Origin of the sequence: Telmatobacter bradus, from assembly GCF_048629425.1 — a bacterium.
Lineage (GTDB): Bacteria > Acidobacteriota > Terriglobia > Terriglobales > Acidobacteriaceae > Telmatobacter > Telmatobacter bradus.
On the sequence record NZ_CP184532.1, the window covers coordinates 1436012 to 1666697 of the forward strand.

A 230686-nucleotide genomic window follows, 5' to 3' on the forward strand; every position below is an offset into this window, starting at 1 on the left:
CGATGGTTTGGACGGTCTGGCGATCGGTTGCACCATCATTGCCGCCGGGGCGCTGACGGTGCTGACTTACGTGAGCGGCCACGTGATGTTTGCCGACTATCTGGAACTGCGCCGCATGCCGCAGGTGGCCGAGTTGACGGTCTTCTGCGGCTCCATGGTGGGCGCTTCCATCGGCTTTCTTTGGTATAACGCCCACCCGGCTGAGGTCTTCATGGGTGATGTGGGTTCGCTGGCGCTGGGCGGAGCCATCGGCACGGTGGCCATCCTCATTCGTCAGGAGCTGCTGCTGCCCTTCATTGGTGGCATCTTCATTCTGGAAGCGCTTTCGGTGATTCTGCAGGTGGGCAGTTATAAACTGCGCAACGGCAAGCGTATCTTCAAGATGGCTCCGCTGCACCACCACTTTGAGCAGCTTGGCTGGCGCGAGTCAAAGGTGATTGCGCGCTTCTGGATTGCGGCTCTGGTGTTTGCACTGTTTGCACTCACCACGCTGAAACTGCGATAAATACTGGTTGCGGCGAGCCCGCCGCGTTGCACAATGGAGTCTTGCGGCCAAACCAGGCCGCGGACCCGGAGAGGTAGATTTTTTCCGATGCTGAACCCAATCATGGATCTGAAGGGCAAAAAAGTTCTGGTTGTGGGCCTGGGCAAATCCGGTCTGGCGGCTGCGTTGTTTCTGCGCAAGCAGGGCGCACAGGTGACGGTGAGCGATACGCGCAGCGCTGAGTCGCTGGCCCGCGAAATCCCCATGCTGATCGAGGCCGGAATCATGGTGGAGGCCGGTGGGCACGGCATTATGACCTTCCGCCGTCAGGATCTGATCGTGGTCAGCCCCGGCGTGCCGCTCGATACTCCGGAGCTGGTGCAGACCCGGGCGCTGGGCCGCCCGATCATTGGCGAACTGGAGCTGGCTTCACGTTACGTCAAGGGCCGTCTGCTGGCCGTAACCGGCTCGAATGGCAAAACCACTACCACCTCGCTGCTGGGCGAGATCATGAAGGCCACCGGCCAGCCCGCGCAGGTGGGCGGCAACATCGGTGTGCCAGTGGTGGAGCTGATTGCCGACAGCGTCGAGAATGGCTGGTCGGTGCTGGAGGTTTCCAGCTTCCAGCTTGAAAGCACGGTGGAGTTTCGTCCCGCCGTGGCCGTGATTCTGAACATTACGCCCGACCATCTGGACCGCCATCACAGCTTTGAGAACTACGCGCTGGCCAAGGAACGCGTCTTTGCCGCGCAGACCGCAGAAGACAGTCTGGTGCTGAACGCCGACAACGAGCGCACCGCCGACGCCGCCCACCGCGCATCCTCCCAGGTCTACTGGTTTAGCACCGAGGATGAGGTGGAGCAGGGCGCATGGGTGGATGCTGGCTGGGTGGTCTATCGCGATGCCAAGACTGCGCAGGTGGAGAAGATTCTGCCGGTGGACAGCATTCCTCTGAAGGGCGCGCACAATGTGGAGAACGTGCTGGCGGCCGTGGTTGCCGCACGCCGCGCCGGAGCTTCAGTGGAAGTGATCCGCACCGCTATCGAACAGTTCAAGGCAGTGGAGCATCGTCTGGAGTTTGTGGCCAGCATCAACGGCGTGGACTACTACAACGACTCCAAGGCCACCAACGTGGACGCAACCACCAAAGCCATCGAGGCTTTCCCGGGCGGTATTCACCTGATACTGGGCGGTAAGGACAAGGGCTCGGACTACACCACGCTTTCCGCGCTGCTGAAAGAACGCGTCAAGGCTGTGTATACGATTGGTACCGCAGCCGAGAAGATAGAGTCGCATCTGAAAGGCGTGATTGCGCTGCACTCCTGCCAGACGCTGGAGCGTGCTGTGGAAGCGGCTGCGGCTGCCGCAGTGCCCGGCGAGGTTGTGGTGCTGGCTCCGGCCTGCTCCAGCTTTGATCAGTTCAAGAGCTACGAACATCGCGGCCGCGTCTTCAAAGAGCTGGTTGCAGAGCGCAGGAGCCGCTAAGCATGGCCGCACGGGTGGGCGTCGACAAGTGGCTCTTTTTCGTCACATTGCTGCTGGTCGTCGTTGGCCTGGCGATGGTCTTTTCCGCTTCCGCTGTGGTGGCGCAGGAGCGTTACCACAGCGAGTTTGCCTATGCTGGCCGTCAGGCCGGATGGGCTCTGGCGGGCGTAATCGCCATGCTGGCACTCATGCGCGTGGACCACACGGTTTATAACTCGCCGCGCTTCATCTATCCCATTCTGTGCGTCAGTACCCTGCTGCTGATCGCGGTTTTCTTCTTTCCCGATTCGCACAACACCCACCGCTGGATCCGCTTTGGCGGCCTCTTCACCTTTCAGCCTTCGGAGCTGGCTAAGCCCGCCGTGGTCCTGTTTCTGGCCTGGTTTCTGCAGTCCAAGCTGGACGCCATGCAGGACTGGAAGAACACCCTGCTGCGGGCGGCGGTCATTCCCGGAGTCTTTGTGCTGCTGGTGGTCAAGCAGCCTGATTTGGGCACGGCTCTGGTGCTGGCGGGTGTGACTGCCATGCTGCTGATTCTGGCCGGTATGGACTGGAAGTACGTGTGGGGAGCGGCTCTGGTGACGTTGCCGGTGCTGGCCTGCCTGCTCTTCTTCGTCAGCTGGCGGCTCAAGCGCGTCAAGGTCTTCCTCAATCCCGAAGCCGATCCGAGTGGTGCGGGCTTTCACATCTATCAGTCGCTGATTGCGGTGGGAACCGGCGGGCTGACCGGGCGCGGCTACATGGAGGGCGTGCAGAAGCTTTTCTATCTGCCCGAGGCCTGGACCGACTTCATCTACGCCAACATTGCCGAGGAGTTAGGCTTTGTGGGTGCCATGTTCATCCTGCTGCTGTTTGCCGTCTTCGGCTGGCGCGGGCTGCGGGCGGCCTTCCGCGCGCAGGATCCCTTTGCCCGCATGGTGGCCTTTGGCCTGACTACGAGCATTCTGCTGCAGGCCTTCTTCAACATGAGCGTGGTTCTGTCGCTGGTGCCCGCCAAGGGCATTCCGCTGCCGCTCATCTCGTCAGGTGGCACTTCGCTGTTTACTACGCTGGCTTGCATCGGAATTTTGCTGAACATCACCCGCAAGACGGAGTGAATCCAGGCGTTTTTTCTTGGAATGAATACGGTTTTACGGGCTGCGGAAATTCGTTCCTGCATTCTTCGGGGGCATTCATGCCCCCGAAGAATGCAGGTCGAAAACGTGCCTTCAGGCACGGGCATTTCTCCTGTACACACAATGCTTGCGGAAAAACAGGCTATGAAAAAGGTCTGAATTTATGCAAACTTGAGCAGAATTGTTCCCAGGGCTAAAGCCCTTACTCATGCACCGGGGCTTTTTGCGAGGGTTAAAACCCTCGCCTCCCTCCGCAATGAGTTTTGTAACAGCCTGTTCAGCCCCGGCAAAAGGCCCTAGGTCCTGCTTTTGGGAGCTGGGAAATCACAAAGGTTGAGGTTCGCAAGTACGCGGTCAGCGACTGGGCGCTTTGCGGACGTAGAAAGGTAATTCCTGTGGCAAATCTGCGCCTTCTTATCGCCGGCGGAGGCACCGGCGGACACATTATTCCCGCACTGGCCGTGGCGCGTCAGCTGGTGGCCAACTTTCAGGCCGAAGTGCTCTTTGTGGGCACCAACCGTGGCATGGAGAGCCGTCTGGTTCCCGAGGCGGGCTTTGCTCTGCGCCTGATTCAGGTGGGGCCGCTCAACAGCGTCTCGCTGGCCACCCGCCTGCGTACCCTGCTGCGCCTGCCCGCAGCCATTTTCGACTGCCGCAAGATTCTCCGTGAGTTCCAGCCGCAGGTGGTTTTTGGCGTGGGTGGCTACGCCTCCGGTCCGGCCATGGCCGCCGCGCTCAGCCTGAAGCTGCCCACCATGGTCTTTGAACCCAATGCCATGCCGGGCATGGCCAACCGTCTGGTGGGCAAACGCGTGCAGGCCGCCGCCGTCAACTTCGAGGCTGCCAGCCGTTGGTTCAATCATTGCGAGGTTTCCGGCATTCCCGTCCGTCCGGAGTTCTTCCACCTGCCGCAGCCGCCCGCCGGTCAGCCGCCGCATCTGCTCATCTTTGGCGGATCGCAGGGGGCGCGCATTCTGAATCAGAATCTTCCGTTGGTGGTGGCTAAATTGCTGGAAGCTGTTCCGGGGCTGACCGTGCTGCATCAGGCCGGGGCGCGCCATGCTGAGACGACTGCAGCCGCCTATCTGGCTACGGGAGCCGATCCCGCCCGCTGGAGTGTGCAGCCCTTCATCAACGACATGGCGGCCAGCTTTGCCCGCGCCAATCTGGTCGTGGCCCGCTCGGGCGCGTCTACCGTGGCCGAGTTGGCTGCGGCGGGCAAGCCTGCGCTGCTGGTTCCCTTTGCCGCTGCCGCCGATGGGCATCAGAAGCGCAACGCCGAGGCGATGGTGGCCGCGCAAGCGGCCGTGATGCTGGAAGAAACCGATCTGGCCGGGGAAGGCCGTCTGCTGGCAGCACTTACCGGTCTGTTGGGCGATCCGGCCAAGTTGGCCGCGATGGGCAAGCAGGCCCGCACGCTGGCCCATCCAGACGCCGCCGAGCGCATTGCCGCACGGTTGGCCACGCTGGCCGCTGGCAAATAGGCGTAATTCAGAAGTAGAGCAAAAAGAAACCCGGCAGCCGAAGCTGCCGGGTCCTTTTGCAATCTTTCAGATGTGAGGTTTAGCGGTGACCTCCGCCGCCGCCACCGCCCATGTGGCCACCACCCCCACCGCCGAAGCCTCCACCACCGCCGAAGCTACCACCACGACCTCCGCCGCTGGAGAAGCTGTGGGTGCTGCCACCGTAGCTTTCACCGCCGCGCTGGCCGCCGGAAGACACTCCCGCATTGCCTCTATAGGAGTTTGCTCCGCCGTTGCTGCCATTGAAGGAATGTACGCCGTAGCCGCCGTAGCCGCGCTGGCCGCCCGCATACCCTGCGCGCCCCGCATAGCCTTCGCGTCCCACATAGCCGCCGCGACCGCCCCATCCATAACGACCGCCGCCCCAGTGACGCCAGGGGCCAGCACCGATGAAGATGCCGCCTTCGAACCATTCCGGTCCGTAGTAGCCGTAGGGGGCGCAGGCATAAGGGTAGTAGGAGTAGTAACCCCAATCGCAGGTTGGCGCATAGTAGGCATTGTCGTAGTAGTAAGGGTCGTACGGCACGGCTGCTACGGCCGGTCCCACGCCTACACCCACGAACACCTGGGCCTTGGCCTGGGTTGAAATCCCCAGCATCAGGGCAAACGCAATCAAAAACAGGGAAACTCGCCGCATGATCTCCTCCTTTGCCGCCGGAAGCCTGCGGGAAACTCCACAGGCGATCTTCTCCTTGGTCCGGCCAGTTGCTAGATCGGGTGTTTTCCGGTCCAGCCTCTATCTCTTCAAACAACCCAACTCGAAATTAGTTGCGGCCGGTGTGGAAAAGATTCTCCCGTCCAGCCGGGGCAGGCATTTCATCCTGTCTGCAGTTTAGATGCGTGCGCCGGTCAAAATGAGTCTTCGACCGGCGCATTTTGTGCATTTTTAGTTCAGTTGGAGCCTTTACCAGCGGCCCCGGCCGCGCTCAAAGCCATGCGGGCGGTCCATTGGCACGGGGCGTTCCCGTACGATAATGCGATCCGGGCCATGGTGCCCACGGAACTCCCAGCGTCCGGGAATCCAGTAGCCGTTGGTGTAGTAACCAGCGCTCCAGGCGTAATCCGGACCGGGACAAGGGGGCACATAGGCCACTGGTCCGCGTACATAGATTCCAAATTCGGCGGCCTGTGCCGGAACCGTTCCCAGCGCTGCTGCACCTGCCACCATCGCCGCACCCAGCATCCAGTTCTTCATGCCTGTCATAACGCTCCTCCTGGCGGCTGGCTTTTTCTCTTCCCGGAGTCTCTCGTGAGTGAGATTGCCGCCGTTATGTCTTGTCTAAACACTGCCGTATGAGAATGTTGCGAAAAGTTTTGAAAAATAATTTTGCGCAACTTTCCGCCCTTTGCCGGGTTCTATCCATGCTTTGACCTGCGCCGCAGAGCCGCTCTCAGTGGTAAAGTTGATGCTTACCCACCATGTTTGCAACCTCACAGCACGCACACTTTATTGGCATTGGCGGCATCGGCATGAGCGGTATTGCCGAGATTCTGCTCAACCTTGGCATGAAGGTCTCCGGCTCCGACTTGCGCCGCGGCCCCGTTACCGACCGTCTGGAAAAGCTGGGCGCCACCATCTACGAGGGCCACAACGCGGCCAACATAGAGGGCGCAACAGTCGTTGTCACCAGCTCGGCCGTGAGCCGGGATAACCCTGAAGTCGTTGAGGCCCACGCCCGCAAGATCACCGTAATTCAGCGGGCCGAGATGCTGGCTGAGTTGATGCGCCTCAAGTACGGCATTGCCATTGCCGGCATGCACGGCAAAACCACCACTACTTCCATGGTGGCGGCGGTGCTGACGGCGGGCGGGCTCGATCCGACGGTAGTGGTGGGCGGCCGCGTGGACGCGCTTGGCTCCAACGCCCGTCTGGGTACCACGCAGTATCTGGTGGCCGAGGCCGACGAGAGCGACCGCTCCTTCCTGAAGCTGTCGCCGATTCTGGCCGTCGTGACCAACCTCGACCGCGAGCACATGGACTGCTACCACGACATGGCTGACGTTGAGAATGTCTTTCTGGAGTTCATCAACCGCCTGCCGTTCTACGGCGCGGCCACGGTTTGCATTGACAATCCGCTGCTGAAGCCGATTCTGCCTCGCGTCCGCCGTCGCTTGTTTACCTACGGACTGGATTCCGAGGCCGACTATCGTCTGGAGTTGCTCGCTACCCCTGAGGGCCGTTTTGCCCGCTTCCAAGTAGTGCGGGAGGATCGCGTTCTAGGGCCCTTTGAGCTGCATGTGCCCGGGCGTCACAACGTTCTGAACGCTACGGCGGCCGTGGCCATTGCAGACCAGCTTGGCGTGCCGTCGGAGAAGATTGCCTCCGGACTCAATCACTTCCGCGGGGTTGATCGTCGCTTTCAGCAGCGCGGCGTGGCCCGGGGCATTGCCGTGGTGGACGATTACGGCCACCATCCCACCGAGATTCGCGCCACTCTGGCCGCAGCCCGTGAGTGCGGTTACAACCGCATCCATGTGGTTTTTCAGCCCCACCGCTACTCCCGCACCCGCGACCTGATGGCCGACTTTGCCGGAGCATTTGCCGACGCCGACACGTTGGCGGTTCTGCCCATCTATGCTGCCAGCGAGCAGCCCATTGAGGGCGTGAGCGGCGAGCTGCTGGCGGCATCCATCGAGTCGCCCAAGGCCCGTTATGTGGCTGATTTTCCAGCCGCTATCGCCGCCATTCAGGTGGAGGCCGCTCCCGGCGATCTGGTGCTTACGCTGGGCGCAGGCAACGTCAGCCAGCTGGGCCCGCAGGTTTTGGCCGCGCTGGAAGGGAAGTAGCGATTAGCCTGTTTTACGCCGCTGACCAGGTGTGGACGTCGCGTTCGATGGTCGCACCCTGCTCCAGGCGGGCCTTGGAAAGATCATGCGCCTGCTGCAGGTTCAGCCAGTACTCCGGGCTGGTGCCAAAAAAGCGGGCCAGACGCAGGGCTGTGTCCGGCGTGATGGCGCGGCGGCCATGCACAATCTCCCCAATCCGCGTGGCGGGAACACGGATGGCCAGCGCCAGCGCGTTCTGCGAGATTCCATGTGGTGCCAGAAACTCTTCCTGCAGCATCTGGCCCGGATGCGTGCTAACCCGTTCAAGATTCCAGCCGGTTGTGGGCCGCTCAATCGTCATGGAAGTGCTCCTTCTAGTGGTAGTCCACGATTTCAACGTCGTGCGCTCCGTCGTTCTTCCAGACAAAGCAGATGCGGTAACGGTTGTTGATGCGGATGCTGTGCTGCCCGGCTCTATCTCCCTGCAGGGCTTCCAGCCTGTTTCCGGGTGGAATGCGCAACTCGGCGAGCAAAAGTGCAGCTTCAAGTTGATCGAGCTTGCGCAGGGCAATGGGCTGATTTGCCGCCCATTGCCGACTGAATCCCTTCTCGAAGAGATCCCGTGCCGCTTCGTCCCTGAAGCTTTGGATCATGCAAGACAAGAATATAACGTTACGCGTATTACGCAAAGCATATTAACAGCAAAAATCCGTCTTTTGTTCCATCCGGCACAGTTCATGGTTCCCACTTTCTCTTCCCTGTCCCAGGATCGCTGTTCTCCCGTAACCCCGCGGATTCCCCTGCGAAAGCCTGCGGAAAAAGCAACGAAGGCGCGGGATATAGTGGAATCTGGCGACTCTCACGACCTTGCTCGGGCGTGATGAATCTTGGCAGCACCACAAATCGACCTCCAACCTGGGAGGATGAACAGCCCACGGAGCCCCCTGTTCGCCGCAAGGCGCAGGCACGGGCCCGTGTAAGCCCTCGTCTGTCTCAAGCCGACGGCGCATCCCCGGAGGATGAAGCCGGAGCGGTCGTGCGCCCGGAGTGGGGCAAACGCTGGACCGGGAGCCGGGACGGGGATGCGCCGCAGAGGCCCTGGTGGCGTCCGCAGTCCAACTGGGGCCGTGCGCTGCTAGCCCTGGGTGCGTTGACGGTGCTCGGTGGCCTGACGGCGGGCGGTCTGGCGCTGCGCACCTATCTTGAGCATGCCAATGGATTTCGCATTGCCGGAACCTCCAATATTCAGGCCACGGGACTGACCGAGGCCAGCCGCGCGGATCTTCTGCCGGTCTTTGGCGAAGACATTGGCAAGAACATCTTTTTCGTTCATCTGGACGAACGCAAGCGCGAACTGGAGCAGATTCCCTGGATTGAGCACGCCACCGTAATGCGGGTGCTGCCCGATCAGCTGCGTGTGACTGTGGTCGAGCGCAAGCCGGTGGCTTTTACGCAGATTGGCCAGCAGACCGGTTTAGTGGATGGCGACGGTGTGTTGCTGACCATGTCGGCTGCCGATATGGCCGGGCATCATTACTCGTTTCCAGTGGTTACAGGGCTGAATCCGGGCGATAGCGCCGATGCTCGCCGTCAGCGTATGGCCGTTTATGTAAGGATGATTGCCGAACTGGATGCCAACAATCAGCACAACAGCGAGCAGCTTTCCGAGGTCGATCTGTCTAATCCGGAAAATGCCCGGGTAAAGCTGATCGAGCAGGGCTCCGACGTGACGGCCGAGTTGGGCGAAGACCACTTCATGGAGCGCTTCCAGCGCTACAAGGCGCACATCAGCGAATGGCGGCAGCAATATCCGCAGCTGGCCGGTGTTGACCTGCGCTATGACGATCAGATGGTGCTGAAGATGGGCAGTGCCGCGACGAATCCGCCGCCTCCCACCGATGCCGCCGCGTCAGCCGCTGTTCCATCCGCAAAGCCATCGCAGCAGAGTGCAGCTCCGGTAGCTGCCAACAAGGCAGCCAAGAGCGCCGAGAAGAACAAAACCTCGGACAAGAACGTAACCAAGGAAAATGCCAAAGGCGCTGCGAACAGCAAGGATGCGAAGAATCATGCGGGAACGGCCAAGGCCGGCGTAAAGGACGCAAAGAACAGCACTACCACCGCACGTAAGACAGACGCGGGCAAGCAGAAGGTCAGCGCTGCATCGGCCGCCGCCCACGGCAACAAGGCGCATCCGGCGGTTGCGGAGGGCAAGAACAATCCCCGTCAGGCGCATACTACACAGACAGACAAGGCGCGTGTGGAGCAATTGCGGCTGGAGCAGCAGAAGAAGCATGATGCGGCGCAGCATCATGCCGCGCTGAGTGCAGACAAGAACCATCCTGCTGTGTCGAACACGGTGGGTCTTGCGGTGGAGGGTCAGTAACGCATGAGTCAGAAGCAGGAAAACCTGATTGTTTCGCTCGATGTAGGCAGTGCTTGCACGCGGGTGCTGGCCGCTGAACTGCAGGAGGGTGCGTTGCGCTACCGCGGTCACGGCGTGGTTGAGTCGGCGGGTATGCGCAAGGGGCTCATCAGCGAACTGGCTCCGGCTGCCAAGGCGATACGCGCCGCCAGCGAGGCTGCTGAGCGCGTTTCGCGGCTGAATATTGACGAGTGTGCCATCAGCATTGGTGGTCCGCACGTGCGTGGACTGAACACCAATGGCGGCTTTGAGCTGGGCAACCGCATGCGCGAAATCACCCGCGACGACGTGCGTACGGCCGTTGAGCGTGCCCGTGCCGTGGAACGTCCTCCGGACCGCGAGTTTCTGCATTTGCTGCATCGCCAGTTCATCCTCGATGAGCAGCCCGGCATCTTCGATCCGGTGGGTATGGTGGGCACGCGGCTGGAGGTCGATCTGCACATTGCCACCTGCTCGGCTTCCGCGCTGCAGAGCGTGGTCACCTGCTCCAATCGCGCCGGACTCGAAGTAAGTGAAGCGGTGCTGGAGTCGATTGCCGCCGCTGAGAGTACGCTCTCAGCCGATGAGCGTGAGCTGGGTGTTTGCCTGCTCGACATCGGTTCGCATTCGAGCGATCTGATCGTCTTCTTTGAGAGCGCCGTGGTGCATACGGCCTCGGTGCCCATTGGCGGCATGCACTTTACCAACGATCTGGCTGTGGGCCTGCAGATGCCGGTGCAGCAGGCCGAGGAGCTGAAGAAGCAGTACGGCAACGCGGTTGTTACAGCGGTGCCCCAGCAGTCCGAGATTGAAATCAACAACCCGCAGCCGCAGATGCTGCGTTTGCGCATGCTGGCCGAGATTCTTGAACCGCGCGCCCGTGAGCTGATGTATTACGTGAAGGAGAGCCTGCGGCAGGGCGGCGTAGTGGATGCGCTGGGTGCGGGCTGTGTGCTGACCGGCGGCGGAGCGCAGTTAGCTGGCATGCTGGATGTGGTTGAAAGCTATTTGCGTGTACCGGCCCGCATTGGTTTGCCGGTGCGGCTTTCGCAGATGCCGGGCGAGCTGATTCAGCCATCCTGGGTTACGGCGGTTGGTACACTGCTTTACGTGCAGCGCACCCGCAATTCACGTGAGGCAGAGTCGCGCAGCCTGCGTTCGCGCCTGCGTTCCATGCTTGCATCGGGATATTGAAACGCTTTCACACTTGCGTGCTGCAAAACTGTGAAACCATAGAAATGGATTACGGCAACGCCGGTCTGAATCAGGAGGGCCAAACGACGATGGAACACGACAACAACGAAGCCGGAGAGATGCGGATTCAATACCACGAACAGCCACCGCGCGGTGCGCGCATCAAGGTGATTGGCGTGGGTGGCGGCGGTGGCAATGCTGTCAATCGCATGATTCAGGCCCGCATGGAAGGCGTGGAGTTCATTGCCGCCAATACCGATGTGCAGGCGCTCAAGCTTTCGCAGGCTCCGGTAAAGCTGCAGCTGGGCGTGCGTTTGACTTCGGGCCTGGGCGCGGGCGCAAATCCTGATGTGGGCCGCCGCGCGGCGCTGGAAGATTCCGAAAAGATTATTGAAGCCCTCGAAGGCGCTGACATGGTCTTCGTCACCGCCGGTCTGGGCGGTGGCACGGGCACCGGAGCTGCTCCGGTGATTGCTTCGCTGGCCAGTGAGATGGGCATTCTGACCGTGGCCGTGGTGACCCAGCCTTTTACCTTTGAAGGCAAGCGCCGCATGGCGCAGTCGGATCGTGGATTGAAGGAGCTGATCGAGAGCGTCGACACCATGATCGTGATTCCCAATGAGAAGCTGCTGGCGGTTGCCAAGGACGCTGGCTTCTTTGAGAGTTTCCGCATCGCCGACGATGTGTTGCGTCAGGGCGTGCAGGGTATTTCCGACATCATCACCATCCCCGGCATCATCAACCGCGACTTTGCCGACGTGAAGACGACCATGGCCGGTATGGGATACGCGGTGATGGGTACGGCGGTTCGCGCTGGTGCCAGCCGCGCCGCTGAGGCTGCGCAGGCCGCCATGGCTTCGCCGCTGCTGGAAGAAGGCGCAATCGATGGCGCACGCGGCATTCTGATCAACATCACCGGTTCCAGCTCGCTCAAGCTGAGCGAGGTCAACGAGGCTTCGTCGTTGATTCAGACGGCCGCGCACGAAGATGCCAACATCATCTTTGGCGCAGTGCTCGACGAGAAGATGGGCGAAGAGGTCAAGATCACCGTCATTGCCACCGGCTTCCGCGAACAGATGCCCGAACGTCGCGCCCGCATGCTCAGCGTGGAAGATACGCCCATCGTCTCGGTGCCTGTGCTCAGCACGGAAAACTGGGTTGTCGAGGAGCCTGCGCTTCCCGCGCTTCCGCTGGCGCGCTTCCAGAGTGAGGATGAGACGCTGTCTGCTTCGGTCCAGCAGGTCGGCGTACAGGCTACGGAGGAAGCGGTTGCTGAAACAGTTGCCTCCAGCGCGGTGGCTGTACTGGAAGCAGCGCCCGAGCCTGCCCCAGAGCCCGTCTTCAGATCACAGATGCCTGAGGCTCAGTCCTTCATAGAGGCCAGGCAGGAGCCGATTCCTCCCGCGCACGACTACGCGCCCGAGTTTCCTCCCGTCCTGCGCAACGAGGTGCGGGTTGAACTGCCCTCGGAGCCGCCTGCCGGTGCGCTCTTTACGGAAGCCGCGGAGACTGAGCAGCAGCGTGACCTGGATGTTCCTGCCTTTCTGCGTCGTCTGCAGTTTTAAGAGCAGAGAGCAGAGGCTAGGTAGACACGTTTCAACCAATCCCTGCAGTTGGGTGCCCCGGGTCTGGATGTTCAGACCCGGGAAGCACGCAAAATCTACAAAGTCGCTGATTTTTGGAAATTTGTTTTCTTTCGCGGCAGTTGTATAGTTCAAGAAAGCCCTTTGTGCGCTGTATTGATCAGAAATGCGACATACTGACTGCATGGTGTGGTGCGCATAGGGGCGAAAAACGGGAAAACCCGAGAGAATTTTCAGAAGAGGGCTCTATGTCGTTTCGCATCAGAGAGATCTGAAGATTGCGATAGAGAGATTCCCTCTTTTGGCCGATAGGTCTGGTGTCAGACGCACCGGTAAACAAAGCGCAGTCCGGCAAGCGCTTACACAAATCCCCTCGGAGAGGATCGCAACTGGATGAAACAGCTTTCGGTGAAGACATTGGGATGGAGGATGGCTGGTCTGGTGGCTGGTCTCTTTGTGGGGCAAGTGGGCGCATGGGCGCTGAATGTGCAGCAGTCAGTGCATCGCCCCAGACCGGAACAGCACCTGATGCAGACGCATCACGCGGCCAAAGGCCATGCTGTGGCCAAGGGACGTGCCGCAGCTCATGCAGGCAAGACTGAGTCTGCCGCCAAGGCAGAGGCTGCAGCTCCTGCCACAGGTGTGCGCCGGGTAAGCCTGCATGGCCGCCACAAGAAGGTCTTCAACGAGCGCTTTACCGCCAGCTCTTTCGCGCAGGGGCAGGCCGAAGGCGATGTGACCACGGGCGAAGATCCTGTGATCCGTCAGGCCGCCATTGACGCGCTTGGTGATATGAACGGCACCGCTGTAGTGATTGACCCGAGCAACGGTCGCGTTCTGGCCATGGTCAACCAGAAGCTGGCCCTTTCGCCCGGTGCTGAGCCCTGCTCCACCATCAAGATTACGGTGGCCATGGCCGCGCTGAGTGAGGGTATCGTCAACCGTGACACCATGGTGCCTCTGGGCGGCTTTCGCATGAACATGACCCAGGCTCTGGCCCACAGCAACAACCTCTACTTTGAGGCGCTCGGCCGTCAGCTGGGTTTTGAGCGCGTGCACCACTACGCCACGCAGTTTGGTTTGGGCGAGCTGGCCGGTTATAACATTCCTGGGGAGCAGTTGGGAACCTATCCCGACGAGGAGCTTCCGGCCAAGGAAGGCGGCGTGGGCCGCATGTGCAGCTTTGGCCAGGGCGTTTCGCTGACCCCGCTGCAGTTGGGCGCTTACGTTGCGGCCATTGCCAATGGCGGAACCCTCTACTACTTGCAGCACCCCACCACGTCCGATGCGATTGCCAGCTTCCAGCCCAAGGTCAAGCGCCAGCTCGACATCGCCAAGTACACCCCGGAGATGCTCGACGGCATGGCCGGAGCGGTTGAGTTCGGCACCGCACGCCGCCTGAGGGCCAACTTCCAGGAGTTCCCGGTCTTTGGCAAAACCGGTACCTGCTCGGACAAGGGAACCCGCTTTGGCTGGTTTGCCTCCTATGTGGACGCGCCGCAGGGCAGACTGGTGGCGGTTTTCTTCCTGGAAGGTGGACGGCCCACCTTTGGTCCCCGCGCCGCTGAGCTGACCGGCCTCTTCTACAAGGGCCTGCAGGAGCATGACTACTTCAAGCCGCAGCAGGCTCAGTCGCTGCTGCCTGCCGTTACGGTTGTTCCAGTCAGCCATCCAGAGGTCAAGCCCGCTCTGCAGCCGTAATGAGCTTTCCGCGTAGAAAAAGGCCGTCCTTCGGGGCGGCCTTTGCTTTTGCAGTCCTTGCCGGGCACGAACCTTCCGGCGGGAAAACATTTTCGATCATCCTTGCGTCGAAATGTTTTCCTGCCGCATCCTATGACTGAAGGCGTTCTGTGTTCGGCCTTCAATTCCTACTACAATCTTCTGAATCGAGAAAATATGGAACTCCCTGTCCACATCCTGCTGACCTATGGCTACGTCCTGCTCTTTGGCTGGGTGCTGGTGGAGCAGCTTGGTGTCCCTTTGCCGGCGGCCCCGGTGCTGCTGGCTGCGGGCGCACTCTCTGTCGAGGGCCAGCTCAATGTTTTCTTCTCGTTTTGGACTGGGCTATCGGCGGCGTTGATCGCCGACACCTCGTGGTTCTTTGTGGGCCGCCATTACGGCCACCATGTGATGCGCTTCCTGTGCAAGCTCACGCTGGAACCGAGCAGTTGCGTGCGCAAAACCCAGCTTTCTTACGGCAAGCGGCGCGGCCTGCTGCTGGTTTTTGCCAAATTTGTGCCCGGGCTGGCTACGCTGGCTCCGCCGGTGGCAGGCAAGAGTGGCATGCGCGCCCGTACCTTTCTGGCGCTGGACACACTGGGCTCGGCTCTCTGGGTGGGGGCGTTGCTGGTGGGAGGGCGCTTTTTTGGCGCTTTGCTCAACACCAATCCTCACCTGCTTGACTGGGTTGGTCACTTCTCTGGATTTTTCCTCGGTTTCGGAATTGTCTCGTTCCTCGTCTTCAGAATCGTGCGCCGCTTCGTGATCGTACGCCGCTTCGTGCGTTCGCGCATGGAGCCGCATGAGCTGAAGCAGCAGATGGACGAGGGCGAGCAGTTCACCATCGTGGACCTGCGTGGGCACGAAGAGCGGCTGCTTGATCCGGTCACGCTGCCCGGCGCGATTCACTTTGCGCCCGACGATTTGACGCACCGAGCCAAGGAGATTCCCCGCGACCGCGACGTGGTGCTCTTTTGCAATTGCCCCAATGCGTCCTCCGCCGCCAGTACGGCGATGCGTCTGCACAAGCTCGGTCTGGAGCGTGCGCGCCCCCTGCGCGGCGGCGTGAACGGCTGGCGTGAGGCGGGTTTTCCGCTGGAAAGCATCGAAGACAGCGGACTGGTACAGTTGCTGGATAGATCTGCGCCGATTGTCGCGGAGACGCTCTAAAATAGACCCTGCGGCTCTCTTCACGAGCCCATCGGGAGCAAAGCTGTGGCCTACGACGATCTGCGCGAATGGATTAAAACCCTGGAAAAGCACGGCGAACTGAAGCGTATCCACGCTGAGGTTTCGCCGGAGCTGGAAATTACCGAGATCACCGACCGCGTCAGCAAGATCGGCTCGCCCTTCGCCGACAAGAGTGTTTCCCAACCAAAAGATCAAAGGCCCGGCGGTCCGGCGTTGCTCTTTGAAAACATCAAAGGCCATCCCGGCCACAAGGTACTCATCAATCAGTTTGGCAGTGAGCGCCGCATGGCCTTGTCGCTGGGTGTGGAGACGCTGGAAGAGATTGCCGGGCGCATTACCGGCCTGCTCCAGATGAAGGCTCCCGAGGGCTTTCTGGACAAGCTGAAGATGTTGCCCCAGTTGGGTGCGCTCACGGCCGCGCTGCCCAAGACGGTGAGCGCCAAGGATGCCCCTTGCAAGCAAGTAATCTTGCGCGAGGGCTTCGATTTGAATCAGTTCCCGATCCTCAAGTGCTGGCCGCACGACGGCGGGCGTTTCATTACGCTGCCCTGCGTGCATACCCGCGATCCCAAGACTGGTCGTCGCAACGTCGGCATGTACCGGATGCAGCTCTTTGATGGCCAGACCACCGGCATGCACTGGCAGCGGCAAAAGGTGGCCGCCGAGCACTACCGCAACGCCCTGCGTGCTGTTGCCTCACTTGGCTCAACCGAGAGCCCTGCCACGGCCAGCGTCGCGGCCATGGCGGAGTCGGCGGGCGGCTCGGTTCGCATTCCCGACGGCCCCATCGGCGGCTTGCCGCAGGTGGCGCTGGGCAAGGTGAAGGGACGGCGGCTGGAAGTGGCCGTAGCCATCGGCACCGATCCCGCTACGACGTTTTCAGCCATTGTGCCCGCGCCGCCCGAGGTGGAAGAGTTCATGGTGGCAGGATTCCTGCGCGGCAAGCCGCTCGAAATCGTGCAGTGCGAGACGGTGGACCTGCAGGTGCCCGCGCATGCCGAGATCATCCTGGAAGGCTATGTCGAGTTGGGCGAACTGCGCACCGAAGGCCCCTTCGGTGACCACACCGGTTTTTACACCATGACGGAGGAGTACCCGGTCTTCCATCTGACCTGCATCACTCACCGCAAAGATCCGATCTACGCGGCCACCATCGTCGGCAAGCCGCCCATGGAGGATACGTACCTGGCCAAGGCCGTCGAGCGCATCTTTTTGCCGGCGATGAAGATGACGATTCCCGAGATCGTCGACATCAACCTGCCCGCCGAGGGCGTGGCCCACAACCTGATGCTGGTTTCTATCAAGAAGAGCTACCCCGGTCAGGCGCGCAAGGTGATGAATGCCATCTGGTCGCTCGGCCAGGCCATGTTCACCAAGTGCATCGTGGTGGTGGACGAGGATTGCGACGTGCAGAACCCCTCGGAAGTGGTGCTGCGCGTGGCCAACAACATCGACCCGGAGCGCGACATTCAGTTCATGCTGGGCCCGGTGGATTCGCTCGACCACTCCAGCCGCCTGCCCAACTACGGATCGAAGATGGGCATTGACGCCACGCGCAAATGGAAGGCTGAGGGCTTCGACCGTCCCTGGCCGGCCATGATCGAGATGGACTCGGCCACCAAGGCCAAAGTTGATGCGCTGTGGAAGGAACTTGGAATTTGAGGGAGTTTCTCAGGCTGGTTCCGCAGAAAAACAGGGCGCGTTTACGCGCCCTGTTTTTTGGGCGGAAAGCAAGGCTGCAAAGCAGACCAGAGGACGGCAGTTTGTCCAGAATTGCAACAAAACGTGCAAAATACCTCTACAAGGAAGCTTTTTAGGTAAATTAAGCAACACACTTAAAATCAATTATATAAACGTATTTCTGGATAAGGTCCAGCAAGGTGTTTTTTCTTATAGATAAAGTTTATGCTCTGAAACTTTTTCTGCTTGACAGTTTGTTTTGTGGTCCTGTTAAATTGCTCCCTCTAAGTCTCCAATGAAATTTTTTCATATAAAGAATTTCACACCCGAAGGGCAGTGATTCGATGATGTTGGGCGATTGTGTAAGAAAGTCCTATCTGAGTTTTTGCGGGTTCTTTTGTTTGCTGGCGCTGGCGGGTTGTAATGCTGGTTTCCTCGTAACGGGAAGTCTGTACGTCGGCCCGGTCAGTTTGCAGTTCAGCACGATGACTACGACGGTAAGCAGTGCGCAAACCGTGAATGTCTTCAATATAGGAAGCGCTCCAATACGGATCAACTCGATTGCCGCCACGGGAACAGGCGCTTCGACCTTTACTACAAGCAGCGCCTGTGGAACGGTTCTGAATGCAGGCAAAAGCTGTACGGTCAGCGTTGCGTTTGCTTCGACCACGGCGGGTAGCTACTCGGCCAATCTGGTGGTGAACAGTAATGTGGGCACAGAGCAGGTTGCCATGAGTGGAACTGCCACTGCGCCCACCCCGCAGGCCAGTTTTTCTACCACGGCGCTGGGCTTTGGCACCGTGGCGGCCAACTCCAGCACGACGAGCGCGGTTACGCTGACGAATAGCGGCACAGAATCGCTGGCTGTTGAGAGCCTCTCGGTTACCGGCACGAATGCCAATTTCTTTACCGATACGACAAGTTGCGGAGGGATACTGGAGGTCAATGCCTCGTGCGCGATCAATGTGACCTTTGCGCCGCTGGTTGCGGGCAGTTACAGCGCCACGCTGAACGTACCCAATAGCGACAGCACGGCCAGCCAGAGCATCCCGCTGAGTGCCACCGTTACGCCTTCCACCATCACCATTGACACCACTGCGGCGAGCGACTGGAAGATTACCAATGGGGTACTGAGCATTGATTTCAATTCCAGTGTTGGACGTATTCAGGGCATCACCATGGGAGGGTCTAGCACGCAACTGGTGGATACCACTAACACTGACAGCCATGGCGTGAAGGGCCTCTACATGGATAACTCGGGCTTTGGCTCTGTGACCGGTACGGCCAACTACGACTACGAGCCAGCCACCAGTTCGACGCCCGCCTATCTGGACTGGTGGGTCAACTATCCGTCGAGCGGCACCACCAACACTTACACGTATACGATGCACTGGGTGGTTACGGCCAACGATCCCGGCATTCATGTGTACTTTGTGGCCAACCATGCCACAACCGACAGTGCAGGCAGTATCGGTCAGGTGCAGTGGGCCTATCGTGATTCGCTGACGGAATTCGTCAATACTTATTCCGTCAATCCTTCGGTGAACAATCCCGTGCCGCTTGATACGCCACTGCCCAGCAGCACCGAATTGTTTACTACAGTTACCGGACGCAATGTGCAGGATGCTACTTGGGACCTGAATGGATTTACCGATCTGCCGACTGGTTGGACGCGCCAGTTCCACACTAAGTACGACCATGCAGGTTACGAGTACCTGCATCAGGCGCATGGACTGTATGGCCCAACCTATGGTGTGTGGGCGGTGATTCCCAGTCATGAGTCCATGGTGGCCGGACCCAGCAAGCAGGATCTGTTCTACACCGGCAACCTTCTGATCATGGAAGCCTATTCGAACCATCTGGACAATGGGCTTACGCTGTCAACGGCAGCGGGCACGGCCAGTTCGCGCCTGTTCGGTCCCTACTACATACACTTCAACAAGTTTGGGCAGGCCTACACCAGCACCGGCAACACGCTGTCAACGCCTGCGGAGATGTATGAGGATGCCGTGGAAGTTGGCAACAGCTTTTCGAGCTTCTACGACAGCGAGGCTGACCTTGTGGCAGCCGGCTATGTGCCGTCAGGCAATCGGGGAACGGTGAATGTCTCGATAGGCAATGTTGCAGGTCTGGGATCGACCACAACCAAGGCTGCTTGGGCGGTGCTCAGCGACAACAAGACGAACTTCCAGTTCTCCAGCGTTGGTGCACAGTACTGGGCCGATATTACCGCTACCGGCACGGCCACTTTCTCCAACGTGATTCCGGGAACCTACCGGCTGAGCGTCTACGAGATGGGGCAGTGGGGGGAGATGCGCATTGACAATGTGGCGGTAACTGCTGGCCAGACCACAACCGTTTCGCAAGCCTTTGTGCCGGAAAACTTTGGTTCGACCGTCTTTGCCCTTGGCACGCCTGACCGTTCGTCGCACGAATTTCTACATGGCCATGATTCCAATGGCTACGACTACAAGAACTACTGGGGAAGCTATAACTACTGGTCGGATTTTTCCACCAATAGCGGCGCAGTCGTCTACTATGCCACAACCGTGGGTTCGGTAACGGCCACCAATAATCTGGAGGCGTGGAACTACCATCACTGGAAGACCTTCGATCCCGGCTTGTATGACTCAAGCAATAGCTCCACAGATAACTATGTGAATAAGATTCCAAGTTATGTCGCAGGTCTTGCCACGAAGAGCGGAACCAATGGTGTAACGACACCCATTCCGGCATGGAGCCTGCACTTTGCCACGCCATCGAATGTGTCTACCTATAGCAGTGGCTACGTTGAGTTGTCGGTGGGGATGGCCTGTAACTATGGATCCTACGTGGTAAAACTTATCGGCAGCAGCACCCTGACACGCACCTGGAGTTATAGCAGCAGCACCTACTCCGACTGCATGATACGTAGTGGCCTCTCCGGTTATTACGAGTGGGTGGTCTTCGAGTTTCCGGTGAGTGCGCTGAATACTACGGTGGGTGGGGACAATGTGTTGAGCATCAGCACCAGCCAGTCTGGGGTCATGGATGATGCGCTGCGGCTGGAGTTATCAACCACCTCGGCGGCACACGCCACAACCGGCTGGTATGACTACGAGTATGTGCCAACCTCATCGGGAACTGTGCGCTCGGTTGATACTTCGTCGAACCCATAACTGCCAGTGCTCAGAACATAAACAGGAAGGGTTGGCAGAGATGCTGGCCTTTCCTGCTTCTGCGATCATCTAGAGTGGACGCCGAGTCAACGTGCCCTTGAATACGGTGTACAGCAATTGAGAAGATGGAAAAGACGGGTCTGCGATCCGTGGGGGAGAAGAGATGAAGGAAATTGTGGCCTGGATCTTCGGGCTTGGCTTGGTGTGCAATGCGCTGCTGTTTGTACCGCAGGTGATTGCCGTATGGCGCAAAAAAACCGATGAAGGCGTCTCGCTGCTGACCTTCGGTGGCTTCAGCTTTCTGCAGATGATCGGCATTGTGCACGGACTGCTGCAGCACGATCGCGCCATCACGATTGGCATGGCCACGAGCCTGGCCAGTTGTGGCACAGTTACGGCGCTCACCGCGTATTACCGCGTCCGGCGGCTGCGCTCGGCCAGATAGTTTCTGCCGGTTACTTTGCGGCCAGTGCCTCGGCTGAAACCAGCATATCTTCCTTGCGCATCACCAGATTCGTGGCGTTCATCGTGGCCAGTTCAAAGCCGTGGCCGTGGGTGATGGCGTCAGTGGGGCAGGCCTCAACACAATAGCCGCAGAAGATGCAGCGGTTGTAGTCGATGTTGTAGACCTTGGCGTAGCGGTCGGCCGAGGAAATGCGCACCAGATCGGTGTTTTCAGCCGCCTCGATGTAAATGCAGTTCGATGGGCAGGCGGCGGCGCACAGGTAGCAGGCTACGCACTTTTCCAGGCCGTTTTCGTCGCGCTGCAGCACATGCGCTCCGCGAAAGCGTCCCTCAAAGACTGCGCCGCGCTCTGCTCCGGGACCGTCCGGATAGTTCTCAACTTCGGTGGGCGCGAACGCCTCGCGGAAGGTGATGCTCATGCCCTGGGCAATGGCTCCGATATTGCGCACAACCGACATGCGCCCAGTATACGACGCTTTTGTGCGTTTAACCACGATGTGGTTCAAAAAGCCAACGCCCCCGGGAATACGGGGGCGTTGGTGTGTGAATCCACGGGCTTATCGTGGCACGCTGCGGCCGTGATTATGCGCGGGAGGAGTCGTGACCACGCGGCGGTCGGGCTTGGCCCCGGTCAGCTTCTGGCAGATTTCAGAATCCTGCCCACGCATGAGGCCGGGAATCGCGTCCTGCCCCTTGCAGATGCGCAGCTTTACGGCGTCGGCGTCTTTTCCCGCCAGGGGCAGCATGCGCTCCAGATTGCTGGCTTGGTCCACGTCATAGCGGAAGAGTGAGTCGCTCGGTTCCTTGTCCTTGCCGTACTCAAAGTGGCTCCACGTATACAGCAGCGCTCGGCCGTTCGGCTCAGCCACGGCAGCATAGACCTGTGTCCATTCCACACCGGTCAGATGGCTCTCGGTCCACAGTGGCGCACCCTGCCCGCCCTGAATCCAGCGTGCTGCCCAGGCATGGCTTTTGATGTCGTAGTGCAGGGCGGTGAAGTAGGTGGTGGCGCCGCAGTCGCTGCAGTTGTCATAGAGCAGAGACAGCTCTTCCGGTGTGCCGTCGGCAAAGCGCATCCAGTCCAGCCAGTGGGGATTGACGCCCTTTACCAGAGGAACGAGGGTGTGGTCGGTCAGCGAGACGCTCCACAGGGCGAAGGTGTCGTTGTCGGCTGCTGCCTGCGGGTTGGCGCGTTTGCTGGTCAGCACCAGTGCCGCGTCGTACTCCACGCCGATTTCGCGGATCGCCGACCAGTCTTCAACGGCCAGCGCGCGGCTTACCCAGGTGACCACGCTCTGATCCTTCTGCGCATGGAAATCAACCCAGTGAAAGGCTTCGGGCGCCTGCTGGGCGCACAGGCTTCTTGCGGCAACAAAACAAATCAGAACAAGAAAAAAACGGGTAGTAAAAGTGCGCATGTTCCTAGTTTAAGCAGAGCCGTGCGCCTTGTCTTCCGGCGGAGCGCATTGGGTGATCGGTAAGAGTCACCCGGCATGGCTCGAAAAGGGCGTCTTCCTGAGCTCCTCCGGCAAATAAATACCATTCCATTTGGGTGCCCCACCCTCGCCACGTCTTTGTTTTTGTGGCTAGGGTTGGAGAGCAGGAAAACACTCTTTCTTTGCCGAATCCATTACTCTGCCAGCTCTGCGCTACTTCAGCTCCAGCGGCTTCCAGATGTTGTTTTCCTTGAGCGCGAGTTGCAGGGGGCGCGGCGGACCGGCCGGGGGCACGGTCACTTCAATCCACAGCTCCTGACCGGACTTGAGCGGCAGTGGGCTTTGGGCTACGTCGCCGATGAAGTAGTCCACCGGCTGATCAAGCACAAGTTCGGAACAGGGTGTGTCGGTGTTGGCCGTGGCGCTCAGGTCGGCGGGCATTCTTGGTTCACCTTCCGGCCACAGCGCCAGCAGGGTGTTGTTTTCCACCTTCAGATGGACTGGAAAGCTGATCGAATGGGGGCCGCGCACTACGTAATGGCTGTGGGGCAGCACGGCAGCATGCGTGTCGTGTTCCGACGCGGCCAGTTTGGCTGAAGGCAGAGTGCTGCGGCAGCCATCGACGATCAGGTTCAGGCTGAGGTAGCGGCCGCGCATGGGCAGCGTGGAATCGATGGCGCGCACGCGGGTCCAGACGCGCGGGCAGTGGTGGCGCTCATACAGGTATTTGGCCGCGATCGACGAAACCAGCGCCAGTTGCACAAGCAGCAGAACGATGGAACTGCGGGCGATCTTCATAGCGCCTCCTCCGTACCCTTGACGGGTTCGTTCATGTGGGCCAGCAGCCCTCGGCGCAGCTTTTCCAGCGCCCAACCGCCAACCAGGAAGAGAATGCCCAGCCCGATCAGGCCGAGCGAGCGACCGAAGGCGTCAAAGAGGTTGGAGTAATAGAACCAGCCCACCGCCAGTGCAAAACCCACCACGCCCAGATTCACCAGCCAGCGCGAGCCCACGCGCACGCCCCACCAACAGAGGAAGACGGCAAAGCCTGCCACCAGCGCATGGGCCATCAGGCTGGGCTCGGTGCGGGTGTAGCTGCCAGTGTAGTGGCCGTTGAAGCTCTGCATCCAGACGTGCTGACAGCAGGGCAGCGCCAGCGCGTAGGCCAGTGTGGCGGCCATGGGGATCAGGCCTTTGCGGCCTTTGAAGGTGGCAAGCCCGAAGGGCAACAGGCCCATCGCCAGCCAGAACCAGACGCGCAGGCCGAAGGGCAGAAAACTCTGCTCGCTTGAGTACGTTGCCCAGCCCTCCAGCATCATGCAACTGCCCACCAGCAGGGCGAGCGTGGCGGCGGTGTTCAGCAGTCCTGCCGCGAGCCTGCGCTTTGCATGGAGGAACAGGATCAGGTACAGCATTCCCCACAAAACGCAGAACCGTCCCAGATAGACGTCCTGCCCGATCTTCCACTGGCTTCTATATGCCAGCTCGCTCAAAATCCAGGCGGGTGTGAGCAGTATGGCCAGCGTCTGTTGCGCCTCGTCATGCAGCAGTGCCCAGCCGGCCCATGCAGCCAGTGCCCAAAGCAGAATGGCCGCGGGCCAGTGCTCCTGTATGTTGAAAATCTGCCCCACCAGCGTAATGGCCGCACCGGTTGAGAGCGTTCCCACGGCATGCAGTGCGGTGGAAAGGCTTTTGTAGCTTGCGCGTGTCCAGCCGCCGGCCAGGTGGAAGAGGGAAACCATTGCCAGAACAAGCAGGAAGCGTGCACCTGTTCCTAGCTGGTCCCAGTGCACCGAGACGAAGAGAATCACGCCGCAGCCCAGCAGAAGCGCGCCCAGAATGAGCGCAATCAGACTCTGCCAGCGCAGGCCACGGGAACGCGCTGCCTCGGGCAGAACTTCGAAAGTGCGAATGCGCGCGGCAGCTTCGTCGTCAAGAACACCCGCCGCAGTCCAGCGTTGGAGCATCGATTCAAGGTCGGCCATAAGGTTGGCGAAATTATACGGCAGGGATCTGTTCCTTGTTCCCTGATCTCTCTTCCCTGTTTATCATCGAGTAATATGCAATTCGAGATCGTCACCATCTTCCCCGGGTTATTTACCGGCATCCTTGAAAACGGAATCATGCGCCGGGCTTTGGCCGAGGAGAAGCTCAAGGTGGGCTTGCACGATCTGCGTGCCCACACCCACGACCGCCATCGCACCGTGGACGACCGCCCGTTTGGCGGCGGCGAGGGCATGGTGCTCAAGCCCGAGCCGCTGGCCGAGGCCTTCGCCGCGCTGGGCGTGAAACCCAAGCCGGAGCGCACGGCCGAGGATGCGGGTACGTTGGTGGTGCTGATGAGCGCCCAGGGGCCGCGCTTCAATCAGGCCATGGCCCGCAAGCTCAGCAGCTATCAGCGCATGGTGCTGGTCTGCGGCCGTTATGAGGGCGTAGACGAGCGCATCAACGATCTGTACTGTGACATGGAGCTTTCCATTGGCGATTATGTGCTGAGCGGCGGCGAACTGGCGGCGGCCATCGTGGTCGATACCATGATGCGGCTGATTCCCGGCGTGCTCGGCAACGAGGCTTCCAGCGAGTTCGAGAGCTTTGGCGCATCCGATGCCGAGATCGACACCGACGTGGAGGGCGTGCCGCGCTCCCAGCATGGCGCGGGTGGTCTGCTTGACTATCCGCACTACACCCGACCCGCGGATTTTGCCGGTCTGCGCGTGCCCGAGGTGCTGCAGCAGGGCGACCATAGCCAGATCCGCAAGTGGCGGCGTCGTGAGCAACTGCGCAAAACCCTGCAGAACCGTCCAGACCTGCTGGAAGGCGCACTCCTCAGCAAGGAAGACCGCAAGATTCTGGGGGAATTACGAAAAGATCCTGAGGCAGGGAAGTAAGACGAAAACATATCTTCTGTAGCTCGAGTGTCCTGTTGGCGTTTACGGCGTCAATTCGTTTTTTCATCCCGGGAGGGATGAAGCGAAAATAGCCCCGGGTGAACCCTGAGCGAAGGCGAAGGGGAAACCAGGGGATTGCTGCCTCAGAGTGACGGAGCGCCCCGGAGGGGCGCTGAGAAATCCTGTAAAAAATGGTTTTGAGCCACAGTATGCCACCGTCCCCTCTGGGGCGTTTTCCAGTTTTGCCTTGCAGTAGTTCCCAAAAAATTAAAAGTTGACTTTGGTCATCGTGCCAAAGACCCAGCCGTTCGGCACGTGGCCAAAGGTGAAGGCCGCAGGATTGCGTACATACTGGAAATTCGGGTGGAAGGAGAGCGCGGGCGTGAACTGCCATCCGTAACCGGCTTCACAGGCGATTTCGGCGTTGGAGAAGGTGGTATCGACGGCTTTATCCTCCAGTGCATGCATGCTTTCAGCACGCAAGGCGCGCGGATTGACTCCGGCATGCACGCAGCCCAAATTGACGTAGTCATGTGGGCGGCGGCGCATGGGGCCCTGCGCGATGGCTGCGGCCAGAAGGTAGCTGGTCATCAGCGCGCTGGGTTTGTCGGAGAGCGTTCCCTGCAGGTAGAGGTTGACGCCGCGGCTGTTGTCCACGGAGAAGCTGGCAATCTGCTGGCTGGTGAGTAGCCAGCCACCGTAACGGCCCGCCACAACCTGACCGCTCTGGTTCACGTCCTTGGCCTCGGACGTGTCGTAGTAACTGCCCAGTTTATAGGTTCCCGGCAGAGCTTTTGCTCCGGCATAGGAGTTCAGGCTTAACTCCAGCGGAAAGATCGCGCCGGTGGCGCCATCAAAGCTCAGGTTTAAACCGTTCCCGGATTTTTTGTTCTGTGCGTTGGCTTCGTAGGCAGCCACTTCCAGATAGAAGTTGGGCTGTATGAAGATGCGCAGGCGTGCGCCCAGCTCCGCAGTGGGCCAGTCGGTCCAGGCCGCATCGTTGGGCAGGCTCTCGGCGTGGGCGCAAAAACCCAGGTTTTCATAGTCGCACAGAACGGCGGTGCGGGCGAAGTCGTTGCCCATGATAAAGTCGCCGACTTTCAGGCTCATGCGCTTGTGCAGCAGGCTTTTGTCGATCGAGAATTCCGTGATCCGGTTGGTTTCGCCAGCACCGTAGTTTTCCTGCACGGCCAGAATGTTATTTGCCAGAAAATTGGCTGAGGCGCTGCCGCCATGGCGGCGATCAAAGCTGAAGTGGAAGGTTGTGCCTTTCCAGCCAAGGGTTCTTTTGAGCTTTGCATCCAGAAAAAAGGAGAGGTCATCCGAATAATCCGACCCTTGTCCGTTGCCGCCAGCATAGACGGTGGCCGATTCGCCAATGTAGCGCGAGCGGATGTCGATGCCGTAATGCGACAGATACTTGCGTGCTCCATCCCAGTCTCCGCTGAGTTGGTTCTGCCTGCCCATACTCTGTATCCATTGCGGAGTGACTGGCTGCGCTTGCGTCTGCGGTTGCTGTGCCTGAATGTTTATTAAATGAGTTGAAAGGATTGTGCTGCCGAAGAAAACAAAGAGCCTGAGTCGTTTTTGCAAGTGCGTCACGTGATTTCTGGTCCTCTTGCCGTAGTTGGAGACAACCTTCCCCTTCAGCCGCATGGAAGGACCTTGCGGCTATAGCATTTTCGGAATTGCTGTAGGCCGAAAGCAGGATGCTAAGTACCTTTTTCCTCAAGAAAAAGGTACCTCGCAAGCCCCTTAAAAAGTCTACGTGTATTCAGAAAATGCTCAAGAAGAAGGGAAACCCTGTCCGCAATCTCTCTTGATTAGCAGTATGACGATGATAAGGCCGTGCCTGCCACTCAAAGGTCTCAGGAGATGTAACAGACAATTTCCAGAAAGGGAAGAACATGGACATGCGTCGAACGGGAATTGCCGCGCATGGTTCAGACGGGAAAAAAAGGGGTAAACCTGTTCCTGTTTTGATTCGTTACACTGAAAGCAAGGAGAGTACGCATGCAGGGACTTGTGACCAAGGTGAAGATTACGCTGGAAATGATCAAGTGGGAGCACTCCATCTTCGCCCTGCCTTTTGCGCTTACGGCCACCTTGCTGGCGGCGCATGGATTGCCCGGTTGGCGCACTCTGCTGTGGATTCTGGTGGCCATGGTCAGCGCGCGTTCCTCGGCCATGGCTTTCAATCGCTGGGCCGATGCCGACATTGATGCCACGAACCCGCGCACCAAAATGCGCGCCATTCCCGCTGGCCTGCTGTCGCGTAGGTTCGTCTTTGTTTTCACGTTGTTGACCGCAGCGCTTTTCCTGTTTGCCACCGCGCAACTCAACCGGCTTACATTCTTGCTTTCGCCCGCCGTGCTGGCGGTGCTGCTGGGCTACAGCTATCTGAAGCGCTTTACGCGCTGGGCACACCTGGGCCTGGGACTAGCGCTGGGCCTTGCGCCAGCAGGCGCATGGATTGCCGTGCGTGGCTCGCTGGACCCGCGCATCCTCGTGCTTACTGCCGTCGTCCTGTTGTGGGTGGCGGGCTTTGACGTGCTTTACGCCTGCCAGGACTTCGATCACGACCGCAAGGAGGGTCTGCACTCGCTGCCTAGCCGCATCGGCATCGAGCGCTCCTTTCGTGTGGCCCAGTTCATGCACTTGTTCATGATTGCCATGCTCATTCTTTTCTCCCGGATCTTCCACTTCCACGTGTGGGGCGAACTGGGCGTGGTGGTAGTGGCTGGCCTGATCACCTATGAGCACATGATTATCTCCCCCAAGGATCTGCGCCGCCTGAACGCCGCCTTCTTCACCATGAACGGCGTAATTTCGATGGTCTTTCTGGCCTTTGTGGCGGCTGAGGTCTGGTTGTAGGTGCCAGCTTTCAGCTTCTAGCTCCCAGCCTCCAGCCCCTGGCTAGGAGCTAGGGGCTGGAGGCTGTTTTCCTGCTTCCCCACCCTAGAGCAAATTCAGAATGACCGTGCAGTCTGAAAGAGTGTGCAGGATGCCGTTTTCTTGAGGAAAACGACACTTTGGTCCATCAACTCCCTCTACAGCAATTCTGAATTTGCTATAGCCACAAAAACAAAGGCGTGGCGAGGGGTGGGGCACCCAAAGAATATGGATATTTATTTGCCGGACCAATAAGCGAGAAGCTCTGCGCAAGCCACGCGAAGCAACTGGTCGCACCGCAGGTGCCAGGTGGTGGTAAGGTGAAATGGGTAGGATTCCTGCTCTTTTCCTTTTATTCCAACACTTCAGGAGATGACGGTTCCCGATGAAGATCGCCATTCAGGGTGAACCAGGTTCATTCAGTCACGAGGCCGCGCTCAAGATGGATCCCGAGGCCGCCCTTGTACCGTGCACGCTTTCCGCCGGGGTTTTTGCCCGGCTGGCCGCGCACGAGGCTGATGTGGCTGTGATTCCCATCGAAAATAGTCTGGCCGGTTCGGTCAGCGAGCATTTTGATCTGCTGCTGAACCATGATGTGAAGGTGGTACGCGAGGAGTTGTTGCGTATCCGCCACAACCTGATCGGTATTGCCGGCACCAGGACGGAAGAGATCGAGCGCGTCTACTCGCATCCCGTGGCGCTGGCCCAGTGCCGTCGCTTTCTGGCCGAGCATCCCCGCATGGCTTCCTATGCGTTTTACGACACGGCTGGCAGCGTCAAGCAGGTGGTGGAGACGCAGGACGCCCATGCGGCGGCCATCGCCAGCAAGGAAGCGGCCCGTTGTTACGGAGCCCAGATCCTTGAGGCCGACATCGAGGACAATCCGGAGAACTACACCCGTTTTTTTCTGGTGCATCGCGCTGCCGAGGCGGTTGTGCAGAGCGAAGTCAACAAGATCAGTCTGGCCTTTGCGCTGGCCAACCAGCCCGGCTCGCTGGTGGCTGCCCTCAGTGCGTTTGCCGCTCTCGGTGTGAATATGACCAAGATCGAGTCGCGCCCGGTGCAGGGCCGCCCGTGGGAGTACATCTTCTACGCCGACTGCCAGGTGGCCAACTCGGACGAGGCTTCCCGCGCGGTGCAGGCCATCCAGCCCCACTGCTCCATGGTCAAGGAGCTGGGCCGTTACCGTGAAGGCGTGCTTTAAAGCTTTTCTGGATAGAGAAAAACTTCAGGCAAAACAAAAGGACGAACCCCGTGGGGTTCGTCCTTTTTGTTTAACATCACTGGCCCGGATGTTTTTAGAAGTGATAAGAGACGCCCAGCACCGGATTGTAGATGTTGTACCACTTGTTGGTGGTGAACTGGCTGTCATTGAAGGTCGGAACCTTGGTGACCCAGCCGCGGTACTCGGCGCGGATGTCGAAGCTGGGGCTGATCTCGTAGGCCACACCAGCGCCATAGATGCCGCCGATTTCGGTCTGCTGCTTGACGTCCAGCGTAGTGGTACCCATATCGCGGATCGGCAGGAAGATGAATGCGCCCGGACCGGCTTCCACAAACGGGTTGAAGTTCTTGTAAACAAAGGAGCGAACATAGGCAGCGGAGATTTCCTGCGTGCGGGTGTTCACCTTGTAGTTGTTCGGGTTGGCCCAGTAGTGAATGGTGTTGTTATCGGTGATCGAGTAGTTGGCCTCAAGGGCGCTGGTCGGCGTCAGCATGAAGCGATAGCTGGCCAGGGCACCGAAGGCCCGGTTGGCACCCACCTGAACATCGGTAGACGAGGCGCGGAAAGGTTCGATAAGTCCCATACCGCTCAAACTGATATCCTGGCGGCTTTCCTGGGCGCGGACTGCCGCCGCGCATGCGAACAGCAGAATTGCAAAAATGGCGATCTTCTTCATTCGGTCCTGAACCTCACGACTGCACAACCGTCCGGCTGGCATCAAGCTAGTCGATTCCGGTGCTCCGGAATCTTACCGGGCCCCGCTCTCAGCATTGTAACTGCATGGACCGGGTCTTGGTGAATTCCCGTGGCCCAAAGACGGTTCTCTTCTTGCTCCAAGGCCTTAGACGTCAGCACCTGCGGTTCGGATAGCAAGACAGAGAACAGAGATCAGAGAACAGAGATCTGGGGGCTGAGAGCGGGGGAGGTTTTTCAGTTTTTAGCACGGAGTGGGTGTCCCGGGGCCCTCGCTTTTGGGAACCAGGGATGGTACTACCTTTGGGGTTTGTGCTTTCCCTGATCCCTGCCCCTGATCTCTGTTCTCTGTACGTCCCCCAGTTCTCTGTCCCCAGCCCCCTGTGGTATACCAATTCTCGTGGAACACGTTCGTCGTATGAGCGCTTTGCGCCGCAAACTCTCTCGTGCCGGTCTTTCCGGACTGGTAGTCACCCACCTTGCCGACATTCGCTATCTGACCGGTTTTACCGGTTCCAGCGCTGCTCTGGCGGTGGCTGGACGCGTCGCCCATCTGTTTACCGATGGCCGCTACAAGACCCAGGCCGAAGCCGAAGTCTCTGCCGCCAAGGTGGAGATTGTCGGCGGATCGCCGGCGGTTTCCGCTGTGCAGTGGATTGCCGCCCAGCCCAATGCCAAATTGACCGGCTTTGACGGCGCGGTAACCACCGTTGCCCAGCTGGATAGCTGGAAGCAGGCTCTGCCCAGCCGTCTGCGCCGGAATTTTCTTACTCCGCTGGCCGCTCCCATCGTGCCGTCGCTGCGCACCGTCAAGGACGCCGACGAGATTGAGTGCCTGTCCCAGGCTGCGGCGCTTGGTTGTAAGCTTTTTGACCACATTCTGGGCTTTATCCGGCCCGGTTTGCGGGAGATCGACGTAGCTGCCGAGCTGGAGCACAGGGCGCGCGTGCTGGGCGCTGAAGGCATGTCGTTTGACACGATTGCCGCCAGCGGTGAGCGTTCGGCCCTGCCCCATGGCCGTGCCAGCCTGGCCACTTTGCCCAAGCGCGGCTTCCTGATGCTGGATTTTGGCGTGCTGCTCAACGGCTATTGCTCCGATATGACCCGTACCCTGCATCTGGGTTCGCCCAAGCAGGAGGAACGGGGCATTTATCAGGTTGTCCTGGAGGCGCAGGAGGCTGCAGTGGCCGCTGTTCGCCCCGGAGTCACCTGTGCTGAAGTGGATGAGGCTGCCCGTTCCGTCTTACGTATGTATGGGTTGGCTGAGCAGTTTACCCACTCCACCGGCCACGGCGTCGGGCTGGAGATTCACGAGCAGCCCCGCGTCGGCGTTGGCCAGAAGACCCGTCTGGAAGAGGGGATGGTCATCACTATTGAGCCGGGCATTTACCTGCCCGGAAGGTTCGGAATCCGCATTGAAGACACGGTCGTGGTGGAACGGGAGCAGGCGCGCATCCTGACCCCCTCGCCCAAGGCTCTCATCGAGTTGTAGAATCGAAACATACGCCCAACGGGCGCTGCCAAGGGAAAGAATGAAACAACAAGACATCGACGATCTGAAGCAGCTGATTGAATTCCTCAAGGCCTACCAGGTTACCGAGTTTGATCTGGATCGTGGCGACACGAAGATCCGCCTGAAGTTCAGCCCCTCAGTTGCCGTAGCGGCTCCGCTGGTTGAGCTGGCCAAGGCTGCCGTGGTTCCGGCTGCCGCGTCCGCTGCTGCGCCCGCGTTTGCCGCCGCACCGGCTGCCCCAGCCGAAGAGGCTGGCCTGCACATCATCAAATCGCCGCTGGTGGGCACCTTTTATGGCTCTCCCTCGCCCGACGCTGCCGCCTTTGTTTCCGTGGGCGATCGCGTGACCAAGGGCAAGGTGGTAGGCATTGTTGAGGCCATGAAGCTGATGAACGAGATTGAGTCCGACATTACCGGTCAGGTGGTTGCCTGTCTGGCCACCAACGGGCAGGCCATCGAGTACGGTCAGCCGCTGTACAGCGTTCGCATCGGGTAGCTGCGGAGTTGGCGGAGTCAGCGCGGTGAGCGGTGTTAGCCTTCCTTGTTTGGGTTAGAGTATTGGTTTTGTATTGATTTGCTAACACAGCCAACTCCGCTAACCGCGCTAACACCGCTGTCTCCGCTAACACCGCTCTCACCGCCGTCCCCGCTCTTTTTTATTGAGGTTTTGCATGTTTCGTAAGGTTCTGGTTGCCAATCGCGGCGAGATCGCGCTGCGGGTTTTGAATGCCTGCCGTGAGCTGGGCATTCGTACCGTTGCCGTCTACAGCGAGGCTGACCGCAATTCGCTGCACGTTCGTTATGCCGACGAGGCCATCTGCATCGGCCCGCCGCGTCTGGCGGAAAGCTATTTGAACGTTCCTGCGGTCATTGCCGCAGCCGAGATTGCCGATGTGGACGCGATCCATCCCGGCTACGGTCTGCTGAGCGAGAACGCCCGCTTTGCCGAGGTCTGCCGCGCCTCCAACATCAAGTTCATCGGACCTCCGCCCGAGGTTACTCGCCTGATGGGCGAGAAGGAAAAGGCCCGCCAGGCGATGAAGAAGGCCAAGGTGCCGATTCTGCCCGGCTCCGACGGCATTCTGGCCAACATTGATGAGGCGCTGGAGTTGGCCAAACAGGTCGGCTACCCGGTCATTCTGAAGGCCAAGGCCGGTGGTGGCGGACGCGGCATGCGCATTGTGCGCGCGCCGGAAGAGCTGCCCAACCTGTACAACGCCGCTTACAGTGAGGCCGACAACGCCTTTGGCAATGGCGAACTCTATCTGGAAAAGTACGTTGAAGAGCCGCGCCACATCGAGTTCCAGATGCTGGCCGACGAGCACGGCAACGTGGCTTCGCTCTTCGAGCGCGAGTGCTCCATCCAGCGTCGCCATCAGAAGCTGATCGAAGAGGCTCCGTCGCTGCAGGTTACGCCCAAGATGCGCGAGGAGATTGGCAAGACGCTCTGCAAGTGCCTCTCCGACGTGGGCTATCAGAACGCCGGCACCGTCGAGTTCGTCATGGACTCCCACGGCAAGCTCTACTTCATCGAGATGAACACCCGCATCCAGGTCGAGCACCCGGTGACGGAGTTCATTACCGGTGTGGATCTGGTGAAGGCGCAGCTGCGCATTGCCGCGGGTGAAAAGCTCAGCGACATTCTGCCCAAGAAGCTGGAAATCCATGGCCATGCCATCGAGTGCCGCATCAATGCCGAGCATCCGGTCAAGTTCACGCCTTCCGCAGGCAAGATTACGGCCTTCAACGTGCCCGGCGGCAACGGCATTCGCGTGGATACGGCGCAGTATGCCGAGGGCGTGATTCCGCCCTATTACGACTCGATGATCGGCAAGCTGATTGCTTTCGGCATCGACCGCGATGAGGCCATTGTCCGCATGAAGCGCGCCCTTGGCCAGTTCGTGGTGGAAGGTGTCTTCACCTCGATCCCCCTGCACATGGAGATTCTGGCGGACGCTGACTTCCTGAAGGGCGACTTCAACACCAAGTACATGGAGAAGTTTCTGGCCAGGCGCGTAGCCACAGAAGAATAGCTGCATCCTTGCAAAAGTGAACGGCCCGGAAGCAATTCCGGGCCGTTTCTATTTTCAGGGTGGTATGGGGCTGTGGGTGCCCCTGGTCCCGCTTTTGGGACCTGGGAAAGCATGAACTCAAGGCGCAAAGGACGCGATCAAAAAACTAATGTCCTGAGTCTGAAATCCTCATCAAATTTCAGCCTGTCATCCTGAGCGACCGCAGGGAGTCGAAGGACCTGCGGTTGCTTTTTGCCTCTGCGTCAATGAACTTTGCTCCCAAAGACATATCAACTTCTGCGGCAGATCCTTGAAGGACAGTCACTGATCTTTCGACTCCATTTGGCCCAAAAACGGTCAAACTCTGCGCAAGAGGACAGAACAATTACGAGGTGAACTTTGGACTCAGGACCCTAACGTGCCACGGGTACCATCTTGCCGGGTCTGCGCGGCTTGTAGCCAAGCAAGCCCAGCGACAACAGGACGCAGAGCCCGGCGAAGAGGTCGCCGTGGGCCGAGTAGAAGGTTACGTCGTGGCGGAAGCCATACTGCGCGGGCAGTGCATCCTCCGTGTGGCGCGGAATGGACTGGCGGACACGGCCGTAGGGGTCAATGGCTGCCGTGACGCCGCTGTTGGTGTCGCGCAGAATCCAGCGGCGGTTCTCGATGGCGCGCATACGGGCCATGTTCAGATGCTGCCAGGGCGCACTGGTGTCGCCATACCAGCCGTCGTCGCTGATGTTGACCAGAACCTCTGCGCCGTGGGCGGCAAACTCCCGCACCTCGTCGGCAAAGACGGACTCGTAGCAGATGAAGACGCCGTAGCTATGGCCATCCAGAACGAAGGTTTTGTGCGTCGTGCCGCGATCAAAGCGCGAAACCTGCCCTGTAAGCTTGCGGGCAAAGACCAGCAGTTGCTGGAAGGGCACGTACTCGCCGAAGGGGACGAGGTGAATCTTGTCGTAGCGGCCCACGCGATTGCCGCTGGCGTCTACGATGAGCGCCGAGTTGTACTCGTGCAGATTCGTGCCCTCCGACCCCTTCTCCAGTTCCACGCCGATGGCGCCAATCACGGAGGCTGCCTGCACGTTTTTGCCGATGGAGGAATAAAGCTTCTGGAAACGGTGATCGTCCTCGAAAAAGGGTGCGGGCGACTCCGGCCAGGCCACTAGGTCAGGATGCGTGGCGTAGGGCGGGCAGACGATTTCGCCGGTGGGCGCGCCGCTTTCCGGCATGCCGGCAATGTAGGTTTTGCACTGGCTGGCGGCTAGCTGGGCAAAGCGCTTGGCATGCGCTTCCCACTCGCCGGGGCGGTTCCACAGGCCCACGCCGGTCACGTCTAAATTGGGCTGCACCAGCACGGCGGTGGCTGTGCTGGGCGCGGGTGCGGGATTCAGGCAGAGGCCCAGAAGGCTGGCCGCAGTAAGCAGCGCGGCGGAGCTGAGCGCAATCAGCCGTTCTCGCCGGGCCGGAAGCAGGAAAAAACCGGCCAGCAGCGCATTGACCACAACCAGCAGAAAGCTGATGCCGTAAACGCCCGTAAGGGTAGCCAGCCGATTGATGAGCTGATTGTCCACCTGCGAGTAGCCCAGCTGATCCCATGGGTCGCTGGTGATGTGCGCCGCAGCCAGATCGAGCGCGGTCCACAGGAAGGGCGCAGCCAGCAGAGTCCACTGGGCGCTGCCAGTGCGTCGCCGTATCCAGGCTAACCCCAGGCCGAAGAGGCCGACGTAGGTGCCCAGATACAGCCCAAAGGCGATCAGCAGCAGTTCCGGGGCGAAGGGCGGCATGTCGCCGTACTGCATCATGGTGTCGCGCACCCAGTAGCAGTTGCCCATATACCAGAGCACGCCCGCTATGTAGCCAAGACAGAATCCGCGCCGGAGAGGATTTTTTGCCGTGGGAACCGCGGAAAGAATGGCCCAGAGGAGCGGTGCCAGACCGAACCAGGCAAAGATGGAGCGCCAGACCGGCATAGGGCCGGCTAAAGGAAAGGGCAATTCCAGCAATCCGGCCGAAACCAGGGCGGCCATCCAGAAAGAGAGGCTTTTTAATGGGGCGCGTACACTTTGCATACAGTGGCGAGTCTAACGCAATGGCCGGGGTGAGGGCAGCAGGTGCGGTGGATTTTTACATTACCAATTTTTTCGGCAAGTTTTGGTAGATGAATTTCTTTGCAACCACTGGAACCGGCATAAATAGACGTCTGAATCCGTCCTTCAAGCGTTTTTATGTGGACGGATAGATCGTCTATTTTGTAAGACATTGTTTTTATGTGGTTTAAATTTATCTTTCGGACGTGAGGGAAAATCCGTTTCCTTGGCCGGGAAGAGGTTTTTCCGCGCTTGGCATCAGGAACGCATCAAGGAAGACGAAATGCGGCGGGCGCGGAGCCGGAAACAGACTACAATCTGGATATGTTTCTCGCGATCTTCGGAATGCGGTTGCTGGAAGTTCTGTTTTTCGCAGGATTGCTGGGTAGCGCGGTGGTCGTGCTGATCAGCTTTTTTGAGGACGGCAAAGAACTGTTTGGCAAGGATTAAGGCGACGGCTTCGCCTGTCTTGATCTGCTCTTGTTTGACACTGATTTGAGCTAACCATAGACTCACCGAGGGAGGGCGGTTTTAACGCTTTCCCGGGTCCAGAATGCCGGTCATTTTCCGGTCCAAATGCAATGGCATCCAATCGAACGACCGTAGCTCCTGCTTCCGACCGTGTGCGGCTGATCGTAGCGTCCAGCGTGATGCTTACGTTTATCTCTTTTTGGCGCGCCGCCGCCATCGTTCTCTGTGATCTTGGTTCCTCGGCCTTTTACGCGGGCGGTATTGCCGAACAGGCTGTGGGCGCCGCTGCCCCCTGGTTCATTCTGGGCATCATGCTGTTCAGCTTTGCGGTACGTGCCGTCTACGTCGAAAGCTGTTCGATGTTCACCCGCGGCGGTGTTTATCGCGTGGTAAAAGAGGCGCTGGGCGGTGGTTTCGCCAAGCTGAGCGTCTCGGCCCTGATGTTCGACTACATTCTGACGGGCCCCATTTCGGGCGTGTCGGCGGGTCAGTACCTCACGGGCCTGATGAACGAACTGCTGACGGTGGCCAACAGCAGCCACTGGCTGCCTCCGGCCCTGTTGGACGCCTCCGGCAATCCCTTCCAGTTTGATATGAATCACACGGCGGCGATCTTTGCCGCAGCGGTGACGATCTACTACTGGTGGGCCAACATCAAGGGCATTGAGGAATCCAGCGAAAAGGCTCTGCAGGTCATGCAGATCACCAGCGTGATGGTGATTGTGCTGATTGTATGGGGCGTGTATAGCTGCCTGATAAAAGGTGTGCATCTGCCGCCTCCGCCGACGGTTGCCAATCTGAAGTTCAGCAACGATGCGCTGGGCTTTCTGAAGGGCACCAAACTGGTTCCGCTGATGGGGTTGTTCGGCATTCTGATGGCCTTTGGGCACTCGGTTCTGGCCATGAGCGGCGAAGAGAGTCTGGCGCAGGTCAATCGCGAGATTGAGCACCCCAAGCTGAAGAATCTGAAGCGGGCGGCGATCGTAATCGCCATCTACAGCCTGGTGTTTACCGGCGGTGCAACGCTGCTGGCCTCCATGCTGATCCCCGACGGGCCCCGTACAACCATCTACCAGAACAACCTGATTGCCGGCATCGCCATGTATCTGGCCGGTCCGTTGTTCTGGCGCATTGCCTTCCGCATCTTTGTGGTGATCGTGGGCTTCCTGATTCTGTCGGGAGCCATCAACACCTCCATGATCGGCTCAACCGGCGTGCTGATGCGCGTGGCTGAAGACGGCGTGCTCACCGACTGGTTCCGCAAGCCGCACGACAAGTTTGGCACCAGCTACCGCATCGTCAATCTGGTCTTTCTGCTGCAGATGTTCACCATCATCGCCAGCCGGGGCGATGTGATCATGCTGGGTGAGGCCTACGCCTTTGGCGTCATCTGGTCGTTCACCTTCAACAGCGTGGCCATGCTGGTTCTGCGCTGGAAGTACAAGGGCGAGCGCGGCTGGAAGGTTCCGCCGAACATTAGGATCGGCAAGGTAGAGATTCCGCTGGGTCTGATCTCGGTGTTCCTGGTGTTGCTGGCTACGGCCATCACCAACCTGTTCACCAAGTCGGTGGCTACGGTCAGTGGCATCATCTTTGCCGCGGTTTTCTTTGTCATCTTCTCCGTCAGCGAACGGAAGAACCAACGCAGGCACGCCATTACCGCCCGCCAGATGAAGGACCACTTTCAGCTGGAGCATCAGGATTCGATCAGTCGCGAATCGGCGGCGATCCGCACGGGCGGCGTGATTGTGACCATGCGCGACGTGGCCAATCCGCTGGCGCTGAAGTGGACGCTGGCGCGCAACAACACCGACGAGCGCGACGTGGTGGTGATCAGCGTGCGCATGATGGGTGCGGGCGGTCCCGAGTATCTGAGTGCTGAGCAGCAGAGCTTCAGCGAGCACGAGCAGATGCTCTTTACCAAGGCCGTTTCCGTGGCCGAGAGCTTTGGCAAAAAGGTTTCGCTGCTGGTGGTTCCGGCCAATGATGTCTTTGCCGCGCTGGCCCAGTCCGCCAACTCCATGGAAGTGGATTCGGTGGTCAGCGGTGTTTCCACCTCGATGAGCGCCGAGGAGCAGGCTTTCCGCATGGGACAGGCCTGGGAGGTTCTGCCGGAGCCCAAGCGCCAGTTCAACTTCTTCGTGATTGGACCAGGCAGCGAGAGCAAGGTCTTCTACATCGGTCCACATGCGCCTACGCTTAGCCCCGACGATGTGCAGCTGGTGCACCGCCTGTGGCTGAACATGCGCCGCGATCCCTCCATCAGCGACCTGCATCATAGCGACATCATCACCTACGCGCTGACGCGGTTGGCCGGCAATTACGCCCGTGAGAAGGAAGAGATTCTGCGTGACCTGCGCAACTATCGCGCCAGCCATCAGCCTGCGGGGCTGCGGCTGGGAGATAAGGGCAGCCACGGCGCTGTTCCCGGGCTTCCGTCCTCGCAGGCAGGCTCTGAAGGGCAGATGCGCGCCATCAAGCAGACGCGGGATCAGTAGAGAATTTTCTGGAAACTCATCAAAAAGCGGAACCCCACAGGGTTCCGCTTTTTTGATGGTTGATGAAGATTTTCAGGCTTCGAAGACGTCGCCCGGATGCCAGTCCACCACTTTCACGGTGGGGTCAACGAGCGCGGCCAGCTCTGCCGGCCGTCCGGTCAGGGGCGGAAAGGTGCCAAAGTGGATGGGCAGCACGGTCTGGGGGGAAAGCAGGCGTACGGCCAGCGCAGCTTCCCGGGGACCCATGGTGTAGTGGCCGCCAATGGGCAGCAGGGCGACTTGGGGATGATAAAGATCGCCAATCAGCTTCATGTCGCCAAAAACATTGGTGTCGCCCGCGTGATAGAACGTGATGCCGTCCTTGATGGTGAGTACAAAGCCTGCGGCCACGCCGCCATCCTGCACGCCGTTCTCATCCTGAATCGAGGAGGAGTGTTTGGCCTCGACCATGGTGGCAGTCACATCCCCAAGGACGACCGAGCCGCCCAGATTCATGCCGATGGTCTGCTCCGCGCCTTTGCCCGCCATGTAGACGGCCAGCTCGTGAATGGCCACGATGGTTGCGCCGTACTTTTGCGCCAGCGGCAGAGCGTCGCCGATGTGGTCATTGTGGGCGTGGGTGAGCAGAATGGCGTCGAGCTTTTCGGGCAGCAGGAGGTTCTTGGGGGCGGAGGGATTGCCGGTCAGGAAGGGATCGATCAGGAGGTTGGTGCCGTGGGCGGTCTGGAGCAGCACAGTGGAGTGGCCCAGCCAGGTGATGCGGGTTTTGTTGCTCATATTTCTTCGTCCTCCGACTTGCACATGCGCGCCAGCGGCAGGGAAGGCGCGGGGAGGCGGCAGGCCCGTCCAAGGGCAGGCCTATCGCGTAATGATCACTTCAGAGACGCTGTCCTTGGCCAGGAACTGGCGATGGCCGCTCCATCCCGAGAAGAGCCGTTCGATACTGCGGTTAGTGAAGGCCCGCTGAATGGGGAAGTGTTGGGCCAGCTGGATTTCAACCGCGTCTTCCTCTGTAATGTGAAAGCGGCAGTGGGCGGTTTCTTCGCCCTGCATGCGGGTATGGAAGAGCGCCAGTACCTGCCCGCCGGGATTCATGGCAGAGAAGAGGTGGCTGACGAGGGGTGCGACCAGCGGTTCAGGCAGGTAATCGAGCGCCGTCCAGAGCAGCACCACGTCGAAGGTGCGGCCGGCAAAGTTCAGGCACTGTTCCAGATAGCCCTCAGCGTTCCAGGCCGGGTTGCCGTCTTCGTCGTTGCCGGTGATCCAGTTCTGAGTGCAGGCATCATGCACCAGATCGGCGAGAAAGACGCTGTGACCCAGGCTGGTCAGGTAGTTGATGTTGGTTGGAGATGTATATCCAACGTCGATGATGCGCAGGCCAGGCTCAGTTTGCAGGCGCTTGCGCAAGACGCTCCAACCTCCGGAATGGCGCGGCACTCTGGGCCCCATGGGGCTGGCCTGCGGTGTAGTGGTTTCCGGTGTCGCCTTTTTCTCGAACCAGTGACTGAACAACCTTGTCTCCCTTGAAGATGCGGGATCGTTGCCGCCCTCCTGACAGAGGCAGGCGGCAGCGTTTTCCCTTGGTTGGACGCATGAGGCAGGCCCGGCGGTTGCAAGCGCACACGCTCCCAAGCACCCGGGCCTGAGTCAGACCGGGAAAGTCTAGACAGCTTCTCCGGTTTGCGGTGCGCTCACGGTCTCTGGTGCTTTGGTCGCGACTTGAGGCGCGGCCTGGGTCAGGTCCACCCTTCCGTGGAAGATGGCATTATCTTCCACGGCCAGCCGCAGGGCGTGAATATCGCCCTCCACCTGGCAGCCAGTGCGCAGTTCCACACGTCCGCTGGCTATTACGTTGCCCTTCACATGGCCGAGCACAAGAATATCCTTGGCCGAAAGATCTGCTTCTACCCGGGCATTGGGACCGACGGTCAAACGGCTCTCCGAAAGGCTGATTGTGCCCTCGACGCGTCCGTCTACCACCAGATCCTCGCTGCCCTTAACTTCACCGCAGATCACGATCGTCTTGCCAATGCGCGCTACAGCGCTCTCCACTGCCATTCTTTCGATCCTTCCGCGGAGCCACATCGGGGCCCCTGCCCGCACTATACGCAATGTTGGCTCCGGCTTCAATTACAGAATCACGCAGAAGTCGTTCGATTCAAAGGAAAAGAGCTCCGGAGGCGCAAAGAACCGGTCTGGGGATGAATCCTGCGGGCGTTTTTGGGCGTCTGACCTAGGAGAATAGAGCTTTTGCGTATCTTTCCCGGCGGCAGGGGGATGACAGCGAAGGTGCAGAATAGAAGTGAAAGGATTTTGATGCCCGTTTTCAGCTCCCGTGCCGTGCGGCAGACTCTTCCGTTCTGTTTACTTTTCAGTATCCTGCAGGCAAGGCCGGGAGAGGCTCTGACTCCGGCACAGGCCCAGGCCCTGTGTCAGCGTGCGCTCAACGAGGAGCTGCGTATGGCCGAGGACAGCAGCCATCCGATGCGCTACCTGCTGCACAAAACCAGCCCCCGGCTGAGCACAACCAAAGAGATAGCCGAGACGCACGACGGTTATGTGGCTCGTTTGCTGCAGGTGAATGACAGGCCGCTCGACGCCGCCGGAGAGCAGCAGGAACAGGCCCGTCTGGATGCTCTGCTGGCCGATCCCAGTCTGCAACGCCACCGCAAGCACAGCGAAGAAGGGGATTCGGCGATTGTCCTGAAGTTGTTGCGCATGTTGCCCGAGGCATTTTTATACCAGGATGCGGGACAGGTCGCGGGTGGCCTGGGACGCATCGAGAAGTTTACTTTCAAGCCCAATCCGAAGTTCACCCCGCCCGATATGGAAACGCAGGCCCTGACCGCGATGGTAGGCGAGATCTGGGTGGATACGGCAGAGCAGCGCGTGACGCACCTTTATGGCTCTCTGCAGCAGGACACGAACTACGGCTGGGGGATTCTGGGCAAGCTGAACAAAGGCGGCTGGCTGGCGCTCGATCAGGCCAATGTGGGTGGCGGACAGTGGCGCATCACCCACGTACAGCTCAAGATGAGCCTGCGGATTGTGTTCAGGAACAAGATCTTCGACACCGATGAACAGATGAGCAACTATCAGCCCCTACCTGCCAGTCTGGATTACCGGCAGGCCATTCACATTTTGCGCGGGCGCTGAGCCCAGCGGGGCGTTTCCGGCTCGTCCTCATGGGGCGCGCGGGCCACGGCCTCGTCAATGGTGGTGGCGGGCGGCTGGCCGAGTACGGCGCGCACGCGGTCGCCGCGGTACTGGGTGCAGGCCATCTCCACCGGGCGGCCGTCGGCTCCGTAGACGGTGCGGGTCATCACCAGCAGGCAGGCGCGAGGCGCAAGATTCAGCAGACGTGCTTCGCGGCGGCCGGCAGCAATGGACTCGATCATGCTGTCGGTGCGGGAGAACTTCACCCCGTAGTGATCTGCGAGCACGGCGTAGAGCGACTGGTCGTTGAAGTCCATCTTCTGAATGCCAGGAAAACGCGCCAGATTGAGGAAGCTTTCTTCAATGGCCACGGGTGAGTTGTTGGCCAGGCGCAGACGGCGCAAACGAAAGACCGGCGTGCCACGAAAGATGCCCAGCCGCAGAGCCACCTCCGCGGTGGCCTCCCGCCGTTCGGCAGCCAGAACGCGGGCACCCGGCACAATGCCCAGCGCCTGCATCTCCGCGCTAAAGCCAGTAATACCGTTGATGAGCCGGGCAATTTTGGGCTGGGTAACGAAGGTTCCGTGGCCCTTCATGCGCACGGCGTACCCTAGAGCTTCAATCTGCAGCAGCGCCTTGCGGCCCACGGTGCGATTAACGCCGAAGAGCTGGCCCAGCTCGACCTCGCTGGGCAGAGGATCGCCCATGGCCAGTTGCCCGGAATGCACCATGCCGAGCAGTTGTGCCTGAATCTGCTCGGCCAGGCCGACGATGCTGTTTTTATCGATGGGATGAAACGCAAGAGCGGGCTTGGCCGGGGTCTCCAGGTTTGGCCCATCCATTTCGTGGTTGGCTTTCATCGGAGTCATTGTTGTATACAAACGCAAAAATATGCACGAAGTTTCTTTATTTAAGGGTTGGAGTGGAAGTTCATTTTACTGTTCGCCCCAACTGAGCTTGTTGCGCAGAGCCTCAAAAAAGCTGGTGTCGCCGAGCCGTACCAGGCGTACCGACTGGCTGGAGCGGCGGCAGCGCACCTCGTCGCCACGATGCAGCTCAACGGCCACCTGACCGTCGGCGGTGAGCAAGGCCAGATTCGGCACGCCTTCCACGCGCACCGTCAGATTGGCGTCGCCCCGCACCACGATGGGCCGCAGCGTGAGCAGATGCGGGCAGACGGGGGTAACCACCAGCGCATCCACGTCGGGAGTAAGGATGGGCCCGTTGGCAGCCAGGGTGTAGGCCGTGGAACCGGTGGGTGTGCTGACGATGACGCCATCGGCCAGAAAGCGCGCCACGCGCTTGCCTTCCAGTTCGACCGAAAATTCCCCCAGACGGGCAATATCGCCCTTGGAAACCACCACTTCATTCAGCACGCGGAAGGTCTTGATCAGGGTGTTGTCGCGCCAGAGTTCGGCGTGCAGCATGGCGCGCTCGTCCAGTTGATGGCAGCCCGAGCACCAGCCTTCCAGTGTGGAATAAAGGTCCGCCAGACGGACCTCGGTGAGAAAGCCCAGATGGCCAAGATTCACACTCAGGATGGGAATGCCACTGCCAACAAAGGCGCGGGCCGTACCCAGCAGCGTGCCATCGCCGCCCAGCACAATCACCAGCTCAGGATTGAGGGAAGGCAGATTGGCAAGCTCGTCGCAGGGCGCGTCGGCGCAGTAGCGGCCGCTTTCACTGCACAGCACCGGATCATATCCATGCTGGCGCAGCCAGCCCACCAGCTCCGGCACCAGCCGGGCCAACTCTGCCTTATTCGGTTTTGAAACGATAGCTACGCGCATCCTGGGCTCAAGTGTATAGGATTTGCCTGTGGAGTTGTGTTTTCTGCTGCTTATGCGGCAGGGCGATTGCATTTCAAAATACTGAAGGCTTTGTTTTGAAGGGGCACGGCTTTACAGGTTGCGGAAAAACTCGTGGCGGAGGGAGGCAGGGGGTTTAACCCCTGCAAAAAGCGGCACAATGACCGGGGGCTTCAGCCCCGGAAGTCTTTTCACTGGAAGGCATCCAAGGTAGGCCGTGGGAGAAAAGCCCGCGCCGATTGCCCCGACCCTTAAAGAGCGTTTTCGTGCCGCAAAAACAAAGACGCGGCTAAGGTGGGGCACCCGAAGAGTCGGGGCTTTGATGGCCGGATCAATAAAAGGAAGCACTATTTTCCAGAACCATTTGTTCTGTGCGATGCTCTTAAAGGGCGCTGCGCTGAAAAGTTCATCTCCCCGTCATTTCACAACAAAGTCAGGTCCCAAGAGCAAAGCCATGGCAATTTCAGATCTCGAATTCGCTTATGCTCCCGTCCGCGATCAAGTTCGCGACCTGCGGGAGTATCTTTGACCCCGCCCGCATCCGCCGGGAACTCTCTGCACTAGAAACCAAACTGGCCGATCCGGCGTTGTGGAGCGATCCTGAGGCCAGCAAGCCCCTGATGCGCGACCGCAAGCGCCTGGAGGTGTTGGTGGCCGACGACGACGCCTTGGTGCGCCGTAGCGAAGACATTGACGCCTACTTTGAGCTGGCCCGCGAGGGCGAAGATGTGGAGGCCGAACTGGAGCAGTCCATCAAGGACCTTTCCGCGCTGGCTGAAGAGCTGGAAGTGCAGACCATGCTCAGTGGCGAAGCCGATGGGCTGAATGCCATTGTGACGGTTCACCCCGGCGCGGGCGGCACCGAGAGCCAGGACTGGGCTGAGATGCTCATGCGCATGTACCTGCGCTGGGCCGAGCAGCAGGGCTTCAAGAGCGAAATCAACGACATTCTGGACGGCGAAGAGGCGGGCATCAAGTCGGTCACCTTCACCATTCAGGGCGACTACGTTTTTGGCCAGTTGGCCAGCGAGAGCGGTGTGCATCGGCTGGTGCGCATTTCGCCCTTTGACTCGGCCAAGCGCCGCCACACTTCGTTCGCCTCGGTCTATATTTCGCCGGAAATCGACGATTCCATTCATGTGGACCTGAAGATGGAAGATGTGCGCATCGACACTTACCGCTCCGGCGGCAAGGGCGGCCAGCACGTGAACACCACCGACTCGGCCGTGCGCATGACGCACCTGCCCACCAACATCGTGGTGCAGTGCCAGAACGAACGCTCCCAGCACAAGAATCGCGACAGGGCGCTCAAGATGCTGCGTTCGCGGCTCTATGAGCATGAGCTTGAAAAGAAGCGCGCCGTATCGAAAAAGGTGGAAGATTCGAAGCTGGAAATCAACTTCGGTTCGCAGATTCGCAGCTATGTGCTGCAGCCCTACCGCATGGCCAAGGACCATCGCACCAAGGTGGAAGTGGGCGATGTAGACAAGGTGCTGGACGGCTATCTGGAGCCTTTCCTGCGCGGCTTTCTGGTGGCCAAGCGTCGCGGTACGGCGCAGGCTGGCGGCGACGACGCGGATGATTTGGACGTTTAAAGGCAGCCTTCAGCTCTCAGCTTTTAGCTCATTGTGCTCAGGATAGGACTTTGGCTAAAGCAAAACGATTGCTTTAGTCGGAAAAACTGAGAGCAAAAAACATCCCTGCCAAAGCATCTTTGGCAGGGATGTTTTTTTATAGAGCTTCAGCAAGAGCAAGCTGCAGGCCAGGTTTGTGTTTTCCGGGGCCCAGCTACAGGCGAGAATGCCAGCTCTGCCACGGTCCAGCAGAAAGCTGACGGCTGAGAGCTGACAGCCGTTTTTACCGCTTCTCGATGACGACGCTCCAGTGCGCTCCATCCTGCAGTTGCTCCACCACCAAATGGCCTTCTCCCGCGACCGAACGAGGTACATTCTCAATCGGCTTGCCATCGTCGAGCAGCACCTTCACCCGATCACCGGCCTTCATCTTGGCCAGATCCAGCTTGACCTTGACGAAGTTCATGGGGCAGGCCACGCCGCGATAATCGCGCAGCGGAATCTCCGCGACCGGAGCGGCTTGCTTACAGAGTTTTTCGGCGGGAAAGCGCAGGCTGTTGTCCATGCTTTCGTAAAGTTGCTGCACACTGGCGGCCAGCGCCAGCACGGCTTCCTGCTGCGTTGCCAGTTGGGCCGTCTTCTTGGCTTGCGCCAACTCCACCACGGGGCGATGCTTGTCGCTGACCAGAGCTGCGGCAATGAAGTGCTGCAGGAAGCTCTGGAAGACGGCTTCGTCGGTGGGTGCTTCAATGCCGCGCGTGACCAGCAGCATGCGTGAGGCGCTTAGCACAATGCGGTAGAGCGCATCTTCCTGCGAGGCAGCATCCAGATCCGTGGCCAGACGCTTCTTCTGCTCTTCCATCGCCTTCAGGTCCACGCCAATCAGATCGAAGAGGCCTGCCGAGCATTCGCCCACACCACGGCCCACAATCGTGAAGAGGTCGCTGGCGCTCCAGTCGTAGTAGTAGTTCTTGTCCTCATCGAAGGCTGGAATCTCGTGGTAGCGCTCGGTGAGCTGCTGAATATCCTGCTTGCCGTCCTTGTCGATGTACTCGGCAAAGGATGCGTAGGCGGATTTTTTCTTGGTCCACAGCGCCAGCAACTCGGAGGTAAAGGCAGGCAGATCGCGGGCGCTGATCCAGTCGATGGTTTGTGCTAGTCGCGCTTCGCCGTCCGTGGTGCGCGCACCGGCCACAATCGCATACGCCGGGTACATCTTCTGGTCCTTGCGTCGCGCCTGACCGTAAAAGCCGAGGTCGGCGACGGAGTGCTGACCGCAGGAGTTGGGGCAGCCGGAGATGTTCAGGCGGAACTCGTCGAGGCTGTCCAGATCGGCAGTCGATTTGCGCAAGACGCGTTCCACGGCGGTGAGCGCGCCCTTCGGCAGGCAGATGCCCAGCTTGCAGGTATCGGCTCCGGTGCAGGCCACGGAGTTCGACAGCAACAGCGGCGCATCGGCCAGTGTTGCAACCTCCTTCACGGCAAGGTACACATTGCCCAGATAGGCCTCGGGGATGTTGCGCAGGCGCAGATTCTGCCCAAAGGTGGCGCGCAGTGCATGGTTGCCAAAGGCGGAAGCAAACGCTGCCAGCTTCTTCAGCTCACTGCTGGCGATGTTGCCGAGCTTGGCCGGAACAAGGATGGAGTAGAGTCCTTCCTGCCGCTGGGCGCGCACGTAGCGCTTCTTCCATGCGGTGAAGGCTTCCTGCTCAACGCGCACCGGCTCCAATACAACCACTGGAACCACGTCGTCGATTTTAGTCGGAGTCAGCTTGGCATCGGCGCGTGCGGCAACGGCGTCGAACTGGGCGCGATAGAGCGCGAGAAAGCGTTCTTCGCCGAGTTGCTCCCACAGGAAGCGCAGGCGGGCAGCATTACGATTCTTGCGGTTGCCATGCTGATCGAAGAAGAGCTTGACCGCTTCGGCCACGATGTAGATTTGGTCGGCGGGAATGAATTCATGCAGAAGATGGCCTACCGACGACTTTGCGCCGAAGCCACCGGCGACATAAACCTTGAAGCCCTGCTGTCCATCGCGGATTGTGGCAACAAATCCGACGTCGGTGAACTGCGCGTATGCGGTATCGGCGGGCGAGTTGGAGAAAGCGAACTTCAGCTTGCGGGGCAGGTTCCAGGAGTCGCTTTCGGCAATCAGCCGCGTGGTGAGCGCAAAGGCGTAGGGACTGGGATCGAAGACCTCATCGATGCCGAAGCCAGCCGCAGGAGAGACGACGATGTTGCGCACCGTGTTGCCGCCGCCGCCGCGTGAGGAAAGGCCCACCGGCAGCAGTGCGCGCAGGACAGGGATGACGTTTTCGAGCGCTACATCGTGAATCTGGAACTCCTGCCGCGTGGTGACATGCACGAAGGAAGAACCGTACTGTTCGGCCAGTTCAGCCAGCCGGATCAGCTGTGCGGGCGTGGCCGCGCCGCCGGTCGCGCGCACGCGCACCATGTACGTGCCGTCCTTGCGCTGTTCATAGCAGCCAAAGGGCACACGCCGCGCCTTCAGCGCCGCAGCCTCCAGTTCACCCCTGCGAAACTTGTGGATCAAGCCTTCAAGCTCATCGATTTCCTGAGCCAGATTGGCAGGCAATTCATAGGACATGGTTGACCTCCGCGGTTTGGTTCACAATCTCAATCTCTTCGCGCTCCACATCTCCATTACGTATGCGGAAAGAGCGCACATCCGGCTCCGTACCAGCAAGCGATGCGATCACGTAGCTGAGTTCCGCATCAAAGGCCAGACGAATGTCCTCCTGCGAGGGCCGCGCCGGTGAGGCTGGATGGCTGTGATAGACGGCCAGCAGCTTGCGTCCGCTTTTGCGAATGGCGCGCACCACGGCGAACTGCTCGGCAGGATCAAAGCTGAAGTGCTCTTCTGACGCATCGACGTTGCGCAGCCGGATGGCCTCTACAATTACGCCACCTGCCGCGTCATCCACTGCTGCCAGATAGCCGCAGGCCTCGATGGGAGCATCCTCAATCGCATGTTCCACAATCTTCTGATAAGCCTCATGCGTAATGCGCATCTGCTACCTCCCCTGCGTGCTTTTCAGCTCGCACACCTGCTGGGCCTCGTCCTGCAATTCATGGAGGGTGGGCTGCTCACCGCAGACGGCGCAGCGCCGGTTGGGCTTGAAGCGGGCTTTGCGGAAGTCGAGCGTTTTGGCGTCAAAGCTGAGCAGGGTGTTGGTCAGCAAGTCGCCGGTGCCGAGGATGAATTTGAGGGCTTCCACGGCCTGAATGGTGCCCAGCATTCCGGCCACAGCGCCCAGAATTCCGGCCTGCGAACAGGTGGGTACGGCATCGGGCGGCGGAGGTGCCTGGAAGACGCAGCGATAGCAGGCGGACTGGCCGGGAAGCACCGTCATGGTCTGCCCGTTGAAGCGCAGAATGCCGCCATGCGAGAAGGGCTTTTTCTCCAGCACGCATGCATCGTTGATCAGGAATTTGGCGGCAAAGTTATCGGTGCCGTCGAGGATGAAGTCGTACTCGCGCAGGATGGGGCGGATGTTGGAGGCGAGCAGAAATTCGTGATAGGTCTTCACCACCACATCAGGGTTGATGGCGCGCATCTTTTGTGCTGCAGACTCCACCTTGGGCTTGCCCAGATCGGCGGTAAAGTGAATCACCTGCCGCTGCAGGTTGGAAAGGTCCACCACATCGGCGTCTGCAATGCCGATGGTGCCTACGCCGGCCGCAGCCAGATAGAGCGCGATGGGGGAACCGAGTCCGCCTGCGCCAATCACCAGCACTTTGGCGTCGAAGAGTTTCTGCTGCCCTTCAATGCCCACGTCCTTGAGCAGAATGTGCCTGCTGTAGCGCTCCAGCCGTTCTTCCGTAAATTCCAGTTCGCTCATAACACCGCCAATCCTTGTTGCAGATCCGTGATCAGATCGGCGGCATCTTCAATGCCCACCGAAAGCCGCAGCATGGCTTCACTTACGCCCATGGCCTGTTTTTCTTCCGCGTTATAGTCGCAGAAGATGGTGGAAGCCGGATGGAGAATGAGCGATTTATTGTCGTTGATGTTGGTCGCGCGGCGAATCAGGTTCAATGCATTCTGCAGAGCAAAAGCCGCAGCGCGATCCTGCAAATCAAAAGTGAGAATGCCGCCCACGCCCTTGGGGAACTGCTTTTTCGCCAGTTCGTATGCGGGCGAAGAGGGCAGGCCGGGGTAGTTCACCTGCTTGACCTGAGGCTGATGGCTGAGCCACTGTGCAACCTCAAGCGCGTTGGCCGTGCTGCGATCAATGCGCAGGGGCAGCGTCTCCAGCCCCAGCGTCTGCAGAAAGGCATTGTGCGGGGCAAGGCATGCGCCGGTGTTGCGGAAGACCTCACGCCGCAGCGTGGCCACCAGTGCGCCGGGGCCGAACTTGCGGGCGGCCGTGGCCAGCCGTGGAGTCTGCTTCCAGTCAAAGATGCCGTTGTCCAGAATCAGCCCGCCCATGGTGGTAGCGCCGCCGCTGATGTACTTGGTGGAGGAAATCACTTCAACGTCAACGCCGTAATCTTTGGAGCGGAAGAGGTAGGGCGTGGTGACGGTTCCATCCAGAACCACCGGCACGCCGCGCGCGTGGGCCACCTTGGTGATGGCGGCAATGTCGGCCACCTGCATCTGAGGATTGGTGATGACCTCCAGAAAAATGGCGCGGGTTTTGTCGTCGATGGCCGCGGCAATCTCTTCCGGCTTGGCCATGTTCACGTAGCGGGTTTCAAGGCCCCACGGTTTGAAGGTGTCTTCAAAGAGGGAGTAGGTGTTGCCGAAGATCCAGTTGGTGGTAACGATGTTGGAACCAGCTTCAGCCAGCGTCATAAGCACGTTGCTGATGGCGGCCATGCCAGAAGAGACTGCGACCACGGCAAAGGCATCGGCCAGCAGGCGCACACGGCGTTCGAACTCGTCTACGGTGGGATTGCTGATGCGGGTGTAGGCATGGGAAGGCTTGCGCCCTTCAAAGGCCAGACGTATGGAATCCGCATCGGGGAACTCGAAGGCTACGCCATCAAAGAGCGGCGGTCGCAGGGCTCCGTGTGCATCGGGGCGCAGATTTTCTCCGTGAATGGCCTTGGTTGCAAAGGCTGTCATCGGCTGCCACCGCCCATGAAGTAAATGAAGTCGATCTCATCGCCTTCCGCAAGCAGTGTCGATGCGAACTTCGTTCTGCCGACAAATTCTCCGTTGCGCTGCACGGAAACCGTCTCAACCGACTCGACGCCGCTGGCGATTAGAAGATCGGCAATAGAAAGGCTTGCCGCTTCGAAGGATTGTTTTTCTCCGTTGACTTCAATGTTCATCCCGTTCCTCGTTCCTGAATTCCTGTGCATGTTGTCGTCCGGCGCACAAAAGCAGAAAACCCACCGCGCCGGTGGCGGGTGGGTCGTTGGGAATCCGATTCTATGTGGAATCAGCTTGCCAGACACACCCGCTCTGAGCCGCAAGGACAGCAGCACATACAGAGCGCGATCTGGATCTGGCAAATCATCTTCAAGTTCTCCGCAATCGGAAGTGCAGAACGGCTGCGTCCCAAAAGGTGGGAATAAAAACGGCTGCAGGACTTCCGAAGGCTTACTGGTCAATGTAATGAGCCGATGTTTTTTTGTCAATTTTGGCAGGGGCGCATTTTTGCGTAGTGGGAAGGGCAAAAAACAAGCGCAGGCGCATGGAGAGTGCTCTCCGAGCGCCTGCGCGTTGCTCTAGTAACGATTGCAGAACGGAACTGTGCTTACTGGTTTCCGCCGGCCTTGGTAATGTCCTTCACCGCATCGGAGAAAGACTTTGCGTCCTTGCCGTGATGGATGCGTCCGCTCAGTACGTCATCCCAGGTGATGAAGGGGGCGAGGTTGTGTGCTTTGGCCTGCGCTTCAAACTCGGCCTTCAACTCGGCCAGCTTCTCCGGATTTTTCTTGGCCAGGTCGATGCGTTCGGTGGGATCGTCGTTCAGGTTGTAGAGTTCCCAGGCATTTTCATCAAAGGCCTGATGGCTGGCCAGATTGCCGGTGATGAAGCTGCTGGGGTAGGCCAGTTCGGCCTTCCAGCCATCCTTGTAGATGGAGCGGGAGCCGAAGATGTAGTAGTACTGCTCGTTGTGGTGCCAGAGTGCCTTGGCATCGTTGATGGAGTCGGCAAAGGAGAAGCCTTCAATCGGCTGCTGCTGGACGCTGCGAATCTGGGCGGGAGCCTTGATGCCGATCAGATCGAGCGTGGTGGGCAGCACATCAATGACGTGGCTGTACTGAGTGCGGATTCCGCCCTTTTCCGTGATGCCCTTCGGCCAGTAGACGATCAGCGGATTGTGCGTGCCGCCTTCGCTGTTGGCGTCCTGCTTCCAGAACTTGAACGGCGTGTTGGCGGCCTGTGCCCAGCCCAGCGGATAGTTGCCTTCCACGGCCTGCGCTGTACCGATTTCGCCGATCTTGGCCAGGTTGTAATTAACGTTTTCCTGTTCGGTGAGCGGCTTGCTCCACAGGCTGCGGTCGATGTTGCCGTTCAGTGTGCCTTCCTTGCTGGCGCCGTTATCGCCGATGGAGATGAAGATCAGCGTGTTGTCGAGTTGGCCAGCCTCCTTCAGGTGATTGACCAGACGGCCCACTTCAAAGTCCGTGTAGGTCAGGTAGCCTGCGTAGACTTCAAAGAAGCGCGCATAGAGCTTCTGCTCATCGGGCGTCAGCTTCTCCCACTCCTTGATGTTGGGATTGCGCTCAGGCAATACTGCATTGGCAGGAATCACACCCAGCTTCTTCTGCCGCTCGAAGACCTCTTTCCGATAAGCATCCCAACCCTTGTCAAACTTGCCCTTGTACTGATCGCTCCAGTATTTGTCCACCTGATGCGGCGCATGGGTTGCGCCCGGCGCGTAGTAAAGGAAGAAGGGTTTGCCGGGCGCGGCCTTCTGCTGACGGTCGATGTAGGCGATGGCCTTGTCGGTGATCTGGTCGTTCAGATGGCGGCCGTCGGGACGCACGTGCGCCTGATCTTCCACCAGGTCGGGCTTGTACTGGTCGGTCTGCGAGCCGAGGAAGCCAAAGAAGTGATCAAAGCCCTTGCCGGTAGGCCAATGATCGAAGGGGCCGGCGTCGGTGGCTTCTTCGTCGGGTGTAATGCCAAATTTGCCCACCGCAAAGGTGTTGTAGCCGTTGTCGCGCAGAATCTCGGCGACGGTGCCAGCGGTGGCGGGCACGCGGCCATCCCAGCCGGGGAATCCAGCCGACATTACCGTATGTGAGAAGCCCGATTCATGCACCGATGCGCTGTTGCGGCCAGTGAGCAATGCAGCGCGCGTAGGAGCGCAGATGGCCGTGGTGTGGAAGTTTGTATAGCGCAGGCCGTTGTTGGCCAGCGTGTCAAAGGTGGGTGTTTGGATGAGTCCGCCAAAGGCTTCCGATGCGCCGTAGCCTACGTCGTCAAGCAGAATCCACACCACGTTGGGTGCGCCTGCCGGGGCTTTCACCGGCTCAGGCCACCACTCCTTCGATTCGGCCAGCGTGCGCCCCACCACGCCCTGGTAGGGTTGGGCGCTTTGCGCATGCAGTGCGAGCCTGGCTCCAGTGGCAAGAATCAGCGTTGAGGTGAATGCCTTCAATACATTTTTCTTTTTCATGACGCTCCTGCTTTTGTTGGTCATCGAATGATGATTGGTTGAGGAAAGGATCAGACTGCGGTTGAACCATCAGCCGTTAGAAGGTATATTTGGCCGCCACCTGAATCTCGCGCGAGGTGCGCTGCAGCGTGGTGGGTGAGCCTGCCGAAGAGATGGTGCCAAAGGTCGAGGTGCCAACCACAGCGCTAGGATTGTTGAACTGCGGCGTGTTGAACAGGTTGAAGGTTTCAGCGCGTAATTCAAGCGCCTGCGCCTGTTTGATTACGAAGTGTTTGAAGAGCGAGAAGTCAATGTCCTTGGTGCCGGGACCCTGCAGAATATTGCGGCCAGAGTTATAGTCGCTCCAGTTATCGGTTCCGGGGTTGGAGAAGTCGGCCGTGTTGAACCACTTCTTGATGGTGCGCTGGCCGGTGGGCAGTGCGCCGTTGCCGCTGGTGCCGATGAACTTGGCGCGGGTCGTAATAGCATCGCTGATGCCCAGGCTGTTGGAGCCGGTGGTGATGGAGAACGGAATGCCGTCGGAGTAGGTGGCGATGGCGTTTACCTGCCAGCCCTCAACCACCGGCTTCAACCTGCCTGCATGCGTGAAGGGCAGCGTGTAATTGACGCTGGCGGCAAAGCGGTTGGGAATGTTGTTGTCGGAGTTGCCGTAGTCGGCGTGTGGATTATAAGAGTTCACTACGGTGCCAAGATTGTTGGAGTTTTCGTCGAGCGCGTGGCTGTAGGTGTAGCTGGCCAGATAGCTGAGGTTCTTGCCGCGGCGCTCGGCAGTTACTTGCAGGCCGCTGTAGTTGGAGACCAGCGCCGTCTTCAGCTGCCAGATTTGCGCGAAGTAAGGATAGGGCCGCCGCGTGCTGAGTGCCGTTGTGCCGGGCGTGGCCTGATTGATGTCGAACAGGCCCTGCAGATGCACACCAACGTTGCCCACATAAGCGATGGTGATGCGGTTGGTGCTGCCAATCTGCTGTTGGATGCTGGCGTGCCACTGTTCGCTGTAAGGCGTCTTGGCGTGCGGGTCCTGAGCGAAGAGCGGAGCCCCCTGTGGTGCGCCGGTGGTGTCGCGGGTGTGCGTGAAGCCATTTGAAACCCAGTTGAAACCCGTTGCCGCATAGCCATTGGCATTGTTGAAGGCCCAGTAATCAATGGCCGGAGCGTTCATCGACAAACCCGAAGAGTTGGTGACGGTGGGGGCTTCGTAGTAGATGCCGTAACCCGCATGGAAGCTGGTCTTTTCGAAGATGCGGGCGGAGATGCCTACGCGCGGCGAGAAGTTTAGGTTCTGTCCGTTGGCACCCGAACGCGAGACGCCGTTGCTACCCACCTGAAAGACCTGCGTGGTGGAAATGGACGGATCGAACTGATACATCTTGTTGTTGACTTCGGTCCACGGCCAGCCAAGGAAGTTATCGTAGCGCAGGCCCAGGTTAAGCGTCACGCGGCTGTTCAGTTTGTAACTGTCCTGCACGTAGCCCGATAGGTCCAGCTGGCGAAAACCGCGCGTGCCCTGCTGATACTCATAGGTTCCGCTGTAAGGCGCGCCCAGCAGAAGGTCGGCCAGGCCCAGGCCGGTAAAGTTTCCGGTGAAGGCCATTGTGCCGTGCTCGGCGGCGGTCTGGTACATGTTGTATTGCAGACGCACAATCTCTACGCCAAAATCAAAGGAGTGCTTACCGTGCAGCCAGCTCACGTTGTCGTTGCTCTGGTAGTTATTGGTGCCAATCTGCGCGGGGCTGTTGGAAGCATCACCGATCGATGAAATGCCGGTGGTCGACAGCACCGGCAAACCATCCGTATGCGCCACGTCGTTCGACTGGATGACGCCGGGAATGCCGAGTGTGGTGGAAAGGCCAAGTCCCTGATCGAAATTCTGCGCGGCGATGAAGATGCGCGACCAGCCAAAACGCACGGTGTTGAGCAGCGAGGGCGAAAGGATATGCGTCTCGCTCAGCACTGCCTGATAGGCAGGCTGTTGGGCAGGACCACTGATGTTGGCGCCCACCAGCGGCGTAGGCAAAGTGCCCGGTTGAAGAATGTCATCGTAGGAATGGCTAAAGCGCACAAAGGCGTTGTCGGATTGCCAGAACTGATGATCGACCTTCACGTCGTAGGCGTTGCTATTGTCAATGCGCTGCGGCGAGTAGCGATAGTTGTTGGCCGTTGTTGTGCCGGCGATGTTAGGGCTGGCGTACTTAGAGAAGAGGGCAAGAATATTCTGTCCGACGATGGACTGGGCCGAAGTCAGATAGGAAGAGGGAATCACGTTGCCGGAAAAGGCCGTGCCCGTGGTCGGATTTTTGACCGTGGTGGAGTAGTAGGAGAAGTCGCCCACACCCTGCGGACCCCAGTCAGGAACGGTGCTGATGTAGGTTAGGCCCTGGCCGGTGCGCTGCCCGGCGTAATCGGCAAAGAAGAAGGTACGCGGATTCTTCTGGTGCCAGAGCGGACCACCGAAGGTCGCGCCGAAGGAGTTCATGCGGAAGCCTGGCTTGGCCGCGTCGTAGTAGTTTTTCGCATCGAGTGAAGAGTTGCGCAGAAAGTCGAAAACTTCGCCGTGATACTGATTGCTGCCCGACTTGAAGACCACGTTGATGACGCCGCCAGCGGCACGTCCGTAACGGGCATCGGCGTCGGTGGTTTCTTCGCGGAACTCTTCCACCGCATCGATGGGAGGAAAGATGATGACGCCCAGGCCGTTGTGGTTCTCGTTGTCGCCAATGCCGTCCAGCAGAAAGCGATTGTCGGTGAGGCGCTGACCGTTGATGACGTAAGCTGACGGGCCACGCTGCTGGGCGTAGGGAATGCTGCCGGCAAGCTGCGACTGGCCGGGTACAACGCCCGCGCCCAGTCCGAGCAGTTCAGTGAAGTTGCGGCCATTCAGAGGCAGATTGCGGACCGCCTCCTGCGTGCGCAGGTTGGAAACCGTTGAGGTGTCAGTGTCGAACTGTACGGTGGTGGCTTCCACTTCAACCGTCTCGGTTGCCCCGCCAATCGCCAGCACAAACTCAGCCGAGATGCGTTGTGCAACTTCAAGGCGAACGTGCTTCAGCACGCTTTTGAAGCCGGGTGCGTTCACCTGCACGTCATAGTCGCCCGGGGTAAGCGGCGGTGAAACGAAGATGCCCTGCCCGTCGCTGGTGGTATCCGTTACGATGCCGGTTGCAATGTTTTTCAGCTTAACGTGCGCCTGTCCGATTACTGCGCTCGAAGCATCCTTCACCTGCCCGGTAATCAAGCCCTTTTCCACTTGGGCAAATGCTGGTATGGCTGCCAGCAGAACAAAAAGAACAATCTGCAATCCTGTGTTCTGGTGAGCACGGTTGCGCATATTTTGCAAGAAATTCAACACTACTGCCTCCGAAAGCGGCTAACTTTGCCGCAAGAAAATGGGCTCACGACGGAATGTCGTGAGCCCTGGCTTTGCGCGTCTTGGCGCTTATGCCTGCTAGGTGGAGTAGATGCACTTGGCCACGACGTCCAAGAGATCCAGACGGAACTGGAGGCTCTTGCGACAACAGTTGGCCATGGCGGAAGTGCTCTGCTTCATCAAAGTCATCAATTTTCCTCTCTTCTGATTTGCTTTGGATTACGGCTTTGAGGCACAGCCGTTGCAGAGTGCAAACGCGGCCTCACAGCTGCGGGTGCAGCACTGCGAAGATGCCTGAAAGCCGATGAAGTGAAAGGGAAATGAGGGGATTTACAGGGAGTGCTTTAACAACAACGACACGCGCGACGGGGAGCCGACGTGGACGCCATGGAATTCAGCCTCGGGTTGTTGAGAATCAAAACCATATGCTGCTATTCAGCCATGAGCTGGGCGCAGTGTCAAGTATTAATTATTTTTTGTGGGCTGGGCAATGGTACCTGAAATCTGAGCTGGGTACATCTTCCGCATTCTTCAGAGAGTCAGTATGGGATTACTTGGGATCATGGAGCGCAAACCAGTAGTAGCGTCGCCAGCAGAACATGCAACGAATCGGTCGCAAGACAAACATGCGAAATATCTCGTCGATGGGGCGCATCTCCGCCGCCTTGAACTGGGCGGAGTTGCAGCAAGGGCATTTGCGCGAAGTCAGAATCAGATGGGGCAGCCAGCTTGGCCAGTTCCATCTGTTCAATGGGATCTCATTTCCAGATGCAGTTCGTTCAGGTCAGTTACATTTCCTTCGCGCATATCAAGCAGTGCCATCAGGAAGGAAAGCGTTGATTCGGCCCCCTGATTTTCATTGACGCGGTCGGGATGGAGCCCGTCCCTGCAGCCTCCGGTAAACGTATCGTAAAGCTGAACCTGTAAATCGTTCTTGCCCAGAAACCATTCAAAGGCGTGCTGTGCTTTTTCCAGCCAAAGAGGTTCGTGCGTCAGCTTGTATGCCTCCAGGCAGGCGGAGACGGTGGCGCAGGCTTCAACGGGCTGTTGATCAAAGCGGGCTTTTTCCTGTCCTTCACGATAGAAACCATTGGAGCCGATGGGTACAAAGATTTCATCGCTGCCATTTTTCTGCACCGACAAAAGCCACCGGAGAGACTCGGTGCCGGCGGAGATCATCTGCTGATTGTCGCTACGCCATCCGGCTAGCATCAGCGCTTGCGGGAGTCTGGCGTTGGAGTAGGAAAGACTCTTTTCAAACCATTGCCAGGTTGTGGTGCTGCTCTTTTGGTAGATGCTTAATAGCCGGTTGGCCAGCGTGTTGCGTGCTCCCTGCAGCGTTCGGTCGCCGGGGAACCAGTCCAGATAAGCCTGCATGCCCAGAATGCTGAAGGCCCATGCGCGCGGACTGCTGAAGGATAGTGTCGCCGGCATGGCGGCCTGAAAAAGTCGGCCTGCAGCACCGCGTAATCCTGCATCCAGTGAGTGTCCCAGCACGGAGCCCAAGGCCCACAAGGCGCGTCCATGACTGTCTTCTGAACCCACCTCTTCCAGCCACTTCCGGTCGTAACCAAGAAAGTTCCGGAAGCGTCCGGTGTCGGAGTGAAAGGCAAGCCACAAAAATGCCAGATAGCGTTGCGAGAGCCGCGCGTAGTCCTCGCTGTTGGTGTAGAGGGTGGCTTCGTTCAACGCATTCGAGACGATAAGTGCGCGCGCGTTATCGTCGGTCGTGTATCCCTCGCGCGTATTGGGCACGGAGAAGATTGCATGCTGCAGCATGCCGGTGTCGTCGGTCATGCGGATGAGGTGCGCGGGGTTCAGCACTGGCAATGTGTTCAACGTGCAGGGAGGCAGTTCGTCCAGTTGCGCTGGGCGGGGGCGCTGGTTACGCTCAAAACGCGCCCTCTGGAAGCTTGCCATGTAGGCATGCGCCGTCTTTGGCCAGGCTGTCGCGCGCGAAAACAGATAGGCGCGTTTGCGCATGGCGTGGCGCTCCGCTTCGTTTTCAAGAAGATGAAGAACCTCCTGCGCAATCGCATCCGGATCGTCGAAGGGAACAATCACACCGCGCGACTCCGCCAGTAACTCCTTGGCGTGCCAGTAGGGCGTGGAGATGATGGCTTTTCCTGCTCCCAGCGCAATGGCCAGTGTGCCAGAGACCACCTGCGCTTCCTGCCGGTAGGGTGTAATGTAAATGTCCGCCGAACCCACATGCTCAATCAACTCTTCCGTGCTCACAAAGCGGTTATTGAAGATCAGTTGCGCTGAAACTCCCAGTTGCTCTGCCAACGCCTTCAGGCTCTCGCGATATTGCTCGCCTTCACGTTGCCGAATGTGCGGATGGGTAACTCCAGAGACGATGTACACCACGTTCGGTTGTTTTTTCAGGATGGCGGGAAGCGCCCGCACGACATTCTCGATGCCCTTGTTCGGAGACAACAAACCAAAGGTCAGAAGAACGGATTTTCCTTCCGTGCCAAACTTGTCCTTGAAGTAATTCGGATCCACGAAGGGCATTTCGGGCACGCCGTGGGGAATCACATCGATCTTTTCGCCGGGTACCGCATACACCTCACGCAGAAGTGTGGCGGCCAGCTCACTCATGACCACAAGGCGATCAGAAAGTCTTCCAATTTCTTCAAGTACGGTGCGCTGAGCCGCATCGGGAGTGCGTAAGACGGTATGCAAGGTTGTAACTAGCGGCATCTTCAACTTACGCAGCAAAGTTAGAATGTAGTCGCCGGCAATTCCGCCATAAATTCCGTATTCGTGCTGTAAACAGACCAGATCGTTGCCGTTGAAGTTAAGAAAGTCAGCGGCGCGTTCATAGGATTCCCGAGTGTTCTGCTCAAGCTCCAGACGCACTTGTCCCGGATAGTCATAGTGCGATCCCGGATCGTTGACAGGAATGGCAAACAGACGCTCCTGTCCATATTCGGAGGCGAGCGCCGTGCATAGGTCGGTTGTGAACGTGGCAATGCCGCATTCACGAGGAAGGTAGTTTCCGATGAACGCAATGCGTGTGGGCAAGGGGATAAGAGTGGCCGTCGACTCGTATGGAGGCAAGGATGCTGACGCATGACATCCTGTAAGTTTTACCTGGTCTGTAACTTTAATAGGGTACATGGTGCCTGCTTTCATTCGGCTCCGCATTGCACTTTGCGGCAGTTATTCGGGGAGGTGCGATGCCTGGCATACTGAATAGCTATGGAACGGGTCTGTCCTCAGTGATGCCCTGATACGTTTGACCACGCAGGAGTGTGGCTATTGATGAATCAGGCGGGGCTGCAGTGTGACTGTGGCTATATGGAAGCCGAGGTAAGCATCCACCCGCACCGACTCCAGTTCAGCAGCGTTGAACCGCCGGGCGATGCCATCAAGGGCATGAATCACCGCGCGGTCGGTGGCATTTTTCCGGGTGATGCCAAAACCCCTACGAACACAAAAATCCTGCGTCTGTGTAAAGTTCCATCCTGCCCTGCAAATCATTGTGCTGAAGATAGGTGCGACTAGATTTACAATCAGTGCCCAGTCATTATCGAGTGGCTTGCGGAGCGGATTCAGCCGATTGGGAAGAGTACATCCGCCGCGCAGGAAAACCGCGTGCCGGTTCATTTTTTCACGCTCTGCGCGCTTGCTGGAAAGTGAGTAGAGTCTCGCGCCACATCGCCATTCCGGGCGGAATTTTCTAGTTCTATGGGGGTAGATGGAGAGATCTGTTCTGCTGAAACCGGGTCATCCTTCTTTTCGGAGAGATAGGTCTCTTCCTGATTCTTTACAGATAGAAACAGATGAACTTCTCCGTTGTTACGAGGAGAAAAATGACTTTTCACATCGCTCTTTTTGGGGAAACTCATAGCTACTCCAGGGGCGTGGTTGCTTACTTGAACGGGGCTCGTCCAAAGCGAAGCCTGGAATGCTGAAGGCGAGAAGGCTGCAGGTACAACTAACTTGAGCATACGCTGGAATCGAAGTACGTGCCGTTTTTATTATGGGCGTTGATTCTGCAGTGATTGAGCTTTTACAGCGCAGCGCACACTGTACGTAAAAACATTTTCGCACGGTTGCTTTATAAGGTGAGACAATTGGTGCGGGATTGATCCGTTGCATCGTGCATGGCCGCAATCGCTTCCAGTCTGGGAAGCACGACCTTTAACTTACTTGATATTGCCGCGCAGCGCTCTCCCCCCGCAGAGGCGCTGATGAATGCCCTTCTTATTTACCCTAAGTTTCCCGAAACGTTTTGGAGTTTTAAATATGCCCTGGCCTTCCTGGGCAAGCGGGCTGCACAGCCTCCTCTTGGCCTGATGACTGTTGCCGCACTACTGCCGAAAGAGTGGCAGAAGCGCCTTGTCGATACAAACGTTGAGCGGCTGCGCGACCGCGATCTTGACTGGGCGGATGTGGTTTTGCTCAGTGGCATGCATATTCAGCACGAAGACCTTGCCGCAGTGATTGAGCGTTGCCGGGCGCGTGGATTGAAGACCGTGGTGGGTGGGCCCATCGCCAGCAGTGTTCCTCCAGAGGAACTCAAAGCAGACCATGTAGTGATTGGCGAAGCGGAAGAATTGATTGCCCGTTTGGCGCAGGATCTGGAGCAGGGCACAGCCCGGCCGGTTTATCAGGCCAGTGAAAAACCGGACCTGTCGACCAGCCCGATTCCCGACCTGAGTCTGATCAAAATGGATCGCTATTCAACCATGACCGTGCAATATTCACGCGGCTGCCCATTTAACTGCGAGTTTTGCGACATTATTGAAATCTATGGCCGAAAGCCACGCACCAAGGCCGTTGCGCAGGTGCTTGCTGAACTGGATCAGCTACGCGCCGCGGGCTGGCGGGATACGGTCTTTATCGTGGATGATAACTTCATCGGCAACAAGCTGCGCGCCAAAGAATTATGTGCTGCATTGGCCGAATGGCGAAGACAGTCAAAGATAAACTTCGGCTTTATTACCGAAGCATCGCTGAACCTGGCCGACGACCCGGAGTTGATGCAGTTGATGAAAGACGCCGGTTTTCAGTCGGTCTTTCTGGGCATTGAGACACCCGATGAATCCGGCCTGATTGCCAGCAACAAACTGCAGAATACACGTCGCAGCCTGCTGGAGAGTGTCGCGTCCATCCAGAGTTACGGCATGCAGGTGATGGGCGGATTCATTCTTGGTTTTGACACGGATCATGCCGACATCTTTGATCGTATGGTGGAATTTATTCAGAAAAGCGGCATTCCCATTGCCATGGTAGGACTCCTGCAGGCTATGCCGGGCACGCAACTCTTCCGGCGCTTGTGGAAGGAGGGCCGCATCCTGGATGTGGGGCATGGAAACAATACGAGTGAGCATCTGAACTTTTTGCCGCGCATGGATGCAAGGCGGCTGGTCGAAGGTTATCGCTCGGTGCTTAAAGAGATTTACAGCTGCGAGGCCTATTACGAGCGCGTAAAGCTCTACCTGAGCCGCACCCAACCAAAGCCGGGAGAACAGCAAGAAAAGCAATCCTGGGTTACAGGCGACAACGTCCGCGCTCTGTTTACGTCGATTCTCCGGCAGGGCATCTTCAGCCGGCAACGTTGGAGCTACTGGAAGTTTCTGCTGACTGCGGCTACGCGCTATCGGCGTAGTTTTGGTTCTGCAATGACGTTGGCCGTGATGGGATACCACTTCCAGGTAATGACCCACAGGCTATTGAACACTGCGGATTCATCTTTTTTGATGGCACCTTCCGGAGTTGTTGTGGCAGATATTGGCAATGAAAAGGACGCGAACTTTGTAAAGTGAGCTTGATTGCTCAGAAAATGATTATCGGAATTGTTAACGTAAAAAATAGGGAATCAACGTTGATTTTCATACCCCAGGTTCGGACGCTGTGTTCGCCTTCTTGAATTCCGCTGGGAGTGTGAGCGCAACGAATACGGGCATTTGAGGACGGATAAAGCAGGACCTTCCATTGGTTGTGAACCGACCGACTCCTACCATCAGAAGAAGGATGGACCTTGCGTTTGTCGCGAGAGGAATAAGGGCTATCCATGCGTTGTTCCTGGGGGATCGGGAATCTTGAGTTATCGGTGCTGCACGGATGCCATACGGAACGTAGGGTTTATGTCCTAGGCACATTGTGGGGTAGCGAAGGAGATGCTATGAGCAACATCGTCGACACAGAGACAGTGCAACGCTTTTAGCTGAGGGCGACTTTGTTGGGGAGGAGTCGCTCGTCTCGGTTCCTGGTCTTCGTCTGTCCACTGCCACGGCAATTACGGCCTGTACTGCACTCAAGATCGGGCGGCAGGATATGGTGCGTATCATGCATGAGGAGCACACTTTCTCCGATCTGTTTCTAAAGCATCTGGTTTCTCGCAGCATGCGTATTCAGGCCGATCTAATCGATCAACTTTTCAATTCCAGTGAGAAGCGCCTGGCAAGAATTCTTCTGCTGATGGCTCAGTTTGGCCAACGAGGGGATCCGGACCCATTGCTCCCCAGGATATCTCAAGAGGTTCTGGCGGAGATGGTTGGCACTACCCGATCCCGCGTAAGCTTCTTCATGAACCAATTTCGTAAACTAGGTTTTATCGATTACAAGGGCCGCATACGGGTGCATCCAACCTTGCTCAATGTAGTCCTGCATGACCGCTTGCCGGAAGATAAATCGGATAAACAGGGGCGTTTCGGACCTTCAGAGAGGTAGTTCTTCCTGTATTCTTGCGGAGAATTAATAAGTTAGAAACTTGTTCACAATTGATCAGCACTCTAATTAATTTGTCGCCATACTCAAAACAGAAAGCAGCAGAAGTTCTAAAAGGCAGTGCCATGCCTGATGTGTGTAAAAAACTTCTCATCGTCGATGATGAGCCGGCAGTTCGAGTAGCTTTATCGGCAGATCTCGTTGAAGCGGGGTACACCATACAGTTTGCCGAAGACGGTTTCTCTGCACTCCATGAAATTCGTCAGGAGATACCGGATATTCTTCTTGCCGATCTCAATATGCCAGGTATGTCTGGTTTCGAACTGCTTTCGGTGGTCAGACGGCGATTTCCAGCGATTCATACAGTTGCCATGAGTGGGGCATTGGATGGCAGTATAACTCCTGCTGGAGTTACCGCGGATGCCTTTTACGCAAAAGGCTCTGGGATAAGTGCGCTGCTTCATATCCTCCTGACTCTACCATCCATCAAGCAACGCGCCTCGGATGCATCCAGTGCCAAAGAGCCTCTCTGGATTCATCGCAATGAAAATAGCTCTCCCCCAGAAGCACTCGTTACGATTGCCTGTCCTGAGTGTCTGCGCACGTTTGTTTGGACTCTCGATGAACCCTCCAGTCGGACGCAAAGAACCACATGTAAGTATTGCCACATTCCAATTCACTTTTTCCTTTCCCCGTCTGTAAGTCATTCTTCCGCGTCTGTTCTTCACGGTAATTCTGCCGCGACGGAACCTGCGCCAGTGGCCGCTACCCTGTATTACTACTGAGTAGCGGCAAAGGAATATCCAGTGTAGCTTCTTTTGCCAGCGGAATCTCTTGCGGGGAGTCCTCTTGGAGCTGCCTGCTAACCCTAAACCTAAACATAGTAGCTCCCTCAGGAACGCAAGGCCTGTGCAGGGGGACGACATAGAACTTTTGTAGAAGAGAAAACAGAGCCTCTGATGTGATCCTCTGTTCGGGGTGCCAGAAGATTGCTAGAGGGCGGTGTGGATGTATCTCATCGCGGGTGATTGCAAGCGCATTCTACTCAATGTAAAGTTACAATTGGGCGCTGCATGCCACATATATAGAATGGACGCTGGTCTTGGCCATCTGTGCCAGGGTTTGCGTGCACCCCAATCCTTTGCAATATACCGCAAGCGGCGGTTCTGAAGGCCAGTCCTGCTAGCCTCTGAGTGGAGATGTGCAGACCATACTGCCAGTTCTGCAACCCCTTCTGCATAATACTTCTTGAATTTGCAGCAGCCAGCGTCCCGCTCGTGGATGGCCATACGACTTTGTCGGAGTCAACTTCCCAAGCTGAACTTCGCATTGTCAGGCTGTCGATGAAAGTTTCGGGTAGAAGGTCTGAACGGAGCACGGCTGGGAGTGATGCGCGAAAAAAATCCTTGCTCTTGCCTATGACAGCAATCAGTGTATTTGCGGGGAATCTTGCTGGGGTGAGTTTTATTTCTAAAGTATTGATAATAGATAGCTTAATGGAGGAGAGACAGGGATTCGACTCAAAGTTAATGTAAATTGTTGAAAATAAAAGTAAAAGTAAATATTTGTCGCGCTATTGTCGCGCATTTATACTCTAGCTATGGCTAATTTATCTGTTGCGCTGATGATCCGCTACAAGGATGCGGTGGGGAAGTGGCGGCGCTCGCCTGCTGCCCGGGGTAAGAATGGCCGCGTGCGGCCTGGCCACGCCCAGGTGCGCGACCAGCAGGTGGCTGTTGAGCCGTATACCTACGATCTGCGCGTTCATGAGGGCCGGGTATCCAAGTACATTCCTGTGGGGACGAATGCGGCCGAGGCCGACGCGGAGCGGCTGCGTCGGGAGAAGCGGGCGACTGCCGTGGCCGTGGCGGCGGATGCGGGACTGAAGATTGAGATCGACGATGCCCGTGAGACGCTTCTGAAGGCTTCGGGGCGTTACGTGGCCGACGCCGAGGCACGCGGCGCAAAGGAAGCTGCCATGCAGGCGCGGCTTGTGTTGAATGAGTTCCAGACGATCAGCCGCCGTATCTACGTGGACGAGATCGTTCGCGAGGACGTGCTGCGCTTCCATGAGGCGCTAAGAAAGCGTGGCTGCGCGCCGCGCACGGTGGCGAACAAGCACAATCGGCTCAAGTCGTTTCTGTTGTTTGCTAAAGCAGATGCCGGGATTATCCCGCCCGAGCCGCGCTATGATGTGGAACTGCCTACCATGTACTCTCGTGAGCAGATCGCGTCCATCCTGCAGGCCGCTGACCCCTACATGCGCTTGGTGGTCAGCCTGGCGCTCAAGTGTGGGCTACGTGACCAGGAAATCGTACATCTTGAGTGGCGTGATATTGACTGGCATGATGCAGTTTTGCGGGTGCGCAGCAAGCCAGTTTACGGATTCCGCGTCAAAGACAGCGAGGAACGGGACATTCCGGTACAAGACGACCTTCTTGTCGAGTTGGGAGCTTGGCGCACGAAGCATGAAAAGTCTGTGCTGGCGCTGGGCACAAAGTCGGACAAGCCAAACCGGCACCTGTTACGCGTCCTGAAGAGTCTGGCCAAAAAAGCAGGCTTGAACTGTGGCCACTGTGAAGCGTGCGCGAGTAGCGGCCAGTGTGAGCAGTGGACGCTGCACAAGTTCCGGCGCACCTACTGCACTACGCTGCTGCGCTCGGGGATCGATCTGCGGACAGCTCAGGCGTTTATGGGCCACGCCGACATGGCCTCGACGATGCGCTACTTACGGCCAGCATCGAGCATGGAGGTACGTTCCAAGGTGAATGCCGTGGATTTTGGGTGATAGCTGGATTCCGTCAGGCTGCTCGCGGAAATTTGGCGATAGGCGGAATTTTCTTCTGCTTCGCCTGCCATAGGTCGTACTGCGCCTGAAGATCAAGCCAGATTCCGGGGCGGTCTCCGAGGGCTGCGGACAGGCGTAGAGCCATCTCTGCGGTAATGCTGCCGCGCCCATTGAGGATTCTGGACAGCGTTACGCGGCTGACGCCGATGTGACTGGCGAAGTGCGTAACATTCGTGTTGAGGCCCTCGATCCACTCCTGCAGGATTTCTCCAGGATGCGGCGGGTTGAACATTTCTGCGTTCATGGATCCTCCTTAGTGGTAGTCCAGGTAATCGACCAGAATGGCATTCTCGTCCTCAAAGGCGAATATTATGCGCCAGTTGCCATTCACGCTGACGGAAAAGTGTCCCTTCAGGTTGCCGCTCAACTCGTGGAATTTCCACCCCGCGACATTCATATCTGCCGCCGATCTGGCAACGTTCAGACGGCCCAGCCGGACGCCTAGCTTTTTGGCATGGTCTGGCTGTATCCCGGCTTTGCTGCCGGAGTAGAAGAATTTCTCAAGCCCGGCATGTCGGAATGATTGAATCACTAGGAAACTGTATCACTATGCTTTACAGTGGTCAAGGCTGCACAGGAGAGAAGGCGATGGACAAGAAAATCAAGGTGGACGCACTTCCTGAATTTGACGCGGCTCCTTACCTCGACAGCGAAGAAGCTATCGCTGTTTACCTAGGGAGCCTCTGCACAACCCGCGATTTTGCGGTGTAATTACAATGCAATGGGTTCGGAAGTAGTTATAGCCAGAATTGCGGGTTCAGTTGCATCCAGGCGCGGGCTCTACGTGGTTGTTTTTTGTCTCTGGAGGCCGTTTTCCGGCCTCCAGAGACACTACGCCCCCAGCGCGACCAGCCGTTTGCGATTTTGGTAAAGGTTAACCAGGGCAAAGGCCGCGCAAAGCCACTCGTGGTTCTTCCTTAAGCCACGATAGCGCACCTTGGTAAATCCAAAAACGCGCTTCAGAATGCGGAAACACCACTCCACCTTCGATCTAACTCTGGCCTTGGTCGTATTTTTGCGCTTGGCTTCTTCGTCTACATAATTTTTGAACTTGGTGCGGCGGCTGGTCATATCTTGCGCCCCGGGCGCGGCCGCATGAATTGCCTCGGTTTGTCCTTGATAGCCTGCGTCTCCCCAGACTTTCTTCTCTGCGCCGTGCAGTAAGTCAGGCAGCATATGTTTGTCCGCCACGCTGGCCGCAGAGGTGCCGACTGAGTGCACAATGCCCGACTTGCTATCAACGCCAAGGTGCGCTTTCGCGCCGAAGTACCATTGCTGTCCCTTCCTGGTCTGGTGCATCTGAGGATCGCGCTTGCCGGTCGAGTTCTTCGTCGAACTCGGAGCGTTGATAATCGTTGCATCCACGATGGTTCCCGTGCCGATGCGAATGCCCCGGCTGGCTAGAAAGTGGTTCACCGTATCGAGTATCTGGCCGCATAACTCATGTTCTTCGAGCAGGTGGCGGAAGCGCAGAATGGTGCTTTCATCGGGCGCGGAGGCACGGCCCAGATCAACTCCGGCGAAGCGCCGCAACACGGGCGAATCATAGAAAGCTTCTTCCATTCCGGGGTCTGAAAAACCGGCTCTTGACGAGAATGTGTAAAGGCCATCGTTTTACGCGGCTTTCTGAAAGGCGACGAGTTGGGTTCTTGTGGCGGCCAGCCGTTGCGCTTTCAGCAGCAGGTAGTTGAGATTGCGGTAGCCGCGTCCGCGTCGCAACAGCGCTTTGATGTTGCCGTTGACTGCTTCGACCACCCCCAGGGGAACCTTTGTTCTGCAGTAGTTCAGGATTCCCTCCAGATGGCGAAGCAGCATGTCGGCCAACTTCTCCATGGGCTTGAGCCGCTGCCAGCGCAACTGATCGATCCAGTTCTTCAGGTAGCGCAACATCGCGCCCTCATATCTGTAGCTCCACAGCCGATCCAGACTTTCCTTGAGCAGGTACGCCTTCATCACGCGCCGGTTCAGCGCAAACAGTTCGTTGAGTTGCTGTTTTTGGCGCGCGGTCAGATGCACCCAGCGCGTCAGCAGCAGCCAGCGCTTGCCCTTGACCAGTTCCCGCGCCGGCCCGCCCTTGCGGAAGAACTCCTGGCGGCGCACCTCATCCACAGCCGCTCCGGCGTGCTTCATGATGTGAAATTTGTCATAGATGATGCGGCAGTTGGGCAGCCACTCGGCGATGCTCTGCTTGAACGGTTCCCACATATCGACGCAGGCAGCCTGCACCGCGCCACGTTGAAAGGGGCTCAGTTGCTTGGCGAAGAACTCGTCGAGCGTTTCCTTCTTCCGCTCCGCGCCGAACCACAGAGGCTCGGCGGTCCCGAGGTTGCTCACCACGGTGATGAACTTTTGCTTTTTGCCCACAAAGATCTCGTCCACACCCATCTGCCGCAAGGCCGGCTTGCGCCGCGACTTTGCCCAACGCGCCAGATACCGCTGATCGATGGCCCGCACCGTGCTCGCCGCCAGACCAAACTGCCGCGCTACTCGGCTGGCTGCGGAGCTTTCGCAGGCTTGGCCTACCGCATCCTCGAAACGCTTGCTGAAGGGCGCTTTGCCAGGAAGCAGCGGCACCTTCTCCGCCTTGACGCCGCAGTCCAGGCAACGAACCCGGTACAGCTCGATCACCACCGTGGTCAGATACTCGAAGCACGGCAGATCGCGCACTTCCCGCTCATAGCTGGCTACCATTTCGCCTGTTGGCCTGCCGCAGCCGGAACAGACCAGCAACTTGTTGGCCCGCTTGCGCCGAACCCAAAGCTTCAGCCTTTTGCCAGGCTCGTCAATCTCATGCCGGTAGACCTTGTAGCCCGGCCATCCCAATACCCGCGTCCAATCGTTGTCGCGCATCGGGAGGAGAATAGCCGATTCCACACCTCAAGCAAAACCCGCGAAAATCACGCTGCCTTACAGATTCCTGCGCAGAGCCGAAAAACCAAACCACTGCTGCAAGAAGTACGTGCGGAGCATGATCGACAAGCCTGCTGGTTGGCGGCCGTTGCCAGCCTTGGGATAATGAGGCTCAACCAGCGCCAATAACTCCGCCCACGGCACCACTTGCTCCATCTGATCCAGAAAAAGCTCCCGCTTGCCCTTGCGACCATACTGCTCAAAACTCGCTTGTGACGCCAGTGTTCGTTGCCGCATCGCCCTTGCCCTCTACTTATCATTTTATCCAAGCAGAATGCAGTATTGGGACTTGTGCAGAGTCTCCCTAGAACAGTCTGCGCGGGATATGCAGCAGCGCTTTGATGATTGGGGCCGAGCGGTGGGAGATACGCTTGTCCGGAGCGTTGAGAGCTTCAATGAGGTTGTAGTAAAAACGCTTTCCGGCGACAAGCACGGGAGCTTTCGCGAAGTAGGAAAACCGGCTCTGCGCAGGAATCTGTAAGGCAGCGTGATTTTCGCGGGTTTTGCTTGAGGTGTGGAATCGGCTATTCTCCTCCCGATGCGCGACAACGATTGGACGCGGGTATTGGGATGGCCGGGCTACAAGGTCTACCGGCATGAGATTGACGAGCCTGGCAAAAGGCTGAAGCTTTGGGTTCGGCGCAAGCGGGCCAACAAGTTGCTGGTCTGTTCCGGCTGCGGCAGGCCAACAGGCGAAATGGTAGCCAGCTATGAGCGGGAAGTGCGCGATCTGCCGTGCTTCGAGTATCTGACCACGGTGGTGATCGAGCTGTACCGGGTTCGTTGCCTGGACTGCGGCGTCAAGGCGGAGAAGGTGCCGCTGCTTCCTGGCAAAGCGCCCTTCAGCAAGCGTTTCGAGGATGCGGTAGGCCAAGCCTGCGAAAGCTCCGCAGCCAGCCGAGTAGCGCGGCAGTTTGGTCTGGCGGCGAGCACGGTGCGGGCCATCGATCAGCGGTATCTGGCGCGTTGGGCAAAGTCGCGGCGCAAGCCGGCCTTGCGGCAGATGGGTGTGGACGAGATCTTTGTGGGCAAAAAGCAAAAGTTCATCACCGTGGTGAGCAACCTCGGGACCGCCGAGCCTCTGTGGTTCGGCGCGGAGCGGAAGAAGGAAACGCTCGACGAGTTCTTCGCCAAGCAACTGAGCCCCTTTCAACGTGGCGCGGTGCAGGCTGCCTGCGTCGATATGTGGGAACCGTTCAAGCAGAGCATCGCCGAGTGGCTGCCCAACTGCCGCATCATCTATGACAAATTTCACATCATGAAGCACGCCGGAGCGGCTGTGGATGAGGTGCGCCGCCAGGAGTTCTTCCGCAAGGGCGGGCCGGCGCGGGAACTGGTCAAGGGCAAGCGCTGGCTGCTGCTGACGCGCTGGGTGCATCTGACCGCGCGCCAAAAACAGCAACTCAACGAACTGTTTGCGCTGAACCGGCGCGTGATGAAGGCGTACCTGCTCAAGGAAAGTCTGGATCGGCTGTGGAGCTACAGATATGAGGGCGCGATGTTGCGCTACCTGAAGAACTGGATCGATCAGTTGCGCTGGCAGCGGCTCAAGCCCATGGAGAAGTTGGCCGACATGCTGCTTCGCCATCTGGAGGGAATCCTGAACTACTGCAGAACAAAGGTTCCCCTGGGGGTGGTCGAAGCAGTCAACGGCAACATCAAAGCGCTGTTGCGACGCGGACGCGGCTACCGCAATCTCAACTACCTGCTGCTGAAAGCGCAACGGCTGGCCGCCACAAGAACCCAACTCGTCGCCTTTCAGAAAGCCGCGTAAAACGATGGCCTTTACACATTCTCGTCAAGAGCCCAAAAATCCACCTTTGAGGGACTGAGTAATGCTGCGCTTCAGAAGGCAGAGTCTTCTGGCATGAAGTTGTTGTTTGGAAATTCCGGGAAGAAAACGAATGGGTATAACGTCTGGGTAGACAACTTGGGTGGCGGAGGCGGTTCCTCCAAGGGAGGAACTGGGGCGAACAAAGCGATCAGTGGCATGTCTCATGGATTAATAGGTGGTTTGCTTGGCAAGTTGAATGATTCCGATGCGCTCGGGCGGATGTTTGGAGGGCATCTGTTTGGGTCAGGATCGTTCTTCGGTAATATGTCATCGCACCTCCCTGCCTTTGCGGACGGTGGATCGATCTCCTCTGGAATGCCTTCGCTTATCGGCGAGAGAGGACCTGAAATATTCGTTCCAACATCGTCGGGACGCATTATCCCAAACAATCAAATAGGTAAGTATGGCAGCCAGGGCGGGACTCCGACCTACACAATCGATGCCCGTGGCACAGACGCGGCCATGGTGCATCAGGCGGTGTATCGCGGCATGACCATGGCTCATGCACAAGCCGTGAACGACTCCGTAAAGAGCCTGCATGACCAGGCGCGAAGGACTCCGAGGTAAGCATGGCAATTTCCATCGCATCCATCACCCTCAGTAACTGGCAGGGCGACTCCACTATCGCCCTGCGCATTGACGTTGACCAGACGTTTACGAGTGAGGCGGGCAATATCTGGCTCAAAACGCTGGGCAATCCTGCGGGCAAGGGCGATTTTTACCAGCAGTTCGCCTGCACTGTCAGCGGCAACAACCTCACTCTTCCGGAAATCAGTCTGGACTCGACGACGGACAGCCCGGATAATCCTGCTGCCCGGTACAGGGCCGTCCTCGTAGACACATCCACCGGGGATGTTCTCCAGCGTTTTGGTCCGGCGTTCTCGCTAGCTCCCGGCGACGCTTCAACCACATGGCCTGCAATCTTCATCTCTGTTGCGCAGGGGAATTGCTAAATGAAATACCTGTTTTTTGTTCTCTTTTTCGGGTCTGCGCTTTGCGCCAGTGCCAGCACAACGGCAATTACGGCCAGCAATATCACCGATGTGACCGGTAACAGAATTGCCTCGGCGCGGCTGTGTTTCGCGGCGGTGGACGAGGACGGCGATCCGATCGGCTATCGATCCGGCACGGCGCAGGTGGTACCGGCCAAGAAATGCGGAATCGTCTCCAACGGTGTGCTGCAATCGGGCTTCACTGTGCTCGATTCCTCCACCACGGTGCCGACAAATGTGCGCTATCACATCACGCTGTCGCCCACGGGCAACATAGCCATTACGCAGCGCGATTTCGGCATCACTACGATTACTGGATCCTCGTGGACGCTGGACACGTTTGACGCAAGCACCACGGCGTTGCCGTCAATCTACACGGCCTCTTCGACGAGTGGGGATTTGGCCGTCAATGGCAATTTGAGTATCTCCGGAACATTGACGCTCGGCAATACGGTAGTCAACGGAACCCTGAGCACGACGGGCGCGGCGACGCTGGCCAGTGCGACGGTGAGCGGTGTTTTTGGTGTTACCGGGACCAGCACGCTGAGTAATACGGCGATCAGTGGAACGCTGGGCGTGACTGGCGCAGCTACGTTAGCCGGTATGCTCACTACCGGTCCGATCACGGAGAGTGGTAGCACGGGGAACACGTTTACGATCACGGGGACCGGGAGCACGTATAACGCCCTGGCGGTAATTCAATCATCTCTGGCGACGGGTTTTTATTACACTGGCTTTCAGGCCGGGACAGCTGTGAACTCTTCTTTCAACTCTGCTATTTTTCAATTTGCGAACGCTGGCGGAGCTGGCAGCACAGGTAACTATGCTTCGATGGCCGTATATGGTGGCGCACCTTTAGCTGTCTTCGGAACCGGCGATGTAGCAGTCGCCACGGCCACGGATTGTGGATATAGGCTGTGTGTGAATGGAAGTGCTGATATTGGGGGCACCGTTTTTTTAAAAGGTAATGGCATGTATGACACATTCCTTGTTCAAGGCGCATACATCGACTGGAATTACGGCAATGGTTCGGGTGAAACGGATTTTATAAATAACAGAGGGTCTGGGCCTGGAGGTTTTGACTGGTATAACGCAACCACCTTAGGGGCAGTCGTTTCGTCGATCATGACGCTGTCCGGTAGCGGTGCATTGACTGTACCCGGCGCTGTCACGGGCGCAAGCTGGACAGCTACATCCGACAAACGCGAAAAGCACAACATCAAGACGCTCGATCCCGAGCTTGCCCTGAAAGAAGTTAACAAAATCCGTGCTGTCCAATTTGATTGGAATTCCGGCGACGATCACCAGCGCCAGACGGGCTGGATCGCGCAGGAGGTTGAGGCGGGCGGGCTGCGCAGCTCTGTAAATGTCAAGCCGGGTACTGTGCATCATGCGGACGGGACCATGGTAGACGTGGCCGACTTCCGCACCCTCAAGCAGAACGAAATGACGGCCGTCCTGTGGAGTGCCGTGCAGGAACTGAACCGTAAAGTGGACGGCCTTGGGCCTGCCCCCAAACAGCATCGCATCGGGAGGAAATTTCCATGGCTTGGGTTATAGCGAGCGGCATTACGGACAGCAATACCGACCTGTCATTGGCTGGCATGTACTTCAAGATTCAGAACGTACAAGTTGACCACACAAACAAACATGCGATGGTGACCAGCGCAATCTACGCGTCGGAGGCGGCGCGCACGGCTGGCAAGCAGCCGTACAAATCGCCGATCATCACCACTTTTGGCGATGCGTGTACGACCAGCACGGAGCAGTTTACGGCTGCATTCGCCGGGACGATTGCTTCCAGTGCTACAACCCCCAAGGATGCTCTGCTCAAGGCCGCATACGCTGCCATCCAGACGCATCCCGACCTGAGCGCAATGCTAACTGGAGCCACCGACACGGTGGCATAAGGAGGAAAGATTTGATGAAGAAGGTACTTTTTGTCGCAGTGATTGCTCTGGTCGCAGTTGTGGCGCAGGCGCAGGAGAAACCGCAAAAGGCCGAGCCGCCGGCAGAGCAATCCCTGGCAGAGTTGCACATGATCGTGGCTGCGCAGAAGCAGCAGATCGTTGATCTGCAGCGGCAGTTGCTGATTGCACAGCAAGCAGCGCTTGGGGCTGATGTGGCCAAGCGGTTTAACGATGCTGCTGCGTCTGCGTATGTCGAGGCGCAGTCGGCAGACACTGCGCTGAAGAGCGAAAAGAAGAAGGACGAAAACAAGGCGCAGAAGTAGACGCCATTCAGTATCGACGAAAGCAGGCCTCTTCGGGGGCCTGCTTCTTTTTGGTGGAAGAGGTGGGGCTGGATGACGATTCTGCAATGCCCGCACTACGCGTTGCGCGGTGTAAGCGGGCCACAGAGCATCGAGTGGACCAACAATGAAGCGGTGGCCACCACGCAGAGCCCGTTTACCGGCGCGGTCAAGACCTATGACTGGGGCGCTTCGTGGTGGTCTGCTCAGGTGTCGTTCAACAAGATGGACCGCCGCAGCTATAGCGCCTGGAGTGCTTTTCTGCTGGCCTGCCGTGGCGGCGTAAATACCTTCCTGCTGGGCGATCCCAAGGCTCGGTACCCTCTGGGCTCTGCTCTTGGCACGCCGACGGTAAACGGCGCGCAGACGGGCTACAGCCTGGTCACGGCCGGGTGGCAGGCCAGCCAGCAGTGCCTATTCTTCGCGGGCGATTACATTCAGATCGGCAACCGGCTCTACCGCATCACGGCCAATGTGGCCTCGGATAGTACAGGGGCGGCGACGTTGCCGATCTGGCCAAACCTGCGCGCAGACAATCAGGTGGATGCCCTTCCCATCATCACGCGTGACTGCAAGGGGCTCTTCAAACTAAAGCCGACGGCAACCACCGGCAGCGTGACAACGGACGCTCTGTGGGGCATAGGGGCGCTGGAAATCATCGAGGCGATTTAGATGCGCGATCTGTCAATAGAAATGGTCGCGGCGTTGATCGCGGATGTCGTGTACCCGAGTGTCCTCGTTGACCTCTGCTTTGAGGACAACACTCTCCACGTCTGGAACGGCTCGGGCAATGTTGTGTGGAACGGCAACACTTACCTGGGCGTTGGTGACTTTGGCACCATTGGAGCTATGACCGAGACGATTGCCACAGAGGCAAAGGGTACAACCCTCAGCCTCAGCGGCATCGACTCGACACTGCTGGCTGAGTGCATGGGTGAAATTACCGCGTTCAACACGTGTAATGTTTATCTCTGCTTCTGGGATGGCCCAAATCATACCAGCATCATCTCACAGCCGTTTTTGTCTCTCACCGGGTATCTGGATTCGCCGGTCATTGAGGACGACGGAAAGACGTCGACAATTCAGGTCAGCGTGGAGAATCCTCTGCTGGATATGAACCGCATCTGCGTGCGCCGCTACACGGCGGACGATAACCGCATTGACATTGCCGCCCGGCTGACAGCGCTGGGGCTTTCCACATCAACCACGGATACGTTCTTTTCCTTTGTTAATGCGATCCAGTTGGCGCAGGTGTGGTGGGGAACCAATCCTGCGAGCACGAATGACTAGACTTCCTGATTGGCAAAAACGCCTGAACGTCTATCTGGCCTCATGCTCTGAAAAGGAATTCGCCTATGGTAAGTATGATTGCGGGCAATTTGCCATCGGAGCCATCTACGCGGTAACGGACGTACGGCCTGAGTTCCCTTTCGCGTACTCCACGCGAAAATCCGCATTCAAAGTGGTCAAAACGCTGACCGGTGCCGCGACCATGAATGCCATTGCAACGCAGATCATGCGAGGCCTTGGCGTTGAGCCGCGCACCGATACGGCCTTCGCGCAGCGGGGCAACCTTGTACTTCTCAAGTCCGGCGCGGTGGGAATCATCGATCTGAACGGTCGTGTGGCCACTCCGGCAAAACATGGCCTCACTCATCTTGATCGGCCAACGATCCGCAAATTCTGGGGAATCTAAATGGCAAAAGCGGTAACAGAAATCGCGCTCGGAGCCGCGGCTGTCGGTGCGTCGTTTGCGGTCCCCGGCTCGGGTGTGGCCATTATGGGTACGACTATGAGCAAGGCAGCGCTGACTGGCATCCTGACCTCTTTCGGCGCGTCGATGCTGATGGGCGGCGCAGCGGACGCCATGAAGGCCCTTGACCAGCATGCGGGCATCGCGACGCAATGCAAATCGCCAACCGGCCCGCACTGCATCATCTATGGCTGGGCACTGGTTGGCGGCACCAAGGTGTACATCACCGAAAACAGCAACGTTGGCAATGCCACTACGAGCAACAACAAGCAACTCCATCAGGTCTCTGTACTAGCTTCGCATCCGTGCGCCCTCGATAAGGGGTACAGCCTGTGGGCGAATCAGAAAGCAATCACGATCACACCTGCTACCTATGGGTATGGGTATTCGTCTTGTTCGCCGACGCAGATTACCAGCAATATCAGCAGTCTTTCGGTCACGAACGGCGTCGCTGAAATTGTTCTGGAATCAGGAGACAGTGAACTCGATGGGCAGCTCATTCAGGTGAAAAATTGCAGCCCTAACACCTTGAACGGAAAATTCATTTTCACTCAGGGTGCAGATGACTGCCACTATTCCTACACGTGCGGAGTCACTGACAGCACAGCGACAAGTTTGGGTTGCATCACTACTACTTTCCCGGACTACAGCAACAAGATCTTCTTCCATATTTTGGACGGCACGAATACGAGCACCTTTCCTCTGCTGCTGAGCGCCGGAACGGATTGGAACTCGTCCTGTGTGGGCTACGGCTACACGACTGTCTATGTGCAGTGCGGTTACGATTCAAGCTATTTCTCAGCTCTGCCGAATCTTCAGTTTTTGCTTTATGGAAAAAACACGCTCATCGATCCTCGCACGGGATCCCTTGTCAGTACCGCAAATGGCGTGAGTTCGTTTTTTTACGGGTGGTCAGATAATCCTGCAGTTTGCATCATGGATTACCTGATGACTCCGCGTGAGCGTGGCGGGTTTGGCTTGACGGCCAGTCAGATTGACAAGACGTCCTTCAGCACGGCCGCCAATGTGTGCGATGAGGTGGTATCGCTGGCGGATGGCGGCACGGAGCGAACCTACACGCTCAACGGCTGCTTTATGCTGACCGAGACGCGCGGTTCGATCCTCAATAAAATGCTGTCGTCGTGCGCCGGGCGCATTACGTTGAATGGCGGAAAGTTCGGCCTGCAGGTTGGTGTTGCGCAGACTCCTACGTTGACCATCACGCCTGATTGGCTGGTTGGCGGCGTCACCTACAGGCCAAAGACGACGCTGACATCGCTCTTTAACGCGGTGAAGGGAACGTATGCCAGCCCTGAGAACCTGTACATGCCGAGCGATTTTCCTGCCTATCTGCAGGACACTGAGCATGGGTACAGTACCGACCAGTATCTTGTGCAGGACGGTAATGAGCGCATTTACGCTGAAATCGATCTGCCGTTCACGCAGTCGGCCAGCATGGCGCAGAGGTTGGCAAAGATACATCTGATGCGGACGCGGTTTCAGGAGCGCCTCTCGCTCACCACGGACGTGCGCGGCTACCAACTCACGGCGGGCGACTGGGTTTATGTGAACATCCCCCGATATGGCCTCACGGAGCACATGTTTGAGGTGCAGGAGTCCAGTCTGGAAATCCAGGGCAAGGCTCTGGTCTGCAGGCTCGAGCTGAAAGAGGTGGACGACTCCATCTTCTCGTGGTCTACCTCGGAAGAATTGACGCCACAGGGATACTCGTACCCGTCCTCCAGCCCTTTGATTAATGATCCGACCGGCTTGCTTGTGTATAGCGGCTCGGGAAACTCTTCTGAGGGCCTGCCGAATACGATCACAACAAATGCGGATGGCTCGATCAGCATCTCGCTCTACGTGCAGTGGGATGCGATTACGGATAGCGACATTGAGAGCATGCAGGTGCAGTACATGCTCTCAGGTGGGTCGAGTTGGACCGCGCTCTCTGACGTGAATATCTCTGCCTCGTCGGTGCTAATTGGTGGCGCGACTGCAGGCGCAACCTACTTGGTGCGCATCCGTTGCAAGTCGTATTCCGGCGTGTACTCGGACTGGGTAGAGAACGCTGGCTCTGAGGTGTGTGATGCGTACGGCGCATCGGCTACCTCGATGAATCCGCTAGCGAGCGGGTGCCTGATCGTCATTGCGAGTAGCGACGGCACGGCCTGTGCGTATCTCTCCAGCCCTATCACATTCACGATCAACGGAAATTCATTTTCAATTGTGCCCGAGTACACGTACTTCTCGGGCCTCGCGCAGTCTACCGTCTATTACGCTTTTTACTGCGATCCAACCTTTGCAAACATCACACCCAACGTGCAGTTAACCACCTCGCCGAGCACCTTTCAAGGAAAGGCCGGCTACTTCTACCTAGCCTGCGTTACGACGCCGAGTTACTCCACACGTTACCAGCCCACAGAGTATTACAACGACATGATGATGGCTACTGGCGGCACCCGTCAGGCGACCGTAAATCCGACGTATGCCTACGACAACAATCTGGGCACATGTGCGGTTGTCGGCGGTACTGTGTATAGTTCTTCATCGTCTTCGGGGAGTGCGACGTGACCGTAAGCACGCAGGTTGTAAGTGGCGAAATTTCTTTTCCGGTCGGTAGCGGTGGCGGAACCACAATTGCCGAAGGTAGGACTACTTATGGTGGGTTCCCAGCTATAACTTTAACGGCAGCGATGACGCTGTGTATCGTCTGCTCCGCATCTTTTAGCACCACGGGAACGGCTACCATCGAAGTGAGTTATGGCGGAACGTCTTGGATGGCTGAAGGCACCAGCGCGATGAGTGTAACTGCGGCCACCATCACCGCCGCGAATGCAACCACCACTTACACGGTCTCGATTCCTTCCGGGGTTGATATTTCCACGCTAGCGATTGGTTTTATTGTGGTCCCTGATGGCGCGGGCGGCAATGGCAGTATCTACCTCAATGTCTACGACATCTACATCCAGTAAGGAGCCCTATGGGCGATCAGGTTGCAGTGCTTCTGCTCGAAGAGTTTCGGGCATTCAGGGATACCGAGTTCCGAGAGTTTCGCGAGTCAGTCGCATCTCAGCAGCGCATTACTGCTGAGCGCGTTACAGCGCTGGAGGTTGTCGTAAGGGATGGCCTGATCGACAATGGCCATGATTGCCGCATGACGGCCGTCGAGCGCAAGGTCGATGGTTTGCAGCGCTGGCGCTGGCAGGCGACCGCCATTGCAGCGACCGTCACGACGGTTGCTGGATGGGTGAGCAAACATGTTTTCGGTTGGTAGGCCACAAAGAATCACTCACAGGTCAGCTCATCAATGAGCTGGCCTTTTGCTTTAAGGAGGAATTTCCAGATGAGTCAGATGCAATACAGCCGGAGCGGCTTGCATTTAACCGAGCAATTTGAGGGATGCAAGCTCAAGGCATACCTGGACAGCAACAACGTGCCGACAATCGGCTATGGCCACACGCGGGGTGTGCGGCTCGGCATGACCTGCACGCAGGCGCAGGCCGAGGCCTGGCTGGCTCAGGACATTACCTGGGCCGAGTCCGAGGTGAATCGCCTCGTGCATGTGCAGCTCACGCGGCACGAGTTCGATGCGTTGGTCGATTTCACGTTCAACTGCGGCTGCGGCAGCTTCGACCATTCGCAGCTGCTAGCGCTCATCAATCGCGGGGATCTGCAGGCGGCTGCGCTGGAGTTTGAAAAGTGGGATAAATGCAGCGGCCAAGTCGTGGCTGGGCTGTTGCGGCGTCGCGTGGCTGAGCGCAGCGAGTTTTTGAGCAATGCCTGAGTTTAGGCGGTTGCCGCAAGTGTGCCGGGCTTTCGGGCTCGGCTTTTTTGCGCGCGCAATGCGCGCTGGAACGGAGACGGTATGAACACCCTTCCGCAGCAGTTTTGGCCCATCGCCATCATCGCGCTGGGTTCTCTGCTGGCCGTGACTGCCTATGTTTGCCCTGGCAATGCCACGGCACAGCATGACCTTTTTACGCTGGCCTCTTCGCTCGCCTCAGGCGGCCTTGGCGCATTCATTGGCCAAACGAAGAAGGGGCCAAACCCTCAGCAGTAAACCCGCCTGCATTGCAGGCTGAACCAATCAGCATGGAGGCTGACATTATGAGCGTATTCGTAACTATCATCAAGGACACGGAAACTGATCTGGCCAAGGTTGAAAAGGTGTTTGTGAAGATCTTCAAGAAGAGCCCGACCTGGCTGGGTCTCGTGGATTCTTTTGTGGTTGCCACGGCTCCGGAAATTGAGGCCGTCGTCCTCGTGGTTGATCCCACTGCCGAGCCCGAGGTTGCGGCTATTTTGAAGGCCATCGAGACTGCGCTGGCCACCGCCAAGGCGGCTGCGACGGACCTGGCCGATGCCACCACGGCGAAGGCTGCGCTTGATGCGCTGAAGGCCGATTTGCCCGAGCTGCTGGCCACCGCTCAGGTGAAGAATTCCACACTGACCGCGACCATCGAGAAGGTGGCCGACAAAGCTATCGCGAGCGTCGAGGTGTTGATCGATGCCTACGAGGCTGCGACCAGCAGCACCAGCACGGCGGCAGCCTAATATGCCGCGCTGGCTGCAAACTGTAACGATGAGGGCGGCAGCCGCATGGCTGTCGCCCTCGGCTTTGCTGTTTGTCGTTCTAGCCATCCTGGCATGGCGGTATGTGCCTCCGGTGGCCACACGTGGCATCGCGGCGCTGGATGGCGTCAACGGCGCGCTGGATACGCTCAACCGGCCCAGTACCGGCCTGCTGGCCCGCATAGACGCGGCTCTGGCCAACGTCAACGCGGCCTCGCAGGCGTGGAGTGATTCGAGCAGGCAGCAAGCGGCCGGCGTGAATGCGATTCTGCGCGATACGCGGGCCACGCTCTGGCAGGTCAATCATGCGGTGGCGGCCGTGGGCATTCTCTCGGGATCACTTACGGAAGCGGCACAGAGCGCGGGTGTGGCGCTCGTGGCCACGGGGCGGGTGGTTGACGGTGTTGTGCCGCTGGAAACGCAGCTGGGGGCCACAGCGCGGCAGTATGAGCAGGTGGGCGCGGCGGCTGTGCCGGTGCTGAAGAATGCTCAGGTGGCCAGCAAGCAGGCAGCCATCATGGCCACGGATGGCCGCAAGGTGGCTGACCATCTGGAGGCTGATCTGGATCGGCCAAAGTCGTGGTGGGAAAAGGCTCTTCCAGCGATTGTTATGTGGGGTGAGCGCGGGGTGCGGGCGTTGAAGAATGTTTTCTAGGGGGGCTAAATCGTTGTCGCGCAATAAAGATTTTGTCGCGCAAAACAGATGGAATAGGTTAGATTTACTGGATTTTATGGAATGGCGAGAAAGAGAAGAATTGACTTAAAGTGTTTTGAATGTTGTAAGTGAGTGAAAATGAATGATTTATATATATCTATGGCGGAGAGACAGGGATTCGAACCCTGGATACCCTTTCGAGTATACACGCTTTCCAAGCGTGCGCCTTCAGCCACTCGGCCATCTCTCCGGCTTTAATCCGACTTATTGAATGTAACATATCCGGTGCGACTTTGCCCGGCCCGGAAGCGAAGAAACGGAGGAAAACTTGAGGGCGTCAGTAATCGTTTACATGTGCCGCCGCCATCGGGTATATTTCCTTTTTCGAATGTATCCCAAGGCCATTCATGGCCAATATGCATTTTTTGAGGTTTACCATGCCTGGTTTCTCTCGTCGTAACCTGCTGTATTCAGGATTGGCGCTTTCCGCTACCTCTGTGCTGGCCCGCTCGGCCTGGGCGCAGGTGGCTGCGGCAGTTGCGCAACAAGAAGTTGAGGCCCATGCTTTGGCCGCGCTTGGCCCGCGCGAACAACTGCTTTTTGATTTCGATTGGAAGTTTCAGTTCGGCCATGGGGCCGACCCGGCACGTGACCTGGGCTTTGGCACCGATCAGGGCGACTTTGCCAAGACCGGAGATTTCAAGTTTGCCAAGGCTGGCTATGACGACGCCAAATGGCGCAAGCTGAACTTGCCCCACGACTGGGCGGTGGAACTGCCGTTTGTCTGGGATGAAGCGCTGAATTCGCATGGCTACAAGCCAATTGGCCGCAAGTATCCCGAGACCAGCGTGGGCTGGTACCGTCGCGAGTTTTCGGTGACGGAAGCGGATGCCGCCAAGCGGCTGGTGCTGGAGTTCGATGGCGCGTTTCGCAGCGTGCTGGTGTTTGTGAACGGCTGCTTTGTAGGCCGTAACGACAATGGTTATGCGCCCTTCCGCTACGACATTACAGACTTTGTGAATGCGGGCGCGAAGAACTGCGTGGCCCTCCGTGTGGATGCCAGCTTTGGCGACGGATGGTTCTACGAGGGTGCGGGCATCTATCGCCACGTGTGGCTCACCAAGGTCGATCCGCTGCATCTGGGCAAGTGGGAGAGCTGGGTGCGGACTCCCAAGATCGAGCCGCATGCCGCGACGATTGAGTTGGGAACGGTGGTTGAGAATCAGGGTGCGCAGAGCGAGAAGGCCAGCGTATCCTGGCGCATTCTGAACGCTGCGGGCAAGACCGTGGCGACGGCGGAGGCCGCAGCGCAGACGGTGAATGCCGACGGCAGCGTGGCCTACACGGCCAGCGCGAAGATAGCCGATCCAGCCTTGTGGTCGCTGGAAGAAGCGAATCTGTACACCGCGGAAGTTTCTCTGAGCGTGGCAGGCAAGGTGCGCGATGCTGAGCGCGTGCAGTTTGGTGTGCGCATGGTCCGCTTCGATGCGGACAAGGGATTCTTCCTGAACGGCAAGCCCGTAAAGATTCAGGGCACATGCAACCATCAGGATCATGCGGGCGTGGGTGCGGCGCTGCCGGATCGTCTGCAGTGGTTCCGCCTGGGTGTGCTCAAGCAGATGGGCTCGAACGCGGTGCGTACCTCGCACAATATGCCTACGCAGGAGTGGGTGGAAGCCTGCGACCGCATGGGCATGATGATGATGTGCGAGACGCGGCAGATGAGCTCCAGCGCTGAAGGACTGGCGCAACTGGAGCTGATGATCAAGCGCTATCGCAATGCGCCTGCCATCATTCTGTGGTCCATTGGGAATGAAGAATGGCACCTGCAGAACGATGAGGCCGAGCTTGGCAAAAAGATTGCGGCCACCATGGTGCAGCGCTGCCATGAGCTTGATCCGACGCGTGTGGTTTCGGCTGCGGTGAATGGCGACAATGCCAAGGGTGTTTCCGATGCGCTCGATATTATTGGCTTCAACTACAACCTGAAATACCCGGACGATTTTCACAAGAAGCATCCGACCAGGCCCATCTTCGGCTCGGAGACGGCCAGTACCGTCTTCACGCGCGGAGAATACTTTACCGATGCCAAGCGCAACGTGGTGAGCGCCTACGATCTGAATGTGCCCAAGTGGGCCAACAGCACCGAAGAGTGGGTGAGCTTCTATGGCACGCGGGAGTGGGAGGCGGGCGGCTTTGCCTGGACCGGCTTCGACTATCGTGGTGAGCCAACCCCCTACGCGTGGCCGTCGATCAACTCCCAGTTCGGCATTGTGGACATGTGCGGATTCCCCAAGGATGCGTACTATTACTACAAGTCGTGGTGGGGCACTGAGCCGGTCTTGCATCTGTTTCCGCACTGGAACTTCGCAGGCAAGGAAGGCGAGCTGATTCCCGTGTGGGTCTACTCGAATCAGGAAGAGGTTGAGCTCTTCTTGAATGGCGAGAGTCAGGGCAAAAAGAAGATTGCCAAGTTCGGTCATGCGGAGTGGAAGGTGAAGTATGCGCCCGGCGTGATTGAAGCTCGCGGCTGGAAGGATGGTAAGCAGACCCTGGTGGAAAAACGCGAAACCACCGGAGAGCCCGTTGCCATCCGGCTGACGGCGGACCGTACCGAGATCAATGCCGATGGTGAAGATGTGGCTTTGCTCAAGGTGGAGGTGCTCGACAAGGAAGGCCGCGCCGTGCCGACTGCAGACAATCTGATCAGCTTCAAGGTGAGCGGTGCTGGTGAGTTGATTGGCGTGGGCAATGGCAATCCCAACTGCCAGGAGAGCGACAAGGAGTCGAAGCGCTCACTCTTCAACGGGCTTGCGCAGGCGATTGTGCAGGCCACCAAGCAGGCGGGCGAGATTCACATTGAGACAGAGAAGGACGGTTGGGATGGACCGGAGTTGACCGGAGCCAAACTGACCATTACAACGCGCGGCGTGCAGGCTCGGCCGACAATTTAATCCGTAGTAAATGAAAAATCCCCGGCGCTCGATGAGAGCCGGGGATTTTTTATGTGCCCAGAGGGAGGATTACTGGGGTTATTCTTCTTCTGCGGCAGGTTCAACGACCGGCAGCACATCGTCTTCACGGGCCATCCACACATAGAGTGTGGGCAGCAGGAAGATGCCAATGACCAGATTAGCAAGCAGGCCGCCAACGATCACGATGGCAAAGGGCCGCTGTGAGTCAGAGCCGATGGCGTGTGAGACGGCAGCGGGCAGCAAGCCGAGAGTGGCCACCAGCATGGTCATCAGAATGGCGCGCAGGCGCAGGACGGCTCCTTCCACAGCCGCATCCACGATGCTCTGAGAGCTGGTTTCGCGCATGCCCTTGCGATGAGCACGCAACTGGTTGATGTACTCCAGCATGATGACGCCAATCTCTACCGAAACGCCGAACAGCGCCAGGAAGCCGACAGCGGAGGAGACCGAGAAGTTGGTGTGGGTGAGGAACAGCGCCAGCGGTCCGCCAATCGAGGCCATGACCACTGAAACCATAATCAGCATGGCCCACTTGAACGAGCGGAACATGGTGTAGAGCAACAGGAAGATGGCCAGGACGGTAATCGGAACAACGATGGCCATGCGCTGGTTGGCGCGTTGCTGGCTGGCAAATTCGCCAGCCCACTCAAGGTGATAGCCCGTGGGGAGCTGAACGTTGTGGTTCACCTTGTTGATGGCTTCGGTCACCGTGGAGCCAAGATCACGGCCACGCACCGAGTACTTGATGGCGATGTAACGCTGGCCGCCTTCGCGATAAATTTCTTCCGCGCCATCGTCGGTAGAGGTCTTGGTGAGTTGAGCCAGAGAAACGCGTTCTCCCGAAGGTGCCAGCAGGCGTACGTTATCGATGGCCTCGCGTGTATCGCGATAAGGCTGCTGATAGCGGAGCGTCACATCGTAGCGTGCTTCGCCCTGCTGCACCTGGGTGAGCGCATTTGCACCCACGGCGGTTTGAATCGCGTCCTGAACGTCGCTGACGTTGATGCCCCAACGTGCTGCGGCCTCACGGTCAACAGTGTAGTTCAGGTTGGGCTGGCCGATGATGCGGAAGATGCCCAGGTCTTCAACGCCGCGTACAGCAGCCATCTGCGACTGGATCTCGTCGGCCTTCTTTTCAAGAGTGTGCAGATCGTCGCCGTAGAGCTTGACGGCTAGTTCGCCCTTCACGCCCGAGACGGCCTCTTCCATGTTGTCGCTGATGGGTTGGGAGTAGTTCCACAGCACGCCAGGGAACTTCTGCAGTTCCTTGTCGATGGCCTCGATGACCAGTTCCTTGTTTTGGTGGAAGGCTGGTCTCCACTGTTCGCGTGGCTTCAGATCAACGAAGTATTCTGTATTGAAGAAGCCCGTCGTGTCGGTGCCATCATCGGGACGGCCTGTCTGACTGATCACCTGTTTAACTTCAGGGAACGAAGCCATTATCACGCGAGCTTTGTTCATGAAGGCGATAGAGTCGGTGGGGCCTTCGCTCGGTGGCAGAGTGCCACGCACCCAGATGGATCCTTCATCCAGATGGGGCAGGAACTCACTGCCGACCGGGCCTCCAAATGCCAGATAGACGGCGATGGCGAACAGAATCGCCGCGATGCCGAAGGTCCATTGGCGATGCAGGATGGCCGCACGTACGGCGGTGCGATAGTGGCCGGTGAGCCAGGTCATCAGCGGGTTCTCCCACTCCTTTGCACCTTTGCGGAAGAAGAGGCTGGCCATCACTGGAGCAACTACGATGGCGAACAACAAAGCACCGGCAAGCGCAAAGGAGACCGTCCAGGCCATGGGCTTGAACAGACGACCTTCAACGGCTTCCAGCGTGAAGATGGGAAGATAGGAAACGATGATGATGCCGCGTGCGAAAAAGACCGGACGCTGTACTTCATAGACCGCATCGCGAATCTTCTGTATGGGGGTTCGTGTGTCGCCGGTGTGAGCCATATGGCGGATGATGTTTTCAATCATCACCACGGAGCCGTCGACGACCATGCCGAAGTCCAGAGCGCCCAGCGAAAGAAGGTTGGCGGGAATGTGTGCGATGTCCAGACAGATGCAGGCAAACAGCAACGCAAACGGAATGGTGAGTGCCACGATGATTGCGCCACGGACGTTGCCGAGGAAGACAAACAAAATGATCGAGACAAGCAACATGCCGGCGGTGAGGTTATCTTCCACCGTCTTGACGGTGAACTTCACCAGATCCGAACGGTCGAGGAAGGGAACCACTTTAACGCCATGCGGCAGAAGGTTATGGTTAAGCTTGTCTACCTCCTGATGAATGCTGGTAAGCACGGAATCGCTATCGCGGCCCTTCTGCAGGAGCACGATGCCTTCGACCGTGTCAGGATTGTCGACGATAGTTCCGTCTTCCTTGTGGAAGGATCGGCCGATCTGGCCCAGGCGGATCTTCGGCCCTTGTTCGACGGAAGCAATGTCCTTGATGCGTACAGGTGTTCCGTTGGCCGATTTTACTACCGTATTTTCAATGTCGCTGATGCCGGTGAATAAACCAAGGGCCTGTACGTTGATTTGCTGCGTGCCCTGCTCGATGAAGCTGCCGCCGCCGTTGGTGTTGTTGTTCTGCAGAGCCTGTTCAACCTGTGCAATGCTCAGGCCGTAGCTGACCAGTTTTTCGGGATCAAGCTTGACCTGGTATTCCTTGGTAGGGCCGCCGAAACTGGAGACGTCCACCACACCATCGACGCTCTTGAAGTTCTTTTCGATCGTCCAGTCTTCAAGTGACTTCTTTTCCATCACGTCATAGGAGGGGTTGGTGCTTTCGAGCGTGTACCAGTAGATCTGGCCAACCGGGCTCCAGTCTGTGCCCATTTGCGGCACCAGACCTGCGGGCAGGCTTACCTGATTGAGCCGTTCGAGCACATGCTCACGGTTCTGATCGCCGATGGAACTATCGTCGAAGATCAGCATCAGGCTCGACAGGCCTGCAAGCGAGGTGGAACGCAGATGAGTCAGGTGGGGGATGCCGGCCATCTGGATTTCGACCGGCACGGTGACCTGGCGCTCAACCTCTTCAGCGGAGCGGCCCGGCCACTGGGTGATGATTTGTACGTAGTTGTTGGCTACGTCGGGATAGGCTTCGATCGGCAGGCTGCGGAAGCTGAGTACGCCCCATACCGAGAGCAGAACCACGGCGCCCAGAACCAGCCAATGGTTCTTCAGTGCGAAATTCACAAGTGCACGAATCATGCTATTGGTTCCCCGCAGTGTCGAGCAGCAGGGCGTTGGTCACAACCTGCTGGCCGGGTTGAATGCCGGAAAGAAGCTGCTGGCGGTTGCCGTCAAGCATCTTGCCAGCCTCCACCTGTACGCGACGGAAGTGATTGTCGCCGGCCGGTACGTAGACCCAGTTGCGATCATGCAGATGCAGTACGGCATTGGCTGGCACGGTGGCGTAAGTCTGCTTGCTGCGGCTGGAGAAGGTGGCCGTGGCAAACATGCCCAGCTTCAGAAAGCCCGGATTGGCCACTTCCATGCGTACCTTGGCCGTGCGTAACGCGGGGTCGAGGATGGGGCCAATGTCACTGACGCGCCCGGTCAAAGGCTTGTCCGGAAAGGCGTTGAAGGTGATGCTGGCTTGCTGGCCAAGCTGCAGCTTGGGAATGTCGTTCTCATACACATCGCAGACCACCCACACGGTGGAGAGATCGGCAATGGTGAAGGCCGTCGACGAACCGGAAAGGCTTACGCCCGCAGCCGAAGCATTGGTCACGTTCTGCGCTACGATCACGCCCGAGATGGGTGCGTAAACGGGCACTACGCTGCTCGGATGCGCCTTGTTCACGCCCAGCGTCTTCAGCTGCTCTTCAGCGGCGTTCAGGTCGGCCTTGGCGTTCTTGGCCGTGTCTTCGGCCTGTTCCAGCTGAGCCTGCGCGATGGCGCCGTGCTTGAACAGATCGTCGGCGCGCTTGAATGCCTTGTCGGCCACCTGCTCGTCGTTGGTGGCCTTCAGATATACATCGAAGGCTGCAGTCACGTCGGGGCTCTGTACCTTCAACAGCAGTTGGCCCTTCTTTACGTTGTCGTCCAGGCGGGCATGAATGTCCACCACGCGGCCGTTGGCCATGGAGATCACCGGAACTTCCCGCGATACATCGGGTTGCACCGCTCCAGTGGCCTTCAACTGGGATGTATCCTCCACTGACTCCGCCGCCGCCAACTGGAACTTGGCCACATCGTTCGGGTCAATGGCGATGGTGTTCATGTCTGCGATCTGCACTACCTTGGCAGGTGGAGGTGCCGTCGCTCCATCGTCCTTTTTTTTGCAGCCGACTGTAGTCAAAAGCATCGTTGCCGCAAGAGCAGGCAACACAACAAGAGTGCAACGGGAAGAATCCATCATGGAAGAACCTCGCTTCCGGCCGCCAGATTAAGCTGGCCGGCGGCGGTTAAATAAGAACCAATCAGTTGAGCGTAGGCAAGCTGCACCTGGCGGAAGTCGCTCTGCGCGTTCAGAAAGTCCATCAGCGAAGCGCTGCCATGCTCATACGAATACGTCACCGTATCGCGTACGCGCAGCGCCTGATCGTTGTACTTCGCCTTGTAGGGCTTCAGAAGGTTAATGTTGCTCTGTACCTGTGCGTAGGCCGAGTCCACATCGCTGAAGACCTGGGCGCGGGCTGCATCGGTCAACTGCTTGTTGCGGTCAATGTCGATCAGCGTGCGTTGCTTCTCGCCCTGATTGCGATCGAAGATGCGCAGCGGAACGCTTACGCTCAGGCCCAGCGTCTGATTGGCATTGGGATTGTTGTTCGATGCATTCCACGTGTACCAGCTGCTGAAGGTTGGGTCGGTGGAACCGTTGGCCTCGGCCAGCTTGTGGTTGGTCTGGGCCTGCTCTACGGCCTTCAACGCCGCACGTAGGTCAGGCCGCGCATCCAGCGCCATCTGCCGATAGTCCTCAAGCTGCTTCAGCTCCGGACTGAACTCAAAGAGTCCCACCACGTCAAACTGCTCGACCGGTGTTTTGTCGTTGAGCATCTGCTGCAGCTGAATCTTTGAGGTGCGCAGGTTGACGGCGGCCTGCTCCAGCTCCGATTCATACTGCACCCGTAGCAATTCGATGCGGTCCAGATCGATCTGTGCCAGATCGCCAGCCTTGAAGCGTTCATTGCTGATCTCGATGATGTGGTCGTAGTAAGCGAGATCGTCCTTGGCGAGGCGCAAAACTTCTTTGGCCTGGAGCGTCTGCACATAGAGTGTGCGCAGGTTGAAGAGCATATTGCGCTTCAGATCCTCGTGCTCCAACGCGGTGATCTGGGTGCCCTGCTTGGCGCTTTCCTGCCGCAGATCACGCTTGTGATCGCGCTCATGCAGATAGCTGAAGGAGCTTTGCACGTCGGTGCCGGAGAGTGGCTGCCAGACGCCGTTGTGGCGGGCGATCTGGGTGCCATCGGTGCCGACCGTTAGCTGCGGATTGGGTCGCAGATGCGCCGTTGTCTCTTCGGCCTTCATCTCGTCAACCGAAAGCTCATCGGCCCTCAGTTGCGGATTGGCCGCTTCAAAACGCGTCTTCAACTCGTCCCATGTCAGGGATTGCTGTGCCTGTACCGGCATCCAGATAAGCGCCAGCGCCACAGCCGCGAGTGCGTGGGGATGAAATTTCATGGAGAACCTTTGCGCCGCTACTAGGCGGCGTGTTGTTGGGGGCGGAATGGGGAATGAAGAAAGGCGTAAAGACTAAGCCAATGGCGGGGGACGATTGACCGGCTGCATCAGCGCCGGGGAAACAACTACCGTAACGGAAAGATCGCGGATTCGCTGAGCAAACCCGGATTCCGGAAAGAGTATATCCATTGCGGTGGCCGGAAGCATGGCGGTTGCAGGAAAAAAAACATGCAACTCATCTGCCTGATGATCGCGACGCATGGTTGTGTCGGTTTCGGCAGGATTTTGCGCAGCCATCAGGTCGTCGGTGAGGGAAATGACCGGGAAAAGAATCAGCAACAGCGCGGCGATGGCAACCAGATGCAATCTGTGTTGCGCTCTGGCAGGGGCAGGCTGGCGCCACCAGAGCGTCACCATGGTTGCCGCAATTGCCAGCCACACGAGATTGAGAATGCTTTCCACTGTTAAGCCGATTCTATCGTAAGCAGTTAAAAGAGAGGCATAAGCAAAATGAAAGGAAAATGGGCTCTGCGCAGGAATCTGTAAGGCAGCGTGATTTTCGCGGGTTTTGCTTGAGGTGTGGAATCGGCTATTCTCCTCCCGATGCGCGACAACGATTGGACGCGGGTATTGGGATGGCCGGGCTACAAGGTCTACCGGCATGAGATTGACGAGCCTGGCAAAAGGCTGAAGCTTTGGGTTCGGCGCAAGCGGGCCAACAAGTTGCTGGTCTGTTCCGGCTGCGGCAGGCCAACAGGCGAAATGGTAGCCAGCTATGAGCGGGAAGTGCGCGATCTGCCGTGCTTCGAGTATCTGACCACGGTGGTGATCGAGCTGTACCGGGTTCGTTGCCTGGACTGCGGCGTCAAGGCGGAGAAGGTGCCGCTGCTTCCTGGCAAAGCGCCCTTCAGCAAGCGTTTCGAGGATGCGGTAGGCCAAGCCTGCGAAAGCTCCGCAGCCAGCCGAGTAGCGCGGCAGTTTGGTCTGGCGGCGAGCACGGTGCGGGCCATCGATCAGCGGTATCTGGCGCGTTGGGCAAAGTCGCGGCGCAAGCCGGCCTTGCGGCAGATGGGTGTGGACGAGATCTTTGTGGGCAAAAAGCAAAAGTTCATCACCGTGGTGAGCAACCTCGGGACCGCCGAGCCTCTGTGGTTCGGCGCGGAGCGGAAGAAGGAAACGCTCGACGAGTTCTTCGCCAAGCAACTGAGCCCCTTTCAACGTGGCGCGGTGCAGGCTGCCTGCGTCGATATGTGGGAACCGTTCAAGCAGAGCATCGCCGAGTGGCTGCCCAACTGCCGCATCATCTATGACAAATTTCACATCATGAAGCACGCCGGAGCGGCTGTGGATGAGGTGCGCCGCCAGGAGTTCTTCCGCAAGGGCGGGCCGGCGCGGGAACTGGTCAAGGGCAAGCGCTGGCTGCTGCTGACGCGCTGGGTGCATCTGACCGCGCGCCAAAAACAGCAACTCAACGAACTGTTTGCGCTGAACCGGCGCGTGATGAAGGCGTACCTGCTCAAGGAAAGTCTGGATCGGCTGTGGAGCTACAGATATGAGGGCGCGATGTTGCGCTACCTGAAGAACTGGATCGATCAGTTGCGCTGGCAGCGGCTCAAGCCCATGGAGAAGTTGGCCGACATGCTGCTTCGCCATCTGGAGGGAATCCTGAACTACTGCAGAACAAAGGTTCCCCTGGGGGTGGTCGAAGCAGTCAACGGCAACATCAAAGCGCTGTTGCGACGCGGACGCGGCTACCGCAATCTCAACTACCTGCTGCTGAAAGCGCAACGGCTGGCCGCCACAAGAACCCAACTCGTCGCCTTTCAGAAAGCCGCGTAAAACGATGGCCTTTACACATTCTCGTCAAGAGCCGGAAAATGCAGCAAAAGCTCCCTTGTTGGTTGGACGAATAACTCGCCAAAACAGTTGATAGGCGAGAGCCACGAGGGGATCAGGCGACGCAACAGAGTCAATCTGTGGAAAAATTGGCACACTTCATAGGTCATATCGGAAGGAGATGGAGAAAAATCTAGTAAAAACAGGGGAAAATCAAGAAGTTTGACCCAGGCCCCGATCCCGTTTATATTTGAAAAGTCGGCGGTTGAAACACACCAAGAGCCGCTAAGACAAATGCTGCCCCCTCGTTCAATGGTAGGACAGCCGCCTCTGGAGCGGCATATCGGGGTTCGACTCCCTGGGGGGCAGCCAATAGAAAATAAAAGAGTTACATACCAAAAATAGCCTTCCAAAAAACTCCTGTCTGGGGACAATTCTGGGGATGAATTTTTTCTGTTCTTCCTTTTCACTCATGCCAATCTCTCCACAATTTCCAATTTCGTGCCGTTGTTACGTCGATCGATAATCTGTCGTGCCCTCTGATCGACGATCATGTGCAGGTATTTCTCGGTAGTGCTGATCGACGTGTGTCCCATGATCTTCTTGAGCGTGGCCAGGTCACCGCCGTGCTCAAGGAAGCTGGTAGCGAACTCGTGCCGTGCGCAGTAGAGAACATACTTCTCTGGAAGACAGGATGCTTCCCGAGCAGATTCCCATTGCTTGGATACGTTCACCCGGTGATCGACAGATGACTTGCGCTTCGGCTGCTTTCCCTCGCTGATCGCTTTAGCTAGTGGCCAGCTGATCTCTAGTTCCAGACTCACGGCCCGGATACTGGCTCCAGTGGCGAACATATCCAGCGCCCTGCGCTGCGTGGCACCGTCGATGAACGTCGGGGTTGGGAAAACCCATAGGCTTCCATTGTTGCGCCGTACAGTGAGCAGCTGGCGCATTCTTGAGGACATTGGGACAAAGCGGCGCGACTCAGGGGTTTTCCCTCGGGGGATAAATATCTCATCTCGATCCCACGCCACATTTTCCCAGCGCATTTTTAACACTTCTTCAGGCCTCATTCCGCAGTCAAGCATGATCTGGAATACGTCGGCGCAATCGTCATCCATATTTTTCAGCAACAATGTTTCGATCTGCTTGGAGATCCGGAGTTCTCGGTTTGCAGCCTTGGTGCGTCCGATGCGCGGCGCGGCGGCCAAATAGCCATTGTCGGCTGCCCAGTGCAGCATTCGGCTCAGGGTAGACTGGCAGCCTCGCGCTTCCCACGCTCCGCCGCGAAACTTCAGAGTGCTCGCGGTCCCCTTCGTAATGGTGTCAATGCGCATCGCCGCTACTGGCGTGTCCCTGAGCTGATCCCACCCATGTTTTAGGTTTCGCAGTGTCTGGTATGCCTTGTTTCCGGCAGCGTACGCCGCTTCCTGCTCAGCTAGGAATAGGGGGGCGATCTGGGCAAGCGTGGGAGATTTGCGGCTACGCGGGTTTACTTTTCCGCTAAGCACCTTGGATCGCTCCATTGCTTCAACGGATTGTGCCCTTCCCTTTGAACGCTCCTCGGTTGTACCTCGATAGCGCTTTCCAGCGATCTTGAAATCGTATTGGTAAAAAGGGCTTTTCTCGACTTTAAAAACAGACATGAATCGCTCCTTTACACGGCTGGGTGAATGGTTGGAAGGCTGTTCAGGTAGGCAATTACGTCGCACTCAAAGTAGAGAACGCGGTTCCCTAACTTTCGGTATATGGGACCGCGTCCTTGGGATCTGCGATTGGCTAGAGACTCCTCGGAGATGAGGAGGAGCTGGGCTACTTCTTTGGGCGTCAGTGTCGTGGGTAGTTCAGTACTACTGGTATCTTTCTTGTTCATTATGGCTAACCTCGATTAATTATTTAACACATGTAAATTGTAAAAAACAGAATTATTTTGAAATTTTCCCCTTGACTGGCAATTTCAGGCAGGATAATCTTCGTTCGTTATTACTATTAATTATGTATAGTGAATGAAAACACGGAGGGGGAATTGTGGATCGGCTGATTTCAAAATCAAAATCTGAAACGTGCTGCACTGGCGTGGATTTGCCGGGGATTGGGCTGGCGCATGAGGCCGCTTGCGAGAATGCGCGGCTGCTGAGGCAGTTCCCAGAGACGCTGGGCGGGTATGTGACTCCCGCGCCTTGTGTGGCCAATCATCCCGCAATTCGGGACGCGGCGGCAGAGGCTTTGCAGCAGGCGCTGATGGTGCAGCTGCTGTTTGCGGCCAGCGATCTTGCGCGGCGCAATCTGGTCGTTGCTCCTCCGGCACCGGGCAGCGCCAGTTTCGAGCAGATACAGGCCTGGTGCCGTGAGTGCCAGATGTCCTCGCGCCCTGGCCGGAAGATACAGCACGCTATTACCTGCCGTACGGGCCGCGTGCTCGAAATTATCCAGAGTTTAGAGTCCAACAACACCACGCGAAAGGGGGAGGCGCAGGGCGAGGGAGCGGGCCGTGCGGACGAAGGGGTTCGTCTGCACGGGCTTAATCGGCGTTATTGCCTGCAGTGCGGTGCTGTGGATGACGAGTGGGATGAGCAGCAAAGGCCTGAGGCGGAGGTCGAACTGACGACGCTCACGTTGAGTCAGGCGGTGGGCATGAGTCCGACGGGCAAGGGCCACATACTTTACACGCATCGCTGCGCGAAGGTGGCCGAGAGCGAAGGCGCGGCGGTGGAAGGTGGTGCGAAGTGCCGGTGATTGCTGGTGTGTGCAGATACTGCGGATGCGAGGGCGACAGCTGCCGCCTGGGCGATGGCGACACATGCGGGTGGTTGGATAGTGCGCGCACGGTGTGCACTAACCCGAGCTGCATGGGGCGGGAGGAAAACCGGCTGCGCGATGCGCGGCGGTCTGCCAAGGCGGCCAGCAGGAAGAAGAGCCCGGCCGAGATCCACGCAATGATTCGCGGACGGCGGCGGAAGGTGAAAGGGCGTGCGGCATGAGTGAGCTACTCGTGATGGCATGCACTCACCAGTGTGATGTGCCGGGCTGCTCGAATGTCGCTCTGAATGGACGGTACTGCACCCAGTGCATCGAGGAGATGATCGCGCTGACTGCTCTGGGCATGCAGGTGAAGGCGCGGAAGCGGCGCAGTGCGTCCGACTGGATCTGTGCGCTGACGGTGGTGGGCGTGTGGTGCTGGCTGCTCTGGGATTCGCGCTCGTTCTGGATTGAGCTGTTTTCGATGTGGTTTGGAAGGGGGATGTGATGGAGAAGAATGCGGCCAGCGAAGAGCTGATCCCAATCAATATCGGCAACATCAACGAAGGCGCGATGGTGCAGGGTTTTGAGATTGAGTTGCAGAAGGCCCTGGATAACATCGCTGATTTGAATACGCCGGCAACAGCAGCGCGGCGGGTGACGCTGGAGCTTGTGCTTAAGCCGCACTCTGACCGCGTAAAGATCGAAACCGAGTTCAAGTGCAGTTGCAAGCTGGCTGCAATTGAGACGCACAAGTCGGAGATCTTTCTGGGGTGCACGGATGGAGGGACGTTGATTGCATTCGATCGTGATCCGCGCCAGATGTCTCTGTGGCAGGCACCGAAGGTGAAGGAAGTGAAGCCGCTGGAATTTCGCAGCGGAAACTAGAGCGCAGTGGTTTCTAGGTGTATCAACTTTGGTTTCGCTATAAAACCGGTTCCGCGCCGAACGCGGAGAGAAGGTGCTTGTGATTAAGGAAGCTCTGGAGTTTTTGACGAATTTACAGACTCCGAAAAACCCGCAAATTGTGCATGTGCATGAATCACCGTACCGCGTGAATGCAGACGGAACACTGGGTGAAGTGGTCAAGATCCCTGACATGGCCTTTCGGCAAGAGGATCTTGGTGTTGCGACCCTTGATGCTTTGGCTGCGGCATATACGGCAAAGATCAATGGCCTCAACCCGGAGAAGGTTGTGATCCATGTGGAGAGTCCGTTCCAGGTGGTGGTCAAGGATATTACTCCGGACAAGTTTGGCCGCCGCGCCGTTCACATCGTGGCCAGGCATCTGGGCGAGACGCCGTTCAAGCTGGATACCTACTACACCCCTGAGAAATTCCTGATTGATTTCCGTGCCAGCTTCTTCCTTGATGGCGAGGCCATGAAGGTGGTGCAGCTGTGCTCGACGGTGGAAGCCGGGTCTAGTGTGTCGATTGCCGATGATGGTATGTCGCAAAAGGTCACGGCCACCGCTGGAACGCTTTCAAAGGCGCAGATCACGCTGCCCTCCGAGGGCGTCTCGCTGATCCCCTGGCGTAGCTTCCGCGATGTGAATCCGGTGGAGAGCAAGTTCCTGCTGCGCATGAAGGCAGCCAAGGATGAACTTCCATACATTGCACTTTTCCAGATCGATGAGAAGTGGAAGCTGGACACCGTGCGAGCAATTGAAAAGTATCTGGCCAAGAAGCTGCCGGAAGCAAAGATTCTGGCGTAACGAGATTCACGCGCAAGCGTGAAAGAGGCGCGGCGGGGCCGAGTGAGGGATCGAGCGAAAGGCTGGCACTCCCACTAGGGATGCGTTTGTAGTGGCTGAATAACTCCACAGACCAAAGCTCAAGCCAGGGCAATGTAGCAGGCCAGCGATGACACCCTGGCCGCCGCGCAACGGTAGTTAATGGGCCGGATCGCGAAGCGCCGCGGAGGTAGTTATGGGCAAAGGTCCGGATTGGCGCAAGACGGGAACCATTGTTGCCTATGCCGATTGGCTGCGGAAGCGCAGCGGGGCGTTAGCGGTGGTGGTGGTGCGGCGCGATGATGCTGCTCTGGCTGCCGATCCGGATCTGGCCCCGGCGGATGCGCAGAGTTTGGTGGCCGAGCGCGTGGCTGACTTGGCGCGAGATCTGCCGGCAGCACGTGCAGAGAAGCGGCCCGGGGCGCGGGTGGTGCTGGATCCGTTGCATGAGTAGGAGGTAGGCGATGGCGAAGAGTAAGCAGAGGCGGCAGTTGGAGGCGATTGTGGAGCGGATGCGGTGTTTTGCCAATGAGCCAATGCCTCCCAGCTCCCCACTGCTGCGCAAGTGGGCGCGGGAGATTGAACAGGCGGCACGCACGTTGGAGCAAGAGGGATGACGCGAGTGGGGACGGAGTGCGGGGCGTGCTGGCGGATGGGGCACAGGTGCGCGGCGGTCACGCGCGGCGAGGTGGATGAGGTGGTGGGTGTGGAGCCGCTGTGCCTGGACTGCGCCAACGAAAGGCCGTGCGTGGTGGTGCGCTGCGCGGGCGCGGTGCGCGAGGGGACGAGTACGGCGAGATTGTGTTTGAGAGCGATGCGGGCGCGGTGGTTACGCGCACGCCTGAGGAGCTTGGCCTGGCGCGGGTGGTGAAGGATGTGCCTGCGCCGCCGGAGTTGTCGAATCGCATGTGGTTTGAAGGACGGCGCGTGAATCCAATGCAGGCTGCGGGAGTAACGCCGGATGGGCAAAAGGCGCGGCGCGGAGCAGTGGCCGTGCGGGCGGCTGAGGTGGGAAGAAAGGTGAAGGCGGTGAAAAAAGAGGATGGTGGGACGTGTGCGGCTGAAGGGTGCGGCTGCATGGCATATGGCGGCCGGAAGTATTGCACCAAGCGGCATGCGTACAAAAACGCGCCGCAGGACGGTGTGAAGGTGGCGGCGAACAAGGGTGTAGAGAAGAGCGTGGTGAAAAAGCTTGTGCCGAAGAACGGAGGCCCATCGGTAGCGGCGGGAATGGATCATCAGAAAGCCCCGGAGACTCTTATTGAGTGTGCAGCGCATCCTTACGAGCTATGTGAGGTGTGCATCACAGTGGGGTTTAGTCCTGATCAGCTTGATCGCGCATATATGCGTATGAGCCATGCGCAGCGGGTGGCATGGCTTTCTGGCGGCCTGAAGGCAGCGCTGCTGGCGTAGCAGAACACAAAGCAGGAAGAGAGAGCGGCGGCGGAGATTGATCTGCCAGACGCACGGGAAAGCACTGTGAATTTTTCAGAGAATATTTCGGGGCTGCGCAACGATCGGAAGGCGTGCCACTTCTGGGTGGATAACGAACTGGCCGACGTGTATCAGCCGATTGTGGGCGCGGATGCAGTCTGGGTGTATTGCCGCATTGCGCGGTATGCGCATGGCGCGTGGATTGTTTCGCCCAAGCGGCGCGGCGGCGATACGCGGGTGGGTTTGCGTGAGATGGCTGAGTGGTGCAGCAAGAGTGTGGACACGGTGTGGCGGTGCTTGCAGGTGTTGACGCACGTGGGCCTGCTACGGGCAGAGGTGGGCGGCAGGACGGCGGGGCGATACGCGCTGGTGGACGTGAAGGACCTGGTGGTGCGCGAGGGTGGCGAGTATTGCCGTGAGCTGGGGAGCTTTCAGTTGCCTAAGGCGCGGGTTGAGGAATTGTGCGTGAGTGTGCGTGCGCTGCGGGCACGGTTGGCGCGCAAAAAAGGCACGGAAACTGCCGCTCAGAGCGACAGTTCAGAGGGTCTGAATTTTTTTGCGCCTGAGGTAAAGTGCGACAGTTCTGTCGCTCCGAGCGACACATCTGTCGCACTAGGAGCGACACCCTCTATTAAGCAAGAAAGCAAGACTGCAAAAACGACTACCCCCCCTAACCCCCTCGTGACCGAGGGGGAGCTGGCGGTAAAGAGCGAAGACGCTGTAGTCCCTCAGGAGTACGAGTTCACGCAGGAGCAGCTGGAACACCTGGAGATTTGCCAGCCTGCCATGCGGGGCGAGTTCGAGCGCTTCTACCGCGAAGAGAATGTGCGGCATCGGGCTGAAGCGCAGAAGGTGCAGGAGAAGCCTGAACGCAGCTTCGCGGACGTGACGGCGGCGCGGATCTGGGTTATGGGTGAATGCGATTACCAAGAGCACCGGCGAGGGCGCGGCATTGCGCGTGTGATCGATGCGGTGTTGCGTGATCGCGTAAAGCGTGGCGAGGCATTGGGCACAGTGGCGGAACGTATGGTGGCGTCGGTAAGGAAGTTTACGAAAAATGCGCACCTGATGCGGTTTCCGTGTGGTCCGGTCAAGTTCTTTGAGCTTGGTTTGTGGGCGGATGAGAGAAAGTGGCCGTGGGATTATGCGCTCCTTCGGCGGTAATGCGGCATGACCTTTAACAGTTCCACGTAGAACAAAAAAGTTTCACGTGAAACAGAGAAGTGAGAGGAGAAGAGGCACGATGAAATTCCGGGAAGCATCGACGGTGTGCAGTAAGAAGGGTTGCGAAAACGAGCGCGCTGAAAGCCAGCGCTACTGCAAGGCCTGCCGCGCGAAGGCCATGCGGGAAGCCCGCGCGGGAGGGCCGGAGAAGCACTTGCAGAGTGCGGTGATGGCTGTGGCACGCAAGCGCGTTGGCCGCCAGATGCCGGAAGAGATGCGCGTGCGGCTGGAACAGCTCTGTGCGGAAGTGGTGGGCAAGATCGATTCATTCAACGGCAAACAGCAGGCGGCGTAACTGATGTTACCGGAAGAGGATCGCACGATGCGTAGTGACCGGGATGTTTCTGGAGGGAGCGATGCTGAGATTTGTGGTGGTTGGAACGATGCTGCGCGGATCGCTGGAGCAGCGTAAACCGGTGGACGACGCCGGGCAGGAGATGGCTTTTGCGCAGTGGCTGGTAGACGATCCGCAACGCTTTGACTATCGTGCAGAGCGGTGTGCTGCGCTGCGCGATGCGGAAGTTGTGTGGACACCAGAGGCGCGTGTGGCGATGGCGCATGAGAGCAATGCGTCAGTGTGCAGGATGATGCAGTTGGCACAGCTGGTGAGGGTAGCCTGATGTTGCTGAATAGGCACTGCGGTGCCCGGAGAAAGGACTGAAATGGATGAAGAACTGAAACCGTGCCCGTTCTGCGGACGCACTGAGAGCTTGGAAGTGAACTGCCTTGCCGGGGATGATTGGTTTGTTTCCTGCGAAATGGATATGACCTGCCAAATGTCGCAACATGCCGTTCATCCGACACGCGAGACCGCGATCATCGCGTGGAACAGGCGGCCACATACGATGCAGGACGCAACGCTAGAAATGGCTGTACTTCGATTGGGCGGGTCGGTCGAGGGCCGCCCAACTGCACGATGTAACTTTCTCCAGCGCATCGATGAGCTAGTTGCGAAAGAGACGCAAGCGCAGAGTTTGGCTGACCTTCTCTGTCCGGTTCATGCCTCTTTGGATTCGCGCAACGAGTTGATCCCGTTTGACAACTGCATTGCGTGTATACGCAATGAGCGCGACGAGATGCGGGAGGCGCTGGAGGGCGTGTTGCCCTACATGGAAGCTGCGGAGGGCGCGGGTCTCGTCGGCGATGAAGGTTGTCACTGGCCTGTTGAGGCTGTCAGGTGTGCGCTTTCCATGCCTGAAAAGAAGTAATGTCGTGAGGCTGTTTTCATGAGTGAATATCCAAAGGTCGGATCGATTCAAGTGTCCAAGATGGGAGATTGCATTGTTCACGTCTGGCCATATGAAGGAGAGCATAATTCAACATTCACAGGTGTCGAACTCCTTACGAGCGACGTGTCGTGCATGTGGTCGAGATCCGCTTTCGAGCACAACAACCTATACAAGCGACCGTTTTTGGGGGAGTTTAGGCGGGCGCGAAAACAGATCAGGCAACGGTAACGTTGAATAGGCACTACGGTGCCTGGGGAAATGATGAAAAAAGCACTTGACTTGTTTTGCTGCGCGGGCGGGGCCTCGATGGGTTTGCATCGGGCGGGTTACGACGTGACGGGGGTTGATATCAACCCTCAGCCGCACTACCCGTTCAAATTCATCCAGGGAGACGCGCTGGAATTTCCGCTTGAGGGGTTCGATTTCATTTGGGCGAGTCCACCGTGCCAGGCGTTTTCGAGGCTTCGCCATTTGCACAAGAAAGAGAGACCGAACCTGATCCCGGCCACGCGATCGAGACTTATCGCTTCAGGCGTTCCATATTGCATTGAAAACGTGGAAGACGCACCGCTTGGCGAGTCTGGATACCTCATCATGCTTTGCGGGACGATGTTCGGTTTACGCACTAAAGACGGACGTGCGGAGCTTCGTCGGCATCGCATTTTTGAAACTTCATTTTCTATTCCACTGCGCCCGTGCTGCCAACACGGATACGTGCCGTCCCTGTGGGTCTGCGGCAAGGGTGGACACTTCACGGCTCCAAGGGTTTTGACAGTATGCGGACATACGCCGGTCGATAACGTGCGGCCTCGATCGATCACGATTACCGGAAGCACTCCGCAAACAAACACCGTGCGCAACCTGGTCAGGGAAACATTCACGGTGTGTCAGGCGCGGGAAGCGATGGGGATTGACTGGATGAGCATGAAGACACTCAGCCAGGCCATTCCACCGGCTTACTCGCAATTCATTGCTAGGCATGTGGCCTAGGCACCGTCGCGAAAGGGACTTACTGAGTCTCGCGTAATATGGTGACACGATAGATCAAAAAAAGAGTCCCGCGTGGTGCAGGAAAGAAAACGGCAGTATGGATTGGCGCACTCTCTCCATGCCGCTGCGCACACCGTCTTCAGCCTCGCCAAGTCCGGCAACACATCGGTTGGCCAATTCCTGACCTTTGATGTTGCTCCATAAGTCCTCTACCGGATTCAGATCAGGAGAATAACCTGGCAGCGTCTCTACCTGCAGCCAACTACGCTGGCTCTCCAGATACTGCTTCATCTTCCTGCTTTTGTGTGCAGGCAGTCCATCCCAGATCAGAATCACCTTCTGCCCGCGCAAGTGTTTCTTCAGATCACGCAAAAAGACGGTCAGCCGTTCGTCGTTGTAGCTGCCTGGCCGGGTCTGAAACCACAACCGGCATCGCTTGCCGTCCCAGCGATAGCCCAGTGCCGCGCTGATCGACAGCTTCTTCCAGTTGAAGGCATAAACCAACACCGGAGTCTCTCCCTTCGGCGCCCAAGTCCGTCTTACCGGCGGCCGCTCCGAGACTCCGCTTTCGTCCTGGAAGAGAATCCAGGCTCTTCGCCGCCGGGCGTTTTTTTTATTGCCGGCCACCGCTTCGCCATCCACAGCCGCCGACCTTCGTCATTGCGTTCCCGCGCTCGCTTGGCCGGCCGTTGCAGACTCCACTCAAGAGCGGCAAGAATCTTCCATACATGGCCGGGATGATAGTGAACGCCCGTGGTCCGTTCGATTACTGCCGCCACACGGGGCAATGTCCACAGATCGGTTCCGAAACCATGGGCCTGCGCGCCTTGACGCAACGCCTTGTCCACCTGCTTGAGTTGCGCCCCATCCAGTTTCGGCCGACGACCTGCCCGCCCCGCCCCGCGAATCCAACCCGGCTTATCCTGACGCCAAGCCTCGAACCATCGGCTCACGCTTTGACGGCTGATGAGGAGTTCACGGGCGATCTCTGCCTGTGAACGCTTGCCGGCGGCAAACAGACGCGCGGCGCGGCGGCGGCGTTCTTGCAGGGCTGCGAAGTCACGTCGTGGCGCATTGGATCGTGTCATGCCTGATAGCTTACTGCTACACGACCGACATTGTCACTATATTATGCGAGGTTCAGTAAGTATATAAGTCCCTTATTTTTTTGGTCTCTGCCGATTTCTTCGTGTAGTATGTATTTCGGAGCCGGAAGAGTGGTTCCCGTCATCGGCATGCCCGGTGGTCTCTACGACAGTGAGTAGTAGTAAGAGTAGGCCGTAGTGTGTCTGCATAAAACTAACCCCTGCCTCGGCTCCCGCTGAGGCTTGTTTTTTGCGGATCGAAAATCCCTTTCTCTGCGCCCATCAAAAGATGGGCAAAACAGCGAGTCAACGACGACTGGAAAACAGGTCGCGCTGCATCGACGTGTATCCGGCGGATACCACGCTGGGGTGGCGCGTAGTGCGGCAGGTGAGGCTGACGGAAGCTGCGCAGCATTTGGCTGCGGGCGCTTGGCGCGAGGTGTATGACGAGCGTGGCAACTTTCTGGGTTGCCAGGTGCTGCTCTCGATTTGCACGGATCAGGAACTGCCGAGCGGCGCGAGTTCAACCAGCATTACGCTGGGCGAGGTGATGCTGAACGCCGGTCTTGGTGGGCGGTCGCGCACGCTTGGACGTAGCGAAGAGTGGCGGCTGACCAGGCCAAAAAGACCAAACGGTCGCAGGCCTGCGCCGGAAGATGCGATTGAGCGTGCCATTGAAAAAGTAAAGCAGTGGCCGTGGCCAGCGAGCCGCGTGGATGATGGCAGCGGCGCGCCGAAGTTTGGCGACCGGGCCGTGAGGGTGTACCCAAAATCAGCATGAGCGAGGACGAGAGTGAGCGGATATTGGAGCCTGGCCGGAACGATTATCGCGCAGTTGATCATTGGAGTTTTTATCTATGGCCAATTAACGCAGCGCGTGAAGGACCAGAGCGGATGGCTGAAGCGCCATGAGGGCGAAATCGTCAGGCATGGCGAAACGCTGATGAACCATGAGGGGCGGCTTTCGACGATTGAGGGCCGCGCCGGAATTGCCACGGATCGCTAATGACGGCGCATGAACTGATAGCCGACATCTTTGGGCGTGCGCAGAATGGCATGCCTGGAAATGAACGGTGCATCACGGAAGGGCAGTTGAAGTATCTGCGGGATTTGATAGGCCGCGACGAAGAAGGCGCAGCGCTGATGAGCGATGGGCCGGGCGTGCAGATCTGGGCTCCCAGCGGTCGAAACAAGTACATCCTCACGGAAGATCTGGCGGGGAAAAAACACCGGTTGCGGCGGTTGGCAACACTAGCTCCTATGGGATGTGGCCGGTTGTTTTGAGCGCATGGAGGCGCAAGAAAAAATGAATTGGTTTGCGAATATCTGGAATCATCCGAAGACGTCGGTGGCCGGCGTGCTGGTTGCAGTTGTGACGGTTGCCGGTGTGCTGAGCCAGCAGGGAATTACGCTGGGCACGGCGGGCACGGGCACGGTGGTGACGCTGATTGGCGCGTTGGCCACGGCGTTGTTGGGATTGTTTGCGCAGGATCCTACGCAGCCGTCGTCAACGACCGTAGGCACCAAGCTGGGTGTGTTGCTGCTGCTGGCGCTGTTGCTGCCTGCGGGCATGATGGGGTTGGTGGGCTGCACTGGTAGTCAGGTGAATCAGGTGGTGAGCGAAATAGACACGTATCTGCCGACGGCGGTGAGCTTGCTGAATGAAGCCATCACGATTTACTCGGCAGTGGGTAGCTCGACGAGTTCCACGAGCACAGCTAAGGTGACTGCTGCGCTGAGCACAGTAGAGGCTGACCTGATAGCGCTGGAGACGCCGCTGAGTGATTATCTGGCCGCGACGTCGAGCGCCAGCAAAACCACAGCCTGGAGCAATATTGAGGCTGCCGTGGATACGGCGGTAAATGATGCGGACACGCTGTTGGCCGTGGCTAAGGTGAGCGATCCGACTTCGGCTGCTACCGGAACGGTAGTGATTGCCAGTCTGGATGCCGCGATTCATACCATTGACGCGTTTGTGTCGAGTGCGCAGACGTCAACGCAGGTAAGCGCCAAACTTGCCAAGCGCAGCGCGAAGCTGGCACAGGTGGAACGCAGCTGGAGCGCGGCAGACAAGCAGCATATTGCCGCAGCGACGGGCGTACCGTATGCGCTGTTGCATGAGCGGGCGTTGGCTGTTGGCTACTAAAAGTGGGCAACCTGGGCGGCTCAGGAATGAGTCGCCCGATTTTTTCGAGGCGGAAAATGGCACTCAAGGCATAGGCGTTTGAGGAGATTACTCCGCAGCGGTTCGATGCGATTTGTGCAAGTGCATTGCAGCAGACCGGAGTGACAATCGGCGGATTGAGTGGGCAGACGTCGGCAAAGGGTTTTACGTTGAGCTGGGAGTATGATCCGCACGCCGAGACGCTGACGATTCAGTGTTTACAGAAACCGTGGATCGTTCCTTCTGGAGCGGTGCAGAACAAGATCAGAAGTTTGGTTGAGGGCTGAAAATGGCAGATCACTCGATGATGAAGCTTGGCCGCCAAAAGGTGCGGCTGGATAAGCGCACGCTCCAGTTGGCGTGCTACATGACACCAGCATTGCCGGCAGCGCCGGTAAGCAGGGATTGGACCAAAGGTGTGACTGCCTGGGGTATGATGCTGAATGACCAACTGGGCTGTTGCACCATTGCTGGCGTTGGACATGCGGTGCAGGTGTTTTCGGTAAATACGGGGTCGATGGTCACAGTTCCGGATAACACGATTTTGAGTTACTACGAGCAGTGGGACGGCTACGATCCGAACGATGCGGCGGACACCGACAATGGCGGCGTCGAGTTGGATGTTTTAAAGCGTTGGAAGTCGCAGACGTTTGCGGGCAACAGACTGTTGGGGTTTGCTGACGCGAACGTTGTCAATCTGGATGAAATCCGACAGGCAATCAATCTGTATGGCGGCGTGTATATTGGCGTGAATCTGCCGCTGACGGCCCAGAAGCAGGATGTGTGGGACGTGGTGCCAAATGGCGGCGCCGATGCGCAGAGTGGCAGCTGGGGCGGCCATTGTGTGTTTGTTGCGGCCTACGACGAGACCGGATTTACATGCATCACCTGGGGTCAGATGAAACGCATGACCGTAGCCTTCTGGCAGAAGTATGTGGACGAAGCACATGCGCTGCTGGATGCTAACTGGATTAACTGCCAGAAATCGCCTGCGGGATTCAATCAGGCCCAGCTGATGGCGGATCTGAGCGCAATCCAGTAACGAAATCCCCCAGAGAGAGCGGCGCTAAGTAGCGAAATGCGAAAAGCGCCGTTCGCGTTTGTGCAGATATAGAAAGCGAGTGAGTTAATGCGTGCATTGGATCAGGTGATATTGGCGCTGACGATTTGGCGTGAGAACCGCAGCGGTGGCCAGCTTGGTATGCACAGCGTGGCAAGCGTGATTCTGAATCGCGCGGCACAGCGGAAGACCAGCGTGTACTACGAATGCGTGCGGCCATGGCAGTTCAGCAGTCTGACAGCGCATGGCGATCCTGAGTTGGCGATTTGGCCGGAAGAGAAAGATGCTTTTTGGTTGGCGGCGCAAGAGGTCGCTGTACAGGCGGCAACCGGTGTGTTGGCTGACATTACGCACGGTGCAACGATGTATTACGCGCCAGCAGGCAAGCAATGGAAGAAGCGCTTTGCGTTGCCCGGTGGCAAGCAGGTTGCGTTTCCAGATGACTGGAACGAACAGTCTATGGCGTTCACTGGTTTGATCGCTGAACAGCTTTTCTTTAAGGCGCGCTAGTGCTGTGTCCGTGTGCGCGGCCTGGTTGTCCGAACGTGGTGGAGCACGGATACTGCGCGACGTGCCAACCACGATCAGCGAAGGTGATTGCTGATCGCAATCGAGAGAGCGCTGCTAAGCGTGGATATGGACGCGCTTGGCAGAAAGTGCGGGCAGGACACCTTTCACGTTATCCGCTGTGTGTAGATCCGTATAAGCACCACGCGGGACAGCCTGTACTGGCCACGGATGTAGATCATAAGATTCCGCATCGAGGCGACATGAAGCTCTTCTGGGATAAGCGCAACTGGCGGTCGCTTTGCCATGAGTGCCACAGTTATAAAACTGCGGTAGAGGATGGTGCCTTCGGGCGTAGGGGTAGGGGGTTGAAATCCTCCCATCCCTAGTGGCCGTAGACCGACATGTGACCCCCCTCTCTTTCTCCACAAAACTCAACGTTTTATGTTTTGCAGTTTTGAATGTGCTTGATTGCCTTGTAGTGGTGGAATAGCCGTTGTTTGCGCTGTAAAGCCCAAGGAGAAGCTCATTTGATTCAGTTGGCCGCGCGAAATGTCTGTGCAGGCCTGAGGTCTTTGTATGCCCGGAGGACGTCCACCCAAGCCGCTGAAGGTTCTCGAAATGAGCGGAGCGCTCAAGAAGAACCCCAAGCGTGCGCGTGCGCGTGCGGCGAAGGCGACTAAGGTTGTCCTGCCTCCAATCGGGCCTCCCCCAGAGGAATGGACTTCGCAGGCCGAGAAAGTTGGTCGTTGCAGGAAGCTGGTTGCCTGCTGGCATGAGTTGATTGAGCAGGACCGTGTTCTGAAGGTGTTGAATTCGTCGCACCGGGCTCTTTTGCGCATGGCCTGTGTTTTGCAGTATCAGATCGACGAGGCGGTACGGCTCAAGGGGCGTGCGCCCAGCGGAGATTTCGCGCAGCTCAAATCCACGTTGTCCGCCATGGGCATGACGCCGGTTGACAGTTCGCATGTTATGGGCGCGGTGCGTGAGCGCGATCCTGATGCCGGATCCAGGCACAGTGCGGATGGGCCGAATTGGGGGCAGTATGGCACGCGTGGCGCGTAAGCGCGTCAACAGTGCCTGGGTGCGTTACGCAAAGCGGGCTGAGCAGTATTGCCATGATGTTCTGGAGGGCCGCATCACCGCCTGCAAGTGGGTGCGGCTGGCCTGCCAGCGTCACCTCGATGATCTGGAGCGTGCCAAGGGCGATTGGGAGTACCGCTTTGATGCTGAGCGTGGCGGAGGGGTTTGCAGCTTTATCGAGTGCTTCCCGCACGTCAAGGGGCAGTGGGCTCTGGGTGGCCATCCCATCAAGCTGGAAGACTGGCAGGTATTCATCATCTGCGGCCTGTTCGGATGGATCAGTAAAGAATCCGGCATGCGGCGCTTCACTGAGGCGCGTGTCATCGTTCCGCGCAAAAACGGAAAAACGGCGTTGGCCGCAGGCGTTGGACTCTTTCTTTTCGTCGCGGATGGTGAGCCTGGCGCTGAGGTTTATTGCGGTGCCAGCAGTGAGAAGCAGGCCAACGAGGTATTTGCTCCGGCCAGCAAAATGGCGCGCCGCGCGCGCTTCTTCAAAGAGCACTACGGCATCAGCTTCGGCAAAAAAACGATGTTCGTCCTCGACGAAGGGTCGAAGTTCGAAATCGTCATCGGCAACCCGGGCGACGGTCCCTCGCCGCACGGTTTCATTCACGACGAGTTCCACGAGCAGCCGACTTTCGCGCAGTACGAAACCGCAAAAACCGGCATGATGGCGCGCCAGCAGCCCCTCCAGCTCGTCATCTCTACTGCTGGCGTCAATCCTGAGAGCCCTTGCCATGAGCTGCAAAACGAGCTGGAAAAGGTGCTCGATGGGCAGATCGAAAATGACCGGCTCTTTTGCATTGTCTACACGGTAGACGATCCGTACCGGCTGGTTCCCGGGCCAGATGGAACCGAGGTTCCATACTGGACCACGCGTGAGGCTGTGGTTGAGGCCAACCCGAACTTTGGCGTCAGTGTTATTCCGGCCAACATTCTTGCCGACCAGCGTCAGGCCGTACAGAACGCGAATCGGCAAAACAGTTTTCTCATCAAGCATCTTGATATTTGGGTGAATGCGCGGCAGGCCTGGATGAACATCGAGGCCTGCCGGCGCTGCGCCGATGCTTCGCTCAACATTGCAGATTTTCTCCACGACCCCTGTTATGAGGGCGAGGACCTCGGTGCGCGCATCGATCTTACTTCGCGCTGCCGCCTCTTTGTGCGCAATATCGACGGGCAGCGGCACTACTACGCATTCAGCACGCACTATGTGCCGCTCGATCGCGCCAATGATGGTGAGCATCAGCACTACGAGCGCTGGGTCAAGCAGGGCCACATGGTGGGCCACCCCGGGCCGGAAATCAAGCTGGCCATGGTGATGAATGACATTGAGGCAGACCTTCAGCGCTTCAATCATGCCTGCCTCGCCTTTGATCCGCATCAGGCCATGCAGATGCAGCAGGAGCTGAAGCAGCGCCTGGGCGACGAAAAGGTGCTCGACATTCCGCAGCGCTGGATGTATCTCGATCCGGCCATGAAGGAAGTGGAGGCGGCTGTCGTCGCGGGGCGCTTCCATCACACGGGTGATCCGGTACTGGCCTGGGCCATCGGCAACGTGGTGGTTAAGCCCGACGCCAACGAAAACATCTTTCCCCGCAAGGAAAATGGTCGCATCAACAAAATCGATCCGGCCAGTGCGCTCTTCAACGCCATGTACCCGGCGCTTAGCGCAGTGCCGCCACGCAAATCTGTTTACGCAACCCGAGGTCTTATCACGATATGAAGTTTGATCTGCAAGATGCGTTGCTCTTGGTCGGCGTGGCCAGCATCGTCGGTGGCATTGCCTTTTGGAGCCGTCCGGCGGCGCTGGTCATCTTTGGCCTCTTCTGTCTCGCCGGGGTGCGCCTGATGGGCCGTGCGCAGCGCCCGGATGCGTCAACGAAAGGAAATTCCTGATGGGCGTCCTCACGCGCAGGCTTGGAATCAGCAATCTCTCGCTGGAAGATCCGGCCCAGCCACTGCTTCCCTATTCGGAGCTTTTTGAGTCGCTGGGTCTGGGCCGTTCCGATGCAGGCGTCATGGTCAATGAGAAGCAGGCCATGCGCATCACCACCGCCTACGCCTGCATCATGATCATCTCGTCGGATCTGGCTTCGCTGCCATTGTCTGTCATGCAGCGGCTGCCCGATGGCACGGTGCGCGAGGCCACAGAGCATCCGCTCTACGGCATCCTGCAATCTACGCCCAACAGTGTGATGACCAGCATTACGTTCCGGTCGGCATGGCTGGCTTCGGCGCTCGGCTGGGGCAATGGCTATGCATTTGTCCGTCGCGATGGTGCTTCGCGCACGCGGGAGCTTCTGCCGCTGCCCTCCGAGCGTACCAGCCCGGTGCTGCGCGCGGTGGATGAGAAAAGCGGCAAGCGCAAGCTCCTGTATGCCACCACTGCCACCAACACGGGCGAAGTGCAGTACATCGACCCTGATGATGTACTGCACTTGCCCGGCATGTCGTTTGACGGTTACGTGGGTATGTCGCCCATCCAGACCTGCAAAAATGCGTTTGGCATTGCCATCGCGGCAGAAAAGTTTGGAGCGCAGCTCTTCGGCAATGGCGCAAAGGCCTCCGGTGTTCTTTCGCATCCGGGCCAGCTGGGCACCGAAGCGCTTGAGAATCTCAAAAAGTCCATCCGTGAAGCGGTGACTGCCGAGAATGCGTTGCGCCCGCTGGTGCTGGAAGAGGGAATGAAGTGGGAGCAGCTCACCATCAATCCCAACGACGCGCAGTTCCTTGAAACGCGCAAGTTTCAGCGGGAAGAGATTGCCTCGCTCTATCGTGTGCCCATGCACCTGCTGCAATCTCTGGAGCGGGCCACCAACAACAACATCGAGCATCAGTCGCTCGACTACATTCGCTATTGTCTGCGCCCGTGGGCCGTGCGCATTGAGCAGGAAATTAATCGTAAGCTGCTTTCGGGCAGCTATTTCGTTGAGCACGACTTTAACGCCTTCCAGCGTGGTGATTATGCCTCGCAGGTGCAGGGCATGATGGCGTTGCGCCTGGGTGGTGTGTACAACGCCAACGATTGTTTGCGTCAGTTGCGCCAGAACACAATTCCCGTGGAAGAGGGCGGCGAAGTGCGCTTGGCTCCGCTCAATACCATCCCGCTCAAGCAGCTGGCCTCCGAGGCTGCCATGGATTCGGCTGCCCAAAAAGACAACGAGACGTCCACCGACACCGATCAGGGCGAGCCTATCACGGATCTGCGCCGCACCCGCGTCACAGCGGCTTATCGCAGGCTCTTCCGCGATGCGGTGGGCCGCATCGTCAACCGCAAAAATCGGGATGAGGCGGCGGCTTATCGGGCTCTGCAGCCGGTGATCGCGTCCATGGCAGAAAGCGTCATGGCTATGTACTTCACCCCAGACAAGGAGATGAAGGAAATTGCCGAAAATCAGTCCGCAAACCTTGCCCGTCAACAGGCGGCGAAGTGTGCTGAATGGTCCATCGATCAGGCTGCAATCCTCGCCACAACCCTCACTGATCAGGTCTACACCGCGCTCTACCGGGCGCTTATCGAAGGACGGCCATGAAAATCAACATGCGTAAGCCTGTTTTCAAGGCGGCAGTGCAGGGTGATGGCACGCTGGAGCTGCTCGTCTATGAAGAGATTGGCGAGAACTACTGGTCGGGTGGTGGCGTCACCGCCAAGACAGTGAAACAGCAGATCGATCAGGCTGGCCCGCACACGGCCATCTCGGTACGCATCAATTCGCCCGGCGGCGATGCGTTTGAGGGCATCGCCATCCACAACCTGTTGCGCGCGCAAGGTAAGCCGGTCAACGTCTGCATCGACGGTATTGCGGCCTCGGCAGCCAGTGTAATCGCCATGGCCGGTGACACCCGCGTCATGGGCAACAGCGCCATGATGATGATCCACAATGCCTGGAGCACCTGTCAGGGCTACGCCGACGATATGCGCAAGACGGCTGACACTCTGGATCGTGTCTCGGCCTCCGTGGCGCAAACCTACATGGATCGCGCAGGCCTGTCGGAAGACAAGGCGCATGAGCTGATGGACGCCGAAAGCTGGCTCAGCGCCAAGGATTGCGTTGATCTCAACTTGGCCACCGCCGTGGCAGACCTTGAGGACGAGGATTCAGCTATGGCACTGGCGCGTGGATTCAAGTCCCTGCGACACCTCAAGAACCTGCCCAGCGCGTTGCGCAATCAGGCGCAGGGCGATGACTGCCAGTGCTACTGCGCGCCCTGCCAAGACGGGCGCTGCAATGAGTGTGAATGCCGTGGTTGCGATGCTGACAACTGCGACGCCAATAATTGCAACTGCCACGGGGCCGCTTCGAATTCTGTCGAGCCGCCGCCCGCCGCAAAGACCAGCTCTGATCTGAGCATGTTCGAAGCCGAACTGCAGATGATCGAGCAAAACCTCTAACCAGCACAGACCAACAAGCTCCCCGCACAACCGGCCCACGCGGGCCGACGGGGGACTTCGTGCGTTTGCAGCCGTCTCCCGGGAGCCGGCGGGCGCGCAAAAAACAAACCGAGAGGAAGAGAGTATGACGAAGAAAGAAATGCAGGAAAAGCGTGCGCGGCTTGCCACGCAGATGCGCGCCATGGTCGAGGCTGTCAAAAAGGATGATCGCGGCTTCAACACCGAAGAGCGTTCCAGCTGGAACACGATGACCGATGAGGTTAATTCGCTCGATTCTCTGATCGAGGCTGAAGCTGCCGTCACCAAAATCGAAACCTCCCTCGGCGCTCTCAATGAAACCGAGATTGCTCCGGCGTTTGCCGAGGTTGCTGCCAGCCGTGCGGGCCGCACTGCGCGGGTTGATAACAGTCCGCACATGCAGGCATTCAAAAAGTGGATGCGCGGCGGCATGGAGGCGCTGGAGGGGGATGAGCGCAAGCTCATGAGCAGCCGCTTCCTCTCGAATTCCGAGGGTATTCGCAACGCCCAGACCATCACCACTACCGGTGGCGGATACCTGGTTCCGCGGGGCTTCAGTAACCAGCTGGAAGAGGCTCTGAAGTTCTATGGTGGCATCCTTGGCGAGGTTAATGTCTTTATGACCGAAACCGGTCAGCCGCTGCCCTGGCCCACCGATAACGACACGGAAAACATGGGTCGCATCCTGGCCATCAATACGCAGGTAATTGAAGCTGACATCACATTTGGAGAGGCCACCTTCAATGCGTACACCGGCAGTTCGGATATTATCCTGGTGCCGCTGGCCCTCATTGAAGATTCCTACTTTGACATGAACGCCTACGTGGCCCGTAAGCTTGGCACGCGTCTCGGACGGCAGGTTACCTACTACGGCACGGTCGGCACTGGGTCCAACCAGCCCACGGGTCTTTCCACGGCTGTGATTGCTGCTGGTAACACCGTACAGGGTGCCACGGGTGAAACCACCAGCATCGTCTACAACGACCTGGTTAACCTCGTCCACCTCGTCGATCCGGCCTATCGCAACTCGCCGAGCTGCAAGTTCATGTTTGCCGACTCCAGCCTGAAGGTGTTGCGCAAGCTGGTGGACGGTAACAACCGCCCGCTCTGGCAGCCGGGCATCAATGCGGGCTTCGGGAATAACTCGCCCGAAACCATCCTCGATAAGCCCTATGTCATCAACCAGGCCATGCCCACCATGGCTGCCAGCGCCTATCCGTTGCTTTTTGGCGACCTGAGCAAGTTCAATGTGCGCATTGTGGCTGCAGGCGGAGGCGACGTTACCGACAATGCTGGCAAGGTTGCCAGTGGCGTCACCATGATGCGCCTGGTCGAGCGTTATGCAGACTACCTGCAGGTTGGTTTTACCGGCTTCCTGCGTTATGACTCCAATCTGATCGATGCCGGTACGCATCCGGTAGCGGCCTGGCAGAACTCCGCCTCGTAGTGTCAAGCGTTGTTATTACCTTTCAGGGGCGGCCTTCGGGTCGCCCTTGGTGTTTGTGAGGTTCAGGTGAAAATCAAGATTTTGCAATCCATCGCTGGCCATGCGGATGTTGCCCGGCGTCTCAGGGATTTTTCGTTTCCTCCCGGCTACGTGGTTGAGCTGCAGGATGAGCTGGCCAACGCCCTGGTTGAAGCTAGCATCGCAATTTCTGCCAAAAAGAGTGAGGAACTCACCATGCCGGTGGAGGTCTACACGTTCCCTGAGGATGATCCTCGCGTGCAGGCCTACGAAAAGGAAAAAGCTGAGGCGAAGTCCAAGGCGGAAGCTGAAAAGGAAATCTAGGCCATGGCCTTTTTCACACTCGTACAGCCAACGCAGGAGCCGGTGGCGCTGCGCGAAATGCAGAACTACCTGCGTCTCGACCCGGGAGAAACTGCCGATGCGGTGCTGATCTCCAGCATGATTACGGCCTCGCGTGAGTGGTGTGAGGCCTACTGCGAGCGGGCGTTTGTCTTCCAAACCAAACGTCTGCTTATGGATTTCTTTCCTGGCTACGTCGATTTCAAACTAGCTGGCCAGCGTGTCAGTTCTCCATTTGTTTCCGGATCCAATGCTGTGCTGGTGGGCATTCGCTATGCCATTGCATTGCCCTGGCCGCAGGTTCGCCAGATCGTCAATTTCACCTATCAGGACGAGAACGGCAACGCGCAGGCGTTCACGCCCGTCAGCAGTTCTGAAAATGATTTGGATGCGAACCTCTACTGCATTCAGGATCTGGATTCGCAGCCCGCGCGCCTGATGCCGCTCTTTGGCTCCATGTGGCCCGTGGCGCGTGTGGTAGCCAATGCGGTGCAGGTTGCCTTACCGGCTACTGGGGCCAGATTTCGGTGCAGATGACGAGCGGCTCGGCAGTGCTGACGTCGTCTTTTAGGTTCCTGCAACGCGATGTTGGCGCGGTCATCACTGTTCCCACAGCCGGTGCGGCTTCGGGCGGCGGCGCTGTCTCTGCATTGACCGCATCGATTGCTTCGGTGGATGAAAACGGCGTGGCCACGCTCTCCGAGGAGGCAGTCAATAACACCGGCGCGCAGGTGACAAACTTCGGAACCATGCCGCAGTCGGTGGTGGCGGCCATCATGATTCTCACCGCGCACTGGTACGAGAATCGCAACCCTGACGCGCAGGATATTCCGCAGGGCGTCAAATCACTGCTTGCCCCGTGGCGCGATCTGAGGTTTTAGCAACCCATGGCAAAAAACAGTATTCCTGCCCGTCGTGATCCGTTGGTGATCGACGCCGGTGAGCTGCGCCACGCAGTCTCTGTTCAAAGCCCGGTCTATGCGGCGGGCGCGTGCGGCATGTCGGTTACGCCAACGGAGTGGGCACCGGTGCGTTCGGCATATGCCGCAATCTACACCGCCGGTGGCCGTGAAACCTCCATGGCCGCGCAGATCGTCTCGCAGGTCTCGCATGTCGTCAAGCTGCGCTGGACTGCGGACGTGATCAAGGCGAATTTCTGTGTGATCTTCGGCGATCGCACGTTCATCGTGCAGTACGTCGAAAACGTCCTCGAACGTAATCGGGTGTTGTTGCTCTATTGCCTTGAGGTGGATGGGGGTGGTCAGTGAGCCTCTCAGAGGGCATAGTTGCGCAGTTGACGGCATCGAATGGCGGAGATGCAATCGATACGTATGTTTCTGGCCGTATCTTCTACGATGATGCTCCGCCAGATATGAGCATGATCCCCTGCATCACCTACGCGTTTGTGGGAGGCTCCGCATCCGCTCCTACGTTCAATACCTCGGGCGTAATTAAAAGCCGGTTAGAGCTGAATGCTCTCGCTGTGCAGCCGGATGCGGCAAATAACCTGCAGCCGGGCGAAGTTGCAAATGCAATACGATCCGCAATCATCCAGCGCCTCAATGGCTGGAAGCAAACTCTCTCCGACGGCACCAATGTTCTAAGTGCCATTCTGGTAAATCCTGGAACCGATTTCAGCACCGAGCAGCGTGTGTTTCGGCGCATGTGCGAGTTCCGCATCTCTTACTCACTTCCATCCTAAAAGGAGCAGCGCATCATGACGACGTATGCCAGCACTCAGGCCTATGGTGGGCTTGGAACTGTTATTGCCATTGGGTCCGTACCTATCGCGATTGGCGAAATTACCGAGCTTCCTGACTTTATGCCGGAGTGGAAGACGGTGAATGCAACCAATTTTCAGTCTCTTGCGGAAGAGTTTACAAAGACTATACGTAGTGGCAAAAGCGTAACGGTAAAGGGGAACCGTTCCACTGCGGATGCGGGCCAGACGGCGGCCATCGCAGCGTATGAAAGTACATCTCCAGACAAGATCACCATCACGTTTCCCAAGAGTTCGGCACAGACCACCACGGGAGATTCTATCTCGTTCAACGCAAATATCCTTGGCGTCAACTTCAGCACCAGTCCTGACAAGCAGGTCGTATTCAGCCTGACCTTCCAGCAGACCGGTGTTGAAGCGTTCACCGCCGGTAGCTAGAGGGCTGCTTTATCTTTTCGGTTCCGGAGCACCTGTCTGGCCTTGTAGGTGCTTCGGTTTTCTTGGTTCGTAATAACCTCAGGAGGTGAATGTGAAAAAGAGCAAAATGTCGGGCCTTGCGCCCATCAGAGAATTGCAAATCGACGGTGAGTCGTATCAGATTGTTGTTGATATTGAGGCGATCCGCGTAGCCGAGCGCATTGCGGATGTGCCTATTCTGAGCGGCATGGATCGCCGCACTGCCGATCATCCAAAGTTGGATCTGATCTGTGCGTTTTTCTATGCGGCATTGCAGCGCCATCATAAGGAGGTTAGCTTGCAGCAGGCCTCTTCCATGGTAACCATGCAGAATTGGCGCACCATCTGGAACGCCCTCGTCATTTTGTATGTTGACGCGATGGGAGAACCGGAGGAGGAAGCCGAAGGAAACCCTCAGGCCAGCCAGAGCTGACCGGAGAAAAGCTTTGGCTGTCATTGTGGAGCATGGCCCGTTATGACCTCGGGATGAGTGAACGGGAGTTCTGGCGCAGCACTCCGAATATGTTGCGCCATCTGAAAAATCGACTGCGCGAGCAGCAACGCTTCCAGCAGTTCCAAACCGCTCTGTTGTGCGCCACGGTGGTGAACTTTTCCATGGGGCGGCCTAAAACTCCTGTACGCCCGGCAGATTTCATGCCGGATAGTCGTTGCTCAGGTGCCCTGGCCGATGCGGCGTCCAGTGCGATTCAAACCAGTGACCAGGTGAGCGAAGAAAAGCGAGCCGCAATCGCCGCGGCATTCCGCAAGATCTGGAGTCTGCCTCCTGCGGAGCCAGAGGAAGAGGTAAAAGGTGGCTGAATTTAAACTGCAGGGCCTCAATGAGCTTGATACAAAGTTCATGAACCTGAGCGCGAACGAGGCGGACCGCTGCAAGGCGCACGCACTGGTAGCCGGTGGCCGGGTTATCCAGAAGGCGATTACTGAGCGTGCGCCCATGCGCCCGGTGCTACCCAGCAGAACGGCTCTGCCGCCGGGAGCCCTTGCGCAGGATATTGAACTGTTACTGGAGCGTAATCGGGAGACAAAGTCGTTGCAGGCCGTGATCTTTCCCGGAAAGCTCACTGCCTGGGCGGCAAAATTTGTAGAGTATGGCCATCGGATGGTGAAGGGCGGCTATATGAAGTTCGATGCGGCCGGCAACGTGCTCCGCAAGGCCAAAAATGCTCACCAGATTAAAGCCGCACGGGGGTTTATGGATGATGTTCCGGCTTATCCGTTTATCCGCCCTGGGTTTGAGGCCTCAGTAGCTGAGGCGATCGAGGCCAGCACTGCAGACTTCGTCGAACAGTTTGAAGCGGCTGCGAGAAAATGATTCTGTGCTATGATTTTTCCGAGGAAAAATCAGATGGCCAGCGTAACTTCTGAACCGGACAGTGTGTTAGTTAAGGGCCCCTCCCCAAAGGAAAGTTTGTTTCCTTGGACGTCTCTTGATGAAAATGGAAACCATAAGCCAGTTATTGCTGCGGTGGAAGAAAATCACGCACCGGTAATTTCCAAACCGATTGGTTTTTTGGGAATTGCATTTGCCGTGTTTGTCGGGAACCTGCTCACGGCAATCGTTGTTTCATTTGTGTATGCAATCACTCACACATAACCTGTCTTAGTAATCGATGTTTCGGGAAGCCGCCTTTCGGGGCGGCTTTTCTGTTGGAGGAGACATGACGGCAGTTGCTGGCAATGTAAAGGTGATCTTTGAGGGGCAGGATGTCTCTCTGTCGCAGACGTTTGAGAATGCGCGCAAAAAAGCTGCGGAGATGGGCTCCGGCGTTGGCGCTGCTTCGGCCACGGTCAAGCGCGAACTTAAAGAAGCGCAGGGCGCGGTAGCTGTATTTGGCGAAGAGGTCGGCGTGCATCTTCCTCGCCACGTGCAAAAGTTTCTGGTGGCATTGCCGGGAGTTTCAAAGGTTGTTGCGCAGGCATTTAGTGCGGTTGCCATATTCTCAATGGGATCTGCGGTAGTCGAGTTGGGAGGAAAGGTCGCCAAGTTTTTTGAGGAGCAGGCAGAAGCCGCCCGCAAAAACGCGGCCGCCTGGAGGTCGCTTCGTGATCCGCTTGAGCAGAACAACGATGAGCTGCGCGTTACAAACGACAAGCTGGATGTTGCCATTGCCAAGCTGGAGCATAAGCCACAGAGTGGCATCAAGCTAGCCATTGATGAGGCAATAGTTTCGGCTGAAAAGCTCAGCACCAAACTTACTGAAAGCGTCAGTAAGTTGCATGACACGCTGAAGCAGGCGCAGCCCGGGATCGTAGCGCGATTCTTTGGTGTGCAGGGTGAAGGTGACATCGTAGGCCGGTCCAAGGACCTTGAAGAAAAGATGTCGGACATGAAGGTTTCCGAGCGCGATAAAAGTGAGGCGATGCGCGGCTCTGGAGCTAGCCCGCAGGCGGTTGAAGAGGCAATGCGCACCTTTGATGAGGCGCGTGTAAAAGCCTTCAAGGATGAAATCCAGTGGGCCAAACAGCAGTTGCAGGATGCAGTGCATGAGCAGCGTGCCCAGCAGTTCGGTGCAGGGCAAAATGGCTACAATCAGGGCCCACGCATCGGCGCATTGAAAAACTATATTGGCTCCCTCGGTGACATGGCCGATAGTGTCGATCTGACGCATACCCAGCAGGATAAGCAGGGAGTTGTTGACCATTTGCAGGCTGGCGAAGCCGCAAAGCATGCTGCTGCTGAGCGTCTGGCTGAAATGGAGCGTGAGCTGCAGACAGATGAGTTGCTGCATGGCAAAAGCCTGACAGGCGAAATCAGCTATTGGCGCGATCGTGTAAAAGTCTTCGATCAGGGGTCGAGCGAGTGGGTAGCGGTCATGGAGCGGCTGCGCGCCGCCAATGAAAAGTATTTTGATGCGCCTATGAGCTCGCGGTTAAAAGCATCTGGCGAACAGCAGAGCCAGTACGTCATGGATGAGCAATCGGGTGGGCTGTACGGTTTTAAAGCGAGCGACTCCGGCCACGCCGAGTATGCGGCGGCGCAGGAAAAAGCTTCCAGTTCGCAGGCCGGCCTGAACGCAAAAATTCAGGAGGAAGCCGACAAGCTGGCCGTTGCCCGAGGCCAGATGGATGCGCATACTGAGGCGAGCCGTGCCCGCGTGCGCGAGTTTCAGACGTACCTTGCACAGGACGCCGCTATTGCCAAGCAGATCCATGAATTAAGCGGAAATCTTGCTTTTGAGCAGATCACTGGCGGCGTTGACTATGAGACGCGTGCCAAGCTTCTCGGCCTTGAAACGCAGCGTAATGACCTGGGTGGCAAGTACGCCGTGTCTGATATGCAGTCGCGTCAGACGGAAGAAATGACCACGGCCATGGGAAGGCTGCACGAAGAAACAGATAAGCTGGCCAATCAGTTTACCGACCTTGGCGGTTATCTGAGCGAGGGTCTTAAGCAGTCTCTCGATGAATTTAACAACACGGTGGTGCGCGCTCTTAGTGGACAAAAAACCAGTTGGGGTGACATGGGCGCAGGCGTGTTTCGCACTGCCAGCAAAGACGCGCTGCAGGGCGCTGAAGGCAAAATCATGAAGGCCTTCGGATTTGGCAAAAAAGGCGATGGTTACCATGTGTATGTCGATAACATGGCTGGCGCGCAGGCGAACGGTGCCATCCTCTCCTCGATGAGCGGCGGCGGAGGCCTGGGGAATCTTGTGCGGTCTGCCACGAGCGCAGTTGGATCGTTTGCGTTGCCGCATTTTGCCAGTGGCGGCACAATCGGAGCGGGCACGGCGGCGCTGGTGGGTGAAAACGGGCCGGAGCTTTTTATGTCGGCCAGTTCGGGCCGCATTGTTCCCAACGACGCAATCTCGCTGGGCGGTGGCGGCGGCGTCAACTTTCACACCTCCATCGATGCCACTGGATCTACCGATCCGGCGGCGGTGCAGGCCGCTGTGAACCGCGCCATGGCGTCCTACGTGCCCCACATGACCGCGATGGCGCGCGCGGCCATCGTTCCGCAATAGTCGTTCACCCCGCGCCAACAAGCTCTAGAGATGCCGCAACCATCCTTTTAAAAATCGAATCGAGACGGAACCGATGCAGACCATCACAATCGGAAGTAATACCTATGAGCTGTGCACGGTGCCTTCCAGCCCGGGCGCGGCGGCGGTATCCATCGGCATGAATGACACGGTGGGCGTGAGCACGTCGCCGTACAATCGCGCCGAGCAGGTCTTTGAGTGGGTGGGCGGCGACTATTGGGATGCCACCATTACGTTGCCTCCCATGTCGCTGGCCACGGCTGCTTCCTGGCGCGGCTTTTTGGCAGAGTTGCATGGCCGCGCACGCGTCTTCCAGCTCTATGACCCGGGTGCATTGTCCGTGAGTTCCGACGCTGCCTCTCCCGTGGTTGATAGCTCGGTTTCCACCAATAACCTCGCGCTGACTAATACGCTGGTAACGCGCGGCTGGCCGGCTAGCGCGATCGTGCTGGTGGCGGGCCAGCAGTTGCAGGTTGGCTACAGGCTGTACTCCGTGTGCGAGGCCGCCAGTGCGGACTCTACCGGTGCGGCCACGGTTACCGTGTGGCCTAGCCTGCGCGAGACGCCAGCCGATGGCACTGTGATTGTTCTGGCTCAGCCGCAGGGGCTCTTCCGTTTGGCCTCCAATCGTCGTGAAATTCAGTGGAGCCCGTCCCGGCTGACCACTGTCAGCCTGAAGTGTGTGGAGGCTCGCTGATGGCCCGTGATCTGCCCTCGCTGATGGTAAGTTCCGTGGGCTCGAACGTGGTGCGTCCCTGCTTCATGCTCGATCTTACGTTGAGCACAGGTGTGGAGCACATCTGGTCTGGGTATTCATCCATTTCCTATGCTGGATGCACATATCGTGGCGTGGCGGCTCTGGGTTCAGTGGGAGCTATCGCTGAAAGTTCCAATGTGCATGCATCTGGAATGACTGTTGCACTCTCGGGGATTGATAACACCCTGCTGACTGAGACGTTGAATGATATTCAGATCGGCGCGTCCTGTTGCCTCTGGCTGGCCGCGTTTGCCAACGGTGCAATTCAGTCGCGCTATTGCATGTTTGGTGGCACGGTAGATCAATCGAACATGCAGATCAGCCCGGAGGTGTTCGACATCGCCCTCGCGCTGGAAACTAGAATGTCTAATTTGCAGCGTGCGTCCAACCGGCGTTATACGCTGGCCGATCAGCGATCGTATTACTCCGATGACAGTGGTTTTGCGTGGGTTGAGCGGCTGAATGATATTGCCCTGCAGTGGGGCTAGAGCAAATTCAGAATGACCGTGCAGTCTGAAAGTGTGTGCAAAGCGCCGTTTTCTTGGGGAAAACGGCGCTTTGCCTCATCAACTCCCTCTACACCAATTCTGAATTTGTTATAAAACGACTCTTCTCTGGAGGCTTTTATGAAGTGCATTTTGCGGCATATTGCCGTATGCGTATTCGTGTGTCTGGTTGCGCTTGTCGCGGTTCCTGCCTGTGCGCAGTACACTGCCGTGTCTGCGTCTTTGGTGGGTGGCACACGTAGCTATGCGGTCAATGGAACAATCTACTGGCAGCCTGCCACGGGCGTTCCTGGCACCATAGCGGCGGCGGTGATTGGTGGCAACGGTGGCCAGGTGCTGGCGCTGCCACTCACTGCATCTGTGTCGCAGGGGGCGTTTGCGCTCTCGGTCCCGGATGCGCTGCTGGCAGATCCTAAAATATGCTATGCGGTCACCATCGTGAATCTAATCGACGGCAGGGTGCTGCTGGGTGCTGGCCTGTCGGCGGATGGATCGCATGTGGCGCTGGGTGGTCCGTATGGATGTGTGCAACCCACGGGCAGCAACTGGAGCTTTGATGCCTATATTCCTGCTCTGTCTTCGGCGGCTGTGCAGCGGATGATTCCAGCGCCCAGCACGGTGACGCCGTTGATGGACGGAGCGGCGGTCGTGGGCGTCAGCACGCAATATGCCCGTGCAGACCATGTGCATCCCACCGATACCTCGCGCGCGGCGGCGTCGGACCTGGCCACTGAGGTCACCCGTGCCGAAGCCGCTGAGGCCGCAGACGCCAGTGCTGCCTCTGCCGCGCAGGCCTCGGCCAATACGGCCAACACCGCTGTAGCCACTGAGGCAACTCGCGCCGAAGCCGCTGAGGCCGCAGACGCCAGTGCTGCCTCTGCCGCGCAGGCCTCGGCCAATACGGCCAACACCGCTGTAGCCACTGAGGCAACTCGCGCCGAGGCCGCTGAGGCCGCAGACGCCAGTGCTGCCTCTGCCGCGCAGGCCTCGGCCAATACGGCCAACACCGCTGTAGCCACTGAGGCAACTCGCGCCGAAGCCGCTGAGGCCGCAGACGCCAGTGCTGCCTCTGCCGCGCAGGCCTCGGCCAATACGGCCAACACCGCTGTAGCCACTGAGGCAACTCGCGCCGAAGCCGCTGAGGCCGCAGACGCCAGTGCTGCCTCTGCCGCGCAGGCCTCGGCCAATACGGCCAACACCGCTGTAGCCACTGAGGCAACTCGCGCCGAGGCCGCTGAGGCCGCAGACGCCAGTGCTGCCTCTGCCGCGCAGAGCACGGCCAACAAAGCGGTGACTGCTGCGGCCACTGCACAGAGCGCCGTGAGTACTGAGGCTACGCGGGCCGAGGCTGCTGAGAGCGCCAATGCTACCGCCGCCTCCGCCGCGCAGAGCACGGCCAACACGGCCTTGAGTACTGAGACTGTACGGGCCGAATCCGCCGAGAGCGCCAACGCCACCGCCGCTGCAGCTGCGCAGACTACGGCAAACTCAGCGGTGACTGCTGCGGCCACTGCGCAGAGTGCCGCGAGTGCCGAGGCTACGCGTGCTGAAGCTGCTGAGGCTGTCGATGCCTCTGCTACTGCCGCCGCGCAGACTACGGCCAACACGGCGGTGACTGCTGCGGCTACTGCGCAGAGCGCCGTGACCGCTGAGACGACCCGCGCTGAAGCCGCCGAGGCCACGGACGCCAGCGCTGCCTCGGCCTCTGCCGCCGCTGCGCAGGCTGCTGCGATTGCCGCCAGTGATCCTGCGGGTTCGGCCAGCGTGGCGCAGAGTGCTTCCGTAGCCACCGCTGAGGCGTACAGTTCCAACGCCAGTAACCTGAGTAGCGGTACGGTTCCGCCAGCGCGTATGCCCGCGCCCACGGCTTCAACTTTGGGCGGTGTGCAAGCTCTTGCGGCCACGGCGCATCAGTACGTTACCGGCGTTTCAACAGGCGGTGTTGTGGCCACGGAGCAACCGTCGAGCGCCGATCTTTCCGACCTCGGGCAGGCGGGCGGAGCGGCCCTGTTAACCAGCGGCGGAATCCTCTCTACCAGCGAAATTCCGCCCATCACCATCGACGATGTGTACACCGTAGCCTCGCAGGCTGCCATGCTTCTGCTCGATGCGGACCAGGGCGATATTTGCGTACGCACTGACCTTAGCGAGTCGTTTATCCTTTCCCAGACTCCGGCCACCACGTTGGCCAACTGGGTCGAATTGCTGGCACCTCCGGCCAGTGTGCTCAGCGTCAACGGCCAGACGGGTGCGGTGGCGCTGGCTTTCTACAATATCAACGGATCGCTGCTGCACTCGCAGCTTCCGGCTTTAGTTGCGGCTGATATTCCCGACAACGCCGCAAACACCACGGGCAATGCGGCCACGGCCTCGGCATTGGCGTCCACACCCGCACAGTGCAGCTCCGGGCAGTATGCCACGGGTGTGACGGCGGCGGGCACGGCCAACTGCGCACAGGTAGCCGTGGCGCAGGTCAGCGGCACTGCCGGCGTTAGCCAGATTGGTAGCGGCGCCGCTGCGGCGGGGAAGTACGTTGACGGTGGCACCGGAGAGTGGACCGCTCTGCCTGCGGTACCGGTATCGTCTGTTTTTGGTCGCACGGGCGCGGTGGTTGCGGCCAGCGGAGATTACACGGCGGCCATGGTTGGCCTGGGCAACGTGGCGAATGCTGCGCAGACGCTGGCCAGCGTAATGCCCAACACCGCACCCAGCTCCGGGCAATTTTCTGTCGGCAACGCGGACGGCACAGCCTACATACCCACGACCATGAGCGGGGATTGCACTCTGGCTTCCGGCGGGGCTATCGCCTGCACAAAATCGAGCGGCACCGCATTTGGCTCGGCTGCGTTTACGTCTTCCACGGCCTACGATGCGGCGGGCGCGGCAGCAGCGCGGCAGCCAATCATCACGGCCACGGGCATCCTGAAGGGCACGGGGTCTGGCGGTATTTCGTCTGCGGTTGCGGGCACAGATTATCAGGCGCCGCTGACCAACCCGGTCACCAGCGAGGCTGCGGGTGCAAACGGTGGCGACATGGCCGTATGCGCAAATCCGTCCTGCACATCAATCGATGATGGTGGTGCTATTCCCACGCTTTCGAGTCTCGGCGGAGAGCCCGCTGGCGGTAGCAGTGACATTACAACTGTGGGCACAATCACCCAGGGCATATGGGAGGGATCTCAGATTGATGTGTCGCAATACCTCACGTACGATTACATGACCATCAATGGGTACACGTGTGCTCTCGGGCAAAGCTGCGCCCTTATTCCGAATACCAATTATCTGGCGAGTGTCGTGCAAAATACAACAACGACGCCAAAGTCGGCGATGAGCTTGGGGTACGTTCCTGCGGGCGCGCCTGCTGCATTCGAATGCAGCATGATTTGGCAATCCGGTTCGGTTGCATATTTTCCGCAGTTTTATCTAGATCTTTCGAGTGCACTGAGCCTTGCTTCATTTTCAGGTGAGTTTGGAGGGGGCTCTAATCTCACGCCAAGCACGCCGGGCACAACCACCGCCGCAGGCCTCACTCTGATTGGCATTCCCTCTGCTTTGGAGGCAGCCAATACGAACTACGTGGCCAAGTTGCATATCTTCCTTGTTGCATCCGGAAGTATGGGTGTTCGCGCCTCCATTTTCTTTGCGAGTAACGGTGGCACAATATCTATCGAGCCCGGCTCGTACTGCTATGCAACCATGGGAAGCTCTAGCTGATAGTGGCGCAAGCGCAGCCAGAAACTCAACACGAACTTTTTATTGAACACCAGCAGGGCGGCCATTGGGCCGCCTTTTTCTTGCGGGGAAATGATGGCTCTTGGTCGGCAAAAACATTGGGCAACGCGTGCGTATCACAACTTTTTATTGGAGCGTGCCAAGGTGCCGTTCGCCTGGGGATCGAACGACTGTGCGTTGTTTGCGGCAGACGGAATTCTGGCCAATACGGGCGTAGATATTGCTGCGGACTTTCGCGGCAAATACACCGACGAAGCCGGTGCGTTGGCGGCCATCAAGGCGATTACGGGCGGTACAACCGTAGCCGATGCGGCGGCGTGGTGTGCGCAAAAACATGGTCTGGCAGAGCTGGCGCATCCGTTGACGGCCAGACGTGGTGACCTGGTTGTCTTCGAGGGGCAGACGGGTTCTCTGGTGGCTGGGCTGGTCCATTTGAACGGCTCATCTCTCGTTTCGGTAGGTGAAGCGGGGTTGTATCAGTTTTCCATTCGGCGCGTGAAGAGGGCTTGGCATTATGAGTAAGGCAGTGCAGGCAGCATCGGAACTAGGTGCGGTGGCGGTCGGTGTCGGAGCCGCGATGTACGATCCTGAGCTAATTCTGAGCTCAGCGTACACAAAAATATTTGAGACTCTTTTCTTGGTAGGCCTTGCCACGGGTGCGGGAGCTATTGCGCAGGCCCTGGGCAGCAGCTCTGGTCTGGGCGTGACTACGCGCACGCCTGCCGGTTTGCGGCAGATCATTCGCGGCATTCAGCGTGTGGGCGGCACCATCGTCTATTGCTCCACTACGGGCAGCACCAAACGCCAGTACAATATGGTGATTGTGTTGGCCACGCATGAGTGTCAGGCAATCGAGGCGCTGTATCTGGATGGCCGGCAGGTGTACTGGACGGCTGGCTCGCACATGAACCAGACGGTGGGCGGCTATAACTTTGGCGGCAACGCTGATGGCAGTGGCCACACCGGCCCGGACGGTAGCACTTATAACTTCGGTGGGCTGGTTTTTTGCGCGGCCTATTACGGTGACCAAACGGCATCCACCGGCTTCTCTTCGGACTTGAACGCCAACGACAGCAACTGGGCTGTGACCAACTACAACGAGACTGCGACTGCAACCGCTGGCGATAATGGCGATGCCGTTGACAGCCTTGGCATTTCTAGCCCTGGCAACGGATATACTTCAGCTCCCGGCGTCCAGATCCTGGCAGTGGACGGTGCAGGTAGCGGCGCGACGGCGCACTCGGAGATCTCGGATGGCGAGGTTGTGAACCTCGTGCTGGACAGCGGCGGCAACGGATACACAAATGGAGCGACGGTCAGCATCGATGCGCCGCCTACCGACAATCTGACGCCCTATCTGGGCGGCTGCACCTGGGTCTATCTCAAGCTGGAATACGATTCATCGACATTCCCCCAGTTCCCGGAAATTCGCTTCACCGTGCATGGCAAAAAAGACATCTATGATCCACGCACGGGCACCAAGGCGTGGACGGCAAACTGGGCTCTGAATGCGGCCGATGTAATCTCTGATCCTACCTGGGGATTGGGCGATAGCTCCATCAATCAGGACCAGCTGATTGCGGCGGCCAACGTCTGCGACGAGACGGTGGAGTGCTATGCGGGCACAGAGGCTCGTTACTCGCTGCACATGCACTATGACACCTCACTGGCTCCGGGGGACGTGCTGGCGCGCATGATGCCGGCGGCCGCCGGACGCCTGACGCGTAGCGGTGGAGAGTGGTTCATTTGGCCGGCGTATTGGGTTGGCCCCACATGCAGCTTTGATCAGAGTGCGCTGGTCAGTGCGTTGCAGTGGTCTCCGTATCGCAAAGCGTCTGCGTTGATCAATCGTGTGACCGGAACCTACATTGCGCCGAATTGGCCCTACAACGTGGAGGGCAACCTCTACGACGACACCAGCTCAACGCAGAACAACTTCCAGTACGCCTTCCAGCCCACCAACTTCCCAATGTATGCCTGTGATGAAAACCACGGCTATGGCGAGGATGTGTACCTGATTGCCGACACGGCGAACAGTGGCACGTATAACAGCGCCGATGCCTATACCTCTGGCGCGGTGGTGATCTATGGCGGCGTGCCCTGGCAGGCGAACGAGGCCGTGCCGGCGGGCTGTGCCCCGGGCAGCACAGATTCGAGCGACAACGCGTACTGGAGCGAGGCGGGAAATTATTTACCCTATGAGCTGCAGCTGGATTGCGTCCTGTCGGTTTCACAGGCGCAGCGCCTGGCCAAAATCTACATGATGCGCAATCGGCAGCAGGGCAGTGGCACGCTCACCATGAATCTGTCGGCCCTGCAACTGCAGGCGCTGGACGTTTTCATGTTTACATTTCCTGCACTCAGCTGGAGCGACAAGTACCTCGAAATTTCCAGCGAAGAGGATTGGTGCATGCAGCTGGCGCTGGGCCATGGTTCGTCGCAGTCGAGTGATGAGAGCGCGCCCACGCTCGATGTGCAGCTGCGCGTCTGTGAGACGTCCGCCAGTGTGTATGAGTGGGAGGAGGAAGAGGAACTCAACGTTTACGATTCCCCTGTTTTGACGGCTTCGGGTAACACGGTTGTCTCAGCCCCGGAAAATGTTGCTGCCGTCAGTGACCTCGATACCGCGCTGGTGGCGGCGGACGGCATCGTAACGCCGCGCATCCTGGTGAGTTGGACGCAGGCAACCGATACGTATGTTCTGAACGGTGGCCAGGTGCAGGTGCAGATCTGCGCCACGGGAACTGCGGCATGGATGGATTCCGCCATCCTGAGTGGTGCGTCGTATCAGGTCTATCTGACGCAGGTGGTAAGCGGCAACGCCTATGATCTGCGGGTTCGTTTCATCCGCTCCAATGGCTCGGTTTCAGCGTGGGTTGAAGTGAGCGATTCAAGTTGCGGTTTTGCGCTTTCGTCGTCTGACATGAACGCCGTGGCCGCTTCAGGAACGGTTACTGCGGTCACGCTTTCGGCAACCAGTTCAACCATTTATGTGGAAAGTCCATTCACGGCAACCTGGGGAAGCTACTCCGCCAGCTGCACTCCGTCGCCTACGTCTTTCACGGGCCTTATTCCCAATGAGACGTACTACGTTTATTACCGTGACGCCTCTTTTTCTGGAGGAAACATCACGCCGATTGTCACCAAAAACACAGGAGATTTTTACAACAAGGTAGGGTATTTTCTGATCGGTTCAATCATTACGCCTGCTTATGTGGGCCTGCGCCCCAGCGCGTATACCACGTATAGCGCTAACGCTGCGATTGACGATATTTACACGCCCCAGTATGCCTACGACAACAATACGTCGACCTGCGCACAGATCAGCAGCCTGGGCCATGAAAACAGCGGCGGCGCGGCAAACAATTTTTATTACGCTGGAATCACATATTCAGGTTTCCCGTCGGCATCGTCGGTGAGCAGCCAACAACTCTGTGTGAGCATTGCCACGCAGGGCTACAGCACGGACAATGATCTGATCAGCGATTCCCCCTGGGCGGTTACGGCCTGCATCGGTGGTGCGGCAAAACCGCAGGGTGAACTGGGCACAATCAATAACCGCTCGGCGTGGGCAGCATCCACGGCCTATGCCCAGTGGGATCTGTTCAATAACGACGGCATTGCATATCTGGTGATCAATGCTTATACCTCAGGCTCGTCCTTTGGTTCGGCAGATGTTGCTGCTACCTGTGTAATGCTGGCCTGGGGCACGAATCCATCGCTGGCGCAGGCCACCTACTCTGTAGCGTTGCCGGTGGGCACTGCGATTGGTTCAATCACGGTGGACTGTTGCGTAAATCCGCCAACGGCCGCGTCATTTGGTGTAAGCGGGGACGACGTCGGAACGTTCCTGCAGATATATGAAATCTATGTGGAGTGAGTCGGCCCGAATTAATCGGCTCCGTCCAGCAGGTAGGCAGAGGCTAGGAGTCTGTCGCCCATAGAATTGCCCGAGGTCCTGGTCCAGACCAGGCCCAGCAGATTACGATTTTGTTATGGGCCAGAACTTCCTTCCAGACACGGTCAACCAGACGCTTCTGTTTCCACCCAGCCTTCACGACTGGCTACCTGACGGCCATTTGGCTCGTTTTGTCGTGGATGTGGTTTCGGCATTGGATCTTGAATCGATCTATGCTTCGTATCGCGAGAAGGATGGTCGCGGCCAGTCGGCTTATGCTCCGGAGATGATGGTTCGCCTTCTTTTGTACGGTTATGCCACGGGCGTTTACAGCTCACGCAGGCTTGAGAAGCATACCTGGGAAGACGTGGCATTTCGCTATCTTTCCGGCGACCAGCATCCGGACCACGCCACGCTGGCCGAGTTTCGCAAACGGCATCTGGCTGCGCTGTCCGAACTGTTCACGCAGGCCTTGTTGCTGTGCGCAAAAGCCGGTCTGGTTAAGCTGGGTCATGTGTCGATCGATGGAACAAAGATCAGGGCGAACGCCAGCAAGCACAAGGCGATGAGCTACCAGCGCATGACCGAGAGCGAGGCGCGCCTGAAGCAGGAAATCAACGCTCTGTTGGCTGCTGCGGAAAAAGCGGATGCCGACGAGGACGCGCAGTACGGCAAGGATCGGAACGGCGAAGAACTTCCCGACGAGTTACAGCGACGCGAGAGCCGGTTGCAGAAGATTCGCGAAGCGAAGCAGGCACTCGAAGACGAGGCCCGCGAGAAGGCTGAGCAGAAACTTGCTGAAGCAGAAAAGAAACAGGCTGACGAGGAAGAAGATCGTCGCGCGGGCAAAAAGAAACGTGGTCGCAAGTCGAATCCCCCTGATCCGGACAAGGCAAAACCCGCAGACAAGGATCAGCGCAACTTCACGGATCCGGAGAGCCGCATCATGCCGGATGGCGCCAATAAAGGCAGCTTTTTACAGGCTTATAATGCGCAGATCGCGGTCGATTCCATCGCGCAGGTAATCGTGGCCGCCGCGGTTACGCAGGAGACGAACGACAAAAAACAATTACTGCCGATGGTGGCACAGATCGAAAAGAATCTTGCCCAAAAGCCCGAGAAAGTCAGCGCTGATACCGGCTACTTCAGCGAAGCAAATGTGACCGACGCAACGGTAGCTGAAATCGACTTATACATCGCCACAGGCCGCGACAAACATAGTGATCCAACGGAGATAGCCTGTGGTGAAGCCCCGTCAGATGCAACGGCACGAGAACAAATGCAACATAAGTTGAAGACCGAGGCCGGACGCGCAGTCTACAAAAGACGCAAGGCGATCGTGGAACCGGTCTTTGGACAAATCAAGGAGTGCCGCGGTTTTCGTCGCTTCAGCATGCGCGGCAAACAGAATGTGAGCGGAGAGTGGAGGCTGGTGTGCGCGGTCAGCAATCTGTTGAAGCTCTTTCGCTCCGGATGGGCACTGCAAAACGCGTAAAAACAACGAAAGATCGGCTCTTGACGAGAATGTGTAAAGGCCATCGTTTTACGCGGCTTTCTGAAAGGCGACGAGTTGGGTTCTTGTGGCGGCCAGCCGTTGCGCTTTCAGCAGCAGGTAGTTGAGATTGCGGTAGCCGCGTCCGCGTCGCAACAGCGCTTTGATGTTGCCGTTGACTGCTTCGACCACCCCCAGGGGAACCTTTGTTCTGCAGTAGTTCAGGATTCCCTCCAGATGGCGAAGCAGCATGTCGGCCAACTTCTCCATGGGCTTGAGCCGCTGCCAGCGCAACTGATCGATCCAGTTCTTCAGGTAGCGCAACATCGCGCCCTCATATCTGTAGCTCCACAGCCGATCCAGACTTTCCTTGAGCAGGTACGCCTTCATCACGCGCCGGTTCAGCGCAAACAGTTCGTTGAGTTGCTGTTTTTGGCGCGCGGTCAGATGCACCCAGCGCGTCAGCAGCAGCCAGCGCTTGCCCTTGACCAGTTCCCGCGCCGGCCCGCCCTTGCGGAAGAACTCCTGGCGGCGCACCTCATCCACAGCCGCTCCGGCGTGCTTCATGATGTGAAATTTGTCATAGATGATGCGGCAGTTGGGCAGCCACTCGGCGATGCTCTGCTTGAACGGTTCCCACATATCGACGCAGGCAGCCTGCACCGCGCCACGTTGAAAGGGGCTCAGTTGCTTGGCGAAGAACTCGTCGAGCGTTTCCTTCTTCCGCTCCGCGCCGAACCACAGAGGCTCGGCGGTCCCGAGGTTGCTCACCACGGTGATGAACTTTTGCTTTTTGCCCACAAAGATCTCGTCCACACCCATCTGCCGCAAGGCCGGCTTGCGCCGCGACTTTGCCCAACGCGCCAGATACCGCTGATCGATGGCCCGCACCGTGCTCGCCGCCAGACCAAACTGCCGCGCTACTCGGCTGGCTGCGGAGCTTTCGCAGGCTTGGCCTACCGCATCCTCGAAACGCTTGCTGAAGGGCGCTTTGCCAGGAAGCAGCGGCACCTTCTCCGCCTTGACGCCGCAGTCCAGGCAACGAACCCGGTACAGCTCGATCACCACCGTGGTCAGATACTCGAAGCACGGCAGATCGCGCACTTCCCGCTCATAGCTGGCTACCATTTCGCCTGTTGGCCTGCCGCAGCCGGAACAGACCAGCAACTTGTTGGCCCGCTTGCGCCGAACCCAAAGCTTCAGCCTTTTGCCAGGCTCGTCAATCTCATGCCGGTAGACCTTGTAGCCCGGCCATCCCAATACCCGCGTCCAATCGTTGTCGCGCATCGGGAGGAGAATAGCCGATTCCACACCTCAAGCAAAACCCGCGAAAATCACGCTGCCTTACAGATTCCTGCGCAGAGCCGAAAGATCAGAATCCGAATCAGAGTCGCGCCTCAAAGATACGGTGCGGTAGAGAAAAACTGACAGCAACAGACAAATCCAGTACTGCGCAGCCAGGCCGACATCTCCTGCAAAAATCGCAAACGCTATGAGCGACAGACTCCTAGAGCAGGGCAATTGCGCTTCAAAATGCGGTAGGTTTGTTTTGCAAGGGCTCTGGAGCAGGTGCGGAGGGAACGGGGGCTTTCATGCCTTCGAGCAGGCAGGCCCAAGAACGTGCCTTCAGGCGCGGGTATTCCTCCAATACACACGATGCCCGCGAAAATAGGCTATTGAAAAAGACCGAATTCATGCAAAGTAGAGAAGAATTGCGCCCGAGGCTAAAGCCCTCGCTCGTTTGGCGAGATTTCTGCGAGGGTTAAAACCCTCGCCTCCCTCCGCAATGAGTTTTTCCGCAGCCTGTAAAGCCGTGTCCCTTTAAAGCGAAAGATGTAGCCGATTCAAATTTCAAACGCGTTTGCTCTATGCGTTCGAAGCTTACGCGCACTGAAAAACGCCTGCTCAGCTCTGGAAGGGATCGAGCCATGGCTGTAGCAGGGCGGCCACGCGGTCTGGCTGCTCGAAGGCGGCAAAGTGGCCGGCATCGTCGAGCTGCTGGAAGACGAGGCTGCCCGGCGCAGTGCTGAGCACACCCATTTCTTCCTCGGTCACACCGGGATCTTCGCCACCGGCGATGGCTAGCAGCGGCACGGTGAGGGTGCTGACAGTGGGCAGCGAGTCCGGCCGCGTGGCCAGACCGGCCTGCACGGCTACCAGAGCTTCTGGTGAGCAGAGCATCTGCGCTCGCAGACGGACGAGAATGGAGGGATCGCGCTCCTGCGCCGTCTGTCCACAGAGTGTGCGGGCCATGGCGTCAAAGAGTTGCGGCGACTCCCCGGCACGCACGCGGGCGATGGTCTGGGCACGGCGTAGTGCAGCGGCGGGCGCATCGGGCTGCGGCTTGGAGCAGACAAAGGCAAGGCCCCGCACCCGCTCCGGAGCCTGCCTCCAGAGTTCGAAGAGTACATAGCCGCCGATGGAGCAACCCACAAAGACGGCGCTGGGAAGTTCAAGAGAATCGAGCAGGGCAAGAACATCCTTGGCCAGCTGGCCCATCGTGAGCACCGGCGCATCGGGCACCGGGGCAAACCCCCCTGTTGGCAGTTCTGTACCGAGCGGCGACTGGCCGTGGCCACGCAGGTCGGGCAGAATGGCGCGTACGCCCATCAACCGCTCTGCCAGCGGACGCCAGTACTCACGCGTGAGCGGCGTGGGATGCAGGAAGACGACCGGCAGACCGGAGCCGGTATCGCTATAGCTCAAGCGAAGGTCACTCATACACTAGGAGGATACTCCCCCACAGGCGGGATGAGTGGCTCTTCCGGGATCCCGATCCAGCAGGCCAGATAGGCAATGCCGAAGACTCCGCCGGAAAAGCAGAGGCCAAGCACGGCAAGGATGCGAACGACGGCAACATCCCAGCCATTGGAGCGGGCCAGAGCCAGACAAACACCGGCCAACTGACGGCCCAGGCGCGGCCGCGTCAGACGCTGTGGAGAAATGGAGTCAGCAACATTCAGCATGGCTCCGCAACGGGAACAAAAGCGTGCACCCACCGGCTGCGGCGCTCCACATTGCGAACAATAAATCGTCATTTTTTCCTCCCAGCTTCTATCGCAATATTGGATACGAAAGCTACCGGCGGTCGGTTCCATGGAAGTTCAGAGAACAGAGAGCAGTGGGGAGGGGCAGAGGGCAGAAAACAGGCTGTGTGAAAGACCCTAGCTTGGCATCGACTACTTTTGTGGCGTTCGCATCGAGGGAATACAGCGTTGCGATGCCCTCAGCCGCTTCTGCCTGAGCGGTCATACTGTATTGTTTTTGCTGCGTTGTGGCATGATGTGCTGCATTGGCCAGCGCCTCTGACGTTGCCAGAAATAACTCTCCCATTGCGACGTTCAGAGCCTCCCCGGGCTCTTTCTGATTTGCTTGTGCGATGGAATCTGTAATCTGACTGTTTATGGGCGAGGGAAGAGTCATTTTCATTGTCCTTTCCTGGAGAAATGCCAAATCCGTTTGTCTGCAAATACTCTACAACTTCAACCCAAAAGAAACACCCCGGAACGAAGCCCGTTCCGGGGTGTTTCTTTTGTTGCCAGAAAACAGTTCGCAGCTGCACTTTTAGCTGAAAGCTGAGAGCTGACGGCTGAAAGCTGTCTTACTTCACTTCCACCTTTGGCTCGACCGAGAGGCCGGGACGAAGCTGGTGCGCCGAGTCTTCACTCTTCAGGTCCGTAAAGTCGATGCGGACCGGAACGCGCTGTACCACCTTCACGTAGTTGCCGGTGGCGTTCTCCGGCGGGAAGAGCGAGAGCACCGAACCGGTGGCTCCGCCAATCTGCGTGATCTTGCCGTGGTACTTCTTGCCGGTGGAATCCACTTCGACTTCAACCGGCTGACCAGACTTCATCAGCTTCAGCTGCGTTTCCTTGAAGTTGGCGGTAATCCAGAGGTCGTCGAGCGAAACCAGCGTGAGCAGGTTCTGTCCGGCGGCTACGTTCTGGTTGAGTTCCACGCTCTTGCGAGTGATGATGCCGTCCGCCGGAGCGTAGATCTTGGTGTAGCTGAGGTTGAGCTTGGCCTGATCCAGCTGGGCCTGAGCCTGCTGCACCTGAGCAAGTGCGGCCTTGGCGCGGGCACTCTGCGCGGCCACCTGCTGCGGCGCCGTCTGGGCGTACTTCAACATGGCCTGAGCGCCTTTTTCACGCTCATGCGCCACGTGAACGCCGTCTTCGGCAGCCTGCTGGTTGGCCTGTGCATCGGCCAGGGCAGCCTGATTGGCGGCGGCGGCAGCTACGGCAGCGTCAAACTGCTGCTTGCTGATCACGTCCTTGGCGACCAGAGGCTTGTAACGCTCCAGGTCGGCCTGGGTCTTGATGCTGTTGGCCTTGGCTTGAGCCACGCGGGCCTTGGCTGCGTCAAACTGCTGTTCGGCCTGAGAGACGCTGGCGTGGGTGCCGGTCACATCGGCGTCGGCGGACCGCAGATTGCTGCCGGTGCTGATGCTGGTGATGGGCACGTTGACGTTGGCTGCGACCGCATTGGCCTGAGCCGTGGCCAACGTTGCCTGGGCGTTCTCCACGGCAACTTCGTAATCCTTGGGGTCAAGCTCGGCGATCAGATCGCCGGCCTTCACCTGCTGGTTTTCGTCCACGTCCACCTTGAGCACGTGGCCGTTGATGCGCGCGCTGACCTGGATGAGGTGACCGCTGATCTGTGCATCGTCGGTGTCTTCGCTGAAGGTGGAGCGCCACCACAGGCCGACAGCCACCAGGGCCACCAGCACGATCACAACCCCGATGATGGCCTTGCGGCGGGTCTGCGGCTGCTCCAGCTCGTTGTCTTCTGCTTCGTTGTTTGCTGGTTTGGTGTTGGGTTCCGCCACGGTTACTTTCCTCCCAGATAATTCTTGTACTGAGCCCCGGCGCCGAGCGCACGGGCCAGGCTGAGCTTGGCCATGTTATGCCGATAAAGACTGGCAACCAGTTGATCGTTGGCCTGTGCCACCGACTGCTGGGCCTGGCTGACGGCCAGGTTGTCGCTGACGCCGTTCGCATAGCGCTGTTGCGCTTCGCTGAGGGCTTCCTGCGAAAGTTCCACGCTGGAGCGGGCCACTTCCACCTGCTTTTGCGCGGCTGCAATGTCGAGCAGTGCGTCCCGCACGTCGGCGTCCACCTGTGCAGTGGCGTCGCTGGTCTGGGCCTTGGCCTCGTCCAGCTGCGCTTGCGCCTGCTGGGCTTGGCCGCGCAGAGCAAACTCGCGGAACAGGGGTACGCTGATGGTTCCCGTTGCACTGCCAGTGCCATGCGAATGGCCGAGCGTTGTGCCAGTGTCGCCGTAGTCGCCATTAAAGGTGAGTGTGGGCAGGCGGGCAGCGGTGGCTGCCTTGCGCTGCTCGGTGGCAGCCTGGGCCAGGGGCATCGCATGAAGAAAAGGCGAAGGTGTGGCAGGCGGCGTTGACGAAAGGGATACAGGGATACAGGTAGATACTTCTGCAAGTGATGTTGTCCAGGTTTTCTGTTTCCAGGAGGTGTTGATGGAAACCGAACAACCGCTGCGCCTGTCCGAGGTTTTTGTGTCCATTCCCGATCCCCGGCAGCCTGGCAAGGTCAAGCACGATTTTGTCGAGTTGCTGGTGGTGGCGGTCAACGGGGTATTGGTCGGGGCCGACACCTTTGAAGAGATCGAACTGTGGGCCAACGAGAAGCAGGATTGGCTCAGGAGCTATCTTCGTTTGCAGAACGGCATTCCCTCGCACGACACCTTTGGCCGAGTCTTTGGATTGATCGATCCCGGCCAATTCGAGCAGGCTTTCCGGCGCTGGATGCGCGGCGTATTGCCGGCCTTGAGCGCCGAGGTCGTGGCCATCGATGGCAAGACCAGCCGTCGTTCGGCAGGCATCGACGCCACCGCGCTGCATCTGGTTTCGGCCTTTGCCGCCGGCGCCGGGCTGGTGCTGGGCCAACGCGGGACGGCGGAAAAATCCAACGAGAAGACCGCCATTCCGGAGTTACTTTCCACACTGGCGCTGGAAGGGGCGACGGTAACGATCGACGCCATGGGAACACAAGTTAACATTGCCGAGGCCATCCGGGCGCGTGGCGCCGACTATGTGCTGGCCGTCAAAGACAATCAGCCGAAGCTGGCCGAATCCATCAAGGATTTCTGGTCCAGTTTCATAGCCCATCCGGCGGCCGAGACGGCGCACGGCTTTTTTGAAAGCGTGGAGAAGGGCCATGGCCGCGTGGAAACGCGCCGCTGTTACGTCTTCGATCAGTTGAACTGCCTGTCGAAACCGGAACAATGGCCGGGAATGAAATCCTTTGCGGTGATCGAATCCGAGCGTGCCTCCGCAGCCAAGACGACGCACGAGCTGCGGCTGTACATCAGCAGCCTGGCGCCGGACGCGGAGAGGATGGCGGTCACGGTGCGCGCCCATTGGTCGGTAGAGAATCGCTTGCATTGGTGCATGGATGTTGCCTTCAACGATGATCAGATGCGCGCCCGCTCACGCCACGCCGCACACAATCTGGCCGCTCTGAAGCAGCTCACCTTGAATCTGATTCGCATGGATCCGGTGAAACGAAAAGGCGGAATCAAAGCCCGACGAATCATCGCCGCCACAAGCGACAACTACCGCGCCCATCTACTCGGACTCCAATAATCGGAACGCGCCGTCGTGCTCTTTTCACTTTCGCCTTCTCTTCATGCGATTGCCCTGCAGCCTGGGCCTTTTCCACAAACGCGGCCAGATCCTTGCGGTTGACCTTGGCTTGATGGATCGCCTCGTCCACGTCGATCTGATCGAAGATTGCGTAAGGAGCCTTGTCGCTCAGCGTGATCTGCTGGTCGAGCGGCAGACCGATGGCGCGGGCCAGAGCGATCTTGTCCTTGGCCAGATTGTTGCGGGCCACAATCAGTTGCTGATCGATGCTCTGCGCATCCACGCGGGCGCGCAGTTCGTCAATCAGCGGTGCAGTGCCGGCGGCGTGGTTGGCGGCGGCCTGATCAAGCGAGACCTTGGCCGTGGCCGCCTGTGCTTCCACGCTCTCGATGCGGGTTTCATCGGCCAGCACCAGCAGGTAGGCATTGCCTACCGTCAGCACTACCAGATCATGCGCATCGTCGGCTGAAAGCTGGGCCGCGTTGAAGTTGTGACGGGCTGCCAGATAGTTGCGCAGCGAGGCCACGTCCACCAGCGACCAGCTGAGGGAGGCGCGAACGTCCGTGTAGCCAAAGGGACCAAGAGTTGTGGGGAAGCCGGTGATGCGCATGCCCTCGGCCGGCAGATCAACCATTAGGACCGATTCCTGGCCCTTGGCGTCGACTGCTGGCAGCAATGCCTGCAGCTGGCTCAGGCGCTGACCACGCGCCGCTGCCATCTGTTGGCTGCTGAGGATCACACCTAGATTGTTCCGAAGGCCGCGGGTGATGGCCTCGTCCAGAGACAGTGCCAGCGGCTCGCTGGTTGCCTGTCCGACCGATACGCTGCCCTGAAAAGGGTTCGAAGCCTGCGCGTACAATCCAGTCGGCGTAGTGAGCGCCAGTGCCAGAATGCACCCGCCGGCAAGAGCACGAAGCGAAGATTTCTTCAATGAGTTCAACAGACCTACCTTGTGCAAAAGACCACGGCCAAGCGGCCGAGAGAGCATCTGTTTTAAGGATGCGGAATCGCGGCCGCAGGATTCTTAAATATAGTGTATCGAAATTCCCTCCATCGCGGGAGAGTTCGTCTCAAAGAAGCATACAAAGGTTTTATTTCAGGAAATTTCCTGACTTGGTCGAACCTACGGCCAGGAAACAAAATCCACAGAGCAGGGAAATAAACATTGCAAAAATACTATGTTTCTGTTGATTCAGAAGCTCTTACAGAAAAATAAAGACCGCCCGACTGTTGGCTGGGCGGTCGAATAAAGAACTCTTTTGTTGGCTAGGCCCTGGTTGTGCTGGCGTGCAGCAGTTGCGAGGCGAGCGAACAGAGTCCCTGACGAAAAACGTCACTGGCAGCCTTCGGCGTCCAGCCCGCGGCCTGTGGACCACCAAACTCGGCCAGCATGGCGGCCGTGTCGATGGGGCAGTAACCGGCCACGGCGCGCAATACAAATACGGTGCGAACCGGCGTGGAAAGCTGTTCGAGCCAGGTGCGCACGCGGTCCCGTTCAGGACCGGAGAGCATGGCCTGCAGCTCCTCGGCGGAAACGCCAGCCGCTTCCAGATCATCGTCGGCAATGCAGCTTTGCACGGTGGCCGTAGCGGCCGGAGCGGCCAGCGTCGCGGGGTTGGCTGCGGCAATCTGGGCGAGGGCGGCGCGACACAGGGCGCGGCGGGCGCTTTTGCGGGCGGCAATTGGGTTCTCGCAGGCTGAAACCTCGGAGGTTTCCACGGCCGTGACCGCCAACTGGGCGCTCGATTCACCTTCCCCAACCAGCATGGCTGCAAGGGTATACAGCTCCACGGCAAGCTGGTCGAGCTTGGCCTGGTAGGCCGGAGGCGGAATCAGGGTCTGTGCGGAATCAATCGGAAGGGCCATGTGGTGTCTCCTCTGTTGAGGGAACGCCGTGCGCACCCCCAGTTTTATCCTCTACCCGGCGGCCGTCAACGTCAATTCCAGTTTGCCGAGTGGTCGATTTTGCCTTCTGGATGGCAGTCAGGAGCGGTTCAAGGTTTTATTTCCTCCTGATTTAGGTAAAACACTCGGCCCGGCAGTATGCTGGCTTCAGTTCTATGCCTTTTCAGTCGCCCATTCCCGAAAACCGCAAGCGCAAGGACGAAGCTGCCCAAGGCCTCAAGCTGGTGGCCGAAGCCGAGAAGATGATGCACTTTGCCTTCGTCATGCCCTCCTGCGTCTTTATAGGATGGCTGATCGGGGCCTGGCTGGAGAGCCGCCTGCACCAGCACTGGTTGCTGATCGCTGGAATTCTTTTGGGCTGCGTTTCAGGTCTGGTGTACGTAATCCAGCAGGCGATTGAAACAGAGAAGCGCTCCTGCAGGATTGAAGCGAAGCAGGCAGCGCAGGCAAAGCTGGAAGAACAGACGAAGCCATCCCCCGGCGACAAAGATTGACGCTGTTGTTTGCTGTCCACCTCTCCCAAAAAGGCGGCAGGCGTACCGCAAGTGTTCTGAGTCCAAGTTTTACATTCTGGCTTTACATCCTGATTGCTCTCCATTCTTTCTTTTGAAAACCCTCTCCGTTTTCTTGCCTCAGATTTTTCCAAAATCTAGTCGGCCAGAATCCATTTCGCTATCAGAAGTAAAAAAGTGCTTTCTCTCGGTGAGGGGTGGCAAAAGTCCAAGGAATGCAAATTTTGTCTTCTAAGTTGCTTATATTCAAGTTTTTGTGTGGGTAATTTGGAGCACTGTTGCTCAAATAGGTTCGCGTTTTTTCGTGTTTTGAAGGGATTTTTACTGGATTTTTCCGTTTAGCCGCATTTTTTACTTGACAGTTATGGTTCACCCACGTCAAATAGCACCAATGGTGGTGCGAAAACGGCACCACGGGGCCCTCGCTCTGGCGCTCCGCTCCTAGCCTATGGCAACCACTCCTGTGTGCGTTGACTCGCGTGAAGTCGTGCGCTGCGAACACTGCCGACTCATGCAGTATCGGACCAGCAACTCCCTTTGCAGGCGTTGCCACAAACCTCTCGACATGGAAGAACCCGTGGCGCTGGTGCCACAGCTTGTTCCTGCGCAGCCACAGCCTTCTACGGCCGAGGCGGGGATGCAGGTGGCTGGTCGTGTGCGTGAGATCCGGCGGGCCAGGCATTTGAGTCAGCGCCAACTTGCTGGCCGTATGCAGGTTCCTCGCACCTACATCTCCAAAATCGAGAACGGCAAGGCCATTCCCACGCTGGGTTCGCTGGAACGACTGGCGCTGGCGCTGGAGGTGGACGTCTACCATCTGGTGCGAGATGCGCGCAGCCGTCGCGACGCCGAGGTCACGGCCATCTTCAACGATCCGTTTCTGGCCGAGCTGGCTACGGCTCTGCCGCATCTGAACGCCATGCAGCGCACTCTGTTGCTGGGCGCGGTGCGGGACGCCGCCAGCGGACGCCGTCGCACGGCCTAGCTATATTTTCTGGCGCGGGTGCTCCGGCATCCGCGCCAACCGTTCTTCCGTGGCTTGACGGGAGCGTCGCCGGAGAGGATTGCGGCGGTAATTTCTTTGTGCCATCCCCGGACAGATCCGGGCTTTATACTACATAGGGCTTCCCCGTCTGCGTCGTGCGCAGCACAGGCACAGGCGTTGCGCCCGCAGGTTGTCCGGCTTCCCGTCCGGATGTGGCAAATGCACTGTTGAGGCGATTCAATTGTCAGCAAGCACCCAGTTGCGCATCGATGAGTTGAGCGCGGAAGAGCGCGCCCTCTACGACCAGCTCACCCCCGGCCGCATGCCACAGCATGTAGCCATCATTATGGACGGAAATGGTCGCTGGGCCGGATCCCGATCCCTCAAGCGTTTTTTGGGCCATCAGCAGGGGGCGCGCAGTGTGCAGCTGGTTACTGAAACAGCTTCGCGCATCGGCCTGCCCTTTCTTACGCTCTACGCTTTTTCGCTTGAGAACAATCTGCGTCGTCCCCGCGCCGAGGTCAACTTTCTGATGCGTCTGCTGAAGGCCTATCTGGAGGGCAACGTGGAGCGCATGATGGCCAACAACGTGCGCATGCGCTATGTGGGCCGCATTCACGAACTACCCAGCGAAGTGCAGGACAGAATGTTCTGGGCCGAGGAAAAGACCGCCCGCAATACCGGAACCACCCTGACTCTGGCGCTGAACTACGGTGGCCGTTCCGAGATTGTGGACGCTGTACGCCGTCTGGCTATGGATGTCGAGCAGAAGAAGCTTGATCCGGCCAGCATCGATGAAGAGGCGATCCACCGCTGCCTGTATACAGCGCATATGCCCGACCCTGATCTGCTCATCCGCACCTCGGGGGAGATGCGGGTTTCGAACTTCCTGCTCTGGCAGATCGCCTATTCCGAGATTTTCGTGACGGACCGTCTTTGGCCCGACTTCCGTGGCCCGCATCTGCTGGAGGCCATCGCCGACTATCAGCGCCGTGAGCGCCGGTACGGTGGGATTGGCAAGAACGGCGGCGAGGTCGAGGAAAACAACGAGAACATCGAAATTAAGGTTAGCTGAAGGCTGAGAGTTGATGACCGCTCTTTCGTCCCGGCAGTGTATTCTCAATCCTGAGCATGAAACGAGTTCTTACAGCAATCGTTCTGATTCCGGTCGTTCTGGGCCTGGTCTTTTTGGCCCCCAAGTGGCTGTTTGCCTTGTGCGTTGCCCTGGTGGCGATGCTGGCCAGCTGGGAGTACATGAACCTTGCGGAGCAGGGTGGCTTCAAGCCTCCGCGCATTGTGGTGCTGGTGGCCGAGCTGCTGCTCTTCGCCGGCTATCTGGAGTGGCCTGACCGCGCCATGGCTATCTTTGGCTTGCTCAGTCTGCTCATCTTCGTCTACTGCACCTTCAAGTGCCCGGTGGAGCGGGTGATGGCCGACGCAGCTTCGTCGATCTTCGGTCTGGTCTACGTGGCTTCCACCCTGCTGGTGCTGCCGGTGTTGCAGGCGGAAACCAACGGTCCTTCGCTGGTGACCTTCCTGCTTTGCACGGTCTGGGCGGGCGACTCTCTGGCGCTTTACGCGGGCAAGTTCTTTGGCAAGCACAAGCTTGCTCCCAAGCTCAGCCCCAAAAAGACCTGGGAAGGTTCGGTGGGCTCGGTTCTGGGCAGCGTTTTGGCCGCCATCCTGTTGATGGTTATTGCCTCCATCCTGCAGAAGCGCGACATTACCGTGCTGACCTATGCGGATGAAACCTGGTACTGGCTGTTGCTGGCCGTGGTGGTGAACGTGGCTGCGCAGGTGGGCGACCTGGCCGAGTCTGGCCTGAAGCGCTCGGTTGGCGTCAAGGACTCCGGCAACCTGCTTCCCGGCCATGGCGGCATGCTGGACCGCATCGACGCCCTGCTGCTGGCCGCTCCGGCGCTCTGGTACCTCCAGTTGCTGCGTCAGGTGCTGTAAAAGCATTGTGTTTTATGGAAAAAGCCCGGCTTCAGCCGGGCTTTTCTATTTGTTCCATGGAAAAGGGCAGGCTTCATACCGAATTCTCCCTCAGGGGCTGAAGCCCCCACTTGTTTGCAGCAATTTACGGCCCGACTAAAGTCGGACCCTGTTACAAAACCGTCCGCAATAAGTTTTTCCGCAGCTGCTCGGCGGGAACTTTCCTGACTTAGGCGCCTAACCCCATGAAGCGGGGTCGCGGCAAATGGCCCTGAGGAGAGATAATAAGGAGCTGAAAGGGAAGATCTCCGTTGAAACGACTCGCGATTCTTGGCTCCACTGGCTCGATCGGTACCAGCACCCTCTCCATCGTCGAACAGTTCCCCGACCGCTATTCCGTGGCCACGTTGGCTGCCGGGCGCAATCTGGACGTTGCCTTTGAGCAGACCGTCCGTTGGCGTCCGCGCCTGGTTTCACTGGCTACGGCCGAGCTGGCCGATGCGCTGAAGAAGCGCCTGAGTGCGGCGGGCGTGACCGGCGTTGAAGTAGCTCATGGAACCGAGGGCACCGTAGCCTGTTCCACGCACCCCGAGGCTGACTTTGTGGTTTCCGCCATCGTAGGCGTTGCGGGCCTGGAGGCGACGCACGCAGCTATTTTGGCCGGCAAGCCTATTGGCTTGGCCAACAAGGAATGCATGGTGGCCGCCGGTGAGATTTTGACCGTGGCCGCCCGCGAGCGCAGTGTGCCCATTCTGCCCATCGACAGTGAGCACAACGCCGTGCACCAGTGCAAGCGCGTGGGCACGCCCAACGAGGTCAAGTACGTTTGGTTGACGGCCTCCGGTGGACCTTTCCGCCAGCTGCCCATTGAGAAGTTTGCCGACATTACGCCCGAGCAGGCCCTCAAGCATCCCACCTGGGTGATGGGCCGCCGCATCACCATCGATTCGGCCACCATGCTCAACAAGGGACTGGAAGTGATCGAAGCCTGCCGCCTTTTTGACGTACCCGCCGAGCAGGTGCGCGTGACCGTTCATCCGCAGTCCACCGTTCACTCTCTGGTGGAGTACGTGGATGGCTCGATTTTGGCGCAAATTTCGGTGACCGACATGCGTCTGCCGATCCTTTATGCGCTGGCCTATCCGGAGCGCCCAGCTTCGAACCTGACCTTCGATCTGGCCGCCCTCAAGCATCTGGACTTTGAGCAGCCGGACTTCGAGCGTTTCCCCTGCCTGCGTCTCTCGTATGAGGCGGCGCGCAAGGGCGGAGCCCACTGCATCGCGCTCAATGCCGCCGACGAGGTTGCCGTCGAGGCCTTCCTGAACCGCCAGATCCCCTTCCTCGGCATCCCGCGTACAATCGAGAAGGTTCTGGCCGCCACGCCCGAGTCGCACCCGGCCACCATTGCCGAGGTGCTTGCCGCCGACCGCCAGGCGCGTGAAACCGCACACGCTTTTCTGGCCTAGGACATTTTTCCGACTCAAGACGGGCCGATGCCGTTTTCAGCTGTTGAGATCGTCAACAGAATGGCAACGGCCCGCAACGAATCATCGGACCAGATGGTAATTCGACGGGCTCCGGCCCCTCGCGCTCACCCCCCAAGGAATACACAGCGCAGCTATGCATGATTTTCTGGTAACCGTCGTCGCTTTCCTCGTGCTGATTGGCCTGATGGTCATCGTCCATGAGTTTGGTCATTTTATCGTGGCCAAGCTCTGCCGCGTACGTGTCGAGGCTTTCTCCTTCGGCTTTGGCCCGCGCCTGTTTGGCTACAAGTATGGCGACACCGACTACAAGGTCTGCCTGTTGCCGCTCGGCGGCTTTGTTAAAATGACCGGCGAACTTCCAGGCGAGGATGCCACCAACGATCCCGGTGCTTTCACCGCGCATCCGCGCTGGCAGCGCATGTTGATTGGCGTGGCTGGCCCGGTGGCCAACTTCATCCTGGCCTTTGTGCTGCTGTTCGTCTACTACGCTGGCTTCAACGAGGCGTACTCGGTGCATCCGGCTACGCTGGAGTGGGTGACGCCCGGCTCGCTGGCTGACCAGAGCGGCTTCAAGCCCGGCGACGTGATTGCCCGCTTTGCCGACAAGACGAACCCCGACATTGGTGTGTTGCTTGACGAGATTGCGGACAGCACCGGCAGGACGGTTCCCGTCATGGTGCAACGCAATGGCGCGGAGCTCAACCTGAGCCTGACTCTGCCGGAGATCGACAAGGGCGGTGACCTGATGGACGCCGGCTTCTATCCGCACATCGTGGAAAAGCCGCTGACCATCGATCAGATCATTCCCGGCTCGGCCGCGCAGGCTGCCGGATTGCGTCATGGCGATCAGATTCTTTCTGTGGACGGCTATAGCTTCCACACCCTTGAGCCGCTCATCGACTATCTGAAGGCGGGCAAGGGCAAGCCTCTGGCGCTCACTGTGCACCGTGCCACGGCTGCTGCGGGCGTGAACGAGAGCCTTAGCATTCAGCCCCGCGCGGAAGACGGCGTATGGCTGATCGGCATCCGGCCGGATGGTTACGGCGACATTCCCGTGCGTCGCGCGCCCATCACGGTGGGCCATGCCGGTACGCGTGCCTTCGACCTCTGCGTGGATGAGTCGAAGATGATTGGCGTCATGATCGAGAAGTTGCTGACGCGCAAGGCTTCGGTCAAGCAGCTCTCCGGTCCGGTGGGCATTGCCGTGGTTGCGGGCAAGGCCGCCGAGACGCACGACTGGGGCTCCAAATTCCAGCTGGCCGCAGGCATCAGCCTGAATCTGGGCATCCTGAACTTGCTGCCGTTCCCGATTCTTGATGGTGGCATGATCCTCTTCCTGTTGATCGAGAGCATGCTGCGCCGCGACATCAGCATGGAGATCAAGGAGCGCATCTATCAGGCGGCATTTGTGCTGATCGTGATCTTCTTCGCCTTCGTCATCTTCAACGATATTTCCAACCTGCCGCTGTTTGCGCGGTTTAAGTAGCAGAGCACAGAGAGCAGAGAGCAGAGAGAAAACACGGGCTGTCTCTGTTCTCTGCTTGATGGGGCATTGCTCTCTGATTCTGCAAACTGCACTTTACACTCTGTTCTCTGATCTCTGTTATGCCAGTTACTACTGAAATTCGTGTCCGCTACGCTGAAACCGACCAGATGAACGTGGTCTATTACGCCAACTATCTGGTCTGGTTCGAGATTGGCCGCACCGAGCTGTTGCGGGCCGCAGGGCTCACCTACGACAGCCTCGAAAAAGAGCACGGCTGCATTCTTCCCGTGGCCGATGCGCACTGCCGCTACCGTTCGTCCGCCCACTATGACGACACAATTCTGATCGAGACGACGGCAGCGCTCATCCGTGGTTCCATCGTCAAATTTGCCTACCGGATTCTGCGTAAAAATGTGGACGAGCCGGCGACCGTGCTGGCCGAAGGCGAGACTACGCATGTGGTCTGCGATGCGCAGATGAAGCGTGTGGCGCTGCCCAAACAATATATTGAGGCGCTCAAGTCCGTCGCCGAAGCGCCATGCGGTGATAAATAGGGTTCATGGACCTGAAGGTCTGTGTTTTTCCGTTGTAGATAACAAAAGGCCCTCCCATGCGGGAGGGCCTTTTAGTGTCTGGCAATGGCTACTTTTCGCGGGCTACGACAAAATCCGGCATCCACGAGAGAGCCTGCTTGTATCTGGATTCCGGCAGCGGAGCCAGTGCCTGACGGCCCTGCTCGGCATAGCGGTCGGCTATGCTCATGGCGTACTCGATGGAGCCGTTACGCTTGAGAATCTCCTTCAGCTCGTCGTGGCTGACCCGCTCAAAGCTGCGGTCGTCCAGAATGTGGTGGATGGCCTGCCGGTCGCGGGCCGTGCCGTGGTCCATGGAGTGAATGACCGCCAGCGTCGCCTTGCCTTCGCGCAGATCGCTGGCTACGGGCTTGCCCAGAACCTCTTCGGTTGCGGTCAGGTCCAGCACGTCGTCCACAATCTGGAAGGCCAGGCCCACGGTGCGGCCGTACTCGACCAGGGCGTGTTCCTGTTCCGGGCTGGCCGCAGCCAGCACCGCGCCCAACTGCATGGAAACCGAGAAGAGGCAGGCCGTTTTGCGGTAGATCAGGTCGTAGTACTCGGCCTCGCTGACCGCCTTGCCCAGCTTTTGGATCTGCAGCAGCTCGCCCTCGACCATCTGCTGGGTCAAGCCGATCAGCAGGTCGAGGATGCGCAGGTTTTTCTCTTCAAGCGCCACGCGGAAGGCTTGCATGTAAAGCCAGTCTCCGGCGAGTACGCATTTTTCATTGCCCCAGGTGGTGTTGGCCGAGGGCCTGCCGCGCCGCGTGTCGGCACCATCGATGATGTCATCGTGGACCAGCGTGGCGGTGTGTACCATCTCCACCACTGCGCCCATGCGGATGGCGCCCGCGCCATCGAAACCCAGTGCATGGGAGGCCAGCAGCAGCATCGACGGACGAATCCGCTTGCCTCCTCCGCCGCGCAGATACTCGGCAATTTCGGTAACGGTACTGACGCTGGATGCGGCGTCGCGTCCCAGTTCCTGCTCAATGGCCGTCAGATCATCCCGAAGCAGGTCAAAGATCTCTCTTGCCGTCGCTATGGCCAGTGTGTTCAAGGCGCTCCGCTTCTGATAAGGGGTTGAGTTGGCAGAGCCCGCGTGGGCTCTGCGTGGCAATTTGTTAGTTGCTACGGTAGTTGGTGAACTGCAAATCCACGCCCAGATCCTTGCCGCGCAACAGGGCGATGATCGCCTGCAGCTCGTCGCGGTCCTTGCTGGAAATGCGTACCGTATCGCCCTGGATCGTGGCTTGCGCCTTCTTCTTCGAGTCCTTGACCAGCTTGACGATTTCCTTGGCCTTTTCGCTTGGAATGCCCTGCTGCAGCGTGATCTTCTGCCGCACACTCTGGCCGGTGGCCTCTTCCAGCTTGCTGTAGGTCAGATTCTTCAGCGATACGCCGCGCTTGACCAGCTTTTGGCCAAGAATTTCCTTGACCGCCTCCAGCTGATACTCGCCCGCCGAAGCCAGCTGAATCTCCTTGTCGCCCTCGGCCAGATTGACCTCCGACTTGGAGTCCTTCAGATCAAAGCGCTGGCGAATCTCCTTGACCGCCTGCTCAACGGCGTTGCGCACTTCTTGCACATCCACCTTGCTGACAATATCGAATGAATTTTCCTGAGCCATGTTTCTTTCCTTCAACCTCATCCGCAATTTCATGTCGGTAGAGCATGTAATTACGGTGCAATCATATCAGTTTGTGAACAGACCTTCTTATGGAGCAGGCCCGGTTTCGGCCGTGTCCGCAAGCTTCTTCAAAATCAACCGGAGCTTTTGCCCCGCGGAGCAGATAGCAAGCGCGGGATTTTCGTGGGGAAATTGAGCCTCTGTCCGAAGTATCAGTTTCCCACGTTTGCTTCCAGTCCAAACAGCTGGAAGAAGTTTTTCGTAGTGGAGGTAGCCAATTCAGCAGTACTGATTCCCTTGCATTCGGCCAGAACCGCAGCCGTGCGCACCACCCAGCCCGGTTCGTTGCGCTTGCCGCGCTCGGGAACCGGCGCAAGATAGGGCGCATCGGTTTCCAGCACCAGACGATCGAGCGGAATTTCGGCGGCCACCTCGCGCATGGGTTGGGCTTTGGCGTAGGTCAGATTTCCGGCGCAGGAGATCAAAAATCCCATATCGAGCGCTTTTTTCGCCTGCTCCAGCGTGCCGCCAAAGCAGTGCATGATGCCGCCTAGTCCGGTGCGCCGCCAGTGCTCTTCAAGAATCGGAAAAAAATCGTCGAAAGCGTCGTCGGTTCCATCCTTGGGACGGCAGTGGATCAGCACTGGACGCTTGCGCCCGTCGGCCACTTCCAGTTGCCGGATCAGCCCCTGCTGCTGGATAGCGTGGTCTGTGCCCTCGTGGTAGTAGTCCAGCCCGATCTCACCGCAGGCAATCACCTCGGGCTCGGCCAGCAGGCCGTCCAGCTTGGCCAGTACGGCGTCGTCAATGTCTTGCGTGGTGTGCGGATAGACTCCGGCGCTGGCCCACAGTTGCGGCACCTCGGGCTGGCCGTTGAAGGCCCGGCAGATCTCCAGCGCCTGATGCATTTCTGCAGGGCCTTCGCCAATTCCAATGGCCAGAATGCCGCCTACGCCGGCCTGATAGGCGCGGTGCAGAATTTCGGCGCGATCTTCGCTATAACGGGGACTATCCAGATGAGCATGGGAATCAATCAACAATGGGACCTCGGGGGCGGGAGCGGGAAGCAACCTCCATAAATAGTTTAACGGCTCGGCCCCTTTTCGATGAACCTCTGCACCTCCTTTTAGAAAGAGGCAAAATGCTCCACGGTTTAGCAATCGGGAACCTGCAGGGTTTTTCCTGCATTCTGGCCTTGTCTTCATTGCGGAAGTGCATCATTGTTTAAGCTGAGGGCCTTTGGGTCGATAACAAAATGAATGAAAAAGGCAAGCCAGAAAATTTGAGTTCGGAAGTCTCGGGTGCCGGTGCGGCATCCGCTGCAACAGAGCTTCATTCCTTGGTACGGCAGCCGATTCTGAATGCCCGGCATCAGCTTGTCGGCTATCAGCTCATTTTTTCGCGGAGCAACGGCGATGCAGAGGGGGATCAGGAAGCCTCGCGCGTGATTCTCGACAGTATTCTTCTGCACGGACTGGAGGCGCTGACCGGTGGGGCACCGGCATTTCTATCCTGCAGTGCGGAATTTCTTGCCGAACCGCTTGTCTCCGCGTTGTCGCCAGAGAGCGTGGTGTTGGAGGTTTCGTCCCGGCTCGAACCGCTTCCGGAGACGCTGGAGGCTTGTCAGAATCTGAAGGCTCAGGGCTTCAGGCTGGTGTTGAGTGACTATACCTGGACCTCGGATCCGCATCCGTTGCTGCCTCTGGTGCAGTACGTCAAAGTAGACTTCGAGGATCTGGAGCAGAACGAGTGGGCGCGCATTCTGAAGAGTATCGAAGGGACACAAGCCGCTCTGGTTGCCGACAAGATTAATAGCCGCCAGAGTTTTCAGGATGCGGTGGCAGCGGGCTTCAGCTATTTTCAGGGTTTTTACTTCTGTGAGCCGGAACCGGTGCACAAGACCAAGATCTCCGGCAACAAGCTGCTGCATACCGAACTGTTGCGCAGACTGCACGAAGATCCACTCGATCTGAAGAAGATTGTTCCGCTCGTGAAACGCGATACGGCATTGGTTTTCCGGCTGCTCAAGCTGGTCAACTCGCCGGTTTGCGCGATCCGCCAGGAGGTCTCTTCTGTCGAAATGGCCATTCTGGTTTTGGGTGAATCTGCCTTCCGCCGGATGGCCATGCTGGCGATTCTGGGCGAAATCAATGCCGGGCAACCGGAAGAGGTGCTGCATACCGCGTTGACTCGGGCCCGATTCTGCGAACTGGCGGCACCGACTAGCAATCTTGACGCGGAAGAGCAGTATCTTGTGGGCATGCTGAGTCTGCTGCCTGTCATGTTGCAGCAATCCATGGCTGACGTGGCTGCCGGACTGCCCTTGCGCGCCGAGGCCAGAAGCGCGCTGCTGGGCGAGGCGGTGCGGGAACGTGCCCAGCTTGCCTGGGTCGAGGCGCACGAGAAGAACGAAACCTCCCATTCCTACGCCATTGCTGACCGGTTCGGGCTGAATATCCAGAAGATGGAACAGTTCTACGTGGATGCGATGATGTGGGAGTCGATTACCGCACGGTCCATTCGGTAGGCTCTGACAGCATATAAAACAGCTAGGCCCGCACTGCAGTGCGGGCCTAGCTGTTTTATGTGATCGGCTTGTCTCAGTCCCTCTTCCGCCGCTGGTGGGTGGAGGGAATGTTCATGTCTTCGCGATATTTGGCGACGGTGCGGCGGGTGATCTGGATGCCGTGCGTCTGCAGCAGGGCGGCCAGCTGGTCGTCGGTGAGCGGCTTCTTGGGGTTCTCATCTTCGATCAGTTTGCGTACCTTGCGCTTGAGCACCAGGAGCGGCGTGTCAGCGCCTTCCGGGCCGTTCGAACCTTCCGAGAAGAAGAAGCGTAGCTCCAGCACGCCCTGCGGTGTGTGGGCGTATTTGTTGGCGACCGCGCGGCTCACCGTGGAAGGATGCACACCGATCTCTTCGGCTACTTCCTTGATCATCATGGGACGCAGCGCTTCAATGCCTTGATCGAGGAACTCGCGTTGGCGGCGGACGATCACCTCGCAGGTGCGCAGAATCGTGCTCTTGCGCTGGGCGATGTTGCGCATCAGCTGCAGGGCGGAGCGGAAGCGCTCCTTCACGTATTCCTTGACGTCGCGGTCGGTGTTTTCGGCAGCGAGCATGCGGCGGTAACGCTGGCTCAGGCGCAGGCTGGGCAGATCTTCTTCGTTCATCGAGACGATCCACTCATCTCCACTCTTCAAGAAGACGACGTCGGGCTCAATCAGCCGGGTCTGCTCACGGTTGAACATGCGCCCGGGGCGCGGGTCGAGCGTGCGGATGAACTCAAAAGCGGCATGGGCTTCGTTCACGCTGATCTGTGCGGCCTTGGCCAGATCCTTTACATCGCGCTTCTGCAGCAGGTACAGATGGCGGTCAACGACCAGGGAAGCAATTTCCATGGCGCGACGGCGTTCTTCGATCTTTTCTTCGGCTTCGGCGCGGAAGCCGCGATGCAGGTTCTCTTCGTCCTCAGCCGCGTTGCTTTTCGCATACAGCTTGCCGAACTCCAGTTGCTGGGCGCGTATTTGCAACAGAAGGCACTCGCGCAGGTCGCGGGCGGCTACACCGGCCGGGTCCAGATGCTGCACCATCTCAATGCCGCGGCGCACCAGTTCGAGGGCGGTGGCCCGGTCCTGCTTGTGGGCTTCCTGCAGCTCATCATCGGCCATGCTGGGCAGCGGAGCCAGGCAGGCTTCCACCAGTTCATCGTCGCTGGCGGCCAGATAGCCGTCCTCGTTCAGATTGCCGATGACGAACTCGGCGATGGTGTATTGCTCTTCGCGTAGGCTCAGAGCTCCCAGCTGCCACGCCAGGTGATCGGCCAGCGTCGTGGGCTGAGAGAGAAAGTTTTCAAACGAGGGTTTTTCGCTTTCTTCAAACTCCTGCTGCGTGCGATAGCCAGGGTCCAGATATTCCTGGAAGTATGCGCCGAAGTCCACTTCGTTGAACGGGTCCTTGGCTTCGGGCGCTGCTTCTTCGCTGTTGCCGTTGCGCTCGGCCAGGACAATGCGTTCATCCCGTTCCTCGCGTTCGAGCTGCCCAGCCACCTCATCCAGCATCGGAACAGACTCATCAATCTCTTCAAGAACGGGATTTTCGACCATCTCGGCATCGATCATCTCCTTGAGCTCCAGCTTGTTCAAAGCCAGAACACTGACCATCTGCATCAATCCTGGAGTAAGGATCTGCCGTTGAGCGACTTTCAGCGAAAGTTTGGGTTGCAGCAGCGCCATTGATTGGACTCGTTCCTTTTTGGTCTTAAAGCGAGTGTACCCGTGTAAGAAAAATCTTAATGGGGAAAGTGTCAAAAAACGAGCCATCTGTACCGGAATGGGTCGTAAATTGCTTCATGGTCCGGTTTTGGTCCTTCGTGTGCGCTCTCAGAAGCCTTTTGGCTGTCAGAATGTGTCCGAATTGCATCTGGAGGGCCGTTCCAAGCCTTGGAAGAAGAATATCTTAGACCGTATAAGTTTCAGTGCGGGAAAACTGCTGCGGCAGTCAGAGGAAATTTTATTACCCAAAAAAGAAAGACCTCCCGAGCGCTGGCCCAGGAGGTCTTTTTTTTTTGGGAAGAATTATTGCAGGGAAAATCCCTCGCCCAGATAGACGCGGCGCACTTCCATATCGTTGCCCAGTTCCTGGGGCGTGCCGGCGCGGAAGATGCGGCCTTCGGCGATGATGTAGGCCCGGTCGGTGACGCTGAGTGTTTCGCGCACGTTGTGATCGGTGATCAGGATGCCGATGCCGCTGGCCTTCAGGTCAAAGATGATCTTCTGCAGGTCGAGCACGGCGATGGGGTCAATGCCGCTGAACGGCTCGTCGAGCAGGATGAACTTGGGCTGAATGCAGAGGGCGCGGGCGATTTCCACACGGCGGCGCTCACCGCCCGACAGCGCATAGCCGCGGGTGGTGCGGATGTGGCCAAGGTTCAGCTGCGAGATCAGCTTCTCCATGCGGCCACGGCGTTCGCGGTTGCCAAGGGGCTGGGCTTCGAGCACGGCCAGGATGTTTTCTTCCACCGTCAGCTTGCGGAAGACCGAGGGTTCCTGGGGCAGGTAGCTGATGCCGTAGTTGCGGGCGCGCAGGTACATGGGCACATGCGTGATCTCCTGATCATTAATCCGCACCGAGCCGGTTTCCGGTGCAATCAGGCCCACGATCATATAAAAGCTGGTGGTTTTTCCGGCGCCGTTCGGGCCCAGCAGTCCCACCACCTCGCCCCGCGAGATATTCAGGTCAACGCCTCGCACCACCTGGCGGCCCTTATAGGTTTTGCTAATGCCTTCCGCGATCAGTGTTTCCATTGAGTCCTTGCGCAGGTTCCGGCGCAGAGTATGCGATGAACCCGTCGACGCCAGTTAACGCGGCGCGTACGTGTTGGTAGTGGTCTTCTGGCCGCGACCTTCGATACTGACGCTATCATCGCGGCTATGGAAAATCAAAGCCTGCCCGCTTACCGTGCCGTGTTCCGGATCGGTCAGCTTGGGCGTGGAACCGTTCGCGCCGGTCAGCACATATTCGCCGCTTGAGCCGGTGTAGGTGAGCTGCTCGCCGGTGCCATGGCGCCCCTCGCTGCTTACCGTGACGTGGCCGCGGGCAATCAGTTGTTCCACCTGGGCGCTGCCTGCGCTGGCGTGGTTGCTGGCCTGGGCCAGGTGCAGTTCCACTTCGGAGGATTGGGTGGTGGCGGCGCTGGTTTCGGCAATCACCGGGCCCAGCGCGCCGCCCTGCATGAAGGCCGTGCGGTTGCTGTCGGTGTACTTCAGATTGCCGCCGCGCACCCGGAGCACGGTGGGCGTATTCTGCTGCTGCTTGGCGTTGGAGTGCTGCTGATTATTCAGCATGGTCACGCGCACCGGCTCGTTGCGATCACTGCTGTAGGCTTCCAGAGTCTGCTGCTGGCGCTTGAGCACGATGGTAGGCGCGGTGACCGCATTGGCCTGCTGCCACAGGCGCGCATGGCCGCGGAAGGTGGCATCCTGCCCATTCTGCGACTGATGTACCTCGGCCTCGGCGGAGACGACGTGGGCCGGATCTTGTCCGCCCAGGGTGGGCGCATGTTGGCCGGGCTGCGCGCTCTGGCTCCAGGTGGCCTTGACGTTGCCGTGGGCGAAGGCGTCGCCGCTTTCCTCGGAAACATCGATCTTGTCGGCCGTCAGCTGCATGCCGCCCTGGTCCACGCGGGGATTGACGGTCAGATGCAGCCACTGGCCATCGCCAGCGTACTCGGCGCGGCCGGCGGTGGCGCGCAGGGGGGCAGGAGCGGGTGCGCCGGCCTTGGAGGGCTGCAACTGGGTGAGCAGAACGTGCTGCTCCAGCACGGCGGCCTGCAACTGGTTCTGGCCCTTGTTGCCCATGCTGCCAAAGCGGGCCTGGATGCGCTCGCCGGTGGCTGTCTGGTGGGCGCCGCTGGCGGTGTTCTGCTCCATGGTGGCGTGGCCGGTACCGGTGAGCGCGCTCAGCGTGGATCTGCTGGTGAATTGGCCATCGACGCGGTCGGCGTGCATGTGGGCGTCGCTGGCGGGTTCCTTGCCGCGCTGGCTGTGGCTGGTCAGCTCCACACCGCCGGTTCCAGTCAGGGCGGAAGGCTCGGTGTTGCCCTTGCCCGCGTTGCGGAAGTCGATCTCAGCTACCGGAGAATGCCAGTTGCGTTCCAGATGCAGCGGCTCGGGATGGGTTCCGGCAGTCATGGTGTCTTCGACGGTATGCAGGGTGACGTTCTGCTCCAGATGCGCATGGTGCAGGCTGCCCTGCGGAGTGAATTCCAGATCCGCCGAAGTGGCGGAGCCGTGGGTCAGGCGGCCGTGGGCCAGCGAATCCATGGTCACGCCGTTGCTCAGGTGGCCGTGGCGGGGCTGGCTGTGCTCGTCGAATTCCAGAGTGCCGTGAGGGGCCACAATGCGGCTGCCGGTGGCGGTGGTCAAGGTAAAGCCACCGGTCGCATCCAGCTGGACGGCCGTACCATCGGCGCGGAATTCAATGCGGGCCTGGCCGGCTGTGGCCTTGCTGTCGTGATAGCTGGCGGTGGCCGAGTAGAGGGTGCAGAGCATGTTGCTGTGGGCAAACTCGGCGTGGTCTGCGTTTACCTGCACGGCCTCGCCGTTGCGGATGCTGTTCATCTGGACGTTATGATCCAGCTCCAGATAGCCGCCCCGCGAATCGTAGGTGGAACCGATGGAGCTGCCCGTGCCCTGCGCGGTGCTGAAGTCCACCTTCTGCGTGGTGGAGGCAATGCCGGTGTTCCAGTTGAAGGTCAGCAGGGTGGTCTTGATGTGGACCTGCCCGTCGGCCTTGTTGGCGCTGGCTTTACTGGAACCAGTCCTGTCGGAGCCAGTCTTGGAAACGTCTGTTTTGGAAGCGCTTGCCGGAGCAGTGTCCGGGCGCGCGAGAGTGATTTCCACCGGCCCGGTGGCCTTGGCCAGGCCAGTCTTCTGGTCGTACTCGAACTCGTTGCCCTCGATGCGATCCACGCGGTTGCCATCTTCGCCGTAGATCTCGATCTTGACGTTATGCAGCAGAGCGTTGCCCTGCTTGAGCTGCACGACCTTGGAGGCTTTTACCTTGAACTGCGCGTGCGCACCCAGCGCGTGGGAAAACGTGACACCATCCGATTCCTGCTGAATGTCGAGCCCCAGCTTCTGAGGCAGATCGTGGCTGACAAAGTGGCTCTTCCACTTGCCAAAGGCCAGAAAACCGACCAGGGCGGCCAGCAGCAGCAGGGCAGCCACGAGAATCAGCGCACGCAGGCGTTCGATGGTCAGGCGCACAGATTAGTTCCCCTTGCCCAGACGGGCAGCCAGCCGTTCGGCCAGACTTTCGCCCAACTCGCTCCAAAGCAGACGTGCCGTAGCGCCGGAAGCCTTCTCCACCGCGTGGGCCAGCTCGATCAGCTGGCGGATGTTTTCTTCCACGTGCTTGGCTCCGACCGTACCCAGATCGGCTTCTTCTTCAAGAAACGGACCATCCGAGCCAAAGTCGATGCGAATGTGCCCATCCTGCTCGTAGCTGCCCTCTTCGAAGAGCGGCCCGAAGCCCACCACGCGCACCAGTCGCGGACCACGCGCCCAGCGCGGATCCTGATCTTCGCCGCAGGCTTCCAGTTCCCACAGATCCCAGGCAATCTGGAACTCGTAGGCAAAGTCCTCATGGAGCTGATCGAGGGCCGCAGTCACGGCCACGGTTGGTTCAGCGCCGCGTTCGCCTCCGCCATACACATGCTGCAGGCAGGCGGTTTCGCTCCAGCTCATGGGCCAGACGGTGGCGGAGTAGACGCGTTTTTCTCCGCCGTGGGCGGCAAAGGTGGAAAGCACCGCGGTCAGCTTCTCGGCAAGCGAGGTCAGCCGCAAATTCGGGTACCAGAGGCTCAAATACAGTGTGTCAGACATCTATATAGATTGTAGACGGATAAGGCGGTCGAAAGGGGTAACGAGCGAGGAACAGGAAAGAGGCGGGAAGTGCAAAGAGGGATTCGGTTGCTGGCGGAAGCTGTTGCCGGAGCGGCTTTGCATCCTGCTTTTTTTGCGTGTTTTTGTTGCTGTTCAGTAGCGGCCAGAATGCTCTAGACTCAGCTGTAGATGCGTCGCGTCGCCGCCATCGTGCAATTGCTGGTCTTGGTGCTGCTTTGTAGCGCGCCGCTGCTCCGTGCCGCAACCTGGAGCGACGACTCCGGTCTTCCGCCCTGTTGCCGCCGTCATGGTAAGCACCATTGCGCCATGCTGGACGCGTATTTGCGTGCACGTCGTAGCGGCAAGCCCAGTGTCAGCGCGCCGCCCGGGCATTGCCCCTGCTATCCGCAGCCCGGCAGCCATGCCATCCCTGTGCAGCCTACGCTGGGCACGATTGAAGCTGCGTTGAATCCGCTTGGGCCGCACGTTGTGGAGGTTCTTGAGCTCGTTCTGCCGCAGTTGTTGGCTCATACCACTGCCAGAAGCGCACACGGCAAGCGCGGTCCTCCCGTTCTTCTGTAAATCAGTCTCACTCGCCAACGGAATGCGCACTTTGCACAGAAAAATGCTGGAAGCTCTGCTCCCGTTTTTGGGGGCAGGGAAGCCAGCGTGCCGTTGCGCACGCGATTTTTTTGTTTTACCAACGAAAAGGACAATTCTTCGATGCGCTATCTTCTTGCGTTTCTCGCTCTGGCTGGCATGGTGGTTTCTATGCTTGCCCTGCGCGTGCATTATTCCACGGCCACTGAGCCCTGCTCCATTAACGAGCGCTGGGATTGCGGCGTGGTCAACCACAGCATTTATGCCGAAGTGGCGCATGTGCCGGTGGCGGCGCTGGGCATTGTTGGCTATCTGGTGCTGGCCGGGCTGGCTCTGGTGCGTCGCCGTGGGTTGCTGGCTGCACTAGCCTGCGTGGGCTGTGGCTTTGCGCTTTACCTTACCCACATTGAGCATGATGTGCTGGGGGTCTACTGCCTGTATTGCGTCATTTCGCAGGGTTTGATTGCGCTGCTGGTGCTGCTGGGCCTTGGCTGGACTCTGGCTGCCCGTCGCAAAGCTGCCGCCGTGTAGTAAAAGGAGAATCCCATGCACCTGGCAATGCTGCTTCTGTTCTCCATTGTTTCTCTCACCCCCGCGCAAAAGCAGGAGGTGGACCATCTGGAGCGCCAGTTGATGGCCCCCTGCTGCTATACGCAGACCATTCACGACCACATGAGCGACGTGGCTGAACAGATGCGCGAAGAAGTCGTCGGCATGGTGGCCGCCGGCAAGAGTGAAACCGAAATCAAGAACTATTACCGTGCCAAGTATGGCGAGACGATTCTGGTCACGCCTGCCGGACGCACCGGTCTGGTGACCTTTGGCGTTCCGGTTGCAGTCAGCCTGGCCGCGCTGCTTTTGCTCGCGCTTGTGCTGCGCCGCAGGGTGCTTGCCCGCAGTGCTCCGCAGGCCGCTTTTTCCGCCGCATCCGCGCCTGCCGCAGGCAGCCACGAAGAGGCGCGGATTGCGCAGATTCGCCGCGAACTGGGGGATGCGCTGTAAGCGGTGGTTTATGCATCCGGCTCTGAAGCTTGCAATACACTTTGGGTGCCCCACCTTCGGCGCGTTTTTGTTTGTGCGCCTAGGGCGGGGAGTACGCACAGAGGCAACAGAAAAAGCGCCACGGCATTGCCCGCGGCGCTTTTCCATTGGTTTTGGTGAAAAGATTAGCCGGTGACGATTTCGCTGAAGTCGGCGATGGTGGAGAAGTTCTTCAGCACGCCATCGATCAGGGCCAGATTCGCGCCACGCACGGCCTCATCCTTGTCGAGCACCATCACCTTGTCAAAGAAGGCGTCTACCGTCGGCCGCAGCGTGGCAATCAGCGCCAGAGCTTCGGCGTAGTTGCGCTCATCCCGCAGTGCCGCAACCTTGGGAGCCAGAGCCTGCGTTGCCTGCGCAAGCTTCTGCGCCTCGTCAGCTAAAACAACCGAAGCATTTGCCTGAATTGCAAAGCCCTTGTCAGCAGCCTGCTTGACGATGTTCTTGATGCGCTTGAAGGCAGCCGAGACAGCGGCAAAGTCCTCGCCGCCGCGTACGGCAGTCAGAGCTTCGGCGCGAGCGATGGCGTCGCGCACATCGTCAGAACCAGCGGCCAGCACGGCGCTCACCACGTCGTAGCTGTAGCCCTTCACGTCCTTCAGATAGAAGTTCAGACGCTCCAGCAGGAAGACAGCCACCTGATCGCGGTTGGCGGCTTCGGTTTCGACCGAGGCCAGAACTGCGGAGAGCGAAAGCGTCCACTCTGCTTCGGCCACAATCTTGATGACGCCATTGGCAGCGCGGCGCAGCGCAAAGGGATCCTTCGAGCCGGTCGGCGCCATCTTGATGCCGAACATGGCCACGATGGTCTGAATGCGGTCGGCCAGAGCCAGCAGTTGACCTTCAATCGTTGAAGGGATGGAATCCTCGGTGGAGGCAGGCGTGTACTGCGCGTAGATGGCCTTGCCTACCGTTGCGCCCAGTCCCTGCGCCTCAGCGTAAACGCCGCCGATAATGCCTTGCAGCTCGGTGAATTCCTTCACCAGCTCGGTGGTCAGGTCGGTCTTGGCCAGCTCGGTCGCCTTCAGCAGAGCGGCTTCGTCCACCGTAACGCCTGCGGCCTTCACGGCTGCGGCAAGCTGCTTGACGACGGCCAGATTCTGCTCGGTCTTCCAGTGATAGCTGCCCAACTGCTTTTGGAAGGTGACGTTCTTCAGGCTTTCCACGCGGTCAACGAGAGAAATTTTCTGATCGAAGTCCCAGAAGAAACGGGCATCCTTGAAGCGGGCGCGCAGCACTTTCTGGTTGCCATGCTGGATGGTGGCATAGCCTTCTTTGTCCACCTGAATGTTGAGCACGGCCAGAAAATGCGGGGCGATTTTGCTGTCCGCCGCTTCCACGGCGAAGTACTTCTGGTGGTCGCGCATGACGGTCACCAAAACTTCTTCCGGCAGGACCAGATATTCGGGCTCAAAGTTGCCCAGAATGACGGTGGGCCACTCGGTTAGATGCACAACCGTTTCGAGCAGCGCATCGTCCTTGCGCCAGCGGGCTCCGGGAACAGTTGCGGTGGCATCGTCGAGCGCCTTCACAATTTGAGTGCGGCGGGAGGCCACGTCCACCTTGACGAAAGCCTTCTCCATGGCGGCGGCGTAGCTCTTGGGCGTGCTGAGCACAACCGGAGCTTCGCCGTGCAGAATGCGATGGCCACGGCTGGCGTTGGTCGCGGTAATGCCGGCAATCTCCAGGGGCACAATGGCGGAATCAAGCAATGCCACAACCCAGCGCACGGGGCGGACAAAGCGTTCCGGCTTGCCGAAGCGCCAGTACATGTTTTTGGCCCAGTAGAGCGAGAGCACTTCCTTGGGCAGGTCGGCCTGCAGAATCTCGGTGGCAGCGCGGCCCGGCTTCTTTACCGTCACGCCCACGTACTCGCCCTTGGGGGTGGTCACTTTGCCGAGTGCGGAAACGTCCACGCCTGCTTTTTTGGCAAAGGCCAGTGCGGCACCGGTCGGGACGTCGTCTTTGAAGGCCACCTTCCAGGAGGGGCCAGTCATCTGCTCTTCGGTATCGGCCTGCCCGGCCAGCACACCCTCGGCCACCACGGCTAGACGACGCGGCGTGGAGTAGGTGGTCACCTTGCCGCCCTCGGCCAGCAGGCGCTCACGCGTCAGCAGGTCCAGCACCCGACGGCCCAGTTCGGCCTCGGCGTTTGCAATCATGCGGGCGGGAATCTCATCCAGCCCGATTTCGATCAGAAAGTCTGCCATGATATTGCTTCTCTCACGCTAGCTGCGAGGCGGGAGCTTCTATCTGCCAGCCTCTAGCTTCTAGCTTCTAGCTAGGGCGCTGCCGTTGCCGCGCCATTGGAAACTTCGTTTGCTTCAGAACCTCAGTCTCTGCACGAAAAAGCTGGGGACTAGAGGCTAGAAGCTGGAAGCTAATTCAGCCCCTGCTGCGCCGCGTAGATCTTGGCCACGCCCACCGACAGGTTGCGGATGCGGCCGATCATGCCCACGCGCTCCGTCACGCTGATTGCGCCACGCGCGTCCAGCAGATTGAAGAGGTTCGAGCACTTCAGCGCCAACTCGTAGTTGGAGATGAGCGGGAATCTTTTCTTGTCCTGCACGGAGGCATTCTCATCGGCCAACAGAGCGTTGCCGCGCGCGATCAGTGCCTGCGCCTCGGCTTCGTAGCTGTTGAAGTGGGCCCACAGACGCTCCACGTCGGCTTCCTCGAAGTTGTACACCGAGTACTGCAGCTCTTCCTGCAGGCGAACGTCGCCGTAGGTGACCACCGCGCCGGTTTCAGGATCGCGCGCCCAGACCACGTCGTAGACCGAGTCCACGTCCTGCATGAAGGCGGCCAGACGCTCCAGTCCATAGGTCAGCTCGGAGCAGATCGGGTCTAGATCGAGCCCGCCGCACTGCTGGAAGTAGGTGAACTGGGTGATCTCCATGCCGTCCATCATGACCTGCCAGCCCACGCCCCAGGCGCCCACGGTTGGGCCTTCCCAGTTGTCCTCTTCGAACTTGAGGTCGTGCTTGCTGAGGTCAATGCCGATGGCTTCGAGCGACTTCAGATAGAGTTCCTGCACATTGACCGGTGGCGGCTTCAGAATGAGCTGGAACTGGGTGTGACGATAGAGGCGGTTGGGATTCTCGCCGTAGCGGCCATCGGCCGGACGGCGGGAGGGCTGCGCATAACCCACCTTGTAAGGCTTGGTGCCCTGCACACGCAGAAAGGTTTCGGGAGCCATGGTGCCAGCGCCCACTTCCACGTCGTAGGGCTGCTGCAGGATGCAACCGCGCTCGGCCCAGAAGTTCTGCAGGCGGAAGAGCAGTTCCTGAAAGGTCAGCGCACCGGGCTTCGGCGCGACAGTCGATGATGTTGTAGACACAGGCAAATCTCTCTTATCGGAACTGCGTTCAATTTTAGCAGGGGTGGCAGCGGCAAGCTTTTACGGCCAATTTTGCGCAGCATGATAGACGCGGGAGACTTCAATAGCTTCTGCGGTAATGCGATAGACGGTAATGTATGGCAGGGAGGGGAAGAGCAGTTCCCGTCTGCCCGGCAACCGGGAGCTTTCCCGCTCCAGCAGAGGAAAATCGCGCAGCCTGCCGACGGTTTCATAGATTGTAAAGGCAACTTTTCTGGTTGCTTGGGGACTGTCCCGCTCAATCCATGCACAGATCCGCTCCAGATCATCCGCTGCCGGAACAGACCACAGAATTTCCATGGGGACGGGCTAGAAGAAGCGGTGAAGGCGTTCGCCAACCTGTTCATGGGGCAGGAATTCGCCACGGGCAAGTGCAGATTCTCCCCGCTCAACCGCTGCGCGCAGACGATCTTCTTCCTGCAGGCAGCTTGCGAGCATGCCCTGAACAACCTCATTCAGCGGCAGGCATTGTTGCGCGGCTCGCAGCGCCAGACGGCTTTCAAGATCGGGATTGAGCTGCAGATCCATAGCTGAATTGTAGGAAGTTTCCGCGTCTGGGGCAATCGAAAATCCTGGTTATGCCAGCGTCAGTACAGAATCTTTGAACTCTTCGCCAGCCATAGCCTGTATGTGCCGGTCGAGGGTGACGAGCGTGGCTCCGTTATGAATGGCCAATCCCAGCAGCAGGGCGTCGGTCACCTGTTTGTAGCCGTGCAGGCGGCTGGAAAAGGGCGCGACCAGTTCCAGCCATGGGCGGTTCATGGGCAAGTAGCTGCAGTTCGGGGAGCAGGCGATCTGCCGCAGTAGTTCTGTGGCAACCTTCATGGAGACCGCGTACAGATGCGGAGAGCACATGAGGCGCACAAAACCGGCCTCGGTTATGTTGCACAGAAGAAAGGCTTCATGGCCGCATTCACTGAACCACGTTGTGGCTGGAATATAGCCTGTATGGTCTCTGTCACTGAGGGCGAGCAGAATGTTCACGTCGGGCAGGTAGCGGCGATTAGATAAAGTCTTCATCTTGAGCAGCGAGCACCATCTCTGTGGTGATACGGCGAGCGGTGGTTGGCAAAAGCGGCCATCCGGAGGGAGAAATCTCAAACACAGTTTTTACCGGTTCTGCGGTCTCTGCCGTCTTGCCCTTGCGGATTAGCTCGGAGATGGCTTCCCCCAGCGTGATGCCATTGGCGTCGGCATAGAGCATGGCGAACTCGCGGGCGTCGTCGGCAATGTTGACGTTGGTGCGCATGGATCAAGTTTGCACCTGTTTGAAAATGGGTGCAAGGAATAAAAAAGGTGCAGCGTGGAACGTTCGTCACCCGCCCAGTCGTGCCAGAGCCTCCGAGGAGCGCAGCTTTTTCTCCAGATGCTGTTCCAGTGACTGCAGGGTGAAGCGGCGCAGATCCTGGCAGCGGCGGCGGGGAAACGGCTCCGGGGCAAAGCTGGCCACAGGGGAACGCAACATCCGCAGGGCCATCTGCCAACTGTCGGCGGTAAGCGGCTGGGCTGCGCCCGAGCGATGCTGCGGGCAGAAAAGGCCGTCGGAGTGGCTGTGGAAGTAGGCTTCGCCCGCCTGCAGGGTCTTGGTGCAGGCCGTGCAGCGGGTCAGGTCGGGCAGCAGACCCATCAGCCGCGTCATCCAGAGCTGAAAGTAGGTGAGCGCCATCCATGGACCGGCGAGCGAGGCAGCAGTGCCGTTGGGCGGGCTGGATGGCAGGGCCTGGGTGTGCTCAAGTACGGCGGCAAGCAGGCGGAAGACCGTCTCCTGCGGGTCGTGCTCGGGCAGGCTCTCGTCCAACAGCTCGGCGTAGAAGCTGAGCACCGTCATTCGGGCCAGATCCACCGGCTTCGAGAGTGGAGAGGAAGAAATCTCCAGCTGATCGAGCCGGACCAGTTCCTGGCGAGGTTTATCGGCGAACCAGGCGCGGGCCAGCGTCATGGGCTCCAGCGCGCCACCAAAGCGTTTGCGGCTTTTGAGCGCCGATTTGGCCACTCCGCGCAGCAGTCCGAAGTCGCGCGTGAAAAAGCTTACGATCAGGTCGGCCTCGCGGACCGGCCAACAGCGCAACACCACGGCCTCGGAGCTGTGTACAGGCATCGATTTTTATCTTCGCATCCGGAGCGGTTTGCGGGGCAGGGTTGTAGGTTTTTTCTGGTACTGGAGAAAATGGTTGCAGGGTAAGGAGTATTTTTTAAAGTAAGGAGAATGAGTGAAGGTAAGGCATGTAAATAAAAGTAAGGAGATTGTTGAAAAGTAAGGTACGCTAGGAGGCCTAGCGAGGTTTTTATGGCGACGGCGACGGTTACATCCAAGGGGCAGATCACCATTCCGGTCGAAGTGCGGCGAGCGATGGGACTGGAAGCAGGAGATGAGGTTGAGTTTGTTGAATCGGCCAAGGGGAGATTTGCGTTGCAGCCCAGGAATGGTTCGATTCGCGATCTGGCAGGTTGTGTGCGCAGGCTCAGCTACATACCGACAGTGGAACAGATGAACGAAGATCTGTTGGACGAAGCGGCAGCCAGCTTTGCAGCCAGCGTAGTGCGATTCGGTCCTGAGGGTGAAGCTGCATGATCGGGATCGACACTAACGTCTTGATCCGCTATTTTGTGCGGGATGACCCCAAGCAGACACACATAGCCACGGAGCTGATCTTCAGTCTAAGTGTGGATGAGCCGGGGTGGATTGCAATTCCAGTTTTGGTAGAGACGGTATGGACGTTGCGGCGCACTTACCGGTTGGAAAGGGCGGCGATTGCGGCGATTCTTGAGCAGATGCTGGCAAGCCGCGAGCTTTTTGTGGAGCAGCGCGAACTCGCGCAGCAAGCGCTGGCGGTCTTTCGCAGCACCCGCGCCGACTTTGCCGATTGCCTGATTGCCGCCTCGGCTCGTCGGGCAGGCTGTGAGCGGCTGGTCACTTTCGACCGGGTGGCGGCACGCGATGCGGGCATGGAGTTTTTGTGCGAAGCTGCGCCTGTGGCAACCGAATAACCTTCAGCAGAATTACAGCAAAGCGCAAACACGCATCGAGCGCTGAACCCGATGCGCGTTTGCGCTTTGCTATTGGATGGAGCAGTTCCTAGGAGTCTGTCGCTCATAGCGTTTGCGATTTTTGCAGGAGATGTCGGCCTGGCTGCGCAGTACTGGATTTGTCTGTTGCTGTCAGTTTTTCTCTACCGCACCGTATCTTTGAGGCGCGACTCTGATTCGGATTCTGATCTTTCGTTGTTTTTACGCGTTTTGCAGTGCCCATCCGGAGCGAAAGAGCTTCAACAGATTGCTGACCGCGCACACCAGCCTCCACTCTCCGCTCACATTCTGTTTGCCGCGCATGCTGAAGCGACGAAAACCGCGGCACTCCTTGATTTGTCCAAAGACCGGTTCCACGATCGCCTTGCGTCTTTTGTAGACTGCGCGTCCGGCCTCGGTCTTCAACTTATGTTGCATTTGTTCTCGTGCCGTTGCATCTGACGGGGCTTCACCACAGGCTATCTCCGTTGGATCACTATGTTTGTCGCGGCCTGTGGCGATGTATAAGTCGATTTCAGCTACCGTTGCGTCGGTCACATTTGCTTCGCTGAAGTAGCCGGTATCAGCGCTGACTTTCTCGGGCTTTTGGGCAAGATTCTTTTCGATCTGTGCCACCATCGGCAGTAATTGTTTTTTGTCGTTCGTCTCCTGCGTAACCGCGGCGGCCACGATTACCTGCGCGATGGAATCGACCGCGATCTGCGCATTATAAGCCTGTAAAAAGCTGCCTTTATTGGCGCCATCCGGCATGATGCGGCTCTCCGGATCCGTGAAGTTGCGCTGATCCTTGTCTGCGGGTTTTGCCTTGTCCGGATCAGGGGGATTCGACTTGCGACCACGTTTCTTTTTGCCCGCGCGACGATCTTCTTCCTCGTCAGCCTGTTTCTTTTCTGCTTCAGCAAGTTTCTGCTCAGCCTTCTCGCGGGCCTCGTCTTCGAGTGCCTGCTTCGCTTCGCGAATCTTCTGCAACCGGCTCTCGCGTCGCTGTAACTCGTCGGGAAGTTCTTCGCCGTTCCGATCCTTGCCGTACTGCGCGTCCTCGTCGGCATCCGCTTTTTCCGCAGCAGCCAACAGAGCGTTGATTTCCTGCTTCAGGCGCGCCTCGCTCTCGGTCATGCGCTGGTAGCTCATCGCCTTGTGCTTGCTGGCGTTCGCCCTGATCTTTGTTCCATCGATCGACACATGACCCAGCTTAACCAGACCGGCTTTTGCGCACAGCAACAAGGCCTGCGTGAACAGTTCGGACAGCGCAGCCAGATGCCGTTTGCGAAACTCGGCCAGCGTGGCGTGGTCCGGATGCTGGTCGCCGGAAAGATAGCGAAATGCCACGTCTTCCCAGGTATGCTTCTCAAGCCTGCGTGAGCTGTAAACGCCCGTGGCATAACCGTACAAAAGAAGGCGAACCATCATCTCCGGAGCATAAGCCGACTGGCCGCGACCATCCTTCTCGCGATACGAAGCATAGATCGATTCAAGATCCAATGCCGAAACCACATCCACGACAAAACGAGCCAAATGGCCGTCAGGTAGCCAGTCGTGAAGGCTGGGTGGAAACAGAAGCGTCTGGTTGACCGTGTCTGGAAGGAAGTTCTGGCCCATAACAAAATCGTAATCTGCTGGGCCTGGTCTGGACCAGGACCTCGGGCAATTCTATGGGCGACAGACTCCTAGGCGTAGTGAGCAGCGTTCTTGTCGGCGAAGCTGGCCCACTTTTCCGGCAGGTCGTCGGCGGCGAAGATGGCCGAAACCGGGCAGGCAGGCACGCAGGCTCCGCAATCGATGCACTCGACAGGATCGATGAACAGCTGATCGTGCGAGCCGAAGCTGTCTTCATCCTTCTTGGGATGGATGCAATCAACCGGACAGGCGTCTACACAGGCGGTGTCCTTGGTGCCGATACAAGGTTCTGCGATTACGTGGGGCATCGTTCTTTCTCCGGGGAATCGATATTGGTGGTGGATGATGGCACAGTCGCCATGAATTGACCTCCGGCAGACTGCACAGGACAAGCAAGAGAAAACGCTTTGCGCCTATTTTGCTCTTTCAGCGCGTAAGCGTGCAAACTCTTCCGGGGTGGGGATCGGCGAAAGATCCCGGCCTGCGAACAGATTCTCAAAGAGTGTGACCATTTCGCCATGGATCAGACCATTCGAGGCTAGAACCTCGCGGCTGTCGAGCTTGTAATGATTGCCTGCATAATCGCTGACCTTGCCGCCAGCCTCTTCCACCAGCAGGATGCCTGCGGCGGTGTCCCAGGGGTTCAGGTTGAACTCCCAGAAGGCGTCCAGTCGTCCGCTGGCAATGTAAGCCAGGTCGAGCGCGGCTGAGCCGCCACGGCGCACACCGTGCGAGCGCAGCGTGAACTCGTGATAGAAGTGGACGTTGGGGCTGTCGTGGCGCTTGCGGCTGGGAAAGCCGGTGGCGGAGATCGACTCGGCCAGCACGGGAATCTTCGAGACGTGAATCGGGCGACCGTTCAGGGTTGCGCCCTTGCCGCGCTCGGCAGCATAGAGTTCGTCGCGCAGCGGATCGTAAATGACGCCGGCCACCAGTTGGCCGTCTTTGCCCTCAGCCAAGCCTGCGGGGCGGTGTTCCAGACCCATGGAAACGCAGAACTGCGGATGGCCGTGGGCAAAGTTGGTGGTTCCGTCCAGCGGATCGACGTACCAGCGGTACTCGCTCTGGAGGCGCTCGCGGGTGCCCTCTTCGCCCCAGATGCCGTGCTCGGGAAAGACCTCGCTGAGTCGCTGGCGGATGAGTTTTTCCACCGTGCGGTCAGCCACCGTTACCAGATCGACGTCGCCCTTGTACTCGGTTTCGACGCCCTGGGCATAGAATTCGCGCAGTCGTGCTCCGGCCTCGCGTGCGATCAGCTGGGCCTGGGGTGTCCAGCGCAATTCTGCGACTTCACTCAACGTGCTTCCTCGCTTTCGGGTTTGCGGCGACGGGCCCGTCCGGGGGCCGCTTCGCTGATGGTACGGATCTGGTGCTTGTAGATGAATAGATTTGGCCGTCCCTCACGGGTCAGGCGCAACATACCGTCGTCAAAATACTCAATCCAGCCACGCACGCTTTCGCCATCGCGCAACTGGATGCTGACGTTGATCTGGCGATCGCTGAGCGAGCGCAGATACATGGCCTCCTGCCCGGTTTCGCCCGGTGGAGGCGTCTTCGAGCGACGCCGGGTGGAATAAACGGCATTCATGGCTTCATTGTAGATGCAGCAGCGCAGGCAGCGGGTGCAAAGGTGGGTGGGGAAAGTGGCTGGTTCCCACGGTATCGCGTGTGGGGTGCGGTGGGAACCAGCACTGTATTTTCTGATCCAACCGGAACTTTAAACCTGTTTGAAGAGGAAGGCGGTGGGTGTTCCCCATAGATTGCGGGCGCGGTCTTCATAAAAAATGCTGAACTCGACGCCGGAAATGTCGTAGTCGAACAGCGGTACGCGATCGAAGGTGTAGTCGCCATGGGCCGAGTACTCGTCGCCGCTGCAGTCGATCATGAGCGTAGCGGCGGTGGAAAGGCGCTCGGGATGCGTAAGCAGCATGGAGGCGATGGCGAACGCGCCCAGTCCGTATTCATTGCCCGCCAGGACGGCGCGGGTGCGGCGGGCCGAGGAACCGCGATGCAGCATACCGAATTGTGCTGCAACCACCAGAATGTCGGGATCGCCCTGCTGTTCGCAAAGAATGCGCTGCGCAATCGTGGCGCGCTCACTGTTGCGCAGATACTTTTCGCCCATGCGCTCGAAAATGCGATTGGAAAAACGCCTTCGCTCGCCAATCTTGTTCACCATGTTCAGAGCAGCCTGATTGTAGGTGGGGGCGAGTGCGCTCCAGCGGGGAATGGCAAACCAGCCTTCCGCGCCATCCGGCAAAGGCCGTCGTGCCAGTTTTTCATTGCAGGTTTGCAGCCCGGGAAAGGCCTTGCGCAGTTCGGTTACTTGCGCTTCGATGGACTTGATCCGGTAGGTGGGCGGATAAACGCGGTCGGAACCAACGGCTTCGTCGTGGAACTTGTTGCTGGCAGTGTGCAATCGGATGGCTTCAGCCACCTGCGTAACAAGGTGCTCTTTCAGCGTCCGTTGATTGTCCAGTACAGCCTGTGCGCTTTGCTTGTCCAGTTGTTCGAGAACACTTTCATAAGCCTCGGTCACGATTTCCTGCAGCAGGTTATTCAGCATCTGCTCCTGGAATGCAGTGATATTGCCGGAGATAAGAAGGGGAACGATGTGTGGTGTATTCGTCTGCATAGTAGCCATTTTCACCGCTTCGCCACGCCGGAACGTGGGAGAGTCTGTGTTGCTTATCGACACCAGGTGTTGATTTCACGAGGTAAGGCTTTCACCAGAGTATTATGCCCGGGCTGGTCGAAGAAAACGTAAATACTGCGTGTAGTCTGTGGGAAAAGAAGAAACAGGACAAAACTCAGCGGGGAATCGGGGGAAGAGAATTTTGCCTGTTTCCTGCGCAAGGCCGACCTTCTGGTCGGCCTTGCGCGGAGCGTTGAAGAGCGGCTCTAGCTGACGCTGCCCGAGTGTTGTGCGGCTTCCTGGGTTGTGGTGTCGGGGCGGGCCTTGAGCAGCGGCAGCGCCACGGCCAGCACGTCCTCGACGTGCGAGGCATAGTGCACATCAACGCCTTCCATCATCTCCGGCGTCAGATCTTCCTCTACATTTTGGCGGTTTTCAGCGGGCAGAATGATCGTCCGTACGCCAGCCCGCCGCGCGGCCAGGAACTTCTCCTTGATGCCGCCCACCGGCAGCACGTGGCCGCTGAGGGTGATCTCACCGGTCATGGCGGTCAGCGGACGCACCGGTGTGTCGGTCAGCAGCGAGGCCAGCACCGTGGCCATGGTCACGCCAGCCGAGGGACCGTCCTTGGGAATGGCTCCGGCGGGCACATGAATGTGCAGGTCCAGATCCTTGTTGAAGTCGTCGGCCAGCCCGAGTTTGTCAAAGTTCGAGCGCACCCAGGTGAATGCGGCTTGCATGGATTCCTGCATGACCTCGCCGATCTGGCCGGTCATGTTGAAGCCGCCCTTGCCCTTCATCTTGTTGGCCTCGATGAAGAGCACGTCGCCGCCCGCCGGTGTCCAGGCCAGACCCACAGCCACACCGGGACGCTTGACGCGCTCGGCGACCTCGGTGTCCACTCGCACCTGAATGCCGCCCAGGAACTCCTTGATGACCTCGCGGGTGACGATCAGCTTGTCCGTCTTGCCCTCGACCACGCGTCGCGCCTGCTTGCGGCAGACCGTGCCGATGACCTGTTCGAGTTTGCGCACGCCGGCCTCGCGAGTGTAATGTCGCACCAGGTGGCCGATCGCATCATTGGGAATCTCAATCTGCTCCTCGGTAATGCCGTTTTCCTTGATCTGGCGCGGGATCAAGTAGCGGATGGCGATGTGCAGCTTTTCTTCCTCGCTGTAGCCTTCGAGCGGAATCAGTTCCATTCTGTCCAGCAGCGGTGCCGGGACGGGGTCAAGCTGGTTGGCGGTGCAAATGAAGAGCACCTTCGACAGATCAAACGGCACATCCAGATAGTTGTCGCGGAAGGTGTTGTTCTGCTCCGGATCGAGCGTTTCCAGCAGCGCCGAGGCCGGATCGCCGCGGAAGTCGCGGCCAAGTTTATCAATTTCGTCCAGCATGATGACCGGATCGTTGGTCTCGGCGCGGCGGACGGACTGGATGATCTGGCCGGGCAGTGCGCCAATGTAGGTGCGGCGATGGCCACGGATCTCGGCCTCGTCGTGCATGCCGCCGAGCGAGATGCGCTGGAACTTGCGGCCGAGCGCCCGGGCAATGGAGCGACCCAGGCTGGTTTTGCCCACGCCCGGAGGTCCGACAAAGCACAGGATCGGTCCCTTCATGTCGGGCTTCAGTTCGAGCACGCTCAGATAGTCGAGGATGCGCTCCTTGACCTTCTTTAGCTCGTAGTGGTCTTCGTCGAGCGTCTCCTTGGCCTTGCCGATGTCCACCTTGCTCCCGGAGCTTTTGGCCCAGGGCAGCGAAGCAAGCCACTCGATGTAATTGCGCGTCATGGAGTAGTCGGCGGCCATGGGCGACATGCGCGAAAGGCGGTTGAGTTCCTTCACCGCTTCTTTCTTCACGTCCTCGGGCATGCCGGCGGCGTCGATCTTCTGGCGCAGTTCCTCGCTCTCGCGCTGGCCCTCGTCCTGCTCGCCGAGTTCCTTCTGGATGGCCTTGAGCTGCTCGCGCAGGTAGTAGTCGCGCTGCGATTGCTGCACCTGATCCTGCACTTCGGACTGGATCTTCGAGCGCAGTTGTTGTACTTCGATCTCTTTGGCCAGCAGCTTGTTGATCTGCTCCAGGCGGTCGTAGATGCCGGGGGTTTCCAGGATCTGCTGCTTTTCATCGGTGGTCAGAAAAGGCAACGAGCTGGAGACGAAGTCCACCAGGCGGCTGGGATCGTCGATGTTAGCGGCAATGGTGCGCAACTCGTCGGAGAGCGTCTGCGATTCCGAGACGATTTGCTGGAACTGGGAGACGACGTTGCGCTCGAGCGCCTCAAAGCCCGAGCTGAGGCTGGGGTCGACGTCGGCCAGCGACTCCACTTCAGCAATCATGTACGGCTCGGTCTGCACAAAGCGCAGTAAACGCACGCGTTCCACGCCCTCAGTAAAGACAAAACGGCTCTGGTTGGGCATGCGCACGACTTTGTGCACCGTGGCGAGCGTGCCCACGACATGCAAATCGTTGGGCAGGGGTGTGTCCTGGCGGGCGTCGCGCTGCGTGGCCACGATAATCGTGCGTTCCTCGCCCAGCGCTTCAATCAGCTGAATGGAACTTTCGCGTCCTACCGTCAACGGCAGAACGGCATGGGGGAACAGGACGGTATCGCGTACCGGAAGGACGGCAATGCGGCGGATAGCCTGCGGCTCGGTTTCAGCAGCGGACTTGGGGAGGGGCGAATCGGAAGACGGTGTTTGCATTGAGTGTCCCTTTGTCAACTTTTCTACATTAGACAGTGTAGAAAATCAAAAAGTTTCAGAATCCGCGATGTGAACGCTGTTTTTGGCTGCCTTCAGCCTGCACTCTCTGGAGTACGCACTTCAGCCAGGGGTGGTTCCGGATTGCTTCTGGTGGCAATCGCCTGTGCTAACTCATTGATAATGATAGGGTTTCTTGTTTCGGCGTCCCTTTTCGGTTTGCCGGGCCCTGTCTGCTGAAGGTTCTATCGGCCAAAGTGCAGGTAAAGTGAGCAGGATCAGGAGAACGAGCGGGGAGAAAAATTGCAGGCCGGATTAGGAAGGAAAAAAGGGAGGAAGATTCTTTTTGGGAAAGAATCTTCGGACAACATGCCTAAAAATGCTGCGTCCTCCAGGTTCAGGGCGCTTTGTGATTGGAGCAGGTTGGAGGAGTGGCTATTTTTTGTTGTTTTCCTCTCGCCAAAGGGCGGATTCGATCTGTTCCCATAGTTTGTCAGGTGGTTCGACTGGGGGCAGAAGTTGTCGGGCGGCTTCGGCTATGGTTTCCAGATCGGTCAAAAGTGCCCCGCAGAGGGCGCATTCCTGCAGGTGGGGGTGATCATACAGGTTCTGGCCAGCACCGATCAGTTCCGGCATCAGGGCCTGAAAGGCTTCGCAGCCGATGTTTTTCTGCTGTTCGCTCATGACCGTACCTCCTGTTGGGCGGACAGGCGCAGGGCATCGCGCAGTTTCAGGCGCGCCTTGTGAAGCTGGGACTTACTGTTGCCTATGGAGCAATCGAGCATGGCGGCAATCTCATTATGTTCATATCCCTCCACGTCATGGAGGATAAAGACGAGTCTGTAGCCAGCGGGAAGTTCTCCGATGGCTCGTTCCAGAGTCAGGCGGTCGATGGCTTCGGTCAGTGTTCGGTCCGCCGCACCGAAGTAGTGGCTGGGGCGCTCTTCCGGCTGGGGCTCCATGGCTTCATCGAGCGAGATCAGCTGCAGGCCTTTGCGCCGGAGCTGCATCAGGACCACGTTAATGGTCAGACGGTGTAGCCAGGTGGAAAAGGCGGAATCGCCACGAAATGTGCTGATTTTACGGTGTAGTTGCAGAAAAGCTTCCTGGGTCAGATCCTCGGCTTCAGTAGGGTTGGCCACCATGCGTAGGCAGAGGGAGTAGATACGCCGTTTTTGCTGGTTATAGATCTGGGCAAAGGCATGATGGTCGCCGTTCTGGGCGCGTTGCAGGATCGGATCAAGCTCGAACGGGGGGGCAGGAATCTCGGCGGTCTGGCTGTCAGCCTCAGGGGGCAACAGCGCTTGAGAAATCTTTTCGGGAGCCACTTCTACATCTTTTGCTGGCTGCATAAGGCTCCTCGGGGTGGTTCATTCGGTACGTTGGGGCTGTGTCCGACTAGATCCTCGATAGTATAAAAGCAAGAGGCACAACTTCGGAGAGCTAGGCGAAGGAAAACCGCGGCATCGGCGTTGTGAGTTTCCGGCCCGATAGCGTGGCTGTGCTTTTCAGGGGATATGCCCCGGCATTTCGGGAGAATGGATTGTGCGTAATTTGCTGATGGCGGTACGAGGCCCAAAAAAATGCGCAATTCGCCGTTTTTGGCTGACTTTGTGTTTGAGCGGAGCCTGTGTTGCAGCCATGCCCCGGATCCATGCCCAGAGCGCCGTGCCGCAGCCGTCTGCTCCCTCTACTGCAGAGCTGTCTCATCTGATGCAATGGCAGGGCCGTACGGTGGCCTCTATCCATTTTGAGGGCGTCAGCCGTGAGCGTCTGGAGCCGCTCTCTACCAATCTGCCGCAACAGGCTGGAAAGCCGCTGGATCCGCTGAAAATTCGCCAAAGCCTGCGCGAACTCTACGACACGGGGCTCTTCGAGTCCATTCAGGTGGGGGCAGCCGAGACGGCGACGGGAGTGGAGTTGACTTTTACCGGTCTGCCGCGCCAGTTTGTAGGCGTGGTGAGCGTAGGGGGAGCGCGCGGCGCAACCATGAATGCGCAACTGACCCGCGCCACCCGCCTGAACTCCGGAACCCGCCTGACCGAGGCCCGCCTGCAGCAGGCCATCGAGCACATGCGTGCCACGCTTGCCGACAACGGCTTCAGCGAGCCGGTGATTTCCTATACGCTTCAGCCTCGGGAGTCTGAGCCGCTCGTCGATGTGGATTTCCAGGTGGCCAGCGGCCCGCAGGCCCAGGTGGGGGCGGTCGCACTCCATGGAGATTCCGGCATGAGCGCGGAAGAGTTCCGCCGCCATGCGCATCTGCGTGAGGGAAGTCACGTGGATCGGGAGACGATCAATCGCGCCCTTGCGGGGGCCTTGCACCACTATCAGGGGGAAGAGCGATTCGAGGCGGAAATCAAGATTGAATCGCAGCACTACGATCCCACCACGCATCGCAGCGACTATCATTTTCTGTCCAATCGCGGTCCGCAGGTTCTGGTGTCGGTGGATGGCCTTGGTCTGAGCCCGGAAAAACTTCGCCGCGTGATTCCCATTTTCGAAGAGGGAAGCGTGGATGAAGATCTGCTGAATGAGGGCGCGCGCCGCCTGCGTGAGTATTGCCAGCGGCTGGGCTTCTTCGATTCTCGCGTCACCCATGAACAGAAGGAAAAAGATGCGGAGAAGGTGCAGATCTTCTTCCATGTGCAGTTGGGCCAGCGCCGCAAACTGGTGAGCGTTGCGGTGGCCGGCAACCATTATTTCAACTCCAACGCGCTCAAGGATCTGCTCAACACGCGCCCGGCGGACGCCATTGACCATCACGGCGTCTACAGTCAGGCGTTGGTTTCAGCCGATGTGGCCGCCATTGAGGGCCTGTATCGCAACAACGGATTTGCGCAGGCCAAGGTGAGCGTGGAATTGATTCCCTCCGCTGTGCCGCAGGTTTCCGGGGACAATCCTCCTGCCGCCACGCACAAGAAGATTCTTCCCCTGGCGATCCTCTACCGTGTGAATGAGGGCCAGCAGACGCACATCGCGCATCTGCGCATTGAGGGCAATGATCATTATGCCGTCGACAAGCTTTTGCCGCAGTTGAACAGCACAGCCGGGCAGCTCTATTCGCCGCAGTATCTGGCTGGCGACCGCGACGCCTTGCTGACGTACTATCTAAGCCGCGGCTTCGATCAGGCCACGGTCAATGTAACGCCGCAGGCGGTGGAAGGCGATCCACTCAAGGTCGATGTGGTCTTCCACGTCAACGAGGGGCAGCAGATTTTTGTGCGCCGTGTGTTGCTGACCGGCTTGCAGCATACGCGGCCTGAGACCGTGCGGCGCGCCATCACGCTGCATCCTGGTGACCCGCTGGATCAGAACGCGCTGGAGGCGATGCAGCGTAACCTCTACGACTTTGCTCTCTTCAATGAGGTGGATGTTTCGGTTGAGAATCCAACCGGGAGCGAGTCGCATAAAACCGTGCTGGTGAATGCCGTGGAGGCGCGGCGCTGGACGCTGACCTATGGCGGCGGCTTTGAGGCCCAGACGGGAACCCCGCAGAACAACTGCGGCAGCGCCATTGTGCTGGGCGAAAGCTGCGATCCCAACGGCAAAACCGGAGTCAGCTGGCGCGGCATTCTGGACATTACACGCAATAACCTGAATGGCGGTGAGCGCTCGGCATCGCTGCGTGGAACTTACGGTCTGTTGGAGCAGAAGGTGGACCTGCTCTATCAAATTCCACATTTTCAGGGCAATCGCAACTTTGGCCTTACCTTTTCAGGCGGCTATGCCAGCAGCAAGGACGTGACCACCTATGTGGCTTCGCGTCTGCAGGCTGGCGCACGCTTTACGGAGAGCTTCCGCGCTCCGAATTCGTTCCTCTCCAAGGCCAACACCATCGTCTATGAGTACGACTTCCGCCGCGTGAAGGTGGCGCAGGACAGCTTGCAGGTTGGTCCTTACGATCTGAAGGCGCTTTCTACCGCAGTGCGCGTGGCCGGGCCGTCGCTTACCTGGATTCGCGATACGCGCGATTCCCCCCTCGATGCGCATCGGGGCACGTATACCTCCTTTCAGGAGTTTGTGAGCGATCATCTGTTCAGCGCTCTGGTCGGCTTCAACCGCGTTGATATGGAGAACAGCAACTACTGGAGCTTTGGCAAGGATCGCCTGGTGATCGCGCGGAATACTCGCTATGGTCAGGAACGGGCCTTCAAGCCGCCTTCCCAGGAGCTGCTGCCGCTGCCTGAGCGCCTTTATGCGGGCGGTGCAACCTCACTGCGGGGATTCGCGCAGAATGGCGCAGGCCCGCGCGATCCTGAGACCGGCTACCCCATTGGAGGCGCTGGAACCCTGATTAACAGTACGGAACTGCGTCTTCCTCCTCCCACTTTGCCGTGGGTGGGCAATGCGGTCAGCATTGTGCTCTTTCATGACATGGGCAATGTTTTTACCAATGCTGGCGATGCGTGGGCGAGCGTGTTGCGCGCCCGTCAGCCCGGGAAGGCAGCCTGCCGGGCCTCGCTGGTGGTGCCCAGTGATCCTGCGAACGCGCCTGCCGGGCCGATTGCTTCCACGGGCCCCGAAGGCGAGTGCGACTTCAATTATTTTTCCCATACGCCGGGCGTAGGCATGCGCTATCACACGCCGGCCGGACCGCTGCGTCTGGACTTCAGCTATAACCTGAATCCGCCCATCTATCCGGTGATCTACAATTATTCGCTGGCGCAGCCTGCCTCGCAGCCGCACATGGGGCAGGCCAACCACTTTAACTTCTTCTTCAGTCTGGGGCAGACCTTCTGATGCTGCGTTTGAGTTCAATCCGGCAGGCAAGCGCTCTGGTGGCCTTCGGGCTGCTGGCCGCAACCGTGCTGCAGGCGCAGAATGCCCCGGTTTCTGCAGAAAAAACAACTGTGCCAGCGGAAGTCGTGGAGCTGGATCGTGCCGTTGCGGTGGTGAATCGTCATGTGATTCTGGCCAGCGACGTGGACGACGAAATCCGCATTGCCGTGCTCGATCCGTCGCTGGTGGGCGAAACCTCGCTCAGTCGTGCGCATGCTCTTGATCAGCTCATCAGTCGTTCGCTTATCGAGCAGCAGATCCGCCGGGAAGAGGCGCAGTCGATCGATCCATCGCCGACCGAAGTTCAGGAACGGCTCAATGAGATTCGCCACAATCTGCCGGCTTGCGTGCATCACAATTGCGCTTCCGATGAGGGGTGGAAGGAGTTTCTTGCCTCCAATAGCCTGACGCCCGAACGCGTGATGGTCTATTTGCGCTACCGTTTGCAGATTCTTGCCTTTATCGAGTTGCGCTTCCGCGCCGGCATTCGCATTCCGGCCGAAGATGTGCGGGACTACTATCGCCAGACGCTGGTGCCGCAGTACAAGCCAGGAGAGGTGATTCCATCGCTTCATCAGGTGGAGGCGCGCATTGAGGAAATTTTGCTTGAGCAACATGTGAATGCGTTGTTCGAAGACTGGCTTACCAACCTGCGCAAACAGGGAGATATTGAAGTGCTGGATCCAGCGCTGGCAGACGAAGCGGCTCCTTCCGCGTCCAAGGAGGCAAAGCCGTGAGCGAACTGGAACCAGTAGGCGGAGCTGAATCCTCTGCCGAGCCGATCAAGAAGCGCCCTAGCCGCCTGCGCCGGTTTTTTCTGCGTCATGTGCCGCTGGCGGTGGCAGGGGCTCTGGTGGTGCTGGTGGTAGGGCTCGCCAGCCTTTATGCGTGGATGAGTTCGGCTGGCTTTGAGAATTTTGTGCGCCGTCGCGCCATCGCCAATCTGGAGAGCGCGACCGGCGGTCGTGTGCAGATTGCAGAGTTTCACTGGCGCTTGCTGGATCTTGAGGCAGAGATGAGCGGCTTGGTGCTGCATGGTTTGGAAGACGAGGGCGAGCAGCCACTGTTTGCCGCGGACCGCCTCTCAGGCAAGCTCAGCATTCTCGACCTGTTCAGTCCGCGCATTCTGCTGCGCTCCCTGACGCTGGAACATCCGGTGCTGCACGTGATTGTTTACGCGGATGGATCGACCAACCTGCCTTCGCCACGTCCTCGCCGCTCCTCCGGCGGCAATACGCTCGATCAGTTCTTCGACATGAAGGCCGGCCAGATTGCCGTGCGCAACGGAGTCCTTCATTACGAGAACCGCACCTCCTCCTTTGATTTTCAGGATCGCTATCAGCCGGTAGATTTTGCCGCCAATAATCTTTCGCTGCGCCTGAGTTATGCCGCCGCCGCACGCAAAAAGCCCGAGAGCTATCGCATGGAGGCTGGCGCTGTGGATGTGACGATTGCTCCCGGTGGCACGCGTGCCAAAACTCCTGCCGTGCGGGGCTACTTCCAGTGCATTCTTGACTTGCAACGCACTGGAGCAACGCTGCAGATGCTGCGTCTGACGGCACGCAATCACGATGGCGTGGATCGTTCGCTGAATATTTCCGGAGCGTTGGCCGACTATAACCACCCGCACTGGCAGGCTCATGTTACCGGTGATCTGGATCTGGGGTTGATTGAGCCACTGACCGGTTATCCGAGTACGCCCGAGGGCGTTGCGCATCTGAATCTGGCGTTGGATGGCCACGGTGGCGGCTTTCGCATTGAAGGTCCGGTGCATTTGACCAATGCGTCTTACATAGGCACAGGCGTGGTGGCTACCGGACTTGCCCTGGACGCGAATGTGCATGCTGACCCGAAACGTCTGCTGATTGATGACGTGGTGGTGCGCTTGCGTACGGGAGGCCAGATGGAAGGCATCGTCGATCTGGCGCCGTGGCTGCCTGCTGATGCGCCTCCCACGCCCGTGGTGCATACGGCCAATCGCAATGTAGCGCCGCCCCGTCCGCCTGACTCGATTGTGCCCATGAATGGCCGCGTTGAGGCGCAGTTTAAAAACGTCACGCTCGATACGCTGCTTGACATGGTGGCCACTGCACCTTATAACCGCCTGGGGCTTGACGCGCAGGTCAATGGTTCGGCGTTGGCCCTCTGGACCAAGGGCGACACAAACGCGATTTCGGTTGCCGCCAAACTTGGTCTGAGTCCTTCGGCGCATGCAGTGCCGGGAGAGACTCCTACCAGCGGTGTGGTGGACGGCACCTATACGCAGCGCGATGGCTCGGTGGCCCTGAGCAAGCTGGAGGTGCGCACCCCTATGAGCCAGCTGGAAGCGCATGGCCAGATGGGCGCGTACCCGATGACCAGCGCCACGGCTTTGGCCGTGGATTTTCGCTCGCGCGACCTGGGCGAGTTCGATCAGGCGCTGCGGGATCTTGGTGTGAAGCGTAGCGGGCGTTGGGGCGCAGCAGCCTTGCCTGTCGCGCTCACCGGTATGGCCGACGTGCATGGCACATGGGGTGGTTCGCTTCTCAATCCGAAGATTGCGGGTACGTTCAAGGCGAGTGATCTTGCGCTGGAGACGTTGCCGGTCAGCACGTCAGGATCTGGCGCAGCGCAGCCAAACGCGCAGCCGCGCTTTTTGCATCTGGATGAGGTCGATGGTGCGGGAAGTTACTCCGATACCCGCGTCGTTCTTGATCATGCGCGGTTACAGCGGGGTGCGGCGCATGTGAACATGAGCGGCTCGCTCGATGCTGCTCCAGCGCGTGTGCCCAGCTTTGATGCGAACTCTACCTTGCACATGAAACTGCAGACTGCGCGTCTGGATGTTGCCGATGTGCAGCCGCTGCTGGGTGAGAATCTGCCAGTTTCAGGCTTTCTGAATGCGCAGTTGCAGGCCGACGGTCCGCTACATGCGCTCAATGGTTCCGGCTGGGCAGAACTGGTGGATGGCGTGGTCTATGGAGAGCCCGTCAAGCGCCTGCGTGCGCAGGGAACAAGCAACGGGCAGTTGTTGCGCCTGAATTCGGTGACGGCGGCGTTGCCGGCCGGTCAGGCTACGGCTTCGGGAAGCTTTGACCTGCGTTCGCATCAGTTTCAGGCGGAGGCAACGGGTGCTGGTATTGAAGTGGAACAGCTTGGCTGGGCGCAGAAGCAATCGGCAAAACCCAGCGGGAAATTTGGTTTTCACGCGCAGGGCTCGGGTTCGCTGAACGATCCGCAGGGGTCGTTGAATGCAACGGTAGCTGGCTTTGCGGTTGCTGGCCAGCCGGTGGGCAGTGTGCAGATGGATGCTCACATCGCCCATCGCTCCGTACAGTACGATTTGACCGCCCGCCTGAATGCCGCCGAACTCACGGCGCATGGTCAGACAGGTTTGGACGGGGGCTACTTTACCCAGACGCGGGTGGATTTTTCCCGCTTCAACATTGGTGCGCTGCTCAAGCTGGCACATGTGCAGGCCTTCACCGGCGAGTCGTCCATGGCCGGTGTGGTCACGCTCTCCGGTCCGCTCGCGCACATTGATCAACTGCACGGGGAAGCCCGCCTGCAGGAGCTGGATGCAACCCTTGCCGGAGTTCCGCTGCATGGTGAGGATGGCCTGCATGCGACGTTGAACGATGGGCGTCTGCACCTTGATCCATTGCACCTGACGGGAGAAAATACCAACCTGCGCATAGGGGGAACGCTTTCCCTGAAAGGTGCGCGTGCGCTTCAGATGGCATCCAGTGGATCGGTGAACCTGAAGCTGATCCAGACGATCGATCCTGACCTGACCGCTAGCGGTGTCGCGACTTTTCAGATTGAGGCGCATGGTCCGCTGGACAACCCCAATCTGCAGGGGCAGGTTGACTTTTTGAATGGTTCGCTCGCGCTGGAAAATGTGCCCAACAGCCTCAGCCAGCTGCACGGTACGCTGCTGTTCAGTCAGAACCGGCTGGAAGTGAAGTCGCTTACCGCGCTCAGCGGCGGCGGCTTGCTCAGCTTTGGCGGTTCGCTCAGCTATCAGAATGGCCTGTACGCAAATCTGACCGCAACGGGCAAGGGAATTCGCATTCGCTATCCGCAGGGCGTAAGCTCACTGGCCGATGCTTCGCTGCGCTTGCAGGGGCCGCAGAACAATCTGCAACTGGCGGGCGATGTGCTCATCACGCGCTTTAACGTCAGTTCTGACTTGGATGTGGCCGCACTGGCTGCCCAGACTTCGGCCGTGCATGCACCTGCCGCGCCCAATGCGCCTACCAATCACGTCCGGCTGGATGTGCATATCACCTCGTCGCCGCAGTTGAACTTCCAGAATGCCTTTGCCAAGCTGGCGGGCGACGTGGATCTGCGCCTGCGCGGTACCCTGGCCACTCCCACGTTGCTGGGGCGCATCTCGATCACTGAGGGCACGGCAACGATTGCGGGCACGCGCTACGAGCTGCAGCGCGGCGAGATTGTCTTCAACAATCCGGTGCGCATTGAGCCTTCCATTGACCTGAACGCCATGGCACACGTGGAAGACTACGACATTACGCTCGGTCTGCATGGGACCACGGAAAAGATGGCGGTCAGTTATCACAGCGATCCGCCGCTGCCCGAGGCCGACGTGGTGGCGCTGCTGGCGCTCGGCCGCACGGAGAATCAGCAGCGGCTCTATACGCAGCAGCAGCAGCAGGCGCTCAGCAATCCCACCACCGACGCGTTGTTGGGCGGAGCGCTGAATGCCACCGTCTCCAACCGTGTGCAGAGGCTCTTCGGCTCCGGCTCGGTCAAGGTGGATCCCAATTATCTGGGCGCTTTGGGCAACTCCACTTCGCGCATCATCGTGGAGTCGCAGCTGGGGCGCAACCTGACGCTTACCTACGCCACCAACGTGAACACCACCGGGCAGCAGCTGATTCAGGCGGAAGTGGCCATCAATCGCCATGTTTCTCTGGTGATGGCGCGGGATGAGTCCGGCGTTTTTTCGATGGTCCTCAAGGCCACCCGTCGCTATCGCTAATGAATTGTTTTGCGATTGGAGCAGGGGATGGAATTGGGGAGGACGGGATGGAGAGAATTTTCTTTTGTGTAACTTTTTTGCGGGTTTTGTGTCTACAGATGTAGAGCTGGCCGCTCCCCGGACGGCACATGCGGCCGAAAGCTGAAATTTGATGGAAGGCAGTGAGGTTGAGTTATGAAAAGAAACAATTTGTTGATTGGCGCTGCGCTGGCCGCCCCGTTGCTTGCGGCTGCGAGTTTTTCTGTTTCCTCCTCTGCCCAGGCGCAGGCTGCGGTGCAACCGTCCAACCCCATGCAGGCCGAGGCGCACACACGGCTGGATAAGAAGCAACTGCACAATGTGAGCGTCAGCGTTGAAAATGATGTGGCTACGCTTACTGGCACAGTGGATCTGTTCGCCTATAAAGCCGAAGCCGGCAAACTGGCTGCGCGGACCCATGGTGTAACGAGTGTGCGCAATCTGATTGAAGTGGGCGGTCCCGCAATTGCCGATCCGGAGCTTGAAGACAAGCTGATGCGCAAGTTGATGTACGATCGCGTGGGCTATGGCAACATGTTCAACGCCATTGCTTTGCATGTGGAGGGCGGCGTGGTTACGCTGGCCGGGCACGCACGTACCGAAGTGGATCGTGATTCCGCCGTGGCGTTGGTCGACTACATGCCGGGCGTGAAAGGCCTCGTAGATCAAGTGCAGATCGATCCCGTTTCCCTGATGGATGACCGGATGCGCATGGCCGTGGCCCGCGCTGTCTATGGCTATCCGACGCTGAACCGCTATGCGCTCGATCCTGCCAAGCCGATTCGCATCTCGGTGCAGAATGGCAACGTTGAACTCTACGGCATGGTCGATTCCAAAAGCGACCGGGATATTGCCTATCTACGCGCCAATGGCGTGGGCGGAGTCTTTAGCGTAACCAATTATCTGGTGGTGGCTGAGAGCAGCAGAGCCCGGCAGTAGAAGAAAAGTTTGTAGCGGATATTTGATTACAAAAAGGCAATAGCCGCTGGTTCTTTTCGGGAGCCAGCGGCTATTGTTTTTTAGCGGTTTACGGACGCATCCAGAAAGCGCCAGTTGGCCTTGTAGTCCGCGGTAAGCGGCTTGTTTTCGATGAGTGCGCGCAGCAGTTCAATCGGCATCTCATTTTCCTCAAGCACTCGATCATTGAATTGCTTGTCGGTCATTTTGCCGCTGTTGACCATCTCTTCCCGCAGAGCACGGAACTGCATGCCACCCAGCAGATAGGCGCACTGGTAGAGCGGATCGTAGCTTCCATTGAAGGAGCGGCGCACCTCGGCTGCAGCATTGTCGCGTTCGTGGCCGACCTCATTGACCAGGAAATCGGTGGCCTGTTCGGGCGTCATCTGGCCCAGATGGAAGCTGAGTGAGAAGATGATGCGCGCGCAGCGATGCATGCGCCAGAACAGCGCTCCGATGCGCTCCTCGGGCGTGTTGTCAAAGCCGTGATCCCACAGGGTCAGCTCCCAATAGAGGGCATTGCCTTCGATCCAGAAAGGCGTATCGAAGAGCTGGCGATAGGGCCGGTTGCGCGCGATGGAGTACATCTGCAGCCAGTGGCCGGGAATCAGCTCATGAAAGACCGTTGCATGGGCAAAGCCGTAGTTGTTGCCGCGCATGCTCATCAGTCGCTGTGCGTAGGTCATGCCGTCGGTGGGATAGCTGATATTGATGGTGTCGCCGCCGGTAAAAAACGGATTGACCATCTGCTGCTCAGGCGTCATCATGTCTGTCCGCCAGCCCTCACTGGCCAGCGGCGGCACCGTCACCAGATTGTTCTTGACGACGTACTCTTCACCCTCCTTGGCCAACTTGTAGATCATCTGCGGCTGTTCGCCGGGGGCAACGTAGTGGTTCTTCACCGCTTCCAGCGCCTTGTGCCAGTCGTCGCCGTAGCCCATCTGGCGGCTGGCCTTGATCATCTCGCTCTGACACCAGGCCATCTGCTGGCGGGCCATGGCGACCAGTTCCTCGGGCGTGTAAGGAATCATCTCATCGGCCAGCTCGTTCTGGAGCGCTGCGCGGCCAATGGGCGTGCCGATGATGGTTACCTTGTCGTCTGGCGCAATGCCGGCCATCTTTTCGCGCAGAAAGCCCTCGTACTGGCTCATCGAGGCGTCCAGCTGCTTCCAGGGCTGATCCACCCACCATGTGAACTGCGGGTCGTAGGCATTATAGAAGGTGAACCAGAGCTTCATGCGCGCATGCAGCAGGTCAAGGTCGTCGGCTGCCCGCCAGGCGGTCATGTGGTTGGGGCGCTTGGCTCCGTCCGCCTCAAGCTCCTTGCGTTTGGCGGTCAGAGCATCGCTCATCTGGGCCAGCAAAGCAGCGGTCTTTTGCGCATCGGGCCGCTCGACGGCGCGCCGGGCATCTTCGAGCGCGAAAACATTGTCGGCAATCGGCAGCAGCGGCTCAACCTCGCTCCACTGCTTTTCCGCCAGTTGCTGCGCATGCTCTTCACGGGCGATGTGCTGGGTGAGCAGCAGGGCATCGACCTTGCCTTCCTGGTCGAGCGTGTCAAAACGAACCGCGGAGAGCTTTGCGCGCCATTCCTTGTCAAAGGCGGCAATGCGCGCATGCGCGACCGGTGCCAAGGGATCGGGATAGACGTTGTCGAGCAGGGCGCGGTCGGTGGTAAAGCGCTCGATCATGGCCTGCACAGGGTTGGCAGGTGCGGGCTGGGCCCAGGCAGCACCGCTCAACAGTAAAGATCCAAGAGCAAGGGAACCAAGAGAAAGAGAACCAAGACAGAGAGAGAAAAATTTCACCACGGCCTCCAAAGATCGGGATGAACAGCGTTGAGAAGCAGAATGAAATTCCATAATATACAAAAATGCATGCAATAATGGAGTCATTTTAGAGCACAACGTGAACCCGGCGGCTCCGCAAGCGCTGCCGCTCCCGCAAACTCTCAGATAAAGGGCGACTTATGTCTGAAAATCTTACTCTCATCATTGATGGCCGTCCGCTGACCGTGACCGCCGGAACCACCGTGGCGGCCGCGCTTCTGATGGCCGGTGCGTCCAGTCGGCGCTCGGTTTCGGGCCAGCCGCGCACGCCGGTCTGCGGCATGGGCGTTTGCATGGAGTGTCGCGCCACGGTCAACGGCGCACCACAGCAAAGAACCTGCCAGATTCTCTGCACTGAAGCCATGGAGGTAATCACCGGATGAAGTACTATGACCTGTTGGTGATTGGCGGTGGGCCGGGCGGCATGGCCGCGGCAACATTAGCCGCCGAAGACGGCTTGCGTGTTTGCCTTGTCGACGAAAATTCCGCGCCCGGAGGCCAGATCTGGCGGGGCGTGGCCACTGGTAAATCCGCAAGCCATGCTACGGAGTTTCACCACTGGGCGAGGCGGTTGTTCCAGAGCGGCGCGCAGGTGCTCAGCGGCCACCGGGTAGTGGCGCGGGTTGCGCCGCACACACTGCGCCTGGAGGCGAATGGTGCGGCCGAGGACGTTGGCTTTCAGCAGTTGATTCTGGCCACCGGCGCACGCGAACGTCTGCTTCCTTTTCCCGGCTGGACGTTGCCCGGCGTGATGGGCGCTGGTGGTCTGCAGGCCTTCATGAAGGCGGGCTTTGATCCCAAGGGCCGTCGTGTGGTGTTGGCTGGAACCGGCCCCTTGCTCTTTCCGGTAGCAGCGCTGGCTAAACAGAAAGGCGCGCAACTGGTTGGGCTCTTTGAGCAGGCATCGGTGCGTCAGATGCTGACGCTGCTTCCGGCGCTGGCCACGCAACCAGCCAAACTGTTGGAAGGCGCTGGCTACACGGCGCAGATTTTTCCCGTGCAGTTGCAAACCGGCCGCTGGGTGGTGCGTGCCGAGGGCAAGGAAAAGCTGGAAGCCGTCGTCGTCACCGACGGGCACAATCAGCAGCGCATTGCCTGCGATCTGCTGGCCGTTGGCTATCATCTGGTGCCGAATCTGGAGCTGCCACAGCTCTTCGACTGCGCCGAGCACTCTGGCTACGTTCAGGTGGATGAGCTGCAGCGCACATCGGTCGAAGGTGTTTTCTGCGTTGGCGAACTGACCGGTATTGGCGGACTGAACAAGGCCTTGGTCGAAGCGAAAATCGCGGCGCTCACGGTTGCGGGCAAGCTGGAAAAAGCATGCGCTTTGCGTGGAGCACGCCGCAGGCAGTATGCCTTCGCCCATGCGCTCGACGCTGCATACAAACTGCGTTCCGAGCTGTTCGATGCTGTTACTGGCGATACCATCATCTGCCGTTGTGAAGACATTCGCCACAAGGATCTGCGCAACACGCACGACTGGCGCGCAGCCAAGCTCAGCACCCGTTGCGGCATGGGAGCCTGTCAGGGACGCACCTGCGGATCGGCCACCAAGGAACTTTACGGATGGCCGCGTCAAAGTATGCGTCCACCTGTCACGCCAGCCACAGTTGCAACTTTGGCGGCGGAAGTCGAGATGGAAAACAACGCACCCGTTGCCTGACATTTTTCCCTGATTCTTTCGCCGGAGGTTTTTCATGTTTTTGGCTTGTATGAGTCGTGCTTTTATGACTTCCTTTGCCCAGCGCGCGCTGCTTTTGTCCGCCCTTGCGGGAGGCGCGCTTCCCTTGGCCGCACAGTGGACGCGCGCCGACTACGACCGAGCGCTTGGCTTGCGCAATCACACCCGCACGCTGGTTGAACACATGCCTGATGCGCCGGAGTGGATCGCCGGCTCCAGCCGTTTTGTCTATCGTCGCAGCGTGGGCGACGGTTTTGAGTTTGTAGCCGTCGATGCCGACGCCAAAACCGTGCAGCCGGCCTTTGATGCAGTGCGGTTGGCCGCTGCGCTTACCGGCGCAATGGGTAAGCCAGTTACGCCGCAGCATCTTCCCTTCGTCACTCCTACGCTGGATGCGGCTCTGAGCACGCTGGCCTTTGATGCGGCGGAAAAGCACTGGAGCTGCACGCTGACCGACTATGTTTGTCACGGCGAAGCTCTGCCGCCCGAGCCCCCGCACGATCCGGAAGACGAGGGCTACGACTTTACCCCGCGCCGCATCAACGGCAATGTGCATCCTGTCGCCTCGCCCGATGGGCAGTGGGAAGCCTACATTGAAGACGACAATCTTTTTGTTTGTTCCAGCAAAGATCCCGCGCAGAAAAATCAGATCACGACCGACGGTAGCGCGGGTAATTACTACGCGCTGGAAACCATTGCCTGGTCGCCTGATTCCAAGCAGATTGCCGTCTATCGCGTACGTCCCGGCTATCGGCGGCTGGTGCATTATGTGGAGTCTTCGCCGGCCGATCAGTCGCAGCCCAAGGACTCGGCCATGGTCTATCCCAAGGCCGGCGATGCGCTGGCTCTGCCGCAGCCGGTGCTGATCGATGTGGCCAAACGTACTGCAGTCAGCATCGATAACACGCTCTTTCCCAATCCGTATGAGCTTGGCGAGTTGCAGTGGTGGAAGGATGGGCGCGGCTTTACCTTCGAGGACAATCAGCGCGGTCATCAGGTCTACCGCGTGATTGAGGTTGATGCCCACAGTGCGCAGCCGCGCGTGCTCATCGAAGAAAAGGCCGATACCGTCGTCAACTATCCGCCGCTCACGCGGGACCAGTACGACCACGGCAAGACTTTCCGCGCCAATCTGGAAGATGGCCGTCAGATTGTCTGGGCCAGTGAGCGCGACGGCTGGGAGCATCTGTACCTTTACGACGGCAAAACCGGTCAGGTTCTTCGCCAGATTACCAAGGGCGACTGGGTGGTGAGGGCAGTGGATCGCATCGACGAGAAGACCGGCACCCTCTTCTTTGAGGCCAGTGGTGTACATCCTGACGAGGACCCGTACTTTGTGCATGCCTACAGAATCCAGCTGGACGGCACGGGCATGACGGAACTGACGCCGGAAAAGGCTGACCATACTTTGAGCTGGTCGCCGGATGGTCGCTACTTTGTGGATACCTGGTCGCGCGTTGATTTGCCGCCGACGATGGTGCTGCGCAATGCCGACGGCTCCGAACGCCTGAGCGTGGACAAGGCAGATGCGAGTAAGCTGTTGGCCACAGGATGGAAAGCGCCAGAGGTCTTCCACGCACCCGGACGCGACGGCAAAACCGCGATTTGGGGCGTTGTCTACAAGCCTGCGCACTTCGACCCCCAAAAGAAATATCCGGTGGTTGAAGATATTTACGCAGGACCGCAGGGATCGTTTGTGCCCAAGAGCTTTTCCTCGCGTGCCGAGCCGCTCACCGAACTGGGATTTGTGGTGGTGCAGATGGATGGCATGGGCACCAACAACCGTTCGCGCGCCTTTCACGATGTGGCTTGGCGCAATCTGAAAGATGCTGGCTTTGCAGATCGCATTCTGTGGCACAAGGCTTATGCCGCCGCGCACCCTTGGTATGACGTGAACCGCGTGGGCGTCTTTGGCACTTCGGCCGGCGGACAGAATGCGCTGGCAGCGCTGCTCTTCCATCCGGAGTTCTACAAGGCCGCTGTGGCCAACTGCGGCAGCCACGACAACCGCATGGACAAGATCTGGTGGAACGAGCAGTGGATGGGCTGGCCGGTCGGTCCCTGGTACGCGGAAAGCTCGAATGTGGACAACGCCTGGCGGCTGGAAGGCAAGCTGCTGCTGGTGGTGGGTGAGATGGACAAAAATGTGGATCCATCTACTACTCTGCAGGTCGTTGACCGGCTCATCAAGGCCGACAAGGACTTTGAACTGGCGGTTGTTCCCGGCGGCGGCCACGGCGCGGGCGGCGACTGGGGCGCGCGTAAGCTGATGGACTTTTTCGTGCGCAATCTGGAGGGAGCAGCCACGCCCAACTGGAATCAGCCGGAGGCGAAAAATGCTTCTGCGGGCACTTCTCCTGTTGCCCCTGAGACAAGCCACAGCCGCTGAGTCTGGCTTAGGCAACGGTGGCAGCAGAAAGAGGCTCCATAATATGGAGCCTCTTTGTATACATTGAAAATAGAAATACTCCTATTTCAGGCACTTGAAGATTGTCTTTCTATAGGGCAAAAAGAGGGCAGCATCGCTCCAGCGGTTGAGCCGTTCTTGCGGCTGGAAAAGTGCAGTGTGCTGCTTTGTAGTGCCCCAGCAGGCATTTCTAGGCAGAAGAAGAAATTATTTCCGTTTTTCGTCTTGCAATAAATACATTCTCGCATACATAATGACGTACTAAGAAATGCCGTACATGCGTACGCGATGCTGTTCCCCGCAGACCGCCAACGCTCCTGACAATTCCGTACCAATAACGGCTCTGGTCGCTTTCTTTGCCGCTCTCTCTTCATTTTGGCTAGGCCAACGCTAAAAGGAGTCTAACGATGCTTTGTAGACTATGGTTCCGCACCCTCGGAACATCCCTGTTCTGCCTCTTGACGGCCCTTGGGCCGCTCGCGCGCGCCCAGTCCGGCGCACAGGGCAAGATTGCCGCTACGGTTGAGGACAATTCGGGGGCAGTGATCCCCGATGTGCACCTGGAACTGACGGCGCTTGCCACTAACGACGTGCGCACGGCCACCACACAAAGCCAGGGCAATTACCAGTTTGTGGGGCTGCCCATCGGCACCTACCAGCTCAAAGCCAGCAAAGACAACTACGCAAACGCCCTGCAGGAGACCATCGAGGTCCACTCTTCGCAAACCACCAGCGTCACGCTGATTCTTAAGGTGGGCAATGCCAGTGAAACCGTTGCCGTCAGCGCCGATGCGGCTCCGTTGCTCGACACCAACTCGAACTCGATTGGCCAGGTAATCGACCTGAAGCGCATCGAGGATCTGCCCATGGCCGGGCGCGACCTGACCTCGCTGGGTTCGCTCTCGGCCGGCTATACCGGAACGCCGGGCAGCAGCACGGGCGTCTGGAATGGCCAGCAGTTCAGCAATCAGGGATCGAACGTGGATGGCGTGGTGGGCGCGCCTACCCGCGGCAAGTACGATGGCGGAATCGAACCATCGGCTACGCCGCGTCTGGAAAACATCGCCGAGATGTCGATTGTGACCGACCAGTTGGATCTGGATGAGGGATTCGGCATGGCCACGATGCAGATGAACTTTGTGACCCGTGCCGGCACCAACCAGTATCACGGCCGTCTGTTTGAGGACGCGCGCAACAATGCACTTTACGCCAATAGCTATGCCAACAAGGTTGAGGGAGAGCGCCGCAACAAGGTGGTCTATAACGATTTTGGTGGCAGCGTCGGCGGTCCGATTCTGCATGACAAACTGTTCTTTTTCGGTGGCATTTCCTCGCACCGCGATCGCAGCAGCGCGACCGACACCAACAATTATCTGACCAGCGCAACGCAGTCCGGCAACTTCACCTATACCGACACCACTGGAACCACGCAGACGGTGAACCTGCTGACGTTGGCCTCCAAGTACAACACCAACAACGGCACGAGCCTGCCCACCACGGTCAACAGCACTATTGCCAGTGAGCTGTCGTCGATCAACGGCTCGCTCAGTTCGGGTGCCAGTAGCACGACCTCCGACAGCAACATCAATCAGATCAACTGGCAGACGGCCAAACCCAACATCGAATACTATCCAACGGTGCGCATCGACTACAACGCCTCGCAGCGGTTGCGCATGAATCTGGCAATGAACCTGACCAATCAAACTATCACGGGAGAATACGCACCCGACTTCCCGGGCTCGACCTATAGCGGGCAGGGCGGCAGTTACCATACGCGCGATTACACGGCGTCCTACGGGCTTGATTACGACATCACGCCGAACATGATCAACCAGCTCAAGATCGGCTATCTGTACAACGTGCACCAGTACGCCGCCGACGCCAAGCCCTACTACGCCACTGATCCGACGATTTACTGGCAGTTGAGCAACTACGGCTTTAACAGCAGCATGTCGGGCCAGGTCTTCACCGAACCAACGTCCAACTACTACCCGGTCCTCAACGTCTCCGACGCCGTGAACTGGCAGAAGGGCGCGCACGCAATCAAGTTCGGCTTCTCGGGCTATCGTGAGCAGGACCACTACTGGAATGCGCCGGCAGGCTTCCCAAACATCGATCTTGGTCTGGCCACGGGCGATCCTGCGGTCAATGCCTTCACCAACAGCTCCAACGGCACACTACCGAATGCCAGTAGCACAATTCTGGGCGAGGCCGAGAATATTTACGCTGTGCTGGCTGGTCGCATCGACTCCGTCAGCGGCAGCTACGCCTATTCGCAGAAGACGGGCTCATACGCAACCTCGATTGGTGCCTACAATCTGGACGAGCGGCAGACGGCCTGGGGCCTGTTCTTTCAGGACTCCTGGAAGTTGCGCCGCAACCTGACGCTGAACTATGGCCTGCGCTGGGACTTTACCGGCGACAACTACGATTTGACCGGAGCCTACCACTCGCTGTCGGAGGCCTCGATCTACGGCCCTTCCGGCATCGGCAATCTCTTCAATCCGGGTGTGGAAACCGGTACCAGCAACCCGACCATCGACGCGCGTCAGCACGCCTACTCGCCGTGGGATGTTTCGCCCCAGCCGGCCTTCGGTTTTGCCTGGACTCCGGAAGAGCCCAAGGGCTTTCTGGGCAAGCTGGTGGGTCGCAGCCAGACGGTTGTGCGCGGCGGATTCAGCCTGCGCCGCTACACCATGCCGCAGCAGTACTACTGGGATAACGCCTCGGCCTATGGCGCGTTCTTCTACCAGAGCTTCTACCTGAACGCCAATAATACCGGAGAGAAGGGAACCTTCACGCCTGGTTCGCTGGCGCTGGGCAGCACCATGCCGGCCTACGGACTGTCACCTACCAGCTATCTGAAATCCGAGTCTCTGTCGGACTTCACCTTCCTCAATACACTCTCGATGACCGGCATGGATCCGCACATCAAGCAACCGTACAACGAGAGCTGGAACTTCGGTATCGAGCGCCAGTTCGGCCACAGCGCTTTGGAAGTGCGCTACAACGGCAACCGCTCACTGCACCAGTGGCTGGCGATTGATCCGAACGAAGTCAACATCTTTGAGAACGGATTTTTGACCGAGTTCAAGAATGCGCAGGCCAACTACAAGGCCAACCACGCGGCGGGCGTCGAAAGCTTTGCCTATCGCGGACTGGGCGGCCAGAGCAAGCTGCCAATCTTCGATGCAGCCTTCGCAGGCGAGTCAACCGACACTACCGGTGCCGTGGTTGACTATGCCAACAGCACCTTCCTGAACCTGATTGAAACCGGACAGGCGGGCTACATTGCTTCGGATCTGAGCGGCGTCAGTGGTACGACGACCTACTTCTGTAATTTGGTTGGCACCAGCTTTACGCCCTGCGCGACCAATGCCGGATCGACCAGCTCAGGCGCAGGCTACGCGACCAACTTCTTCCAGGCCAACCCCTACGCAGCCGGACAATCGACCAGCTATATGACGGCCATCGGCTTTAGCACCTACCACGCGCTGCAGGTTGACTACCGCATGCAGAACTGGAAGGGCTTGGCCTTTGACACCAACTATACCTTTGGCAAGACGCTGGGCATTGGTTCGACGTTGAACTGGACCGGCGGCGGCGACAACGTGATGACCTTGCGCAACAAGCACCTCAGCTATGGTCCTACGCCGTATGACATTCGCCAGTCCTTCCACTGGAACGGTACCTACGATCTGCCCTTTGGCAAGAACAAGCCTTTCCTGGGGAATAACGCACTGGTGAGTCGTTTTGTTGGCGACTGGACGGTAGGTTCCATCATCACCTTCCAGAGCGGTTCACCCACGCAGATTCTGGGCGGCAACTACACCTACAATGACTACGCCGATAGCGGCGTCACACTGAGCGGCGTTACCCGCAAGCAGTTGCAGAAGGCGGTTGGCGTACACCGTATTCCGGGCAGCATCTATGCCACCACGATCAATCCCAAGTATCTTGCGAGTTCGAGTGGCGGCGGCGCCAACACCACCTACATCAACCCGAACACGACGCCCGGCACCATCGGCGATGTGATCTACCTTTACGGACCGCATGGTTTCTATCACGACCTGTCCCTCTCGAAGAGTGTGGCCGTGCATAACAACATGCGCTTCCGCCTGCAGGGCGAGTTCCTGAACGTCTGGAACCACCCGGTCTTCGGCAACATTCCTTCCTATGCCATGCTCAGCGCCAACGTGCAGTCGACCAGCTTCGGAATGGCGCAGGTCTCCAACAGTCCACGGCACATCGAAATCCGCGCTAACTTCGAGTTCTAAACTGTCTTGTCCACTTCCGGTCCTTGCGCCAACCAGCGCAAGGACCTATTTTTTTGCCTTCCAATGCATGTTTTGAGCACGCTCATCCCGGTGGGCGAGATTGCTTCACCCAATTGCGTTGCAAGCAGAAACAGAGCACAGAGTTTTATGTATTCCTCGTTGTATGCTGTATAAGGTGAAATTTGTCCGATGGGTTTCGTCGTAAAAAAGACCTACGAAGCCGAAATGAGAAAAGAGTTATCCATGCCCGTTACAGGCACAAAAACCAAGCGCCCCAAGGCCGCCAAGGCCGAACACGGAACCAGCGTCGATTCAGCCTTTCTGCGCATCCGCGATCTGATCGTTCAAGGCCGCATGGCGCCCGGCATGTGGATCGTCGAAGGCGACCTGTGCGAGCATCTGAACCTGAGCCGCACACCGGTACGCGGCGCGCTCTATCTGTTGCAGCGCGAGGGCTACATCATCGAGCACCGCAACGGCTCCAAGGCGCGTATGGTGGTGGCTCCGCTCACCAGGGAAGATGCCTTTGAGTTGTATCCGCTGATTGCGCGCATTGAGGGACTGGCTGGCCGCCGTGCCGCTGAGCGCTCCAAGGCCGAGCGCACGCTGCTGGTGACGCCGTTGCGCAAGATCAATGAGGAACTGAGCCGCATTGCCTCTGACCAGAGCATGCAGAACACCAATATCTTCGATCTGGATCATGAGTTTCATCGGCTGATTGTGGACGCTGGATCCGGACAGCGCCTGAACGCGCTACACCGCGCCATTGAGCCGCAGACCGAGCGCTATTGGCGGCTTTATGCCAGCTCAATCACAAATCAGCTTTCCTACTCCGTGAAGGAGCACGAGGAGATTATCGCCGCACTCGACGCAGGCGACGCTGACCGGCTTGAAGCCGCATTGCGCGCCAACTGGGAGCTTGGCTGTCAACGCCTGGCCAGCGTGATTGAAATCTTTGGGGAGCGCGGCAGCTGGTAGCGCGCAAGATTCGCAAAAAAACAAGGGGAGCCATCGCGGCTCCCCTTTCTGCTTCTTCTGGCAAAGATCTGTTACAACGAGGAACGGGTTTCAACGCCATCGACCAAGCGCAGAATGCCCAGCGGATTGGCGTTCTGTAGTTCGGCGGGCAACAGAGCATCGGGTAGATCCTGATAGCAGACCGGGCGCACGAAGCGATCGATGGCCCGCGTACCCACCGAAGTAAAGCGCGCATCGGATGCCGCCGGATAAGGTCCGCCATGCACCATCGCATGCGAGACCTCAACGCCTGTAGGAAAGGCATTGGCAATCACGCGGCCCGCCTTGGTGGCCAGCACGGTAATCAGCTCCTGCTGGGCAGCAAAATCGGCATCTGTGCCAAAGATGGTCGCGGTCAACTGCCCGTCGAGGGCGGCGGCAGCACGTACGTAGCTGGCAAGATAGGGGCACTCAACCAGCAGCGTCGTCGGCCCGAAGATTTCTTCGGCGAGCGTGGGATGCTTTTCCAGCTCGGCCAGCGTTGTGCTGTAGAGATGTGGCGCGGCATTGCAGAAGGGCGCTTCGGCTGCTGCTTTGGCTTCGGCCTCGCGCGTGGACTGCTGCGCCCGTTCGACGGTCAACTGCCCGTAGGCCTTGGCGATGCCAGCCGTCAACAACGGCAACGGCGTAGCAGCATCGACCAGCTTCTTCAGGCGCGTAACAAACGCCTCGGCACCATCCATTTTGGTCCAGAAGATGATTCCCGGCTTGGTGCAGAACTGGCCTGAACCGAGAGTGAAGGAAGCAAAAAGATTCTGCGCAAAACCTTCCGGATCGGCCGCCAGAAACTTGGGCAGCACGAAAAGCGGATTGATGCTCGACATCTCAGCGAAGCAGGGAATTGGCCGAGGACGGCTGGCAGCCAGATCCATCAATGCACGGCCACCACGCTGCGAACCAGTGAATGCTACGGCCTGCACCAGAGGATGCAGCACCAGCGTTTTTCCTAACTCATTCCCGGCGCTATAGAGCAGAGAAAACACCCCTGCCGGCATTCCTTCTTCCGCCACGGCCTGCTGGATGGCAGCAGCAACGATCTCACTGGTTGCGGGGTGTGCCGGATGCGCTTTGACGATCACGGGAGAGCCCGCGGCCAGCGCGGCGGCTGTATCTCCACCTGCCGTAGAAAAGGCCAGCGGGAAGTTACTGGCACCGAAGACAACCACAGGACCGAGGGGACGCAACAACGAGCGTAGTGCGGGGCGGGACAGCGGCTTGCGCTCAGGCTGTGCCGTATCAATGCGAGCGCGTAGCCAGGAACCCTCTTCCAGAATGCTGGCAAACAGGCGCAATTGCCCCGTCGTACGCGCCGTTTCGCCCTTCAGACGGGGCAGCGGCAAGCCGCTTTCCGCATGGGCACGCTCGATGAGCGGCTCAGCTACTGCATCGATTTTGTCGGCGATGCGACGCAGCAAGGCAGCGCGTTGCTGACCTGAAGCTGCCGCAAAGGGACCAGCGGCCTCGGCCGCCAACTGCACGGCGCGCTCAACCTCTTCCGCGCAGGCTTCGGCATAGCCCGGTTCCAGCTGCGCTCCGGTCAAAGGATTGATTCCGTAAAAAACAGCAGCGCTTGCGCCGCGTTCTTTTCCGATGAACGAACGACCTGTCAATTCCATGGAAAACCCCTGCTCCATCCCAACATACCAAAGCATGTGAAACGGTTTGGCCCGGCCGAGACCGGGCCTTGGCAAAACCGTGTGATTTAAAGCGTGAACGGTGTGCTGGCAATGGCCGTCTTGGGACGGTTGGCCTGCGCGAAGGCAACGATCTTGCGCGTGTTTTCCAGCTCATCGCCCACCACGACCAGGCGCGGTGCACGCACACGGGCCGAACCAATGCCAATCTCCTGCTGCACCTGCTTGATCAGCTGCACGAACTTGGCCACCGTATCCATGCGCAGCAGCGGCAGGAACCAGCGATAGAGCTCGAAGGCTTCTTCCTTCTTGCCGGCGCTGGCCAGATTAAACAGCTCAACCGACTCACGCGGGAAGGCATTCACAAGGCCAGCAACCCAGCCCGTGGCGCCTGCGTTGATTCCCTCGACAATGCTGTCGTCTACGCCCACGAAGATCGTCAGACGATCACCGAGCAGAGCGCGAATTGCACTCACGCGGCGCACATCGGTGGAGGACTCCTTGACGGCAACCAGGTTCGAGTACTCGGCGGCCAGTTCGGCGATCTGCGCCGGCAGGAAGTCGGTGCCGTAGGCAACCGGATTGTTGTAGAGCAGACATTCGAGCTTGGTGGCGTTGAAGATTGCGCCCACGTGCGCCTTGGTCTCGCGCCAGTCGCTCAGATAAACGTAGGGCGGCAGAACCATCAGGCCAGCGCAGCCAACGCTCTCGGCCACTTTGGCCAGCTCAACGGCTTCGCTGGTGGAAAGCGCGGAGATGGCGGCAACCACGGGAGCCTTCCCGTCCAGAGCCTTGACCAGCGTCTCAAGCAGAAGCTTCTTTTCCGCCAGCGTCTGCGTGGCGGCCTCGCCGAGTGAGCCAAGACTGACGATGCCCGTGCAGCCATTTTCAATAAGCCACTGTGCATGGCGTGCGATGAAGGCCGTGTCGAGCTTGTCGTTGGGGGTGAAAGCGGTAGTCATTGCGGGCATAACGCCAGTCCAGTTCATAGGTTCTCCTTGTGGGTGTTCAATGGGATTGGCTCGAGCAGCCGAGCGGGAAGATACGGCGTCGGGTCAATTGCTGGAGCGCGCCCGGTGAGCGCGCAAGCAAGCAATTCGGCCGTCGCCAGCGAAGTGGTAATGCCTAGCCCCTCGTGGCCGGTGGCCAGCCAGAGTGAGCTGTCGCGCGGATCGGGTCCAATCAGCGGCAGCTTGTCGGGCGTTGAGGCGCGGAAGCCGGTCCAGGTGCGGATGACCTGCAACTTCTCCAGACCGGGCAAATATTGAGTGCAACGGCGCAACATCTTGCCGAGCAAAGCATGGTCGATCTCGGTTCCATCCTGGCCAAACTGGCGCGAGGAACCAATCAGGATCTGCCCCGTAGCACGCGGCTGTACGTTGCAGGCTACCGATTCGGCGGTGAGCTGTTTGGCGCTCTTCATGTAGCCGAGCTCAACAACCTGATGATGCAGAAATCCCGGGTAGCGGTCGGTAATGGCGAGATGGCCTTTGCGCGGCTTGACCGGCAGACCGGGCATGACGGAGCCAGCCTGCGCTCCACCGGCATTTACCAGATGGGTCGCGTAAAGCACGGTGCCATCGGCCAGATGCGCTTCGCCGTCTGCCAAATGCGTACAGGCCGAACCAAGCAGTAGGGTCGCGCCGAGGCTGGCAGACTCTTCCAGCATGGCTTTGACCACCATCGGCGGAAAGACGACCGAATCGCGGGGTACCAGCAAGCCTCCGGCAAGCCCTGCGCACAGCTCGGGTTCCTCGGCTTTCAGTTCGGCGGCGGAAAGCAGGCGAGCGGGCAAACCGCGCTCCGTCAGATAGTTGAATTTGCGCTCGGCCTCGACCATTTCCTCGTCATCGGCGGCCATCCACACAGTGCCGGGTGAGCGGAACTCAGCGCCTTCAGGAAGCTTTGGTCCCAGTGCATGCCAAAGAGCCTGCGAGTAGCTGCTGAGCGCGTATTCGGCCTCGTTGCCGTCAAGAATGACCAGATGGCCCATGCCCGCCGCGGTCGCGCCACTGCCCCAACATTCCTTTTCCACCACGGCCACACGCAGCCCCGCACGCGCCAAGGCCAGCGTGCAACTGGCACCGACGATGCCGCCGCCGATCACCACTACGTCGTAGCGTTGCTGGTCTTTTATATGCATGCTGGAACCCCCAGACGAAATGGGTCATTCTCCTCGAAGATCAGGCGGCTTTCCGCCGTTACCGAGGCCGTACTGCGAATGCGCGGCAGAATCTTTCCGGGTTGGGCGGGATCCAGCTCGTAATAGCCCTCGAAGACTGTGCCCAGAATGCCCTCCTGCCGCCAGAGCGCGCCCGGGGCAAGCTTGCCCGCAGCAGCCAGACAGGCCAACTTGGCGCTGGTTCCGGTGCCGCAGGGCGAGCGATCATAGGCATTGCCCGGGCACATAACAAAATTGCGGCTATGGTTGGCCGCATCGCTCGGCGCGGCAAAGAGTTCCACGTGGTCGATTTCGGCTCCATCTTCGCCGGTAATGCCTTGTGCTTCAAGCGCCTTGCGGATCGCCCGGGTAAACTCACTCAGGCTGTCGGCATGCTCAATGACCAACTGCTTGCCGTGGTTGGGCACCAGAAAAAACCAGTTGCCGCCCCAGGCAATGTCGCCCGTCACCACGCCATAGCCGGGAACTTCGACCGGCACTGCCGCACGATAACAATAGGCAGGAACGTTGTGGATGGTCACCGCGCCATCGGCCGCAAGCGTGGCTTCCACCTCGCCAACTGGCGTCTCCAGCCGATGTACGCCGGCCCGGATGCGGCCCATATACGCCAGTGTCTTAACCACGCCGATGGTGCCATGGCCACACATTCCCAGATAGCCTGCGTTGTTAAAAAAGATCATGCCTGCCGCGCAGGTTGGATCCACCGGCTCCAGCAGAAAGGCCCCTACAAGTACATCGGAGCCACGCGGCTCACAGAGAATCGCACGGCGCAGGTAGTCGTAATTCTGGCGCAGCAGAGCCACACGCTCGGCCATGGAGCCCGAACCCAGCTCGGGAAACTCCCCCAGCACGCAACGGGTCGGCTCACCCGCAGTGTGCGAATCAATCACGGCAATCGAAGCTGGTACAAAGCTGTCTTCCATCGGTCTCGCTCGTAAAGTGCTGTTTTTTCTCGATTCATGGCCTTCCATTCGGCCTTGGCCTGCCCTTTGCGTCTTGCAATTGCTTGGAACAAGCGGCCAAATAGAAAAATACTTGGCGTGTCTTTCGCAAAGTATACAAGTTTGAATACAATCAGACCATGTTGATGCTGTAAATTATTTTTGACTGACGCATCGGCTCACAGAATTTGCTCTATCCCCAGGGAGGCACCTTGTTGATCTCTTCTTCCTTCCGTCCGCTCGCACTGGCCGTTGTGCTGGTTGCAGGGCTTCCGCTTGCCGCGCAATACCCGGCGGGGCGCGCGCCGCATCTGGGCCCACTCTTCGACCAGGGTGTGGCTCACTATCAGACGCCTGGGTTGAATCTGACACTGATGCGCTCCTCGGGAACCGTTGCCGGACTGGAAGCGCCGCTGGAAGCCTCCAAAGATCCGCATGCGCCGAAGAGTTACGACTTCTCGCCCTTCGATCTGCTGGCTGCCCGCTCGGTTGACGGCTACTATCACTTGGGCGATCTGAATCTGCGCCTGCGCACAGCGGGCAATGAGCACTGGCAGAGCTTTTCCACGGCGCATGAACGCCATCCGGTGATTCCACTTGCGCCCAATCCCGGCGAGCTTGAGCGGGACGATCTGGCTCCGACCTTTGCCGCCGATTTTCCTCTGCGGGCAACGCGCCTTTGGACCATCGAAGACGGGCATTTGGTGCTGCGTTTTACGCTGCATAATCCCGGCACGCGCGCCATCGAGATTGGTGCGCTTGGCATTCCGATGGTCTTCAACAATGTGCTGACCGGCCGCTCGCTGGAAGAGGCCCATGCGCTGGCCAACTTCTCTGATCCATCGATTGCGCTTGACGCTGGCTACGTGCAGGTGACGCGTCTTGATGGGCACGGTCCGGCGCTGCTGGTGGTACCCGATGGCAAGACGCCTTTTGAGGCTTACCGGCTGCTCGACAATGCGCCGCGCCACGAAAAAGTTTCAGCCGACGCCGCCGCATTCGAAGAAAAAACGCCGCGCCAACAAACATTTGAAGGCTTCTACGAATGGATGAGCGCCTCGCTTGCTTACCAACAGAACGAGTGGAAGGGCGTGCAGGAATGGAATCCGGCCACCAGCTTTATGCTTGCTCCCGGAGAGACGCGCAGCTTTGGCCTGCGCTTTCTGGTTTCTGATTCCATCCGCGACATTGAAAAAACGCTGATCGCCGCACAACGCCCGGTTGCGGTGGGTGTGCCCGGCTATGTGTTGCCCGAGGATATTGACGCGCAACTCTACTTGCATGCGGCGCAAGCAGTACGCTTTATCGCAGTTGAACCCGCAGGGGCCATGGAGATTCAGGCCGACGGCACAACCGCGCATGGCTGGTTGCGCTACACGCTTCGTGGCAAGCAGTGGGGTCGCGCGCGCCTCATCGTTACGTACGCTGACGGTTCAACCGAGAGTATTCACTATCGCGTGATCAAACCGGCCAGCCAGGCTGTCGATGATCTGGGACATTTTCTCTTCACTAAACAGTGGTTCGATCAAAAGGATGATCCATTTCATCGCGCACCGTCGATCATCAGTTATGACCGCGAGGCCAACGCACAGGTTTTGCAGGACCAGCGGGTATGGATTGCAGGTTTGAGCGATGAGGGTGGTGCAGGCTCGTGGCTTGCCGCGGCCATGCAGGAGTACGCACGGCCTGACCAGAAGCAGGTTGCACAACTCGAAGCCTTCGTCGATGGCGTTCTGTGGGGGCATCTGCAAAATAGCGATGGACCGCAGAAGTACGGCGTACGGCGCAGCCTCTTCTACTACGCGCCCGATGAATTGCCCGCAGGTTCCTATGATCCCAAGATCGACTGGTCAACCTGGGAGAGCTGGAAGAAGGATGATGCGGCCGGCGTCTGGCGTTCCTATAACTATCCGCACGTGGTGGCAGCCTATTGGGCGCTCTACCGGATCGCGCGCAACCATCCGGGGTTGGCAACGCATCATCCTGCCGACTGGTATTTGAATCAGGCTTACGAGACGATTCAGGCCATGCTGCACTTTGCCGATGGACAGGCCTCGCTGGGGCAGATGGAAGGCACAATCTTCGTCGATGTGCTGGACGATCTGCGCAACGAGGGCGAGAGCGCAAAGGCCGACAAACTTGAAGCGGCCATGCGCGCACGCGCTGATGCCTGGCGGCAGCAGGCCTATCCTTTCGGCAGCGAAATGCCTTGGGACTCAACCGGCCAGGAAGAGGTCTATGACTGGTGCCAGCGCTTCGGCTTTGCCGACAAGGCACAGGTGACCGTGGACGCCATTACCGGTTATATGCCGACGATTCCCAGTTGGGGTTATAACGGCAATGCGCGTCGTTACTGGGATTTTCTCTACGGAGGCAAGTACCCGCGCATTGAACGGCAGATGCATCATTACGGCTCGGGGTTGAATGCGATTCCGTTGCTGGATGCTTATCGCCATCATCCTGACGACCTCTATCTGCTGCGCGTGGGCTACGGCGGCAACATGGGCGCGCTGACCAACATCGATCAGGAGGGATTTGCCTCGGCCGCCTTCCACAGTTATCCGGACAAGATGGCCTATGATCCTTACTCGGGCGACTACGGTCCGAATTTTCTGGGACACGCTCTGGCTGCGGCAACGTATCTGACCGAAGACAGTGAATTCGGTTGGCTGGCCTTTGGTGGCAATGTGAAAACCGAAGGCGACACGGTGATTCTTACCCCGCGTGATGCCATGCGCCAGCGCATCTTTGTGGCTCCGCTGGCGGCCTGGATTACACTGGATGGCGGACGTTTTTCCAGCCTGCGCTATAACACCAAAACGCATGCCATCGATGTGCAGCTTGACGCTGCCGATGCCTTTACACCCAAGGCCTATTTGCGCATTGAATCCACCACGGCCAAGGCCACTGCGCTTCATCCCGCCACGCAGTTGGCCCTGGAGCGCAAGGCCTATGCCATTGAGTTAGGCAAAACCCCGACCACTGTGCATCTGATTGCAGACGATGCCGCAAAACACTAGGAGTGTTCCGATGATTCCGACGAGAAGAGATTTTTTACGCACTAGCTCACTGCTTGCGGCTTCCGGGTCTTTGCTGCACCCGGCGCTGCGCGCGCTCGCACAAGATGCGTCTACGGATGTGCCTGCCTCGATCGACCGGCATGGTTTTGAAAAGATCCAGTGGAAGGCCAGTCCGTTTCCGATGCAGCAGGTGCGTCTGCGCTCTGGCTACTTGAAAGAGCTGCAGGAACGCGACCGCATGTATCTGTTCATGCTGTCGAATGACCGACTGGCGCACAGTTTTCGACTTACGGCAGGCAAGCCATCGACGGCACAACCGCTGGGTGGATGGGAAGCGCCCGACTGCGAATTGCGCGGCCACCTTGCAGGCGGACATTATCTTTCCGCCTGCGCGCTTATGTACGCCTCTACCGGCGATGATTCGCTGCGCCTGAAGGCCGAGAACCTGGTGAACATGCTGGCCGAATGCCAGCAACCCAATGGCTATCTGGGCGCATATCCTGAGAATTTCTATGACCGCCTTAAGGCGCATGAACACGTCTGGGCACCCTTCTACACCTATCACAAAATCATGGCTGGCCATCTGGACATGTACGCGCACTGCGGCAGCCTGACGGCGCTTGAAACCTGCAAGCGCATGGCGGGATGGGCCATTGAGTGGACCAAGCCGCTCAGCGATGAGGAGCTGGAAAAGGTCTTCAAAACCGAACATGGCGGCATGAATGAAGTCATGTTCAACCTCTATGCCATTACCGGGGAAAAGAAGTATCTGGATGCTGGCTATCGCTTCGAGCACAAGGACTTCTTCAAGCCGCTCGCGGCCCACGAAGACAAGCTAGCCGGGCTGCACTCGAATACCAATATCCCCAAGGTGATTGGCGCGGCGCGTGGCTATGAGATGAGCGGTGACGAGCGCTATCGCGACCTGGCCGAATACTTCTGGCACACCGTGGCCGAGCATCACAGCTTTGCGCCTGGTGGAACCTCGAACAACAACGAAGGATGGAGCGACCCAGACACGGCGGGCACGCATCTGGCGCCCGGTGGACAGGAGTGTTGTTGCAGCTATAACATGCTCAAGCTGACGCGCCACCTCTACGGGTGGAACCCGCAGGCGGCGTGGATGGATTACTACGAAAAGCTGCTGTGGAACGTGCGCGCCGGCACCATGGACGACGACGGAATGACTATGTATTATGTGCCCACCATTCCGGGCGGATGGAAGACCTTCGGCGATCCCTACGAGGCCAACCTCTGCTGCACCGGAAGCGGCGCGGAAGAGTACGCCAAGCTGGTGGACACGATCTACTTCCACGAGGACGCCACGCTCTATGTGAACCAGTTTGTTGCCTCCGAGCTGAACTGGCCCGAGAAGGAAGCGCACATCGTGCAGAAGACCAACTTCCCTGTGGAAGAAGCTACGACGATTACGCTGCATGGCGCACTCAGCCAACCCTTTGCGCTCAAGATTCGCGCCCCGCGCTGGGCCGCAAAGGTGAGCGTGCAGATCAATAAGGAAGAGGTTGCGGCCACGGTCGACAAGGATGGCTACATCACGTTGACGCGCGCATGGAAGGCTGGCGACAGCATTACCCTCAGCCTGCCCATGAGCCTGCGGCAGGAAAGTGTGCCGGGCAGTCCTGATTTGGCCACGTTGGCTTACGGGCCGCTGGTTCTGGTGGCCTGCATGGGCCGCGATGGGCTGAGCCGAGCCATGATCGACGCTGGACAAGGCCCGGACATGGGCCAGTTGCCCGCGCTGCCGATGCCGACGTTTTCTGGAAGCGATGCCAACTGGGTGCGCAAGGTCGAGGGCGACGAGCTTGTCTTCGAGACTGTGGGTCAGAAGAAGAACTTTATCCTCAAGCCGCTCTATCGTGTTCTGGACGAGCGCTACTCGGTGTACTGGCAAAAGCAGGCATAGCCACGACGGGCACGCATGCCGCATGCGTGCCCGCTTTCACTTAGCGAAAGGCCCCGCTTGATGCAACCGAAGTTTTCTGTTGGCTCAATTTTCCTTTTCTGCCTCGGGCTTGCTTCACTTTGTGCGCAACAGCCTGCAGGCGTGCCCTTCCACTCGAACGGCAATCCGATTCTTGTTGATGGTTCGTATTACTCTGCGGATCCCGCGCCGCTGGTGGCAGGCGATACGCTTTACATCCTGGCTGGTCGCGATGAAGCGCCTGCCGACGTGAATGACTTCATCATGAATGAGTGGCAGATTTTTGCCACCAAGGATGTAGCTTCAGGCAAATGGATTCACTATCCTCATCTGACGCGCCCTGAGCAGCTTTTTCACTGGGCTGCACCGGGCCGCGCCTATGCCGGACAGATCGTGGAAGGGCATGATCATCGCTTCTATTTTTATGCTCCGGTTGCACAGGCTACCGACAAATTTCATGATCCCTTCGGCGTTGGCGTAGCCGTGGCCGATTCCCCCTTGGGACCATGGAAAGATGCGCATCCCTCCGGCCCCATCGCATCTCAGGCCATGCCCGAGGCCAGCCGCATTCAGAACATCGATCCCACGGTGATGGTGGATGACGATGGCCGGGTCTACATGTATTGGGGCACCTTTGGCCAACTGCTCGGCGTCGAGCTTGCACAGGATATGATCACCCCCATCGGCCCTGTTGTGCACGTCTCTTCGCTCAAGGGGTTCTTTGAAGCAGCATGGCTTTTTAAGCGCGGCAAAACCTATTACCTTTCCTATGCGTCTAATCTCGTTGGGCCGGAGTGTACACCCACGCTCTATCACGCCTGTCTGGCTTACGGCACGAGTGATTCGCCGCTGGGGCCGTGGACCTATCGCGGCGTGCTGCTCGGTCCAGTCTCATCGACGACTTCGCATGAGGGCATCATCGAGTTCAACAAGCAGTGGTATCTCATCTACCACACGGCCGATGCCAAGGGTGGAGGTCACTTCCGCCGCAGCGTAGCCATCGACAAACTCGAATGGGACGACAGTACAACGCCTGCTACGATTCGCAAGGTCATTCCCACGCGTGCACCGCAAGCCTCACGCGCGCCCAGCCGCAACATCGCGCCTGCGGCCTTTGCCTCAGCATCGAACGAACCCATCGCTACGCAGTTCTGGATCAAGGCGCTCAACGATGAACGGGTACCGGCCGATCCTCTGCCGCCAGAGATGTGGTCTACGTGGAAGCCACAAGAGATTCCCTCCAAGCCGTGGGTTGAATATGCATGGAGCAAGCTTGTTACGCTCAACGGCACACGACTGCGTTTTTGGGCAGATCACGATGCTGGTGCGGAGGATGGCGTTGCACCACCCGCAAACTTGCAGATCAAATACTGGAATGGTTCTGCATGGGAGCCCGTGAGCGAAACGCAGCGCGATGCAATCACCACGGAGTATTTTGTTGACGTTGCATTTACACCCGTCACAACCGCATGCCTGCGCGTGGAGTTTACGGCTTCTGGCAAGTCCAATCGTAACGCAGGTGTTGCGCTCGAAGAGTGGGAAGCACTTGCGCCCACTCCTATGCCTTTGCCAGCGGTAAATACGCAGCTCGGCAATTGCCCACGTTAACGAGCACGCGGCGCATGTTTTCACACATGCGCCGCGCACTCATACCATCTTGATCCATCCAGCGATAGAACATACGTACATGGCACAGACACCGAAGACGCCCACTTCCCCGCATGAAGCTTTTCTGGCGACCTCACCGCGACTGACTGCCACCGGCCTGATCTCAGGCATGGGTTTGTTCAGCGCCACTGCACTTGTTATCGGTTCCATGGTCGGCTCCGGCATTTACATTGTCGAGGCAGACATGGCACGCACTCTCGGTTCGCCAGCGCTGCTGGTGCTGGCCTGGGTGATCACCGCGCTCATCACCATGATTGGAGCGCTCAGCTACGGCGAACTGGCGGCAATGATGCCGCATGCCGGAGGTCAATATGTCTATCTGCGAGAGGCCTTCGGACCACTCTGGGGCTTTCTCTATGGATGGACTTTTTTCACCGTCATCCAGACCGGATCGATTGCGGCTGTTGCCGTGGCCTTCGGAAAATTTCTGGGCATTCTCTATCCCTCCATCTCTACCACGCACTGGATCTGGCACATTGCGCACGTTCCCGCGCTGCGCATGGGCTCCATCGAGGTCGGCAACATGGAGATCGGCCTGAACACCGCGAATCTGGTGGCCATTGCCGTGATTGTTCTGTTGGCAGTGGTCAACTGCTTCGGTGTTGCGCTGGGCGCAATGGTGCAGAACGTATTTACCTCTGCCAAATCCATCTCGCTCATGGCGCTGATTCTTGTCACCTTCAGTGTGGGTGTCAATCACGAAGCGTTGCACGCCAATTTTGGCGCGGCATTCTTCCATGGTGCAGGGTGGTCAACCCTGCATCCACTGGCGCTCGCGCATGGCGGCGCACTTTGGGTCAATGTGTTGATCGCGCTTGGCGTCACGCAGGTGGGGTCGCTGTTTTCTTCTGACTCCTGGAACAACATCACTTTCACGGCCAGTGAGGTGCGCGATCCGCAACGCACGCTTCCGCTTTCCCTCGTGCTGGGCGTCGGATTCGTGCTCACCTGCTACATTCTGGCCACGCTCGGCTACATGATGGTGCTTCCGCTCGTGGGCGATCCGCATGGAGCAACCATTGCAGCGCGCGGCATTCAGTTTGCCGCAGACGACCGCGTTGGCACCGCCGTACTTGAACAGATCTTCCACACGACCGGCGCATTCTTGATGGCAGGAGCAATTTTGATCAGCACTTTCGGCTGCGTCAATGGACTCTCGCTGGCAGGTGCGCGCGTTTATCTGGCAATGAGCCGCGACCGGCTCTTCTTTCCAGCCGTCGGTCGCCTGCATCCCCGCTTTCGCACACCGACGACGGGCCTGCTGGTGCAGGCGGGCTGGGCCATGGTGCTGTGCCTCTCTGGTTCTTATGCACAACTGCTCGACTACATCATCTTTGCCGTGCTCATGTTCAACATGATGACCATCCTTGGCATCTACGTGCTGCGCGTGAAACAGCCTGATGCAGAGCGTCCCTACCGCGCATGGGGCTATCCGGTTTTGCCCGCGATTTACATTGTGCTGGCCACGGCAATCTGCATAGTGCTGCTGCTCTACAAACCGCAGTTCACCTGGCCAGGGTTGATTCTGGTTCTTACCGGCATTCCGCTCTACTTCCTCAGCCGCTACCTCTGCCGTGATCGAGAGGCTCTTTAACCCGGAGCTCATGCAAAGAAATATGTAGCAATAACGTTGTGAAACTTCTGTAGAACAGTTCTGCATCCGCAAGAGGGAAGAGCTGTTCTACAGAGGTGAGCTTTCAGCGAATCGGCTTACTCGATGTTGAGTGTGATCGCGTTGCTGTGTACAACGTTTCCGCTGGTTACGGCTACAGTGACCGAGTAGCTTTTGCTGCTCTGCGCAAAGTAATCGCCGCCGCATCCAGTTAGCGCGGCTGAAACCGCCAGGCTGCCCAGCATGATTGCCAGCACAAACCAATGCCGTGCCCGGCGACGCCCTCTCCACAGCGGTACAAGCAACAATGCAAGAGCAAGAGGCATGGCTTTGCCGGCAAGCTTCTTCTGCTCAAACTGCGCTGTGGTGTTGGCCGTTTGGATGGTGAGCGTGACGTTGGTCGTTCCATTTCCCGCTGTAATCGTGCTTGGCGAAAAGGTGGCCGTAGCGCCCTCTGGCAGGCCGCTAACGCTGAAAGTGACCGCATAGGGAAAGCTTCCGCTGGTTGGGGTCAAAGTAAATGCATAGTTGGCGCTGCCCCCCGGAACTACCGTTTGCGTCGGCGCACTGCTGGAGTTTGTATTGCTGGAGTCTATATTGAAGTCTACTGAGATGGTTGTTACGCTCACTGTGCCGGTCACGCTGTTATAGGTCGTATCTGAGGGCATAAAGATCACGCTATAACTAGTGGTGCCCACGGCGGGCATTGTACTAGAAGTTGTCCACGCAAAAATACCAGGCACCGAGGTTGTGCCACCGCTTAGCGTTGAAGAGGCCAACGTTTCACCGTAGTAGATTGAGGAAGCCGTCGGCCAAACCGAGACTGTAGGCGTGGCTTGAAGAATGGTCAAACTGAATGTTGCCGAGGCCGAGGCGTTGTTGGCGTCGGTTACCGTCACTGTGTAGCTTGTGGCGGAACTGCTCACTGACGGCGTTCCAGTGATGGCGCCTGTTGTTGTGGACAGGCTCAGGCCTGCCGGAAGAGTTGGCGAGACACTGTAGTAAAGCGGCGCTGTGCCGCCTGCTCCAATCACCGGAGTGAACGAAGTAGCCGCATGGCTCTGCGTCAGCACAGTCGATGCCACGGATTGGGTTGCGGTCAACTGCGGCGCGACGCTTCCGCTCAGGTTGATAGTCTGTGTCGCATAGCTGGCGTTCAATGCCGTATCGGTCAGCGTTACGCTGCTGGAAACAGCGCCGGTAGTGGTGCTGGAAAGAGGTGAAAAGTCGATAGCGATGATACAGCTTGCGCCCTCTACCAGTGTCTTTGTTGTACCGCTTGTGGCCTGTTCGCAGGTCGAGCCGCTATCCCAGGAAAAGTTCTCTCCTACGCTGGGATTGTATGTGCCGGTAATCGATGTTTCAGCAAGGGTCAGTGCGACGTTGCCATTGTTGGCAATCGTTACGCTCTTGGTCCCATCAACGCTGTCTTCTATACCTGCGGATGTAGCCGTTGCGTAGCTCAAGCTGGGCGCTGTAGCCAGCGGCATCTCCTTCACCGCGGAGTGGTCGTAGTCCGCAACGAAGACATTTCCGCTGGTGTCCACCGCTACGCCTGTTGGATAGGAGAAGCCACTGCCCAAAAATTTGACCACACCGCTGCTTGCCACGATCTCCTTCACCACAAAGTTGGATGAGTCTCCATAGGTGGAGGAGTCTGCGACGAAAACATTTCCGCTGGCATCCACCGCCACGTCCCAAGGACCGGAGAATCCGCTGCCCAATGTGTTGACCGTGGACAAGGACGAGACCACGCCGTTGGTTGCCACAATCTCCTTCACTGCATTGTGGAGAAAGTCCGCGACGAAGACATCGCCGCTTGCGTCCACCGCCACGCCTGTTGGATAGGAGAATCCGCTGCCCACGGTGTTGACCATGGATGAGGACGTGACCACGCCGCTGCTTGCCACGATTTCTTTCACTGCAGAATTGTTGTAGTCCGCAACGAAGACATCTCCATTGGCGTCCACCGCCACGCCATACGGCTTGGAGAATCCGCTGCCAACGGTGCTGACTGTGGACGAGGATGAGACCACGCCGTTGGTTGCCACAATCTCCTTCACTGCAGAGTTGTAGGTGTCTGCGACGAAGACATTCCCGCTTGCGTCCACGGCTACGCCAGATGGATGGGAGAACCCGCTGCCGACGCTGTTGACTGTGGAAGAAGACGAGACCACGCTGTTGGTTGCCACGATCTCATATACTGCATTGTTGCCGAAGTCCGCGACGAAGACATCTCCGCGTGCGTCCACCGCCACGTTGAACGGATTAGAAAAGCCGCTGCTCACGGTGAATGGCACGTCATTGCTGGGGAAGACAACTTGCGCTCCCGATCCGACGCCTTTGAGGTGTGTGCTGGCAATGATATTGCCGCTGGAGTCGAGCAGTTGCACCACACCCATGCGCAGGCCGGGGTAAAGCGGTTTGAACTGCACCGCTACTACGCAGGAAGCTCCTGAAGCGTAGTCGGTCGAGGGGGAACAGGTTGTGTTTCCGCTCACTACTGTGAAGTCTTTACTGCTGGCACCCTGAGTCAGCACATTCCACTCGCTGGGTGTGCCCGAGGAGGTGAAGGTGAAGGGGATCAGAGCCGTTGCGCTGGTGCTGCCTACGCCCACCGTGCCAAAATTCATCGTGCCCAGCATAATTTCCTTCGCCTCAGAATTCGAGGATTCTGCGACGAAGATGTTTCCGTTGGCATCCACCGCCACGCCATATGGACTATTGAAACCGCTGCCCAGTGTGTTGACCGTGGATGAGGACGAGACTACGCCGTTGCTCGCCACTATCTCCTTTACCGCGTTGTTGCTGGAGTCCGCGACAAAGACATTTCCGCTGGCGTCTACCGCTACGTTCCACGGACCGGAGAAACCGCTGCCCAGTGTGTTGACCGTGGATGAGGACGAGACTACGCCGCTGCTTGCCACGATCTCCTTCACCGCATTGTTTCCGTAGTCTGCGACGAAGAGATCTCCGCTTGCGTCCACAGCTACGCCTGTCGGATTGGAGAAACCGCTGCCCACGGTTTTGACTGTGGACGAGGATGAGACTACGCCGCTGTTTGCCACGATCTCATACACAAAAGAGTAGCCGTCGTCCGCGACGAAGACATTTCCGCTTGCGTCCACCGCCACGCCTGTCGGCTCGGAGAAACCGCTACCAATGGTTATGACCGTGGACGAAGGCGAGACCACACCGCTGCTTGCCACGATCTCATACACCGCAGAGTGGCCGGCGTCTGCGACGAAGACGTCTCCGCTGGCGTCTACAGCCACACCAAACGGCTCGGAGAATCCGCTGCCGACGATATTGACCGTGGATGAGGTCGAGACCACACCGTTGATCGCCACGACCTCCTTTACCTCGGAGTGGAGGTAGTCCGCAACGAAGACATTCCCGCTTGCATCCACTGCCACGCCGGTTGGATTGGAGAATCCGCTGCCCAGCGTGAGAACCCCGTTGCTGGCCGTTTGTGCCTGGCCGGGGGTAAGAAGAGAGAGCGTAGCGAGCAGAAGCAACCCCATGCCCGTTCTGCCGCGCGCAGCAAATACGGCGGCTATTCCGCTAGGCAAATGGTTAGAGCGAAAAAAAACAGACGCTAGAGTATTTCCGGATGAGGTGTAGGCCGAAGAAGTGTCTCTAAGCGCGTTTTTATCAAGAAAAATACACAGAGAACAACGCTTAAAAAGTCTACGTGCCTTCCGAAAGTGCTCTAAAAACAAGGGGAAGAATCGCTGCATGGAAGATGCTCCAGGGGTCCAAGATGGAAGCGGTTCGGTTGGCTATAGCGGTTCTCCAATTGCCGTCCACCGGAGCCTCTGCAACTGCGTGGCTTTTTCCTCAAGAAAAAGCCACCCGGCACAGTCTCACAAGGGCTAGATCTATTGGAGAACCGCTCCAAATCTTGCTATAGCGCTGTATTAACGGCACCACGCTCGCTGGGTAGGGGGCACCACGGTCGCCGCGTGTTGGCGATTTCTGTTCACATGCTAACGCAATAGTAATATTACGTGTCAACCGTCACTGCGTTTTATGTAAAAGAAGAGAGCGAAAAAAGAGTTAACAAAAAGACGGTGGGCGGAATTGCGCTATGAAACGTGCTCCTTGCCGTGGATCGTGGAGAGATGGGCTGGCAGCAGAAGGCAGCATTCATATACACTGATGCATCCTTGTCGTGCTCTAATTAACTAGTACCGCAATGCGGTACTTAACGCCCTCATGTTCAACAAGGCTGGCAATTTTTCTTTATTTGTAAACCATATGCTATGAATGGCTTACGGTTATGTTGTTTTTTGAAACAGATATATATTATCGATACCGGTATCGATAACTAAAAAAGCCTTGACAGAGCTATGACCTTGGAATCAGGATGTTTCCGTCCTTGTTTAGGAACAAAATCCCTATTGGATTTTGGCGCCAGCCGATGGATTCGGCGTCGCAGATTTTCAAATTAAGAGAGGCTCAAATGGCTCAAGCAAAAAAGTACAGGACGGGATATTTGGCATATCTCGTTATCTTTTTGTTTTTGCTTTTAGGTCTGCCATGCATGAATGCGCAGACTGGAAGCGGCGGCACGATTCAGGGAACGATTACGGATCAAGGAAATGCCGTTGTCGTACACGCACAAATCATTGTGACGAACGTTGATACAGGAATGGTATCGAAAGCGGAGTCTACTTCGGCGGGATATTATTCCGTTCCGTCTTTGATTCCAGGAATCTATCTGGTTGAAATTGAGAAAAATGGATTTAGAAATTATATCCAGCAGAACGTTTCGGTTGATGCACTGCAAGTTGTTGGCCTTAATGTGAAATTGAGTGTCGGTGATACCACGGAAACCATTACCGTAACTGCTGCACCTCCGGCTTTAGAGACAGAGAATGCCACTTTGACAACGAGCATGGAAAACGAAACATACACGGATCTGCCTCTGAACATGAGCGGCTCACCGCGCGATCCGACGGCCTTTGCTGCCCTGGCTCCTGGCGCAGCAGGCGGCGGCCGTTTGGGAACCTTCAACGGCGCAGGCGGTTACAACAGCGACGCAGACTCTGGCGTTGTGGTGTACGTCGATGGTCTGCAATTTTCCACGGGAGACAACCGGCCGCTGTCTTTGGCAGTTTCAGTTGATGCTGTCGATCAGTTCCAGGTGACGACGAGTGGTACGAACGCCGCACAGACAGGCCTGGGGTCGGAAAACTATAACATCAAGCACGGCACGAATGTTTTCCACGGTAGCTTGTACGACTATCTTCGCAATACGGCCTTCGATAGCTGGGGATTTTTTGCGCCGGCCACGACCGTTACGCAAGCGGATGGAACAAAAGTGCGGGAATCAAAACCTGCCGAGCACCAGACCGAGATGGGTCTGACCATCGGCGGACCACTGAAGAAAAACAAGATCTTTTTCTTCGTCGCCGGCGAGTTATATCACTATACGAAATCCACGAATCCGTTTTTCCAGACGGTTCCGACGGATAACATGCGCAGCGGCAATTTCCAGGAATTATGCGATTCAACGAAACTGGCCGCAGCGACTCCTAGCTGTACCTACCCGATTTACGATCCGACCACTCTGACGTTGAAAGGCAGCACCTACACGGTGAAGCCCTATGCCTACAACGGCCAACTCAACGTGATGAGTCCGGGGGTGATTTCGACAATTTCCAAGAACATGCTGCAGTTTCTGCCCCATGCGAACATCGACGGCGTATACAAGAACAACCTGTTGATGACGCACCCGACCGGCAACAGCAACTATGAAGTGTCGGAGCGGTTCGACTTCGTGGTAACACAGAAACAGCGTATTTCGTTGATCGGCAACTCGGGCAAACGCGGATTTATCGGCTACGACTATGCGGCCACCTCGACGCTGGGCCTGCCGTATGTGGATGGCACACTGGTATCGGAGTTCTTCAACTCTGCCATCTTCGAACACACGTACATCTTCACATCGAATCTGGTAAACCAGTTTAAGGTCGGATTTGTCCGCACGAATACTCCGATCAAGAGTCCTTCGGAGGTTAACTCCAAGTTGTACTCGGCAGCCGCAATGGGCATCGGGAATCTGCCGACGGGCGACGCGTCCAATGCGTTTCCCGGAGTCACTTTCTCGGGCGGAGAATATGGGGCTTCCACCTGGTACAGCAAGGCCACGCAGGTGGATCTGGACAACCAGGGATCGTTGCACGACGACCTCTCATGGGCGCATGGCAAGCACCTGATCACGGGCGGCCTTGACTTGCAGCTCTACCAGAAGAACACCTCGAACAACGCCGGCCAGGCGGGACCGTTGAGCCTGACGTACAACAGCAAGGCGACGGCAGGGTTTTCGTCATCGAGCGGCACAACCCTGATTTCCGCATCCGGTGATCCGTTTGCTTCATTCCTGTTGGGTGCAGTGGATAGTGGGAGCGTAACCATTCAGAACTTCTCGACATTGGGAACGCGGTACACGTCTTTCTCGCCGTATATCCAGGATGACTGGAAGATCTTGCCGAACCTGACGTTGAATCTTGGTTTGCGCTGGGATTGGTATCAGGTTCCTTACGAGGTGCAGAATCGCGGCTCCTATATGGATCCGACGATGACGAATTCTTTGACGCAAAACCGTGGCGCCATGGCCTACCTTGGTTACGGATCGGGTCAGGTGGGGCGGCGCTCCCCTGGATCGACCTATCTTGGCAATTTTGCCCCGCGCTTCGGTATGGCGTATACGCTTCGCCCGGGATTGGTGGTTCGTGCCGGATTCGGCATCAACTACGGCCGTAATGGTTACTCGAGCGTGCTGTCGGGAACGACGGGTTTTACAACGAAGACCACATTTTCCTCGACGGATAATAGTGAGCAGCCGGCGTACTATCTGAACGACAAGCTTGCGACTCCGAATACGAGCCTTCCGGCGTGGTCGAGCACGGTCACTCCGGTATCGACGGTCAGCACCGGCAACGACTGCACTTCCTCGAAGTCAAGCTGCACGGCGTCGAATGTTTCCATGGCGGCGGCGGGAACCACCGTTCGCGTCCCGACGGTGTACAACTGGAACTTCGGCGTCGAACAGGCGCTGTCGAACAAACTGATTCTGTCGATTACCTATGCTGGATCGGCGTCGCACTTTCTGGCGAGCGAGAAGTCGTACATGGGCACGGATGCGAAGTATAACGTGATCGGTCAGTATTTGGCCGATTATCCGAATGACACGGATTCGGCGACCAGCCGTACCTTCCTTGCCGATGCGCAGGCGCGCTTTCCTGGCATCCAGCTTCCGTATACAAGCTACGGTGGCAGCGCGGCGACGGTCAGCCACATGCTGAATCCCTATCCGCAGTACAGCTCTGTCAGTCAAATGTTCGGACCGTATGCGAATGCCGACTACCATGCACTGCAGATGTCGTTGAAGCAGCAGCCGTGGCGGGGGCTTTCGTATACGTCCACATTTGTGTGGAGCAAAACGATGGGCAACACCGGAAGCTATCGCGCCAATGGCGATTACATTCCGTCCAACATTATGTTTGACGGCATTGCCCGCCGTACGGACGAAATTGAGCACACATTGATTTCCGGCGACCAGCGGCTTCTGTTTCGCATATACGGAGAGTACAAACTTCCGTTCGGCACCGGTTCGCTGGGGGGCAACAACCTGTATGTACGGCAGGTAACGCGTGGATGGAAGCTGTCGGGGATTTACACGCTCGGCTCTGGCGGTTCGCTCGGTTCGCCGGGTAGTTCGGTTGCCTATAACCCGAATTTCGGCGGACCGATCAAGATCAACGGCAAGCCCGGCAAAGGCTACGTGGCCGGCATGTCGAATTCTCCGCGGTACGTCGATATCAAGGGATTCACGCTGGTGCCGAGGGATATGATCGGCAACATCAAGAATGCCGCGCCGTACCATCTGACCTCGCCGCATACGTCGAATACCGACATGGCGATCATGCGATCCTTCCCGGTTTGGCGGCAGTCGCAGTTCAGCCTGCGCGGTGAAGTCTTCAACCTGACCAACCATACGGCATTTGGCGGCGTGAGCATGACTTGGCCGAGTTCGACAGCATGTACCTATACGAGCACGCAGATCGACTTCGGGCAGGGCGGCGGAACTTGTACGCCAACCTCGTCCGATACCTTCGGCCGCGTTTCGTCGCAGTCGAACAGTGCGCGCGATTGGCAGATTTCCGGAAAAATCACCTACTGATCAACTTGAAAGCATCGTTTAAATTTGCAGCGAAGGAGCATGATTTGTGCTCCTTCGCTGCAACTGTTAAAGGAGAAAAATGAAAGTGTTTTTCCTTGGTTGCAGTCAGACTCTTATGTTGGCTGGTGCATTATTGCTTACGAGCAGGATGGCTGTAGCTCAAGTAGCCTTCCCGGGCGCGGTTGGTTACGGAGCAACGGCTACAGGTGGACGCAGTGGACACGCCGTTTACGTGACCAACCTGAATGACTCAGGCCCCGGATCCTTTCGTGCGGCAGTGTCCAAGCCTGGTGCGATCGTGGTGTTTTCTGTGGGCGGGATTATCCGCCTGAAATCCGCTGTGGCAATCAGCGATAACATTACCGTGGCCGGACAGACAGCCCCTGGAGATGGAATCATGTTGTACGGCGATAAGGTGTCGGTGTCCGGCGAAAACGTGATCTTGCGTTACCTGCGTCTGCGCGGTGGTATCTCCGAATCGCCGCATGCAAGTTCGTTAAACGTGAGCGATGCGCACCGGATCATTGTGGACCATCTATCGATCGAGTGGGGACGATGGGATGATATTCAGGCGGCGCGGTCTTCTTTTATCACTATTCAAAATTCGCTGATCGGAGAAAGCCTTGATCCACAGCGCTTCGGTTGTCTGTGCGAGAGCGACTATATGACTCTGACGCACAATCTTTGGGTTGATAACGAAAGCCGAAATCCCAAAGGCAAGGGCCATATTCAATATGTCAATAACATCGTCTATAACTGGGGCGTGAGCGGTTATGTTGGCGGACATTCGCAGGAAGACAGATATGCGGATCTTCAGGGAAATTATTTTATTGAAGGCCCAAGTTCAAAAAATGATTCCTTTCTTTCGATGTTTTGGCCTTCCGATCACGTCTACCAAGCAAACAATATGGTTGATTTGAATCAAAACGGGAAGCTTGATGGTCGGCTGATTACGGACGCAGACTTTGCTTCTGCGAAGGCTACTGTCTCGACAAAATCAGTGCTTGATAGTGCACCTTTGTTACAGGTTGATGCACCAGAGATTGCCTTCAAAAAAGTAGTCGCAAATGCGGGAGATACCCTTTGCAGAGATTCTGTGGATGCACGACTCATTCGCCAAACTCTTTCGCTCGGTGTTGACGGAAAGATTATCGACAGTGAAGAACAGGTGGGCGGTGCCCCGATGCTGCGTACGGGGGAAACGCCGAAGGATACAGATCAAGATGGCATTCCTGATGCATGGGAAAAAGAGCACCATCTTGACCCCAACGATCCGAAGGACGCTAACAAAATTGGGCTCTTGACGAGAATGTGTAAAGGCCATCGTTTTACGCGGCTTTCTGAAAGGCGACGAGTTGGGTTCTTGTGGCGGCCAGCCGTTGCGCTTTCAGCAGCAGGTAGTTGAGATTGCGGTAGCCGCGTCCGCGTCGCAACAGCGCTTTGATGTTGCCGTTGACTGCTTCGACCACCCCCAGGGGAACCTTTGTTCTGCAGTAGTTCAGGATTCCCTCCAGATGGCGAAGCAGCATGTCGGCCAACTTCTCCATGGGCTTGAGCCGCTGCCAGCGCAACTGATCGATCCAGTTCTTCAGGTAGCGCAACATCGCGCCCTCATATCTGTAGCTCCACAGCCGATCCAGACTTTCCTTGAGCAGGTACGCCTTCATCACGCGCCGGTTCAGCGCAAACAGTTCGTTGAGTTGCTGTTTTTGGCGCGCGGTCAGATGCACCCAGCGCGTCAGCAGCAGCCAGCGCTTGCCCTTGACCAGTTCCCGCGCCGGCCCGCCCTTGCGGAAGAACTCCTGGCGGCGCACCTCATCCACAGCCGCTCCGGCGTGCTTCATGATGTGAAATTTGTCATAGATGATGCGGCAGTTGGGCAGCCACTCGGCGATGCTCTGCTTGAACGGTTCCCACATATCGACGCAGGCAGCCTGCACCGCGCCACGTTGAAAGGGGCTCAGTTGCTTGGCGAAGAACTCGTCGAGCGTTTCCTTCTTCCGCTCCGCGCCGAACCACAGAGGCTCGGCGGTCCCGAGGTTGCTCACCACGGTGATGAACTTTTGCTTTTTGCCCACAAAGATCTCGTCCACACCCATCTGCCGCAAGGCCGGCTTGCGCCGCGACTTTGCCCAACGCGCCAGATACCGCTGATCGATGGCCCGCACCGTGCTCGCCGCCAGACCAAACTGCCGCGCTACTCGGCTGGCTGCGGAGCTTTCGCAGGCTTGGCCTACCGCATCCTCGAAACGCTTGCTGAAGGGCGCTTTGCCAGGAAGCAGCGGCACCTTCTCCGCCTTGACGCCGCAGTCCAGGCAACGAACCCGGTACAGCTCGATCACCACCGTGGTCAGATACTCGAAGCACGGCAGATCGCGCACTTCCCGCTCATAGCTGGCTACCATTTCGCCTGTTGGCCTGCCGCAGCCGGAACAGACCAGCAACTTGTTGGCCCGCTTGCGCCGAACCCAAAGCTTCAGCCTTTTGCCAGGCTCGTCAATCTCATGCCGGTAGACCTTGTAGCCCGGCCATCCCAATACCCGCGTCCAATCGTTGTCGCGCATCGGGAGGAGAATAGCCGATTCCACACCTCAAGCAAAACCCGCGAAAATCACGCTGCCTTACAGATTCCTGCGCAGAGCCCAAAATTGATGCAACCACGGGCTATAGCTACTTGGAAGAATATGTGAACGCCGTTGCCGATGAGCACAGCAAGGGGATGTTGAAGCTACTCGGCCGTTCCTCTGACTGTGAGTAAGATGACCCCGGGAGAGCAGCTTGACGATTCCAGAGGGCTTCAGTGAGGACGGCAAGTGCCAATCTCGTTCGCAAGCAGATTGGCTACACGGACCCTTTGGCCCTCGGTTTGGGCCCTGCAGAGTACCGCTCGCCATTGTGTAGGGGGTTATCGGGAGTCTGCCAGCCAGTGTTATGATTGCCAGCAGTTCCAGCCATATTGTGTTTTTGCGCTCATCTTGATTCAGGAGAATGAGATGGATTTCGATTATGTCGTAATGCCCGCATCATTCTAGCTGTTGCGCTTCTCCTGGTAACGTTGTGCGTCCTACGTATGCGTTCGCTTTCCGCAAAAGGTTACCCATATCCAGCATGGCGGAAGGTTTCCGAACGCATCGTTTTATCTCTTCTTCTTGTTCTGTCGATCCTCGCGGGAGCAAGCAGTTCGTTCAATGCAATCAGACTCTATAGGTTTCGGGTGACGAATCCCCCGCCGGGAGTCCTGTACACAGTTGATGGCCGCAAGATGCGTATCAACTGCACGGGGAGTGGCTCGCCCACACTCGTTCTTGAAGCCGGCTCGGGAGGCGACGGGCTTGTGTGGGGAGGAGTTCAGCCTGTTCTTTCAAAAACTACGCGCGTCTGTTCCTACGACCGAGCCGGACTCGGCTGGAGCGAGCCACGCCCCGGGTTGCGCGACGCCGACCACATAGCCAGTGAACTCCATCAGCTTCTACTTAAGGCTAATGTCACCGGCCCAATCGTCTTGATGGGGCATTTCGTGGCGGGAATCTATATGCGCGATTACATCCTGCATTATCCATCGGATGTTGCGGGAGTAGTTTTTGTGGATAGTTCCGCACCAGCGTCCGCGGCGAGACATAGCTCATACAATCTCCCCTTGATGATGACCAAAATCAGCAGGCCTATATTCATTCTCGGCATTCCACGCCTGGTAGGGATTTGCTCTCATCCGAAACCAGGCTTCGACGCCAAGACGGGTATTTTGCAAAGAGAAGATCTATGTCATACCGAGTATGGGCCGGTTATCAGCGAACTGGAAGGCCATGATAGATCGGATCAGCAGATTGCCCAAACGGGCTCCTACGGCTAGTTACCGCTTTTGATCTTTTCGCATGATCCAGCTCAAAAGCAGGCGGAGAACCAATTAGGCAGTGGCTGGGAAAAGGCGCAGGAAGACCTCAAGAAACTGTCCCAACGAAGCCGACGAATCATCGCTAAAGGCAGCGGCCATTATATTCAGTTTGACCGGCCAGATCTGATCGAAAAAGAAGTCCAGCTTTTTGTCGAGCAAATCCGGGGCAAAGCGCCGTTCCCTCCGGACGATAGAGCCACAGTCGCGGAATAGGAGTCAAGAATCCTTGTGGACGACGCTGTTTTCAGCCCGGATCCCTCTCACTGGTTTCAAGGATCGGCAAACGGAACTCCATCCCGGGACCTCTTGTGAGGCGTCAACAAGCGCATCATCCTCAATGCACTCCCTAGGTGCAGATTGTTCCTAAAAAGTTGGCGTTGTGCGCAAAAGCATACCTTGCCCACGACCATCGCACATCAATACCGGGAGGTAGGCCATGACTACTGGGATATTGGGGCCTTCGGCAGGCTGAGTGCTCCCGTTGGCTACGGCGTTTGTCTACACAAATCTGACCAAATGCAACATGAGCGGAAAACCTTTCAATTGTGTGCCCTTGTTTGACGGCAACAAGCAAAGTCCCAAAGCTATCGCACGTGTTTTTTCCCGGCAGCTAGCATTTCTATAGCTTTCGCGCTGCGGCTTGCTTGGGTGGCCGCTTGTTTTGCGGACGATACCCAGTCTGCATATTCCGATTTCTGCGAGGGCGTTAGCGTGGCAAACAGTGCCGCAGCATGAGAATGTTTTTTGAGGGCAATTTGTAACTCTTCAGGAACCGTGACGGGACGTTCCTCTTCATCCCGATCGAGCGAGACCGTCACAATATCCCCGGCCTGTGCTTTAGCGCCAGCCAGCAGTTTCTTGCTGACCATCATGGAATGCGTACCGTCTCCTTCGGGCATGAGCGAATTACGAAAGGGAAATCCATTGATGGTTCCAGCAACCGCGACGCGCGCCTTCGATCCAAAGACTTCCTGCACATCGAATGGAGCTGAGAGGTACGTCCACGCGCCTTTCGGTCCCTTTGCTACAAGTACCGCTTTGAACTCCTGTTTCATCGAAACACCTCCCCTTCCTTGATCTGACAGCTCGAGCGAGTATTAAGCAGTTCCGGGCGTTCGGCGGCCCGCACGCACTGGATCTCCTCAGCCACTGCCGACACGAGACGTAAAAAATCAGTGTTAACTCTTTTTGGTTCAGTTGCATGTGGTCAATTATCTGGCCGCGAGACAGAAATTGTTTATGTTTGTTTCCTCTCGGCTTTCTAGTCAAATAATTCTGAACTATACTATGCTTAAAATAGTATGATTGAAAACATCAAATGGTGGAGATGTGGCAAAAAATTCTGAATACCGAGACCTTTTTCCCGGCGCGCTGGAGATGATGATTCTGCAATCGCTCCGACTGAGACCGATGCACGGCTATGCGCTGTCGAAACATATCAAGCAGGTTTCGGACAATCTGCTGCAAATTGAGGAGGGTTCTTTATACCCAGCCCTGCAGCGGATGCTCAAAGAAGGATGGCTGGAGTCGGAAGTTGGGGTCTCCAAAAAAAATCGTCCCATCCGCATTTATAAACTGACAGAAACGGGCATCCAGCACCTGGAGCAAGAAGTGTCGAGCGTCGGAAAGATGTTCGCTGGAATCACGCGTGTACTAGCGATCGCTCAGTCGTGAGGTGTAATCATGAACTGGCTCAAGCAACTTTTCTCTCGCAGTCGTCGCTATGCCGAACTCTCGGAATCCATTCGGGAGCATCTTGATGAGAAGATCGATGACTTGATGGAAAACGGCATGTCGCAGGCAGAGGCGGAGAGAGTCGTCCGTCTGGAATTCGGCAATGTCACGTTGATTGAAGAACGCAGCCGGGAAGTCTGGCAGTGGCCGAGACTGGAGAACCTTTGGGCTGATATACGACTTGCATTCCGCCAGTTGATGAAATCGCCTGGCTTTACAATCACGGCGGTGTTGACGCTTGCGCTGGGCATTGGGGCAAATACCGGAATTTTTACGCTGATGCATACGCTCTTGCTCCGAAGTTTGCCCATTTCAGATCCAGACCGCCTCGTGCGCATTGCCATCAATATTGATTCTCCCAACGATGCTGCGCATGAATCCCCTTTGAATTTCATTCTGCTGCAGGAAATCGAAAGGCATGCACAGTCCTTCTCCGGAGTCTTCGGATGGAGTTCCTATGACTTCGTATTGAAGGAGGAGACCGGGCTACGCGGCTATTCCGGAGCAGTTGTCAGCGGAAACACCTTTCAGGTTTTGGGAATTGAACCTGCCGCAGGTCGATTGCTAAGTCCCGCGGACGATCAACGTGGGGGTGGTCCAGACGGATGGGCAGCGGTCATTAGCCACCGATTTTGGCAACAGTACTATCATGCCGATCCGTCCGTGATCGGCAAGCACATCACCCTGACTGATCACAACGTCACTATTGTCGGAGTTGCACCTCAGGGATTTGAAGGCGTCCTGGTAGGTATGCATCCTGATTTTTATCTGCCGCTCGAATATGAGCCGGTCATGCGTGGAGCAGATTCGGTTCTGAGAACTCCCGGCAGTCTCTGGCTCACGGTAATGGCACGCCTGAAGCCGGGCATCCGTTTGCCTGCTGCTTCTGCGGAGATGACATCTCTCTATCGCGTCGTAATGGACGAGACGTTGCCACCGGCAGTACGGCATCTCCCTGTCATTGAAAAAGCACAATTCGCAGTCCGTCCCGGCCGCACTGGCTGGAGTCTATTACGGCTTCAATACACGAGGCCGCTCTTTCTGCTTCAAGCGTTGGTCGGTGTCGTCTTACTTGTCTGCTGCATCAATCTCGCCGGATTGTGCATGGCACGCGCGGCTACACGAGAACATGAGTTCGCCATCCGTGGAGCACTCGGAGCTGCGCGTTTTCGTCTAATACAGAAGCCTCTCGTAGAATCGCTTTTGCTGGCAATTGTAGGTGGTCTTCTCGCAATTGTTTTTGCGTGGACAACCGACCGTTTTCTCTTACAATTTCTCTCCGACAGAGAAGCCGCTGAATCGCTTTCCGTGCGTCCCGATTTCTCCACGATGCTCGTAACTGGCGGTTGTGCCATTCTCTGTGCCTTGCTATTCGGCATCGCCCCGGCGTGGTTGGCCAGCCATACGCCCATCGAGACGGCCCTGCGACGTTCCGGCTGCAGTGGCCCGGCAAGCGGAGGAACTTTCAGACGGTTCTTCGTTCCTGTTCAGATCGCACTTTCTCTTATGCTGGTTGTGGTGGCGGCCCTGCTCGGTACGACTGTTGCTCATTTGCGATCTGCACATCTCGGCTTCCGGACCGAGAATGTATTGTTGGTCCCTGCCGACTTCGAGCGTCTTCCGCAAAAGGGACGCGACCTCGTTCATCTGTATCGGCAAATGGCCTTGCGCATGGAGCAGACGCCTGGAGTGGATAGCGCCAGCGTCGCAGAGAATACTCCACTGAATGGCTGGCGTCACATAGGAACATTTACCGGCGCAGCTTCATCGCACGGCGCCGGGCAGGGGGCTGATGACAAATATGAAATCAATGATGTGGGGAGCCATTACTTCACAACCATGGGCACGCAAATGTTGGCGGGACGGGATTTCACCGACCAGGATGCAGACGCCAATACCTGCATTCTGAATCGCTCAGCCGCGAATGCGCTTTTTTCAGGCTCTGCGCAGGAATCTGTAAGGCAGCGTGATTTTCGCGGGTTTTGCTTGAGGTGTGGAATCGGCTATTCTCCTCCCGATGCGCGACAACGATTGGACGCGGGTATTGGGATGGCCGGGCTACAAGGTCTACCGGCATGAGATTGACGAGCCTGGCAAAAGGCTGAAGCTTTGGGTTCGGCGCAAGCGGGCCAACAAGTTGCTGGTCTGTTCCGGCTGCGGCAGGCCAACAGGCGAAATGGTAGCCAGCTATGAGCGGGAAGTGCGCGATCTGCCGTGCTTCGAGTATCTGACCACGGTGGTGATCGAGCTGTACCGGGTTCGTTGCCTGGACTGCGGCGTCAAGGCGGAGAAGGTGCCGCTGCTTCCTGGCAAAGCGCCCTTCAGCAAGCGTTTCGAGGATGCGGTAGGCCAAGCCTGCGAAAGCTCCGCAGCCAGCCGAGTAGCGCGGCAGTTTGGTCTGGCGGCGAGCACGGTGCGGGCCATCGATCAGCGGTATCTGGCGCGTTGGGCAAAGTCGCGGCGCAAGCCGGCCTTGCGGCAGATGGGTGTGGACGAGATCTTTGTGGGCAAAAAGCAAAAGTTCATCACCGTGGTGAGCAACCTCGGGACCGCCGAGCCTCTGTGGTTCGGCGCGGAGCGGAAGAAGGAAACGCTCGACGAGTTCTTCGCCAAGCAACTGAGCCCCTTTCAACGTGGCGCGGTGCAGGCTGCCTGCGTCGATATGTGGGAACCGTTCAAGCAGAGCATCGCCGAGTGGCTGCCCAACTGCCGCATCATCTATGACAAATTTCACATCATGAAGCACGCCGGAGCGGCTGTGGATGAGGTGCGCCGCCAGGAGTTCTTCCGCAAGGGCGGGCCGGCGCGGGAACTGGTCAAGGGCAAGCGCTGGCTGCTGCTGACGCGCTGGGTGCATCTGACCGCGCGCCAAAAACAGCAACTCAACGAACTGTTTGCGCTGAACCGGCGCGTGATGAAGGCGTACCTGCTCAAGGAAAGTCTGGATCGGCTGTGGAGCTACAGATATGAGGGCGCGATGTTGCGCTACCTGAAGAACTGGATCGATCAGTTGCGCTGGCAGCGGCTCAAGCCCATGGAGAAGTTGGCCGACATGCTGCTTCGCCATCTGGAGGGAATCCTGAACTACTGCAGAACAAAGGTTCCCCTGGGGGTGGTCGAAGCAGTCAACGGCAACATCAAAGCGCTGTTGCGACGCGGACGCGGCTACCGCAATCTCAACTACCTGCTGCTGAAAGCGCAACGGCTGGCCGCCACAAGAACCCAACTCGTCGCCTTTCAGAAAGCCGCGTAAAACGATGGCCTTTACACATTCTCGTCAAGAGCCAAGAAATCCATCGACCTATCACGTTTGAAATCGCAGACGGACCTATCTCCGGCTGCTGTTGCAGCAATCGATGAGGCGCTGCAACATTTGCTCGCTGACGTCTTTGCGCTCTATATCAAAACGAAGAACTTTCACTGGCACATACATGGTCCACACTTTCGCGAGTATCACTTGTTACTCGATGAGCAAGCTTCTGAATTGTTCGCAATCACAGATTCCATCGCCGAAAGAACACGCAAGATTGGTGGCACCACTCTTCGATCCATTGCAGATATCGCCAAGTATCAGCGACTGCTCGACAACGAAGAATCTGCGCTCACATCTGCAAGCATGCTTGAAGAGCTTGCAGCCGACAACCGATGCCTGACCAAGTTCATGCGCTCTGCACACGCACTTTGCGATGAGATGCAGGATGTCGCAACCGCCAGTCTGCTCGAAAGCTGGATCGATGAATCGGAACGCCGAACATGGTTTCTCCATTCCACTTTAGCCAATGCGAATTGAGGTCAATTCGCAGCATTAAAGGATGGTCACTTCTGACGAAATCCTTACACCACGGGAGAACAAATATGAACCAAATCCTCATCATCGAATCGAGTCCACGCGGCATTGAATCTGCCAGCAGAAAGCTAACCGCCGTATTGATCGAGCATCTGCATCGTACATATCCAGACGCCAACTTCATTATCCGCGATCTCGCGAAAGAGCCACCTCCACACTTGACTCTGGATACAATCAAAGGCATTTCAACAAAAGACGCAGACGAATTGGAAGCCTTGCGACCAGCACTCGCGCTCTCGGATCAACTGACCGACGAACTCCTCGCTTCAGACATGCTCATCATTGCTTCTCCGATGTGGAACTTCGGTATGCCCTCGCAACTCAAGGCCTGGATCGATCACGTTGTCCGCTCGGGTCGCACCTTTCAGTATGCAGGCGCGGGTGTAGATGGCCTTGCCAAGGGAAAACGCGCCATCCTCGTGCTTGCTTCGGGCGGTGTCTTCACAGAAGATCCATGGAAACCCTGGGATACAGTCGAACCCTATCTTCGGCAAATTCTTGGCTTCATCGGCATCACTGACGTGCAAACAGTACGCGCACAGGGCACGAACATTCCGGCACTCGCCCCGAATGCGATCCTCTCCGGTGAAAAAGCCATCGCCGCGCTCACACTCTAAAGGAGACAGTTCATGGTCACGCACATTATTCTCACTGTCAGCAATATCGAACGATCACTGGCTTTCTATGAAGCGGCCCTTAAGCCAATTCACGTGAAGTATTTCTTGCCCTATCAAGGCTATGAAAACCACGAAGACCTCTGGGGTTTCGGGGATAGATGTCGTGCTTTCTTTTGGCTCAGGCAAGGAAAACCCGACCCAGACTCAATTCATTGGGGCTTTATGGCTGCAAGCAACGAGGAGGTCGAGGCGTTTTATCAGGCAGCACTTGCAGCCGGTGCCAAAGAAAATATCTCCCCCCGCATGCGTACCGAATACACAGCGGATTACTACGCTGCCGATGTGCTTGATCCAGATGGTTATTCTTTTGAAGTTGTCCATCGGAAATGGTAGTTGAAGACTTACTTGCTACTTGGAGCTGCGCCGCCAGGCGGACGGTGAAGTGCCAACATGGCGCAGAAACATGCGCGTCAAATGGCTTTGATCGGCAAATCCGCAACTGGTGGCGATCTCACTGAGAGTCGCGCCGCTTTCGAAGATCGTGCGTTGCGCCAGCGCAATTCTGCGCTTCAGTACCCATTGATGCGTGGAAACGCCGAGCTGTGCCTTGATGCCGCGCGTCAGGGAGCTTACGGAAGCGGCGCTGGCTTTCGCAATCTTTTCAAGGGTCAGGTTCTCATGCAAATTCGCTTCAATATACTCAAGCGCATGGCGCAACTGTCGCACGCTAAGACCTTGTTCTTTTTCAGCAACCTGTTTGCTGAAGACTCCATACGCCATCGCGACATGATCACGCACCGAGAGAAATAGTGAATCAAGATACAGCGCATCATGCTCTTGCGGCCGCTCTAACACTGGTAGTGTAGCTTGCATCAGATGCAGCATCACGGCATCATACTGCACACTCTCTGCATCATCTCGAAAGGCCATAAAACGACTGCCGCGTTCCATGGCAAAATCCTGAAAGCTCTTGAGCGGCAGATAGACACATACATGATCGAATGGATCACGCAGATCCGCAGACCACGATTTACGCAAGTCATAGAGCGCCAAGGCTCCCGGACCCGCCGCAGGCCTACGCTTATGCTTGCCATCGCAAAAAACATTAATCGGCCGAAAGGGCATTAGTTCCACGCCCACCATTACCTGATCTGCTTGCGGTGTCGGCTCCAGCAATCCAAGGTTTGGGCGGTCATGGCGGTATCTGGCAAAGAATAATGGCTGTAGCGCGCGGCGCTGTAGCGTGCGGACCTGTTGCTGCTCTGGTCGGCTTTCACTCACAAAGCCTGGCCGCTCAAACGATTCGGGGAATGGAATCGAGTTGCGCATCATCTTGTTCCTCGATGATAACCTGAGCGTCTTTCTCCAAAAACGTGAATTTGTATAATTTCCTGTGCCTTCACCGTGACCGGAATCTACAAGACATCTCTCATGGCTAACCACTTAAACTATCCCTGACAGATTTATCCTGGGAGCACAAATGAACGTCAATCACATCGAACGCTGTAGTTGGGCCGAACACGACCCGCTCATGCAGGATTATCACGACTCCGAGTGGGGTATGCCTGATACTGATAGCCGTTCCATCTGGGAGTGCCTTGTCCTTGAGGGCTTTCAAGCCGGGCTTGCGTGGGTCATCGTTCTGCGTAAACGCGAAGCCTTCCGTGCAGCCTTCAAGCATTTTTCGCCGGAAGCTGTCGCCCGCTTCACAGAGAAAGACGTTGATCGACTGCTTCTTGACCCTGGCATCATCCGTTCTCGCGCAAAGATCAATGCCACCATCCAAAGCGCCCGCATCTACCTCGATATGCAACAGTCCGGGATGAACTTCTCCGAATGGGTGTGGAGTTTCGTTGACGGCAAGCCTATTCAGAACTCCGGCCCGGTGCCAGCCAGCACGCCCCTCGCTGAAAGAATATCCAAAGAACTCAAGCTCCGTGGTTTCAAATTCGTCGGCCCCGTCATCGTCTATGCGTGGATGCAGGCCATCGGCCTCGTCAACGATCACGCACTAAATTGCTTCCGGCGCGAATTGTGCACGTCAAAAATACAGCGAATGTAGCCAAGCCCAGCCGCCGCCATTGACCACTTGATCAAACCAGGGCGCATCAATTACCACGGCCACGTTTTTTATCATGGCACTATTGCCTGCATTATCACTCAAATATCTGGGCAGCCTACCCGCCGCCTTTATGCTGGCCAAAACGCTCCAGAGATCGATAAAAAATATCCACGATACTACATTAAAGATGATAAAAATATCACACCAATCCGGTTTTGATGTTCTAATTTAGGCATTGGATTCAATGACGTTTATCGAAAAACGAAAACATAGTTATCTATCCAGACGCGACTGGAAACCCAAGAATACGGGATGACGTGGCAAGTCTTTCGCCCAGTGTCACACGCAGCAAGCTCCGCAGATTCGAGCGGTCCCGCCAGAAGCTCTCCCGGTTGGTAGCCAAGAAGTCGGTCCGGATTTCAAAAACTGTGCCGGTCTGAACTTCACGAACCTAGACAGCCCCTATGCTTGTTGGGTGCGCGGTGTTCGGCGCTTCGGGATAGAGTAGAGATTCAGATTGAGCAATTCCATTGAGCAATTCCGGAAAAATCAAAAATATTTTGCCGAACAGCCATCAAAACAGCCATTCGACCAAAAATAAAAATGGCAGCCTTTTGGGCCGCCTCGCATCTTCATGATTTTACTTGATTTTTGGCTCCTCAGGTAGGACTCGAACCTACAACCCTTAGGTTAACAGAACAATAACGCATTCAATATCAACGACTTACGCGGAACGGCTGGCAGCCAAAAGTAGCGTAAAGTATTGACAAGAAACGATAGGCAATTCTTACGATGGGGCAAGTGTGGGGTGAATTGCTCATCCCGCTATCGTCCCACGCTCATGGCTTATCACCGATGAATCCCCGAAAGGCTGCCCTCAAAACAAAAATCTACGCATGGCTGCACATTGCAGCACCCGGCCCGGTTCACACTCAAGAATTGTGCGCAAGTATTCGCTGTACCTGTACCGCGCTCCATTGACCGCCTCGCGCCGTAGAGATTCCACGCCGGTTCAATCCGCTTGCAATTTGCCGTAGAGACGCTGCGCCCTCTGCCTGAATGGTCTGAATGATCGGGGTTAGATCGGCAGCGCGTTTGCAGGTTTGGTCCAAACGGACTTTGGCGCTTGCCTCATTGCCTTTGCTGGCGACTGACTCTATCGCCCAGCGTCGTCCGCCCAGTTGCTTACCTCTGGCCTTGGCAGCGCCCAGAGCGGCTTTGGTGCGGTCACTGATAGCCTTGGCCTCATGCTCCGCCAGAGCAGCCATTACATGAAGCGTGAGCCGGTTCGCTTGTGGCAAGTCCACCGCTTCAAACTCCACTCCCGCCTCCATCAGGTTTGCGATAAAGGCCACGTTACGGGCCAGCCGGTCGAGCTTGGCTATTAGCAGCTTGGCTCCATGAATCCGGCAGAGGGCCAGAGCACGGGCCAGTTCCGGGCGGTCATTGCGCTTGCCCGACTCGACTTCTACGACTTCTTCCAACAGTGCCCAGTCCCCGCCGTTAAGGTATCCGGTCACTGCCGCCCGTTGCGCTTCCAAGCCAAGCCCAGAGCGGCCCTGCCGAATCGTGCTCACTCGCAGATACGAAACAAATTTGCCAGTCGCCATTGGATCGCCTCCGTTACAGCAGGCTCTACCGACGTAGTGGCAGATGTAACAGCGAAAAGACAAATGCCCGATCCCACAAACGCCGATGCGCCTCAATACTCCGCAAAAATCCGGCGCGACGCTGTATGCCCCGAATTTGCGTGAATTTGCAGCGATGACAAGAAATGGGACGGTTTCTGGCGCACTGAGAGCAGCAAGCGGCATTTCCGGCCCCGCAATGGGCATTCAAGCAAACGAGCGAAGTCGAGAAAATGGCGTTTTGATGGGAGGGGTTTTCGGCCTGGGGTTGAGCGCAACTTTTTCGGCGGAACCGGGTTTATATCGACGTGGGCAAAATGTGCTTACGGCCAGCAAGGATGAATTATCCCGAACAGCCCGCCAAGAATAAACGAGCCAACACGGCGTCTTTCGCACTGCTTTCAATCAGCACACTTTACGGTGAATAGTTTGTTCACGCGAATACTTACTGCGGTCGATTCATGCCTTTTTATGGGCGAAAACCGGCGATTAAAGGCTTCAACCAGAGGGTACGGATTTCTCAATGAAGCTACCCTCCCGGCACTCGGATTTGCATTTTTGCTTTTTCCTGTCTCTATCCCTTCTTATCCCATAGATAGGACAGGGAAGATGGTGCGCACATCGCTCTACGCGCGTGGAGTGGCCCCGATACGAATATAAAAATATAGTTCAGAAAAGCGGGTGAAAATCCTGTTTCCACCGTCTAATAGAGTGCATATGAAATATATATAGGCCACCGCAGAACCTCCCTCCCCGCTTCCCAGATAGCTAACCCGTTAAACAATTACGGGGTGTGTGGCACTCTCCCTCTATATATACCTCTTCTCTATTCTCAACCTGTACAAGCTGGGATTGCTTTAAGGAGACTCTGCACAAGTCCCAATACTGCATTCTGCTTGGATAAAATGATAAGTAGAGGGCAAGGGCGATGCGGCAACGAACACTGGCGTCACAAGCGAGTTTTGAGCAGTATGGTCGCAAGGGCAAGCGGGAGCTTTTTCTGGATCAGATGGAGCAAGTGGTGCCGTGGGCGGAGTTATTGGCGCTGGTTGAGCCTCATTATCCCAAGGCTGGCAACGGCCGCCAACCAGCAGGCTTGTCGATCATGCTCCGCACGTACTTCTTGCAGCAGTGGTTTGGTTTTTCAGACCCCGGAATGGAAGAAGCTTTCTATGATTCGCCCGTGTTGCGGCGCTTCGCCGGAGTTGATCTGGGCCGTGCCTCCGCGCCCGATGAAAGCACCATTCTGCGCTTCCGCCACCTGCTCGAAGAACATGAGTTATGCGGCCAGATACTCGATACGGTGAACCACTTTCTAGCCAGCCGGGGCATTCGCATCGGCACGGGAACCATCGTGGATGCAACGATTATCAACGCTCCGAGTTCGACGAAGAACTCGACCGGCAAGCGCGATCCTCAGATGCACCAGACCAGGAAGGGACAGCAATGGTACTTCGGCGCGAAAGCGCACCTTGGCGTTGATAGCAAGTCGGGCATTGTGCACTCAGTCGGCACCTCTGCGGCCAGCGTGGCGGACAAACATATGCTGCCTGACTTACTGCACGGCGCAGAGAAGAAAGTCTGGGGAGACGCAGGCTATCAAGGACAAACCGAGGCAATTCATGCGGCCGCGCCCGGGGCGCAAGATATGACCAGCCGCCGCACCAAGTTCAAAAATTATGTAGACGAAGAAGCCAAGCGCAAAAATACGACCAAGGCCAGAGTTAGATCGAAGGTGGAGTGGTGTTTCCGCATTCTGAAGCGCGTTTTTGGATTTACCAAGGTGCGCTATCGTGGCTTAAGGAAGAACCACGAGTGGCTTTGCGCGGCCTTTGCCCTGGTTAACCTTTACCAAAATCGCAAACGGCTGGTCGCGCTGGGGGCGTAGTGTCTCTGGAGGCCGGAAAACGGCCTCCAGAGACAAAAAACAACCACGTAGAGCCCGCGCCTGGATGCAACTGAACCCGCAATTCTGGCTATAACTGCTTCCGAACCCATTGCATTGTAATTACACCGCAAAATCGTGGGTTGTGCAGAGGCTCCTTAAGGGTTCCATATAGAAAGGCGCTCTATGCCTACTAAAGAGCCGTGTGCTCTGATCCGTGCTCCGCCCCGCCACTGGGATGAGCAGACAAATCAACTTCAAGGATGAATTAAATGAGAAAGTCTCCAATCAGCACAACGCGCCGGATGGCGCTTTACGACTACTACCGGGACCGCCGGAACGCCTATCAGAGGAAGGCGTATCAGATGCTCGGCAGCAGATGCGTACTCTGCGGCTCAACCGATGGGCTGCGGCACCGATTCACAGATCGGGACCACCCGCTCACCAACCGGTATCAAACCAACCCTGTAACCCTCTACCGCAAAATCTGCAATGAGTCATCCGTGCGAACTGCCGTTTGTCTCCTTTGCCGAGAGTGCCGTGTTGCCCATCGTAGCGTCGGACAGCCGATAGAGAACGCCGCAACACCAGGCTATAAACCCCTCAATCACTTTGTGAATGAGGTAACGAAAATTGACTGAAACCGTTAAACCTTGCCCTGATTTGGTTTGCCTAGCCGACGTACAAGCCCGCCCGGTTCCGTGGATGTGGAAGGGGTATCTCTCCTTCGGAATGCTTGCAATGCTCTCTGGCGATCCCGACTCTGGGAAAACATTCATTGCGCTTGCTATTGCAGCGGCTCTATCCAACGGTCAGATTCCCGTGTCTGGAGAGACCTGTACGCCGGTCTCCACACTTTACCTGTCGCAAGAAAATGCGGCAGAGTACGTCATCAAGCCGCGATTCGACGCATTGGGCGGAAATTCCAAACGCTTTCATTTACTGCGGGGAAGCGTGCAGGGAACTGGGGCTGACGCCGCGAGAGCAGGCATTACCTTGAAAGACATTGCCTTGCTCGATCAAGCGATTTCCCACACTCATGCAAAACTCATCGTTATCGACCCGATCCAGTCATACCTTGGCGCAGACGTAGACTCGCATAAATCAAACGAGACTCGTCCGGTAATGGATGGGCTGATAGCTTTGGCGGAAAGGCATGATGCGTGTGGGCTGATAGTCAGGCACCTGAGCAAAGCCTCTGGCGGAAGGGCTATTCATCGTGGGTTAGGTAGCATTGACCTCACGGGTGCCGTTCGTATGGAAATGATTGCCGGAAGTGCTCCCGGCTGTCCGAATGACCGCGCTCTGGTGCAAATCAAAAACAACGTAGGCCCACGCGCAGAGTCCTTGGGATACGAGATTGTTGGCGAGGAAATGAATGCGAAGTTGGAATGGCGCGGTAAATCCCAACTGACTGCCGATGATCTTTTGGCACCAGACGCGAATGCTGGCGGCAAGTCTGATACTGCTGAGGCTGCCGATTTTTTGCTGGAGCAGCTAATGCGCGGTCCGAAAGCCCAAAAAGAGTTGGCAACTCAAGGCGGGTTTTCCGAACGCACGCTGCAAAGAGCATTTAAGAGGCTTCCGGGAAAGCGGTTCAGAGATGGAGAAAGCGGCCCGTGGCTCTGGGGTCTGAACTAACCATACCCGACAAATAGCCGCATCCCCGTCAACTCTGTGTGTTGACGCCTATGCAGTGAATTGTCGTCTATGCTTATCAAACCACCACCAGGCCACAAACCCCTCCCACAATCAAGGCAGCTTACTTCATGGCAAAGTAGAACGCTATGGAAGAAAGAAGGTACATCAGCAACGGGAAGTTCGACACGATGTCTTTTCGGGTGGCGGAACCGTAAGGGGCCATCCACACTTCGCCGATGCCGTAGTCCGGGATAGAAACGTATCCGCCAGCGGCAAACCCGATAAGGGCCAGAATGATATTTGGCTTCAGCCAGAGGACCATGTGCCGAAATCCAAAGGCAACGGCAAGTCCCCACAATAGACAAAGAGGAACCGCCACTGCCGACGGCGTGGAATAGAAAACATGACGGCTCAGTGCCCAGCCGATTTTGCGGCCAACTAACGGCGCAGCGATACCGCATATGAAGAAAAAGAGCACGGTCTGATTCCTATCTGGGCTTGCGGGTTATTGCTGCATTGCGCGTGATTGAACAATTCCGTACACGGGTTTTATAGATTGTCCCTTTGCTGTGACGGCTTCAACTTCAATCCCTTTGGGCGTGAAACGCGCGTTGAATGTTTGGCCAGCGATCAACGACACACACTTGGACCATCTCCACGCCTTATCGCATTCGATGATGTACGCATTGCCGTCAGACGCCTCTATGAGCATCATGTTCAGCATATGCGGCCAGCGGATTGTGGTGTCGTAAGAATTGCAGTTCA

General features: G+C 58.1%; 210 protein-coding genes, 2 tRNA genes and 3 pseudogenes (2 of these 215 cut by a window edge). 132 read left to right on the forward strand and 83 right to left on the reverse strand.

The features are described 5' to 3' along the window. The 4 genes from mraY to murG form a co-directional block, all read left to right on the forward strand. Window positions 1–505, forward strand: partial view of a phospho-N-acetylmuramoyl-pentapeptide-transferase gene (mraY, locus tag ACOBR2_RS06090; protein WP_420239154.1) — the 3' portion only. The gene continues 635 nt to the left of window position 1, outside the view; the window shows 505 of its 1140 coding nt (coding positions 636–1140); the start codon falls outside the window, past its left edge; it ends in the stop codon at window positions 503–505. A 102-nt stretch (window positions 506–607) separates the two neighbouring features. Beyond that, window positions 608–1969, forward strand: a complete 1362-nt coding sequence (gene murD, locus ACOBR2_RS06095) for a UDP-N-acetylmuramoyl-L-alanine--D-glutamate ligase (protein ID WP_420239983.1) — start codon at window positions 608–610, stop codon at window positions 1967–1969. A gap of 2 nt (window positions 1970–1971) precedes the next feature. After that, window positions 1972–3066 carry a putative lipid II flippase FtsW gene (ftsW, locus tag ACOBR2_RS06100; protein WP_420239155.1) on the forward strand — a complete coding sequence of 365 codons (1095 nt, stop codon included), beginning with the start codon at window positions 1972–1974 and terminating at the stop codon, window positions 3064–3066. Window positions 3067–3479: 413 nt separating this feature from the next. Further along, on the forward strand, window positions 3480–4568 hold the full coding sequence (gene murG, locus ACOBR2_RS06105; RefSeq protein WP_420239156.1) for an undecaprenyldiphospho-muramoylpentapeptide beta-N-acetylglucosaminyltransferase: 1089 nt from the start codon (window positions 3480–3482) through the stop codon (window positions 4566–4568). Window positions 4569–4647: 79 nt separating this feature from the next. On the opposite strand, the gene ACOBR2_RS06110 is transcribed toward murG, so the two are convergent. Next, window positions 4648–5244: a hypothetical protein gene (locus ACOBR2_RS06110; protein WP_420239157.1), complete on the reverse strand. Its 597-nt coding sequence runs from the start codon at window positions 5242–5244 to the stop codon at window positions 4648–4650. Between the two features lie 267 nt (window positions 5245–5511). Further along, window positions 5512–5811, reverse strand: coding sequence for a hypothetical protein (locus ACOBR2_RS06115; RefSeq protein WP_420239158.1), 300 nt, complete (start codon window positions 5809–5811; stop codon window positions 5512–5514). A 215-nt stretch (window positions 5812–6026) separates the two neighbouring features. Here ACOBR2_RS06115 and murC point away from each other — a divergent pair, with 215 nt between their 5' ends. Next, window positions 6027–7394 carry a UDP-N-acetylmuramate--L-alanine ligase gene (murC, locus tag ACOBR2_RS06120; RefSeq protein WP_420239159.1) on the forward strand — a complete coding sequence of 456 codons (1368 nt, stop codon included), beginning with the start codon at window positions 6027–6029 and terminating at the stop codon, window positions 7392–7394. A 13-nt stretch (window positions 7395–7407) separates the two neighbouring features. Here the strand turns inward: murC and ACOBR2_RS06125 are convergent, their stop codons facing one another. Then, window positions 7408–7734 (reverse strand): HigA family addiction module antitoxin, encoded by a 327-nt coding sequence (locus ACOBR2_RS06125; protein ID WP_420239160.1) that lies wholly within the window; start codon window positions 7732–7734, stop codon window positions 7408–7410. Between the two features lie 13 nt (window positions 7735–7747). Further along, window positions 7748–8026, reverse strand: coding sequence for a type II toxin-antitoxin system RelE/ParE family toxin (locus ACOBR2_RS06130; RefSeq protein WP_420239161.1), 279 nt, complete (start codon window positions 8024–8026; stop codon window positions 7748–7750). 227 nt (window positions 8027–8253) lie between these two features. Between ACOBR2_RS06130 and ACOBR2_RS06135 the strand changes: the two genes are divergently transcribed. The 9 genes from ACOBR2_RS06135 (at window position 8254) to ACOBR2_RS06175 (ending at window position 20744) form a co-directional block, all read left to right on the forward strand. After that, window positions 8254–9756 carry a cell division protein FtsQ/DivIB gene (locus ACOBR2_RS06135; protein WP_420239162.1) on the forward strand — a complete coding sequence of 501 codons (1503 nt, stop codon included), beginning with the start codon at window positions 8254–8256 and terminating at the stop codon, window positions 9754–9756. Window positions 9757–9759: 3 nt separating this feature from the next. Then, window positions 9760–10968, forward strand: a complete 1209-nt coding sequence (gene ftsA, locus ACOBR2_RS06140) for a cell division protein FtsA (RefSeq protein WP_420239163.1) — start codon at window positions 9760–9762, stop codon at window positions 10966–10968. 89 nt (window positions 10969–11057) lie between these two features. Continuing rightward, on the forward strand, window positions 11058–12533 hold the full coding sequence (gene ftsZ / locus ACOBR2_RS06145) for a cell division protein FtsZ (protein ID WP_420239984.1): 1476 nt from the start codon (window positions 11058–11060) through the stop codon (window positions 12531–12533). Between the two features lie 411 nt (window positions 12534–12944). Beyond that, a complete protein-coding gene (locus ACOBR2_RS06150) occupies window positions 12945–14252 on the forward strand; it encodes a penicillin-binding transpeptidase domain-containing protein (RefSeq protein WP_420239164.1) in 1308 nt (435 codons plus the stop codon). Window positions 14253–14384: 132 nt separating this feature from the next. Then, window positions 14385–15440 (forward strand): rhodanese-like domain-containing protein, encoded by a 1056-nt coding sequence (locus tag ACOBR2_RS06155; RefSeq protein ID WP_420239165.1) that lies wholly within the window; start codon window positions 14385–14387, stop codon window positions 15438–15440. A 45-nt stretch (window positions 15441–15485) separates the two neighbouring features. Then, window positions 15486–17123: a UbiD family decarboxylase gene (locus ACOBR2_RS06160; protein WP_420239166.1), complete on the forward strand. Its 1638-nt coding sequence runs from the start codon at window positions 15486–15488 to the stop codon at window positions 17121–17123. Next, on the forward strand, window positions 17113–17361 hold the full coding sequence (locus ACOBR2_RS06165; RefSeq protein ID WP_420239167.1) for a hypothetical protein: 249 nt from the start codon (window positions 17113–17115) through the stop codon (window positions 17359–17361). The genes ACOBR2_RS06160 and ACOBR2_RS06165 overlap by 11 nt, the downstream gene beginning before the upstream one ends. Window positions 17362–17488: 127 nt before the next feature. Beyond that, on the forward strand, window positions 17489–20299 hold the full coding sequence (locus ACOBR2_RS06170; protein ID WP_420239985.1) for a choice-of-anchor D domain-containing protein: 2811 nt from the start codon (window positions 17489–17491) through the stop codon (window positions 20297–20299). 163 nt (window positions 20300–20462) lie between these two features. Continuing rightward, window positions 20463–20744: a PQ-loop domain-containing transporter gene (locus ACOBR2_RS06175; RefSeq protein ID WP_420239168.1), complete on the forward strand. Its 282-nt coding sequence runs from the start codon at window positions 20463–20465 to the stop codon at window positions 20742–20744. Window positions 20745–20754: 10 nt separating this feature from the next. Here the strand turns inward: ACOBR2_RS06175 and ACOBR2_RS06180 are convergent, their stop codons facing one another. The 4 genes from ACOBR2_RS06180 to ACOBR2_RS06195 all read right to left on the reverse strand — a co-directional run bounded on the left by ACOBR2_RS06180 (window position 20755) and on the right by ACOBR2_RS06195 (window position 24185). After that, window positions 20755–21222: a NuoI/complex I 23 kDa subunit family protein gene (locus ACOBR2_RS06180; RefSeq protein WP_420239169.1), complete on the reverse strand. Its 468-nt coding sequence runs from the start codon at window positions 21220–21222 to the stop codon at window positions 20755–20757. Window positions 21223–21321: 99 nt separating this feature from the next. After that, the gene (locus tag ACOBR2_RS06185; protein ID WP_420239170.1) at window positions 21322–22182 is read right to left on the reverse strand and encodes a hypothetical protein; all 861 of its coding nucleotides are present in this window, start codon (window positions 22180–22182) and stop codon (window positions 21322–21324) included. Between the two features lie 231 nt (window positions 22183–22413). Next, window positions 22414–22998: a hypothetical protein gene (locus ACOBR2_RS06190; protein WP_420239171.1), complete on the reverse strand. Its 585-nt coding sequence runs from the start codon at window positions 22996–22998 to the stop codon at window positions 22414–22416. Then, window positions 22995–24185, reverse strand: coding sequence for a DUF2157 domain-containing protein (locus tag ACOBR2_RS06195; protein ID WP_420239172.1), 1191 nt, complete (start codon window positions 24183–24185; stop codon window positions 22995–22997). The genes ACOBR2_RS06190 and ACOBR2_RS06195 overlap by 4 nt, the downstream gene beginning before the upstream one ends. Window positions 24186–24260: 75 nt before the next feature. On the opposite strand from ACOBR2_RS06195, the gene trmD reads away from it, so the two are divergent. Next, window positions 24261–25088: a tRNA (guanosine(37)-N1)-methyltransferase TrmD gene (gene trmD / locus ACOBR2_RS06200; protein WP_420239173.1), complete on the forward strand. Its 828-nt coding sequence runs from the start codon at window positions 24261–24263 to the stop codon at window positions 25086–25088. A gap of 267 nt (window positions 25089–25355) precedes the next feature. Here the strand turns inward: trmD and ACOBR2_RS06205 are convergent, their stop codons facing one another. Beyond that, window positions 25356–26555, reverse strand: coding sequence for a carbohydrate porin (locus ACOBR2_RS06205; RefSeq protein WP_420239174.1), 1200 nt, complete (start codon window positions 26553–26555; stop codon window positions 25356–25358). A gap of 546 nt (window positions 26556–27101) precedes the next feature. Here ACOBR2_RS06205 and ACOBR2_RS06210 point away from each other — a divergent pair. Together ACOBR2_RS06210 and pheA are read left to right on the forward strand one after the other, a co-directional pair. Beyond that, window positions 27102–27962 (forward strand): UbiA-like polyprenyltransferase, encoded by an 861-nt coding sequence (locus tag ACOBR2_RS06210; RefSeq protein ID WP_420239175.1) that lies wholly within the window; start codon window positions 27102–27104, stop codon window positions 27960–27962. Window positions 27963–28365: 403 nt separating this feature from the next. Further along, window positions 28366–29184 (forward strand): prephenate dehydratase, encoded by an 819-nt coding sequence (gene pheA, locus ACOBR2_RS06215; protein WP_420239176.1) that lies wholly within the window; start codon window positions 28366–28368, stop codon window positions 29182–29184. A 94-nt stretch (window positions 29185–29278) separates the two neighbouring features. Here the strand turns inward: pheA and ACOBR2_RS06220 are convergent, their stop codons facing one another. Continuing rightward, window positions 29279–29881 (reverse strand): outer membrane beta-barrel protein, encoded by a 603-nt coding sequence (locus ACOBR2_RS06220; protein ID WP_420239177.1) that lies wholly within the window; start codon window positions 29879–29881, stop codon window positions 29279–29281. A 435-nt stretch (window positions 29882–30316) separates the two neighbouring features. Here ACOBR2_RS06220 and ACOBR2_RS06225 point away from each other — a divergent pair, with 435 nt between their 5' ends. From ACOBR2_RS06225 to accC, 3 genes are all read left to right on the forward strand, one after another. Next, window positions 30317–31390 carry a M24 family metallopeptidase gene (locus tag ACOBR2_RS06225; protein WP_420239178.1) on the forward strand — a complete coding sequence of 358 codons (1074 nt, stop codon included), beginning with the start codon at window positions 30317–30319 and terminating at the stop codon, window positions 31388–31390. A 40-nt stretch (window positions 31391–31430) separates the two neighbouring features. Further along, window positions 31431–31907, forward strand: coding sequence for an acetyl-CoA carboxylase biotin carboxyl carrier protein (accB, locus tag ACOBR2_RS06230; RefSeq protein WP_420239179.1), 477 nt, complete (start codon window positions 31431–31433; stop codon window positions 31905–31907). A gap of 175 nt (window positions 31908–32082) precedes the next feature. Beyond that, window positions 32083–33444 carry an acetyl-CoA carboxylase biotin carboxylase subunit gene (gene accC / locus ACOBR2_RS06235; protein ID WP_420239180.1) on the forward strand — a complete coding sequence of 454 codons (1362 nt, stop codon included), beginning with the start codon at window positions 32083–32085 and terminating at the stop codon, window positions 33442–33444. A 392-nt stretch (window positions 33445–33836) separates the two neighbouring features. On the opposite strand, the gene lnt is transcribed toward accC, so the two are convergent. Further along, the gene (gene lnt / locus ACOBR2_RS06240) at window positions 33837–35456 is read right to left on the reverse strand and encodes an apolipoprotein N-acyltransferase (RefSeq protein WP_420239181.1); all 1620 of its coding nucleotides are present in this window, start codon (window positions 35454–35456) and stop codon (window positions 33837–33839) included. A 384-nt stretch (window positions 35457–35840) separates the two neighbouring features. On the opposite strand from lnt, the gene ACOBR2_RS06245 reads away from it, so the two are divergent. Both ACOBR2_RS06245 and ACOBR2_RS06250 read left to right on the forward strand, forming a co-directional pair. Next, entirely contained in the window at window positions 35841–35966 is a 126-nt protein-coding gene (locus ACOBR2_RS06245; RefSeq protein ID WP_420239182.1) for a hypothetical protein, read from the forward strand. Window positions 35967–36097: 131 nt separating this feature from the next. Then, complete coding sequence (locus ACOBR2_RS06250) at window positions 36098–38485, forward strand: APC family permease (protein ID WP_420239183.1); 2388 nt, start codon at window positions 36098–36100, stop codon at window positions 38483–38485. Between the two features lie 72 nt (window positions 38486–38557). On the opposite strand, the gene ACOBR2_RS06255 is transcribed toward ACOBR2_RS06250, so the two are convergent. From ACOBR2_RS06255 to ACOBR2_RS06265, 3 genes are all read right to left on the reverse strand, one after another. Then, window positions 38558–39262 carry a metal-dependent hydrolase gene (locus tag ACOBR2_RS06255; RefSeq protein WP_420239184.1) on the reverse strand — a complete coding sequence of 235 codons (705 nt, stop codon included), beginning with the start codon at window positions 39260–39262 and terminating at the stop codon, window positions 38558–38560. Window positions 39263–39343: 81 nt separating this feature from the next. Next, window positions 39344–39997 (reverse strand): methyltransferase domain-containing protein, encoded by a 654-nt coding sequence (locus tag ACOBR2_RS06260; protein WP_420239185.1) that lies wholly within the window; start codon window positions 39995–39997, stop codon window positions 39344–39346. A gap of 150 nt (window positions 39998–40147) precedes the next feature. Beyond that, the gene (locus ACOBR2_RS06265) at window positions 40148–40543 is read right to left on the reverse strand and encodes a bactofilin family protein (protein WP_420239186.1); all 396 of its coding nucleotides are present in this window, start codon (window positions 40541–40543) and stop codon (window positions 40148–40150) included. Between the two features lie 402 nt (window positions 40544–40945). Here ACOBR2_RS06265 and ACOBR2_RS06270 point away from each other — a divergent pair, with 402 nt between their 5' ends. After that, window positions 40946–41641 carry a hypothetical protein gene (locus tag ACOBR2_RS06270; protein WP_420239187.1) on the forward strand — a complete coding sequence of 232 codons (696 nt, stop codon included), beginning with the start codon at window positions 40946–40948 and terminating at the stop codon, window positions 41639–41641. On the opposite strand, the gene ACOBR2_RS06275 is transcribed toward ACOBR2_RS06270, so the two are convergent. Further along, complete coding sequence (locus ACOBR2_RS06275) at window positions 41620–42510, reverse strand: GntR family transcriptional regulator (protein ID WP_420239188.1); 891 nt, start codon at window positions 42508–42510, stop codon at window positions 41620–41622. The two genes, ACOBR2_RS06270 and ACOBR2_RS06275, sit on opposite strands and share 22 nt — an antisense overlap. A 66-nt stretch (window positions 42511–42576) precedes the next feature. Beyond that, on the reverse strand, window positions 42577–43431 hold the full coding sequence (locus ACOBR2_RS06280) for an NAD(+)/NADH kinase (RefSeq protein WP_420239189.1): 855 nt from the start codon (window positions 43429–43431) through the stop codon (window positions 42577–42579). 472 nt (window positions 43432–43903) lie between these two features. On the opposite strand from ACOBR2_RS06280, the gene prfB reads away from it, so the two are divergent. Next, a protein-coding gene (gene prfB, locus ACOBR2_RS06285; protein WP_420239190.1) for a peptide chain release factor 2 occupies window positions 43904–45044 on the forward strand; the annotation gives its coding sequence in 2 pieces (ribosomal slippage) (window positions 43904–43975 and window positions 43977–45044; 1140 coding nt in all). A 262-nt stretch (window positions 45045–45306) separates the two neighbouring features. On the opposite strand, the gene ACOBR2_RS06290 is transcribed toward prfB, so the two are convergent. The 11 genes from ACOBR2_RS06290 to ACOBR2_RS06340 all read right to left on the reverse strand — a co-directional run bounded on the left by ACOBR2_RS06290 (window position 45307) and on the right by ACOBR2_RS06340 (window position 59848). Then, window positions 45307–47631: a sulfurtransferase TusA family protein gene (locus ACOBR2_RS06290; RefSeq protein ID WP_420239191.1), complete on the reverse strand. Its 2325-nt coding sequence runs from the start codon at window positions 47629–47631 to the stop codon at window positions 45307–45309. Beyond that, window positions 47621–48055: a M67 family metallopeptidase gene (locus tag ACOBR2_RS06295; protein WP_420239192.1), complete on the reverse strand. Its 435-nt coding sequence runs from the start codon at window positions 48053–48055 to the stop codon at window positions 47621–47623. Before ACOBR2_RS06295 ends, ACOBR2_RS06290 begins: the two co-directional genes overlap by 11 nt. Before the next feature lie 3 nt (window positions 48056–48058). Continuing rightward, window positions 48059–48886: a HesA/MoeB/ThiF family protein gene (locus ACOBR2_RS06300; RefSeq protein ID WP_420239193.1), complete on the reverse strand. Its 828-nt coding sequence runs from the start codon at window positions 48884–48886 to the stop codon at window positions 48059–48061. Then, window positions 48883–50115: an O-acetylhomoserine aminocarboxypropyltransferase/cysteine synthase family protein gene (locus ACOBR2_RS06305; protein ID WP_420239194.1), complete on the reverse strand. Its 1233-nt coding sequence runs from the start codon at window positions 50113–50115 to the stop codon at window positions 48883–48885. The genes ACOBR2_RS06300 and ACOBR2_RS06305 overlap by 4 nt, the downstream gene beginning before the upstream one ends. Next, window positions 50112–50606, reverse strand: coding sequence for a sulfur carrier protein ThiS (thiS, locus tag ACOBR2_RS06310; protein ID WP_420239195.1), 495 nt, complete (start codon window positions 50604–50606; stop codon window positions 50112–50114). The genes ACOBR2_RS06305 and thiS overlap by 4 nt, the downstream gene beginning before the upstream one ends. 146 nt (window positions 50607–50752) lie before the next feature. Continuing rightward, entirely contained in the window at window positions 50753–52627 is a 1875-nt protein-coding gene (locus ACOBR2_RS06315) for an arylsulfatase (RefSeq protein ID WP_420239196.1), read from the reverse strand. A gap of 76 nt (window positions 52628–52703) precedes the next feature. Beyond that, window positions 52704–55973, reverse strand: coding sequence for a carboxypeptidase regulatory-like domain-containing protein (locus tag ACOBR2_RS06320; protein ID WP_420239197.1), 3270 nt, complete (start codon window positions 55971–55973; stop codon window positions 52704–52706). 568 nt (window positions 55974–56541) lie between these two features. After that, entirely contained in the window at window positions 56542–56742 is a 201-nt protein-coding gene (locus ACOBR2_RS06325; RefSeq protein WP_420239198.1) for a hypothetical protein, read from the reverse strand. Further along, a complete protein-coding gene (locus ACOBR2_RS06330) occupies window positions 56739–59021 on the reverse strand; it encodes a glycosyltransferase family 4 protein (RefSeq protein ID WP_420239199.1) in 2283 nt (760 codons plus the stop codon). The genes ACOBR2_RS06325 and ACOBR2_RS06330 overlap by 4 nt, the downstream gene beginning before the upstream one ends. 234 nt (window positions 59022–59255) lie before the next feature. Continuing rightward, a complete protein-coding gene (locus ACOBR2_RS06335) occupies window positions 59256–59606 on the reverse strand; it encodes a hypothetical protein (protein WP_420239200.1) in 351 nt (116 codons plus the stop codon). Then, complete coding sequence (locus ACOBR2_RS06340) at window positions 59603–59848, reverse strand: hypothetical protein (RefSeq protein ID WP_420239201.1); 246 nt, start codon at window positions 59846–59848, stop codon at window positions 59603–59605. The genes ACOBR2_RS06335 and ACOBR2_RS06340 overlap by 4 nt, the downstream gene beginning before the upstream one ends. 258 nt (window positions 59849–60106) lie before the next feature. Between ACOBR2_RS06340 and ACOBR2_RS06345 the strand changes: the two genes are divergently transcribed. The 4 genes from ACOBR2_RS06345 to ACOBR2_RS06360 all read left to right on the forward strand — a co-directional run bounded on the left by ACOBR2_RS06345 (window position 60107) and on the right by ACOBR2_RS06360 (window position 65463). After that, a complete protein-coding gene (locus tag ACOBR2_RS06345) occupies window positions 60107–61771 on the forward strand; it encodes a B12-binding domain-containing radical SAM protein (protein WP_420239202.1) in 1665 nt (554 codons plus the stop codon). A 511-nt stretch (window positions 61772–62282) separates the two neighbouring features. Continuing rightward, entirely contained in the window at window positions 62283–62678 is a 396-nt protein-coding gene (locus ACOBR2_RS06350) for a Crp/Fnr family transcriptional regulator (RefSeq protein WP_420239203.1), read from the forward strand. A gap of 50 nt (window positions 62679–62728) precedes the next feature. Continuing rightward, window positions 62729–63460 carry a response regulator gene (locus ACOBR2_RS06355; RefSeq protein ID WP_420239204.1) on the forward strand — a complete coding sequence of 244 codons (732 nt, stop codon included), beginning with the start codon at window positions 62729–62731 and terminating at the stop codon, window positions 63458–63460. 815 nt (window positions 63461–64275) lie between these two features. Beyond that, a complete protein-coding gene (locus ACOBR2_RS06360) occupies window positions 64276–65463 on the forward strand; it encodes a tyrosine-type recombinase/integrase (RefSeq protein WP_420239205.1) in 1188 nt (395 codons plus the stop codon). A gap of 13 nt (window positions 65464–65476) precedes the next feature. Here the strand turns inward: ACOBR2_RS06360 and ACOBR2_RS06365 are convergent, their stop codons facing one another. Both ACOBR2_RS06365 and ACOBR2_RS06370 read right to left on the reverse strand, forming a co-directional pair. Further along, the gene (locus ACOBR2_RS06365) at window positions 65477–65767 is read right to left on the reverse strand and encodes a HigA family addiction module antitoxin (protein WP_420239206.1); all 291 of its coding nucleotides are present in this window, start codon (window positions 65765–65767) and stop codon (window positions 65477–65479) included. Window positions 65768–65776: 9 nt separating this feature from the next. Next, complete coding sequence (locus ACOBR2_RS06370) at window positions 65777–66055, reverse strand: type II toxin-antitoxin system RelE/ParE family toxin (protein WP_420239207.1); 279 nt, start codon at window positions 66053–66055, stop codon at window positions 65777–65779. Between the two features lie 56 nt (window positions 66056–66111). On the opposite strand from ACOBR2_RS06370, the gene ACOBR2_RS06375 reads away from it, so the two are divergent. Next, window positions 66112–66234, forward strand: coding sequence for a hypothetical protein (locus ACOBR2_RS06375; RefSeq protein WP_420239208.1), 123 nt, complete (start codon window positions 66112–66114; stop codon window positions 66232–66234). Window positions 66235–66354: 120 nt separating this feature from the next. On the opposite strand, the pseudogene ACOBR2_RS06380 reads toward ACOBR2_RS06375, so the two are convergent. From ACOBR2_RS06380 to ACOBR2_RS06390, 3 genes and pseudogenes are all read right to left on the reverse strand, one after another. Continuing rightward, a pseudogene (locus tag ACOBR2_RS06380) lies at window positions 66355–67101 on the reverse strand (IS5 family transposase); the annotation flags it as partial. Window positions 67102–67137: 36 nt separating this feature from the next. Beyond that, entirely contained in the window at window positions 67138–68373 is a 1236-nt protein-coding gene (locus tag ACOBR2_RS06385; protein ID WP_420236124.1) for an ISL3 family transposase, read from the reverse strand. A gap of 78 nt (window positions 68374–68451) precedes the next feature. Then, a pseudogene (locus ACOBR2_RS06390) lies at window positions 68452–68670 on the reverse strand (IS5/IS1182 family transposase); the annotation flags it as partial. 301 nt (window positions 68671–68971) lie between these two features. Here ACOBR2_RS06390 and ACOBR2_RS06395 point away from each other — a divergent pair. From ACOBR2_RS06395 to ACOBR2_RS06470, 16 genes are all read left to right on the forward strand, one after another. After that, window positions 68972–70207 (forward strand): ISL3 family transposase, encoded by a 1236-nt coding sequence (locus ACOBR2_RS06395; protein WP_420236124.1) that lies wholly within the window; start codon window positions 68972–68974, stop codon window positions 70205–70207. Between the two features lie 93 nt (window positions 70208–70300). Beyond that, window positions 70301–70834 (forward strand): hypothetical protein, encoded by a 534-nt coding sequence (locus ACOBR2_RS06400; RefSeq protein WP_420239209.1) that lies wholly within the window; start codon window positions 70301–70303, stop codon window positions 70832–70834. A gap of 2 nt (window positions 70835–70836) precedes the next feature. After that, window positions 70837–71220, forward strand: coding sequence for a hypothetical protein (locus ACOBR2_RS06405; protein ID WP_420239210.1), 384 nt, complete (start codon window positions 70837–70839; stop codon window positions 71218–71220). Further along, entirely contained in the window at window positions 71221–72819 is a 1599-nt protein-coding gene (locus ACOBR2_RS06410) for a tail fiber domain-containing protein (protein WP_420239211.1), read from the forward strand. Continuing rightward, window positions 72804–73169: a hypothetical protein gene (locus ACOBR2_RS06415; RefSeq protein ID WP_420239212.1), complete on the forward strand. Its 366-nt coding sequence runs from the start codon at window positions 72804–72806 to the stop codon at window positions 73167–73169. The genes ACOBR2_RS06410 and ACOBR2_RS06415 overlap by 16 nt, the downstream gene beginning before the upstream one ends. Window positions 73170–73183: 14 nt before the next feature. Next, complete coding sequence (locus tag ACOBR2_RS06420) at window positions 73184–73492, forward strand: hypothetical protein (protein ID WP_420239213.1); 309 nt, start codon at window positions 73184–73186, stop codon at window positions 73490–73492. Between the two features lie 72 nt (window positions 73493–73564). Then, window positions 73565–74182 carry a hypothetical protein gene (locus ACOBR2_RS06425; RefSeq protein WP_420239214.1) on the forward strand — a complete coding sequence of 206 codons (618 nt, stop codon included), beginning with the start codon at window positions 73565–73567 and terminating at the stop codon, window positions 74180–74182. Further along, window positions 74183–74800, forward strand: a complete 618-nt coding sequence (locus tag ACOBR2_RS06430) for a hypothetical protein (RefSeq protein WP_420239215.1) — start codon at window positions 74183–74185, stop codon at window positions 74798–74800. Beyond that, the gene (locus tag ACOBR2_RS06435; protein WP_420239216.1) at window positions 74793–75206 is read left to right on the forward strand and encodes a DUF6950 family protein; all 414 of its coding nucleotides are present in this window, start codon (window positions 74793–74795) and stop codon (window positions 75204–75206) included. Before ACOBR2_RS06430 ends, ACOBR2_RS06435 begins: the two co-directional genes overlap by 8 nt. After that, window positions 75207–77837: a hypothetical protein gene (locus tag ACOBR2_RS06440; RefSeq protein WP_420239217.1), complete on the forward strand. Its 2631-nt coding sequence runs from the start codon at window positions 75207–75209 to the stop codon at window positions 77835–77837. It abuts the gene before it with no gap. Window positions 77838–77959: 122 nt separating this feature from the next. Further along, a complete protein-coding gene (locus ACOBR2_RS06445; RefSeq protein WP_420239218.1) occupies window positions 77960–78238 on the forward strand; it encodes a hypothetical protein in 279 nt (92 codons plus the stop codon). Between the two features lie 8 nt (window positions 78239–78246). Next, the gene (locus ACOBR2_RS06450) at window positions 78247–78540 is read left to right on the forward strand and encodes a hypothetical protein (protein WP_420239219.1); all 294 of its coding nucleotides are present in this window, start codon (window positions 78247–78249) and stop codon (window positions 78538–78540) included. Window positions 78541–78609: 69 nt separating this feature from the next. Continuing rightward, window positions 78610–79050: a lysozyme gene (locus ACOBR2_RS06455; RefSeq protein ID WP_420239220.1), complete on the forward strand. Its 441-nt coding sequence runs from the start codon at window positions 78610–78612 to the stop codon at window positions 79048–79050. Window positions 79051–79131: 81 nt separating this feature from the next. Next, window positions 79132–79326 (forward strand): hypothetical protein, encoded by a 195-nt coding sequence (locus tag ACOBR2_RS06460; protein ID WP_420239221.1) that lies wholly within the window; start codon window positions 79132–79134, stop codon window positions 79324–79326. Window positions 79327–79373: 47 nt separating this feature from the next. Then, window positions 79374–79820, forward strand: coding sequence for a hypothetical protein (locus ACOBR2_RS06465; protein WP_420239222.1), 447 nt, complete (start codon window positions 79374–79376; stop codon window positions 79818–79820). Window positions 79821–79848: 28 nt separating this feature from the next. Continuing rightward, entirely contained in the window at window positions 79849–80493 is a 645-nt protein-coding gene (locus ACOBR2_RS06470; protein WP_420239223.1) for a hypothetical protein, read from the forward strand. Between the two features lie 160 nt (window positions 80494–80653). Here ACOBR2_RS06470 and ACOBR2_RS06475 read toward each other — a convergent pair. Beyond that, a tRNA-Ser gene (locus ACOBR2_RS06475) sits at window positions 80654–80743 on the reverse strand. 187 nt (window positions 80744–80930) lie between these two features. Here ACOBR2_RS06475 and galA point away from each other — a divergent pair. After that, a complete protein-coding gene (galA, locus tag ACOBR2_RS06480) occupies window positions 80931–83447 on the forward strand; it encodes a beta-galactosidase GalA (RefSeq protein WP_420239224.1) in 2517 nt (838 codons plus the stop codon). Window positions 83448–83525: 78 nt separating this feature from the next. Here galA and ACOBR2_RS06485 read toward each other — a convergent pair whose 3' ends face one another. From ACOBR2_RS06485 to ACOBR2_RS06500, 4 genes are all read right to left on the reverse strand, one after another. After that, window positions 83526–86687, reverse strand: coding sequence for an efflux RND transporter permease subunit (locus ACOBR2_RS06485; RefSeq protein WP_420239225.1), 3162 nt, complete (start codon window positions 86685–86687; stop codon window positions 83526–83528). Between the two features lies 1 nt (window position 86688). After that, window positions 86689–87786, reverse strand: a complete 1098-nt coding sequence (locus ACOBR2_RS06490; RefSeq protein WP_420239226.1) for an efflux RND transporter periplasmic adaptor subunit — start codon at window positions 87784–87786, stop codon at window positions 86689–86691. Between the two features lie 50 nt (window positions 87787–87836). Beyond that, window positions 87837–89105, reverse strand: coding sequence for a TolC family protein (locus ACOBR2_RS06495; RefSeq protein WP_420239227.1), 1269 nt, complete (start codon window positions 89103–89105; stop codon window positions 87837–87839). A gap of 72 nt (window positions 89106–89177) precedes the next feature. After that, window positions 89178–89567, reverse strand: a complete 390-nt coding sequence (locus tag ACOBR2_RS06500) for a hypothetical protein (protein WP_420239228.1) — start codon at window positions 89565–89567, stop codon at window positions 89178–89180. A 141-nt stretch (window positions 89568–89708) separates the two neighbouring features. Between ACOBR2_RS06500 and ACOBR2_RS06505 the strand changes: the two genes are divergently transcribed. Both ACOBR2_RS06505 and ACOBR2_RS06510 read left to right on the forward strand, forming a co-directional pair. Further along, a complete protein-coding gene (locus ACOBR2_RS06505) occupies window positions 89709–90944 on the forward strand; it encodes an ISL3 family transposase (RefSeq protein WP_420236124.1) in 1236 nt (411 codons plus the stop codon). A 295-nt stretch (window positions 90945–91239) separates the two neighbouring features. Continuing rightward, window positions 91240–91313 (forward strand) — tRNA-Gln (locus tag ACOBR2_RS06510). 98 nt (window positions 91314–91411) lie between these two features. Here the strand turns inward: ACOBR2_RS06510 and ACOBR2_RS06515 are convergent. Further along, window positions 91412–92587, reverse strand: coding sequence for a tyrosine-type recombinase/integrase (locus ACOBR2_RS06515; protein ID WP_420239229.1), 1176 nt, complete (start codon window positions 92585–92587; stop codon window positions 91412–91414). Between the two features lie 11 nt (window positions 92588–92598). Further along, the gene (locus ACOBR2_RS06520) at window positions 92599–92814 is read right to left on the reverse strand and encodes a helix-turn-helix transcriptional regulator (RefSeq protein ID WP_420239230.1); all 216 of its coding nucleotides are present in this window, start codon (window positions 92812–92814) and stop codon (window positions 92599–92601) included. Between the two features lie 155 nt (window positions 92815–92969). Between ACOBR2_RS06520 and ACOBR2_RS06525 the strand changes: the two genes are divergently transcribed. The 12 genes from ACOBR2_RS06525 (at window position 92970) to ACOBR2_RS06580 (ending at window position 100289) form a co-directional block, all read left to right on the forward strand. Further along, window positions 92970–93677 (forward strand): hypothetical protein, encoded by a 708-nt coding sequence (locus tag ACOBR2_RS06525; protein WP_420239231.1) that lies wholly within the window; start codon window positions 92970–92972, stop codon window positions 93675–93677. A gap of 241 nt (window positions 93678–93918) precedes the next feature. Beyond that, complete coding sequence (locus tag ACOBR2_RS06530; protein WP_420239232.1) at window positions 93919–94188, forward strand: hypothetical protein; 270 nt, start codon at window positions 93919–93921, stop codon at window positions 94186–94188. Beyond that, window positions 94185–94568, forward strand: coding sequence for a hypothetical protein (locus ACOBR2_RS06535; RefSeq protein WP_420239233.1), 384 nt, complete (start codon window positions 94185–94187; stop codon window positions 94566–94568). Before ACOBR2_RS06530 ends, ACOBR2_RS06535 begins: the two co-directional genes overlap by 4 nt. A gap of 73 nt (window positions 94569–94641) precedes the next feature. Then, complete coding sequence (locus ACOBR2_RS06540) at window positions 94642–95394, forward strand: hypothetical protein (protein ID WP_420239234.1); 753 nt, start codon at window positions 94642–94644, stop codon at window positions 95392–95394. 214 nt (window positions 95395–95608) lie between these two features. Beyond that, entirely contained in the window at window positions 95609–95866 is a 258-nt protein-coding gene (locus ACOBR2_RS06545; RefSeq protein ID WP_420239235.1) for a hypothetical protein, read from the forward strand. A 10-nt stretch (window positions 95867–95876) separates the two neighbouring features. Further along, on the forward strand, window positions 95877–96029 hold the full coding sequence (locus tag ACOBR2_RS06550) for a hypothetical protein (RefSeq protein WP_420239236.1): 153 nt from the start codon (window positions 95877–95879) through the stop codon (window positions 96027–96029). A 100-nt stretch (window positions 96030–96129) separates the two neighbouring features. Continuing rightward, window positions 96130–96825, forward strand: a complete 696-nt coding sequence (locus ACOBR2_RS06555; RefSeq protein WP_420239237.1) for a hypothetical protein — start codon at window positions 96130–96132, stop codon at window positions 96823–96825. A gap of 66 nt (window positions 96826–96891) precedes the next feature. Then, on the forward strand, window positions 96892–98010 hold the full coding sequence (locus ACOBR2_RS06560; protein WP_420239238.1) for a hypothetical protein: 1119 nt from the start codon (window positions 96892–96894) through the stop codon (window positions 98008–98010). 79 nt (window positions 98011–98089) lie between these two features. Then, window positions 98090–98365: a hypothetical protein gene (locus tag ACOBR2_RS06565; RefSeq protein WP_420239239.1), complete on the forward strand. Its 276-nt coding sequence runs from the start codon at window positions 98090–98092 to the stop codon at window positions 98363–98365. Between the two features lie 61 nt (window positions 98366–98426). Next, window positions 98427–98690 (forward strand): hypothetical protein, encoded by a 264-nt coding sequence (locus tag ACOBR2_RS06570; RefSeq protein WP_420239240.1) that lies wholly within the window; start codon window positions 98427–98429, stop codon window positions 98688–98690. Window positions 98691–98732: 42 nt separating this feature from the next. Continuing rightward, on the forward strand, window positions 98733–99278 hold the full coding sequence (locus ACOBR2_RS06575; protein WP_420239241.1) for a Lar family restriction alleviation protein: 546 nt from the start codon (window positions 98733–98735) through the stop codon (window positions 99276–99278). Between the two features lie 279 nt (window positions 99279–99557). After that, the gene (locus ACOBR2_RS06580) at window positions 99558–100289 is read left to right on the forward strand and encodes a DNA cytosine methyltransferase (RefSeq protein ID WP_420239242.1); all 732 of its coding nucleotides are present in this window, start codon (window positions 99558–99560) and stop codon (window positions 100287–100289) included. A gap of 54 nt (window positions 100290–100343) precedes the next feature. On the opposite strand, the gene ACOBR2_RS06585 is transcribed toward ACOBR2_RS06580, so the two are convergent. Then, entirely contained in the window at window positions 100344–100931 is a 588-nt protein-coding gene (locus ACOBR2_RS06585; protein ID WP_420238307.1) for an IS630 family transposase, read from the reverse strand. Continuing rightward, complete coding sequence (locus tag ACOBR2_RS06590) at window positions 100829–101377, reverse strand: winged helix-turn-helix domain-containing protein (protein ID WP_420236305.1); 549 nt, start codon at window positions 101375–101377, stop codon at window positions 100829–100831. Before ACOBR2_RS06590 ends, ACOBR2_RS06585 begins: the two co-directional genes overlap by 103 nt. Window positions 101378–101663: 286 nt before the next feature. Here ACOBR2_RS06590 and ACOBR2_RS06595 point away from each other — a divergent pair, with 286 nt between their 5' ends. The 30 genes from ACOBR2_RS06595 to ACOBR2_RS06740 all read left to right on the forward strand — a co-directional run bounded on the left by ACOBR2_RS06595 (window position 101664) and on the right by ACOBR2_RS06740 (window position 128974). Next, a complete protein-coding gene (locus tag ACOBR2_RS06595) occupies window positions 101664–102155 on the forward strand; it encodes a hypothetical protein (RefSeq protein WP_420239243.1) in 492 nt (163 codons plus the stop codon). Between the two features lie 12 nt (window positions 102156–102167). After that, on the forward strand, window positions 102168–102380 hold the full coding sequence (locus ACOBR2_RS06600; protein WP_420239244.1) for a hypothetical protein: 213 nt from the start codon (window positions 102168–102170) through the stop codon (window positions 102378–102380). Then, window positions 102380–102658 (forward strand): hypothetical protein, encoded by a 279-nt coding sequence (locus ACOBR2_RS06605; RefSeq protein ID WP_420239245.1) that lies wholly within the window; start codon window positions 102380–102382, stop codon window positions 102656–102658. Before ACOBR2_RS06600 ends, ACOBR2_RS06605 begins: the two co-directional genes overlap by 1 nt. A gap of 22 nt (window positions 102659–102680) precedes the next feature. Then, window positions 102681–103520 (forward strand): hypothetical protein, encoded by an 840-nt coding sequence (locus ACOBR2_RS06610; protein ID WP_420239246.1) that lies wholly within the window; start codon window positions 102681–102683, stop codon window positions 103518–103520. 307 nt (window positions 103521–103827) lie between these two features. Beyond that, complete coding sequence (locus ACOBR2_RS06615) at window positions 103828–104580, forward strand: hypothetical protein (protein WP_420239247.1); 753 nt, start codon at window positions 103828–103830, stop codon at window positions 104578–104580. A gap of 87 nt (window positions 104581–104667) precedes the next feature. Further along, window positions 104668–105108, forward strand: a complete 441-nt coding sequence (locus ACOBR2_RS06620; RefSeq protein ID WP_420239248.1) for a cell wall hydrolase — start codon at window positions 104668–104670, stop codon at window positions 105106–105108. 146 nt (window positions 105109–105254) lie between these two features. Continuing rightward, window positions 105255–105494 carry an HNH endonuclease signature motif containing protein gene (locus ACOBR2_RS06625; RefSeq protein WP_420239986.1) on the forward strand — a complete coding sequence of 80 codons (240 nt, stop codon included), beginning with the start codon at window positions 105255–105257 and terminating at the stop codon, window positions 105492–105494. A gap of 190 nt (window positions 105495–105684) precedes the next feature. Next, on the forward strand, window positions 105685–106170 hold the full coding sequence (locus ACOBR2_RS06630) for a hypothetical protein (RefSeq protein WP_420239249.1): 486 nt from the start codon (window positions 105685–105687) through the stop codon (window positions 106168–106170). Further along, window positions 106151–107914 (forward strand): terminase large subunit, encoded by a 1764-nt coding sequence (locus ACOBR2_RS06635; protein WP_420239250.1) that lies wholly within the window; start codon window positions 106151–106153, stop codon window positions 107912–107914. The genes ACOBR2_RS06630 and ACOBR2_RS06635 overlap by 20 nt, the downstream gene beginning before the upstream one ends. Beyond that, window positions 107911–108087: a hypothetical protein gene (locus tag ACOBR2_RS06640; protein WP_420239251.1), complete on the forward strand. Its 177-nt coding sequence runs from the start codon at window positions 107911–107913 to the stop codon at window positions 108085–108087. Before ACOBR2_RS06635 ends, ACOBR2_RS06640 begins: the two co-directional genes overlap by 4 nt. After that, window positions 108087–109724 (forward strand): phage portal protein, encoded by a 1638-nt coding sequence (locus tag ACOBR2_RS06645; protein ID WP_420239252.1) that lies wholly within the window; start codon window positions 108087–108089, stop codon window positions 109722–109724. Before ACOBR2_RS06640 ends, ACOBR2_RS06645 begins: the two co-directional genes overlap by 1 nt. A gap of 8 nt (window positions 109725–109732) precedes the next feature. Next, the gene (locus ACOBR2_RS06650; RefSeq protein ID WP_420239253.1) at window positions 109733–110584 is read left to right on the forward strand and encodes a head maturation protease, ClpP-related; all 852 of its coding nucleotides are present in this window, start codon (window positions 109733–109735) and stop codon (window positions 110582–110584) included. Window positions 110585–110708: 124 nt separating this feature from the next. Next, a complete protein-coding gene (locus tag ACOBR2_RS06655; protein WP_420239254.1) occupies window positions 110709–112049 on the forward strand; it encodes a phage major capsid protein in 1341 nt (446 codons plus the stop codon). Window positions 112050–112115: 66 nt separating this feature from the next. Further along, window positions 112116–112391, forward strand: coding sequence for a hypothetical protein (locus tag ACOBR2_RS06660; protein ID WP_420239255.1), 276 nt, complete (start codon window positions 112116–112118; stop codon window positions 112389–112391). Window positions 112392–112394: 3 nt separating this feature from the next. Then, window positions 112395–112946, forward strand: coding sequence for a hypothetical protein (locus ACOBR2_RS06665; RefSeq protein ID WP_420239256.1), 552 nt, complete (start codon window positions 112395–112397; stop codon window positions 112944–112946). Continuing rightward, window positions 112943–113290 carry a head-tail connector protein gene (locus ACOBR2_RS06670; protein ID WP_420239987.1) on the forward strand — a complete coding sequence of 116 codons (348 nt, stop codon included), beginning with the start codon at window positions 112943–112945 and terminating at the stop codon, window positions 113288–113290. Before ACOBR2_RS06665 ends, ACOBR2_RS06670 begins: the two co-directional genes overlap by 4 nt. Before the next feature lie 6 nt (window positions 113291–113296). Continuing rightward, window positions 113297–113677: a head-tail adaptor protein gene (locus ACOBR2_RS06675; RefSeq protein ID WP_420239257.1), complete on the forward strand. Its 381-nt coding sequence runs from the start codon at window positions 113297–113299 to the stop codon at window positions 113675–113677. After that, the gene (gene gp17, locus ACOBR2_RS06680) at window positions 113674–114111 is read left to right on the forward strand and encodes a tail completion protein gp17 (RefSeq protein WP_420239258.1); all 438 of its coding nucleotides are present in this window, start codon (window positions 113674–113676) and stop codon (window positions 114109–114111) included. Before ACOBR2_RS06675 ends, gp17 begins: the two co-directional genes overlap by 4 nt. 15 nt (window positions 114112–114126) lie before the next feature. Continuing rightward, window positions 114127–114567: a hypothetical protein gene (locus ACOBR2_RS06685; protein ID WP_420239259.1), complete on the forward strand. Its 441-nt coding sequence runs from the start codon at window positions 114127–114129 to the stop codon at window positions 114565–114567. Window positions 114568–114658: 91 nt separating this feature from the next. Then, window positions 114659–115018: a hypothetical protein gene (locus tag ACOBR2_RS06690; RefSeq protein WP_420239260.1), complete on the forward strand. Its 360-nt coding sequence runs from the start codon at window positions 114659–114661 to the stop codon at window positions 115016–115018. 32 nt (window positions 115019–115050) lie between these two features. Further along, complete coding sequence (locus ACOBR2_RS06695; protein WP_420239261.1) at window positions 115051–115404, forward strand: hypothetical protein; 354 nt, start codon at window positions 115051–115053, stop codon at window positions 115402–115404. Next, entirely contained in the window at window positions 115397–115918 is a 522-nt protein-coding gene (locus ACOBR2_RS06700) for an HK97 gp10 family phage protein (protein ID WP_420239262.1), read from the forward strand. The genes ACOBR2_RS06695 and ACOBR2_RS06700 overlap by 8 nt, the downstream gene beginning before the upstream one ends. A gap of 33 nt (window positions 115919–115951) precedes the next feature. Continuing rightward, the gene (locus tag ACOBR2_RS06705; RefSeq protein ID WP_420239263.1) at window positions 115952–116200 is read left to right on the forward strand and encodes a hypothetical protein; all 249 of its coding nucleotides are present in this window, start codon (window positions 115952–115954) and stop codon (window positions 116198–116200) included. 64 nt (window positions 116201–116264) lie between these two features. Beyond that, on the forward strand, window positions 116265–118568 hold the full coding sequence (locus tag ACOBR2_RS06710; protein ID WP_420239264.1) for a hypothetical protein: 2304 nt from the start codon (window positions 116265–116267) through the stop codon (window positions 118566–118568). Between the two features lie 73 nt (window positions 118569–118641). Then, a complete protein-coding gene (locus tag ACOBR2_RS06715; RefSeq protein ID WP_420239265.1) occupies window positions 118642–119283 on the forward strand; it encodes a hypothetical protein in 642 nt (213 codons plus the stop codon). Continuing rightward, window positions 119283–119831, forward strand: coding sequence for a hypothetical protein (locus tag ACOBR2_RS06720; RefSeq protein ID WP_420239266.1), 549 nt, complete (start codon window positions 119283–119285; stop codon window positions 119829–119831). The genes ACOBR2_RS06715 and ACOBR2_RS06720 overlap by 1 nt, the downstream gene beginning before the upstream one ends. Window positions 119832–119969: 138 nt before the next feature. Continuing rightward, the gene (locus tag ACOBR2_RS06725; RefSeq protein WP_420239267.1) at window positions 119970–123563 is read left to right on the forward strand and encodes a hypothetical protein; all 3594 of its coding nucleotides are present in this window, start codon (window positions 119970–119972) and stop codon (window positions 123561–123563) included. 90 nt (window positions 123564–123653) lie between these two features. Then, on the forward strand, window positions 123654–124103 hold the full coding sequence (locus ACOBR2_RS06730) for a DUF6950 family protein (protein WP_420239268.1): 450 nt from the start codon (window positions 123654–123656) through the stop codon (window positions 124101–124103). Further along, window positions 124096–127461, forward strand: coding sequence for a hypothetical protein (locus tag ACOBR2_RS06735; RefSeq protein WP_420239269.1), 3366 nt, complete (start codon window positions 124096–124098; stop codon window positions 127459–127461). Before ACOBR2_RS06730 ends, ACOBR2_RS06735 begins: the two co-directional genes overlap by 8 nt. Window positions 127462–127576: 115 nt before the next feature. Continuing rightward, window positions 127577–128974 carry an IS1182 family transposase gene (locus tag ACOBR2_RS06740; RefSeq protein WP_420236173.1) on the forward strand — a complete coding sequence of 466 codons (1398 nt, stop codon included), beginning with the start codon at window positions 127577–127579 and terminating at the stop codon, window positions 128972–128974. A 48-nt stretch (window positions 128975–129022) separates the two neighbouring features. Here the strand turns inward: ACOBR2_RS06740 and ACOBR2_RS06745 are convergent, their stop codons facing one another. The 6 genes from ACOBR2_RS06745 to ACOBR2_RS06770 all read right to left on the reverse strand — a co-directional run bounded on the left by ACOBR2_RS06745 (window position 129023) and on the right by ACOBR2_RS06770 (window position 134335). Continuing rightward, window positions 129023–130258: an ISL3 family transposase gene (locus ACOBR2_RS06745; protein ID WP_420236124.1), complete on the reverse strand. Its 1236-nt coding sequence runs from the start codon at window positions 130256–130258 to the stop codon at window positions 129023–129025. Between the two features lie 618 nt (window positions 130259–130876). Next, on the reverse strand, window positions 130877–131692 hold the full coding sequence (locus ACOBR2_RS06750) for an alpha/beta fold hydrolase (RefSeq protein ID WP_420239270.1): 816 nt from the start codon (window positions 131690–131692) through the stop codon (window positions 130877–130879). After that, the gene (locus ACOBR2_RS06755) at window positions 131689–132009 is read right to left on the reverse strand and encodes a PspC domain-containing protein (RefSeq protein ID WP_420239271.1); all 321 of its coding nucleotides are present in this window, start codon (window positions 132007–132009) and stop codon (window positions 131689–131691) included. Before ACOBR2_RS06755 ends, ACOBR2_RS06750 begins: the two co-directional genes overlap by 4 nt. 40 nt (window positions 132010–132049) lie before the next feature. Continuing rightward, window positions 132050–132400, reverse strand: coding sequence for a RebB family R body protein (locus ACOBR2_RS06760; protein WP_420239272.1), 351 nt, complete (start codon window positions 132398–132400; stop codon window positions 132050–132052). A 172-nt stretch (window positions 132401–132572) separates the two neighbouring features. Next, window positions 132573–133799 carry an HlyD family efflux transporter periplasmic adaptor subunit gene (locus ACOBR2_RS06765; protein ID WP_420239273.1) on the reverse strand — a complete coding sequence of 409 codons (1227 nt, stop codon included), beginning with the start codon at window positions 133797–133799 and terminating at the stop codon, window positions 132573–132575. A 2-nt stretch (window positions 133800–133801) separates the two neighbouring features. Beyond that, window positions 133802–134335, reverse strand: a complete 534-nt coding sequence (locus ACOBR2_RS06770; RefSeq protein ID WP_420239274.1) for a TolC family protein — start codon at window positions 134333–134335, stop codon at window positions 133802–133804. 115 nt (window positions 134336–134450) lie between these two features. Between ACOBR2_RS06770 and ACOBR2_RS06775 the strand changes: the two genes are divergently transcribed. Next, window positions 134451–135578, forward strand: a complete 1128-nt coding sequence (locus ACOBR2_RS06775) for an ISAs1 family transposase (protein ID WP_420237194.1) — start codon at window positions 134451–134453, stop codon at window positions 135576–135578. On the opposite strand, the gene ACOBR2_RS06780 is transcribed toward ACOBR2_RS06775, so the two are convergent. Beyond that, window positions 135526–136566 carry a TolC family protein gene (locus tag ACOBR2_RS06780; protein ID WP_420239275.1) on the reverse strand — a complete coding sequence of 347 codons (1041 nt, stop codon included), beginning with the start codon at window positions 136564–136566 and terminating at the stop codon, window positions 135526–135528. The genes ACOBR2_RS06775 and ACOBR2_RS06780 overlap by 53 nt on opposite strands. A gap of 278 nt (window positions 136567–136844) precedes the next feature. Next, window positions 136845–137444, reverse strand: coding sequence for a hypothetical protein (locus ACOBR2_RS06785; RefSeq protein WP_420239276.1), 600 nt, complete (start codon window positions 137442–137444; stop codon window positions 136845–136847). Window positions 137445–137638: 194 nt separating this feature from the next. Between ACOBR2_RS06785 and ACOBR2_RS06790 the strand changes: the two genes are divergently transcribed. From ACOBR2_RS06790 to ACOBR2_RS06820, 7 genes are all read left to right on the forward strand, one after another. Beyond that, window positions 137639–137977 (forward strand): AtpZ/AtpI family protein, encoded by a 339-nt coding sequence (locus ACOBR2_RS06790; RefSeq protein WP_420239277.1) that lies wholly within the window; start codon window positions 137639–137641, stop codon window positions 137975–137977. Window positions 137978–138560: 583 nt separating this feature from the next. Next, the gene (locus ACOBR2_RS06795) at window positions 138561–138980 is read left to right on the forward strand and encodes a helix-turn-helix domain-containing protein (protein WP_420239278.1); all 420 of its coding nucleotides are present in this window, start codon (window positions 138561–138563) and stop codon (window positions 138978–138980) included. Between the two features lie 322 nt (window positions 138981–139302). Beyond that, on the forward strand, window positions 139303–140055 hold the full coding sequence (locus ACOBR2_RS06800; protein WP_420239988.1) for an isoprenyl transferase: 753 nt from the start codon (window positions 139303–139305) through the stop codon (window positions 140053–140055). 56 nt (window positions 140056–140111) lie between these two features. Then, on the forward strand, window positions 140112–140936 hold the full coding sequence (locus ACOBR2_RS06805) for a phosphatidate cytidylyltransferase (protein WP_420239279.1): 825 nt from the start codon (window positions 140112–140114) through the stop codon (window positions 140934–140936). A gap of 290 nt (window positions 140937–141226) precedes the next feature. Beyond that, window positions 141227–142381, forward strand: coding sequence for a 1-deoxy-D-xylulose-5-phosphate reductoisomerase (locus ACOBR2_RS06810; RefSeq protein WP_420239280.1), 1155 nt, complete (start codon window positions 141227–141229; stop codon window positions 142379–142381). 154 nt (window positions 142382–142535) lie between these two features. Next, entirely contained in the window at window positions 142536–143888 is a 1353-nt protein-coding gene (gene rseP / locus ACOBR2_RS06815) for an RIP metalloprotease RseP (RefSeq protein ID WP_420239281.1), read from the forward strand. A gap of 119 nt (window positions 143889–144007) precedes the next feature. After that, a complete protein-coding gene (locus ACOBR2_RS06820) occupies window positions 144008–144442 on the forward strand; it encodes an acyl-CoA thioesterase (RefSeq protein ID WP_420239282.1) in 435 nt (144 codons plus the stop codon). A gap of 88 nt (window positions 144443–144530) precedes the next feature. Here the strand turns inward: ACOBR2_RS06820 and ACOBR2_RS06825 are convergent, their stop codons facing one another. The 3 genes from ACOBR2_RS06825 to ACOBR2_RS06835 form a co-directional block, all read right to left on the reverse strand. After that, window positions 144531–145520 carry a polyprenyl synthetase family protein gene (locus tag ACOBR2_RS06825; protein ID WP_420239283.1) on the reverse strand — a complete coding sequence of 330 codons (990 nt, stop codon included), beginning with the start codon at window positions 145518–145520 and terminating at the stop codon, window positions 144531–144533. Between the two features lie 64 nt (window positions 145521–145584). Continuing rightward, entirely contained in the window at window positions 145585–146088 is a 504-nt protein-coding gene (locus ACOBR2_RS06830; protein WP_420239284.1) for a YajQ family cyclic di-GMP-binding protein, read from the reverse strand. A 212-nt stretch (window positions 146089–146300) separates the two neighbouring features. Beyond that, window positions 146301–147128 (reverse strand): TatD family hydrolase, encoded by an 828-nt coding sequence (locus ACOBR2_RS06835; protein WP_420239285.1) that lies wholly within the window; start codon window positions 147126–147128, stop codon window positions 146301–146303. A 215-nt stretch (window positions 147129–147343) separates the two neighbouring features. Between ACOBR2_RS06835 and ACOBR2_RS06840 the strand changes: the two genes are divergently transcribed. After that, window positions 147344–148615 carry an EAL and HDOD domain-containing protein gene (locus tag ACOBR2_RS06840; protein ID WP_420239286.1) on the forward strand — a complete coding sequence of 424 codons (1272 nt, stop codon included), beginning with the start codon at window positions 147344–147346 and terminating at the stop codon, window positions 148613–148615. Window positions 148616–148688: 73 nt separating this feature from the next. On the opposite strand, the gene rpoN is transcribed toward ACOBR2_RS06840, so the two are convergent. The 4 genes from rpoN to ACOBR2_RS06860 all read right to left on the reverse strand — a co-directional run bounded on the left by rpoN (window position 148689) and on the right by ACOBR2_RS06860 (window position 154475). Further along, on the reverse strand, window positions 148689–150323 hold the full coding sequence (gene rpoN, locus ACOBR2_RS06845) for an RNA polymerase factor sigma-54 (protein ID WP_420239287.1): 1635 nt from the start codon (window positions 150321–150323) through the stop codon (window positions 148689–148691). Between the two features lie 342 nt (window positions 150324–150665). Continuing rightward, complete coding sequence (gene lptB / locus ACOBR2_RS06850) at window positions 150666–151394, reverse strand: LPS export ABC transporter ATP-binding protein (protein ID WP_420239288.1); 729 nt, start codon at window positions 151392–151394, stop codon at window positions 150666–150668. A gap of 54 nt (window positions 151395–151448) precedes the next feature. Further along, window positions 151449–153857, reverse strand: coding sequence for an LPS export ABC transporter periplasmic protein LptC (gene lptC / locus ACOBR2_RS06855; protein WP_420239289.1), 2409 nt, complete (start codon window positions 153855–153857; stop codon window positions 151449–151451). 3 nt (window positions 153858–153860) lie between these two features. Further along, entirely contained in the window at window positions 153861–154475 is a 615-nt protein-coding gene (locus tag ACOBR2_RS06860) for a hypothetical protein (RefSeq protein WP_420239290.1), read from the reverse strand. Window positions 154476–154664: 189 nt separating this feature from the next. Here ACOBR2_RS06860 and ACOBR2_RS06865 point away from each other — a divergent pair, with 189 nt between their 5' ends. From ACOBR2_RS06865 to ACOBR2_RS06875, 3 genes are all read left to right on the forward strand, one after another. Next, on the forward strand, window positions 154665–155057 hold the full coding sequence (locus ACOBR2_RS06865) for a hypothetical protein (protein WP_420239291.1): 393 nt from the start codon (window positions 154665–154667) through the stop codon (window positions 155055–155057). A 141-nt stretch (window positions 155058–155198) separates the two neighbouring features. After that, complete coding sequence (locus tag ACOBR2_RS06870) at window positions 155199–155606, forward strand: vitamin K epoxide reductase family protein (protein ID WP_420239292.1); 408 nt, start codon at window positions 155199–155201, stop codon at window positions 155604–155606. 15 nt (window positions 155607–155621) lie between these two features. Further along, on the forward strand, window positions 155622–156077 hold the full coding sequence (locus ACOBR2_RS06875) for a cytochrome c-type biogenesis protein (RefSeq protein ID WP_420239293.1): 456 nt from the start codon (window positions 155622–155624) through the stop codon (window positions 156075–156077). A 164-nt stretch (window positions 156078–156241) separates the two neighbouring features. Here ACOBR2_RS06875 and glyS read toward each other — a convergent pair whose 3' ends face one another. The 7 genes from glyS to recO form a co-directional block, all read right to left on the reverse strand. Next, window positions 156242–158326 (reverse strand): glycine--tRNA ligase subunit beta, encoded by a 2085-nt coding sequence (gene glyS, locus ACOBR2_RS06880; protein ID WP_420239294.1) that lies wholly within the window; start codon window positions 158324–158326, stop codon window positions 156242–156244. Window positions 158327–158496: 170 nt separating this feature from the next. Then, entirely contained in the window at window positions 158497–159456 is a 960-nt protein-coding gene (locus ACOBR2_RS06885; protein ID WP_420239295.1) for a glycine--tRNA ligase subunit alpha, read from the reverse strand. A 60-nt stretch (window positions 159457–159516) separates the two neighbouring features. Then, window positions 159517–159795: a type II toxin-antitoxin system RelE/ParE family toxin gene (locus ACOBR2_RS06890; protein ID WP_420239296.1), complete on the reverse strand. Its 279-nt coding sequence runs from the start codon at window positions 159793–159795 to the stop codon at window positions 159517–159519. Window positions 159796–159804: 9 nt separating this feature from the next. Continuing rightward, the gene (locus ACOBR2_RS06895; protein WP_420239297.1) at window positions 159805–160023 is read right to left on the reverse strand and encodes a hypothetical protein; all 219 of its coding nucleotides are present in this window, start codon (window positions 160021–160023) and stop codon (window positions 159805–159807) included. Window positions 160024–160071: 48 nt separating this feature from the next. Then, on the reverse strand, window positions 160072–160515 hold the full coding sequence (locus ACOBR2_RS06900) for a TA system VapC family ribonuclease toxin (protein WP_420239298.1): 444 nt from the start codon (window positions 160513–160515) through the stop codon (window positions 160072–160074). Further along, on the reverse strand, window positions 160499–160744 hold the full coding sequence (locus ACOBR2_RS06905) for a hypothetical protein (RefSeq protein ID WP_420239299.1): 246 nt from the start codon (window positions 160742–160744) through the stop codon (window positions 160499–160501). The genes ACOBR2_RS06900 and ACOBR2_RS06905 overlap by 17 nt, the downstream gene beginning before the upstream one ends. 66 nt (window positions 160745–160810) lie before the next feature. Further along, window positions 160811–161593 (reverse strand): DNA repair protein RecO, encoded by a 783-nt coding sequence (gene recO, locus ACOBR2_RS06910; protein WP_420239300.1) that lies wholly within the window; start codon window positions 161591–161593, stop codon window positions 160811–160813. 189 nt (window positions 161594–161782) lie between these two features. Here recO and ACOBR2_RS06915 point away from each other — a divergent pair, with 189 nt between their 5' ends. Beyond that, window positions 161783–162067: an AbrB/MazE/SpoVT family DNA-binding domain-containing protein gene (locus ACOBR2_RS06915; protein ID WP_420239301.1), complete on the forward strand. Its 285-nt coding sequence runs from the start codon at window positions 161783–161785 to the stop codon at window positions 162065–162067. Further along, window positions 162064–162483, forward strand: a complete 420-nt coding sequence (locus tag ACOBR2_RS06920) for a PIN domain-containing protein (RefSeq protein ID WP_420239302.1) — start codon at window positions 162064–162066, stop codon at window positions 162481–162483. The genes ACOBR2_RS06915 and ACOBR2_RS06920 overlap by 4 nt, the downstream gene beginning before the upstream one ends. 240 nt (window positions 162484–162723) lie before the next feature. Here ACOBR2_RS06920 and ACOBR2_RS06925 read toward each other — a convergent pair whose 3' ends face one another. The 8 genes from ACOBR2_RS06925 to ACOBR2_RS06960 all read right to left on the reverse strand — a co-directional run bounded on the left by ACOBR2_RS06925 (window position 162724) and on the right by ACOBR2_RS06960 (window position 170825). Beyond that, window positions 162724–164121: an IS1182 family transposase gene (locus ACOBR2_RS06925; protein ID WP_420236173.1), complete on the reverse strand. Its 1398-nt coding sequence runs from the start codon at window positions 164119–164121 to the stop codon at window positions 162724–162726. Window positions 164122–164189: 68 nt separating this feature from the next. After that, window positions 164190–164447, reverse strand: coding sequence for a 4Fe-4S dicluster domain-containing protein (locus ACOBR2_RS06930; RefSeq protein WP_420239303.1), 258 nt, complete (start codon window positions 164445–164447; stop codon window positions 164190–164192). A 105-nt stretch (window positions 164448–164552) separates the two neighbouring features. Next, window positions 164553–165437, reverse strand: coding sequence for an inositol monophosphatase family protein (locus ACOBR2_RS06935; protein WP_420239304.1), 885 nt, complete (start codon window positions 165435–165437; stop codon window positions 164553–164555). After that, window positions 165434–165727 (reverse strand): RNA chaperone Hfq, encoded by a 294-nt coding sequence (locus ACOBR2_RS06940; RefSeq protein ID WP_420239305.1) that lies wholly within the window; start codon window positions 165725–165727, stop codon window positions 165434–165436. Before ACOBR2_RS06940 ends, ACOBR2_RS06935 begins: the two co-directional genes overlap by 4 nt. A gap of 129 nt (window positions 165728–165856) precedes the next feature. Further along, complete coding sequence (locus ACOBR2_RS06945; protein ID WP_420239306.1) at window positions 165857–166774, reverse strand: hypothetical protein; 918 nt, start codon at window positions 166772–166774, stop codon at window positions 165857–165859. Between the two features lie 266 nt (window positions 166775–167040). After that, the gene (gene lon / locus ACOBR2_RS06950) at window positions 167041–169476 is read right to left on the reverse strand and encodes an endopeptidase La (RefSeq protein WP_420239307.1); all 2436 of its coding nucleotides are present in this window, start codon (window positions 169474–169476) and stop codon (window positions 167041–167043) included. 432 nt (window positions 169477–169908) lie between these two features. Then, window positions 169909–170157 (reverse strand): hypothetical protein, encoded by a 249-nt coding sequence (locus tag ACOBR2_RS06955; protein ID WP_420239308.1) that lies wholly within the window; start codon window positions 170155–170157, stop codon window positions 169909–169911. Continuing rightward, window positions 170154–170825 carry an RNA polymerase sigma factor gene (locus ACOBR2_RS06960; protein ID WP_420239309.1) on the reverse strand — a complete coding sequence of 224 codons (672 nt, stop codon included), beginning with the start codon at window positions 170823–170825 and terminating at the stop codon, window positions 170154–170156. Before ACOBR2_RS06960 ends, ACOBR2_RS06955 begins: the two co-directional genes overlap by 4 nt. Window positions 170826–171114: 289 nt before the next feature. On the opposite strand from ACOBR2_RS06960, the gene ACOBR2_RS06965 reads away from it, so the two are divergent. From ACOBR2_RS06965 to ACOBR2_RS06980, 4 genes are all read left to right on the forward strand, one after another. Next, entirely contained in the window at window positions 171115–174216 is a 3102-nt protein-coding gene (locus ACOBR2_RS06965) for a POTRA domain-containing protein (protein WP_420239310.1), read from the forward strand. A gap of 8 nt (window positions 174217–174224) precedes the next feature. Continuing rightward, window positions 174225–174992: a hypothetical protein gene (locus tag ACOBR2_RS06970; protein WP_420239311.1), complete on the forward strand. Its 768-nt coding sequence runs from the start codon at window positions 174225–174227 to the stop codon at window positions 174990–174992. Beyond that, the gene (locus ACOBR2_RS06975; RefSeq protein WP_420239312.1) at window positions 174989–179239 is read left to right on the forward strand and encodes a translocation/assembly module TamB domain-containing protein; all 4251 of its coding nucleotides are present in this window, start codon (window positions 174989–174991) and stop codon (window positions 179237–179239) included. The genes ACOBR2_RS06970 and ACOBR2_RS06975 overlap by 4 nt, the downstream gene beginning before the upstream one ends. Window positions 179240–179413: 174 nt before the next feature. Further along, window positions 179414–180196: a BON domain-containing protein gene (locus tag ACOBR2_RS06980; protein ID WP_420239313.1), complete on the forward strand. Its 783-nt coding sequence runs from the start codon at window positions 179414–179416 to the stop codon at window positions 180194–180196. An 80-nt stretch (window positions 180197–180276) separates the two neighbouring features. On the opposite strand, the gene ACOBR2_RS06985 is transcribed toward ACOBR2_RS06980, so the two are convergent. Continuing rightward, window positions 180277–181956 carry a DUF885 family protein gene (locus tag ACOBR2_RS06985; RefSeq protein ID WP_420239314.1) on the reverse strand — a complete coding sequence of 560 codons (1680 nt, stop codon included), beginning with the start codon at window positions 181954–181956 and terminating at the stop codon, window positions 180277–180279. A gap of 227 nt (window positions 181957–182183) precedes the next feature. Between ACOBR2_RS06985 and ACOBR2_RS06990 the strand changes: the two genes are divergently transcribed. The 5 genes from ACOBR2_RS06990 to ACOBR2_RS07010 all read left to right on the forward strand — a co-directional run bounded on the left by ACOBR2_RS06990 (window position 182184) and on the right by ACOBR2_RS07010 (window position 191386). Beyond that, window positions 182184–182426 carry a (2Fe-2S)-binding protein gene (locus tag ACOBR2_RS06990; RefSeq protein WP_420239315.1) on the forward strand — a complete coding sequence of 81 codons (243 nt, stop codon included), beginning with the start codon at window positions 182184–182186 and terminating at the stop codon, window positions 182424–182426. Continuing rightward, complete coding sequence (locus ACOBR2_RS06995; RefSeq protein WP_420239316.1) at window positions 182423–183706, forward strand: FAD-dependent oxidoreductase; 1284 nt, start codon at window positions 182423–182425, stop codon at window positions 183704–183706. The genes ACOBR2_RS06990 and ACOBR2_RS06995 overlap by 4 nt, the downstream gene beginning before the upstream one ends. Window positions 183707–183755: 49 nt before the next feature. Continuing rightward, window positions 183756–186113: a DPP IV N-terminal domain-containing protein gene (locus ACOBR2_RS07000; protein ID WP_420239317.1), complete on the forward strand. Its 2358-nt coding sequence runs from the start codon at window positions 183756–183758 to the stop codon at window positions 186111–186113. Window positions 186114–186538: 425 nt separating this feature from the next. After that, entirely contained in the window at window positions 186539–190408 is a 3870-nt protein-coding gene (locus ACOBR2_RS07005; RefSeq protein ID WP_420239318.1) for a carboxypeptidase regulatory-like domain-containing protein, read from the forward strand. A gap of 243 nt (window positions 190409–190651) precedes the next feature. After that, complete coding sequence (locus ACOBR2_RS07010) at window positions 190652–191386, forward strand: GntR family transcriptional regulator (RefSeq protein WP_420239319.1); 735 nt, start codon at window positions 190652–190654, stop codon at window positions 191384–191386. Between the two features lie 71 nt (window positions 191387–191457). Here ACOBR2_RS07010 and ACOBR2_RS07015 read toward each other — a convergent pair whose 3' ends face one another. From ACOBR2_RS07015 to ACOBR2_RS07030, 4 genes are all read right to left on the reverse strand, one after another. Beyond that, a complete protein-coding gene (locus tag ACOBR2_RS07015; protein ID WP_420239320.1) occupies window positions 191458–193041 on the reverse strand; it encodes an aldehyde dehydrogenase (NADP(+)) in 1584 nt (527 codons plus the stop codon). 86 nt (window positions 193042–193127) lie between these two features. Beyond that, window positions 193128–194048 (reverse strand): dihydrodipicolinate synthase family protein, encoded by a 921-nt coding sequence (locus ACOBR2_RS07020; RefSeq protein WP_420239321.1) that lies wholly within the window; start codon window positions 194046–194048, stop codon window positions 193128–193130. After that, a complete protein-coding gene (locus tag ACOBR2_RS07025) occupies window positions 194045–195202 on the reverse strand; it encodes an NAD(P)/FAD-dependent oxidoreductase (RefSeq protein WP_420239322.1) in 1158 nt (385 codons plus the stop codon). Before ACOBR2_RS07025 ends, ACOBR2_RS07020 begins: the two co-directional genes overlap by 4 nt. Next, window positions 195193–196164, reverse strand: coding sequence for a proline racemase family protein (locus tag ACOBR2_RS07030; RefSeq protein ID WP_420239323.1), 972 nt, complete (start codon window positions 196162–196164; stop codon window positions 195193–195195). The genes ACOBR2_RS07025 and ACOBR2_RS07030 overlap by 10 nt, the downstream gene beginning before the upstream one ends. A gap of 230 nt (window positions 196165–196394) precedes the next feature. Here ACOBR2_RS07030 and ACOBR2_RS07035 point away from each other — a divergent pair, with 230 nt between their 5' ends. The 4 genes from ACOBR2_RS07035 to ACOBR2_RS07050 all read left to right on the forward strand — a co-directional run bounded on the left by ACOBR2_RS07035 (window position 196395) and on the right by ACOBR2_RS07050 (window position 204406). Then, window positions 196395–199202, forward strand: coding sequence for a DUF5695 domain-containing protein (locus ACOBR2_RS07035; protein WP_420239324.1), 2808 nt, complete (start codon window positions 196395–196397; stop codon window positions 199200–199202). A gap of 10 nt (window positions 199203–199212) precedes the next feature. Further along, window positions 199213–201126, forward strand: a complete 1914-nt coding sequence (locus tag ACOBR2_RS07040) for a beta-L-arabinofuranosidase domain-containing protein (protein WP_420239325.1) — start codon at window positions 199213–199215, stop codon at window positions 201124–201126. A gap of 141 nt (window positions 201127–201267) precedes the next feature. Beyond that, window positions 201268–202752, forward strand: coding sequence for a family 43 glycosylhydrolase (locus ACOBR2_RS07045; RefSeq protein WP_420239326.1), 1485 nt, complete (start codon window positions 201268–201270; stop codon window positions 202750–202752). A gap of 79 nt (window positions 202753–202831) precedes the next feature. Then, the gene (locus ACOBR2_RS07050; protein ID WP_420239327.1) at window positions 202832–204406 is read left to right on the forward strand and encodes an APC family permease; all 1575 of its coding nucleotides are present in this window, start codon (window positions 202832–202834) and stop codon (window positions 204404–204406) included. 116 nt (window positions 204407–204522) lie between these two features. Here the strand turns inward: ACOBR2_RS07050 and ACOBR2_RS07055 are convergent, their stop codons facing one another. Further along, on the reverse strand, window positions 204523–207948 hold the full coding sequence (locus ACOBR2_RS07055) for a putative Ig domain-containing protein (RefSeq protein ID WP_420239328.1): 3426 nt from the start codon (window positions 207946–207948) through the stop codon (window positions 204523–204525). Window positions 207949–208970: 1022 nt separating this feature from the next. Here ACOBR2_RS07055 and ACOBR2_RS07060 point away from each other — a divergent pair. From ACOBR2_RS07060 to ACOBR2_RS07070, 3 genes and pseudogenes are all read left to right on the forward strand, one after another. Then, window positions 208971–209228, forward strand: a pseudogene (locus tag ACOBR2_RS07060) (carboxypeptidase-like regulatory domain-containing protein); the annotation flags it as partial. 96 nt (window positions 209229–209324) lie between these two features. Then, on the forward strand, window positions 209325–212615 hold the full coding sequence (locus ACOBR2_RS07065; RefSeq protein WP_420239989.1) for a TonB-dependent receptor domain-containing protein: 3291 nt from the start codon (window positions 209325–209327) through the stop codon (window positions 212613–212615). Window positions 212616–212694: 79 nt separating this feature from the next. Next, window positions 212695–214020: a hypothetical protein gene (locus ACOBR2_RS07070; protein ID WP_420239329.1), complete on the forward strand. Its 1326-nt coding sequence runs from the start codon at window positions 212695–212697 to the stop codon at window positions 214018–214020. On the opposite strand, the gene ACOBR2_RS07075 is transcribed toward ACOBR2_RS07070, so the two are convergent. Continuing rightward, the gene (locus tag ACOBR2_RS07075) at window positions 213944–215179 is read right to left on the reverse strand and encodes an ISL3 family transposase (RefSeq protein ID WP_420236124.1); all 1236 of its coding nucleotides are present in this window, start codon (window positions 215177–215179) and stop codon (window positions 213944–213946) included. The two genes, ACOBR2_RS07070 and ACOBR2_RS07075, sit on opposite strands and share 77 nt — an antisense overlap. A 506-nt stretch (window positions 215180–215685) precedes the next feature. On the opposite strand from ACOBR2_RS07075, the gene ACOBR2_RS07080 reads away from it, so the two are divergent. Together ACOBR2_RS07080 and ACOBR2_RS07085 are read left to right on the forward strand one after the other, a co-directional pair. Next, window positions 215686–216465: an alpha/beta fold hydrolase gene (locus ACOBR2_RS07080; protein ID WP_420239330.1), complete on the forward strand. Its 780-nt coding sequence runs from the start codon at window positions 215686–215688 to the stop codon at window positions 216463–216465. Window positions 216466–216474: 9 nt separating this feature from the next. Then, window positions 216475–216720, forward strand: a complete 246-nt coding sequence (locus ACOBR2_RS07085; RefSeq protein WP_420239331.1) for a hypothetical protein — start codon at window positions 216475–216477, stop codon at window positions 216718–216720. A 371-nt stretch (window positions 216721–217091) separates the two neighbouring features. On the opposite strand, the gene ACOBR2_RS07090 is transcribed toward ACOBR2_RS07085, so the two are convergent. Further along, window positions 217092–217562 carry a DUF1905 domain-containing protein gene (locus ACOBR2_RS07090; RefSeq protein ID WP_420239332.1) on the reverse strand — a complete coding sequence of 157 codons (471 nt, stop codon included), beginning with the start codon at window positions 217560–217562 and terminating at the stop codon, window positions 217092–217094. Between the two features lie 250 nt (window positions 217563–217812). Here ACOBR2_RS07090 and ACOBR2_RS07095 point away from each other — a divergent pair, with 250 nt between their 5' ends. The 6 genes from ACOBR2_RS07095 to ACOBR2_RS07120 all read left to right on the forward strand — a co-directional run bounded on the left by ACOBR2_RS07095 (window position 217813) and on the right by ACOBR2_RS07120 (window position 223098). Beyond that, window positions 217813–218181 (forward strand): PadR family transcriptional regulator, encoded by a 369-nt coding sequence (locus ACOBR2_RS07095; protein ID WP_420239333.1) that lies wholly within the window; start codon window positions 217813–217815, stop codon window positions 218179–218181. 9 nt (window positions 218182–218190) lie between these two features. Continuing rightward, a complete protein-coding gene (locus tag ACOBR2_RS07100; RefSeq protein WP_420239334.1) occupies window positions 218191–220320 on the forward strand; it encodes an ABC transporter permease in 2130 nt (709 codons plus the stop codon). Beyond that, a complete protein-coding gene (locus tag ACOBR2_RS07105) occupies window positions 220259–221494 on the forward strand; it encodes an ISL3 family transposase (protein ID WP_420236124.1) in 1236 nt (411 codons plus the stop codon). The genes ACOBR2_RS07100 and ACOBR2_RS07105 overlap by 62 nt, the downstream gene beginning before the upstream one ends. Before the next feature lie 57 nt (window positions 221495–221551). Continuing rightward, window positions 221552–222031, forward strand: coding sequence for a Dps family protein (locus ACOBR2_RS07110; RefSeq protein WP_420239335.1), 480 nt, complete (start codon window positions 221552–221554; stop codon window positions 222029–222031). 65 nt (window positions 222032–222096) lie between these two features. Next, entirely contained in the window at window positions 222097–222705 is a 609-nt protein-coding gene (locus tag ACOBR2_RS07115; RefSeq protein ID WP_420239336.1) for an FMN-dependent NADH-azoreductase, read from the forward strand. A gap of 12 nt (window positions 222706–222717) precedes the next feature. After that, a complete protein-coding gene (locus ACOBR2_RS07120) occupies window positions 222718–223098 on the forward strand; it encodes a VOC family protein (protein ID WP_420239337.1) in 381 nt (126 codons plus the stop codon). A gap of 15 nt (window positions 223099–223113) precedes the next feature. Here the strand turns inward: ACOBR2_RS07120 and ACOBR2_RS07125 are convergent, their stop codons facing one another. Beyond that, window positions 223114–224037, reverse strand: coding sequence for a helix-turn-helix domain-containing protein (locus ACOBR2_RS07125; RefSeq protein ID WP_420239338.1), 924 nt, complete (start codon window positions 224035–224037; stop codon window positions 223114–223116). A gap of 148 nt (window positions 224038–224185) precedes the next feature. On the opposite strand from ACOBR2_RS07125, the gene ACOBR2_RS07130 reads away from it, so the two are divergent. Then, on the forward strand, window positions 224186–224767 hold the full coding sequence (locus tag ACOBR2_RS07130) for a DNA-3-methyladenine glycosylase I (protein ID WP_420239339.1): 582 nt from the start codon (window positions 224186–224188) through the stop codon (window positions 224765–224767). Window positions 224768–225699: 932 nt separating this feature from the next. On the opposite strand, the gene ACOBR2_RS07135 is transcribed toward ACOBR2_RS07130, so the two are convergent. Continuing rightward, entirely contained in the window at window positions 225700–226377 is a 678-nt protein-coding gene (locus ACOBR2_RS07135; protein ID WP_420239340.1) for a recombinase family protein, read from the reverse strand. Between the two features lie 85 nt (window positions 226378–226462). Here ACOBR2_RS07135 and ACOBR2_RS07140 point away from each other — a divergent pair, with 85 nt between their 5' ends. The 3 genes from ACOBR2_RS07140 to ACOBR2_RS07150 all read left to right on the forward strand — a co-directional run bounded on the left by ACOBR2_RS07140 (window position 226463) and on the right by ACOBR2_RS07150 (window position 229921). Continuing rightward, window positions 226463–226765 carry a hypothetical protein gene (locus ACOBR2_RS07140; protein ID WP_420239341.1) on the forward strand — a complete coding sequence of 101 codons (303 nt, stop codon included), beginning with the start codon at window positions 226463–226465 and terminating at the stop codon, window positions 226763–226765. A 558-nt stretch (window positions 226766–227323) separates the two neighbouring features. Beyond that, window positions 227324–228283 (forward strand): IS5 family transposase, encoded by a 960-nt coding sequence (locus tag ACOBR2_RS07145; protein WP_420239342.1) that lies wholly within the window; start codon window positions 227324–227326, stop codon window positions 228281–228283. 630 nt (window positions 228284–228913) lie between these two features. Then, complete coding sequence (locus ACOBR2_RS07150) at window positions 228914–229921, forward strand: AAA family ATPase (protein ID WP_420239343.1); 1008 nt, start codon at window positions 228914–228916, stop codon at window positions 229919–229921. 121 nt (window positions 229922–230042) lie between these two features. Here ACOBR2_RS07150 and ACOBR2_RS07155 read toward each other — a convergent pair whose 3' ends face one another. Both ACOBR2_RS07155 and ACOBR2_RS07160 read right to left on the reverse strand, forming a co-directional pair. After that, a complete protein-coding gene (locus ACOBR2_RS07155) occupies window positions 230043–230399 on the reverse strand; it encodes a hypothetical protein (protein WP_420239344.1) in 357 nt (118 codons plus the stop codon). A gap of 27 nt (window positions 230400–230426) precedes the next feature. Further along, window positions 230427–230686, reverse strand: partial view of a hypothetical protein gene (locus tag ACOBR2_RS07160; RefSeq protein WP_420239345.1) — the 3' portion only. 1117 nt of this gene lie beyond the right edge of the window; only the last 260 of its 1377 coding nucleotides appear in the window; its start codon lies off the right edge, out of view — the gene reads right to left on this strand; it ends in the stop codon at window positions 230427–230429.

Bases quoted from the DNA above. Each gene is read 5' to 3' on its own strand.
- ACOBR2_RS06315 (WP_420239196.1), bottom strand. From the start codon at position 52,627: ATGAAAAAGAAAAATGTATTGAAGGCATTCACCTCAACGCTGATTCTT.
- ACOBR2_RS07050 (WP_420239327.1), top strand. From the start codon at position 202,832: ATGGCACAGACACCGAAGACGCCCACTTCCCCGCATGAAGCTTTTCTG.
- ACOBR2_RS07100 (WP_420239334.1), top strand. From the start codon at position 218,191: ATGAACTGGCTCAAGCAACTTTTCTCTCGCAGTCGTCGCTATGCCGAA.
- ACOBR2_RS06300 (WP_420239193.1), bottom strand. From the start codon at position 48,886: ATGAGCGAACTGGAATTTACGGAAGAACGGCTGGAGCGCTACAGCAGG.
- ACOBR2_RS06255 (WP_420239184.1), bottom strand. From the start codon at position 39,262: ATGAGCAACAAAACCCGCATCACCTGGCTGGGCCACTCCACTGTGCTG.
- ACOBR2_RS07140 (WP_420239341.1), top strand. From the start codon at position 226,463: ATGCGCCTCAATACTCCGCAAAAATCCGGCGCGACGCTGTATGCCCCG.
- ACOBR2_RS06110 (WP_420239157.1), bottom strand. From the start codon at position 5,244: ATGCGGCGAGTTTCCCTGTTTTTGATTGCGTTTGCCCTGATGCTGGGG.
- ACOBR2_RS06365 (WP_420239206.1), bottom strand. From the start codon at position 65,767: ATGAACGCAGAAATGTTCAACCCGCCGCATCCTGGAGAAATCCTGCAG.
- ACOBR2_RS06610 (WP_420239246.1), top strand. From the start codon at position 102,681: ATGAATTGGTTTGCGAATATCTGGAATCATCCGAAGACGTCGGTGGCC.
- ACOBR2_RS06530 (WP_420239232.1), top strand. From the start codon at position 93,919: ATGAGTGAGCTACTCGTGATGGCATGCACTCACCAGTGTGATGTGCCG.
- ACOBR2_RS06425 (WP_420239214.1), top strand. From the start codon at position 73,565: ATGACGATTCTGCAATGCCCGCACTACGCGTTGCGCGGTGTAAGCGGG.
- ACOBR2_RS07135 (WP_420239340.1), bottom strand. From the start codon at position 226,377: ATGGCGACTGGCAAATTTGTTTCGTATCTGCGAGTGAGCACGATTCGG.
- ACOBR2_RS06750 (WP_420239270.1), bottom strand. From the start codon at position 131,692: ATGAGTGACCTTCGCTTGAGCTATAGCGATACCGGCTCCGGTCTGCCG.
- ACOBR2_RS06270 (WP_420239187.1), top strand. From the start codon at position 40,946: ATGGCCGAGGACAGCAGCCATCCGATGCGCTACCTGCTGCACAAAACC.
- ACOBR2_RS06980 (WP_420239313.1), top strand. From the start codon at position 179,414: ATGAAAAGAAACAATTTGTTGATTGGCGCTGCGCTGGCCGCCCCGTTG.
- ACOBR2_RS06965 (WP_420239310.1), top strand. From the start codon at position 171,115: ATGCCCCGGATCCATGCCCAGAGCGCCGTGCCGCAGCCGTCTGCTCCC.
- ACOBR2_RS06990 (WP_420239315.1), top strand. From the start codon at position 182,184: ATGTCTGAAAATCTTACTCTCATCATTGATGGCCGTCCGCTGACCGTG.
- ACOBR2_RS06430 (WP_420239215.1), top strand. From the start codon at position 74,183: ATGCGCGATCTGTCAATAGAAATGGTCGCGGCGTTGATCGCGGATGTC.
- ACOBR2_RS06580 (WP_420239242.1), top strand. From the start codon at position 99,558: ATGATGAAAAAAGCACTTGACTTGTTTTGCTGCGCGGGCGGGGCCTCG.
- ACOBR2_RS06505 (WP_420236124.1), top strand. From the start codon at position 89,709: ATGCGCGACAACGATTGGACGCGGGTATTGGGATGGCCGGGCTACAAG.
- ACOBR2_RS06195 (WP_420239172.1), bottom strand. From the start codon at position 24,185: ATGGCCGACCTTGAATCGATGCTCCAACGCTGGACTGCGGCGGGTGTT.
- ACOBR2_RS06340 (WP_420239201.1), bottom strand. From the start codon at position 59,848: ATGAGTTTCCCCAAAAAGAGCGATGTGAAAAGTCATTTTTCTCCTCGT.
- ACOBR2_RS06905 (WP_420239299.1), bottom strand. From the start codon at position 160,744: ATGCGCACCAACGTCAACATTGCCGACGACGCCCGCGAGTTCGCCATG.
- ACOBR2_RS06575 (WP_420239241.1), top strand. From the start codon at position 98,733: ATGGATGAAGAACTGAAACCGTGCCCGTTCTGCGGACGCACTGAGAGC.
- ACOBR2_RS06115 (WP_420239158.1), bottom strand. From the start codon at position 5,811: ATGACAGGCATGAAGAACTGGATGCTGGGTGCGGCGATGGTGGCAGGT.
- ACOBR2_RS06770 (WP_420239274.1), bottom strand. From the start codon at position 134,335: ATGCCCCTGGCCCAGGCTGCCACCGAGCAGCGCAAGGCAGCCACCGCT.
- ACOBR2_RS06305 (WP_420239194.1), bottom strand. From the start codon at position 50,115: ATGACAGCCTTTGCAACCAAGGCCATTCACGGAGAAAATCTGCGCCCC.
- ACOBR2_RS06275 (WP_420239188.1), bottom strand. From the start codon at position 42,510: ATGACTCCGATGAAAGCCAACCACGAAATGGATGGGCCAAACCTGGAG.
- ACOBR2_RS06440 (WP_420239217.1), top strand. From the start codon at position 75,207: ATGGCAAAAGCGGTAACAGAAATCGCGCTCGGAGCCGCGGCTGTCGGT.
- ACOBR2_RS06465 (WP_420239222.1), top strand. From the start codon at position 79,374: ATGAGCGTATTCGTAACTATCATCAAGGACACGGAAACTGATCTGGCC.
- ACOBR2_RS06420 (WP_420239213.1), top strand. From the start codon at position 73,184: ATGAAGAAGGTACTTTTTGTCGCAGTGATTGCTCTGGTCGCAGTTGTG.
- ACOBR2_RS07130 (WP_420239339.1), top strand. From the start codon at position 224,186: ATGAACGTCAATCACATCGAACGCTGTAGTTGGGCCGAACACGACCCG.
- ACOBR2_RS07070 (WP_420239329.1), top strand. From the start codon at position 212,695: ATGAAAGTGTTTTTCCTTGGTTGCAGTCAGACTCTTATGTTGGCTGGT.
- ACOBR2_RS06710 (WP_420239264.1), top strand. From the start codon at position 116,265: ATGACGGCAGTTGCTGGCAATGTAAAGGTGATCTTTGAGGGGCAGGAT.
- ACOBR2_RS06550 (WP_420239236.1), top strand. From the start codon at position 95,877: ATGGCGAAGAGTAAGCAGAGGCGGCAGTTGGAGGCGATTGTGGAGCGG.
- ACOBR2_RS06775 (WP_420237194.1), top strand. From the start codon at position 134,451: ATGGAAACCGAACAACCGCTGCGCCTGTCCGAGGTTTTTGTGTCCATT.
- ACOBR2_RS06595 (WP_420239243.1), top strand. From the start codon at position 101,664: ATGGGCAAAACAGCGAGTCAACGACGACTGGAAAACAGGTCGCGCTGC.
- ACOBR2_RS07010 (WP_420239319.1), top strand. From the start codon at position 190,652: ATGCCCGTTACAGGCACAAAAACCAAGCGCCCCAAGGCCGCCAAGGCC.
- ACOBR2_RS06715 (WP_420239265.1), top strand. From the start codon at position 118,642: ATGCAGACCATCACAATCGGAAGTAATACCTATGAGCTGTGCACGGTG.
- ACOBR2_RS06725 (WP_420239267.1), top strand. From the start codon at position 119,970: ATGAAGTGCATTTTGCGGCATATTGCCGTATGCGTATTCGTGTGTCTG.
- ACOBR2_RS06705 (WP_420239263.1), top strand. From the start codon at position 115,952: ATGGCCAGCGTAACTTCTGAACCGGACAGTGTGTTAGTTAAGGGCCCC.
- ACOBR2_RS06805 (WP_420239279.1), top strand. From the start codon at position 140,112: ATGAAACGAGTTCTTACAGCAATCGTTCTGATTCCGGTCGTTCTGGGC.
- ACOBR2_RS06745 (WP_420236124.1), bottom strand. From the start codon at position 130,258: ATGCGCGACAACGATTGGACGCGGGTATTGGGATGGCCGGGCTACAAG.
- ACOBR2_RS06890 (WP_420239296.1), bottom strand. From the start codon at position 159,795: ATGGAAATTCTGTGGTCTGTTCCGGCAGCGGATGATCTGGAGCGGATC.
- ACOBR2_RS06955 (WP_420239308.1), bottom strand. From the start codon at position 170,157: ATGAGCGAACAGCAGAAAAACATCGGCTGCGAAGCCTTTCAGGCCCTG.
- lon (WP_420239307.1), bottom strand. From the start codon at position 169,476: ATGCAAACACCGTCTTCCGATTCGCCCCTCCCCAAGTCCGCTGCTGAA.
- murC (WP_420239159.1), top strand. From the start codon at position 6,027: ATGTTTGCAACCTCACAGCACGCACACTTTATTGGCATTGGCGGCATC.
- ACOBR2_RS07120 (WP_420239337.1), top strand. From the start codon at position 222,718: ATGGTCACGCACATTATTCTCACTGTCAGCAATATCGAACGATCACTG.
- ACOBR2_RS07015 (WP_420239320.1), bottom strand. From the start codon at position 193,041: ATGGAATTGACAGGTCGTTCGTTCATCGGAAAAGAACGCGGCGCAAGC.
- rpoN (WP_420239287.1), bottom strand. From the start codon at position 150,323: ATGGCGCTGCTGCAACCCAAACTTTCGCTGAAAGTCGCTCAACGGCAG.
- ACOBR2_RS06470 (WP_420239223.1), top strand. From the start codon at position 79,849: ATGAGGGCGGCAGCCGCATGGCTGTCGCCCTCGGCTTTGCTGTTTGTC.
- ACOBR2_RS06520 (WP_420239230.1), bottom strand. From the start codon at position 92,814: ATGAACAAGAAAGATACCAGTAGTACTGAACTACCCACGACACTGACG.
- ACOBR2_RS06790 (WP_420239277.1), top strand. From the start codon at position 137,639: ATGCCTTTTCAGTCGCCCATTCCCGAAAACCGCAAGCGCAAGGACGAA.
- murD (WP_420239983.1), top strand. From the start codon at position 608: ATGGATCTGAAGGGCAAAAAAGTTCTGGTTGTGGGCCTGGGCAAATCC.
- ACOBR2_RS06135 (WP_420239162.1), top strand. From the start codon at position 8,254: ATGAATCTTGGCAGCACCACAAATCGACCTCCAACCTGGGAGGATGAA.
- ACOBR2_RS06675 (WP_420239257.1), top strand. From the start codon at position 113,297: ATGGCAAAAAACAGTATTCCTGCCCGTCGTGATCCGTTGGTGATCGAC.
- ACOBR2_RS06375 (WP_420239208.1), top strand. From the start codon at position 66,112: ATGGACAAGAAAATCAAGGTGGACGCACTTCCTGAATTTGACGCGGCT.
- ACOBR2_RS06645 (WP_420239252.1), top strand. From the start codon at position 108,087: ATGGGCGTCCTCACGCGCAGGCTTGGAATCAGCAATCTCTCGCTGGAA.
- ACOBR2_RS06450 (WP_420239219.1), top strand. From the start codon at position 78,247: ATGGGCGATCAGGTTGCAGTGCTTCTGCTCGAAGAGTTTCGGGCATTC.
- ACOBR2_RS06180 (WP_420239169.1), bottom strand. From the start codon at position 21,222: ATGTCGGTTGTGCGCAATATCGGAGCCATTGCCCAGGGCATGAGCATC.
- ACOBR2_RS07030 (WP_420239323.1), bottom strand. From the start codon at position 196,164: ATGGAAGACAGCTTTGTACCAGCTTCGATTGCCGTGATTGATTCGCAC.
- ACOBR2_RS06800 (WP_420239988.1), top strand. From the start codon at position 139,303: ATGCCACAGCATGTAGCCATCATTATGGACGGAAATGGTCGCTGGGCC.
- ftsW (WP_420239155.1), top strand. From the start codon at position 1,972: ATGGCCGCACGGGTGGGCGTCGACAAGTGGCTCTTTTTCGTCACATTG.
- ACOBR2_RS06125 (WP_420239160.1), bottom strand. From the start codon at position 7,734: ATGACGATTGAGCGGCCCACAACCGGCTGGAATCTTGAACGGGTTAGC.
- ACOBR2_RS06875 (WP_420239293.1), top strand. From the start codon at position 155,622: ATGCACCTGGCAATGCTGCTTCTGTTCTCCATTGTTTCTCTCACCCCC.
- accC (WP_420239180.1), top strand. From the start codon at position 32,083: ATGTTTCGTAAGGTTCTGGTTGCCAATCGCGGCGAGATCGCGCTGCGG.
- ACOBR2_RS06295 (WP_420239192.1), bottom strand. From the start codon at position 48,055: ATGCGCATTACGCATGAGGCTTATCAGAAGATTGTGGAACATGCGATT.
- galA (WP_420239224.1), top strand. From the start codon at position 80,931: ATGCCTGGTTTCTCTCGTCGTAACCTGCTGTATTCAGGATTGGCGCTT.
- ACOBR2_RS06895 (WP_420239297.1), bottom strand. From the start codon at position 160,023: ATGGATCTGCAGCTCAATCCCGATCTTGAAAGCCGTCTGGCGCTGCGA.
- ACOBR2_RS06225 (WP_420239178.1), top strand. From the start codon at position 30,317: ATGAGCGCTTTGCGCCGCAAACTCTCTCGTGCCGGTCTTTCCGGACTG.
- recO (WP_420239300.1), bottom strand. From the start codon at position 161,593: ATGCCTGTACACAGCTCCGAGGCCGTGGTGTTGCGCTGTTGGCCGGTC.
- ACOBR2_RS06720 (WP_420239266.1), top strand. From the start codon at position 119,283: ATGGCCCGTGATCTGCCCTCGCTGATGGTAAGTTCCGTGGGCTCGAAC.
- ACOBR2_RS06730 (WP_420239268.1), top strand. From the start codon at position 123,654: ATGATGGCTCTTGGTCGGCAAAAACATTGGGCAACGCGTGCGTATCAC.
- ACOBR2_RS07145 (WP_420239342.1), top strand. From the start codon at position 227,324: ATGCGGCAACGAACACTGGCGTCACAAGCGAGTTTTGAGCAGTATGGT.
- ACOBR2_RS06590 (WP_420236305.1), bottom strand. From the start codon at position 101,377: ATGACACGATCCAATGCGCCACGACGTGACTTCGCAGCCCTGCAAGAA.
- ACOBR2_RS06695 (WP_420239261.1), top strand. From the start codon at position 115,051: ATGGCCCGTTATGACCTCGGGATGAGTGAACGGGAGTTCTGGCGCAGC.
- ACOBR2_RS06960 (WP_420239309.1), bottom strand. From the start codon at position 170,825: ATGCAGCCAGCAAAAGATGTAGAAGTGGCTCCCGAAAAGATTTCTCAA.
- ftsZ (WP_420239984.1), top strand. From the start codon at position 11,058: ATGGAACACGACAACAACGAAGCCGGAGAGATGCGGATTCAATACCAC.
- ACOBR2_RS06210 (WP_420239175.1), top strand. From the start codon at position 27,102: ATGCAGGGACTTGTGACCAAGGTGAAGATTACGCTGGAAATGATCAAG.
- ACOBR2_RS06290 (WP_420239191.1), bottom strand. From the start codon at position 47,631: ATGTCCTATGAATTGCCTGCCAATCTGGCTCAGGAAATCGATGAGCTT.
- ACOBR2_RS06670 (WP_420239987.1), top strand. From the start codon at position 112,943: ATGACGAGCGGCTCGGCAGTGCTGACGTCGTCTTTTAGGTTCCTGCAA.
- ACOBR2_RS06460 (WP_420239221.1), top strand. From the start codon at position 79,132: ATGAACACCCTTCCGCAGCAGTTTTGGCCCATCGCCATCATCGCGCTG.
- ACOBR2_RS06630 (WP_420239249.1), top strand. From the start codon at position 105,685: ATGCCCGGAGGACGTCCACCCAAGCCGCTGAAGGTTCTCGAAATGAGC.
- ACOBR2_RS06265 (WP_420239186.1), bottom strand. From the start codon at position 40,543: ATGGCAGTGGAGAGCGCTGTAGCGCGCATTGGCAAGACGATCGTGATC.
- ACOBR2_RS06350 (WP_420239203.1), top strand. From the start codon at position 62,283: ATGGTGCGTATCATGCATGAGGAGCACACTTTCTCCGATCTGTTTCTA.
- ACOBR2_RS06150 (WP_420239164.1), top strand. From the start codon at position 12,945: ATGAAACAGCTTTCGGTGAAGACATTGGGATGGAGGATGGCTGGTCTG.
- ACOBR2_RS06345 (WP_420239202.1), top strand. From the start codon at position 60,107: ATGGCCGCAATCGCTTCCAGTCTGGGAAGCACGACCTTTAACTTACTT.
- ACOBR2_RS07065 (WP_420239989.1), top strand. From the start codon at position 209,325: ATGGAAAACGAAACATACACGGATCTGCCTCTGAACATGAGCGGCTCA.
- rseP (WP_420239281.1), top strand. From the start codon at position 142,536: ATGCATGATTTTCTGGTAACCGTCGTCGCTTTCCTCGTGCTGATTGGC.
- ACOBR2_RS06640 (WP_420239251.1), top strand. From the start codon at position 107,911: ATGAAGTTTGATCTGCAAGATGCGTTGCTCTTGGTCGGCGTGGCCAGC.
- ACOBR2_RS06865 (WP_420239291.1), top strand. From the start codon at position 154,665: ATGCGTCGCGTCGCCGCCATCGTGCAATTGCTGGTCTTGGTGCTGCTT.
- ACOBR2_RS06410 (WP_420239211.1), top strand. From the start codon at position 71,221: ATGAAATACCTGTTTTTTGTTCTCTTTTTCGGGTCTGCGCTTTGCGCC.
- ACOBR2_RS06650 (WP_420239253.1), top strand. From the start codon at position 109,733: ATGCGTAAGCCTGTTTTCAAGGCGGCAGTGCAGGGTGATGGCACGCTG.
- ACOBR2_RS07125 (WP_420239338.1), bottom strand. From the start codon at position 224,037: ATGATGCGCAACTCGATTCCATTCCCCGAATCGTTTGAGCGGCCAGGC.
- ACOBR2_RS06130 (WP_420239161.1), bottom strand. From the start codon at position 8,026: ATGATCCAAAGCTTCAGGGACGAAGCGGCACGGGATCTCTTCGAGAAG.
- trmD (WP_420239173.1), top strand. From the start codon at position 24,261: ATGCAATTCGAGATCGTCACCATCTTCCCCGGGTTATTTACCGGCATC.
- ACOBR2_RS06360 (WP_420239205.1), top strand. From the start codon at position 64,276: ATGGCTAATTTATCTGTTGCGCTGATGATCCGCTACAAGGATGCGGTG.
- ftsA (WP_420239163.1), top strand. From the start codon at position 9,760: ATGAGTCAGAAGCAGGAAAACCTGATTGTTTCGCTCGATGTAGGCAGT.
- ACOBR2_RS06870 (WP_420239292.1), top strand. From the start codon at position 155,199: ATGCGCTATCTTCTTGCGTTTCTCGCTCTGGCTGGCATGGTGGTTTCT.
- ACOBR2_RS06940 (WP_420239305.1), bottom strand. From the start codon at position 165,727: ATGAATGCCGTTTATTCCACCCGGCGTCGCTCGAAGACGCCTCCACCG.
- ACOBR2_RS06185 (WP_420239170.1), bottom strand. From the start codon at position 22,182: ATGCGCACTTTTACTACCCGTTTTTTTCTTGTTCTGATTTGTTTTGTT.
- ACOBR2_RS06900 (WP_420239298.1), bottom strand. From the start codon at position 160,515: ATGAAGACTTTATCTAATCGCCGCTACCTGCCCGACGTGAACATTCTG.
- ACOBR2_RS07080 (WP_420239330.1), top strand. From the start codon at position 215,686: ATGCGTTCGCTTTCCGCAAAAGGTTACCCATATCCAGCATGGCGGAAG.
- ACOBR2_RS06250 (WP_420239183.1), top strand. From the start codon at position 36,098: ATGGCATCCAATCGAACGACCGTAGCTCCTGCTTCCGACCGTGTGCGG.
- ACOBR2_RS06245 (WP_420239182.1), top strand. From the start codon at position 35,841: ATGTTTCTCGCGATCTTCGGAATGCGGTTGCTGGAAGTTCTGTTTTTC.
- lnt (WP_420239181.1), bottom strand. From the start codon at position 35,456: ATGGCCGCCCTGGTTTCGGCCGGATTGCTGGAATTGCCCTTTCCTTTA.
- ACOBR2_RS06615 (WP_420239247.1), top strand. From the start codon at position 103,828: ATGGCAGATCACTCGATGATGAAGCTTGGCCGCCAAAAGGTGCGGCTG.
- ACOBR2_RS07025 (WP_420239322.1), bottom strand. From the start codon at position 195,202: ATGCATATAAAAGACCAGCAACGCTACGACGTAGTGGTGATCGGCGGC.
- ACOBR2_RS07105 (WP_420236124.1), top strand. From the start codon at position 220,259: ATGCGCGACAACGATTGGACGCGGGTATTGGGATGGCCGGGCTACAAG.
- ACOBR2_RS06930 (WP_420239303.1), bottom strand. From the start codon at position 164,447: ATGCCCCACGTAATCGCAGAACCTTGTATCGGCACCAAGGACACCGCC.
- ACOBR2_RS06280 (WP_420239189.1), bottom strand. From the start codon at position 43,431: ATGCGCGTAGCTATCGTTTCAAAACCGAATAAGGCAGAGTTGGCCCGG.
- ACOBR2_RS07075 (WP_420236124.1), bottom strand. From the start codon at position 215,179: ATGCGCGACAACGATTGGACGCGGGTATTGGGATGGCCGGGCTACAAG.
- ACOBR2_RS06635 (WP_420239250.1), top strand. From the start codon at position 106,151: ATGGCACGCGTGGCGCGTAAGCGCGTCAACAGTGCCTGGGTGCGTTAC.
- ACOBR2_RS06605 (WP_420239245.1), top strand. From the start codon at position 102,380: ATGACGGCGCATGAACTGATAGCCGACATCTTTGGGCGTGCGCAGAAT.
- ACOBR2_RS07055 (WP_420239328.1), bottom strand. From the start codon at position 207,948: ATGGGGTTGCTTCTGCTCGCTACGCTCTCTCTTCTTACCCCCGGCCAG.
- ACOBR2_RS06995 (WP_420239316.1), top strand. From the start codon at position 182,423: ATGAAGTACTATGACCTGTTGGTGATTGGCGGTGGGCCGGGCGGCATG.
- ACOBR2_RS06655 (WP_420239254.1), top strand. From the start codon at position 110,709: ATGACGAAGAAAGAAATGCAGGAAAAGCGTGCGCGGCTTGCCACGCAG.
- ACOBR2_RS06740 (WP_420236173.1), top strand. From the start codon at position 127,577: ATGGGCCAGAACTTCCTTCCAGACACGGTCAACCAGACGCTTCTGTTT.
- ACOBR2_RS06415 (WP_420239212.1), top strand. From the start codon at position 72,804: ATGGCTTGGGTTATAGCGAGCGGCATTACGGACAGCAATACCGACCTG.
- ACOBR2_RS06735 (WP_420239269.1), top strand. From the start codon at position 124,096: ATGAGTAAGGCAGTGCAGGCAGCATCGGAACTAGGTGCGGTGGCGGTC.
- ACOBR2_RS06860 (WP_420239290.1), bottom strand. From the start codon at position 154,475: ATGTCTGACACACTGTATTTGAGCCTCTGGTACCCGAATTTGCGGCTG.
- ACOBR2_RS06945 (WP_420239306.1), bottom strand. From the start codon at position 166,774: ATGCAGACGAATACACCACACATCGTTCCCCTTCTTATCTCCGGCAAT.
- ACOBR2_RS07090 (WP_420239332.1), bottom strand. From the start codon at position 217,562: ATGAAACAGGAGTTCAAAGCGGTACTTGTAGCAAAGGGACCGAAAGGC.
- ACOBR2_RS06570 (WP_420239240.1), top strand. From the start codon at position 98,427: ATGCTGAGATTTGTGGTGGTTGGAACGATGCTGCGCGGATCGCTGGAG.
- ACOBR2_RS06400 (WP_420239209.1), top strand. From the start codon at position 70,301: ATGAAGTTGTTGTTTGGAAATTCCGGGAAGAAAACGAATGGGTATAAC.
- ACOBR2_RS06435 (WP_420239216.1), top strand. From the start codon at position 74,793: ATGACTAGACTTCCTGATTGGCAAAAACGCCTGAACGTCTATCTGGCC.
- ACOBR2_RS06190 (WP_420239171.1), bottom strand. From the start codon at position 22,998: ATGAAGATCGCCCGCAGTTCCATCGTTCTGCTGCTTGTGCAACTGGCG.
- ACOBR2_RS06795 (WP_420239278.1), top strand. From the start codon at position 138,561: ATGGAAGAACCCGTGGCGCTGGTGCCACAGCTTGTTCCTGCGCAGCCA.
- ACOBR2_RS07005 (WP_420239318.1), top strand. From the start codon at position 186,539: ATGCTTTGTAGACTATGGTTCCGCACCCTCGGAACATCCCTGTTCTGC.
- ACOBR2_RS06455 (WP_420239220.1), top strand. From the start codon at position 78,610: ATGAGTCAGATGCAATACAGCCGGAGCGGCTTGCATTTAACCGAGCAA.
- ACOBR2_RS06665 (WP_420239256.1), top strand. From the start codon at position 112,395: ATGGCCTTTTTCACACTCGTACAGCCAACGCAGGAGCCGGTGGCGCTG.
- ACOBR2_RS06925 (WP_420236173.1), bottom strand. From the start codon at position 164,121: ATGGGCCAGAACTTCCTTCCAGACACGGTCAACCAGACGCTTCTGTTT.
- ACOBR2_RS06155 (WP_420239165.1), top strand. From the start codon at position 14,385: ATGACTGAAGGCGTTCTGTGTTCGGCCTTCAATTCCTACTACAATCTT.
- ACOBR2_RS06490 (WP_420239226.1), bottom strand. From the start codon at position 87,786: ATGCTTTTGACTACAGTCGGCTGCAAAAAAAAGGACGATGGAGCGACG.
- ACOBR2_RS07020 (WP_420239321.1), bottom strand. From the start codon at position 194,048: ATGAACTGGACTGGCGTTATGCCCGCAATGACTACCGCTTTCACCCCC.
- ACOBR2_RS06205 (WP_420239174.1), bottom strand. From the start codon at position 26,555: ATGGGCAGGCAGAACCAACTCAGCGGAGACTGGGATGGAGCACGCAAG.
- ACOBR2_RS06170 (WP_420239985.1), top strand. From the start codon at position 17,489: ATGTTGGGCGATTGTGTAAGAAAGTCCTATCTGAGTTTTTGCGGGTTC.
- ACOBR2_RS06495 (WP_420239227.1), bottom strand. From the start codon at position 89,105: ATGAAATTTCATCCCCACGCACTCGCGGCTGTGGCGCTGGCGCTTATC.
- accB (WP_420239179.1), top strand. From the start codon at position 31,431: ATGAAACAACAAGACATCGACGATCTGAAGCAGCTGATTGAATTCCTC.
- ACOBR2_RS06220 (WP_420239177.1), bottom strand. From the start codon at position 29,881: ATGAAGAAGATCGCCATTTTTGCAATTCTGCTGTTCGCATGCGCGGCG.
- ACOBR2_RS06840 (WP_420239286.1), top strand. From the start codon at position 147,344: ATGAATGAAAAAGGCAAGCCAGAAAATTTGAGTTCGGAAGTCTCGGGT.
- ACOBR2_RS06385 (WP_420236124.1), bottom strand. From the start codon at position 68,373: ATGCGCGACAACGATTGGACGCGGGTATTGGGATGGCCGGGCTACAAG.
- ACOBR2_RS06685 (WP_420239259.1), top strand. From the start codon at position 114,127: ATGACGACGTATGCCAGCACTCAGGCCTATGGTGGGCTTGGAACTGTT.
- ACOBR2_RS06920 (WP_420239302.1), top strand. From the start codon at position 162,064: ATGATCGGGATCGACACTAACGTCTTGATCCGCTATTTTGTGCGGGAT.
- ACOBR2_RS06335 (WP_420239200.1), bottom strand. From the start codon at position 59,606: ATGAACCGGCACGCGGTTTTCCTGCGCGGCGGATGTACTCTTCCCAAT.
- ACOBR2_RS07040 (WP_420239325.1), top strand. From the start codon at position 199,213: ATGATTCCGACGAGAAGAGATTTTTTACGCACTAGCTCACTGCTTGCG.
- ACOBR2_RS06785 (WP_420239276.1), bottom strand. From the start codon at position 137,444: ATGGCCCTTCCGATTGATTCCGCACAGACCCTGATTCCGCCTCCGGCC.
- ACOBR2_RS06780 (WP_420239275.1), bottom strand. From the start codon at position 136,566: ATGCTCTCTCGGCCGCTTGGCCGTGGTCTTTTGCACAAGGTAGGTCTG.
- pheA (WP_420239176.1), top strand. From the start codon at position 28,366: ATGAAGATCGCCATTCAGGGTGAACCAGGTTCATTCAGTCACGAGGCC.
- lptB (WP_420239288.1), bottom strand. From the start codon at position 151,394: ATGGAAACACTGATCGCGGAAGGCATTAGCAAAACCTATAAGGGCCGC.
- ACOBR2_RS06445 (WP_420239218.1), top strand. From the start codon at position 77,960: ATGACGCTGTGTATCGTCTGCTCCGCATCTTTTAGCACCACGGGAACG.
- ACOBR2_RS06175 (WP_420239168.1), top strand. From the start codon at position 20,463: ATGAAGGAAATTGTGGCCTGGATCTTCGGGCTTGGCTTGGTGTGCAAT.
- ACOBR2_RS06760 (WP_420239272.1), bottom strand. From the start codon at position 132,400: ATGAAAATGACTCTTCCCTCGCCCATAAACAGTCAGATTACAGATTCC.
- ACOBR2_RS06755 (WP_420239271.1), bottom strand. From the start codon at position 132,009: ATGACGATTTATTGTTCGCAATGTGGAGCGCCGCAGCCGGTGGGTGCA.
- ACOBR2_RS06830 (WP_420239284.1), bottom strand. From the start codon at position 146,088: ATGGCTCAGGAAAATTCATTCGATATTGTCAGCAAGGTGGATGTGCAA.
- ACOBR2_RS06485 (WP_420239225.1), bottom strand. From the start codon at position 86,687: ATGATTCGTGCACTTGTGAATTTCGCACTGAAGAACCATTGGCTGGTT.
- ACOBR2_RS06620 (WP_420239248.1), top strand. From the start codon at position 104,668: ATGCGTGCATTGGATCAGGTGATATTGGCGCTGACGATTTGGCGTGAG.
- ACOBR2_RS07000 (WP_420239317.1), top strand. From the start codon at position 183,756: ATGAGTCGTGCTTTTATGACTTCCTTTGCCCAGCGCGCGCTGCTTTTG.
- ACOBR2_RS06405 (WP_420239210.1), top strand. From the start codon at position 70,837: ATGGCAATTTCCATCGCATCCATCACCCTCAGTAACTGGCAGGGCGAC.
- ACOBR2_RS06515 (WP_420239229.1), bottom strand. From the start codon at position 92,587: ATGTCTGTTTTTAAAGTCGAGAAAAGCCCTTTTTACCAATACGATTTC.
- ACOBR2_RS06565 (WP_420239239.1), top strand. From the start codon at position 98,090: ATGAAATTCCGGGAAGCATCGACGGTGTGCAGTAAGAAGGGTTGCGAA.
- ACOBR2_RS06820 (WP_420239282.1), top strand. From the start codon at position 144,008: ATGCCAGTTACTACTGAAATTCGTGTCCGCTACGCTGAAACCGACCAG.
- ACOBR2_RS06395 (WP_420236124.1), top strand. From the start codon at position 68,972: ATGCGCGACAACGATTGGACGCGGGTATTGGGATGGCCGGGCTACAAG.
- ACOBR2_RS07115 (WP_420239336.1), top strand. From the start codon at position 222,097: ATGAACCAAATCCTCATCATCGAATCGAGTCCACGCGGCATTGAATCT.
- ACOBR2_RS06915 (WP_420239301.1), top strand. From the start codon at position 161,783: ATGGCGACGGCGACGGTTACATCCAAGGGGCAGATCACCATTCCGGTC.
- glyS (WP_420239294.1), bottom strand. From the start codon at position 158,326: ATGGCAGACTTTCTGATCGAAATCGGGCTGGATGAGATTCCCGCCCGC.
- ACOBR2_RS06545 (WP_420239235.1), top strand. From the start codon at position 95,609: ATGGGCAAAGGTCCGGATTGGCGCAAGACGGGAACCATTGTTGCCTAT.